Source organism: Clostridium sp. CTA-1, from assembly GCF_054768215.1.
The window spans coordinates 1-187204 of the sequence record NZ_BAAAAP010000009.1 but is presented as its reverse complement, the minus strand read 5'-3'; the positions used below and the strand labels follow the sequence as shown (position 1 = coordinate 187204).

Below are 187204 nucleotides of genomic sequence, written 5' to 3'. Positions count from 1 at the left end.
AATCTACAATGCTTATATGTTTATCTACAGTACTACATACAATAGCTTCAGGAAATATGACTCCATCTTACACAGTAAGAGATGGTGTTGTTAGACCTGTATATATCTATTCTATAGATATACAAGAATTCTCTGTTAATAAACTATCCGATAGAGGTACTCTAGAAGTTAAAACTCTAGTTACAAATGCTCAAGACTTTATTACAAATATAGCTAAAGCATTAGTTAAATAACTTAAAAAATTTTTTCTGTATACTAAATTTTAGTAAAAAAGAGAGTCTTTTTAAAGATTCTCTTTTTTATTGTACAGATATTGATTTAAAATATAATAATTATTTATTTTTAATTTTAAATTTAATATATTTAATTTTACTAGTTTACTTAAAAAAAATTTATAAGAACTATTGACTTTAATGCTTGATGAAACTATAATAGTTACAACGAAAGCGATAAAAATGAGAAGTAAATCAATTTTTTTTATAATAGATGTAACTTCATAAGTTACATCTGCTAAATAATTTTATAAATTGTTGCAAATTAATTAATTACCATAATGAATGCATTGAAAGAGTTTTTTAAGGTTTCTTTGAAGAGGAATTAGATATTGGAAGAGTTAAGATATTATCTGAATTAACTGAAGAAATAACAAAGAGATAACTGTTTGTGCAGTTGGAGATGAAATTACAAATAGAATTATGGGAGTGATAAAAATATTGAAAAAATTGTCCTTTAAAATGAAATTATTAATTACTATTTTACCAGTTGTAATAATTGGAATGTCAATTTTGAGTTTTACAACATTTTATGAATTTAGAAAAAATATTGAAAATGAACTTGTCAACAATAAATTGGAGGAAGGGAAAAAACTAACTGAGAGTATAAACAATTGGTTGGAAGGAAAACTTTTAGAAGTAAGAAGTGCTGCTAATACACCTACGGCAAAACTAATAGAAACAGATGTTGCTGCTGTAGATAACTTTAATGCAGAAAGAATTAAATTTTTAGAAAAAAATTATCCAGGAGAATATGACAATGCAGCAGCAACTTTATTTAATAATGATGGTAAATCTAGAGCACAATATTCAAATGGAAAGTTTGTAAATGGTGATGTATCAGAAAAAACATGGTACAAGGATTTAATGAGTGGGGTACCATATAATATATCTAATCCTGTAGTATCAAAGGGAACTGGTAAAACTTTGGTTGTAATAGGAGTTCCAATTAAAAACAAATCAGAAAAAACGATAGGAACAATGATATCTGCTGTGAATCTTTTACATATTAAAGAAAAAGTTAAGGAATTTAAATTTGGTGAAAAAGGATATAGTTTATTAATTGGAAAGGATGGAACTATTCTTGAACATCCAGATAAGTCATTAGTAATGCAGAAAAAGATATCAGAAATAAAAGATGAAAATATACAATCATTAGGAAAAGAAATGATGAAAAATGAATCAGGTGTATTTAGATTTGGAAGTGGAGATAATAAATCGATTGTATTTTATAATAAAGTTCCTCTATCAGGGTGGAATGTAGCAAGCGTTGTGTCTGAAAAGGAATTGTTTGCTCCTTTAAATAAATTAATGTTAACATTAATTTTAATAACAATAGTAATTGTATTTATTGTTGCAACAGTAATTGTATTTGTAGCAAAACAAATCACATTACCATTAACTAAGTTATCCGATTTTGCAGAAGAAATAGCAGAAGGAAATCTTACAAATAAATTAGAAGTTCATGGGCAAGACGAAATTTCTAAGGTGACAAAAGCACTAAATAATACAGTTTCAAAGCTTAAGAAAATGATAGGTGATATAAGTAGTTCGGCTAATGATGTTATGGTAATATCTAATGGTTTAGCATTATCAACAAGTGAATCATTAAAGGGAAATGAAGAAGTTTCACGAAGTATGCAAGAAATAGCCACAGGGGCTGTATCTCAGGCAGAAGGGGCAAGCAAAGCATCTATTGTAACAAGAGAATTAGTTGAAGATATAAATGAAATATCTAAAAAATGTAACTATATGATTGACATAGTAGAAAAATCAACTAATAGAAGCACAAAAGTTTCACAGGGAGTCCAACACACTGTAGATAGTATAAAGAACATAGCTACAACAAATAAACATAATGTTGAAGAAATTCAAAATTTATTAAATCAATCTAAAGAAATAGGACAAATTGTTGATGTAATAAGTGATATATCTGAACAAACTAATCTTTTATCACTTAATGCAGCCATTGAAGCTGCTAGGGCTGGTGCACAAGGTAGAGGATTTGCTGTAGTTGCAGATGAGGTGAGAAAATTAGCAGAACAATCAAGTAATTCTTCAAAAAGGATAGTAGAGCTTATTAATGGAATTCAAAAGCAAATTGAAATCATATCAAATAAAATGAATTCTGGAACAAGTGAAGTTATGCATGGAGTTAAAATGGCAACATTAATTGGTAATGATTTTGAAGAAATAGAGAAAGTATTTAATGAAGTTAATAATATTGTATTAGAGGTATCAGAGTCTACTAATACAATGGAAAAGAAAGTAAATGTTACAGCTGATATTATAAATAATGTTGCATCTGTAACAGAAGAAAATTCATCAGCTACAGAAGAAGTCACTGCATCAAATGAAGAGCAAATTGCTTTTATGCATCAAATTGTAGACTCAACTTATACATTAGAAGAATTAGTTAAAAAACTTAAGGATACAGTATATAAATTTAAATTATCCTAGATAGAATTAAAAGTAATTTATATAGGAAGCTTATAATCTTACAAAATAAAGATTATAAGCTTTTTTTATTAAATCTGTTAGAAATATCTACAAAAATAGATAAAAACTATAGTAATTTTGCAATAAATGTCTTATAATATAAGAGGTACGAGATATCATTTAAAAGGGTAGTGCAAACATCATTGAAAAAGAAGTTGTTACTATTCTTTGGGGGAATATTCATTTATCTATTTTATAAAAAAAATTACACTTAATGAAAAGGTTTACTGGTAAATTAAAAAAATACTATGGAGAAGGTAGGGGGAATAACAATGATAACAAAATTATTATTATCAGTATTACTAGTTTTGACAAGCTATTTTTTATTTTTCTTTTTAAAGGATTACTTTAAATCATTAAAAAAAGGTAATCTAGAAGACAATAATTTTTTTATTGTAGGAATTATAGGTTTAGTAGTAAATTTTTTTGATACATTAGGTATAGGGAGCTTTGCGCCGTTAACATCTATGCTTAAATTTTTTAAACAAACAGAGGATAAAGTAATACCAGGAACTTTAAATGTAGGATGCACTGTGCCTATGATTTTACAAGCTTTTATATTTATGACAGGCATAAAGGTGGAACCTGTAACATTAGTTTCTATGATAATAGCTGCTATGATAGGCTCTTTATTTGGCGCGGAAATAGTATCAAAATTAGATGAAAAAAAAGTGCAATTTTGCATGGGGGTATCTCTTCTAATTGTAGCTTTAATAATTTTAGCAGGACAATTAAATTTAATGCCAGCAGGTGGTAATGATATAGGTCTTCATGGTACTAAATTGATAATAGCTATAGTAGGTAATTTTATTTTAGGTATACTTATGACAGTGGGTATAGGATTGTATGCTCCGTGCATGGCTTTAGTGTGTGTGTTAGGTATGAATCCGAAGGTAGCTTTTCCAATAATGATGGGATCCTGTGCATTTTTATTACCTATGTCTTCAACAAAGTTTGTAAAAAATAATGCTTATGATAAAAAGGCATCTATATCCATAAGTATATTTGGAGTAGTAGGAGTTTTAATAGCAGCATTTATAGTGAAAGAACTTCCTGTTAGAGCTTTAACTTGGATGGTTGTTTGTGTAATAATGTATACTTCTATTACTATGTTTAAAGCTTATTACTCTAAAAAAGAAAGTTATGAAACTAGAGAAGAATTAGCTTAATAGTATATATAAATAAAATTTTTAAAAGAAAAATAAAAAAAAAGTATAGTGATTAAATTATATATATAATAATGTAGGTTTTTATTTTTTATCCGATGACTATCCGCTCTAATACTCCCATCTTCTTCAAAGTGGGAGTAAAGAGCGGATACGTCCCTGGATAACGATTTCTAAGCTTCAGAATGAGTAAAAACTCACTCTGAAGCCAAGAACTCTGTTTATAAAAAGATATATAAAATTGGGTTTTATAATTGGAACTTAGAGTTTGTACTAAAATTTTAGTATAAACTCTTATTTTTTTTATTTAAAGTATTTAATAGTTCTATGTTATAAATATAGAGCTACAAATAGGAGGACTCAATATAGATTTGAATTTTAGGTATTCTCCTTTTTATATATAACATATAGATTTTACCTAATTATCATTTTATATAAAAATTAGTAGCCTTATTTATTGAAAATGAATTAAAAAGAATAAAATAAAAAAAATAGTTTAAAATAAAATATGAATTTAAAAATTACTTATAATTAAATAAAAATCTTTGTAGAAACATTAGTAATGAGAATGTTTACAGGATGGTGTCAGAAAATACTACACTATAATTCAAACAATGTTATTAAAAATACAAATAGATAAGGCTTTAATTGATAAAAAAAAATAATAATGTCTAAAAGCTGACACATTATCCGTAAAAGTGTCAAAAAAAAGACAAAAATATATTGAAATTTATAAGAAGTTTATGCGAAAAAAGGGCTTTTTATAAAAAATAACATGTAAAAAGGTATAAAAAACTAATTATTTTGTGTTTTTTTTAACTTTTTTTATTTAAATTATAGATTTGGCATAAACATTGCTATATAATATAAGTGTGTGTAGATAGATCAAGGAGGGATACCATGGAAAAATTGTTTAGTTTTCCTCTAAGGATGCACGTAGGTGCACCAGATGCTCCCTGTGTAAAAGAGGGACAAAAGGTTAAAAGAGGAGAATGTATAGCAGAACCAAACGGACTTGGTGCTAAAATTCATACTAGTGTGTCCGGTATAGTAGAAAAAGTTACAGATAAAGAAATCATAATAAAAGCAGATGAAGCTAAAACAACAGAATTCGTTAAGATAAAGAAATGCGATAATTTAGTAGATACTGTATTTGAAGCAGGAATAGTTGGAGCCGGCGGAGCAGGTTTCCCAACTCACATAAAGCTAAAGTCAGATAACAAAGATGGCTACATTATAGCAAACTGTGTAGAATGTGAACCAGCACTTCATCATAACATAAAAGTTATAGAAGAAACGCCTGAACTAATAATAAATGGTGTTAGATATGCAATGAAAGCCACTAATTCTGCAAAAGGATACATAGCTATAAAAGCTAAACATCCTGAAGCTATAGCTTCATTAGAAAAAGCTTTAAAGGGAGCTACTGATGTAGAAGTTAAACCTCTTGCTGACTTATATCCAATGGGTGAAGAAAGAGCTATAATCAATGCAATATTTGATAAGTGGTTAGATGTAACTCAGCTTCCTATAGAAGCAAAATGTATTGTAATGAATGCTGAAACTTTAGCAAATATTACAAGAGCTGTTGAAGAAGGAAAGCCAGTTATAGATAAGGATATAACTGTAATAGGAAAACTAAAATCAGGTAATAAGCCAAATATATTCTTACAAGTACCAGTGGGAACACCAGTTAAAGATTTAATAGAAAAATCTGGTGGAATAGATGGTGAATATGGTGAACTAGTAATAGGTGGACCATACACTGGAAAAGCTGGAGATATAGAAAAGGATGCTGTTACTAAAATATCCGGTGGAGCAATAGTTACAATACCATTACCAGAATATAATGGACCATTAGGACTACTAGTATGTGCCTGTGGAGCTAACGAAGAAAGATTAAAAGATGTAGCAACTAAAATGAATGCAAAAATTGCAGGAGTAGTTGACTGCAAAAACATAGAATACCCAAAGGGTAAAGGAAATGGACCAGGAAAATGTAAAACACCTGGTGAATGACCAGGCCAAGCGGCTGCAGTTATGCAGCTTAAAAAAGATGGAGCAGAAAGAATATTAATATCAAACTGTAGTGATTGTTCAAATACAGTTATGCAAATAGCTCCAAAAGCTAAGGTTCCAGTATATCATCATACTGATCATATATTTAGAACTATTGATTACACATTAACAAGAAGACTTCCACAGGAATAACAAAAAAATAAAAAAAATTAGGAGGTTATGTCTTATGTCAATGACACCAGAGCATGCAGAGGCGTTAAAGAATGAATCTGCAGTAGTATGTTGTAGAGCAGAAGAGGGAACAGTATTAACTGCTGACAACTTAGAAGATCCAGAAATATTCCCAGATATGGTAGACTCAGGTCTATTAACTATACCAGCTGATTGTTTAAAAGTTGGAGAAGTAATAGGAGCTAAATTGTTAAAAACTGTAGATTCATTAACACCATTAACTCCAGATATAATTGAAGGAGCAAAAACAATAGGTGATTCAGAAGATAAGGCTGAAGAAATTTCAGAAGAATTAACTGAAGAAGATGAAAAGGCAGTTCTAAAATATAATTTAAAAGCAGGAGATACTATAAAAGCTAGTGATTTAGAAAATCCAATGCACTTCCCTAAACTTGTAGATTCTCTTTTACTAACATTAGATGAAAGAGTTCTTACAAGAAAAGAAGTAGTTGGAGCAACTTTATCAGTTGATATGCCAGCTTTAACTCCTGTAACACCTGATATATTAGAAGGATTTGAGGAGGAAGTAAACATGAGTGCTGATACACAAGCAACAATAAGTGGTGGAACTTTAAGAATCAGAATAGCTGAAGGAAAAGGGATTGACATCGAAGTTCCTTTAAATGGAAATGTAGGTGCAGGAAAATCAGTAGCTGTTCCAGCAGTAAAAGCTGAAAAAGGCACAGTAACTGCAGCTCCAGTAGCAGTAGAAGCTAAAAAAGAAGTTAAATTAGAAGAAAAAGTAGTAAGATCAGTTACAAGAAAATACTACAAAATAGACAAAGTAGAATTAGCTAAAGAAACTAAAATTGAAGGAACAACTCTTTATATAAGAGAAAACATCTGTGAAGATGCATTCAATGTAGATCAATTAGTTAAAGATATAAAATTAGAAATAATAACTCCAGATAAATACAACACTTATAGTGAAACTATAATGGACGTACAACCAATAGCTACTAAAGAAGGTTCAGATGCTAAGTTAGGTGAAGGCGTTACAAGAGTTATAGATGGAGCTATTATAATGGTAACAGGTATCGATGAAGATGGAGTTCAAGTTGGTGAATTTGGTTCTTCAGAAGGTATATTAGAAGAAAATATTATGTGGGGAAGACCAGGTGCTCCTAATAAAGGTGAAATATTCATCAAAACTCAAGTAACTATAAAAAGAGGAACAGGAATGGAAAGACCAGGTCCATTGGCTGCTCACAAAGCAACAGATTTCATAACTCAAGAAATCAGAGAAGCTTTAAAAGCTGTTGAAGATGATTCATTAGTAGTTAACACTGAAACTTTTGAACAAGTAAGAAGACCAGGAAAGAAAAAAGTTGTAGTTGTTAAAGAAATAATGGGTCAAGGTGCTATGCATGATAACTTAATATTACCATTAGAACCAGTTGGAGTAATAGGAGCTAAACCAAACGTTGATTTAGGAAACGTTCCAGTAATGCTTGCGCCGACAGAAGTATTAGATGGTGGTATCCACGCATTAACTTGTATTGGACCTGCTTCTAAAGAATGTTCAAGACACTACTGGAGAGAACCTCTTGTAATGGAATGCATGAGAGATGAAGAAGTTGATTTAGCAGGAGTTATATTTGTAGGAAGTCCACAAATCAACAGTGAAAAATTCTATGTATCTGAAAGATTAGGTATGATGGTAGAAGCTATGGATGTTGATGGCGCTTTTGTTACAACTGAAGGTTTTGGAAATAACCACATTGACTTTGCAAGCCACGTAGAACAAATAGGTATGAGAGGTGTTCCTTGTGTAGCATTCTCATTCTGTGCAGTTCAAGGTGCTCTAGTTGTTGGTAACAAACACATGAAATACATGGTAGATAACAACAAATCAGAAGGCGGAATAGAAAACGAAGTATTATCTTGTAATACATTATGTCCAGAAGATGCTATAAGAGGTCTTGCAATGATTAAAGCAGCTATGTCTGGAGAAGAAGTTAAAAAACCAGAAAGAGCTTGGAATGCAAATGTTAAAGAAAACAACATTGAAATGATAGAAAAAACAACTGGAAATAAAATTGATAGAGTTTTAAATGAAACTTCAATACCAATGAGCGAAAAGAGAAAAGAAAAATACGCTACAAAGTAGGGATATAAATGGATTTAAAATATGGTGATAAAATCCTAGAAATGCAAGGTGTTATTGTAGACGTATCTGATGGAGCAGTAGCCATAGATTTCAAAGGAAGACTTGGATACTTAAAGGTACCAAGAAGAATGATAATATCTGATTATGAACTTAAAGTAGGTCAAGAAATAGGCTTAAATATGAGTTTTGTAGAAGTATTATCTGATGAAATAAATGAAAAATATGTAAGTAATTTAGAAATCCAAAAGAGACGTGGTCTAAATCCTGATGAAAGACATAAATAAATTTATAAATTGAAGGGAAGGTTACTAGAATGAATATTGTAAAGGGATTACAATCAGAAATATTTGTTCCTATAACTCCTAACCCAGTATGGGCGCCAGTTACAATGGAACTAAAAGATATGACAGTAGCATTAGCTACAGCAGCAGGAGTTCACTTAAAATCAGACAAAAGATTTAATTTAGCAGGTGACTTCACATACAGATTAGTACCAGGAGATGCAAAAACATCAGATATGATGGTATCTCACGGTGGATATGATAACGGAGACGTTAACAAAGATATAAATGCCATGTTCCCAATAGATAGATTAAGAGAATTAGTAGATGCAGGTTTTATAAAAGCTGTTGCTAAAACTCATATAGGATTCATGGGCGGTGGCGGAAACCAACAAAAATTCAGAGAAGAAACAGGCCCAGAAGTTGCTAAAATCTTAAAAGAAGAAGGCGTAGACGCTGTATTGATGACTGCTGGATGAGGAACTTGTCATAGATCTGCAGTTATAGTGCAGAGAGCGATTGAAGAAATAGGAATTCCTACAATAATAATAGCTGCTCTTCCACCAGTTGTTAAACAATCTGGTACACCAAGAGCGGTTGCACCAAGAGTTCCAATGGGTGCTAATGCGGGAGAACCTAATAATGTAGAAATGCAAACAGCAATAGTAAAAGAAACATTAGAACAATTAATTAAGATTCCTTCAGCAGGAAAAGTTGTTCCATTACCATACGAATATATAGCAAAAGTTTAATAATTAAAAAAGAGCTCTACTTGGTAAAGTAGAGCTCTTTAAAAAAATGCCTAATTATACAAATTGTATTTGAAATATTTAAATGGAAATAAATTAAAGAAATTCCTGCATAAAATCAATATTGTTTTAAATTTATCAAAATGAAAAGGATTTCACAAAATAACAATAATAGTTTTAATTTTGTGAAAATTTAAAGCAATATAAATATAGAGTGTTATTTCAAATTTTTCTAAAATTTAGTCAGTTATATAATACTATTTAAGTAATGTTAAAAAAATATCAAAAAACATGAAAAAATCTATAGAAAAAAATATAAATTTGTATTAAAATTATAGTATAAAAAATAAATAAAAAGAGGTGTAGAAAATGGTAAAAATAGTTTTAGGTCTTTTAATTATTTTAACAGTCTTTTTTGCAGTTGCATTTTTCAAAGATTATATTAAAGCAACTAAAGAAGGAAATATTGAAAAAACCAATTTTTTTGCATTAGGAACAGTAGGATTTATAACTAATTTTTTTGATACTTTGGGAATAGGAAGCTTTGCTCCTACTACAGCATTACTTAAAAATTTTAAACTTACACAGGACAGAACTTTACCAGGTACATTAAATGTTGCATGTACTGTACCAGTTGCTGTAGAGGCTATTTTATTTATAAATGGTATAGAAGTAGAGCCTGTAACATTATTTTCTTTATTAATAGCAGCTACAGCAGGTGCGGTAGTAGGTGCAGGAGTTGTATCCAAACTAGATGAGAAAAAAGTTCAATTTGGTATGGGAGTGGCTCTTGTAATAGTGGCTTTAGTAATGCTTGCAGGACAATTAAACTTAATGCCAGCAGGTGGAGATGCTACTGGACTTCATGGTGTAAAGCTTATAGTAGCAATTATAGGTAATTTTATATTAGGCGCTTTAATGACTTTAGGAATAGGTTTATACGCTCCATGTATGGCTTTAGTATATGCTTTAGGAATGAGTCCAAAGGTTGCTTTCCCAATAATGATGGGATCTTGTGCATTCTTAATGCCGGCAGCATCACTTAAGTTTGTAAAAGAAGGAGCTTATGATAGAAAAGCATCTATGGCTATAACTATATTTGGTTTAGTAGGTGTATTTATAGCATATTATTTAGTAAAATCATTACCATTGGATATATTAAAATGGTTAATAATTGTTGTTATATTATATACTGCAGTTATGATGTTTAACTCATCTTCTAAAGCTAAAAAAGCGGTAAAGGCTTAAAAATAATGTTTTAGATTTAAATTATATTTGTAAAGCTTTAAAATAATTAAGTGTTAAAAACCAGGTGAAATTTAAATTTCACCTGATTTTTTTTCAAGTTTATAATTTTATTGTTGAAAATTTTAATAAAAAGTGTTTATACTATATATATGTGTATTCATATTTATCCATAATTAGCAGATAGAAATACTTTATTTGTATAATTATAAATAAATTAATAGATAAAGTGAAAAAATATTACAATAATTTGCATAAAACTTGTGAAATAATATATTTATTTCATAGTTAACTGTAAATTTTATTTAATTTTTATATTTGAAGGGAGTAGTTTTAATGGACTTAATGAAAAGCTTATGGGAAAAAGCTAAAAGTGACAAAAAGAAAATTGTACTTGCAGAGGGAGAAGAAGAAAGAAATATTGAAGGTTGTTCAAAAATATTAAAAAATGAATTAGCTCACATGATTTTAATAGGAAATGAAGAAAAAATAAACGAAACAGCAAAAAAATTAAATGTTTCTATAGATGGTGCAGAAATAATAGATCCACAGACTTCAGAAAAAGTTTCTACATATACAAAAGAATTTTATGAATTAAGAAAACATAAGGGCGTTACTATGGAAAAAGCAGAACAAATAGTTAAAGATCCTATATATTTTGCTACAATGATGGTTAAAATGAAGGATGCAGATGGATTAGTATCTGGTGCTATACACACTACAGGAGATTTATTAAGACCAGGACTACAAATAGTTAAAACGGCTAAAGGAGCCTCTGTTGTTTCAAGTACATTCATAATGGAAGTACCAAATTGTGAATATGGTAAAAATGGTATGCTTTTATTTGCAGATTGTGCTGTAAATCCTAATCCAACAGCAGATGAGTTAGCTTCAATTGCTATATCCACAGCAGAAACTGCTAAAGCTTTATGTGATATGGAACCTAAAGTAGCTATGTTATCTTTCTCATCAAAGGGAAGTGCAAAGCACGACTTAGTAGATAAAGTAGCAGAAGCTACAAAAATAGCAAAAGAAAAAAGACCAGATCTTGATATAGATGGGGAATTACAATTAGATGCGGCTATAGTACAAAAAGTTGCAGATTTAAAAGCTCCAAATAGCACCGTTGCAGGAAAAGCTAATGTTTTAGTATTCCCAGACCTACAAGCAGGAAATATAGGATATAAATTGGTTCAAAGATTCGCAAACGCAAGTGCTATAGGACCAATATGTCAAGGTTTTGCAAAACCAATTAATGACCTATCAAGAGGTTGTAGCAGTGATGATATAGTTAATGTAGTTGCTGTAACAGCAGTTCAAGCACAAAATATGTAATTAAATATTTTAATTTTTATATGATCAATTTATTTATTATTTTAGATGATAAATTAATTGATTAATATCACAAATAAAAAATAGATTTGTTTATAATAAAATTTTATATAAAACATATAGATGAAGGGTGGAAAATTAATGAAAATATTAGTAGTTAACTGCGGAAGTTCATCATTAAAATATCAATTAATAGATATGACTTCTGAAGAAGCTTTAGCAAAAGGATTAGTAGAAAGAATAGGAATAGAAGGATCTATATTAACTCAAAAGGTTAATGGAGAAAAATATATAATAGAAGAACCTATGAAAGATCATAAAAAAGCTATAGAGTTAGTTTTAAAAGCATTAGTAGACAAAGAGCATGGTGTAATATCTGATATGTCAGAAATAGCAGCAGTAGGACATAGAGTAGTTCATGGTGGAGAAAAATATGCTAGCTCAGTACTTATAGATGATGAGGTTATGAAGGCTTTAGAAGATTGTGTTAAATTAGCACCACTTCATAATCCACCAAACATAATAGGAATAAATGCTTGTAGAGAACTTATGCCTAAGACTCCAATGGTAGCGGTATTTGATACAGCATTCCATCAAACATTACCAGATTATGCATATATGTATCCATTACCATATGAATTATATGAACAAAATGGTATAAGAAAATATGGCTTCCATGGAACATCACATAGATATGTATCTAGTGTGGCATCAGAAATGATGGGAAAAGATCTAAAAGATATTAAAGTAATAACTTGTCACTTAGGAAATGGAGCAAGTTTATGTGCTGTAAAAGAAGGAAAATCAGTAGAAACTTCTATGGGATTCACTCCACTTGCAGGATTAGCTATGGGAACTAGATGCGGAGATATAGACCCAGCAATACTTCTTTTCATGGAAAGAGAATTAAAAATGTCACCAGATGAAGTAGATAATGTTATAAATAAAAAATCAGGTGTATTAGGAATATCAGGAGTAAGTAGTGACTTTAGAGACATAGAAGGTGCTGCAGAAGAAGGAAATAAAAGAGCTAAACTAGCTTTAGATGTATATCATTATACAGTAAGACAAACAATTGGTGCTTATACAGCAGTATTAAATGGTGTAGATGCTATAGTATTTACAGCAGGACTAGGAGAAAATTCAGCAGCAAGCAGAGAAGAAATTTTAAATGGATTAGAATACTTAGGTATTAAGATAGATGCCGAAAAGAATAAACAAAGAGGAAAACAAATAGAAATAAGCACTGAAGATTCAAAGGTAAAGGTATTCGTTATACCAACTGATGAAGAATTAATGATAGCAAGAGATACTAAAGAAATAACAGCTAAATAGTATATAATATAAGTTATAAATATAGGTGTAATAACTTTGATTTACTTATAAAATACTTGACTTTTTAATATGCCCTTTATATAATAAATTGTGGTTGCTATAATTGAGGTGAATTTTATGAATTTAGATGTATCGGATTTAATAAAAAAAATAAAACTAAGTAAAGATGTTCATCTGAAGTTAGAAGATCAAAGAAAATTTTTTGATGGAGATGAAGAAATTCTTTATTTAGAAGCACCAACATTAGACGGGGTAGTTAGTATATCTAAAGATATATTAACCTTAGATGGAAAGTTAAGTGCAGAAATTGAGCTTTCTTGTTCAAGATGTCTTCAAAAGTTTAAACACCATGTTGACACAGAGGTACATGAGAGTTTTACAAATAATCCCCAATGCGAAGATGATGAGATTATGTTACTAAAAAATGAAGCTATTGATGTTACAGAGGTTATAGAAAATAACATAATTATAGAATTACCAATAAAAAGACTCTGTAAGGAAAATTGTAAAGGCTTATGCCAACAATGCGGTGCTAATTTAAATTTTTCAAAGTGTAAATGCGAAAAAGATATAGATCCAAGGTTGGCAAAACTAAAAGACTTTTTTTCTGCTCAGTAAGGAGGTGTTTACAGTGGGAAATCCAGCGAGAAAAACTTCAAAGGCAAAAAGAGATTCTAGAAAAGCTCAAACTTTCAAATTAAGCTTACCAGGAATCGTTGAATGCCCTCAATGTCACGAAATGAAACTTGCTCATAGAGTATGTAAAAGTTGTGGATATTACAATGGCAAAGAAGTTGTATCAAACGATAAATAATTATAAAAAAGAAAGTCGTAAGGCTTTCTTTTTTTTCTTGTGAAAGAAAAAAAATTAGCTTATACTTTATAGTAGGAAGGAAGTGATACTATGATAATAGCTGTAGATGGTATGGGAGGAGATTTTGCTCCAGAATTAGTAGTAGAAGGATGTATACAAGCTGTCAAGGAATATGAAGGCATACATATAATAATAACAGGTAAAGAAGAATTAATAAAAAATGAATTAGATAAAAGAGAATATAAAGGAAACAAAATAGAGATACTAAATACAAAGGAAGTTATAGGTACTGATGAAGCACCAGTAAAGGCTATAAGAAGGAAAAAAGATTCAAGTATGGTGAAAGCTTTAGAATTAGTAAAAGAAGGTAAAGCTCAAGTCGTTATATCCGCAGGAAGTACAGGAGCATTAATGGCAGGAGCTACTTTTGTTTTAGGAAGAATAAAGGGTATAAATAGAGTTTGTTTAGCACCATTACTTCCAGGAGCTAAAGCTCCTTTTATGATAGCAGATGCAGGTGCTAATGTAGATTGCAGGCCAGAATATTTAGTTCAATTTGCTATGATGGGGAAAGTATATTTTGAAAGTGTATTAGGTGTTAAAAATCCAACGGTAGGGTTGGTAAATATAGGTGCTGAAGAAGAAAAAGGTAATGAACTTACAAAAGCCGCATATAAATTATTAAAGGATACAGATTTTAATTTTATAGGAAATATAGAACCAAGAGATATACCAAGAGGAGAAACTAATATTGCAGTATGTGATGGATTTATAGGAAATACTGTGTTAAAAACTTATGAGGGAGTAGCCTCAAATTTATTTTCTATGTTAAAAGATGAAATAATGTCATCCACCAGAGGAAAAATAGGAGGAGCACTTTTAAAACCTGTATTTAAAGATTTTAAAAAGAAATTTGATTATACGGAATATGGTGGATCACCTTTTCTAGGGGCTAAGGGTATATGTATAAAAGCTCATGGAAGTTCTGATGCTAAAGCATTTAAAAATGCTATAAGACAGGCAAAAATTTGTTATGATAAAAAGATAATTGAAGAAATAGAGAATAATTTAGAAAATTTAATAGAAAATAATATATAATGGAACTTAATGAATATATTGACGTAGAAATAGTTATGTAATATTATTTATGTATAAAGCATTAGGAGGTGACACAAATGATTTTTGAAAAAATAAAAGCTACAATAGCAGAACAATTAAGTATAGATGAAGAGGAAATAACTATGGAATCATCTTTTATTGATGATTTAGGTGCGGATTCACTTGATATAGTTGAATTAATAATGGCATTAGAAACTGAATTCGATTTAGAAATACCAGATGAAGACGCAGAAAAAATTTCTACAGTGGGAGATGTAGTTGACTACATAAAATCACATACTGAGGAATAATTGATTTTTATCCCCGCCTTTACTAGCGGGGATTTTATATTAAAAAATATAATTAAAAGATAAGTTTATTCTTGAGTTTATTTAATAAATATACTGAAGAATGAACTTCTAGGGAGTGAAAATTTTGAAAAATAGACAGGATATTTTGAAAGAACTTCAGTACAAACTTAAAGTATGTTTTAAAGATGAAAAATTATTAGATGTGGCATTAACCCATAGTTCCTATGCTAATGGTAAAAAAAATATAAAATATTATGAAAGATTGGAGTTCTTGGGAGATTCCGTATTACAACTTATAATATCAGAGCATTTATATCAAAAATATGAAGATAAAAAAGAAGGAGAACTCACTAGAAAGAGGGCTATAATAGTCTGTGAAAATTCCCTTTACGAAATGGCTAAAAGATGGGATTTAGGTTTTTATTTGCAAATGAGTAAAGGGGAAGAATTGACAGGAGGCAGAGAGAGAGTATCTATATTAGCAGATTGTGTGGAATCTATAATAGCTGCTATATATTTAGATAAAGGATTAGATGAAGCAAGAGAATTTGTTATGAAAAATTTCAAGGAAATAATAGAAAAAGCCATGAGAGATGAAATAATACTAGATTATAAAACTACATTACAAGAAATAGTGCAACAAAATAATGATCTTACTATAAACTATGAATTATTAAAACAGGAAGGTCCTCCTCACAGAAGAAAGTTTTTTACTAATGTAACCATAGATAATGAGGTAAGAGGAACGGGGATAGGATATAGTAAAAAAGAAGCAGAACAAAACGCAGCAAAGGAAGCATTAAAGAATTTAGGTGATAATTATGAGTAAAGGTCATTATATAATACCAATATTTGTAGCTCAGGAAGGATGTCCCCACAATTGTGTTTTTTGTAATCAGCATAAAATAACCGGAGAAAAGGACGAAATAATAGACGAAAATTACGTAAGAGAAACCATAGAAGCTTATATAAAAACTATAGATAGAGAAAATTCAACTTTAGAGGTTTCTTTTTTCGGAGGTACTTTTACGGGTATACCTATAGAAAGGCAAAAGAGTCTTTTAAAAGTAGCAAAGGAATATAAGGATAAGGGCCAAATAGATTGTATACATATGTCCACAAGACCAGATTATATAGACAGAGAAATTTTAGATAACCTTAAAAAGTACTCTGCGGATATAATTGAATTAGGAGTTCAATCTTTAGATGAAGAAGTCCTTTTAAAATCAGGAAGAGGGCATTCCGTAGAAGAGGTGTATAGAGCCTCAAAACTTATAAAAGAATACGGATTTACTTTAGGACATCAAATAATGTTAGGACTTCCAGGAGATACTTTTAAAAAGGACATAGAAACTGTAGAAAAATCTTTAAAGATGAAACCAGATATAGCAAGAATATATCCAGCCTTGGTAATAAAGGATACTCCTATGGAATATATGTTAAGAAAGGGAACTTATAAACCTTATACTTTAGATGAAGCTATAGATATAACTAAAATATTATATTCTATGTATGATAAAGAAGGCATAAAAGTAATAAGAATAGGACTTCAGCCTACAGAAGAAATAAATGAAAATAAAGATGTGATTTCAGGTCCTTTTCATCCAGCTTTTAGAGAATTAGTGGAAGGAAAAATAATTAATGAGGCTATTTTCTCCTATGTGGAAGATAGTTTAGAAGAAAGCTTAGAAATTTACATAAATAATAAAGATATATCTAAATTGTATTGTAATAGAAAAGAATTCTTTAATGAATTTATAAATAAGAAGAAAGTAAAAAGATTTAAAGTTATACAAGATGAAACATTAGGTAGAGGGAATATAATTATTAAAAAGGATGAAAATCAAGAACATATATTTATAAAAGAGTATATGAGAAAGCTTTCAGAAGAAGGAAAAAACTTATTTATATAGAATAATATAAGTATCAAGTTAATATAAGCTTTAGTGTCCCCACTGTTTCATATTCAGTGGGGATATATATTTTAAGTTTTAATAATTGATATTTTTTTTTATATATAATAAACTATTAAATGATGTTATTTTTAAAGGGAGGTAAAATTGAAATGAAAAGAGAAAAAAGAGAAAAGATGACTAAAGTTTTAGTTGTTGTTATGACTATTGTATTTATTGCTAGTATATTACCAATGTTTTTTGCCAGATAGGAGTTGTACTACATGTTTTTAAAATCAATTGAAATAAGAGGTTTTAAATCTTTTGCAGATAAAACTGAATTAATGTTTAAACAAGGAGTCACAGCAATAGTAGGTCCTAATGGGAGCGGGAAAAGTAATATATCTGACGCAGTAAAATGGGTGTTGGGAGAACAAAGTGTAAAATCCTTAAGGGGAAGTAAAATGGAGGATGTTATATTTGCTGGTACACAATATAGAAAACCAGTAGGACTTTGTCAAGTTTCACTGATATTAGATAACAGTGATAAAGACTTACCAATAGAATATACAGAAGTAACCATAACTAGACGCTTATATAGATCTGGTGAAAGTGAGTATTATATAAATAATACTCAATGTAGGCTTAAAGATATACAAGAGTTATTTATGGATACAGGTATAGGTAAAGAAGGCTATTCTATAATAGGACAAGGGAAAATAGAGGCAGTTTTAAGTGGAAAGCCAGAGGAGAGAAGAAGTCTTTTAGAGGAAGCAGCAGGTATAGTTAAATTTAAATGGAGAAAAGAAGAGGCAGATAAAAAACTTTCTAATACAGAACAAAATCTTATAAGAATAAAAGATATATTAAATACTTATGAAGAAAGAATAGAACCACTTAAAGAAGAAAGTGAAAAAGCTAAAAAGTTTTTAAATTTATCAGAGGAATTAAAGCATAAAGAAGTCAATATTATGATATATTCTATAGATAAGATAGAAAAAGACCTAGAAAATATAAATAACAATATGCTTTCTTTAAGTGAAAATATAGATAACTTAAAAAATGAAAAATCACAGTACAAAGAAATAATTTTAAAGTTTAATGAAAAATTAGAACTTCTAGACACAAGTAATGGTAAAAATAAAGAAGAATATTATTATAATAAAGATAAAAATAAGGATATAGAGAATGAAAATATTCTATTAAAAGAAAAAATAAAAAATCTAAAAGATAATATAAAAGTAAAAGAAAATACTTTAAAAACTAATGAAGAAAGATTACAAAATTATTTAAAAGAAAAGGAAGACTTAGAAAAAAAATTAAATAAATTAAAAGAAGAAGAAATTTATTTAAGAGAAGAGATAGATAAAAAAGAAGATAACATAAATAATTTTAATAAAGAACTAAAGGAAAAAGAAGATAAACTAAAGATGCTAAAATCTGAAGAGATAGAAATACTAAGTAATACGGCTAACCTTAGAAATGAAATATCTGTAATGGAAAATGAAATAGTAAATTTGAAAAATAAATTGGATAATATAAAAAATTCCTGTGATAGTTATATAAGCTCTATAAATATAAATATAAAAACTAAGGAAGATATAGAAAAAGAAATAAAAAATATAAAAGAAAATATACTTTCATTAGAAAATAATTTAAAAGAAAACAGTAAAAATATAGGCTCTTTAAAAATATCCCTTAATAATAAAGAAAAAAAATTAAAGGAGAAAAATGCAGCCTACAGTAGATTAGAAGCGAATTATCATATGCTTTCAAATTTAGAAAAGCACTATGAAGGATATAATAGAAGTGTAAAAACCTTGATGGAGCATGTAAGTCAGGGCAAAATAGATAACATTAATGGAGGCTGTGAAGTTTTAGGGGATATAATAAAAGTAAAGAAAGAGTTTGAAACAGCCATGGAGATAGCCTTAGGTGGAGCTATATCTAATGTTATAACAGAGGATGAAAACAAAGCTAAGATATTAATAAACTATTTAAAGAAAAGAAGTTTAGGAAGAGCTACCTTTTTACCTTTAACTACAATACAGGGGAGAAAAGCTAAAATAAATAATGTTACAAGAGAAGATGGATTTTTAGGTATAGCCAGTGAGCTTATAAATTATGATGCGAAATTTTCTAATATAATAGATTATGTTTTAGGTAGAACCCTAGTGGCAAAGGATATGGACAGCGCCCTTAAAATTGCTAAAAAATTAAATTACTCCTTTAAAATAGTAACATTGGAGGGTGAAGTTATAAATCCAGGAGGCTCACTAACCGGTGGTAGTATAAAACATAGGGCAGGAAGCAGTATAATAAGCCGAAAAAGGGAGATAGAGGAGACTAAGAAAGAATTAGAAGAAACAAAGAATACCATAGAGGAATTTATAAGTAATATATTAGAAAATAAAAATAAAATAAAAACTTTAGATGAAGAAAATTTAAATATAAAGGATGAAATTTACTACAATAATATAGAAATAACTAAATTTACGGGAAAATTAAATGCTATAAAGGAAGATACAGAAAGACTTAGAAGTTCTTTAAATATATCAAGAGAAGAAATTAAGTTAACAAAGGATAAAATACAAGACATTGAAGAGAATATAAATGCATCACAAAAACAATTAGAAGAACTTAAATTAAGAAAAGATTTAAATCATAATGATATAAAGGAATGCGAAGATTTTCTTGAAAATGAAGAAGAAAATGTAAAAAATATAAAAGATAAATTAATAGAGTATAAAATAGAAAAAGCTAAATTAGACGAAATGTTAGTTAGTATAAAAAAAGAATTCTATTCTATGGATACTAATATTACAAACTTAAATAATGAAAATAAAAATATAAATAAAGGTAACCATGAGGATAGAACAAATATAGAAAAATTTGAAAATAATATAAAAGAAAATGAAGATAATATAAAAGATATAAAGACTTATTTAGAAAGTTTAGAAGAAAAATTTAAAAAGTATGAAGTAGAAAGAATAAAACTAAAGGAAGAATTAGAAAAAAATAAAAATAAGGAAGAAAATTTATTATTAATTTTAAGTAAAAAAGAAGATGAAGTTCATAAACAAGATATACAAAAAACTAGGTACATAACAGAAAGAGAGAATTTATATAACAAATTAAATGAGGAATTTTCTTTAACTTATGCAGAAGCACTTAGTTATAAAAAAGAAGATATAAATGTTATAAAATATAAGGAGTATGTACAAAATTTAAAAATAGAAATATCCAATTTAGGTACAGTAAATGTAGGATCTATAGAGGAATATAAAGAATTAAATGAAAAAATAACATTTATGAGTAATCAAAAGGAAGATTTAGTAAAGTCAAAAGAAGAACTTTTGAATGTTATTGAAGAAATGACTAACAAAATGAGAACTGTATTTAGTGAAAATTTTAATAAATTAAGAAAAAACTTTAATGAAACATTTATAGAGTTATTTAAAGGTGGTAGTGCAGATTTAATACTATCTAATGGAGATGAACTTACAGCTAATATAGAAATAAATGTTCAGCCACCAGGTAAAAAACTTCAAAATATAAATCTTATGTCTGGTGGAGAAAAGGGATTATCCGCTATAGCATTGTTATTTGCTATTTTAAAAATGAAACCTACACCTTTTTGTATATTAGATGAAATTGAAGCCGCATTAGATGATGCTAATGTAACTAGATATGCAGACTTTTTAAAGGAATTTTCAGAAAACAGTCAGTTTATAGTTATAACTCATAGAAAGGGTACTATGGAAGCTTGTGATGCACTATATGGGGTTACTATGGAAGAAAAGGGTGTTTCAAAGATTATATCTGTAGATTTAACATCAAAAGATGAGGTAGCAGCGACTTTATAAAATAATAAGCATTTAGAAGGGGCGATAGTATGTTTGGAAAATTTTTTGACAAATTAAAAGAAGGATTAACAAAAACTAAGGATGGCTTTACAGATAAGATAAGTAGTGTATTAAATTTAGCCGTAACTATAGATGAAGATTTATATGAAGAGTTAGAAGAAATACTTGTTACTGCTGATATAGGTGTAGATACTTCCATAAAAATTATAGATAGGCTAAGAGAAAGAGTAAAGGAAGAAAAAATAAAAGATCCAGCGGAAATAAAGCCTTGTCTTAAAAGGGTAATATTGGAAATGCTAGGAGAAGAAAAAGGTTCTATAACCCCAGACACTATTCCAAAAGTTATGCTCGTAATTGGAGTTAATGGTGTAGGAAAAACCACCTCCATAGGAAAAGTTTCAGCAAAGCTAAAAGATCAGGGCTATAAGGTTATAATGGCTGCAGCGGATACTTTTAGAGCAGCGGCTATAGATCAATTAGAGGTATGGAGCAGTAGAGCTAAAGTAGATATAATAAAACATCAGGAAGGATCAGATCCAGGAGCGGTAGTTTTTGATGCAGTTCAGGCAGCCAAATCAAGAAAAGCAGATGTATTAATATGTGATACTGCAGGAAGATTACATAACAAAAAGAATTTGATGAATGAACTTTCAAAAATAAATAAAATTTTAGAAAGAGAATATGGGGATGCATCCAAAGAAACTTTATTAGTTTTAGATGCCACCACAGGGCAAAACGCTGTTATACAAGCAAAAGAATTCATGTCAGCTTGTCCTATAGATGGTATAATACTTACTAAGCTAGATGGAACAGCGAAAGGTGGGGTAGTAATATCTATAAAAGACCAACTAGATATACCAGTAAAGCTTATAGGAGTTGGAGAAGGAATAGATGATCTACAGGAATTTAATCCTGAGGAGTTTGTAGAAGCATTATTTTAACAATAAACAGAGTTCTTGGCTTCAGAGGGAGCTTAGAAATCGTTATCCAGGGACGTAGCCGCTCTCTACTCCCACTTTGAAGAAGATGGGAGCGTTAGAGTGGGGAGTTATCGGATAAAACATTTAGAAATTAGAATTTCATCACAATAATATGTGTTAACTATAAAGAAAATATTGCTTATCAATTAAAAAATATAATATGAAAATAAAAAATATTATGGCTGTTAAGTAAAAATACTTGACAGCTTTTTAATATTTTGATATTATATATTTCGTTGATGAAAAAATAATAGTTTTTAATAATTAGCAAGGGAGTTAGATTAAAATCTGTGATATTTTATGGAAGAAATAGTGGAAATGTCCTTACTACTAGATTTTTATGGTAGTTTACTTACAGAAAAGCAAAACAAAATTATGGACTTATACTATAACAATGATTATTCATTAAAAGAAATATCAGAACTAACTAACACAAGTAGGCAAGCGGTTCATGACATAGTAAAGAGATGCCATAAAACCCTTCTTCAGTATGAAGAAAAACTTCATATGATGGAAAGGTTTATAAATTTAGAAAATTCTAAAGAAAAACTATTAAATATGTTAAATAAAGTAACAAAAGAAAATATAAAAGAAATTGATCATATAAAAAAATATATAATTGATAATATTTAGGAGTGGATTATAATGGCATTTGATGGATTAGCTTCTAAACTTCAGGATGCTTTAAAAAAGCTTAGAGGTAAAGGTAAGCTTTCAGAAAAAGATATAAAAGAAGCCATGAGAGAAGTTAAACTTGCATTATTAGAAGCAGACGTTAACTATAAAGTTGTTAAAAACTTTATAAAAAGTGTTACTGAAAAATGCATGGGTAACGAAGTGCTTGGAAGTTTAACACCTGGTCAACAGGTTATAAAGATAGTAAATGAAGAGTTAACAGAGCTTATGGGAAGTACAGAAAGTACTTTAAATTCTTCCACTTCAGGACTAACAGTTATAATGCTTGTAGGTCTTCAAGGGGCAGGAAAAACTACTATGGCGGGAAAACTTGCTCTTCACCTTAGAAAGAGAAATAAAAGACCTTTACTTGTAGCTTGTGACGTATATAGACCAGCAGCTATAAAGCAACTTCAAGTAGTTGGTAAACAAATTGATATTCCGGTTTTTACTATGGGAGATAAATTAAGTCCTGTAGACATATCTAAAGCCGCTATAGAACATGCTAAAAATAACAAAAACAATGTGGTTATAATAGATACAGCAGGAAGACTTCACATAGACGAAGAACTTATGGATGAGCTTCATAATATAAAAGAAGAAGTGAATCCAACTGAAATACTATTAGTGGTAGATGCTATGACTGGGCAAGATGCTGTAAATGTAGCTAATAATTTTAATGATAAACTAGATATAAGTGGTGTAATACTTACAAAATTAGATGGGGATACAAGAGGTGGAGCTGCCCTTTCTATTAAATCTATGACAGGTAAACCTATAAAATTTGTAGGTTTAGGGGAAAAGATGAATGATTTAGAAGTATTTTACCCAGATAGAATGGCTTCAAGAATACTTGGCATGGGAGATGTACTTTCTTTAATTGAAAAAGCACAACAATCTATAGATGAGGATAAGGCTAAAGAAATTGGAGAAAGAATGTTAAATCAAGAATTTAACTTTGAGGATTTCCTAGAATCCATGCAACAAATGAAAAAATTAGGTCCTATTAACAAGCTATTAGAAATGATTCCAGGAATGAATTCCAAAGAATTAAAAAATATAGATTTAAGTTCTAGTGAAAAAGAAATGAAAAAAACAGAAGCTATAATTAGTTCAATGACTATAAAAGAGAGAAGAAATCCTTCATTAATATCTTCCTCACCTTCTAGAAAAAGAAGGATAGCAAAGGGGTCAGGGACAAATGTTCAGCATGTAAATAAGCTTCTTAAAGACTTTCAGGCTTCTAAAAAAATGATGAAGCAAATGAAAGGTATGGAAAAGGGATTTAAAAAAGGTTTATTTGGTAAATTACCATTTTAAATAAATAGATTTTTAAAGGAGGTGAAAAACATGGCAGTAAAAATCAGATTAAAAAGAATGGGTGCTAAAAAAGCTCCATTTTACAGAGTAGTTGTTGCTGATTCTAGATCACCAAGAGATGGTAGATTCGTAGAAGAAATAGGATACTATAACCCAATAACTGAACCTTCAACTATAAAATTAGATGAAGAAAAAGTTCAAAAATGGATGAAAAATGGTGCGCAACCAACTGATACAGTTAAAAAATTAATTGAAAAAGCAGGTATTTCTGTTAAATAGTTAACTGGGGGTGTATTCAAATGAAGGCTTTAGTTGAAACTATAGCGAAAGCATTAGTTGATAGCCCAGATCAAGTTCAAGTGAATGAAATTTTAGGAGAACAATCCGTAATTCTTGAACTAAAAGTTGCACCTGAAGATATGGGAAAAGTAATAGGAAAACAGGGAAGAATAGCAAAAGCTATTAGAACTGTTGTCAAGGCAGCAGCTATAAAAGAAAACAAAAGAGTTGTTGTTGAGATAATTTAGAAGAGTTAGGTGCACCTAACTCTTTTTTAATATATAATATATTTTCATACTGTTGAATTTATAAAAGGAAAATGGGAATAATTATAATATATAATGGTTAGAGGAGAGAAGATATATGAAAGAGTTTCTAGCGGTAGGAGAAATAATAAATACTCATGGTATAAAGGGAGAAGTAAAAGTATATCCTTTAACTGATGATATGAAAAGATTTAAAAAATTAAAAGAAGTATTTATAGATGGAGAGGAAAGAAAAATAGTATCCTGTAAACTTCAACCTAATAATGTGGTTTTAAAAATAGATGGCATAGATTCTATAGAAGAGGCTAATAAATATAGGAAAAAGCTTTTAGAAATTAAAAGAGAAAATTCTGTAAAGCTTCCAAAGGGAAGTTATTTTATAGCAGATTTAATGGAATGCAGGGTTATAGATGAAGAGGGTAGAGAAATAGGACAAATATCAGATGTAATAAAAACTGGTAGCAATGATGTGTATGAGGTAAAAGGAAAGATTGAGGTATTAGTACCGGCCATAAAAGATATAGTTACAAATATAGATATAGAAAACAAAACTGTAACTATAAAACCTTTGGAGATATGGCAATGCGAATAGATGTGCTAACACTATTTCCTGAAATGTTCTCTATATTTAATCACAGTATAATAGGAAGAGCTATGGAAAAGGAAATTTTAAAAATAAACACTGTAAATATAAGAGATTATACAATAAATAAACATAAAAAAGTAGATGATTACCCTTATGGAGGGGGAGCAGGCATGGTAATGTCAGTACAACCTATAGTAGATTCTATAAAAATGGTAAAAACAGAAAATAAAGGTAAGGTTATATTTTTAGGACCTAAAGGGAAAACTTTTAATCAAAATTTAGCTAAAGAACTGGCAAAAGAGGAAGAATTAATATTTTTATGTGGTCATTATGAGGGTATAGATGAAAGAGTCTATGAGTATATAGATATGGAAATATCTTTAGGTGATTTTGTTTTAACAGGAGGAGAAATGGCTTGTATTCCTATAGTAGATTCTATATGTAGATTAGTAGATGGAGTACTTAAAAGTAGTGAAAGTTATGAAGACGAATCTTTTTATAATGGTCTTTTAGAATATCCTCAATATACAAGACCGCCTATATATGAGGGAAAAGCTGTGCCAGATGTGCTTTTATCTGGTCACCATGAAAATATAAAAAAATGGCGAAAAGCTAAATCCCTTATGATTACTAAGAAAGTAAGACCAGATTTATTAAAAAAATATAGATTAACAGAGGAAGATAAAAAAATATTAAAAGATTTTAATAAAAAATTATAGGAAAAATATTTTTTAGTTGTAAAAAATATTGAATAAAAATTTTTACTATGGTAAAATGAATTTTGTGCTAGTACGGGCGGTCCTCTGCTTATATACATTGTATTACATAATTTAAGCAAGAACGTCAAAAAATTAAAGGAGGGAATGCACAATGTTAGAAGTTATAAAAGCTATAGAAGCAGAACAAGTAAGAAGTGATTTACCAGAATTCAATGTAGGAGACACTGTAAAAGTTCACCAAAAAATCAAAGAAGGAACTAGAGAAAGAGTTCAAGTATTTGAAGGAACAGTTTTAAAAAGACAAAATGGTGGAGCAAGAGAAACTTTCACAGTAAGAAGAGTTGCTTACAATGTAGCAGTTGAAAAAACTTTTCCAGTTAACTCACCATTAATTGAGAAGATCCAAGTTGTAAGAAGAGGTAAAGTAAGAAGAGCTAAACTATACTACTTAAGAGATAGAGTAGGTAAGGCAGCAAAAGTTAAAGAAAGAATATAATGAAACATAAGGGGCTTTAGCATAAGTCCCTTTTTTTCATATAAGAGGGGTGGATTTTATGTTAAAAGAATTAATGGAAATTGTAAAATCTATAATAGTAGCTGTAATAGCAGCTTTTTTAATTATAACTTTTGTATTTGAAACCGTAAGTGTAGAAGGACATTCTATGGATCCAACATTAAATAATAGAGATAGACTTATAGTAGAAAAGGTAAGTTATTATTTTAGAAAACCTAAAGATGGAGATATAGTTGTAATTAAATATCCATCAGATACTAGAGAAAAGTTTATAAAAAGAGTTATAGCTGTTCCAGGAGACACAGTGAGTATACATGATAATAAAGTGTATGTAAATGGTAAAGCTAAGGAAGAAAGTTATATACTGGAAAATTATATGGAAGACTTTAATGAAGTGAAAGTTCCAGAAAATTCAGTATTTGTTATGGGAGATAACAGAAATCATAGTAGGGATAGTAGATTCCCGGATGTTGGTTTTGTAAATTATAAATTAGTGGTAGGAAGAGCAGCTATAAGAATATATCCTTTTAACAAATTTGGTAGTTTGTACTCTACGAATAAATAAAATTTTTAACTTTAGGTGAATTTTTAATTCTATAGTTTAAGTTGAAAATTCATTATTTAAGGATGTAATATATCGTATCTTTCATTTTAGGAAAGCAGATATTAAAAAATATTAACATAGGATAACCCTTAATTAGAAAAAGTCAACAATTTATAAGTTAGAGTTAATTACTTATACAAAGTGAAAATTTGCACTAAGTAATTTGTATAGAATACTAATTTTGTTACAGCTATTTTCATAGTAAGAGAAAGTATTAGGGCTAATAAACGTTAGATAAAAAATAGAAGGAGGATATAAAGATGAATATAAATTGGTTTCCAGGTCATATGGCAAAGACTCGTAGACAAATAAAAGAAAGTTTAAAAATGGTAGATGCCATAATAGAGATAAGAGATGCTAGAATAGTAAGCTCTAGTAAAAATCCAGAGATAGAAGATATATGTGGTAATAAGCCGAGAATAATTCTTTTAAATAAAAAGGATTTAGCCGAGGATAAGGTAACTAAAAAATGGATAAATTCCTTATCACAGGATAATATAAAAGTTTTAGCAGTAAATTCTGTAACAGGAGAGGGATTAAATAAGATAAAACCTACATTAAATGAATTATTAAAAGAAAAACATGAAAGAATGAAAAATAAAGGTTTAGTTAAAATAGTAGATAGAGCTATGGTAGTAGGTATACCTAATGTAGGAAAGTCATCTTTTATAAATAAAATGGCTAAGAACTCTATAGCTAAAGTAGGAGATAGACCAGGAGTTACAAAGAGCAAACAATGGATAAAAACTAAGATGGATATAGAACTTATGGATACTCCAGGAGTTTTATGGCCAAAACTAGATAGCGAAATTGTACAATTAAATTTAGCCTTTACAGGAGCTATTAAAGATGAAATTATGGATATAGAAACCTTAGCTTTAAGATTGGTAGAAAGGCTTCAGGATAAATATCCAGAAAGATTGATGAAAAGATATAAATTAGAAGCATTAGAGGAAAATCCTTTAGACAACTTAGATAATATAGGTAGAAAAAGAGGGGCTTTAATTTCTAAGGGAGAAATAGACTATAATAGAATATCTGTAATTCTTTTAGATGAATTTAGAGCTGGGAAATTAGGCGCTATTTCTTTAGAAGATCCAGAGGATATTATAAATGATAATATAGAAATAGAGGAACAGGAAAGTTCTCTTAAGGAGTAATAATATCATATAATTGAAGGATACATTAGAGCAATGTATCCATTTTTATAAGTATATATATTAAATAAAAAATAAATACTAGAAGGTAAATTAGTATAGGGGTATAGTTATGAATATAAATAATTTAGAAAATATACGATATAATGAAATAAAGGAATTTGCAGATAAAATTAAAAAAGAATTTACATTTTCTCAAAAACAAGAAATTATGGACATAATAGAAAAATTAAATAAAGATTCTCGAAAAAATGTTATAAAGTTAGGTGAGTCTCTTGAAAAATTTTTAAATAAGTATGAAGAAGAATTAAAAAGAATAAATACTATGTATAATTTCGATAGAAGATATGGCAATAGTTATTTAATAGCAGGAGTGGACGAAGTTGGCAGGGGGCCTTTAGCAGGTCCTATTGTGGCCGCTGCGGTGGTTTTAGATTTAAATGTAGAGGAAATGCATAGGATACTTAATATAAAGGATTCTAAAAAGCTTTCAGAAAAAAAGAGAGAAGAATTAGATATAATAATAAGAGAAAAAGCTATAAGCTACAATATAGCCTTAGTAGATAATAGAACAATAGATGAAAGAGGTATAGCTTGGAGTAATAATGAAGTACTTAAAAGAGCAGTAGAAGGTCTGAATGTAAAACCTGATTTAGTTTTATCTGATGGATATGCAGTTAAAAATTTGAACATAAGAAATGAATTTATAATAAAAGGTGATAGTAAAAGTGTTAGTATAGCATCTGCATCCATTATAGCTAAGGTATATAGAGATAATATGATGAAAGAATATTCTAAAGAGTTAAGTATGTATGGTTTTAACCATAATGCAGGTTATGGCACAGAAGAACATATACAAGCAATAAAAAAATATGGAACTTCTAAAATACATAGAATGAGTTTTTTAACAAATATATTATAATTAAATAAAAAACTTATTTATAAAGTGATTTATATTATTTTTGTATTTAAATAAATATAACATAAATTGAATAAATAAAAGATGATATCTGAAAATAGATTTAACTTTAATGTGGTAAATATAAAAAATACATTTAACAAACATATGAATTGGTTTATTAAGTGTATTTTTTATATTTGTGCTGTTAAAATTAAATATATTTTATTTTGAGACACCATATTTTGTGTTTCCATTTAAATATAGAAGTACTTATTTGATTATATTTGAAAAGCATTTTTTATAAGTTTTATAGAGTAATTACTATTGAGGGTGTTTAAGATTACTTCTATTACATCAAATCTAAAATAAAATTTATTATGTATAGCTTTTTTTATTATGTATAATTGGGCTGTTTTGTAAATTTTATTTTGCTTTTTAAAAGTTATAGCTTCACTAGGACTACCATAAATAGAACCATATCTAGTTTTAACCTCTATAAAGACAATAAAACTTTTATCTTTAGCTATTATATCTATTTCACCTAATTTACACCTGAAATTTTTTTCTAATATAATATACCCACAATTTTTAATATAGTCAGCAGCTATAGTTTCACCAAAAGAACCAATATCTTTATTACAGTAGTGCATAAATATCACCTTTCGTTATACTATATCATTATTTATAAATTTTCTATATTGTAGAGCTTCTATTATATCTTCCTTTTGAATTTTGCCATTACTATTTAAGTCAGCTATGGTTCGAGCAACTTTAAGTATACGGCCATAGGATCTAACACTTAAATTAAACCTATCATATATTTTCTCTAATATATTGGAAGCTCCTATATTTAAATTACAGTATTTTTTTAAATGGATTCTTTTCATTTGGGAATTAGTATAAATCCCTTCATTAAGAAACCTCTTCTCTTGTATTTTTCGTGCTATATTTACTCTTTCTTTTATAGCATCAGAGGATTCTGAATTTTTATTATTCCTAATTTCAGTATAGGATAAAGAAGGAACAAAGGTAAAAATATCAATTCTATCTAAAAGTGGCCCAGAAAGTTTATTTAAGTACCTTTTAATTTCATAATCGCTGCAGCTGCAAGGTTTTTCAGAACCTAAGAAGCCACAAGGACAGGGATTTAAAGTTCCTAGTAATATAAAATTTGAGTTATAAGTAGCGGTACCATTAAATCTACTTATAGTTATTTTTTTATCTTCTAAAGGTTGCCTTAAAGCTTCTAATACTGCTTTTTTAAATTCTAATATTTCATCTAAAAACAAAATACCGTTGTGAGCTAAAGAAATTTCCCCAGGAATTAAATGTATTCCACCTCCAGTTAAGGCTGCCTGAGAGGAAGTACTATGGGGATTTCTAAAAGGTCTTTTGGTTATTAATGAACCATTTTTATCTAATTTACCAGCTATACTATATATTTTAGTTACTTCTAAAGATTCTTCATAATTTAATTCAGGAATTATAGAAGGGAATCTTTCAGCTAGCATAGTTTTACCGCAACCAGGAGGACCGGACATTATTACATTATGAGAGCCTGCTGCAGCTATTTCTAAAGCTCTTTTTGAGCTTTCTTGACCAGTTATTTCAGAGAAATCTTTTTCTTTTACTGTATTAGAAGCTATGTTGTTTGTATCAATTTTATGTGGAAGTAAATCTTTGTAACAAATAAAATGAATAACTTCTTTTAAATTGGAAAAGGGATAAACATTTATTTTATCTAGCATAGCACATTCATTAGCATTACTTATAGGAACTATAAAGTTAAAATAATTGTTTTCTAAAGCTTCTAAGGCTATAGGAAGAGCACCCCTTATTTTATTTATCTCTCCAAATAGTGAAAGTTCCCCTAAAATTATATAACTCTTTAAGGATTCATCATTGATTTGCTCCGTAGCAGCTAATATAGCAAGAGCTATAGGTAAATCAAAGGAAGAACCTTCTTTTCTTATATCAGCAGGGGACAGATTTACTGTTATTTTGCTTATAGGAAACTCATAACCTGAGTTTGTTATTGCGGATTTTACCCTTTCTTTGGATTCTTTAACGGAGGTATCTGCAAGACCTACTATATTAAAGGCAGGAAGACCATGACTTATATCTACTTCTACAGATATTAAATTACAGCAAGCTCCATTTAAGGTAGCTGTAATAACTTTACTAGTCAAAAAAATCACCTCATAATTTAATATATATTTTATTTCATATATAATTTATAAAAATATATCTTTATATTATATAAATTATTGACTATTTATTTAAATATATAAGTATTTTCTAATATTTATTTTTTTATATGGTAAAAATGAATAAAAAAATAATATTTGACCACAATTTAAAGATAAAATTATAAAAAGGTGATAAGAATGATAGAGTTAAATTTATGGTATGCTAGTGCCAAGGTTTCAAATAATATAAAAACAAAATTATTACAGGAATTTAAGTCTGTATCCAATATATTTGATTATGTACAAAATTTTAAATATGAAGAAAATATAAATAAAAACATAGTTAAAGTAATAAACAATTTTAAAATGGCCTGGAATAAAGAAAAAATAAAAAATATGAAAAATAAGATATTACAAGACAATATCAAAATAATAAACTATATGGAAAAAGAATATCCATCCAAATTAAGAAACTATGAAGATGCACCAGCTGTGTTGTTCTATAAAGGGAATATAGAAAGGTTAAATAATCTTAAAAGTGCCGCTATCGTAGGTTCTAGAAAGTGTTCTACCTATGGTATGAAGGTAAGCAAAATTATAAGTGAAACTTTGGCTGATAATAACATAATGGTAGTTAGTGGAATGGCTAAAGGTATAGACTATTATGCTCATTTATATTGTATAGAGAATAAAGGTTTTACTACAGCAATTTTAGGTAGTGGTATTGATGTTGTATACCCAAAGCAAAATAAAAAAATATATGATATTATAAGTGATGATGGATGTGTAATATCTGAATTCTTACCAGGAACACCACCTTTATCCTATAATTTCCCTAGGCGAAATAGAATAATTAGTGGAGTAAGTGATATAGTAATAGTTGTAGAAGCGGGAGAAAAGAGTGGATCATTAATAACTACAGAAATAGCTTTAGAACAAGGAAAGGATGTAGTAGCAGTTCCAGGTTCTATATTTTCCAGGGAAAGCATAGGTACAAATAAAATTATAAAAGAAGGCGCCTATGTATTTACAACTGTAGAAGATATTTTAAATTATATGGGTATAGAAAAAATAAAAATAAATAATAATAAGAATAACAAGGTGGCTTTAAAGGACAGCTTGCAGGGAAAAGTTTACAATGTATTAAGCCATGAACCTAAACATATAGATGACTTATTAAAATTAATGGATATTGACATAAAACATTTATATGAGGTATTATTTGAATTGCAGCTAAAAAAAGAAATAATTTGTTTGGCTGGCAACTATTATGTTAAATCCTAATGGGTAGAGTATAATATAAAAATATAGAGTTTATATATTACACATAAAAGTGTTTGTAGGTATATATAAATATTATAAAAACCTGTTTATCCAAGTGCTACCATTGATAATATTCCTATAGACTTTTTGAGAGGGCATCACCAAAACAGCAGTCTATGGAGACGACTCATTACAAATCAGCACTTTGAGTAAGCGATTCATTCTAAATCATAGATTTGGGTTCGCTACTTAAGATTTGAGGTATTTGTTTTTATGAAAGTGGGAGCTAAGCACTGCTAAGTACCTGGATAAGTTTTTTTTATGTTCAGATGGAGAAAAGTAATTATTTTAAAGAAACTCCACCTGAATCTAAGAATCACTTGATATAACATTAAGTTAATGTATAATTCTCACTAAGGTTTAATAAAAATAGTAGCACCATAAAAAGGGTGTAATTTTAAATTTAGTATATCAGGTAAGGGGGTGTGACTCTGGTTATTAGTTTTACCAGAGAAATAGAATGGGACAAAAAATGGGACAAAATTTAGTAATAGTAGAATCACCAGCAAAAGCTAAAACCATAAAGAAATATTTAGGAAAGAACTATGTAGTTGAGGCATCAATGGGACATGTAAGAGATTTACCTAAAAGTCAGTTAGGTGTTGATATAGAAAACAATTATGATCCTAAGTATATAACAATAAGAGGAAAAGGTGAACTTTTAGATAAGCTTAGAAAAGAAGCTAAAAAAAGCTCTAAAGTATATTTAGCAACGGACCCGGATAGAGAGGGAGAAGCTATTTCTTGGCATTTAGCTCATGTTTTAAAAATAGATGAGAACGAGGAATGTAGAATAGAATTTAATGAGATAACTAAAACTTCTATAAAGAAAGCAATAAAATCTCCGAGAAAAATAAATGAAAATGTAGTAGACGCTCAGCAAGCAAGAAGAGTTTTGGATAGATTAGTAGGATATAAAATAAGCCCTATACTATGGAGCAAGATTAAATGGGGATTAAGTGCAGGTAGAGTTCAATCTGTGGCTTTAAGAATGATATGCGATAGAGAAAGAGAAATTGAAGAATTTATACCAAAAGAGTATTGGACTATAGAATGTGAGGTACATAAGGAAAAAAATAAAAAGCCTTTCATAATAAAGTTAACTACTAAATCAGGAAAAAAAATAGAGATAACTAATGAAGAGGAAGCTATTGAAGTAATACAAGACTTAAAAAAAGGTGAATTTATTGTAAAAAAAATAAAGAAGACAAAGAAAAATAAAAATCCTTTACCACCTTTTACTACAAGTACTCTTCAACAGGATTCTTATAAGAAATTAAATTTTCCTACTAAAAAGACTATGTCTATAGCTCAACAACTATATGAAGGTATAGATATTAAGGGCTTCGGTGCAGTAGGTCTTATAACTTACATGAGAACGGATTCTATAAGAATATCAGAAGAAGCTCAAAAATCAACTTTAGAGCATATCAAAAGTAATTTTGGAGAGGAATATATACCAAAAACTCCAAGAGTTTTTAAAGGAAAGAAAAATATACAGGATGCCCATGAAGCTATAAGACCAACTAATATTGGAATAACTCCTACACTGGCTAAGGAAAGCTTAACACCTCAACAATATAAACTATACGAATTAATATGGAAAAGGTTTGTAGCAAGCCAAATGGCTTCTTGTATTCTAGATTCAACATCTATAAGTATAGAAAATGGCAAATATGGATTAAGAGCTAGTGGATCCTTAATAGCTTTTGATGGTTTCATGAAGGTATATGAATATTCTACAGAAGAAGAAAAGGATAGTATAAAGATACCTCAATTAGAAGAAAATGAAATACTAAAAGAAAAATCTATAAATAAAAGTCAGCATTTTACCCAACCACCAGCTAGGTATTCAGAAGCTTCTTTAGTAAAAACTTTAGAAGAAAATGGTATAGGAAGGCCAAGTACTTATGCTCCTATTATATCTACTATATTAGATAGAAAATATGTAGAAAGAGAGAAAAAAACATTAAAACCTACAGAACTAGGAGACATAGTAAATAACATAGTAAGTGAATATTTTAAACAAATAGTGGATCTAGAATTTACAGCGGATATGGAAAATAAGCTAGATTATATAGAGGAAGGAAAAAAATCATGGAGAGAGGTAGTAGATGATTTCTTTCAGCCATTAAAAAAATCCATAGAAATAGCAGAAAAAGAAATAGCAAAAGTAACCATTGAAGATAAAGTAACAGATGTAATATGTGAAAAATGTGGAAGAAATATGGTTATAAAACATGGAAGATATGGAGATTTCTTAGCATGTCCAGGATATCCGGATTGTAAAAATACTAAACCTATAGTAGAGGAAATAGATGTTAAGTGTCCTAAATGTGGAGATGGAAAAGTTTTAATAAAGAAAAGTAGAAAAGGTAGAAAGTTTTATGGATGCAGTAATTATCCAGACTGTGATTTTGTAAGTTGGTCAGAACCTGTAAAAGAAAAGTGTGAAGAATGTGGAAGCTACATGGTAAAAAAACAAAGTAAAGCTAAAGGTGAATACTATGAATGTGCTAATTCAGAATGTAAGCATAGAAAATATTTAAATAATAAAGAGTAATGTATTAATAATTAATTTATATAAATAATTGTTATTTATATATCTTAAATGTTGAAATAAAGAAACCCTTATGTTATTATAGATAAGGACAGGCAACAATTCTAAATATTTTTAATAGTCAAAATTTTTAGAGACATAATATAAAAAGGCAGCAGGAATCAATATATAAATTAAAGTAAAAGAGGTAATATAAGGAGGAAAACCCATGAGTTCATTACTAGATAAAACAAGAATGTTGAATAGAATATTGCAAAAATCAGGTACAGAACCAGTAGATTTCGAAGATATATGTGATTTATTAAGTGATGTTTTAGAGTGCAACGTATATATAATTAGTAGAAAAGGAAAGATATTGGGATCTAAATTTTATTCAGGATTTGAATGTGATGAAGTAAGGGAAGTTGTTTTAAAAGAAAATAGATTCCCAGACTTCTACAATAATAAATTGTTAAATGTAAATGAAACTTTATCAAATTCACCTAACCATGATAAATGTGTATTTGATAATTTAAAGGATTGTTCAATAAATAATAAATTATCAACAATAGTTCCTATAAATGGAAACAGAGAAAGATTAGGTACATTACTATTAGCTAGATTTGATAAAGAATTTACTGATGAAGACTTAGTGTTAGCAGAATATAGTGCTACAATAATTGGTCTTGAAATATTAAGATCAAAACAGGATCAAATAGAAGAAGAAGCAAGAAAAAAAGCTGTGGTTCAATTAGCTATAGGAACATTATCTTATTCAGAATTAGAAGCTGTAGAACATATATTTAATGAATTAGATGGTACAGAAGGATTATTAGTAGCATCTAAAATAGCAGATAAAGTTGGAATAACAAGATCTGTTATAGTAAATGCATTAAGAAAATTTGAAAGTGCAGGGGTAATCGAATCAAGATCCCTAGGTATGAAAGGTACTCATATTAGAATATTAAATGACAAGCTTTTAGAAGAATTAAAGAAGATAAAATAGTAAAGAAGTCTTAGGACTTCTTTATTTTTTAGTATAATTATGAAAGAATTCTTAGGTAGGTAATTGTTGGATAAAAATATACCAAAATTTTTTTGAAATTATTATTGAATAACATAGTAGGGTGTGATATACTACCTAAGGAGAAAATACACACATTATCTAATTTTATAAATGGTGCCTTAAGGGGTAGTTTATAAATATAAGGGTAATGGAGGAAAAACCAAGGAGGTAAATTTATGTCAGTTATATCAATGAAACAATTATTAGAAGCAGGTGTTCATTTTGGACATCAAACAAGAAGATGGAACCCTAAAATGGCTCCATACATATTTACAGAAAGAAATGGAATTTACATTATCGATTTACAAAAAACAGTTAAAAAAGTAGAAGAGGCTTATAATTTCTTAAGATCAGTTGCAGAAGAAGGAAAAGATGTATTATTTGTAGGAACTAAGAAACAAGCTCAAGAAGCTATAGAAGAGGAAGCTAAAAGATCAGAAATGCACTTTGTTAACAATAGATGGTTAGGTGGAATGTTAACAAACTTTACAACTATAACAGCTAGAATAAACAAATTAGAAGAATTAGATAAGATGGAAGAAGATGGAACATTTGAAGTTCTTCCTAAAAAAGAAGTTATAAAATTAAAAAATGAAAGAGAAAAACTAGAAAAGAACTTAGGTGGAATAAGAAAGTTAGATGCAGATAATGTAGGAGCTATGTTCGTTGTTGATCCAAGAAAAGAAAAGAATGCTATATTAGAAGCTAAAAGACTTGGAATTCCAGTTGTAGCTATAGTAGATACAAACTGTGATCCAGACGAAGTAGATTTCGTAATTCCAGGAAATGATGATGCTATAAGAGCTGTAAGATTAATAGCAGCAAAAATGGCTGATGCTGTTCTTGAAGGAAGACAAGGTGAACAATTAGCAGAATAATTTAGCTATTATAAATGAAAAATATAAGGTAGGTGAGACTAATCTCTCATTTACCTTTTAAATTAGTTAAAATAGGAGGAATATATAATGATCAGTGCTAAAATGGTAAAAGATCTAAGAGAAAAAACTGGCGCAGGAATGATGGATTGTAAAAAAGCTTTAACTGAATGTGATGGAGATTTAGAAAAGGCTGTAGAAGTATTAAGAGAAAAAGGGTTAGCAGCCGCTGCTAAAAAATCAGGAAGAGTAGCTGCAGAAGGTATTGTAAGCACATACATATCTGAAGACATGAAAAATGGATCAATAGTAGAATTCAACTGTGAAACAGATTTCGTTTCAGTAAACGAATTATTTGTAGAGTTAGCAAACAATTTATCAAAACAAGCAGCTTTTTCAAATGTTTCAACTGCAGAAGAATTATTAGAAGAAAAATATATAGCAGATGAAAGCAAATTAGTTAAAGATGTAATAACTGAATTAATAGCTAAATTAGGTGAAAACATGAACTTAAGAAGAATAGCTAAACTTTCAGTAGATAAAGGTGTTATAACAAGCTATATCCATGGTGGTGGAAGAATCGGTGTTCTTGTAAAATTAGCTTGTGAAAAAGAAGATGCAAAATTAGCTGAGATAGCTAAAGACGTAGCAATGCAAGTTGCAGCTACAAATCCATTATTCTTAAATAGAGATGGTGTTGATATGGACACTTTAGAAAAAGAAAAAGAAATATACAGAGTTCAAGCTTTAAACGAAGGAAAACCAGAAAAAGTTGTTGAAAAGATGGTTATGGGAAGAATCAACAAATACTATAAAGAAAACTGTTTAGTTGAACAACTTTGGGTTAAAAACGGAGATTACACTATAACTAAATACTTACAAGAACAATCAAAAGAAATCGGTGCAGATATAACTGTAGAAGCTTTCGTAAGATACGAAAAAGGCGAAGGTATAGAAAAGAAAGAAGAAGACTTTGCTGAAGAAGTTCAAAGACAAATGAACCAAGGTAAATAATTAAAAAAGAGAACACTGAGTGTTCTCTTTTTTTGAAAAATAAGTTAATGATAAATCCTATAAGAAACGTAGAAAATCAAAGCATTTTTAAAATTATAAAAAGCTTTATTATTGATAAATATTTACTTGTTATAATCTTATAGAAGAACTTATAAAGAGTAATAACTACTGGAAACATTGTAGAAGGTAGCGATGGTATAATTTTATATGATATAATATGATAAATAAAGTTAAATAGAATTTTATACAAATGCTATGCATAAGGAAATGATTTCTATAAAATTCCTGTTGTGCTTTATAGAAATATTAAATTTCTTTTAACCTAGAATTGAAGTTATAATACATAATATATTTAATTTAAAATAATTTGGAGGTATAATATAGATGAATGAACCAAAGTATAAGCGCGTTATGTTAAAGCTATCAGGAGAAGCTTTGTCAGGGGAAAAAGGTTTTGGATTTGATTTTGATTTTACTAAGGAAATATCAGAACAAATAAAAAAATTAGTTGACATGGGAATAGAAGTAGGCGCAGTAGTTGGTGGAGGAAATATTTGGAGAGGCAGAAGTGGTTCAGATATGGATAGAACCACAGCAGATTATATGGGAATGTTGGCTACTTGTATAAATGCTTTAGCCCTTCAAGATTCATTAGAACAACTTGGAGTTAATACTAGAGTTCAAACTGCTATAGAAATGAAAGAAATTGCAGAACCATTTATAAGAAGAAGAGCTATGAGACATTTGGAAAAAGAAAGAGTGGTAATATTTGCATCTGGAACAGGTAATCCATATTTTTCAACTGATACAGCAGCAGCATTAAGAGCGGCAGAAATAGAAGCAGATGTTATATTACTTGCTAAAAAAGTAGATGGGGTTTATGATAAAGATCCTCATAAGTATGATGATGCTAAAAAATATAATAAATTATCTTATATAGAAGTATTAGAACAAGGATTACAAGTGATGGATTCTACAGCTACTTCTTTATGTATGGATAATGATATTCCTATATTAGTTTTTGGATTAGATGAACCTTGTAATATAATAAAAGCTGTAACTGGAGAAGAAATAGGTACTCTAGTTTCAAATTCAAAATAAGGGGAGGTTATTTAAGTGATAAAAGAAATATTAAAAAAAGCAGATGAAAAGATGGGGAAAACTATTGTAGCTTTAAAAAGAGAATTAGCTTCAATGAAGGCTGGTAGAGCTAATCCAGCTATGCTTGATAGAATAGAAGCAGAATATTATGGTTCTATGACTCCACTAAATCAATTAGGAAATATATCTGTACCAGAAGCAAGGGTTCTTTTAATACAACCTTGGGATAAAAGTGCTTTATCAGCTATAGAGAAAGCTATATTAAAATCAGATTTAGGTTTAAATCCTTCTAATGATGGTACTGTAATAAGACTTGTTATACCAGAATTAACAGAAGAAACAAGAAAAAACATAGTTAAAACTGTGAAAAAAACTGGAGAAGAAGCAAAAGTAGCTATAAGATCTATAAGAAGAGATTGTAATGATGACGTTAAGAATCTAAAAAAAGATGATGTTTCAGAAGATGATATTAAAAAAGCAGAAGATGATATTCAAAAGAAAACAGATAAATATATAAAAGAAGTAGATTCTATAATAAGTGTAAAAGAAAAGGAAATACTATCTATATAAACATTATAACCTGCTTATCAGCAGGTTTTTTAATAATTTAGAAGTAAATATGTTGGGGGGAACTTTATGAAAAACTTTTTTTCAAGTAACAAAAAAGCTAGTACAGATATGAATTTAGATATGAACAATATACCAAAACATATTGCTATCATAATGGATGGAAACGGAAGATGGGCAAAGGAAAGAAGTTTGCCTAGAACTATGGGACACAAAGCCGGTGTCGAGACTATAAGAGAAATAGTTAAAGAATGCGATAAATTAGGTGTTAAGTACTTAACCTTATATGCTTTTTCTACAGAAAACTGGAAAAGACCAAAAGATGAGGTTAGCGCTCTTATGACTTTATTAGTTCAATATTTAAGAAAGGAAGTCAAGGAGCTTAATGAAAACAATGTAATAGTTAATGCAATAGGCGATATGGAAAAATTACCAGAGATGTGCATAAAGGAATTAGAGAAAGCCTATGAAGAAACTAAAAATAACACAGGGTTAGTGCTAAATTTAGCCTTAAATTATGGTGGTAGAGATGAGATAATAAGGGCAGTAAAATATATATATGAAGATATAACAGCAGGAAAGATAAAAGAAGAGGAAATAAATGAAGAACTTATTTCTAATTATCTTTATACAAAGGGAATGGCAGATCCAGATTTAATAATAAGACCTAGCGGCGAAAAAAGAATAAGTAATTTTTTATTATGGCAATGCGCTTATTCAGAATTTTGGTATTCAGATATAAAATGGCCTGATTTTAAAAAAGAGCATCTTCATAAGGCCATATATGATTATCAAAATAGAGATAGAAGATTTGGATCTGTAAAATAACCTTTTAGAATAGGAGAGAATAACATGAATAGTAGATATATAGGGGCGTTAGTGTTAGCACCCTTTGTAATATTCCTATTTATAGGAGGAGTATTTTTAAAGTGGGGTATATTAGCAATTTCTTTAGGTGGTATGTATGAGTTTTATAAAGTAATTAAAAACAAAGGTATACATCCCATAGAGATAGTAGGATACTTATTATGTTTAATATACTATATACCACTTTTAAATAGTATAAATTATAAAAATATTTTTTATATAACTACTTTAGCTGTTTTTATACTTCTAGCTATACCAGTTATAAATTTAAAGTACAATTTTATAGATGTGGCAATAACACTTTTAGGATTTTTATATGTGCCCGTATTTTTTAGTTTCATAGTTTTAGTTAATAATAAAACTCACGGAAATTATTTAGTGTGGCTTATATTTATTTCTGCTTGGCTTTGTGATACTACAGCTTATTATGTAGGAAAGTATTTAGGAAAGAATAAATTATGTCCTAAAGTAAGTCCCAAAAAAACCATAGAGGGCTCTATAGGTGGAATAATAGGAGCTTCAGTAGCCTGCACTATATTTGGAATGGCTATATTTAAATTTGGAGTTAATATAGAAATTATACATTATATATTAATAGGTCTTATATGTGGGATAGTTTGTCAATTTGGAGACTTGGTAGCTTCATCCATAAAAAGATATGCAGGAGTAAAAGATTATAGCAATTTAATACCAGGCCATGGAGGAATATTAGATAGATTTGATAGTATTTTATTTTCATCAGTGGCAGTGTATTATTATTTAACTTTTATATTACAACTTTAAAATAAAATATAAGCAAAAGAGCTCAATCTATATTTATTCTTAGATTGAGTTTTTTAGTATAATTAATAATTAAAACAGCAATATTACAAATAAAATATAGTTAATATGAATTTGAATAGCTTATTTAATTCTTGCATTGGTATGCATAAAAATAAAATTAATAATATAAATAAGGGAACAGAGGGAACAATAGAATTAGTAAAGACTAGTTTATATTTAAAATTGCATTAAAATTTAATTGTAGTTGTTTTAGTTTTTATAAAGGAGCTTAATATATGAGCTTTATTATGAATATATTTATGTAGAAAGCAATAATAGGAGAAAAGGATTTGAGGCATTATAAACATAAATATAAAGATATAATCTATGCTATAATAATATTCATAATATTTTTTTTATTAGCTCTATTACTTAAAAATTATTTTAAGCCCTTTTTTATAATATTAGTTTTACTTTTTTTATGTAACCCTATTTATAATTTTTTATGTAGTAAAAAATTATTTAATAATAATGTAAATTCTATTATAAGCATAATTTTAGTAAATCTTATATTGTTTTTATTAATTTTTTTAATAGGAAATTTTATTTATAATCATTTTATATTATTAAAAGGGTACTATTATAATTTTAAAACAGAGATAGATTGTTTCCTAGGTGGTATAAACAAAGTGTTAAATATAAACAAACATATATTTAACAAAAATTTAAATAATATAGATACAACTTTATTAAATGGAGACTTTTTTAGAAAAGGAGCTAGTTACACCACAGAATGGATTTTTGCATATTTTATAGCTAGTCTTTCTATATACTTTATTTTGGTGGATAAATATGCTATATTAGAAAATATTAAAAAATATATAGGTGTTAATGAATTTGAAAAAATTAAAGATAAAATATATAAATTAAAGGAAATAATAAAGATAGAATGTTTTTTAGTTATATTTACCACATTTCAAACCATAACAGGTTTAAAAATATTAAATATAAATAACTATTTAATATTAGGAGTGTTATGTGGTATATTAGACATGTTACCTTACATAGGAACAGTTGTAATTTTTTTACCCTTAATATTATACCAATTCTATACAAAAAATTATGTAATATTTTTAGGTCTTATATGTCTTTATTTATTATTAATAATAACGAGACAAATATTAGAAACTAAGTTTATGAGCTCTAAGCTTCAATTACCTGCTTTAGCTATAATAATATCTATATATATAGGATTTAAAATTTTAGGGTTTTTAGGTTTACTTCTAGGACCATTATATATAATAACCCTTAAAGAATTTGTAAAAACTTAAATGAAAGTTATTAGAGGAGAGATGACATTTTGAAGAACATAACTATATTAGGAGCTACAGGTTCTATTGGAACCCAAACTTTAGATGTAATAAGAAAAGAAGAAGAAGATTTAAAATTAGTAGCTATATCCGCAAACAAAAGTTATAAAAAAGTTATAGAAATTATAAAGGAATTTAAACCGAAGTATGCGGTTTTAATGGAAGAGAATGCCTTTAAAATAGTAGAAGATTTTTGTATAGATAATAAAATAGATACAAAAGTTTTAAAAGGTATGGAAGGGATGATATATATAAGCACCTTAGAGGAGGTAAATACAGTAGTTACCTCTGTGGTAGGAATGATAGGATTAGTTCCAACCATAAAAGCTATAGAAAGTGGAAAAGATATAGCTTTAGCTAACAAAGAAACCTTAGTAGTAGCTGGAGAACTAGTTATTAGTAAAGCTAAAGAACATAATGTAAATATATTGCCTGTAGATTCAGAACACGGAGCTATTTTTCAATGCTTAAGAGGAAATAAAAAGGAAGAAGTTAAAAATATAATAGTAACGGCTTCAGGAGGACCTTTTAGAGGTAGAAAAAAGGAAGAACTTATAGAGGTAAAACCAGAGCATGCTCTTAAACATCCTAAATGGAATATGGGAAGAAAAATATCTATAGATTCTGCCACATTAATGAATAAAGGATTAGAAGTTATAGAAGCTCATTTTTTATTTGGTGTGGATTATGAAGATATAAAAGTAGTGGTACATCCACAAAGTATAGTTCATTCTATGGTGGAATATAAAGATGGAAGTGTAATAGCACAAATGGCAACTCCAGATATGAAATTACCTATACAATATGCCTTGAATTATCCCAATAGGAAAGAAAGTCAAATAGAACCTTTAGATTTTTATAAAATATCTGATCTAACCTTTGAAAAGCCAGATATGGATACATTCTTACCATTAAAGTTAGCTTATGAAGCAGGGAAAAAAGGCGGAGTAATGCCAGCTATATTAAATGGAGCAAATGAGGTAGCTGTAGACTTATTTTTAAAGGGTAAAATAGAATTTTTACAAATAGGTGATCTATTACAAGAATGCATGAATAAATTTTATAGACCTATGGAAGCTACATTAGAGAATGTAATAAGTGTAGATAAGGAAGTTAGAGAGTATTTAGGTAAAAAATATGATATATAATAATAAAATTAATTTATAGGTACAATTTTGAGGGAGGTTAGTTAATGTATATAATAGCGGCTATTTTAGCCTTTGGCATATTAGTTTTAGTCCATGAATTTGGTCATTTTATTATGGCTAAAGCAAATGGTATAAAAGTTGAGGAATTTTCTATAGGTATGGGCCCAAAACTTATAGGAATAAAGGGTAAAGAAACAGAATATTTAATAAAACTTTTACCAATAGGTGGCTATGTAAAAATGCTAGGAGACGAAGAAAAAAGTACAGATGAAAGAGCTTTTAATAACAAATCTCCTTTAAGAAAATTAAGTGTAGTGGTGGCAGGTCCTTTTATGAATTTAGTATTAAGCGTAGTCTTATTTGCTATATTAGCGTCTCAAAGAGGATACTGGGCACCTATAGTAGAAAAAGTAGTACCAAATGGTCCAGCAGCGGTGGCAGGATTTATGCCAGGAGATAAAATAGTAAAGGTTAATGATAAAAAGATAACTACTTGGGATGATTTTGTTGCAGTTATTTATTCAGGAGATGGAACACCTTTAAATGTAAAATTCACACGAGATAATGTAGAGAACAATATTAAGTTAACTCCTATTAAAGATACTAAAGAAAATAGATATATGATAGGTATATATCCTACACTAATAGAAAATTTAAGTTTTAAAGAATCTGTAAAACAGGGATTTACACAAACAGGATCCTTAGTAAAACAAACTGTTGGATTTTTTAAAACCCTATTCCAAGGAAAGGTTTCTAAAAATGATGTAGGAGGACCATTAACTATAATTAAAGTTTCAGGAAAAGTAGCTAAAGAGGGTGTAATGAGTTTAATGGCTTTTACAGCTTATATAAGCTTACAATTGGCTATATTTAATATTATACCTTTCCCAGCTTTAGATGGAGGATATATATTCTTATTTTTATTTGAAGCTATTACAGGAAAAAGAGTAGATGAAAATAAAGTAGGGTTTGTAAATTATATAGGCTTTGCTATATTAATGGGTCTGATGGTGTTAGTAACTATAAAAGATATATTATATCCTATAAAATTTTGATAAATTTAAGGTTTAAAGGGATTAAAGTAATTTTTTAAGCAAATTTCACCTGAATCTAAAGATAGATTAATAAGAAACTTTATTTAAGCCCAAAGATTGCTTGATTTTATTCAGGTCAATTTAAAGCTAGGAGATGAAACAATGATGAGAAAGCCAACTAGAAAAGTTAAAGTAGGAAGTATATATGTAGGAGGAGATTCTCCTATATCTATACAATCTATGACCAATACAGATACTAGAGATATTAAAAGTACACTAAATCAAATAAATAAGTTAGATAAAATAGGTTGCGATATAATAAGATGCGCGGTTCCAGATATGGAAGCTAGCGAAGCTTTAAAAATAATAACTAAAGAATCAAAAATTCCAGTGGTGGCAGACATACATTTTGATTATAAATTAGCTTTAGAATCTATAAAAAATGGAGTAGATGCCTTAAGAATAAATCCAGGGAATATAGGTTCTATGGAAAGAGTTAAGATGGTAGCAGAAGCCGCAAAGGAAAAGTCTATTCCTATAAGGATAGGAGTAAACTCAGGTTCATTAAAAAAAGATATATTAGATAAATATGGTAGAGTATGCCCAGAAGCATTAGTAGAAAGTGCCCTTCAGCATGTGAGCATATTAGAAAAATGCAATTTTAATGATATAGTAATATCTATAAAGTCTTCTAATGTTATGCAAATGATAGAAAGTTATAGATTAATATCAGAAAAAGTAAATTATCCTTTGCATTTAGGAGTTACAGAAGCAGGAACTACATTTAGAGGAACTATAAAATCTAGTGTAGGTATAGGTACCCTACTGGCAGAAGGTATAGGAGATACTATAAGAGTATCTATTACAGGAGATCCGCTACAAGAAATTAAAATAGGAAAAGAAATATTAAGATCTCTAGGATACGTAAATGAAGGAATAGAATTTGTATCCTGCCCAACCTGTGGGAGAACGAATATAGACTTAATATCCATAGCCGAGGAAGTAGAAAAAAGACTTTTAAACTGTAATAAAAATATTAAAGTAGCGGTAATGGGCTGTGTAGTTAACGGACCTGGAGAAGCAAGAGAGGCAGATATAGGTATAGCAGGAGGCAAAGGAGAAGGGCTTATATTCAAAAAGGGAGAGATTATAAAAAAAGTTAAAGAAGAAGATATAATAGATGAACTTATAAAAGAAATAGAAAAGATGTAATTTGTGAATGTTTTAGTTTATTTAAATTAATTTGAATTTCAACATACATAGAAGATAGAGTATAAAGAAAGTTCTTAGTTTTAGATATTAGGGTTTTAACTCTAATTTAAAGTTAGGAAATGTTTATCTAGAGGCGTAGAATTCATTCCTTTATGGATGATAGTCATTAGATAAAAATTACTTTAAATTTTAAGTTGAAATTCATTTTTTTATTTTTATAAATGTGATAATATATTTATTATGTTTTAATGGATAACATTACTCTTAGGAGGAATAATATGGAGAATACTTCAGTTAGTGATTTGCAAAAGGAAATAAATAAAGAAGAGTTTGATATAGATAAAGAAATAAAAATAGTAAGAGTTCAGTATTTTAGAAAAAAAAATAAACTAAAAATAATACTAAAATCCATTAGTAATTTTACTAAAGAAAAGGAAGATCATATAAAAAATATATTAAAGAAGAGATTCTCTATGGTGGAGGATTTTCAAATAATTTGCTATAAGGATTTATCCCATGTTACCTTAGAGGAACTTTCAAAAAAATATTGGGTAGATATAGTTAATTTAGCTTCTTCTTCTGTACCTATTGCAAGGGATTGTCTTTTAAAATCTAAAAGAGAAGTGTTAGAAGATAGTATAAATATAACCTATAATAATGAATTTTTATGTAGGTTTCTTTCAAAAAATAAATTCGAAGGTAAATTGAAATCCTATATAAGGGATATATTTGGAATAGAATGCAATATAAAATTAGAATATGATAAATCCTTTAACGAAGAGGACTACTTTAAGACTATAGAAACTATGGAAAAGTCCATGATAAAAAATGTTTTAGGTGAAATTAAATCTAAAGAAAAGAAAGTAGTTAAAAAAGAAAATTCCCCAAAGCCTAGTGAAAATGAAGGTAAGGATAATTCTATCATACTAGGAAGAAGTATAAGAGAAGATAGTATATTCATGAAAGATCTAAATGAAAATTCTGGCATAGTTGTAGTATGTGGAGATATATTTAAAAAAGAAGTTATAGAAACAAAGACCGGGAGAAAAATAGTAACTTTCTTTATAACAGATTATACTAACTCTATGACAGTTAAACTGTTTCCAAGGCCTAAGGATGCAGATAGAATAATAGAAGAAATAAAAGAAGGGATTTATTGCAAAGTTAGAGGTGAAGTAGTAAATGACCCTTATGCAAGAGAATGTGTAATAATGGCAAAGGATATAGTAAAAACTACAAAAATAGAAAAAATGGATATAGCAGAGGAAAAAAGAGTAGAACTTCATATGCACAGTCAAATGAGTGCCATGGATGGGATGACTCCAGTATCAGAATTAGTGAAAAGAGCTGCTAAATGGGGCCATAAAGCAGTGGCTATTACAGATCATGGTGTAGTTCAGGCTTATCCAGATGCAATGTCTGCAGCTAAAAAAGGTAATATAAAAGTTATATACGGAATAGAAGCTTATCTTGTAGATGATGGAGTACCTATTGTATCTAAAGCAGGGGATAAAACCATAGAGGATACTTTTGTAGTTTTTGATTTAGAAACAACAGGTTTTTCCAGTAAAAATGATAAAATAATAGAAATAGGTGCAGTAAAGATAGAAAAGGGAAAAATAGTAGATAGGTTTAGTGAATTTGTAAATCCAGAAAGGAGCATACCAGAGAAAATAACAGAACTTACAAGCATAACAGATGATATGGTAGATGATAAAGAAGCTATAGATAAAATACTTCCAAGATTTATAGAGTTTATAGGAGACTCTGTGGTGGTTGCTCATAATGCAGCCTTTGATGTATCTTTTATAAATAAAAATTGTAAAGATTTAAAAATAGAATTTAAAAATAGTGTAATGGATACGGTAACATTAAGCAGATTTTTATTCCCTGAATTAAAGAGATATAAATTAAATGTCATAGCAAAGCATTTAGGCATATCTCTAGAGAATCATCATAGGGCTGTGGATGATGCTAAAGCCACAGCAGATATCTTATTAAAGTCTTTTGAAATGTTAAAAGAAAAAGAAATAATTACCTTACATAATTTAAATAAGGAATTTTTAGGGAATATAAATATAAAAAAAGAGCCCACCTATCATTTAATAATTTTGGCTAAAAATGCAGTAGGTCTTAAAAATTTATATAAATTAGTTTCTAAATCTAATCTGGAGTATTTCTTTAAAAGACCAAGAATGGCAAAAAGCCTTATAAATGAGTATAAAGAAGGACTTATAATAGGTTCTGCCTGTGAGGCGGGTCAAATATATAAAGAAATATTAAAGGGAAAAACAAAAGAAGAATTAAAAAATATGATAGATTTTTATGATTATTTAGAGATACAACCTTTAGGTAACAATGAATTTCTTGTAAAAAATGGTTCTGTAAAAGATGAGGAAGAACTTAAAGAAATAAATAAAAAAATATGTGAATTAGGGGAGTTTTATAATAAACCTGTGGTGGCCACCTGTGATGTGCATTTTTTAGATGAAGAACATGAAGTATTTAGAAGAATATTAATGTCAGGTCAAGGTTTTAGTGATGCAGACAATCAACCACCTCTTTATTTTAGAACCACAGAGGAAATGCTTAAAGAATTTGAGTATTTAGGAGAGGAAAAGGCAAAGGAAGTAGTAATTTATAATACAAACAAGATAGCGGACATGATAGATGAAATAAAACCAATTCCAGAGGAAACTTTTCCACCTAAGATAGAGGGTGCGGAAGAAGATATAAGAAATATGACTATAAAAAAAGCTCATGATATATATGGAGATCCACTTCCTGAAATAGTAGAAAAAAGATTAACAAAGGAATTAAATTCTATAATAAATAATGGTTATGCTGTACTTTATTTGATAGCCCATAAACTAGTAGCTAAATCCTATGAAGATGGATACTTGGTAGGTTCCAGAGGATCCGTTGGATCTTCCTTTGCAGCTACTATGTCAGATATTACAGAGGTTAATGGATTACCACCTCATTATATATGTCCTAAATGTAAATATAGTGAATTCTTTACAGATGGATCTGTAGGTTCAGGAGCGGATTTAGAGGATAAGGATTGCCCAAAGTGTGGAACTAAATTAATAAAAGATGGTCATGATATACCCTTTGAAACTTTTTTAGGTTTTGAAGGAGATAAAGAACCGGATATAGATTTAAACTTTTCAGGAGAATATCAAGGGGTAGTTCATAAATATACAGAAGTTTTATTTGGAAAGGGCCATGTTTTTAAAGCAGGAACTATTGGTACTATAGCTGAAAAAACTGCCTATGGGTTTGTAAAAAAATATTTAGATGAAAAGAATATAAAAGCCAACAATGCAGAAATAGAAAGATTATCTAAGGGATGTACAGGAGTTAAAAGAACATCAGGACAACATCCAGGAGGCATTATGGTTGTACCGGCAGATAATGAAATATTTAATTTTACACCTATACAGCATCCAGCAGATGATACAGAAAGCGACGTTATAACCACCCACTTTGATTATCATTCTATAAGTGGTAGACTTTTAAAATTAGACATATTAGGTCATGACGATCCTACAGTACTTAGAATGCTTCAGGATTTAACTCAGGTAGATCCTAAAGCTGTACCCCTAGGAGATCCAAAGGTTATAAGTTTATTCACATCTACAAAGGCTCTAGGAGTTACAGAGGAAGATATAGATTGTCCTGTAGGAACCTATGGACTCCCAGAGTTTGGAACTAAATTCGTAAGACAAATGTTATTAGATACCAAACCCAAAAGTTTTGCAGAATTGGTTAGAATATCAGGATTATCCCATGGCACAGATGTATGGCTTAATAATGCTCAGTATTTTATAAAAGAGGGGTATACTACTATAAAGGATTGTATATCTACAAGGGACGATATAATGGTATATTTACTTCAAAAGGGACTGCCACCAAAGAGTGCTTTTACAATAATGGAAAAAGTAAGAAAGGGTAAAGGTCTTACAGAGGAACAGGAGGCTCTAATGAAAGAACACGATGTGCCAGATTGGTATATAGAGTCCTGTAAGAAAATAAAGTATATGTTTCCTAAAGGTCATGCCGTAGCCTATGTAATGATGGCCATGAGAATAGCTTATTTTAAAGTTTATTATCCAAAGGCTTATTATACTACTTATTTTTCTGTTAGAGCAGATGACTTTGATGCAGATTTAATAGTAAAGGGAGAAGAAAAAATAAAAGAAAAAATGAATGAATTATATGCCATGGGCAATAATATAACTCAAAAGGATAAAGGACTTTTAACTATACTTGAAATATGTTATGAAATGTACAAAAGAGGTATAAAGTTTTTAAAGGTAGATCTATATAAATCTAATGCTACTAAATTTTTAATAGAAGGAGATAGTATAAGACCACCTTTAAGTGGCCTTCAAGGTGTAGGGAAAAATGCAGCTAAAAGCATAGAAGAAGCCAGATTAGAGGGAGAATTTATATCAAAAGAAGATTTAAGATTAAGAACTAAGGTTACAAAAACTGTTATAGAAACATTGGCAAATCATGGTTGCTTAAGGGGAATGCAGGAAACTAATCAAATATCTTTATTTAGTCTTTAGTTGAAAGTTAAATTTGAGCTACAGTTATAATGAAATGGATATTTTTATTAAAGAACTTTATGTTGTCAATAGTTATTTCTTTCGTTTCATAACTTTTCCTTGAAATTCATATTCTACTATGATAAAATAAAACTAGTAAAGAGCAAGACATATGTTAAAGCACAGAGTGGGTATAAACCCGCTCTTTCTATTTGTAAAAAAACGCAGCGCAAGTTGCGTTTTTAAATTAATATAAAATAATAGCTGATTATTTGGAAAAACTAAGTGTATAAAATATATTTTAAAATAGCAAGGAGGGGTTTTTATGAGTAAACATAGTTTGATTGAAAATCTTAAAAAGCAAATAGAGCCTATCGTTAAAGGTTTAAGCTATGATCTATATCATATAGAATTTGTTAAAGAAGGAAAAGAAAATTATTTAAGAATATATATAGATAGTGAAAGTGGTGTATCTTTAGAAGGCTGCGAAAAGGTAAGTAGAGCAGTTAGTGAATTATTAGATGACATAGATCCAATTCAAGAAAGCTACTATTTAGAAGTTTCTTCACCAGGAATTGACAGAGTTTTATATACAGATAAACATTTAGAAAAATATAAAGGCTATAATATAGTATTAAATTTATATTCACCTATAGATAAAAAGAAAAAATATGAAGGTGAATTAGTAGACTTCAATGAAAATGAGATAAATATAAAGGTTGAAGAAAACATAGTAATTATACCTAGGGAAAAGATATCAAAAACTACTTTAAAAGGGGAACTGTAAGGAGGTTAATAAAAAAATGAACCAGGAATTTGTTGAAGCATTAAAGGAAATAGTAAAAGAAAAGGGTATAAGTGCAGATCTTTTGTTTACAACTATAGAGGATGCTTTAGTAACAGCATATAAGAAAAACTATGCGAAACAAGGTGGATCAACTAATAATGTAAAGGTAATAATGAACAGAGAAAGTGGAGAAATAAAAGTATATGCTCAAAAGAAAGTAGTAGAGCTAGTAGAAGAGGAAATTGAGGAAATATCCTTAGAAGATGCTAAAGAAATCGATCCAAACTATGAATTAGAGGATATAATAAATATTGAAGTAACACCTAAAAAGTTTGGAAGAATAGCAGCTCAAGCAGCAAAACAAGTAGTTATACAAAGAATAAAAGAAGAAGAAAGAAGAATTGTATACAACGAATATATAGAAAAGGAAGAAGATATATTAACAGGGACAGTTTTAAGAAAGGATAAGGGAAATATCCTTATAAACGTAGGTAAGTCAGAGGCGGTTTTAGGACCAAATGAACAAATACCTGGAGAACAATTTAGATTTAATGAAAAAATAAAATTATATGTGGTAGAAGTGAAAAATACTACAAAAGGACCACAGGTTTTAATATCAAGAACTCATCCAGGATTAGTGAAAAGGTTATTTGAACTTGAAGTGCCAGAAATATATAATGGAGTAGTAGAAATAAAAAGCATAGCAAGAGAAGCAGGATCAAGAACTAAAATAGCAGTATATTCTAATGATGAAGCTGTAGATCCAATGGGTGCTTGTGTTGGACCTAAAGGTGTAAGGGTCCAAAATATAGTAAATGAGCTTAAAAATGAAAAAATAGACATAATAAAATGGAGTAAATTTCCAGATGAGCTTATATCCAATGCTTTAAGCCCAGCTAAAGTAATTGATGTAACTATAGTGGATGAAGAAAATAAAGCTGCAAGAGTTGTAGTAGATGATAGCCAATTATCTTTAGCTATAGGTAAAGAAGGTCAAAATGTTAGACTAGCAGCTAAGTTAACAGGTTGGAAAATAGACATAAAGAGCAAATCTCAAGCAGAAAAAGAAGAAATATTAAATTTATCTGAAACTAAAGATGAAGTAATCTTAGAGAATAAAGAAGATGACAAAGAGGAAAAAATAGATTTATATGAAGAAATGGATAGCATGGTTGAAGATACAAAAGAAAATATAAAAGAAGAGATAAGTGTATCTGAGAATAATCAAGAAGTAGATTCAGAGTTAGAAAAGGCTATGGAAGAAGTTTTTAATACTGAAGATAAATTAGAAAAAGATATAAATTTATTTGAAGATGATGATGAAAAACCAAGTATAGATACAGAAAAAGCTATAGAAGAAATCTTTAAAGATGAATTTTAATAGAATAAAAAAATCAAAAATAATTATATATAATAAAGCAGGTGATTAAAGGATGAAAGTTAAAAAAGTACCTTTAAGAATGTGCACAGGATGTAGCGAAATGAAACCTAAAAAAGAACTTATACGAGTTGTTAAAAACAAAGAAGGAGAGGTTTCAATAGATTTAACTGGCAAAAAAGCAGGAAGAGGAGCTTATATTTGTAAAGATATAGAATGCTTTAATAAAGCATATAAATCTAAAAGACTAGAAAGAAATCTAGAAATTAAACTAGATGAACAAGTTTATGAAAGATTAAAAGGTGAGATAGAAGATGATACCAAATAAGTTCCTACAGTTTTTAAGCTTAACTAAAAAAGCAGGACATTTAGTAGAAGGATACAACAAATGTGAAGAGGCTGTAACAAAAAAAATAGTTTATGCCGTTATAATATCTTGTGATGCTTCAGAAAATAGTAAGAATAAATTTAAAGTAAAATGTGAAAAAAATGATATACCTTTAATAGAAGGTTATAGTGAAAAAGAGCTAGGCAATGTATTAGGAAGAGACTTTATAAAAATATTAGCTGTAAAGGATGAATGTATGGCTAATAAGTTATTAAAATTATGGAATGATAGCCAAGAGCATTAGTTTCGGGGGTGAATAATTTGGCAAAAATAAGAGTATATGAATTAGCTAAAGAATTAAACATATCAAGTAAAGAACTTATAACATTATTAGAAGAAGAATTTAGTGTAGAAGTTAAAAACCATATGAGTGCTATAGAAGATGAGGATGCAGATCTTATAAAAGAATTATTATCAGGCAAAGAAAAATCAGAAAAAACAAAGGAAGAAGATGATGAAATAGAAACTACAGCGAAAAACCAAATAAAAGAATCAACGAATAATAAAAAATCTAATAAAAGAGAAGACAAAAATGAAAAAGTTAGCACTGAAAATGCAGAAGACATGGCTATAATAACAATGACTTCTGATACTATTACAGTAAAAGAAATATCAGATAAATTAGAAAAATCCTATGCAGAAGTTATAAAAGAACTAATGCTTATGGGTGTTATGGCCTCTGTAAATCAAGAAATAAACTTTGAAATGGCTGAGAAATTAGCAGCAAAATTTGATACAGAAATTTTAAAAGAAGATGAAGATGAGGATGAGGATTTAGAAGATATATTAAAAGATAACGAAGAAGGAGAACACTTACAAAAGAGATCACCTATTATAACTGTTATGGGTCACGTTGATCACGGAAAAACCTCTTTATTAGATGCTATAAGAAAATCAAAGGTAACTTCCACAGAGGCAGGAGGAATAACACAACATATAGGTGCTTATACTGTAGAATTAAATGGAGAAGCTATAACTTTCTTAGATACTCCAGGCCACGCAGCATTTACAGCTATGAGAGCAAGAGGTGCACAAGTTACAGATATAGTTATATTAGTAGTAGCAGCAGATGATGGAATTATGCCTCAAACTCAGGAAGCTATAAGTCACTGTAAGGCAGCTAATGTTCCATTAATAGTTGCTATAAACAAAATAGATAGACCTGGTGCTAATATAGATAAAGTAAAACAGGAATTAACAGAATATGGTTTAGTAGCAGAGGACTGGGGCGGAGATACTATATGTGTTCCAGTTTCAGCTCATACAAAAGAAGGTATAGATGACCTACTAGAAATGATACTTTTATCTTCAGAAATACTTGAATTAAAAGCAAATCCAAATAGAAAAGCAAAAGGAACAGTAGTAGAAGCTAAACTTGATAAAGGAAGAGGCCCAGTAGCTACATTACTTATTCAAAATGGTACTTTGAGAGTAGGAGATTCTATAGTAGTGGGATCTACATATGGAAGAATAAGAGCTATGTTTAATGATAAAGGCAAAAATATAAAATCAGCAGGCCCTTCTACACCAGTAGAAATACTAGGTTTATCAGAAGTTCCTGAAGCAGGAGATAAATTCTACCAAGTCAAAGATGAGAAAACTGCTAGAGGTATTGCAGATAAGAGAAAAGAAAAAATAAGAGATGAATATCTACAATCTACTCATAAGGTTTCTTTAGAAGATTTATACAATCAAATACAAGAAGGAACAGTAAAGGAATTAGGATTAATTGTAAAAGCTGATGTTCAGGGTTCTGTAGAGGCTTTAAAACAATCCTTAGAAAAGCTTTCAACAGAAGAAGTAAAGGTTAGAGTTATTCATGGTGGTGTTGGAGCTATAAACGAAACAGATGTTACATTAGCTACAGCTTCTAATGGTATTATATTAGGATTTAATGTAAGACCAGACAATAATGCTACTATAGCTTCTGAAAGAGACGGAGTAGATATTAAAACATACAGGGTTATATATGATGCTATAGAAGATATAAAATCAGCTATGTTAGGTATGCTAGAACCAGAATTCAAAGAAGTAGTTATAGGTACTGCAGAGGTTAGACAGGTTTATAAAATATCTAGTGTAGGAACTATAGCAGGAGCTTATGTTCAAACAGGTAAATTAGCTAGAAATGCAGGAGCAAGAGTAATAAGAGATGGTATAGTAATATTTGAATCAGAACTTGGATCTTTAAAGAGATTTAAAGATGATGCTAAAGAAGTTGCTCAGGGATATGAATGTGGACTTAGCATAGAAAAGTTTAATGATATAAAAGAGGGCGACATAATTGAATGCTTTATCATGGAAGAGATTAAAAAGAAAACACTATAAAGTTCTCTTCTAAAAAAAGGAGTGGTTTTCATGGCAAAATATAGAGCAGGAAGAATAAATGAAGAAGTAAAAAAAGAAGTGAGTAGTATTATTCATAATGATATAAAAGATCCAAGACTAAGTGCCATGGTGAGTGTAACAGATGTAAATGTTACAAAAGATTTGAAATATGCAAAGGTATATGTAAGTATTTTTGGAAATGAAAAAGCAAAAGAAGAATCCCTACAGGCTTTAAAAAGTTCTGTAGGTTTCATAAGAAAAGAAATTGGAAGAAGAGTTAAATTAAGAAACACACCAGAGGTTATAATAGAAGTAGATAATAGTATTGAAAGAGGTATGCATATAGATGAACTTCTTCATTCAATAAAGGAGAATGAGTCAAATGATAACTAACGATATACTAGATAAAATAAAGGAAAGTAATAGTATTGCTATTACTTTCCATACTTCTCCTGATGGAGATTCCTTGGGCAGTGCCTTAGGATTACTTCAGGGTATAAGAAGACTCAACAAGAAAGCTTATATACTTTCCAAAGAACCTATACCAGAAACTTTTAAATATCTACCTTGTAGTGAAGAAATTACAGGGGATATAAAAAAGCCTATAGAAGGTACAGAATGTGTTATAGTTTTAGATTGTGGAAATGTAGAAAGAATAAATGCAGAATTAGATTTAGAAAATAGAGAATACTCCTTAATAAATATAGATCATCACCTATCTAATGATATGTATGGTGATTTAAATTTTGTAGACACAAATGCGCCGGCAGTGGCTGAAGTTGTATATCAATTACTTAAAATATTAGGGATAAATTCAGATAAAGATATAGCAGCTTGTCTATACACATCTTTAGTTACAGATACAGGTTCTTTTAGATATCCAGGTACCACATCTGTAACCCATATGATAGCAGGAGATTTAATAAATACAGGTCTAGATTTCAGCTCAATACATAGAAAAATATTTGAAAATAAAAAATTTGAAAGATTAAAGCTTTATGGAAAAGTTCTAGAGGAAATGTATTTAGAAGATGAAAAGTTATGTGTTATGAAAGTAACGGAAAAGATGCTTGAGGAGTTAAACATAGAGGATGCAAAGGATACATCAGATATTATATCACAAGGTATGCAAATAGGATCTGTAGAAGTTGCTGTATTATTTAAAGAGGTAGAAGAAGGGGTAAAGATAAGTTTAAGATCAAAAGAATATGTGGATGTAAGAAAAATAGCTGAAAACTTTGGCGGTGGAGGACATACTCGTGCCTCAGGAGCATTTATAAAGGGAGAAGCTTTAAATATAGTAGAAAAAAAACTAATAGAAACTATAAAAGAAGAGTTGATATAAATGGATGGAGTAATAAATGTTTTAAAACCAAAGGGAATAACATCCTTTGATGTAGTTAGAGATATAAGAAAAATAGCAAAAATAAAAAAAGTTGGTCACACAGGTACATTAGATCCCTTAGCTTCTGGAGTTCTTCCAGTGTGTATAGGTAAAGCTACAAAAATAGTAGACTATATAATGGAGGGAACCAAAACCTATAGAGTAGAAATGAAACTTGGAACTACTACGGATACCTATGATAGAGAAGGTACTGTGTTAGAGGAAAAAGAAGTTAGTGTATCTCCTACAGAAGTAGAAAAGGCTATAGAAAAATATAAAGGTGATATAAAGCAAGTGCCACCTATGTATTCTGCCTTAAAAGTTAATGGACGAAAACTTTATGATTTAGCTAGAAAAGGTATAGAGGTAGAAAGAGAAGCGAGAAAAATACAAATACATGATATATGTATTTTAAGTATAGATATACCCTATATTATATTTGATGTTAAGTGTTCAAAGGGAACTTATATAAGGAGTTTATGTTTTGATATAGGAAATGATTTAGGCTCAGGAGCGGTAATGTGGAATCTAGAAAGATTGGAAGCAAGCCCCTTTAATATAAAAGAAGCAATAAAATTAGAAGATTTAAATGAGGAAAATATAAAGCAATTTATAACACCTATAGATGAAGCTTTAAAGGATTATGAAAAATTATATTTAGATAAAAAATTTGAAAAGCTTGTACTAAATGGTGTAATATTAAAAGATAGAAGAGTTTTAGATAATATAGAAGAAAATAAACTATATAGAACTTATATAGAAGATGATAACTTTATAGGATTAGGAATGAAAAACGCATATGGATTTAAAATTCATAAATTATTAACTTAGGAGTAATAGCTTATGATAATTATGGAGGATAACTTTTCTACTAAATCAAAAGATAAAACTTATATAGCTTTAGGAAGTTTTGATGGACTTCATAAAGGTCATATGAAATTAATAAAAGAAACAAAAAAAATGGCTAAGGATAATAATGGTAAAAGCATGGTTTTAACCTTTAAAGACCATCCTTTAAATACTATAAATAAAGATTTAGCTCCTAAAATTCTATTAGATAATCCTAGTAAGGCAAAAATATTAGAAGAATATGGAGTAGATCTAGTTAATTTTATTAATTTTGATAAAGAATATATGGAACTTTGTCCAGAGGATTTTATAAAAAAGATGCTATATTACTATAATGCAGGTGGATTTGTAGTAGGATTTAATTATAGATTTGGATATAAAAATTTAGGAGATATAGAACTTCTGAATAAAATGAGCAAAAAATTTAATTTTAATCTTAAAGTAGTTTCCCCAGTTAAATATTTAAATGAAATCATAAGCAGTTCTAAAATAAGACATATATTAATAGAGGATGGCAATGTAGATAAAGCAAAAAAAATGCTAGGTAGAAACTATTTTTTAAAGGGCGATATAGTAAAAGGAAAACAATTAGGGAGAAAACTTGGATACCCTACAGTAAACCTAAATTATAATACAAAATATGTTCTTCCAAGAGGGGGAGTGTACTATACCCTAATAGAATATGAAAATAAACTTTATAAGGGTATTACTAATGTAGGTTATAATCCTACAGTACAAGATAAAAAGTTAAATATAGAAACTCATATATTAGATTTCCATAAGGATATATATGGAGAAAATATAGTTATATATTTTTCAAAGAGAATTAGAGATGAGAAAAAATTCTCTTCTTTAGAAGAGTTAAAACATCAATTAAAAAAGGATAAAAGTTTTGCTAAAAGACAAAGTATGTAAATTAATTTATAAAAATTAATTTACAATTATATATTTATTTGTTATAATACATTTCGTGAACCTTATACTAAGAATACTGAATTGCCAACGGTATCCTTGGATAAAGGTGATAATTATTTGGAGGTGCTTACAATGGATAAAGCAAAAAAACAAGAACTAATGGCTAAACACGCAAGACATGAAGGAGATACAGGTTCTCCAGAAGTGCAAATAGCATTACTTACAGAAAGAATTAACCACTTAAACAGCCACTTAAAAGAACATAAAAAAGACCATCACTCAAGAAGAGGTCTTTTAATGATGGTTGGTAAAAGAAGAGGTCTTTTAAATTACCTAATGCGTGAAGATATTGAAAGATATCGTGCTATCATAAAAGAATTAGGTTTAAGAAAGTAATAAAAGTAATAAGAGCGGCTAAAGCCCGCTCTATTATTTTAATAAATTATACTGGAAAAATTATTAAGTATAATAACTGTAATATTAAAAATACTATAAATAATAGTAATAAATAGATCTAATATTTAAAGTGTTATAAATACATAAAATATTACAAAAATATAGTAATAGGTTATAAACAAATATAAAAATTAAATGTTTGCTATAAATGTAATAGTGATATAATGATACTATTAGTTCAATTATTGAAGGGAGGTTAATGTATGATTCATACATTAGAAACTACTGTAGCAGGAAGAAAAATGAAAGTAGATTTTGGTAAGACAGGAATGCTTTCAAATGCTGCTATATTCATGAGTTATGGAGATACAGTAGTTATGATAAATGCCAACGCTTCTAAAGAGCCAAGAGAGGGAATAGATTTTTTCCCATTAAGCGTTGATTATGAAGAAAGACTATATTCAGTAGGAAAAATTCCAGGAGGATTCATCAAAAGGGAAGGAAAACCTTCTGACAAATCTATATTACATGCCAGATCTATAGATAGACCATTAAGGCCTTTATTCCCAAAGGGATATAGAAATGATGTTCAAATAGTTAATACAGTTTTATCTGTAGAACAAGATAATTTACCAGAAATATTAGCTATAAATGGCTCCTCTTTAGCTTTGTGCCTATCTAGTATACCATTTACAACACCAGTAGCTGCAGTTTCTGTAGGTTTAGTAGATGGAGAATTTATAATAAATCCAACTGTAGCCCAAAGAGAAAATACTATACTAGACTTAACTGTATGTGCTACAAAAGAAAGAGTTATGATGGTAGAAGCAGGTGGACAGGAAATAGATGAGGAAACTATGTATAATGCTATCATGTTTGGTTTTGAAGAATGTAAAAATATAGTTGCATTCCAAGAAGAGGCCATGGCTAAGTTTGGAAAAACTAAAGATGAACCAGCACTGTATAAAGCTGACGAAGAAGTAGAGAAAGAAGTTAAAAGCTTTGCTTTTGATATGATAAAAGAAGCTATGTATATAATGGATAAAGATGAAAGAAATGCTGCCCTAGACAAAGTTAAAGAAAAAATATCAGAAGAATTTTCAGAAAAATATGAAGACAAAGGCGCAGATATAAAAGAAGTTATATATAAAACTCAAAAAGAAATAGTTAGAAATATGCTTTTAAATGAAGATAGAAGACCAGATGGAAGAGCTTTTGATGAAGTAAGATCTATAAGCTGTGAAGTAGGAATACTTCCTAGAACCCATGGTACAGGTTTATTTACAAGAGGATTAACTCAAGTAATGACTGTAGCTACTTTAGGAGCTTTAGGAGATGTTCAAATATTAGATGGTATAGCAGAGCAAGAGTCAAAACGCTATATGCATCATTACAATTTCCCATCCTATAGTGTAGGGGAAGTTAGACCTTTAAGAGGACCTGGAAGACGTGAAATAGGTCATGGAGCTTTAGCAGAAAGAGCTTTGGAACCATTAATTCCATCTGAATCTGAGTTTCCATATACTATAAGATTAGTATCAGAAGTACTAAGCTCAAATGGTTCAACATCACAGGCCAGTGTTTGTGGAAGTACATTAGCTCTATTAGATGCAGGTGTACCTATAAAAAGACCAGCCGCAGGTATAGCTATGGGACTTATAACTAGTGAGGATTTAGAAAAGGAAAAAGTAATAACAGATATTCAAGGTATAGAAGATTTCTTTGGAGATATGGACTTTAAGGTAGCAGGAACAGAAAAAGGAATTACATCTATACAATTTGATACAAAGATAGCTGGGTTATCAAATAGTTGTGTAAAAGATGCATTAGAAGGTGCTAAAAAGGCAAGACTACACATATTAGGAAAAATAAAAGAATGCATACCAGAACCAAGAAAAGAATTATCTAAATATGCACCAAGAACAGAAATAATATGTATAGACCCAGAAAAAATAAGAGATGTTATAGGTGCTGGTGGAAAGGTAATAAATAAGATAATAGCGGACACCAACGTAAAAATAGAAATAAAAGAAGATGGAAAAATATTTGTAACATCTAACAATGAACCTGAAGGGGTTAAGAAAGCTATAGGTATAATAGAAGGATTAACAAAGGAAGTAGTTCAAGGAGAAATTTATCTAGGTAAAGTAACTAAAACTACTAATTTTGGAGCCTTTGTAGAAATACTACCAGGAAAAGAAGGTTTGGTTCATATATCTAAGTTGGATTTTGCTAGAGTAGAAAAAGTAGAAGATGTAGTATCTGTAGGAGATGAAATACTAGTGAAGGTTACAGATATAGATAACCAAGGAAGAATAAATTTATCACGAAAAGATGCTATTGCAAAGAAAGAAGAAGAAAAAGATAAATAATAAAAAATAGAAGGGCATATTTGCCTTTTTATTTTTTAGCAATATAGGGTTTAGGAGGAATTAATTAGTGTATAATTTATTTACATTAGATAACGGACTAAGAGTGGTTTTAGAAAATATAGACTATGTTAAATCTGTAAGTGTAGGGCTTTGGATAGAAAATGGTTCAAGAAATGAGGATTTAAAAAACAATGGTATTTCTCATTTTATAGAACATATGATGTTTAAAGGTACAGAAAATAGAAGTGCATTACAAATAGCAGAGTGTATAGAAGATGTAGGCGGACAAATAAATGCATTTACAGGTAAAGAAGCCACTTGTTATTATATAAAAATACTAAATTCCCATATGGAATTAGCTTTAGAAGTTTTATCTGATATGTTATTTAATAGTAAATTTAAAGAAGAAGACATAGAAAAAGAAAAGGGCGTAGTAATTGAAGAGATAAGTATGACTGAAGATTCTCCAGAGGACGTATTATCTGATTTGCATTGTAAGGCTATATGGGGAGATGACTCTATTTCCTACCCTATTTTAGGAACCTTAGAAACTGTAAAATCCTTTAAAAGAAGCGATATAGTAGATTACATAAATAAATATTATATCCCAGAGAATTCTGTTATATCTATATGTGGTAATTTTGATATAAATAAATTAGAAAAATTAATAAATAAGTATTTTGGTAACTGGAGTAGCGGTGAAAATAAAAATATAACATGCTATTCCAAACCTAAAATAGAAAATAATCACTTATTTAAAAATAAAAATATAGAACAACTTCATATAAGTTTAGGTTTTGAAGGATTAGAATTAGGTAATGATGATATGTATCCTCTTGTATTACTTAGTAATGTATTAGGTGGAGGAGCCTCATCTGTACTATTTCAAAAGATAAGAGAAGAAAAAGGGCTATGTTATAGTATATATTCTTATATGTCCTCCTTTAACAAAACAGGAGCGGTAAGCATTTATACAGGGTTAAACCCAACTTATACAGAAGATACGATAACTTTAATAAAGCAGGTAGTAAATGATTTTTCAAAGAAAGGCATAAATAAAGAAAAATTAATAAAATCAAAAGAGCAATTAAAGGGAAGTTACATATTAGGATTAGAAAGTACTAGTACCAGAATGTTTAATAATGGTAAATCTGTACTATTTCTAAATAGAATAAATGACCCAGAAATAATAATGAAAAAGATAGATAAAATAACTGAGGATAAATTACAGGAAGTAATGGCTAGAACCTTTGGCGCTGGTGTAAAAAATTCAGCCTTTGTAGGAGGAAAATTAAATTTAGAAAATGTAAAAAATATTTTAGATACAAACAAAAAGGCTTTTAAAGAAACTAAATCAAAATTAATATAATATATTTTGTAATAAGTTCTCACTATTTTTCATAATATTGAATATGAATATTATGAGAAGTAATAGGAGGATTATTATGGAACAAGATATAAAACGCTATAGCGATATGGAAAGATATGAACTTATAAATGTAAATGATGGAGATAAATATGGGTTTTTAGGAAACAATGATGTGGTAGTAGATGGGGATGGATATTTAAAGTTTTTAATATTAAGTGAATCAGGTGGAAAACTTGGATTGTTTTCTAAACCAAGTTTATTAGAAGTATCTTGGGATTATGTAAGAAAGATAGGAGCAAGAACTATAATAATTGATGCTGAAAAGAGTGAGTTAAAAAAAATCCGCTAGGGAGATGGTAGACAAATGAAAATTTTAATTCAAAAGTTTGGAGGAACATCTGTATCTACAGCTGAAAGAAGGGCTTTAGTAGTAGATAAAATAGTTAAGGCAAAAAAAGCAGGTTATTATCCAGTGGTAGTAGTATCTGCTATGGGTAGAAAAGGACAGCCTTATGCTACAGATACATTAAGATCTTTAGTTGGAGAAAATTTTTTGGATAAAAATACCTTAGCTGCTGATCTTTTAATGGGCTGTGGTGAACTAATAAGCACAGTAGTTATGAGTTCGGAGCTTTTTAATAAGGGAGTAGAGGCAGTACCTTTAATGGGAGGACAGGCAGGTATTATAACAGATAATAATTTTAATAATGCTTCTGTACTTAGAGTAGAAAAGGATAGAATAATAGATTTACTGAAAAAAGATAAAATTCCTGTAGTAGCAGGTTTTCAAGGAAAAAGTGAAGAGGGTTATATAACTACCTTAGGAAGAGGTGGTAGTGATGTTACTGCCGCACTTTTAGGAGCTGCATTAAAGGCCGAAAGTGTAGAAATATATACAGATGTAGATGGTATAATGACTGCAGATCCTAGAATAGTAGAGAACGCATCTTTAATAAAAGAAATAAGTTATAATGAGGTGTTTCAGTTTGCAGATCAAGGAGCTAAGGTAATACACCCAAGAGCAGTAGAAATTGCCATGACGTCAAATACAAAACTTGTAATAAAAAACACTATGACAGATTGCAAAGGTACTACTATAAATAATATAGGAATTAAAAATTCAAATAATGTTATAACAGGTATTACCCATATGAGTAATAGAACACAAATTATAGTAGATGCAGAAGAAAACAAAGGAAATAAAAACTATACTAACTTATTAAATTCATTGGCAGAAAATTCTATTAGTATTGATCTTATAAATGTTTTTCCTAAAGAAAAAATATTTACTATAGATGAAAAAGATTTTAATGAGTTTAGTTCTATAATGAAAGATTTAAAAATAAAATTTTCCTACTTAAAAGATTGCAGTAAAATAGCTATAATAGGTAGTAGAATGAGAGGTATACCTGGGGTTATGGCTAAAATATTAAAGGCACTTGTAGAAAGAAATATAGAAGTGCTTCAGACTGCAGACTCTCATACAACTATATGGTGTCTTGTTTCTAAGGAAGATACAGAAAAAGCTATAAAATCATTACACTGTGAATTTAAGTTAGATTGCATATAAATATATAAATTAATATTTTTTCATGTATAGTACCTCTACCATATGCACAAGATATTTATATGCATATGGTAGGAGGTAATTATTTATGGCAGATGAAAAAGAAAAACATGAAAAAGAAAGAAATGAAAAGATAGATACTTTAAAAGAATTTGGAACTACAAATTTACCACCAAGACAGGCAGATAGAATTCAAGTTCTACCTATAATAGGTCAAATAGAAGGACATATGGTGTTGTCTCCTCAAACTAAGGCTACAAGATACGAACATTTAATCCCTCAACTAATAGCTTTAGAAACTTCAAAAGAGGTAGAAGGAGTTTTTATAATATTAAATACTGTGGGAGGAGATGTTGAAGCTGGGCTTGCTATTGCTGAAATGATAAGAAGTCTAAGTAAACCTACAGTATCTTTAGTAATAGGAGGAGGACATTCTATAGGTGTACCCTTAGCTACATCAGCAGATTATTCTTTTATATCTCCTACAGCCACAATGATAGTTCATCCTATAAGAATGAATGGGCTAATAATAGGGGTTCCTCAAACCTTTGAATATTTTAATAAAATGCAAGAGAGAATAATAGAATTTATAGTTAGAACCTCTAAAATAAGCAAGGAAAAATTAAAAGAATTTATGCTACAAAGTGATGAATTGTTAAATGATATGGGAACTATACTTATAGGAAAACAAGCGGTAGAATCTGGTATTATAAATGAAGTAGGTGGAGTAAAAGAAGCTTTAGATAAATTAAATAATTTAATAGATGAAAAACAAAAACCATAGGATGTATAAATCCTATGGTACTTTAATGCCTTATGCAATATAGCATTAAAATCATTTTATGGGATTATAAAAAGTACAAGCTATGTGTATTTTAATTATAGAGGGAGCTACATATTTATTTTAACAAACCAGGTATGCATTAATTAATATAAAAGGATATAAAAGTTCAATGTAGAATCTATAAATGTAGCTTAAATTAAACATTACTAGTTGGGAGGTGAATTAAAAGTATGGTAAAGAAAAGAACTAAATCTAGTAAAACAGAAAAAAAGAATAATGATATAACGGGTATAATTTTAATAAGTATAGGAATTTTTGTGCTTTTTAGTGTGTTTTCCCCTTCTGCCTCTGGAATAGTTGGGAGTTTCATAAAAAAAGTACTTATAGCTGTATTAGGTTTAGGATCTTTAGTATTTCCAATACTAATAATATTCACAGGATGTTGTTTTATAGGAAAGAAAAATAAAATAAATTTAAACTCTAAATTTTATGGGATAGTTCTTTTTTCTATAAATACACTTTTATTTTTACAAATGATATTGCTTAAAAATTATGGTACAGAAGATATAATGCTTGGCATATCAAAATTCTATAGAGAAGATACAATGATTCATGGTGGTATAATTTCTTATCTAATAGATGTTCCTTTATATAAACTGTTTGGAACTATAGGATGTTACATATTGTTTATATGTGTTTATATAATAAGCTTTATATTAATATTTCAAATATCCTTAGGTACTATACTAGAGACTTTACAGGTAAAAAGAAGTATAAAAAATAAAAAAGTTAAAGAAAAATCTATAGAAGATAAAGAGGACATAGGCGGTATAGAAAAAGAATTAGCTTCAGACTTAGAAAAAGATGAAGGATTAACTAGGAATATTAAAGATAAAATTAAAATATTAGATTTTATGAAAAACTCAGAAATAAAAGAGGAACCACTAAATATTGTGGATAATTCTTTCAATAAAAACACAGGAAAAGCTAAAGAAGACACCGGTGAAGAGGCTATAAAAGAAGAACTTAGTAAAAATATAAATGAAAGAGGAAACAATATAAAAATAGAATATAACTATCCAACTTTAGAACTTTTAAAACAAAATGTTCAATCAAAACTAAATAAAGAAGATAAAAAGGAACTTATAAATAACGCTAATAAGTTGGAGGAAACTTTAAGCAGTTTTGGTGTAGAAGCTAAAGTTATGCAAGTAAGTAGAGGCCCTTCAGTTACAAGGTTTGAACTTCAACCTAATGCGGGAGTTAAAGTAAGTAAAATAGTAAATTTAGCAGATGATATAGCCTTAAATTTAGCAGCTTCAGGCGTTAGAATAGAGGCACCTATACCAGGAAAATCTGCAGTAGGTATAGAAGTGCCAAACAAATCTTTAACACCGGTATATTTAAGAGAGGTTATAGAAGGCGATGACTTTCAGAAATTTGATGATGGACTAGCCTTTGCTTTAGGAAAGGATATAAGTGGTAGTTGTGTAGTATCAGATTTATCAAAAACGCCTCACCTATTAATAGCAGGAGCTACAGGCTCAGGAAAAAGTGTATGCATAAATACATTAATAATAAGTATTTTATATAAATATTCCCCAGAAAATGTAAAGCTGCTTATGGTGGATCCAAAGGTAGTAGAGCTTAGCATATATAATGGTATACCTCATTTATTGATTCCAGTAGTCACAGATCCTAAAAAAGCAGCAGGAGCTCTTCATTGGGCAGTAAATGAAATGACAAAGAGATATTCTTTATTTGCAGAAAATAGTGTAAGAAATATAGAAGGATATAATAATTTATATGAGCAGGGTAAAATAGAAAATAAATTACCTTATGTGGTAATAATAATAGATGAGCTTGCAGATTTAATGATGGTGTGCCCAAATGATATAGAAGACTACATAAGTAGATTAGCTCAGATGGCCAGAGCAGCAGGAATGCATTTAGTTATAGCAACACAAAGGCCTTCTGTAGATGTTATAACAGGAATAATAAAGGCCAATATACCTTCTAGAATATCCTTTGCAGTATCTAGTTCTATAGATTCTAGAACCATATTAGATATGTCTGGAGCAGAGAAACTTTTAGGGAAGGGAGATATGCTATTTTATCCAACAGGATCTCCAAAGCCTACTAGAATACAGGGAGCCTTTATATCTGAAAGTGAAGTGGAAAAGGTAGTTTCATGTATAAAAGATGAGCAAGGAGAAGCAGAATATAGAGAGGAAATAATAGATCAAATAGATACAGCAGTAAATGTAGAATCAGGAGATGAAGATGAACTTTTAGAAGAAGCTATAAGAATATGTATACAATTAGGAGAAGTGTCCACATCACTAATTCAAAGAAAACTTAGAATAGGATATAATAGGGCTGCAAGAATAATAGAACAGTTAGAAGCTAAGGGAATAATTTCCGGAAGAGATGGTAATAAACCAAGACAAGTGATAATTGACCAAAATAACGAAACCTACGGAAAATATTTCCACGGAAATATGTAAACACTTTTAAAATTCATGTTACGTAATACTTGTAAAATTTCTTAAGTAGATTTAAAATATTTTTTGTGATATAAAAAATGTAGGAGGGGAACAGGTGGAAAAAATTAAAGTAGCATTAGTTAGCTTAGGTTGTGATAAAAATAGAATTGATTCAGAACTTATGCTATACAAATTAAATGAAGAAGCAGAACTAGTAAAAGATCCTAAAGAAGCACAGGCAATTATAGTAAATACCTGTGGATTTATTGAAACCGCTAAGGAGGAATCTATAAATACCATTTTACAAATGGCTTCCTATAAAAAAACGCATAATTGCAAAGTATTAGTAGTTACAGGATGTTTAACTCAAAGATATAAAGGGGAACTTAAAGATCTTATCCCAGAAATGGATATTATGTTAGGGGTAAACGACTATGATAAGTTACTTGAGAGTATAAAAATTTTCTTAAAATCAGGAGAAAAAAGTTTTTATTATAAATATAGTGATATAAAAATAAATGAGGGAAATAGAATATTAACTACTCCAACATACACAGCTTATGTGAGAATAGCAGAAGGATGTAATAATTTTTGTACTTACTGTGCTATACCACGTATAAGAGGAAAGTATAGAAGTAGAAGCAAAGAAAATATATTAAAGGAAGTAGAGAATTTAGCTAAACAAGGAGTTAAAGAAATAATATTAATAGCTCAAGATACAACTATGTATGGAATAGATATATATGGCAAAAAAGTTTTACATGAGCTTTTAAGAGATATTTCTAAAGTTGAAGGTGTAAAGTGGATAAGGTTATTATATTGTTATCCAGAGGAAATAACTAAGGAGCTTATAAAAGAGATTAAAAATAATGATAAGGTATGTAAATATTTAGATCTACCTATACAGCAGATAAGCAATTCCGTTTTAAAAAGAATGGGAAGGAAAACTACAAAGGAAACTATCATAAACATAATAAAAGAATTAAGAAAAGAAATAGAAGGTATTACCTTGAGAACTTCACTAATAGTAGGATTCCCTGGGGAAACAGAAGAAGAGTTTAGTGAACTTAAAGAATTTGTTTCAGATATAAAATTAGATAAACTAGGTGTATTTAAATATTCAAAGGAAGAAGGAACGTCAGCGGCTCTTATGGAGGATCAAATAGAGGAAGAAGTAAAAGAAAAAAGAGAAGAAGAAATAATGATACTTCAGCAAAAGATATCTAAAGACATAAATAAAGAAAAAATAGGTAAAATATATGAAGTTATAGTAGAAGGCACCAAAGAAAATATGTATAGTGGAAGAAACTATGAGATGTCACCAGAAATAGATGGAGAAATTTACTTTGAAAAGGATGAAAACGTAAAAATTGGTGATATAATAAAGGTGAAAGTAACTCATAGTTTAGAATATGATTTAATAGGAGTTGTTTATAATGAACTTAGCAAATAAACTAACTATATTAAGAATTTTTTTAGTTCCAATATTTCTTATATTTATATCGGTAAAAAATATACCCTATGGTACGGTAATAGCTACCGCAGTTTTTGTAATAGCTTCAGCTACAGATAAATTGGATGGGTACATAGCTAGAAGTAGAAATCAAGTTACTAGATTTGGTAAAATAATGGATCCATTAGCAGATAAAATGTTAGTAACAGCAGCATTAATATCTTTAGTAGATTTTCAAATAGTTCCTGGATGGGCTTGTATAATAATTATAGCCAGAGAATTTGCTGTAACAGGACTTAGAAGTGTGGCTTCTGCAGAGGGTGTAGTAATTGCTGCTAGTAAATGGGGAAAGGCTAAAACTGTAATACAAATTGTAGCTATAATATTTGCCCTTATAAATCTAAATTATAAAGAGGGAATATATATATTAGGAGATTGGGCTGTAAATTATATAAACATTATAGCAAATATAACCAATATTACTATGGCTTTAGCTATAATAATAACTATAGTATCTGGTGTAGATTACTTTATTAAAAATAAAGATGTAATGAGCCATGATAAATAGGTTTATCCGATGACTACCCGCTCTAATACTCCCATTTTCTTCAAAGTGGGAGTAAAGAGCGGATACGTCCCTGGATAACGATTTCTAAGCTTTAGTGGGAGTAGAAACTCCTACTGAAGCCAAGAACTCTGTTTATAAAAAAAGATATTGTCAATAATTAAAATAAAAGTTCCTTTATGGGAGCTTTTATTTATATCATATTAAGTTGACCCTAGTAAAAAAATAGTATATAATTATATTAAGAACATAAGTTCGGTAAAGGAAAGGTTGGTGTCAGTTTTGGCAAACAAAGTTAATCCAGAAAAATTAAAAGCCATAGAAGCAGCTATGGGGCAAATAGAAAAACAATTTGGAAAAGGTTCCATAATGAAACTTGGAGAAGATAGTATATTAAACGTAGAATCCATATCCACAGGAAGCTTAGATTTAGATATAGCATTAGGTATAGGTGGAGTTCCTAGAGGAAGAATAATAGAAATATTTGGACCAGAGTCCTCAGGTAAAACCACTGTAGCACTTCATATATTAGCAGAAGCACAAAAGATAGGTGGTGCAGCAGCTTTTATAGATGCAGAACATGCTTTAGATCCATCCTATGCTAGAAATTTAGGTGTTGATATAGACAACCTAATAGTTTCTCAACCAGATACAGGAGAGCAAGCATTAGAAATTACAGAAGCTTTAGTGAGATCCGGGGCGGTAGACGTTATAGTTGTAGACTCCGTAGCAGCCTTAGTTCCTAGAGCGGAAATAGAAGGAGAAATGGGAGATACCCATGTAGGTCTTCAGGCAAGGCTTATGTCTCAAGCTCTAAGAAAATTAGCAGGTTCTATAAATAAATCTAAATGTGTGGCTATATTCATAAACCAATTAAGAGAAAAAGTAGGTATAATGTTTGGAAATCCAGAAACAACTCCCGGTGGAAGAGCATTAAAATTCTATTCTTCTGTTAGACTAGATGTAAGAAGAATAGATTCTATAAAACAAGGTGATCAAATCTTGGGAAATAGAACAAGAGTAAAAATAAATAAAAATAAAGTAGCACCTCCATTTAAAATGGCAGAATTTGATATCATGTATAATGAAGGAATTTCAAAGGTAGGAAATATATTAGATGTAGGTGTTAGAGAAGAGCTAGTTGAAAAAAGTGGTTCTTGGTTCTCTTATAAAGACACAAGATTAGGGCAAGGAAGAGAAAATGCAAAACAATTTTTAAAAGATAACATGAATATAGCTTTAGAGATAGAAAATACTATAAGAAAAAAACATGATTTACCAGTTGTTGATGCAAAAAACTTAAATATAGAGAATAAAAAAGAAGAGAATAAGGAAGGATAAAAGTAGGAGTTTATCCTACTTTTTTTACGAAAAATTATATAAATATAAAAATTATAAATAATATGAATAAGGGGGCAGATAATGTTATATAAACTTGACAATGGCAATTTTTTAATATAAAATGAAAACAAAATCTGGTTTAGCATACACGATCCAATTGAATAATATGACACCTTTTCTAAGCTTCATATTTACTTATATATGGCAAGCAGAAAAAGCAAAGGAGGTGTTTTATGGGTCCAACGAAATATGTAATAATCGCAGTGGTTATTATAATAATTTGTGTGATTTTAGGCTTATATGTAGTTGATAAAAAAGCTAAAGAAAAATTATCAGAGGCATCCAAAGAAGCTAGAAGATTAAAAGAAGAGGCTGAAAGAGATGCAGAGGCAAAAAAGAAAGAAGCTATATTAGAGGCTAAAGAAGAAGCTCATAAATTAAGAGCAGAGGTTGAAAGAGAAAATAGAGAAAGACGTAATGAAGTTCAGCGTCTTGAAAGAAGAATAATTCAAAAAGAAGAAGCTTTAGATAAAAAGAGTGAGGCCCTTGAGAACAAAGAAGAAGCTTTAAATAAAAAGCAACAAAAAATAGAAGATGTGGAAACACATATGGAAGAGCTTCACGAAAAGCAAAGAACAGAATTAGAGAGAATTTCAGGACTTACAACAGAACAGGCTAAAGAATTTTTATTAGAGCAAGTTAGAAAAGAAGTAAAACATGAAACTGCAGTAATGATAAAAGAAATAGAAACTAAAGCTAAGGAAGAAGCAGACAAAAGAGCAAGAGAAGTCATTACATATGCCATCCAAAGATGTGCTGCAGATCATGTAGCAGAAACTACAGTACATGTAGTTAATCTTCCTAACGATGAAATGAAGGGAAGAATAATTGGAAGAGAAGGAAGAAATATAAGAACATTAGAAACGCTTACAGGGGTTGATTTAATAATAGATGATACACCAGAAGCAGTTATATTATCTGGTTTTGATCCAATTAGAAGAGAAGTTGCAAGAATTGCATTAGAAAAATTAATAGTTGATGGAAGAATCCACCCAGCTAGAATTGAAGAAATGGTTGAAAAGGCTAAGAAAGAAGTTGAAGTTAGTATTAAAGAAGAAGGAGAACAGGCTACCTTTGAAACAGGTATTCATGGTCTTCATATTGAATTGACTAGATTATTAGGTAGATTAAAGTACAGAACAAGTTATGGTCAAAATGTATTAAAGCATTCTATAGAAGTTTCATATTTAGCAGGTCTTATGGCCTCCGAACTTGGAATAGACCCAACTTTAGCAAAAAGAGTAGGTTTATTACATGATATAGGTAAGGCAGTAGACCATGAAGTTGAAGGACCACATGCAATTATAGGATCTGAAATAGCTAAAAAATACCGTGAATCCGCATTAGTAGTAAATGCTATAGGAGCTCATCATGGTGATATGGAACCACAATCTCTAGAAGCAATACTTGTTCAAGCGGCAGATGCTATATCTGCAGCAAGACCAGGGGCTAGAAGAGAAACTTTAGAAGCTTATATAAAGAGATTAGAGAAGTTAGAAGAAATTGCAAATGAGTGTGAAGGTGTAGAAAAGTCATATGCAATTCAAGCGGGAAGAGAAATAAGAATTATGGTTAAACCAGAGGTGCTTGATGATACTGGCTGTATTGAAATGGCTAGGAATGTAGTTAAACAGATAGAAAGTGAACTTGAATATCCTGGTCAAATAAAAGTTAATGTCATCAGAGAAACTCGTGCCATTGAATATGCTAAATAATTAGATTATAAAATAAATTCCTTTTAAGTTTTATAAGTTGCTAAAATTTACAAAATTTAAAAGGAATTTTTAGTTTTTTGTAGAATAGATATATGTAAGTAAGACTATTAAATTAAAGTTAAAATAGGAGGTTTACTTATGGAAGTATTAAAAGTTTCAGCAAAATCAAGTCCAAATTCAGTAGCGGGTGCTCTAGCAGGGGTACTAAGAGAAAGAGGTGCTGCTGAAATACAAGCAATAGGAGCAGGAGCTATTAATCAAGCAATTAAGGCAGTAGCTATAGCAAGAGGTTTTGTGGCTCCAAGTGGAATCGATTTAATTTGTATACCAGCCTTTACTGATATAGAAATCGATGGCGAAGAAAGAACTGCTATTAAATTAATAGTTCAGCCAAGATAATTAAAATAATAAAACAAAAGGGCTTGAATTTATATTCAAGTCCTTTAATTTATCTTGAAAATGTGATAAATTAGATGTTAGTTATATTTTTATACTATAAATATTTTTATTTAAATGAGACCTAAAAATATATATGGTATTATTAGGAGGAAGAAATGGATATAAAAGGGATTATAGCATTGATGAGACCAAAACAATGGATAAAGAATTTTTTTGTTTTTGCAGCGATAATATTTTCAGGTAATCTAATAAATGAAGGTATATTAAAAAATAATATAATAACATTTGTATTATTTTGTTTAACCTCATCTACAATATATATACTTAATGATATAGTAGATCTGGAAAAGGATAAAAAACATCCTGAAAAGAAAAACAGACCTCTCCCAAGTGGAAGAGTATCTAAGACTACAGCTATAATTATGAATATAGTAATACTTTTTACAGTATTATTTTGTTCCTATAAATTTGTAGATTATAAGATTATGTATATATATTTATTATATATTGTAATGAATATATTTTACTGTTTTAAATTGAAAAATGTAGTTATATTAGATGTAATGGTAATAACCTTTGGATTTGTATTAAGAGTAGAAAGTGGTAGCTTAGCTACAAAGGTTTCTGTATCACCTTGGTTATTTTTATGTACCATACTTTTATCCCTATTTTTAGCTTTAAATAAAAGAAAAAGTGAAATAATAACTTTGAAAGATAGGAGTGGGAGCCATAGAAAGATATTAGAAGAATATTCTGTAGAACTTATAGACAATATGTTAACTATAGTAACCCCGTCTATATTAATATCCTATTGTATATATACTTTTAGTTCAGTACAAAGCAAAAGGATGATGTATACCATACCTTTTGTATTATATGGAATATTTAGATATCAATATTTAATGGCTAAGAGTAATCTGGGAGGAAAGCCAGAGGATGTTTTTAGTAAGGATAAACCTTTTTTAATAAATATGGTGTTGTGGGTAATATCAGTAGTGGTTATAATATATTTTAAACTTTAAGGATGGTGTATAAATGTAATGGAATTTAATTATTTAAGTGGTTATGAAAGTAAAAATAATAATTATAATAAAACAAATTATTATAAGATCATAATAGGTCTATCTATGGTTCTTTGTATCCTTTGGGTAATTTTTGTAGATACAAAGCCATTTTCAGATTTTGAATATTATTATAATTTAGCAGTGGATATAGCTAATGGAGGTGAATGGGGAGATACTTATACCTCCATAGGATACAGCATAGTTTTAGGAGGACTCTTTAAGCTTTTTGGAGCTAGCTTAGCCTTAGCTAAAATATTTAATTTAGTACTAACTTTTTTTGGACAAGTATTATTTTTAGGTATCTTAAGAAAAACAGAAATTACAGAAAGAAATAGAAAAATAGTATTTACTCTATTTGCTTTATTCCCAAATAATATATTTTTTAATAGTGTTGTAGGTACAGAAATATTATTTACTACATTACTTTTATTATTAACATATTTGTACTTTAGTGATATAAAATATAAATATATCATCTTAGGAGTATTGGTAGGAGCAACAACTATGGTAAAGCCATTTTTTCTACTATATGCTTTTGCTATATTCTTAGTAGAATTATTAAAAGAAAAATCTTTCATAAAACCTTTAAAATCAGCTATAATAATAGTTGTAGTAGCTTTAATTTCCATAAGCCCTTGGCTTTATAGAAATACAAAATATAATGGAGAGCGTACCTTTGTATCAAATAATGGAGGTATAGTACTTTATATAAATAATAATTCTCAAAATGATATGGGAAGATGGATGGATATACTAGATGTAGAAAATTCTCTAGCAAAAACAGAGGAATATAAAAAAGCCTCTGCTACAGGAAAAAATAAGATGTTAAATAAAGCAGCTAAAGAATGGATAAAATCTCATCCAAAGGAATTTGTAGTATTAGGATTTAAAAGACTTTTTAATACATACATGTGGGCAGATGACGTATTATACAGTACCTATGGTTCAACTATAAATAATAACATTAAATTTGCATTATTTCCTATAACAAACAGTATAAGAAATGCATTTTTTATTCCTGCTATTATATATATATTAATTTATAGTGTTTTTATAATAATACAAATAATAAAAGGAAGAACAGAAAAATTAAATAAATTTAATTTATATTCTACAATTATATTTTATATGTTCACCTCAGTATACTTTATTACTGAAGGACAAGGTAGATATGCTTTCCCATTAATATTTATAATGGTATACTTTTGGTTTTATTTTATTAAACATGGAATACTTTTATTTAAGGAGTTAAGAAGATGATATATTTGATATTAACATCAGTTTTTTTAGGAGCATTAGGACAAATATTAGTAAAGTATGGAGCAGTTAATTTAACATTAAATTTTTCACCAGCACACTTCTTACCTAGTATATTATCCATATTAAAAAATATTCCTGTAATGGCAGGTATAATATCCTATGGATTCAGTTTTTTATTGTGGATAAAAGTATTAAGTAAAGTAGAACTAAGCTATGCATATCCAATGGTAAGTTTAGGTTATGTATTAATAATGATATTCTCTTATTTTTTCTTCAAGGAAAATATAACACCTATAAGAATAGTAGGAGTTGCACTTATAATGATAGGAGTAGTACTAGTAGCAAGAAGTTAAATTTTTTAAATTAATAAAAATGGAGGCAAAAATATGAAGTTATCTAAAAAAGCAGTAGAAATACAACCATCCTTAACATTAGAAATAACTGCAAAGGCTAAAAAAATGAAAGCAGAAGGTATAGATGTTATAGGTTTTGGAGCGGGAGAGCCAGATTTTAACACACCAGAAAATATACAAAAAGCAGCTATGTTAGCCATAGAAAAAGGATATACTAAATATACAGCGGCTTCAGGTATATTAGAATTGAAGCAGGCCATAGTAGATAAATTTAAAAAAGACAATGGTTTAAATTATGAAACTAGTGAAATAATAGTAAGTAATGGAGCAAAGCAATGTCTTTCAAATTTATTTCAGGCTATATTAAATGAAGAAGATGAAGTTTTAATAGCTAAACCGTATTGGGTAAGTTATCCAGAACTTATAAAACTATATGGTGGAGTGCCTGTATTTGTAGACACAAAAGAGGAAAATCATTTTAAATATGAAATAGAAGAGTTAGAAAATAAAGTAACAGATAAAACAAAGGCCATCATAATAAACAGCCCTAATAATCCTACAGGAACAGTGTATAGCAAAGAAGACTTAGAAGCCTTAGCTCTTTTTGCAAAAAAACATGATTTATTAATAATAGCAGATGAAATATATGAGATGCTAATGTATGGAGAAGAGAAACATATAAGTATAGGAAGCTTGTCAGAGGACGCTTTTAAAAGAACTGTAGTAATAAATGGTATGTCTAAATCCTATTCCATGACGGGCTGGAGAATAGGATATGCAGCAGGTCCTTTGGACATAATAAAAGTGATGAGTAATATACAAAGCCATACCACATCTAATCCAAACTCCATAGCTCAATATGCATCTTTAGAAGCTCTTAGAGGAGATAAAACTCAAGTTGAAAATATGATAGTTGAGTTTAAAAAGAGAAGGGATTATATGGTCAATAGAGTAAATTCTATGGAAAATTTATCATCTATAAATCCTAAAGGTGCCTTTTATGTAATGGTTAATATATCAAAAGCTATAGGAAAAACAATAAAAGGAAATACCATAAAAGACTCAATAAGTTTTTCAAAGATTTTATTAGAAGAAGAAAAAGTAGCAGCAGTACCAGGTATAGCCTTTGGGGATGACAATTTTATAAGATTATCCTATGCTACATCTATGGAAAATATAGAAAAGGGATTAGATAGGATAGAAAAATTCATGAAAAAATTAGGTTAATAAGATCATGTAATGGTTTATAAAAACTGTTGAAAACTGTAGAAAAAAATGGTATAATGTTATGTATATGTTTTTTAAGAAACAGATAGATTATAAAAGAGGTGGATAAAATGTTAGAAAGAGAATTAACAGTAAACAGTTCAACTGGGTTACACGCAAGACCAGCGACTTTATTAGTAAAAAAGGCTTCATCCTTTAAATCAGATTTATCTATTGAATTTAACGGTAAAAAAGCCAACATAAAAAGTCTTATAGGAGTTCTTTCATTAGGAGTTACAAGTGGAGCAAAAATAAAATTAATAGCTTCTGGTGATGATGAAACTCTAGCTATAGAAGAAATCTCAAAACTAATAAATACATTAGAATAAAAATTAAGGGCTCTTTTGGGGAGCCTTTTATTTATGTTTTAAAGATCCTTTTGTTTTAAGAAGAAATAGTATCATATTAATTCCAGCCACTCCGATTAATATATAAATTAATCTTCCTACAAAATTTGCGGGCTCCCCAAATAATACACCAACCAGATTAAAATTACATAAACCTATAAGTCCCCAATTAATAGCTCCAACGATTACTAATATAAAAGAAATTTTATCTATAAGACTTACTTTATACATGAAATCCACTCCTTTAAATACATCTTAATAAATTATATTAACAGTATAAAAAAATAGAACAAAAATATTTTTATTAAATAATGTTTATTTAAAGAATAATTATAAAGTTAAAACCCCATTATAAGAAAGAATTAGCAAGAATTTAAAATAGCATATTAAGATAAAATACGAATATAAAATTGAAAAAATATTATAATATATGTTATAATATGAATAAATAAAAAAACTATATACATATTGTACGCATGGAGGAGATGGAGTAATGAGAGATATTTATAATAATCCCTTAAATAAAAGATATTCATCTAAAGAAATGAGCTATTTATTTTCAGAAGAGATGAAATTTAAAACTTGGAGAAAATTATGGGTAGCACTAGCAGAGAGTGAAAAAGAATTAGGTCTTAACATTACAGATCAGCAAATAAATGAATTAAAAAAGTATATAGATGATATAAACTATGAAGTAGCAGAAGAAAGAGAAAAAGAGGTTCGTCATGATGTTATGAGCCATGTATATGCTTATGGTGTTCAATGTCCTAAAGCAAAAGGGATAATACATCTAGGAGCTACTAGTTGTTATGTAGGTGATAATACAGATTTAATAATCATGAAAGAAGCCATGATTTTAATAAAGAAGAAAATTATAAATGTTATAAATAACTTGAAAAAATTTGCCTTAGAATATAAGCACGTACCAGCTTTAGGTTTTACTCATCTTCAACCGGCTCAACTTACGACAGTAGGTAAAAGGGCAACACTTTGGATGCAAGATTTAGTATTAGATTTAGAACAATTAGAATTTGTTATAGATACTTTAAGATTTAGAGGTGTTAAAGGAACTACAGGTACTCAAGCTAGCTTTATGGAATTATTTGATGGAGATGAAAGTAAAGTGAAGGCTTTAGATAAAAAGGTAGCAGAAAAAATGGGCTTTTCGAGGGAATATATGGTGACAGGTCAAACTTACCCAAGAAAGGTTGATTCAACTATATTAAATACACTATCAGAAATAGCCCAAAGTGCATACAAGTTTAGCAATGACTTAAGATTACTTCAAAGTATGAAGGAAATGGAAGAACCCTTCGAAAAAAATCAAATAGGTTCATCAGCCATGGCCTATAAAAGAAATCCAATGAGATCAGAAAGAATGGGAGCCTTAGCAAGATACGTTATAGTAGATGCCCTAAATCCAGCTATAACCTCTTCTACGCAGTGGTTTGAAAGAACACTAGATGACTCTGCTAATAAGAGAATATCTATAGCAGAAGCCTTCTTAGCTTTAGATGGAGTGCTTAAATTATATATGAATATATCAGAAAATATGGTAGTATACGAAAAAGTTATAGAAAGCCATGTAAAAACAGAACTTCCATTTATGGCTACAGAAAATATAATGATGGAAGCAGTTAAAAATGGTGGGGACAGACAGGAACTCCATGAAGTTATAAGAACTCACTCTATGGAAGCTGCAAGAAGAGTTAAACAGGAAGGATTATCTAATGATTTAATAGATAGAATAATAGAAGATAAATCCTTTGGATTAACTAAAGAAGAAATATTAGCTTTAATAGATCCTAAAAAATTTACAGGAAGAGCAGAAGGTCAAGTAATAGACTTTATAAAAGAAGCAGTGGACCCAATACTAGAACAAAACAAAGGAATGCTAGGAGAAAAAGCAGAAATAAATGTATAATATTTATATAAAAATTTTAAAAGGAGCCAGAATTATGGCTCCTAAATTTTATACTAATTTTTGAGCTAAAGCATCTTCTAGGTTTAATTTTGAAACTCTTTTTCTTATTTCTTCTCTATCTGTAGTATATAAGTTTTCTCCAACCATTCTCTTAAAGTATTCTGCACCAGCAAAGGTATATCTATTTTTTCTACCTTTCTTTGAATAAAGCTTATCATTTGCATAGGCTATTAAATCTCCTAAAGCTATATTTCTTGGAAGAATTAACATTGGCATGCCTAAGCAATATCTTACAGCATTGTGTCCAGCTAAACTTCCTGTGGTTATGGCTTCAGTGTGCCCAACAAATAAGCCGCTTTTTTCTCCTCCTACAAAGAGGTTATCTAGTCCTTTCACTTTCATATCATCTGTTCTTGGAGCCACAGACAAATATCTTATAGAATTTCCTTTTCCACCTGCATAAGGATCTATATATTTTACACTTTCTAGTCCTTTTATTTTTCTTAGTTTTTCTAGAGGATAGTAGGAAGTCATTAATTTTGCGTGTCCAGTATCTAGAATGACAATATTTTCTGCAAATTCTTTTAGAGCGTATTGCTGACAAACTTTCATTTTTAATTTATCTAAATTTATATCTTCTTTTGGAACCTTTAAAACCAATACTCCAGTTTCATCAAGTTCTTTTACTAATTCATCAGACATAGTTTCTTTAGCTAGTTTACAGGAACCACTAAAGGCTCCTAATAAATCATCTTCTCTTTCTCCTTGGAAATCATCTACTCCAGCTCTTGAAGTTAAGCTTACTCTAGGGCCAAAGGCAGGACATCGTAGAACACACATAGAACATCCATTACCATATCTTAAACAATTGCCCATAGGTCCTGTAGAACCAGTAGTTTCTATAAATACATCACCATCTACGTAAGTTCCGTCTGAAATATATATGCCTTTTATTTTATCTCCTTCTTTTTTTACATCTACTATTCTAGAGATAAGATGAATATCTATGCCCATATTTTTCATATGATTTTTTACAGCAGGTTCTATTTTATTTACATCATAAAGCCATGCATGTTTATGACCAGGGAAATCTATGTTTTTATGTCTACTGTTTTCATCTGTTATATTTATTAAATCACCAGCACCTAGAGCTATAAGCTCCTCTGCCGCGGTGAATCTTCCGTTATTTCTCATTATCCCACCAACATTACCTAATCCTAAAAGCAAATCTGTCTTTTCAAATATACTAACATCAGCACCAGCTTTTTTAGCGCTTATAGCTGCGGCACATCCAGCCCAACCTCCACCGATAACTACAACCTTCATTAAAAATCCACCCCCAAATTTATATAGGTCTTAATTAAACATGTTTTATAATTATTTATATAATTTTTTAACCGTTGTAACCCTCCTAATTTATCCTCATACTATTAAAATATTTTTTTAAAAGATTTTTGTTACATAAAGTTTTATAATAACTGTTTATGAGTATAAAAAGTAAACTAGTAAGATTTTATAAAAGTAGCGAGAAATAAGGTTGCACTCATTTTTAAAAAAGCTGAATTTGATATAATGTACAATGAAGGTGTTCCAAAAGAAGGCTTTTTTATCGGATTATCTATTATATGGAGAGTGTCCTGGCTATAACAGAATTAATGAGAGCATGAAAAGATCTATTAAGCAATGCTATACATTTAAAATTATGGATGAAAATACTTTCATAGGTGATGTAATTGTAAGATATAATGGCAATAATAACTATTATTTAGGGGCCCTTTGCATCATTCCGGAATATGAAAATATAGGCATAGGACAAAAAGTAATGAGTTTTATTTTTGACTATTTTGTTGATCCTAAACATTGGTCGCTTGAAACTCCTGTTGATAAAAAGCGTAATCACTATTTCTACAAAAAACTAGGTTTTAATATAACAAAAGAATATATGGATGGTAGCGTAAAAGTTGCGCTTTTTGAAAAGAATTTGTAGTGAGGTTATGAGCATAATGTATAGTAACGTTAATGAAAATGGTTAGATATTCATGGTATAATTGAAATTAGTAAGATATTGTAGAGTATTTGAAGATTTATAAGGCTAGTATCTATTAAATATAATAGGAATATTTTGGACACTTGTATTGAAGGTACGTACCTAAGAAGGAGTTAATGCAGGTTGGCAAAGTATATGTGAAAAATATAAAATTACGGATGCAGAAAAGGAGGAAAATATCATGCGCAAATTATCACAAGAGGAATTTAAAGAGATATTAAAGAATAGGAAACCAAAAGAAAGACTTGTTTTAAAAGAGATAGAACTTTTTGACATGGATTTTACAAGCTGGAATTTATCTAATATTGATTTCTCTTTGAGCGCATTCCATCGAGTTAAGTTTGATGAGGCAAATCTAGAGTACAGCAGTGCTTTTAATGCATTGTTTGATGAATGTACTGTACGCAAGGCGAACTTTAGACATGCAAATTTAGAATGTGCAGTGCTTCGATATGCAGATATGACTGGCTGTAACATTGAAGGTGCAAATTTATATGGTGCAGTGTTAGAATATGCTAAATTGGATGCTATTATTTCCGATAAGGATACAAAATGGTTTCATTTATGCTGCCCAGAGAAAGGAGCCTTCCTTGCATATAAGAAGTGTTTTAATGATCGTTTAGTACAACTTCTAATACCGGCAGATGCAAAGCGCACTTCGGCTACGTTACCTTCTTGTCGCTGCAATAAGGCAAAAGTTCTTACAATTAAAAGTTTCGACTATAAAGAAAGTTATGTGGAAGCTTGGTCTTTAGTAGATGAGAACTTTGTTTATCGTGTAGGTGAATGGGTAGAAGTAAAGGATTTTAATGAGGATCGATGGATGGACTCTACTACGGGTATTCATTTTTGGATGACAAGAGAAGAAGCAAAGAACTATTAAAAGCCAATATTTATTTAAAATACAGTATTATTCATAAGTGAATTTGCGGTATTTTTTATGTCGTATTTCAAATATATTATTACATAGTTACTGAAGAAGTACAGCATGAATATGATTTTTTCGAAACTCTTTTTCTTTGTTATAAGAGTTGTATTCATAATCCTTTCTCTTAAGCTAGAACTCTATAAACAAAATAAAGCGCATAAGTTTGTTAATTGTAACTTACACACTTTATTTTACTCTATTCTGTTGTATTTCCTTCTTTAAAAGATATATATTGTTTTTTAAGATGTCCTGAAATTTTTCACAATAAAATTTAAAATATTATTACACTCCTGATAGTAATTCGCAACAATTTTGGCTATAAATCTCTGTTTATAACAGAGGATAAAATTGAGCATCCAAGGTCATTTGCTCGAAAATTAATAAGTAATAAAGTATAATATGATATGTTTTTTTATTTATAATTTTCTTAAAGTAAGTCAGATTGGTAAAATTCTGCATTGCAACAATAAATATAAAAAGAGTGGAATGACTTGTGAAGATTTAAGAAATTATAAAAGTAAATTGGGGAATAGTTGTAAATGTGAAAATAATTAATGATATCATTGAAGACAAAATAAAAAAACTTAGTTGAGAGAGTTAAAGATAATTAAGATGATGATGAAGTTCTACAACTTTTATTTATCAATGAAGAATTAAGGTAAGGAGGATAAAAGATGGTGATTTTAAAAAGGGCGATGTTAGAAATGCTGTTCGTAATAGTTATAGGAAGATAGCTATTGGAAATGCAAAAAAGGATAGATGCTGTGGGGGAAGCTAATATGAGGTTAGGTTGCGGAAATCCCCAATTAATAGCTAATCTTAAAGAAAGCGAAACTGTTATAGACCTTGGAAGTCGAGGAGGATTTGACTGTTTTTTGGCTTCAAAGAAAGTTGGGATTAAGGGATATATTATTGGAGTTGACATGTCTCCAGAGATGATTAATAAATCAAGAGTTATGTCTAAGAAATATGGATATAGAAATGTAGACTTTAGATTAGGTGAAATTGAAAATCTTCCTGTAGCAGATAATACTGCGGATGTAATTATTTCAAATTGCGTTATAAATTTATCTCCCAATAAACAAAGGGTATATAATGAAGCTTATCGTGTATTAAAAAAAGGTGGTAGAATTGCTATTTCTGATATAGTTCTTATTAGAGAATTGACCAAGGAAATGAAGCAAGATGAGAAGCTTTATTGTGGATGAGTTACTGGGTCATCTTCAGCTGAAGAATTAAAATTATATTTAGAAAAGGCTGATTTTAGTGATATTAGAATTGAAACTCAAGAAGTCTCAAAGGAATATGCTGAAAAATGGGGACATAACTTAAAAGTTGGAGAATATATTGTGTCTGCATCAATAAAAGCAATAAAATCAAAATAGTAAAACGTTGCAGATATAATGTTTGGTATGTAGGGGTGGCATATATGATAAAGATAGAATATCTAATTGAAAATAAAAATACCATAGATGAGGTTGCTAAGCAACTAAATACTAACGACATAGAATATCTCATAAATCTATTAAATGAAAAAAATAATGAAGTAAGATACACTGCATTTCTTGTTCTACAAAGTAGTAGTCAAATGTTTTCAGATGTTTATAAGTATTGGAAAGATTTTTGCAAAAAACTCAGTAACAGTAATTCATATCAACGAAGTATTGGTATAATGCTTATTGCAGAAAATAATCGTTGGGATGATCAGAATAAATTTGAGGATATTATTGATATATATTTATCCCATTGTGAAGATGAAAAATTTATTACTGCAAGACAAACAATTCAAAGTATTAATAAATGGATTATGTATAAAAAAGGCTTATTATCATTAGTTGTACGTAAACTTATAAGTATAGATATATCAAAATACAAAGACAGCCAAAGAAAATTGATTCTGGTAGATATAATAAGAGTATTATCTGAAATTCAAAAAATTCAACCCACCAATGATATTATGGAGTACATAGATAATGCAATAAAATGTGAATATTTAAATAACAAAGATATTAAAGAAATTCAAAAATTATTTTAATAGTGATTAGAATAATAATTTAAAGGGAGTAGAAAAAAATTTTTCTACTCCCTTTATAAAATTTCAAAAGTTATAGGTTTTTAAGTTTTTAAAATATATATTATGTTGAATATATATTTTTCATATATCGTATATTTAAATAGAATGTACTTAATACAATAGAAAGTTTGGAACTAGTCCTATTATTTATAAAAATTGTACGGATAAAAGAGACAATATATCAAAAGCTATTAATGAACTTGAAAGTGCAGGATATATAGAAAGAGTTTTAAGAAGGAATTCTAAAGGAAAGCTCTTAGGTGAATATGATTATAACATTTTTGAAATTACACAATTTATAAAAGATAATAGTAAAGCTTTTACAAAACTTATCGAAAGTTGAAAAGCCCAAATAGAAGATGAATCTGATAAACATAGTTATAAGTATATTAAAAGTGTTTTGGAAAATTGGAAAATAAATGGGGGAGTAATGGAAAATAAGAAGGTAAAAGGTGGTGATTTTGGTGGCACTAAAAACGAGCATAAACAGAATAATGAAGGAGATAAAGAATCAAAGAGAAAATGGTCTGGGTATAAACCACCAAAACCTAAATTACAAAGAGATAGAAAATGTAAGGGACTCATATAAAGAAGTTTGTAATAAATGCGGTGGTAGTACATGGATAACTAATATAGATAAAGAGGGTAGAGTTTATTGCAGAAGGTGTAGCTGCTATGAAATGGAAAGAGATAAAGATATGTGGAACTTAGCAGGAATAAATACAGAGCAATCTAAACATACCTTTTCAAACTATAAACCCTATAATGAAACAACTGAATTAGCAAAGAATACAGCCATTAAATATTATAAAAATTTTGATAAAATTAAAAATACAAGACGAAATAGTATTGCTTTTATAGGGCAAGTAGGTAGCGGGAAAACTCATTTAAGTATAGCTTTAGCAGTGAATTTTTTAAGGAACAGACAAGTTCCAGTTGTATATATGCCTTATAGAAATACTATAACAAAAATAAAACAAAATATGATAGATGAAGAATATTATAGTAAAGTTTTATCAAAGTACCAAAAGGCAAAGATTCTTCTTATAGATGATTTATTTAAGGGTAAAATAAATGAATCCGATACAAATATAATGTTTGAAATAATTAATTATAGATATATGAATTATTTACCTATGATAGTTAGTTCTGAATTTACCGTAGAAAAGCTCCTAGATTTTGATGAAGCTATAGGAAGTAGAATAATTGAAATGGCAAAGGATTATACTGTTGAAATAGTTGGGAAGGAAAATAATTACAGATTAAAAATTTGATATTTAATAAGCATTGTAGGATTCCCAGTAGCGATTAGTGTATATCTTTTAGTTAGAGTTGAAAAAAAGATTGATGATTTAATTAAAGCTTTTAATGACTATACTAAAGAATCATAATCCGCTACGGAACACCAAAAGAGAAAGGTCTTAATTTTAGAACCTTTCTTTTTATTTTTGCATTTTGTATTCCATAGTCATATATATAGGTGAAGACAAGGATAGGAAGCGTTCATTCAAACCTCCAAAAGTATTGGAGCGAATTGGAATGGGATATATAAAGTTAGGTCAACCAATTCCAATTTTGAGTGGTGGTGAAGCTCAAAGAATTAAATTAGCCAAAGAAATTGGAAAGCAGAAAAGGGAAACATTCTTTATATACTAGATGAACCATCCACAGGATCAAGTCAATATGATACTGCCAAATTAATTACATTGCTTGATGAATTAATTATCGATGGAAACTCTGTTATAGTCATTGAACATGATTTGGATATCTTATCTTCATGTGATTGGATTATATACTTCCATTTGTTTAACAAATAAAGACAATGGTTACTAAATAAAAAACGCTATTTAGTAATCTGTAATAATATGATTATATGGATATTTTAATGGAATTAAGAAATCAATAAGGGATATGAAACAAAAACTGTATAATATTAAAGAGTCCCTTGAAAGGCAAAATAATTAGGAGAGTAAAAGCTTTCTATGATTTATTATTTTATCATGGAAAGCTTTTTTAGATGTTGAATTTATAGATTAGTAATATGCTAGTTATTATTATGAGGATCTTGTTTTTTTACAATTAGATTAAATCCATCTATTTTTGTTATGATAATAGGATCACCTTTTTTTATTGGCTCATCTTGAGAATATACTTTCTGTGGAGCATTGTTGAATATAGCCTTACCCTTATAATTAAAATCTTCATAAGCTAATCCTTGTTGCCAAAGAAATTTCTGTTCTTTTTTTATTCTTTTAGATTCAATAATAGAGCGTTCAATAGCTATTATTGGTGCAAAGATTAATAGGAGGATTATAGTTTGTAAAAGAGAATGAGACATCATTACAATTGCTAATGAACAAATAAATGCAGCGTTGGCATTTGAACCTCCACGTTGACTTTTACCATAAAAGAATGGAAGGTCTGAATATTTTTCAACTCCTATCCATATTAGCCCATATGCTGATAAAAATATACCTAGAATTCTTAAAATATCAATTGGCGCTATAGATGAAAAATCTGATCCATCTAATTCTGATAGCATTTTTAATATCTGTAAAGTTAGAGTTATCATAATTAGTGCAATAATTTGAATCCAATCAATAGTTGGAGGATGTACAGAATCTAACATTTTACCTGTAGCTTTTGGATCGCCCATGTCTTTAATAGCAGCTTTTTCAGCATCATCATTAGAATAGCCCATTTTAATATAAACTTCTTTTTGGTCCATAATGTGATTTTTTATTTCCATACAAATCTCCTTTCTGATTTTTCTATTAGAAATGTTTTTACTTAAAATACGTAAGTATTCATCTTCTCTCATATTAATCCACCTCTAGTTCTAGCACAGATGCCATAGTTTTAACATATTTTTGCCATATAGAAGTTTTATCTTGCAATAATTTTTTACCTTGTAATGTTAAGGAATAATATTTACGAATTTTTCCACTAACTTCTTTTTCATAACAATTTAAATAGTTTTGTTTTACTAAATTGTGTAGTAAAGGATACAATGTACCTGCTTTAAATTGAAATACATTGTTTGAATTAACTTGTAGAGTTTCAATCATTTCATAACCATACATATCTTTACTTTGAAGTAATTTTAAGATAAGCATAGTCATATCTCCTGAATATAAACTGTTGTCAGTTGGCATTTTATTCACCTCTTTCATATATTAGAAATTTATTTAACTTTTATAGGTATAAAGATATATAGATAATCTATATATGATTTGTTAATATTAGGATATATCGATTATCTATATATGTCAATAGGTTAATGAAAATTTTATTAATATTTCAATATTTTAACATAAAAAATTAAATAGATTTCAAAACTATAAGAAATATTTATTTATTAGATGAGATGGGGATAAATAAGAATATTTTTGAACTTATATAGATAGATTTATTTTACTCATGATATAGATAAGCTTTTAACTAATATTTAATGTTGTGTTTATTTTATTATTATGTTTTTTTAATTAGTTATTTATTAAGGTAGCAAATAATATTTAAAAGTAGTAGAGGGCTATCTAAGTTATATATATTTTTAATATTTAGCTATATTAATATGTTATATTATGTAATAATATGTTATAATTAGTTGCAATAATAAAAATTTAACATATGCATTTAAATGGGGGGTGAGTTTATGTTTAATAAAAAATATCTCAAAACAATAATTTTTGTAGCAATATTATCAATAGAAGTGATTGGATTAACTGGATGCAACTCCTCAAAAAAAGAAATAAAAATTCCTGTTACAGTTGGAGAATATCCTAATTCACAAAATACCGTAAGATTAGAAAAAGGAGATGCTGTTGAAGATATTGAAGACATTGGTGATGGTTGGATTAAATTTAAAAGCAATGGTAAGATTTTAACTTGCCCAAAAGATAAATTAGAAAGAAGTTACTAAATAAATTAAATGTGTTAATTAATACTTACTTCTAGTGATAAAATAATAGGTCCTTAGAATTATAATATGAAAGTATTTAATGTACAATTTTTAATAATCCTAGTTTTGTTGCATTATAAAGGTGAGTGCTATAACTTAATTTAGTACTATGTTATTTATATTAAAATTTTATTATATAGGTGGATGATTTATGGAAAGTAAATTAAGAGATAAAGGTTTTCAATTATCTGTAGTAGGTGCTTTGCTAATAATAATATGTGATTTTATATTAGAACTTCTTGTGGGTATTCCTTTTGAAATCCTATCAGAAATTATACATGTTAATTCTTATAATAAATCTTTAGAATTAATTGTAGGTATATTAAAAGAGGTAGTTCCTAATATTTTAGCTATAATAATTATTTTAAAGGTAATAAGAGAGGATTATAAACCTAATTTTAAAATAAAATATGCTGAAAAATTTAATCTTAAGTTATTATTATGTACAATTTTTTTAATGTTAGGATTCTTTTTTTGGTTTCATAGTTCAATTGGTATGATGATAAGAAAAATTCCAGTATCTGAATCTTGGGAAAAAGTTTTTGAGGATATTTTAAAAAATCCTTATCTTATGTTTATTTCATTTATAATAATAGCACCTATTTTTGAAGAAATACTGATGAGAGGTATTATTTTAGAAGGCTTTTTAAATAGGTATAAGCCAGCAACTGCTATAATTATTTCATCTATTATGTTTGGAGCAATGCACTTAAATATTTTTCAATTTGTTAATGCTACAATTGGAGGATTATTTTTGGGAGTTATATATTATAAAACAAGATCTTTAGTATTATGTATAGTTGCTCATATGATAAACAATTTAATACCTATCTTAGGTATTCAGCGTAATATTATAAGTTTTTTCATAGGTGCAATAATTTTTATAATAGCAGCAATATTTTTTCAAAAATATATTAGAGAATTAAAATATGTTGATGTGAATTTTCAGGAGAATAGTGTATCATCAAAGGTATAAATAATAAGCTAAAATATAAGAAGCATAGAAATACTTTAAATGTATAAATAAGAACTAAATAATCTAAGGAAAATATTAAGTGATTATATACATAATGGGAAAACACGTGCAAGCAATGGATAAAGAAAGCCTTATGCTCATATTTCAAACTTAAGATTACAAGAATTAGTTAAAATGAATAAAAGATTATATCTAAAAAATGGATGAATAAAATAAATGAAATTTTTATTAAAAGTATTGCTTAGCTAGCATTACTTTTTTTATTTAAATAGATTATGATGTGGATTTAGGTATAAATTTTTGGTATGATTTAGAAAATAAAGATAAAGCTCAGTTAAAAAATGATTAAATAATTAATTAAGAGGTAAAGAGTATTATGAATACACAGGATATAAAACAAGAATTAAATAGCAAAGAATATAGTTTTTTAAGAAACAACGAACATTTAGGAAATAATATAATCTTATTGACTACAGGAGGAAGTTATGCCTATGGTACTAATGTTGAAAGTAGTGATTTAGATATAAGAGGCATAGCTACAGAAAGAATAGAAGAATTAATAGGATTATCTTCATTTGAACAATTTGAAAATAAAGAAACAGATACTACAATATATGCATTAAATAAAGTTATAAAGTTAATGCTTAATTGTAATCCAAATATAATGGAATTGTTTGGAACAAAGGAAGAGCATCTATTTATTTGTAATGAATATGGTAAGTTATTAAGAGATAATGTAAATTTATTCTTATCTAAAAAAGTAATACATAGCTTTGGAGGATATGCTACGGCTCAATTAAGGAGACTTCAAAATGCTTTAGCTAGAGATTCTTATCCTCAATCTGAAAAGGAGCAACACATGTTAAATAGTATAAAGAATCAAATCGTGTCTTTTGAAGATAGATATAAAAAAATTACAAATGAAAATATTAATTTGTATATAGATAAATCTGAGAAAGGAGATTTAGATAGTGAAATATTTATGAATGTTAATCTAAAAAATTATCCTTTAAGAGATTTCAAGAATATATATTCAGAAATGAGTAATATACTTAAAGATTATGAAAAATTCAATCATAGAAATAGCAAAAAAGATGAGTTACATTTAAATAAACATGCATTACACTTGATTAGATTATTAAAAATGGGAACAGAATTACTAGAAGGTAAAGGAATAAATACATATAGAGAAAAAGATAGAAGTTTATTATTAGATATAAGAAATGGTAAGTATAGTTATGAAGAAATATTTGAAATGGTAGATGAATATGAAAAAGATTTTAAATATGCATCCGATAATACAGATTTACCTAACATACCTAATTATAAAAAAGTAGAAGAGCTAGTTATAGAAATTAATAAAGGTGTGATAAATAATGCTAAATAAAAATATAAAAATTGAAATACCTAAAGGTGTAGAGTATATTATAAATACTTTACAAGAAAATAATTATGAAGCATATATAGTAGGTGGTGCAGTTAGAGACAGCTTACTTGAAAGAAAGGTTAATGATTGGGATATAACTACTAGTGCCCATCCACAAGAAGTAGTGAACATATTTGAAAATTTAGGATATAAAATTATACCTACAGGATTGAAACACGGAACGGTAACAATATTAATTAATTCTATAGGCTATGAAGTAACTACATTTAGAATTGATGGAGAATATGAAGATAACAGACGTCCTAAAGAAGTTACGTTTACATCAAATTTAAAAGAAGATTTAAAGCGTAGAGATTTAACTATTAATGCAATGGCTTACAATGACAAAACAGGATTAGTAGATTATTTTAATGGATTAGAAGATTTAAATAATAAAATAGTTAGATGCGTAGGAAATTCAAAAGATAGGTTTAATGAAGATTCACTAAGAATGTTGAGATGTATAAGATTTGCTTCACAATTAAATTTCGATATGGAGGAATCTACAAAATTTAATATAAGAGAATTAAGTAAAAATATAAATAATGTATCTATGGAAAGAATCAGAGATGAATTATGCAAAATATTAGTAAGCAGCCAACCGGTTTATGGCATAAGAAATATAATTGAATTAAATTTAGTAGATTATATTATTCCTGAACTAAAAGATTGTGTAGGTTTTGAGCAACATAATATACATCACGATAAAGATGTTTATGGTCATATATTATCTGTAGTAGAAAATGTACCTAATAAATTAGAATTAAGATTAGCAGCATTATTACATGATATAGGAAAACCTAAATGTTTTAGTATAGGAGACAATGGACAAGGGCATTTTTATGGGCATCAAAAGATAAGTGCGGATATGACTAAAGATATATTAAAAAGATTAAAATTTGATAATAAAACAATAGATAAGGTAGATAAATTAGTTTATAATCATATGACTAGATACAATAAATTAAGAAATCCTAGCATAAAAAAGTTTATTAATAAAGTAGGAATTGATAATTTAGATGATTTATTTGAGCTGCAAATAGCTGATATAAAAGGAAGTGCTAAAGAATATCATAGTTTCGATAATGTATTAAATTTAAAAATAAAGTGTGAAAAAATACTTAGTGAAAAACAGCCTTTAACAATTAAGGATTTAGATATTGATGGATATGACTTAATGAAGTTAGGAATAAACCAAGGAAAAGAAATAGGTATTATATTAAATAAATTATTGGATATAATTCTAGAAAATCCTAATTTAAATAATAAAGAAGACTTAATTAAAATAATTGAAAGTATTTAAAAAAGATATTTATTTTAATATTTAGAAATTGAATTTTAAATGTATCCATTCAAAAATATAGTTCTTTAAGTATTATATAACCTTTTAAATGAAAATAGCATTTATTTGTTGTAAGCTATTTACTCTAACTCCATATTTCACAAAGTATATATTACTATAGCAGGGATAAAATATTAATGAATTGAAAATATGTATTTATAGGAGGTAATACTTATGATGGGCTTATTTGACAATATTTTTGGTAATGATAATGACAATGACAATAGGAAAAGTAAAGATGAGGGAAGACTTACACTTCATAAAGAAGAGCTTGATATAGATAAAAGCAACGTTCAAAAGGGTGAAGTTGAACTAAGCAAGGAAATTGTTGAAGAACAAAAAACAGTTGATGTTCCTGTTACACACGAAGAAGTTGTTATTGAAAGAAGAGCAATAGATAATGAAGCTAGTGATACACCTATTAGTGATATTAATGATGAAGAAAGCATACGTATCCCAGTTAGTGAAGAACAGGTTAATGTAGATAAACACACATTAGTAACTGGAGAGGTATCTGCTCATAAACGTGAAGTTCAGGACACAAGACGAGTGGATGAAAATCTAAAAAGAGAAAAAGCTCGCATAAACACACATGGTGATACAGATATAGTGGATAATGATAAAGATGAGGGCTTCCATTAAAAAACTTATAAAATAAATAAAAAAACACCTCTCAAATTATATATTAGATTTAAGGGGTGTTTTTTAGGAGGATAGAGTATGTTAAACAAAGATGTACCTAATACAGAAAGTAATCAATATTTAATAGCTGCTACTATTGGTGGAATAATTGGTTTTATAATTGCTATTTTGTATAAGTTCTCGATTTTAACTATACCTGGATTTGTAACTATATTTACAATTATATCAATTGACCCAATCATAACTGGAACTATACTAGGCATTGTTGTAGGCGTAATTATAGGTATGTTAATGACTCAGAGTAAGACATATGAGGACAATATTGAAACAAATTCAAAAAAGATTCCTTATAATTCAGATAGAGATATGAAAATGCAACTTCGGGAAGAACAGATGAAAATATCCAACAGCAAAATACGAACTGGTGAGGTTTCTATTCACAAAGAAGTTTTAACAGAAGAAAAGAATATTACTGTACCTGTAAAACGTGAGGAACTTGTTATTGAAAAAACTGTTTGTGATCCGCAATTTCATGATAAATCAGAAAGTCATACTGAGACTATTCGAATTCCTATAAAGGAAGAACGTATCGACATACACAAGCAACCAGTAGATTTAGAAGATGTTTCAGTTAGTAAGGATCAATATGAGGAGGTAAAGCATATAACTGAAACATTAAAAAAGGAAGTACCTCATATTAGTATTAATGGGGATGCAAAAATTGTGGATAAGGAAATCGATAAAAAATATCCAAGTTAGAGATATGGGATAATTAATAGCTCTAAACACTTTCTGATTGTAAAAAGGGAGGGTCAGGAACCTTTTTGTTTAACGTCATAACTGAAAAATGCACAATTTACTAAAACACTATATTATTCAAGTTAGAATTTTATGGTGTTTTTTCGTGGCATTTCAAATATTATGTCTAAGAATGAAATTATTATAGTTTAAATTAATTAAAAGAATGTCTTTCAAAATTAAATAAAGAGATGCTTCAAAACATTTTATTTTACATATTCAGTTATATATAAAATGGAGGTATGATATAATTTGCTTATGAAATAATTTATAATTGTAATCTCGTGTATAATAAAGATTTATTTTAGGTCGGGTGATGATATGAAATTACTACCAAACTGTATATCCTTTAGTAGAATAATTTTTTCTTTGACTTTAATTTATACCAAGCCATTAAGCTTAGCCTTTTACGTAATATATATGACCTGTGGATTTAGCGACATTATAGATGGATTTATCGCTAGGAAGACAGGAACAACGAGCAGTTTGGGCGCAAAGATTGATTCAGTCGCTGATATGATAATGGTAGGCGTATTATTATTTTTAATTTATCCAATTGGAAATCTTACAAATAAAATTGTAATTTGGATTATTTTAATTAGTATTATTAGATTAGCATCCATGTTTATAGCAATGAAAAAATATAAGACCTTTGGAAGTGTTCACACTTATGGAAATAAAATTACTGGCTTAGTTTTGTTCCTATTTCCTATATTTATTCCATATATTAATACAATTGTGCCAATGTATATAATTTGTTTTGTGGCAAGTATATCAGCAATTGAAGAATTGATTATTCAACTTACATCAAGTCAATTAGAATTAAATAAAAAAAGTATATTAGTAAAATTATAATAACTTACAATCTTATTATTTAATGTTTTTAAAGAGTTATTGTTATTATAATTTTAAATATATTATTTGTAATTTAGACCTATTATGTTTCTAATGGTATTTTGATATGGCAAAGTATATAAATACTGAATAAAGTTTAGGATAATAAATAGTGGACTATATCATAAGCAAATATGAAAAATAACCTTAGTCATTGATATTACGTGGCTAAGGTTATTTTTTTTAGATTTAAATATCTTATCATTTTTTAGTTATTTTAATTTTTAGATATTTAAAATCACTGCCTAAAATATATTAAAGAATAGAAATAAAAAATGTTGTTCATATAATTTTTAGTATAATTATATTAAATATTGAAGTGTTTTTTATTTCTCAATCGTTATATTAAATGTAAGGATAAAAAAGGGTGGTGACAGTTATTGAAAAAGAACAATTTGGAGATTGTATAAAACAATATGAACGGTTAATTATTACTATTTGTCTATCCTTTACAAAAAATTATTTTGATGCGGAAGATTTGGCACAGCAAACCTTTTTAGCAGCATATGAAAATTATGAAAGATTTGATGGTAACAACTTTAAAGCTTGGCTTACTACGATTGCTGCAAATAAGTGCAAGGATTATCTTAAGAGTAAAACAAGAACAAACGTTAGCTTATCAGAGAAAGAATATGAGAAGTTAAAATATCATGGAGATTCTCCCGAGGAAACAGTAGTGAAAAAGAATACTATTGAGAGAATATATAAATTATGTAATAAGTTAAAAGAGCCGTACAGAACTGTAGCCGTAAGCTATTTTTGTAAAGATATTAAACTTTCACATTTGGCAAAGGAAACTGGCAAAAGCATTAGAACCTTAGAAACACAACTTTATAGGTCAAAAAAATTACTAAAGGATTTATGGAAGGAGGAGTTTATGTGAAGCCTACATTATTTAATAAAGAAGGACATTTAACTGAAGATACAGTAAAGTTACTTAAACTTGGCACTCTTAAGGATGAAGAATTGATTTCCATATTGGAACATATTAGTGATTGCCAGGAATGTGCCAGTGTATTTGCAGACAGTTTTGATGGTGATGAACTTGCAGAAGCTCCTTTAGGGTTTGAAGAAAAAGTACAAATTAAAATAAAAGATAAGAAAAAAAGTAATATTCACTTTAGTTTTTACTGCGCTAGAGTTGCAGTTGCTGCTAGTATAGCATTGATGATGGTTTTTTCAAATGGATTAAGTTTTATAGTTAATACAAAAACAAATCATGTGAAGCCATTGGATTTAAGTTTTATAAATTCATTTAATTCGAATCTTAATACCTTTTCTGAAAAAATAATTAAAATGGAGGTTTTTAATAATGATAAATAAAAAAAGTAAGTTTTTAACTTTTGTTTTTTCAATGTTGCCTGGTGCAGGGCATATGTATATGGGATTTATGAATATGGGTGTATCTTTTATGTCTGCCTTTTTCTTTATAATATTTCTTTCTACCTGGCTTGATATAGGGCCATTATTATTTATTTTACCACTTATTTGGTTTTATTCCTTTTTTGATTGTATAAATAGATTAAGTTTAGATAATGAAGAATTTTTACTTTTAGAAGATAAGTATTTATTCTCTATTGATAAGCTATCAAAATTAGATAAAAGTATATTTGAAAAACGTAATCTTGCTGCCGGTTTAGTATTATTGATTTTAGGAGTTTATTTAATGGCAGATAATATAATGAATATTTTATCACAATATATTCCACACCAATTTCATTCTGCTATTAATAACTTTATGAGACAAACGCCTAAGATAATTATAGGAATAGCAATAATTGTTATTGGTATAAGACTTATTATAGGGAAAAAAAGGGAGTGTAAAATAGATGCTTAGGGGACGTAGAGTAGGTACATTAACTGCAGGAATTATTTTAGTTGTATTTGGTGTAATATTTTTACTAAGATTAGTTACTGCTAATATTAATATTTATTTAATAGCATCCCTTTGGCCCATTATATTAGTGCTTTTAGGAATAGAAATTATTGTAGCCTATATAATAAATAAAGAAGAAAAAATGAAATATGATTTTGGTGCAATAGTATTAGTTATTATTTTAGTATTCTTTGCTATGGGGATGGGGGTAGCAGAATTCGTAATTAACCATTTGGCGCAGTTTAAAGGAATAATTTAATATGCTAAAAAATGGTAGCATTCCAATTGATGGTTGAGCTACTATTTTTTTTGTTGTCAAAAACTAATTGGATAGAAGATGATAGATTAGTATCTATTTATGATAATAAAACTATAAAAGAACTATTGTATTATTGACTTTTCATTTTAAAAAATACTGTAGCATATATAAAGTATGCTGACAAGTGAACTTTGGGAATATCTCTATATGTGTAAAGTTATCAAATTGAACAATTGGATTTTAAATATTTATAAAATTAATGAATGAAAATATTAAAAGAGATACTCTTATTTATACATAAAACAATGAAAACATAATATATTAGATGTATAATATTGCTAAGTAGTTTTTAGGCTGATGGTATATTTATCTGTTGTAAAAGCCATTAAATAACAAAGGAGATTTGATATGAAAAAGGTGATAAATGCAAAATTCAAGGTAAATAAATTTAAAGTTGCTATACTTATGCCTCTTGTGATTTTTTCTCTTACTAGTTGTAGAAATGTAGCCACTCACAAACCTGTAAACATGAAGTCTGACGCACGATATAATTCTGCATTTTCACAACTTGAAAGTGATTATGATGTTAAACTTGGGATATATGCTTTTGATACAGAGATGAATAAAGAAGTTGCATATCATGCTGATGACAGGTTTGCCTATTGTTCTACTTTCAAAGCTTTAGCCGCTGGGGCTGTTTTAAAACAAGATTCATTAGATGAGCTTAAGCAAGTAGTTAAATATAAAAAAGAAGACGTTCTATCTTATGCTCCAATTGCAAAAGATAATGTTGATAAAGGAATGACTATTGAAGAAATTTGCAATGCAGCAGTACGTTTCAGTGATAATACAGCTGCAAACCTTTTATTTGATCATATAGGGGGACCTAGTGGCTTTAAATCAGCACTTAATCAATTAGGTGATAACGTTACGCAACCTACGCGTATAGAACCGGAACTAAACGAAGCCATACCTGGAGATATTAGGGACACTAGTACACCAAGACAATTAGCAACTGATTTGCAAGCATATACGACTGGAAATATATTAACAGATGATAAGAAAAAAATTCTTATTGATTGGATGACAGGAAATGCAACAGGCAATACATTAATTCGTGCAGGAGCACCAGATAACTGGGTAGTTGCTGACAAAAGCGGAACTGGTCCTTATGGAACGAGAAATGATATTGCTATAGTAATGCCTCCCAACAAGAAACCTATAATTATTGCAATATTATCAACTCACCATACAAAAGAGGCTAAATATGATGATAAACTAATTGCTCAAGCTTCTAAAATTGTATTCGATTCTTTTGCCACAATTGAGAATAACAATTAAAATAAGCTTGCGTATATGATAAATTAGTTTATAGATATTGCAAATATATATTATAGAAAGGCAAAAGAAAACATTGTTTAGAAGACTTTTACACCATATAAATATTAGAACAATACATAGAGAATTTATTATTTAATGAAATAACTGTTATGTTATTTGCTAGAAGTATGATTAAAAGTTAATCTATATTAATAAAAGTTATTTTTTAGATAAGAGTTAAGCATTTACAGGGAAGGTAAATAAATTATAAATACAATTGTGTAGCTAAAAGCCTATCTTAGATATTTATATGTAAGTATTTAAGAGGGGTTCTTTACTGTTTTCATATTACGTGATAAAAGTATTTTATGATATAATAATTACGTAATTATGGTAATAATGGAAAAAGTAAAAGTTAAGTTGAACCATTTAATATAAGAAGATAATAATTTGTATATGAAAAAATGATAAAAGAATATATACAATTTGCAAAAGAAGAAAAGATATTGCTAGAAATAGAAAGCGTAAAAGGTAAAAAGTTTGATATTTTTGTTCTTGATTACAATGAGGATAAAGTTTTTTATAAGTTTGCTAATAGTGGGCAAGATGGTCAAATTAAGTTTGAAAATATTATAAGATGCCGATGTAAAGATGATGAGTATGAAAAGATTTTTTGCTATAAGCAAATCGATAACGAATATAAACAAACAGATGTGAGAAATATTGTTGATAATTTATCAAAGTATTATTTTGAAATTCTTAATTTGTTGCAGTCAAAGGAACGGGAAGGAACTCCTCAATATAATTATTTTAACTCTAAAAAAAGTGTTTATAAGTTAATCTTTGATGAACTGCATAAAGATAAAGACAATCTTTTATTTTCTTATTTTACAGGAAAATTATTAGAAACAAATAAGAATGAATTTAATCAAAATAGTTCTAAAAAAGAGCATAGTTTAGAATCAATTTTACTTCTTCAGCAGTCTAATTTATCACAAAAAAAGGCTATAGAAGTAGCTTTAAATAATAAAATTTCAATTATTGAGGGGCCACCAGGAACAGGGAAAACAACTACTATATTAAGTATAATTGCAAATCAAGTAAATAAAAATAAAAAAGTGGTTGTAGTATCAAAAAATAATTCTGCTATTGATAATGTGGCAGAAGAATTGAGAGATATGCCATTTCCTGAATTATTTATTCGTTTTGGAAACCAAAAAATAATGAAAGACTTAGGAATAGGTATAAAAGATAAATTAAAAATATATGAAAAAGAAATAATAGGGATTCCAACAATTGCGTTAGAAGGAGAAAAGGAAAGATTAAATCAATTGTTTCAGGAATTAAATGAGATGGAAGAACATTTAAACCAACTAATTAGTGATAAAAATAAATTGAGTGGATTAGAAAATCAACATAGGCATTTGATGAAACGTAGAGAAGCATATCAGCTTTCTGATGAATTTATTAATAAATTTAAAAGGAAGAAATGGGATGTTAACAAAACAAAGAGAAAAATAGAATATTTATCTGATATATTGATGCAGATGTCTGATGGAAAAAGAATTAATTTCTTCAAGCGGATTATGTTATATCTGACTTTGAATGTATCGTTTGAAAATTTAGAAAGTCAGGGTATTGCTATACAAATTTCATTAGAAGAGAAATATCTAGATAATGTAATTCATATCATGAAGAAAAGGCTGGAAAATGATAATTTAGAACAGTTGCAAGAAAAAGTTCGAAATTCATATGTAGAGAAATATATAGAAATATCTAGGAAAATTTTATTGTCTACACTAAAGAAAAACTATAATGAAAAGCAGTTTGAAAATATTTTTCAAAGGATTGAGAATGAGAATGATGAAGATAGTATTATGGCAAGATACAGGAATGACATAATTGATATATATCCTGTTATTTTAACAACTGTTGATGCATTCTTATCAAATTATCATTCTTATTTTAAGACTGGTAAAAAAATAGATTGCATTATTATTGATGAAGCATCACAATGTAATATTTTATCAGCATTACCATTACTATATTTAGCCAAGCAGATTGTAGTAGTAGGTGATTGTAAACAGCTTAATGCAATTATTAATCTTTCTAAAGATACAATTAACACAAAAGTAGAAGAAAGTTATGATTATACAAAGGAAAGCTTTTTGAGCACAATTTCTAAAGCAATGAATCCTCCTTCGAATATGCTCTTAGAACACTATCGATGTGATTATATGATAATAAATTATTGTAATAAGTATTTTTATGACAATCAATTGATTATATATAAGAATGCAAAAAATGGTGCAATGAGATTGATAGATAATGATAAAGGAAAATATATAGATGTAGAAAATAAATCTTTTGTTAATAAAAGAGAAATTGTTACAATAGATTCAGCTATTCAATCTGATATACATGGGAAATTTGTAATTACACCCTTTAGTAAACAGGCACAAATTTTAAAGAAAAAATACAGTGATAGTCAATGTGGAACTATTCATACTTTTCAAGGTAAAGGTGAAAAGGAAGTATGGTTTTCTACTGTATTGAATCATACACCTGTATCAATTAATCATGTACAAGGGAAAAATAATCTTTTTAAAAAGGAATTAATTAATGTAGCTGTTTCTAGAGCAAAAGAAAGATTTATTATGGTTACAGATGTTACTTTTTTTAAACAATATAGTACAAATATGAAAAGCTTAATTGAATATATGGAAGTGTATGGAGAAATCATACCTGATAAGACAGTTTGTATTTTTGATTACTTGTATAGACAAATGAAGTCATATACTGTAATAGATAATTGCGATAATATATTCGAGAAAACAGTAAAAAATTACCTTGATGACTTCGTACAGTTGAATCCAGAATATCAACTTGTAGTAAAATTACCATTGGCTTCAGTTGTAACAGATAAAAATTTTTTAGAAAGTAATCCTGATATTAAAAGGTTTATTTTGAATAATGCTCATTTAGATTTTACAATTTATGATAGACGAATTAGAAAACCTATTGTTGCTATAGAATTAGATGGTAAATATCACAAAATGGAGGAACAAAAAGAAAGAGATAAAAAGAAGGATATTTCTTTACAACATATGAAAATAAATTTATGGAGATTAAATTCAAAAGATGCTATAACAGAAGAAGATTTTTTTTAAAGAATGGATAATTTAGTACATCAAGTTATTAGCTAATTGTATATTTACTAGGTGGTGATGTGGTGGAAATAAATAAGAAAATATTACATATAGGATTGTTTTTAATTGGAATATCATTAATTTTTACAATAGTATTTGCATCAGTTTATAAATTAGAAAACCCTGTAGTTATAAAAATGTTCATTGAAAAAAATATATATCCTAACGAAGTTAATGAAAATTCAGCTTTAGCAGATGGATTTGAATTAAAATACATAACTAACATATCAGATAATAGAAAAATTGTTAATATTAAATTTAAAGAAAAGCCAGATATTGAAGTTACGGTTTCGGATGATTCTTTGGGTTATGGGGACATGCCATTTTTTAATGACATTAATAAACAAAGTGAAAATAAATATGGAATATATGTTGTCAACACTATATATATTAGTATGAATTTAAAGAATATAGATAAGAAATTTAATGAAATTGAACTTAATAATGTTAAAGTAACTTTTAATGATGGAAGTACATTAAATGCTAATTTAGGCAGGATAATACTGCATAAGGATGAAAGTAATTTTAAGGATATAGATCATATTGGTTCAAGTGGATCATCTGATTGTGAATTCTCCTCAGAAAAAAGGCTTAAAAAAAATATAAAATTACTAAAAGTTGATACTCCATTATTAGATTGTATAAAAGATTGGTTTAATATTTCTATAGACAGCATTGATTACAAAAATATTTCAGGAACTGAACATGGAAAAGATAAGGTATTAAGTATTTATTCTAAGTTTAAAACTCCAAAATCTATATCTGAAAAATACAGCTATTATGATATAAATCCTAAATTGTATTACGAAGACAATAAAGGAAATAGGTCATATACTTCCATAGATCACATTAGTCATACCCCTGACAGTTTTGATTTTATAGGAATATTTAAGTATTTAAAATTAAGGGGTGTGATTTAGTATGGAAAATGGATACAAAAAAATATTGTGGGGGATTTTTATCATCACATTCAATATAAATTTAGGAATAATAAAGATATTGCCACCCTTTATAGGCTTTATAATTATTTTAAGTGGAATAAGTTCTTTATATAAAGAAACCCAAATAGAGTCTTTTAATAAGGCTAAAACTTTTGCAATTATTTTAAGCATTGTAACCTTTATAGGGGAGATCATGAGATTTTTTTCAATTGAATTAAGTAGTTTTTTTATATTTAATGGGGTATGTATAGTTTTTTCAAAGATTATAGAACTTCTTATGTTTTATAAGTTATTTGATGGCTCAATTGAATATTTAAATTATAATAATCAATGTGATTTGGCTTGTGAAAATATAAAAAAACTAAGATTTTACATTATAGCTTCAGTAATTAATATTATATTTTTAAATCTTACATTGATATCTAATATTAAAATTTTGAATATTATAGTACTTGTAATGTTAATTATTTTACGTACCTATTTGATGATGTCAATTTGTAGGCTTAAAAATGTAGTTGTTTAAGAGCTTAAAACTAAATAGATACTGAAAAATATATTTATAAGGATATAATAAAATTTTAGAGCACTTAATAACTTTATTAGTTCAACTGCAATTTATTTTAGAGGATAGATAATAGATTAGAGAAAAAAAGGTAAAGTTCGATGGAAAAATTACGTAAAATATACTAAGAAAAAAATTAAAAGTAATATTTTAGAAAATATTTAATAGTAAAATATTAGCTATTAATATGAAGGTGATGATTCAATGATTTTAAAGAAATCATGGTTTTATATAATTATATATGCTGTTATTTTTCTTACATTCATGTATTTAGATAATTCAATAGTTAAACAACCAAAGCTGACTTAGTATGTATTCTTAATCTCTATGACTTTTATGATAATAACATCAGTTATTGTAATTATACTGTCATTTACGGAAAAGAAAGCAAGTGAAGAATTATTGAAGGTATTTAGTTCGGCTTGTTTTATACTTTCAATTTGTTTAGCTGTTTTTTCTTCAGGATGGCTAGGATTAATTTTATTAATACAGTATGGAAATTAAAAAAAGTACAAAATAGGCATTGAATGATTATACTTTAGAAAGTATGTATTAGCAGTGATCTTTTATATAATAAGATCATAATCATTCTAAATAATATAATTAGGAGAATTACATAATGAAAGAAGCAATTTATTATATTATAGCTATGAGTATATCTGGTTTAATATTTATGAATATTTCAACTAAACTTAGATGGAGTGAAAAATTATGGAGTTTTTTTAATAAGAAAATTAAGCCTAATTATAATGTTGCTATATGGATTTTAATATCGACTCTTATACAAGGGTTTTTGGCAGATGTAATAGGAACAATATCTATAATTAGCAAAATTATTTTAGGTCTTACTATGGGATTTTTCTTTGCATTTATGCCAAATTTAGAAAAAAAATAAATTTTATCCTTTAAAATTGAATATGAATTTTTAGTGTTGAAACATCTATAAGAGATACTGTAATGTGAAAAGTTTGTAATTTTATTTATTACTATGTTATTTATATTGAAAATAATTTGGGGATGTAGGTGATTGTTTTATGGAAAGTAAATTAAGTAATAGAAGTTTTCAATTGTCTATATTAGGTGCTTTGGCAATAATAATATATGGTTTTATAATACAGTTTCTTGTTAGTATTCCTTTTCAAATCCTATCAGAAATTATGTATGTTAATTCTCATAAAGTTTTAGAATTAGTTGTAGAGATGCTAAATGATTTAATTCCAAAGGCTGTAATGTTAATTTTTATTTTAAGGAAAATAAGAGAATATTATAAAGACAATTTTAAAATAAAATACATTGAAAAATTTAATTTTAAACTATTATTATGTACAGTTTTTTTAATGTTAGGACTTTTTTTTGGTTACAAAGTTCTATGGAGATAATAGTAGGAAAAATACCTATGCCAGAATCTTTTGAAAAGATATTTGAAGAAATATCTGAAAATCCTTATGTAATGGTTATTTCACTTATAATAATAGCGCCTATTTTTGAAGAAATACTTATGAGAGGGATTATTTTAGAAGGATTTTTAAATAAATATAAACCAGCAACTGCTATAATTGCTTCAGCACTTATATTCGGAGCAATGCACTTAAATATTCCTCAGTTTATTAATGCTACAATTATAGGAATATTTTTGGAAATGTTATATTACAAAACAAGATCTTTAGCATTATGTATAGTGGCTCATATGTTAAATAATGCAATAGCTAGTTTAGTTATTCAGCTTAATGCTATAAGTTTTTTTATAGGTGCAATAATTTTTATAATATCAGGAATATTTTTTCAAAGATATATTAGAGAATTAAAATGTGTTGATATTAATTTTGAAGAGAATAGTATATCATCAAAGGGGTAATTTTTTTATTTATTAAATATGATTACAATATTTTGTTTATAAAGGATTCATATTAAATGTTATAAATAAAATATTGTATTATACCATATATAAAAATAATGGAAAATGAGAAGTAGTGAGATACAAAATCTCTACTATTTTATTAATAGTAAGGTTAATAATTCATTATAAAAATAATAATTTAAAGGAGTAGAAAAAAATTTTCTACTCCTTATTAAAAGTTTCAAAACTTATAAGTCTTGAAACTTTTAATAAGGCATATTATGTTGAATATATTTTTCATTATATTGAATATTTAAATAGAATGTACTTAATACAGTAGAGAGTCTGGAACTACTCCTATTATTTATAATAGTTTGTACAAAGCCTCCTTAGATTTGATTTTGATGAAGAAGTACAAAAGTATTTCATAAATTATAAATATCTCACAATTTTTAATAGTGAAGATTAATTATATTTTACTTAAGTTACAGTTAAAATTTGGTTGAATTTCAAGGGGATATTTGGAATAATTATAATATGCTTAAGGAACATATCTTTTTTATATTAAAATTTAATCAAAATGGAGATGATTATATGTTAATAGTAATTGAAAGAGAAAAATTATATGAAGAAGTTTGGAGTATAAAGATGAAGGAGCTAGCAAAGTTGTATGGAATTTCAGAAGCTACTCTAAGAAAATATTGTAGAAAATTAAATGTACCATTTCCGCAGAGTGGATATTGGATTAAAGTTAGAAATGGAAGTAATCCTAAAAAGGTAAATTTACCACAGTTTGATGGAGAGGATAAAATGGTTATACAAAAGCATGAATATAATAATCAGTATAGCTATACCAAGGAGAACAGACTAAAATATATGACAGAAGAAAAGAAAAATAAGATTTTAGAGTTTTGTAATAATATAAAAGTGCTGAAAAGTTTATATAAGCCTCATCAACTTATTAAGGAAATTAAATTTTACAATGACAAAAGAGATATGATAAGAGATGGGAGAGCTAATAATTTAAATATGAAAGTATCAAGTGAGTTGAAGAATAGAGCTATTAGGATAATTGACAGTATCTTTAAAAGTTCAGAAAAACTAGGATTTAAGATAAAAAGTAAGGATAAAGATACTAGAATATGTGTAGGCAATGAAGAAGTTAGAATAGGATTGAAAGAAAAACTTATTAGAGTTGAGCATATTAAGACTGATAAAGATTCATATTGGGATCCTAAATATGATTATAATTACTCTGGTGAATTATTATTATTTATTGATGAATATTATGCTCCAAGAAAAAATTGGAGAGATCTAGATAATATCAAATTAGAAAATATGGTGGGGGACTTTATTATTGCTGTTATTGACACAGCTGAGATTCTTAGAATCCAACAAGAGAAGGTAAAAATAGAAGCTGAAATAATAAAGAAAAAGAAAATAGAACAAGAGAAGTTGAAAAAGAAACAAGATTATGAAATGAAAAGGAGTAAGGAATTGAAGATTTGTGCTGAAAATTATATATTATCAACTAAAATAGATGAGTACATAAATACATTAGAAAAAGAACTAACCAATATTATAGACAAAGAGAAAAGAATTAAAATTTCTAAATATATAGAATGGGCAAAGGAAAAATCAGAATGGATAAATCCTATTATTCAAAAAGAAGATAAAGTACTTGGAAAGAAATATGACGATACATTATATGATATTGAGTACAAAGATGATGAGGATTATTTATGTATATATGATTAGGAATTCTCTATTATTTAATAATATATGTAACTATAATTATTAGGTAAAAAAATAATATCAAATGGTGTAAAAAGTTTTATGCTAACTAAGATTTTAGGAGGATATTAATATGAAAAGAGAAAAAATTAAAACTCCAAAAGAGGAAATTGTGAATTATTGGTTTTCTAGAGTAGATGAATGTAGATTAAGTGTAGATGCATCTGAGGCACATGAAAGATGCTGGAGATGCGGATGTAAAAAATCATTGGAAAGATGTCATATTATTCCACACTCTTCAGGAGGTGAGGATAAACCTTCAAATCTTGTGCTACTTTGTCACAGATGTCATTTAGAAAATCCTAATGTCACAGATCCAGAGATTATGTGGGATTGGCTTAGTGCATATGGGACGACATTTTATGACACATTTTGGGCAATACAAGGGATAAAAGAATATGAATTTATATATAATAAATCATTGAAAGAGGAGTTTGAAGTAAGAAATATAAAGGATATTAATAAGTTTAAAGAAATAGTTACAGAGCAAATCGAGAAAACAACATTTCATTATGGTCACCCTTATCTAAATTCAGCAACATTAGCAGGAGTTATTAGAAGTGTATTAAAAAAGTATAAATAATAGTTGTTGTATGTTGAAAATATTAGGAATATTATTAAAAAGCTAAAGAGCATTTGGATCCTGATAAAGATAAGAAATTTTTAGACATTCAATTGAATTTTTACTTAAGCCACATTTGGGGATAGTTGTTTTTGAGAAAAACTTAAAATATTTTTGATTTTTTTAGTTTTCCCTAGTGTGTTTTCTTCTAAAGTATCATATAATTCATGATATATATTCATTGGCAAATTTTTTCAAAAATTTGCGACTCGTTTTGGCAAGCATCATTATGCCCAACAAATAAGCCGCTTTTTTCTAGGCCTACAAAGAGATTATCTAGTCCCAATATTAGTTAAAATATACCCTGCAGATAGGCTTATTTTATCTATTACAGAAAATGGTCATTTGAAGTTAGAAAACATGATATAATTACTATTAGTTAAGGTAAATAAGGTATAATGCCTTGTTGCTATTAACATTTTGTATTTAATTCTTATTTATATCATTTGTGGAGGTGCAACAAATGAATTTAACGAAATGGGATCAATATTTAAGATATATTGAATTATGCAGAGAAAGAATACAGTCATTTTCTGAATATCCATATTGCTTATCAGCAATAAAAGATTTATCTAGAATAGAGTTTCATCCCAAAGTGACATATATTGTAGGTGAAAATGGTACTGGTAAATCAACAATACTTGAAGCTATTGCTATAGCATGTGGTTTTAATCCAGAAGGTGGAACTAGAAATTTTAATTTTTCAACAAATGATACTCATTCAGATCTATATAAAAACCTTAAATTGGTTAGAGGAGTTAAAAGACCATACGATGGTTTTTTTCTAAGAGCAGAAAGCTTCTATAATGTGGCTACAAATATAGATGAAATATATGAAATAGATGATTTAGATCCATATGGGGGAGTATCACTACATTCACAGTCTCATGGAGAATCTTTTTTATCAGTTATTAGAAATAGATTTAGCGGAAGCGGTTTATATATTTTGGATGAGCCAGAAGCAGCATTGTCCCCATCAAGGCAAATGTCTATGCTTGTTATAATGCATGAATTAATACAGAAAAATTCTCAATTTATAATAGCTACTCATTCTCCTATAATAATGTCTTATCCAGATTCAATCATTTATGAATTAAGCGATGGTATAAAAGAAGTAATGTATAAGGATACTGAACATTATAAAATCACAAGAAATTTCCTTGATAAACCTGAAAAAATGCTAAAAATACTTTTATCTGAAGAGTAAATCCCTTTATTGAATTGTATTACCATTACCAGAAATAATATTTTTGAAAGGGAAGTGTGGTTTTTTAAAGGAGTATATTACTTACATAATTTTTATTGAAAGGAAGTTAATAAAGCTAAAATGACAGATATTGCTTTTGAGTATATAAATCTCACCGAGGTATCTATAACTGAAGCCAAATTGAAGAGAGTAGAAGCAAAAAACTCCCACTTTATTAAAAACAACTTCTTCAAAACAATTGGGGAATCATTGTTGAGCAGTAATTAGATTAATTTTCATTGCGAAACTATACAGGTTATGAGCAAAACATTTAATCGATATAATTTATACTTGAACGCACTAAATAAAATATGCTTTATGTAGAAGCAGGATAGCTTTGCCTTGATTGGCTGAGCCATCCTGCTTTTTCACCATCTTTATGTGAATATATGTCATATAATTATGCTATTTAATTCGATGATACTGAGGATTATGCCAAGAAGAACTGAGGAACACTGTTCGCCGCTAGTATATTGTGGATAATAAAAACAGATGAAGTTTTATATAATGACGCAAATTGAAATTTAGGCGACGTAACTATTGAATATGAAAATATGAATAATGTCATTTGATAATTGAATAATGTGGTGTGAAAAGATGAAGTGATTTTACATTTATTTTCAAGAAAGTGTAAGGTTAAATCATGTAAATATGATATAATTACTACAATATAATATAAAAATAGTAATATACTGTAAAATACAGATTATTTATATAATAGGGGGAAAATTTAAAAATGAATAATAAAAAATCTAATGAGATTTACACTAAAAGATTACTTTTGAGAAAATTTCAGATTTGTGATTTTGAAGATTATTATGATATTTTAAAGCAAGAAGAAGTTAGTATGTGGCTTGGGACCGGAAAAAGAAAAAGTCTAGATGATGTTATACGTATAATGAAAAATTTTGAAAAACATTGGGTTGAAAATAATTATGGTGTTTGGGCTGTAACAAATAGAGAGACTAATAAACTCATAGGTCAGTGTGGATTTAATATTCTTGAAGATACAAAAGAAACAGAATTGTTATATGCTTTTGATTCTAAGTTCTGGGGAAAGGGTTATGCCACTGAAGCTTCAATGGCTGCAATTGAATTTTTATCTGAAAACTTTAAACTAAATCATGTAGTTGCATTAGTCTATCCCAATAATAATAGATCAAGTAATGTTATTAAGAAAATAGGATTTCAATATAAAGGAATAGAGGAACATTTTGGAGTAGAATTATTATATTATAAATTAAAATTAGATAAATCGTCGTTTTAATAAATTAATATAAACGTATAGAGTGTAATACATAACTTTCTTATCCTCCATAAATAGTGTATAGCAAATATGGTACAATAAGGTATAATGAAATTGAAAAATTAGACAAAATAAAATTTGTTGATATTTCATAAAGGAGAGCTATTTATGAAGTTAATTGCACTTATAGAAAACAAATCTAACTCTGAACTCATAGGAGAACATGGACTAGCTATTTATATTGAATATAATAATAAGCGCTATCTTTTAGATACAGGAGCATCAAATACTTTTATTGACAATGCTCTAAAGCTAGGTGTGGATTTGAGCATGATAGATGCCGCAATTCTTTCCCATAGTCACTATGACCACTCTGGTGGTTATAATGGTTTTTTTGATAGAAATAAGAAAGCTAATGTGTATGTTAGAAAGGAAGCCAAGGAATTATGTTATGGTAAAATAGGACCATTTAAGCGCTATATTGGTATCCCAAAAGGTATTTTAGATAAGTATGCAGATAGGTTTATTTATGTACATGAAGATTATAAAATTGATGAGGGCGTGCATCTTATATCACACAAAACTGATAATCTAGAAGTTAGAGGTAAAAAAGCTCATATGTATCGTATGACAAAGAATGGATTAAAGCCTGATGATTTTCATCATGAGCAAAGCTTAGTGTTTGACACTGATGATGGTTTGGTAATTATAAATAGTTGTTCTCACGGTGGTATAAATAATATTGTGGAAGAAGTAAAGGCCACTTTTCAAGGTAAGAAAGTCTTAGCAGTTATTGGAGGATTTCATTTAATGGGACTTACCGGTACAAGTTCTATGAGTATTAAAGCTGAAGAAGTTAAAGCCCTTGGGAATAGGTTGGTTGATTTGGGAGTAGAGCATATTTATACTTGTCATTGTACTGGAGAGCCAGCTTATAAGATACTGAAAAAAACATTGGGTGAGAGAGTAGAATATTTTAGCACTGGAACTGTTGTAGAACTGTAAATAAATTTATAGGAGAGGGAAATATGAATAAAAAATCAGGATTTTATTCGGCGATGGCAGTGACTATTACAACTTTTTTGTTTGCTGTAGGAATGATTATTGGTAATGATACAGCTTCTTATTTTGTTTGCATGTTATTGTCATGGGGGTATATTTTGCTAACCTGTAGTTTTGCAGTAGAAGTTACTCATGAAAGGAAAGCACTTGCATATGGGGAATGGCATTTGCTTGTCTTTATGGTGTATTTATTAATTTAGTATATTTTACACAACTAACTACAGTTGCAAATAAAACTGAATCTACTGAAGTTTTAAAGATTCTATCATATCAATCATTAGGTAGTTTAATGTTTAATTTGGATTTATTTGGATACGGAATGATGGCAATTTCAACTTTGTTAATTGGCATAGCAATTAACCCTAAAAACAAATCTGATAAATGGTTAAAGGCTCTTTTGATGATACATGGAATATTTGCTCCTGGCCGTGTAATAATGCCAATGCTAAATATTTTCAATTCTCATATGGGCGCTAGTGGAGATTTTATTGGCATAATTGTGTTGCTTATATGGTGCATATATTTTATTCCAATTGGAATTCTTTCCACTGTGCACTTTAAGAAAAATAATGTGAATTCATAAATAAAGTTTACATTATTTTAGTAGGATTAACTGAAGTTTTGTAATAATACCCACAGAATGGAAATAAATCATAAATAAGATTTGTTTAGGCTGGATATATTCTATATAATATAAAATATATAAGAAAGATATTTTAAAATTATATTTTAGAAGGTATATAATAAAGTATAGCAAAATTAAATGAAGAGGTGAAAAATTTGATTAAACATATTGTAATGTGGAAACTAAAAGAATTTGCTGAAGGAAAATCAAAATTAGAAAATGCTAATAAAATAAAAATGAGTTTAGAAGATTTACAAAATAAAATTGACACACTTAAGTTAATTGAAGTTGGCGTAAACATTAATAATTCTAAACAAGCATATGATGTTGTTTTATATTCAGAATTTGAAAATTTAGAAGATTTAAATTTATATCAAAATCATCCTGATCATTTAAAGGTTGGAGAATTTATTAATAAGATTAAAGAGGAAAGAATAGTTACAGACTATGAGGTATAAAATAATAATTTAAAAAGAGTAGAAAAAATTTAGCTACTCTTTTTTTGTTTTATTATGAGATTCAATTTGAAATTGATTGGTTTTTCCCATTATATAAGCTAATTTAATCATATCTCGTTCTTGCAAGGTGAGTTTTGTATTGAACATTTTTTCAAATTGTTTAAAGAGACTTCCATAAGAGGTTTTTCTTTAATGCAAATTTGCTTTTTATAACATAGAGAATAAAGTGAAAAATTATAAGATAGATACTTTTTATAATAAAGAAAATAAAAAGTTAATTAATAATTTTAAATAATAAAAAGAATCATTAATTTTGCATGGCCAGTATTTATAAGCTGTATTATTGTTTACAACTGACAAAATCTTAATTTTGTTACTACATTTTAGGGTTAAATAACAATTTTTTTAAAATTACCTGTCATGTCTGCAATCTCAGCCACCGCATCATCAATATAAACTATTCCTAATACCATTCCAGTTTTATCATTATACATCTTCTTTAATTTTGGCATTGCAGTAAATGCTGCATCTAACGCTTCCACCCTATCATCAACGACTACTTTTCCACTGATACGCATCCACTCTCCCTTAGGACTACAAGTACAAATTTCAACATTAGGATTTACCAAGATCTGCTGAAAAGACTTTTTATGTTTTCCAATTCCAAAATAAAGTTTCCCATCAAATTCCATAGAAAACCCAAAAGGTCTCACCTTTGGCTTATCGCCTTCAACAGTTGCAAAATAGAATACCGGATTTTCCTTCAAAAAATTCATTACTTCTTCCATGATATTACCTCCATATTGTCTTATTAATTTATATATAACAAGAGTTCTTTCAATAGCAAAGCTATATTTTGAACTTTTGTTATGTATTATCCTGTTCACAAAAATCAGGTATTAAATCCTTCGTTTATTTTGATATCAGCAAACACCTGTTTTAAGTTTTGTTTTAGTATTTACTCTTTTTTTATTATCTGATATGATTATACTGCTAATGGTAAAATATTTCAATTACGCAAAAAAATGTGAGTAAGTAAGCGAAATAAAACCAAGTAAGGAGGAGAAAACTATGTCAGAGAATACAAATAACTGTCCCTGTAAGGATAAATGTCCACTAGAAGCAACAATGGAATTAATCGGTGGAAAATGGAAAGTGCAAATTCTATGCTCATTATATAGTGATGGAGCAACACGTTATAATGTATTAAAAAGGAAACTTAAGGGGATTTCAAATACAATGTTAGCCAGTTCATTAAAAGAACTGCAGCAAGCTGGCCTGATTATTCGAGAACAATTTATGGAAATACCCCTTCGTGTTGAATATAAAACTACCGACGCATGCAAAGAATTAATACCAATTCTAGGTAAGCTTGCAATATGGGGAATGAAACTAAAACCAATGGACGAATAATTTATAAAAATATAATAGAGACTTGAGTTTTTATTTGCATTTATTATAAGTTTATATATTATAGTAATAAGAGAATAAATACTTTGATTGGAGTGTGAAAAAGAATTTAATGAAAGAAATTATAACTTATATATTATGCAATAAAGATAAAAACTCTAATAGATATTATCAAGATGTATCAATTTTTACAGATGAAGTGATAAGCAAAATATATAATGAAAGTAATAATTGGATAAATGATATTAAAAAATTTATATTAAAAAATAATATAGAAAAATTAAGAAGTAATGCAGAGTATTTACTTGAACTACTTATGTTAGGTGTATTATGGAGATGTTATGTAAATAAAGCAATTTTATTAAAAAACACACCTAAAAATATCCTTATAAAATTATCTAAATTAAGAGAAAAAGAGAATATGAAAAAGTCGTCAGATTTTTTTAGAGGTATTTTAGAAACATTATTTTTATATAAAAATAGTAGTCATAAGGTAGATTATACATTAGATAATGTAAAAAAGTTAATTCAGTGGTTATCAGCTACAGGTGAGTTTAAACAAGAAGTCAAAAGATTAGAAAGATGGGAAAAATTTTTATCTAATAAATCAGAAGATGAAATTAAGAATTTTTTATTGTTAATAACAAATTTAGGTGAATGGTTTGAAGTAAGAAGCCAGGAAGTATTAGGTATTTATACTAAAAATGTTAATGAGTTTCATAATTCTACTTATAAAAAACATAAATGGAAAGAAGATTATATATATTGTGGACGTAAAAGAGTAGAATATCATTTAAATATGGTAGGAGCCGATATATTAAATAGAGCTTATAGAGAGGAATTTTTAAAAACCAAAGAAAAAAGATTGCTTTTGCCAGCTTGTATGAGACTAAATTTTAATAATTGCAAAGCTTACAAAACTAAAAATGGATATGTATGCAAAAATTGTACAAAATCCTGTAAGGTTAATGAGTATACAAAATTAGGGGAAAAATATAATTTTGAAGTTTATATTATTCCTCATGAATCATCTGCATTTGTAAAAGAAAAAATTAAAAGAGATTATACAGGGATAATAGGTGTAGCTTGTGTTCTTAACCTTATTTCAGGTGGATGGAAAGCAAAAGAGTTAGGATTTATTCCACAATGTGTATTGTTAGATTATTGTGGATGTAAGAATCATTGGCATGAAAAAGGAATTGTTACTGATATAAATAGTGATAGATTATTATATATTATTGGTATAGAAAAATAAGTATAGGAATAAACAGATTTCTAAGCTTCAGAGGGAGTTTTACCCCCACTAAAGCCCAGGGACGTAACCGCTCTTTACTCCCACTTTGAAGAGGATGGAAGTAGTAGAGTTGGTAGTTATTGAATAGAGTTAGAAATTGTAATAATTAATAATATTTTATATGATTAGCTATTAGGGTGAAATTTGTAAATGGGAATTATTATATTAATTTATCGTTAGTACAATATATAAGTTATAAAATAATAATTTAAAAAGAGTAGAAAAATTTATCTGCTCTCTTATTTCTTTGTTTTATCAGGGGAATTAATTTGAAATTGATTGGTTTTTCCCATCATATAAGCTAATTTAATCATATCTTGTTCTTGCAAGGTGAGTTTTGTATTGAACATTTTTTCAAATTGTTTAAAGAGACTTACTGTGTCTATTTTTGTTTTTGTATTTTTATGTCTACAAGTAGTTGTATTATTCATTGGTCTATATATTTTAGTTTTTATCTTTTCTGAGTAGATTTTTTTAAAAACTTCAGCAGTATAAAAAGCATCATTAAAAGCATTATGAAAATCATTATTTTTAGTTATATGGAATAATTCAACAGCATTACTAAGTCCAACATTGATAGATTTAGGATAGTTTAAATATTTACATGCATAGGCTTGAACATTTATGTATTCTTTAGGGATAGATTTAGTATCTAATTTGTAATATACTATATTTCTAAATAACTCTTTCATATCAGTCATGCCCCAGATGCAGAAGATATTCTTATCTTTATCTAAAAACTTCAAAAAATCTTTGTAGACTTCCCTAAAAGGTTTTGCTTTATTTAAAGAATCCATCGTTAAGTTAGTAAGATTTTTTACAAAAGGATTTAAATCTAAATATATCTCAGGTTTTACTAATGCATTAAAAGTATCAATGGTAGTGAAATTTTCATTAAGCTTTATAGCTCCTATCTGAATTATTTCAAAAGGACATTTAATTTCAAAGTGGTTATTATATCCCTGATTAAATTCTAAATCAAATATTATATAGTTCATAATTCATCTCCTAAAATATCAGTTATATTTAGTATTTTATGTTGTATTTGTATAAATATTTATTACTATAATAACACAAAAGAAGAAGTTAATTACAACAGTCCTTACAACTATTTTTCTAATTGGTCATGGAACTATAAAAGACCCATGATATTATGTTTTTCTCAAAGTAGAAAATATTACCAACTTATTGTAGGTGTAACTGGAATGCCTTATGGTGATACTGATATTTATGATAACGGTCTAGCCGGTAATTTAGATATGCATTTCTACAATAGTGTAGGACATTCAAATCCTGCAATAGATTAAATATACCAATCTAATGTATTAAAAGCAAATGGACAATAGTTTTTAGTGTGTTTAATTCACATATAGAAAAATATTTTACTATTTTGTATAATTGTAATAGGCTTTTGTGATTTTTTATACATAGGTAACTTATATAAATAATCATAAAAATATTATGAAAGGAAAAAGTATAATAAATTTTAATATAGACTTATTATACAAAGTGATATTATGGAAAAACTAAATATATTAATTGTAGAAGATGATGTTAATATAAATAATATGATAAAGGAATCCTTAATAAAGGAAGGATATGATGCAGGACAAGCTTCTAATGGACTTGAAGCTGTGGAAAAATTCCAAGGTGAAGAGTATCATATGGTAATTATGGATGTTATGATGCCAGTTATGGATGGTATTGAGGCAATGAGAAGAATTAGAGAAAAAAGCAAAGTCCCAATTATAATACTTTCTGCAAAGGGAGAAGATAGTGATAAAATAATAGGGCTTGGTATGGGAGCAGATGATTATATCGTAAAACCATTTTCGGTACCAGAGCTTATAGCAAGAGTTAAATCCAATATAAGAAGAGCCATTTATTATAATGAAATTAGCGCTAACAATGAAGATAAAATATATCAGTATGGTGATGTAAAATTTAATATGAATAAATATATAGTTACCAAAGGAGGAAGTGAACTTACTCTTACTGCAAAGGAAATGAAAATTCTTAAGCTTTTCTTTGAAAATCCAAACAGAGTATTTACCAAAGTTCAGATATATGACAGTGTATGGGGAGAAGAATTTTTATCAGATTATAATACGGTAACAGTACATATGAGAAGACTTAGAAGTAAAATTGAGGATGACCCTAAGAACCCTAAACTTATAGAAACTGTTTGGGGGATAGGATACAAATTAACAGGTGATAGAAAATGAATTGGTTATTAATAATTATTATAATAATATTATCTATACTATTATTAAATGATAAAATAAAAACTAAAAGGATTACTGCAAAATTAAAAAAGATTCTTAAAGAAAATTCAAGGGAAAGAATAAAGTTTTATAATTTAAGTGGAAATAAGAAAGAACTTGTTAGAGAAATTAATATTTTTCTTGATAAATATGAGAGTATTTCTATTGATAATAAAAATTATAAGGATCATCACCAAAAAATGATTTCAAATATTTCTCATGATATAAGAACTCCACTTACTGCTCTTATGGGATATGTTGATCTTCTTTCAGATAATTCTATTACAAAAGAAAAGAGAGAAGAATATGTTAGCATTATTAAAGAAAGAGGTACTGCTTTAAAAGATCTTATGGAAGAGTTTTTTCAAGTGGCAAAGCTTGAATGTAATGATGTGGACATAACTATTGAAAAATTTAATATATCCGAAATAGTAAGAAAGAATATAATTACTTTTATGAATGAAATAAATGAGAGAAATATAACTCCTGAGATAAACATAGGTGATGAAGAGATTTTTGCTTTAGGAGATAAAAACTATATGAGCAGAATCATAACAAATCTAATTTCAAATAGTTTAAAATATGGATATGAAGGAAAAGTTATTGGTATCGATTTAAAGGAAGATAATAAATGGGTAATTCTTAGCATATGGGATAAAGGAAAAGGTATTGATAAAAATGAGCTTCCTTATATCTTTGATAGATTATATACCGGGGAGAAGTCTAGAAATAGAAACCTTCAAGGCAGCGGTCTTGGACTTAGTATAGTAAAAAATATGCTTCAGCATATGAATGGAAGTATAACTGCAAAAAGCATACCTTATGAGAAAACTATATTTATAGTAAAGATTCCAAAAGGTAACAGTTAAAATTGGCTGAAGATGCTAGAAACATTAGGTTAAATTCACTAAAGTATTGTATGATTTTTTATACAATATTTAATAAGTATCAAAAAAGCATTTAATTTAATAAATTTGTAATAATTACGTAGCTTGGATTTAAGGATTAGCCCTTATTATGAATATGGATGAGGGGTAATCCTTAACTATTTATTAAAAGGGAGGAAAAACGATGGAAAATATATTACAAACTTATAATCTTACAAGAAAATATGGTACTACAGCTGTAGTTGATAATATTAATATGAATATTAAAAAAGGAGAGATATATGGGTTTTTAGGAAGAAATGGGGCAGGAAAGACAACAACTTTGAGAATGATTATGGGACTTATTTCTCCAACAAAAGGAGAATATGAGCTTTTCGGAAAAAAGATGGGAGATAGAGAGGTCTTTGGAAGAATAGGAGCAATAATTGAAACACCAGGTTTTTATCCGAATTTAACTGCAAGAGAGAATCTTGATATTCACAGAAGATTGATGGGAATTCCTAATAAGGAATATGTGGATGAAGCTTTAGAAATTGTGGGACTTACTAATTATGATATTAAAAAGAAAAAGGTTAAGAAATATTCTTTAGGTATGAAACAAAGATTGGGAGTTGCAAGGGCGCTTTTACATAAACCAGAACTTCTTATATTAGATGAGCCAACTAATGGACTTGACCCAGTAGGGATTAAGGAAATGAGAGAAACGCTGCTAGATCTTAATAAAAAGAAAGAAATAACAATACTTGTATCAAGTCATATACTTGGAGAAATACAACAGCTCGCTACAAAGATTGGTATTATTCATAATGGAAAACTTTTAGAAGAGATTGATTACAAAAGTTTTGAAAAAAAGAATAGGCATTATATTAATTTAAGAGTTAATAATGATAAAAAAGCAGTAACTATTTTAGAAAAATCAATGAATATTAGAGATTATGAAGTAACAGAACCGAATAGAATTAGAATATACGAGATGCTTGATAAGTCAAATGATGTTGCTAAAAAAATGATTTCAGAGGGTGTAGATGTTTATGAGGTTAATGTTATGAATGATACTCTTGAGGATTATTTTGTAAGACTTACTGGAGGTGGACAAGGTGCTTGATGGATTATATAGTGAGTTCTTAAAGTTAAAAAGAACGGGATATTATATTACTATTTTATTAGTGGGCTTAATTTGTTTACAATTTAGTACAATGAATAAACATATGATGTCATCTCTAAATTGGTATGGATACTTTTCTAAATTTGAATTTATAGCTTTTAGTATATTTTTTACATTAGTGATCCCCAACATTATTGGGATTATATTTATTAGAGAATTCAGGTATAAAACAGCACCTATAGAATTTTCCTATCCTAATGGTAGATTTGGAGCTTTTATTAATAAATTTTTGATGAGCATAATAGTTATAGCTATTATTTATTTAATGAGTTACATTTTTATAGTTTTAAAAGGGATTATGTTTTTAAAAACTCCCTTAAGCATAGCACCTCTTATAAATCATTTTAAAATATTTATGATTTCATTTATCTTTCAAGTGGCGCTGGCACCAATGGCAATTTTAGTAGCTTTAATGGGTAAAAGTACGATAATTTCATCAGTTTATTCTTTAGCACTAATAATAGGAAATGCAAATTATCTTTTAGGAAATAAGTATAGTGATTATATATTTTCAATTTTACCAGCAGCACCTGTTGCAAAGCTTAGAACACCTATATTAGAGGTTCCTATACCAGTAAATATGGTAATAAGCAATACTGATATATATATTGGTATTTTTGTATTTGTTTTAGGCATTTTAGGATGTATTTTATTTTATAGAAAAGCTAACATTTATTAAGAAGATAGATATTATCTTTAATTAGGAGGTCTTTTATGTTAAATATTGTAATATGTGAACTAAAGAAGTTTAAAAGAATTTGGATTCCATTAATTATTGGAGTATTTCTTGTTATTCAATTTAGTTCAGTAACTTTAAATACAGCAGTTATGAAAAATGCAGATGACTTATTTACTTGGGTGAACTTAACGGTGTTTTCCTATGGTTTTCTTGCAGCTATAAATATGCTTATTGCTTATATGTTTATGTGGGAATTTAATAATAACACAATGCTACTTATGTTAACATATAAGCATAAAAGATGGAAGGTCTTTGTGGCCAAAATTATTTCTGCAATATTAATATCTTTACTATTATATATTATAGAATTTCTTATGCTTACATTAATGAATTATATATCTTTTAGAGATACACTTACAACAGCAGTTATGATAAAACATCTAATAATAACTTTAAAAGCATTTTTCTTTCAGATGCTTATGATTACGGTAACTGCATCTTTGGCAATTGTAAGTAAAAAGATAATTGTGCCAATAATATATATTGGTATTCAGCTTGTAGCTAGTTTTATATTTTTAAGTGAGCCAGCGGTAAGAGCATTTATACCATTTCCACTACCAGTTATATCTAATCTTATGCTAATAAGGAATCATCACAGAATTATTAAGGATATCTCAATTATGCCAAGTCAGGTTATAATAGCTGTTATAATGTTTATTGGAGGCATTGTATACGGATGTTGGTATATAAATAAAATGGAAGTAGAATAAGAGAAAATATTATTGTAAGAATACCCCTAATTGTAGCATAGATAATAAAGCTACTTTTAGGGGTATTGTTATGTACATAGAAAGAGAAGAGTTTGGATAAGCAACAATATGATAAAAGATATTACTAAAGGAGTTTTTAATATTTCAGATTTTACTTTATATAAATATCTATAAAAATTATGATAAAATTATGTTGTTATATAGGTGTATTTTTGAAACTTTTTATATTATAAAAAATAAGAACATGGCCTTTTGAATGATAATACTAACTGCTTCCTAAATTGAATACTGAAGCATTTTTTATTTATTAAAGGAAATTATTAGAATATGAAAAGGAGATGACTGAATTTGGATAAGTTGTTGGAAGGAAAGGTATCTTTTAGTAATAATATTACTGTGATAAAGAGAGGTGAAGATTGCACTGTATATAAAATGAAAGATATTACTGGTGAAGGTACCATGACTTGTTACAATGTGTTCCATGGCATTGATTTAATCTACAATGATTTCCACTTGAAAAATTGTTTTTCGGAATTTATTCCAAAGGTGAAAATGATGGCAATAGATCATTGCAGAAAAGGACGTATTGAATGGGAATTTCAGACCGGTTCATATGTATATTTGCAAGAGGGAGATCTACAAATTAATGGAAGAAATCATCAAACTATTGGATTTGGATTTCCTTTAAACCATTATAATGGAATTACGGTTGCCATATATATTGATGAAGCATTAAAAACATTATCAACTATTTTTGGCGGATTTTCTATTGATCTGCAAGGATTATATAATAAGTTCTGCTATGAAGAATCTCCTTTTATTATGCGTGCAAAAGACTCCATTCAACATATTTTTTCTGAGCTCTATAATGTACCTAATGAGATACGTACAAATTATTTTAAAGTTAAAATTTTAGAATTATTATTATTTCTAAGTGTATTAGATGTAAGAATAAATGGGGAAGAACGGCCATATTTTACTAAAAAGCAGGTTGAAACAGTAAAGAATATTATGAAATATATGACTGAGCATATAGATAAAAACTTTACATTAGAAGACTTATCTAGCAAATTTGAGATACCGCTAACTTCTATGAAAAATTATTTTAAAGGAGTTTATGGAACATCAATATATTCTTATATTCGATCTTACAGAATGCAAGTGGCTGCTTCAATGCTACGTGAAACAAATGAAAGTATTACCGTCATTGCAGGTAAAGTAGGTTACGAGAATTCTAGTAAATTTGCATCTGCATTTAAAAAAGTTATGAATAGCTCACCTTCTGAATATCGAAGAAAATTTGTTTGAATAGAATACTATTTGTAAATTGTTCTGAAAGCTGTTTCTTTATTAATATATTATATATGTGTTTATAAGCTTTCAAGGACATTTTTTAGGCGTTGAAGTTAGAATAGACTAACTTCAATGTCTAATCGGAGCAGGTTTAGGCTTTATGGAGTGGTGAAAATATTTTTCACAGATTAAAATAGGGATTAGTTAATTATAACTAATCCCTATAATTGTTTTTAAAGGCTTATATAATAAGTAGTCTTTTAAATTAAAAAATCCATGAGAGGTGAAAGAGTAAAATGAAAGAAAAAAATTGGTTAGGAACTGTTTTGTCCTTTGCTAAGGAATGCAGAGTAAAGATGATCATTTCCGTATTAGGTGCAATAATCAGCGTTATAGGTGGACTCTTGCCTTATGTAGGAGTTTATCAAATAATAATTTTATTTTTTAATGGAAGGCAGATAGTAGAGGACATATTGTTTTGGTCAGTAATATGTCTTATTGGATATATGGTGAAGCTTGTTTTTTATGCCATATCTACTACCTTAGCCCATTTTTCTGCATATACCATACTAGAGAAGATGCGGCTTAATATTGCTGATAGATTAATGAAAGCTCCACTTGGTACTGTATTAAACCAACCTATAGGAAAGATAAAAAATATAATTGTAGATCGTGTAGAAACTATCGAACTTCCTTTGGCTCATATGATACCAGAAGGAATTTCTAATCTACTTTTGCCTATAGGAGTATTTATCTATATTATTATGATAGATTGGCGTATGGCACTGGCATCAATAATTACAGTACCTATAGCTATTATAGCATATGGATTTATGATGAAGACCTTTAGTAAACAGTATGAGAATTATATGGAGTCTAGTAATTATGTAAATAGCGTTATTGTAGAATATGTAGAAGGAATTGAGGTTATTAAGGCCTTTAACCGATCATCATCTTCTTATGAAAAATTTGAAAAAGCAGTGGAATCTTTTAAAGTATATACATTAAACTGGTTTGAAAGCACTTGGAAACTTATGAATTTTGGTGGAGCAGTTTTACCATCAACTTTACTTGGTACTATGCCTATTGGAATGTATTTGTATATAAATGGGTCTTTAAGTCCTGCAGATCTTACAATGTGCCTTATATTGTCTTTAGGAATTGTAGCACCATTAACTAGCTTTACGGTATTTGTAAATGAAGCTAAAGCTATAGAATATGCTGTAAAGGATGCTTATGAATTTTTAAATTTAAAGGAACTTGAAAATCCATTAGAGCCAGTAAATATTTGTAGATATCATATTGAGCTTAAAAATGTATTCTTCTCCTATAATATTGATAAAGATGATAATTTAAGTAGAACAAATAATTATGTACTTAATAACATTAATTTAAAACTTCCTGAAGGAAAATTTGCAGCTTTGGTTGGTCCTTCAGGAGGTGGAAAATCTACGGTTGCAAGATTGATTACACGATTTTGGGATGTGAGTAAAGGCGAGATTAAAATTGGTGGTATTAATATCAAAAGATTTCCTTTGTCACAGCTTGCTGATACAGTGAGTTTTGTAACTCAGGACAATTTCTTGTTTAATTATTCAATCATGGAAAATATACGGCTTGGGAATCCTAGTGCATCTGATGAAGAAGTGATTAATGCCGGAAAAGCAGCTTGTTGCCATGAGTTCATCAAAAATCTTGATAATGGATATAAGACTAATGCTGGGGAAGCAGGAGGAAAATTATCAGGAGGAGAAAAGCAGAGGATTGCAATAGCAAGAGCTATCTTAAAAAATGCACCCATTGTTATTATGGATGAAGCAACAGCTTTTACAGATCCTGAAAATGAAGATAAACTTCAAAAATCAATTGCTGCTCTTACCAAAGGGAAAACTTTATTGGTGATTGCTCATAGATTGTCAACTATTAGAAATGCAGACCCAATCATTGTTATGGAAAAAGGTTGTATTGTAGATATAGGTACACATGAAGAGTTGCTTAAAGAATGCGAACTTTATAAGGATATGTGGCAGGCCCATATTGGTGCAAAGAAATGGGCAGCCAACAATGAGAATGAGAAAGGAGGAGTAAAGCAATATGTTTAAATCAATAAAACGAATTATTCAATGGGCTGGACACCGAAAAAAACGATTATATATAGGGTTTATATATTCCTTTTTTAATACTATGTTTACAGCCATGCCAATTATGGGAGCTGCATATGGATTAAATCTTATAGTAGAGGACATGAATGGGAATAAGAAGTTAACAATAGATTGGGTATTTTATATGTTATTATTTATGGTTTTTACTGTGTTAGGTAGATTTTTGTTTTCTTATCTTCGGGCATCCACCCAAGATAGTATTGGATATGAAGTAACAGCAGAACAAAGGATTAGAATTGGAGATATATTAAAAAGGGTATCTTTAGGATTTTTTAGCGAAAAAAATGCTGGAGAAATTGCCTCAGCTGTAACAACAGATTTATCTTTCATTGAAATGTATGGAATGAAGATGATTGATGTTGTTATAAATGGATATATAAGTGCATTTACAATGGTATTTTGTTTAGCTTTTTATAATTTGTGGATTGCTATAATTGCAGCAGTAGGCATTTTGTTATCAGTTATATTCTTGAAATTACTGGGAGATAAGAGCAATGAAAACGCTCCAGTACATCAGAGGGCACAAGACAGCATGATAACAGCTACTATTGAGTATATTAGGGGAATGTCAGTAGTTAAAGCCTTTAAGCAGAATGGAGTTTCTATAGAGGGTATTCGTAATGCCTATAAGATGAGCAAAGATATAAATATTAAAATTGAAAAAGATTATGTTCCTTATAATTGTCTACACTTATTTGTACTTAAATTTGCATCTGTAGCCATGGTTCTTGTATCAGCAATAATGGCTGTAAAGGGGGCTATGGATATAGCTACAATGCTCATGATGGCTATATTTTCTTTTGTTATATTTGGGCATATTGAAACTATAAATAATGCAGCTCATGTTCTAAAAATTATTGATGCAACATTAGATAAATTAAATGCCATAGAAAGTGCAGATTTTATTGACCAAAATAGCAAAGATATAAAATTATCAACATATGATATTAACTTTAAAAATGTTACTTTTGGTTATGAAAAGCGGGATGTATTAAAGAATGTATCATTCACTATACCAGAGAATACTACTACAGCAATAGTTGGTCCTTCTGGAAGCGGAAAATCTACAATATGCAGCTTGATTGCTAGATTCTATGATGTGGACAAAGGCAGTATATTCATAGGAGGGGTTAACATAAAAGATATAACCTGTGACAGTCTTTTAAAGAATATAAGTATGGTGTTTCAAAAGGTATATTTGTTCCATGATACGGTGCTTAATAATATTCGATTTGGAAAACCAGAGGTAAGCTTTGAAGAGGTGATAAAGGTGGCTAAAAAAGCCTGCTGTCATGATTTTATTATGAGTCTTCCTGATGGATATAAAACAGTGATTGGAGATGGTGGTTCCACTCTTTCAGGTGGTGAAAAGCAAAGAATATCTATAGCTAGAGCAATGCTAAAAAATGCTCCAATTGTTATTTTAGATGAAGCAACTGCTAGTGTAGATCCGGAAAATGAACATGCAATACAAAAGGCTATTAGTGCTTTAGTACATGGGAAAACCATTATAATTATTGCACACCGTCTTGCCACTATTCAAAATGCAGATCAGATACTTGTGGTGGATGAGGGTAGTGTTGTTCAGAGAGGAAGTCATGAAGAACTAATAAATCAGGAAGGAGTTTATAAGAGATTTCTAGACATACGAAAGACAGCAGAGGAATGGAGTATTTAGAAATATTTGTTTTGTGATTTTATCCATATAAACTGAAAAAAAGGTGCTGAAAAAGTACCTTTTTGTGTATAATTAAAAGCTTATATAAATCATATGCATTATATTTATTGGATAACTTAATCATGCTTTGCATTTATCATGAATATTTATTTAATAGATATTAATACTAAGTAAAGATAGAAAAAATAAGATAAGGAGGCATTTAATATGACACATACTTTACCAAATTTAAATTATGATTACAATGCATTAGAACCTTATTATGATGAGAAGACTTTGAAAATACATCATGATATTCATCATAAAGCTTATGTAGATGGATTAAATAAAGCAGAACAAAAGCTTCAAGAAGCTAGAGAATCAGGGAATTTTACATTAATAAAACATTGGGAAAAGGAAATAGCATTTCATGGATCAGGCCATATTTTACATACATTATTTTGGGAAAATATGACCCCTAATGGAAATCTAAATCCTGAGGGCTCTATAATTGAAAGAATAAAACAAGATTTCGGGGACTATGAAAAATTTAAAAAACAATTTACTGAAGCTGCTATAGCAGTAGAAGGTTCAGGTTGGACTATTTTAGCATGGAATCCTATGTTTCAAGAATTAGTAATATTGCAGGCAGAAAAACATCAAAATTTAACTCAATGGGGAGTAGTTCCATTGCTAATTTTAGATTTATGGGAACATGCGTATTATTTAAAATATCAAAATAGAAGGGCAGAGTTTATTAATGCTTGGTGGAATATCGTAAATTGGGATATAGTAAATACTAGATATGACAATGCTATAAAATAAATAGTATAGTATTTAATCAAAAACACAATAAAAAATTTACTGTTTATCAGATGCTTTATTCAGATTGTTCAAAAAGAGGGTGTCTCAAAATAAAAATGGCCTTAATTTTAATATATTTATGGTTTTAAAATTAAGGCTATTTTGAGACATCCTCATTTATAATTTTTTAAAAAAAATTAAATCAAGGAGGAAATATGCATAAGAATTATAGTAAAAAATCTAAAGAGGAATTAAAAAAGATACTAACACCAGAGGAGTATTATGTTACTCAAGAAAATGGAACGGAAGCACCATATAAAAATGAGTATTGGGATTTAAATGAAGAAGGGATTTATGTAGATATAACCAATGGAGAGCCTTTATTTACTTCAAAAGATAAGTTTAATTCTTCATGTGGATGGCCAGCATTTACCAAACCTATAGATAGAAAAATAATAAAAGAATCCATTGATAAAGGTTATGGAATGATTAGAACGGAAGTAAGAAGTAAAAATTCTGATTCTCACTTGGGTCATGTATTTTGTGATGGACCAGAAGAATTAGGGGGATTAAGATATTGTATTAATTCAGCTTCACTTAAATTTATTCCTAAAGACAAGCTTCAAGAAGAAGGATATGATGAATATTTAAAGTTGTTTAAATAATAGTAATAGATTTTATTAATAGTTTAAATCAAAACTTTTATTTATACAAAGTATAAAATTTAAAAAACTAGAGCTAACAAAAAAAGTAAAAAACAAGTCCAATAATATCCAAAAATTAATAAAAAGTTTACTTGTTGTCATATTAATTGTATAATTTATACGTATTCATATTATTATTTTAGGGGGAAACTATATAATGAAATCTATTTTTAAAAAATTAATGCCAGTTATATTTATAACACTTTTATCTATTTCTTTAACTGGATGTAGTCCAAAACCAGATGAAACTGTTAAGGGTTTTTTTGGAGCTCTTAAGCAACAAGATATTAAAAAGGCATCTACATTTATAAACGTTAATTCTTTTTATAAAGAATTAAAAGTTGATGAATTTGATAGCAAAGAGCAGGAGAAAATTGTAAAAGCTGTTTTATCTAAATTTGATTATTCTTTAGGAGATGTAGAAAAGAATGGTCATACTGCTACAGCAAAAGTTTCAGTAACATCAATAGATTTAGGAAAAATAACAACAAAAACAATTGATGAAATTTTACCAAATTTAATAGATGAAGCTTTTTCCCAAGGAAAGATTGATGAAAAGAAACAACAGGCTGTAATTATTCAACATATGCTGAATTCTATAAATGATCCTAATGCTCCAAAAATAAAAACAAATATTACTGTAAAATTAGTTAAAGGAGATAATGGATGGCTTATAGAACCTGATGAAGAATTAGCAAATGCACTAAGTGGCAATCTTTATTCAGTAGCAAAAAAGTTCCAATCTAAATAAAGTAATTAATAAGCACATACTAAGTAATAATAGTATGTGTTTCTATTGTTGAGGATAAGTATGATTGTGTATATAAAAAACCTCCCTTTAAGGAAATATTATCATATTTAAAAAGGGCTGTATACCATATAAATAAAGTATGATTTTAAAGTCTTAGAAATAAGGCTTTTTATTTTATACAAAAAAAGAATAATATCCTTATCTTAATATTATTTAAATAATTATCTAAATAAAATTTCATAATAACTCTTTGTGAAAAAATAGAGGGAAATTGAAGTTTATATGTTAGAGAGTCAAATTAAGCTAATGGCTAATATAATATTAATAAGTAAGTTTAAATAAATATAGAGATAAAGGAATTCAGAATATAAATGATTAGGGGGATTATATTATGAATAATCAGATGATGCAAATAATTACAGATGCCCTTACAAATATTCTAGGAGTAGTTATTATATATTTAAGTACAGTAGCAGTACAATATTTTAAGCAAAAGAGACAAGCTTTAATAAAGCAAATGAGAAATGAACAATATAATATGTATTACAACATTGCTAAAAGTGTATTTTATGCAATAGAGCAGGAATATAGATTTATGCCAAAAAGTGGTGAAGAAAAAGCAGAGAAGTTTAATAGTATGCTTATGGAAAAAATACCAACCTTAAAGCAAGAGGATTTAGATCATTTTAGAGAGGCCATTGTTGGAGAAATAAATACTCAAATAAAGCAATCAAAATTACTTGAACCGGCGGATCAAATAATTAATGAAGAAAAGCAGTTACCAAATTCTAAGGAAAATAAAATAGGAAACTAGAAAATAGGTAGTTCCATTCAAGGAGATATTTCAAGCTGTTGATAAACATATTTTATCAACAGCTTTTTATTTTTATCTATTCTGTTATAAATAAGAAAATAAATAATTTAATTTTATATAGTAATATTTTTAAAATAAATTCAATATATATAAACTTGTATAATTAATAATATTTTTATGTGTGCCCATCTAAGTTCTGCTTTTAAAATATAAACAGAAAACGTTTTTAAAGACAACTATTAATATTATTAAATAGTTTAAGAATTATAATGTGATCTATTTTTATATAAAGTTAGAGTATTAAAGGTGAGTAAAAAGTATTAAATATATAAAAAGTTTAAGGGGGAATTTTTGTGGAAGAAATCTTAAATAATCTTAAGTGGGAAGGCAACAGTAAGAGGATGTATGAAGTTATTCTAAAAGCGGTACCTAAACTTTTCCAAGGTAGTATAAAGAGGGTGGTAGCTAATTGGATTATTAATCATAAAGTAGAAGTTGTAACAGAAGATATTGTGTTTCAAGCAGTTGAAGATATGGTCCCCAGTGAAGCTAAAAATAAATTATTACACATATTAAACCAGATGAAAACTGTAAAGTAGGGGTAATGTGGAAGTAAATGAATTAAAATCTGACTGTGATGAAATTAATATTATGTTTCACTATGAAGCAGGAGAAGGAATAAAACTTTCAATAGAGAATAACAACACTAAAATAGTATATTTGCAAAGATGTTTAAACAATAGAAATTATAAGCTAATATGATTTAGTAGAGGTGAATTTAAGAAAACTATCTCAAAATAGATTTTATTTTGAGATAGTTATTTTTTTGTTCCAAATTATTACATAGTATCCTTTCAATTTTATATAGTTGAAATTGAAAGGAGGGATACTATGTCAAAAGAGCAGTTATTATTAGAGAAAATAGAAGAAGCTAGAACCTTAATGAACCAGCTAATAAGTGAAAGATCGCAGCTTATTGATGAGGATCTTGTACTATTAAGTCAACAATTAGACACATTACTTAATGAGTACAACAAATTCTTAAGCCAAAATCACTAACTATTAGCATACTAAAGAGGAAAAGTATTTAATTTTTAATGCTTAAGTTATTTAAAAGGCCCCAGGCAAAAATGTCTGGGGTTCTCTAAAGCTTAAATAAGTCTTCTTTCTCTAAATACATATTTAGGATCTGTTTGTACTTTGCATAATCTTTTAACTATATGTCCCTTGTATCTTACAGTACAAGTACCACAAACACCTTCACCACAACACATTTTTGCATTATTAGAACTAGATATTGGAACTTTCCCTTCTAAAAACTCTACAAGTTTATATATTATAATATCCTGAGCAGAGCAGTGAATTATATTAATGTCTTCTTTATCTAGGATATTTCTTAATGTATTCTTTAATTCCTCTGTAAGCTCACCAGCCTTTAAAGTATTTAATTCTATAACTTCTGCATTATATAATTCTAAATAGTCCTTTATCAATATATTTTCATAACCAGAATTATCTATTATAGCTATTATTTTATTTCCATTAGAGTGCAATTTTTTCATAACAGGGACTAAAGGGGCTTGACCGATACCCCTTGATATTAAAATGCTAGTTCCATTTTTTGTTCTATAAACATTTTTAAGACCTAAAACTCCATTCCAGAAAGGACCTCTAACCAAAATATCATCATTTTTATTTAAGCTAGCTATAGTTTTAGTTTTTACACCTCTAATTTCAATAGCAATTTTGATAAAGTTTTCTTCTGTATCCACATCCATAATAGAAATAGGAGCATCGTAAAAACCAAAATCATTTTTGTTTCTTAAAAATACAAAACTACCTGGATAAACTAACTGTTGGCATAATTTATGACTTAATGCTATAGTTAGCACTATAGTTTTATCTTCTATGTTATCTTTTCCTATAATTTTACCTAAGTAGGTTTCTCTTTCTTCTTTAGCTTTTTTACCGTTCCAAATAAATTCTTGATATATACAAACACCTTTCCAATTTATACAATCACAAAATTTTTTGCCGGATAACTGAGAACATAATATACAATCTCCTGTTTCAGCTAAATGACAAGGGCAGTATTCACTACCAGCATCTATACAATCTTTTATTTCGTACTCCATGCCTATCCCTCCACTTTATCTTCATACTATTAAAATATTTCTTAAATATAATTTTGTTACAAAAGATTTTAAACTTTAAGTATGAGTTAGGACCAGAATTTAAGAAGAATTGAAAGACATATAGAGTTATAACATATGTACCAGATTTTCTAATATATCATTTTGATACTACAGAAGAATTAATAGATGTTAAGGGGATGATTACACAATAAGGTGAAATGAGAAATAAGATATTTGATTATAATTATCCAGGATTAAAATTAGATGTATGGAGAAAATATGATGTAGGGAAGTAGGTTAGCTTTAGGAGGTAACAATGATGGATAAAGCCAATAAACATAAAATTATATGTGAGGAACTTAATAAAATTTATAAAATTAAGAATCATGACTATGGGGACAGTTTTGGAGAAACCTATAAAAAATTAGGAATAATAAGTGCAGTAACTAGAATTACAGATAAAGTTAATAGGTTACAAAGCTTATGTACTAAGGATGCTCTAGTGGATGAATCTATAAAAGATACATTAATGGATTTAGCTAACTACAGCATTATGACTTTAATTGAGTTAGGGGAGGAAGAATAATGCTATGAATATGGATATCTTATATGGTTTATTAATTGTTTTAGTACCCCATTAAATATTAAAAGCCTTGCGTATATATATATGGAGGGGATTTAATATGAGAGTTAATAAAATAATAGAAATTGATAAATGCTATGAACAAAGAATAAGAATTGAGCCCAAAATAAAAAAGGAAAATGATAATAATGAAGAGGTATCATTTGCAGAAATTTTAAAGAGAAATATATACAAAAATAGAGCTTAGCACTTGGTGAATTCCATGTGCTTTTTATATACATAGAATTGCCTAGGTGATTATACTGACTATATGATATAAAAAGGTTTGAGGGCAGAGAAAATAATGGATATATAAGAATCAGTAATACATAAGCTATTTTATTATAGAATCAACTGAGTTATACACACATTTTTGCATAAGTAAGAATATACTGAAATGTACGATTAAATATAGTGAGAGGAGCTTAATATTATGGCAGAAGAAATAAGAGAAAATTTAATACCAACACCAATACAAAGGAATAGCAATGATGTTGCTATGGAGCTATTAGACATATATTTAATAGATCAGTATGAATCAGATAAGCCAATAAAAGTTGACGATTTGATAAATCTATATTTGAAGTTTTATGCAACAGCAAAAATGGCTGAAAGAGTACATTATAAATATTTAAAAGAATATCTTCCAGAAGGATTAAAGGAAATGGCTGACAAGTTTTAAAGCTATGAAAAGACTATAATGCTATAGTTAATAGCATTATAGTCTTTTGTAATGTTATACTTATAAATATGATGGCTTATATAATTTATTTATCGAATTCAGTAAGAGCCATTAGTTTTAATAAGCCATTTCTTAATAAAATCAGGATTATACCAAATATGATTACAACACCAGCTATGAATCCAAAGATCTCTGTATATCCCATGGTATCTGTGAATCCTGCAAGCTTTCCTGAAATCAAGTTTGAAAAAAAGAAACTTAAGTACCATGCCCCCATTGCTAATGATCCATATTTAGCAGGAGCTAGTTTATTGAACATAGCCATTCCTATTGGAGAGAGGCAAAGTTCACCCAATGTTAATAAAAAGTAAGCAACAATGATAAAAAGTATATTCATCTGTTTACTTCCATCTGTTACACCGCCTAGCGTGGAAATACCTAAGATCAAGGTAATAAAGGAAGCTCCTGCCAAGATTAGTCCAAGCCCCATTTTAGTAGGAACTGATAAATCACCTTTCTTGCTATTTCCAAGTTTTACCCAGATATTTGCTAGTATTGGAGAAAACACTACGCAGAAGATTGCATTAACGGAAGTAAGCCAAGGCACAGGCATTGTAAATCCACCAAATTTTCTGTTTACTAGTTTATCCGCAAGCAAAGAGAAAGATGTAGCGGTTTGGTACCATGCAGACCAGAATATAATCACAAATAGAAACATGACAATCATAGCTTTAATACGGTTCTTTTCTGTATGCGTTAAAGGTTTGTTTGTAACTTTTTCTTCGGATTTTGAGGAAGCTTTTTTAGCTTCAGTTTTTGATACTGGGTATTTTCCCACATCTCCTAACCATTTAGGAGATAAAATCAAAATCAAGGCACATACGATTATCATCACAATAGCGCACATAAGGAAAATATATTTATAACCATAGGCTGCAATTTCTCCGTCTGCGGCTACTTTAGCGAACCATTTATCAGAGATTAACCCTGCAATTATAGGACCAAAGAAGGAACCAATATTTATGAACATATAGAATATGCTGTAGGCAGCGTCTTTTTTTGATAATTCATTTTTCCCATAAAGTGATCCTACAAGAGTACTAATTTGTCCTTTGAAAAATGCACCTGCTATAATCAAGACAATGAGTCCTAACCATATGCTTCCAATATTTGGCTTTGCAAAGAATAGTACCATATATCCACATGCGGTTAGGAAGGAACCTAATGCTAGTGATTTCTGAATTCCTAACCATTTATCAGTAATATAACCCCCAACAAGTGACCCCATATAGTTAACGCCTTGATATAGGCCAATGATAGAAGCGGCTTTTGGCACGCTTAATCCTAAGCCATTTCGACTGATATCAGCTGTAAAAAATAATATTAATACAGATGATACTGCATACCCCGCATAGCTTTGAAGGGCTATAGAGATATTTACTAGTGAAAGGCCTATAGGATGTTTTTGTTCTTTTTGTGACATTGTTACATACCTTCTTTCAATTGGACTTAATTATGAAATTTTTTTAGTGTATTCTTTTAACCAATCTTTTTCCTCTTGAGTTAGGTATGGTGAAATTGTATTGTATACGATTTCGTGGTATTCATTTAACCATGTTTTTTCTTCTGTAGTCATAAGGTCAGGATTTATTGCATCTAAATCTATAGGTACATAACTAATTGGCTCAAAGTACATGAATTGGCCGTATTCATTCTTTTCTCCTTTGCATACAAGAAGCTCATTTTCAATACGGACACCGTGTGAGCCTGCGATATATATACCAGGTTCATCAGTGATAACCATTCCTTCTTCAAAAGGATGAGTTTCGTTTGCACGGTATTGCCATCTAAATCCAGTTGGTGCTTCATGGATGTTCATTAAATATCCAACACCGTGGCCTGTACCATGGTTAAAGTTTAAGGCTCTATTCCAGAATGGAGCACGTGCAAGTATATCCAAATTCATACCATTACAACCATAAAGGAATCTTGCATGGGCAAGATGAAGATTACTATTAACAGTTAGAGTAAAGTGATCTTTCATTATTTGTGGTACTTCTCCTAATGCATAAGTTCTTGTAATATCTGTAGAACCTTCATAGAAACCAGCACCTGTATCTGTTAAGAATAAAGAACCTTCTTTTAGTTCTATATCTGTTTCAGGAGTTGGAGCATAGTGTACTATGGCAGCGTGCTCACCAAATGAAGAAATAGGTTCAAAACTTGGGCGAATAAATCCTCCTTGTTCTGCGCGGAATTCATCTAGTTTATTAGAAGCGCTTATTTCTGTGATGACTTCTTTGCCTATATTATGTTTAAGCCAGTACATAAATTTAGTGTGAGCTACTCCATCTTTTATTTGAGCCTTTTTAATATTTTCAATTTCAATTGGGTTTTTCATAGCTTTAAATAGAACAGATGGATTTCGTTTTTCTACTTTTTTAACGTCTTCAGGAATATTGTTATATAATGCATAATTCATTCTAGCTGGGTCAACTAAAACTGCATCAGAATTAGTGAATTTTTTAACTGTTTCATATACTTCATTATATGGATGTATGAATGATACACCGTTTTCCTTAAGATTTGATTTAATTTCATCGCTTAATTTAGTTTCATTGATGAATAGATGAACTTCATCCATTGTAATGATAAGATAGCTTAAAATTAGTGGGAAAAATTCGATATCGTTTCCACGGATATTAAGAGTCCATGCAATATCATCTAGAGACGTAATAACATGTGTGTTTGCACCTTCAGCTGTCATTGCTTCTCTTATACGTTTTAATTTTGAAGCAGTAGATTCTCCAGTGTATTTTATATCAAGCTCAAATGATGGTTCTTCAGAAAGCGGTGGACGGTCTTCCCATATATCATTAATTAAATCACAGTCATATTTTATGGTTGCATTTTTACTTGACAATATTTTTTCATAAGTTTGGCCATCACCCATAGAAACAACACGTCCATCAAATCCAAGAGTGCCTTTATCAGGAAGTGTGTTCATGATATATTCTTCTATAGTTGGAACTCCAGGTTCTCCCATTTTAAATAATTCTACAGTGGTTCCTTTTAATTGGTTTCCAGCCTGTAGAAAATATCTTCCGTCTGTCCATAATCCTGCATGATCTTTTGTTATAACAGCAGTTCCTGCAGAACCAGAGAACCCAGTTATATATTTTCTGGCTTTGAAATGTTCACCTACATATTCGCTTTGATGGAAATCAGCGGTAGGTACGATATACATATCAATATTTTTTTCAGTCATCAAGGTCCTTAATTTTGTAAGTCTTTCAGATACTTTCATTGTATTAATCCCCCTTCAATTAATATTGCTTTTCATAAGAATTATAGCACAAAAGAAGAAGGAAAACTATCCCAATCAATGAAGTGTGCATGAAAGAATTCTTAATAAGTAGTGTCATATAAAAGATAAGTTTCATATAATAATAGCTGAACCATTTAGAGGAAAGAGGTCGATTAAATGTTAGAAAAAAAAGAGGAACCATTTTATAAAAAAATTTGGTTCTGGATTATTGCTATAGTAATTATATGTGGAGTAGCTAGTTATTGTGGTAATAAAAAAACAAATATTACAGATACCAAAACTTCTGCTAAAACAGAAGTTAAAAAGGATGACACTAGAAAAGTGACCTATGAAAAGTTTTGTAAAATAGAAATAGGTTCAACTTATGAGGAAGTAAAGAGCATTTTAGGCGAATATAAAGAATCAAAAGAATCTGAAATAGATGGTATAAAAGTAGTTATATATACTTGGTACAATGATGATAATAGTAACATGGATGTTATTGTTAAAAATAATAAAGTCATAGGAAAATCCCAAGCTGGTCTTTCAATGGGAAAGGAAGATGTAAATTTAATAAAATATACAAAAATTACAACAGGAATGGATTATAGTAAAGTTAAAGAAATATTAGGTGATGGCAAATTAATGTCTATATCTGAAATTAACGGAAGTACTAAATCAATATATTTATGGGCTAATCCTAATGGGACTAATATGAATGTAACATTTCAAAATGGAAAAGTAACTTCGAAAAATCGACTTGGATTGAATTAAATAGAGCTAAAGAGATGCTTAAAAATTTAAGTATCTCTTGTAAATTATATGAATATTATGGATATTTGGGAAATAAAAACATAAATGTATAACTAAACAATCACTTAAATGGTCATTTTTTCTTGAAGTATCTTAATTTGTAGGGCATAGGTAAAAGATATATTAAAGAATAACTTGAAAAATAATCTATTTTTACTATAATATAACTTGGAGAGGGGGATATAGATGAAAAATAAATTAATAAGTATACTAATGGTTATTTTAGTTGTATTAAGTTTCATAGGGTGTGGAAATCAAAATAATAATGCTAAAGATGATGTTGAACAAAAAAAAGAATCAGCAGAACAAAAAACAACAATCCATAAAATTGGAGAACAGGCTAAGCTGCCTATAGCAAAAGTATCAGTTACTAATATTAGAAAATTAAATACTGAGGATACAGTGTATGCAATTGAAGTTGAAATAGAAAATACTTCAAAACAAGATTTGAAAAGCAGCTTTTTAGATAATTATACTCTTAAAACTGTTGAAAATAGAAAAGGTCAAGCTATAAATAACCAAGAATTAAATGGAGAGCTATTACTGGACACAATTAAACCAGGAGAAAAACTAAAAGGTGAAATAGCATATGAGCTTCAAAAAAATGATACTCCTAAAACATTTGAAATTTCTTATGATGATGAAAACCATACTGTCTTTAATGTAAAAAAATAAAGAGCAATTTAAAGCATCTATATTATATAGGTGCTTTTTTTATAATAAAAAAGAAGTGATATATTGGATGTATATTCAAAGAATAAAAAATTATACATTATAAACCATAATAATGGTGTATAATGTAAATTGTATGCCATTTAAATATATGGAATATTTATGAATTGTAATTAGGTTATTTGTATAAGAATTAGCTGTATTATTGAAATTAATTTGAAATCGGGGTGGATTAATGTTAAGTAAAAAAACTAAAAGAATTATAACAGCAGCAACATTAAGTTTAACAATATTTCTATCATTTTTAGGTAGTAGTATAAAAGAGGTAAAAGCTTTTGAGAAAACAAGCTATAAGGAAAGGATAGATTCTATTGGAAAATATGATGAATTAAGAGAACAAATATATTTACTTACTGATAAATTAAAAAAGAGTGATCCAATAGATAGTAATGAATTTAAGGAATTAAAAGAAATGTTAAATAATGCACCAGAAGAATTTGTAAAAGAATTTAAAGCACCATATAATAAAATACAAAAAAGATATGAGATAGAAAATCTTATTAAAGGAGCAGAAGGAAATTTAACAGAAGAAAAGCAAGCTGAATATGAGTCTAAATTACAAGTTGCTACAAAATCAGTTGAAAAAGCTGAAAATAGCAAAAATCAAACAGATGTTGATAATGCTAGAGCGTTAGTTAATAGTTTAAATGATACTGACAAAGCTAATTTAAATGATAAATTAGCTGTAGTACAAAGATTTATTGATAAAAATAAAGTGGAGCAAGAAAGCAATGAAGCATATAAGGTAACATTAACTAATGCAAATGAGGCAGTACTTAAAGCGGAAAATTCTCAATTAGAGATAGATGTTAATAATGCTAGAACATTAGTTAATAACATAAAAGATCTTCATAAATCAGGTTTAAATACTAGATTAGATACAGTACAGGAAGCTATCAATAATAAGAAAGCAGCAGAAGAAAATGAATATGAATTAAAAGTTAAAAATGCTATAAAAGCAGTTGAAAAAGCTGAAAAAACTAATATGTATGAAGATTATATAAATGCTACAAAGCTAGCATTAGAATTAAAGATTTTAGGAATTAGAACAGACCTGTGGGATAGATTAGGTGAAGTTAAAATTAATATAGGTAGGAATGAAGAAGCTACAAGGCTAGTAAAATTAGCTGAAGAGGATAGTACAGAAACAAATTACAATAGAGCGTTAGAGTCTATAAATAGATTAAGAGATAATGAACTTAAAAAAGACCTATTAAATAGACTTAATAAAGTTAAAACTACTATAGATAATAATAAAACTCAGGAAGAAGAAAAAGCTAAAAATCAAAGGGCTTTAGAAGAGGCTATTAAAGTAGTTGAACAGGCAGAAAGGGAAAATGAAGAAAAAAGCTACAGCGAAGCTTTAGTTATTGTAAATGTATTAGAAGAAAGTCCAAGCAAAAAAGAATTATTAGATAGACTTTATGAAGTTAAAATTAATATAGAGAATATAAAAACAAATAAAGCAATAGAGTTAGTTAAATATGCTGAAAGATATCCTTCTATAACTAGTTATAATAATGCAAAAGATGCTGTAAATGTTATAAGAGATGGAAATATAAAGAGCGAATTATTAAATAATTTAAAAAATGTAGAAGATAGAATCAAGAAATTAGATAAAGAAACAGAAAAAAAACAATTCTTAGAATATGTAGATAGTTTAGTTAAAAAAGCTGAAGATATTGGTACAGATGATGCTTATAAAAAAGCATTAAAACAGGTAGAAAACATAGAAGATATTGAAAGCAGAAAAGTTTATATTAATAGATTAAAAGAAATAAAAGACAATATAGATAGAAATACAGAAAATCAAGTTAATATTTTAAAAAGTAAATTAAAAGAAGTCAGTTTTCAGTTTGATTTAGATATATCCGAAATAAATCAGCTAAAAATCAAAGCTAATAACATAGATGATAAAAATGAAAAAAATAAAATGATGAAAAAAATAAATAAGCTAGAAAGAAAATATAATAAAATAAAAAATGATAAAGAGGTAAAAGAAAAGGTTAATAAAATAAAGAAATATGATAAATGGGGTAAAGTTTTTGCTGATATAAAACCTGATAAAACATTTACAGTGGGGTTTAACAGAGAAATTAATGATAAATTTATTAATAAAGATAACATATATATTTTAGATGCAGATGAACTACAAAAAATAGATGCTAAAGTAGAAATTAACAATAAAAAATTAAAAATTTCATCTAAGAATCTTGAAAAAGGTACAAACTATATAGTAATAATTTCAGATAGAATTAAGTCTAAAGGAAACCAAAAATTAAAAAATCCAATTAAAGTTTATGTCTATACTAGTTATGAAGATTAGTATTGATTTTACAGAAAATTATTTATAAATATAAAATTGAATTTTGTAATAAGCCATTAAAATAGAAAACAAAATTTATTGATCTTAAATTTGTTTTACGAATAATTACTAGATATAAACAAGGGTACTATGTGTAAAAGTTCACAAGTATCCTTGTTTTTTTATTAAATTATACAATAAAAGTTGATATATAGGGGGGTGTTTTATAGAGTAGTATATTCTTTTAATACTAAATTATATCTTGACAAACGATTATATCGTATTATAAGACATAAAATGAGGTGATTATGATGGAACTTGAAAATAAGATTAAAATAATTAATGAGGAATGGACAGGTATTTACTACATTATATAGATAAAGAAAACTTAACTCATCAAGCAATTCGATTGCTACAATATATTGATAAAAACAAAGAAACAACCATTGGAGATTTAGCAAGGCATATAAATACATCTTCAAATACAGCTTCGGAGCACATTAAAAGATTAATAAAAAAAGGTTTTGTTACTAAGCAAAGAAGTGAAGTAGATGAAAGAAAGGTTATAGTGAAAATAACTGAAGAAGGTAAATATACCTTACATCGCCATACAAATTTGGATGAAGCCAAACTAAAGAAAGTTCTTGGATCTCTTAGTGATTCAGAATTAGAAATAATACAGAAGGGTTTTTTAATATTAAGTGAGGGGGCAAAAAAATACTTATCTTAGTAAAAGGAATAAAAAGTATTGTCAACTTAAATATTATTTAGGTTGACAATACTTTTTTATATGATTATAATCTATAAGTAAAATATAATAATTTTAAAGGAGAACTACATAATGAGACAATCTAAAACATTGACAATGTCAAGATGTGCTTTGTTTACAGCTTTAGTAGCAATTAGTGCATACATTCAAATACCAGTACCCTTTATGGATTATTTCACATTACAATTTTTCTTTGTACTTTTAGCAGGTATGATTTTAGGAGAAAAACAGGGAGCAATTTCAGTTGGACTTTATGTTCTGATGGGACTTTTAGGAGTGCCTGTTTTTGCAGCAGGTGGTGGAATAGGATATATATTTAAGCCAAGCTTTGGATATTTGCTAGGTTTTATAATGACTGCTTATGCTGTTGGATATACGGTTAAAAAAATAAATGCAAGAACATTTAGAGCATATTTATTATCAGCTTTTATGGGATTTATAATAACTTATGCTATTGGATTAACATATAAATTTTTAATACTGAATTTATACTTAAAAACTCCAACAAGTTTTATGATTATATTTTTATCTTGTTTTCCATTGGACATGCCTGGCGATATATTTTTATGCGTAATCAGTGCATTATTTGCCAATAAAATTAACCCAGTTTTAAGGAGAGAAAGAAATGAGTAATATAATTAAATATAAGGAAAAAATTTTAAACGGAGATTTACTAATAAAAGAAGAAGTAGAAGAGCTTTTAGAGGAAGATACTACAGATCTTGCAGTAACAGCTAATGAAATTAGAAAATTTCTATGTGGAAATAAATTTGACCTATGTACGATTATAAATGGGAAGAGTGGAAGGTGCCAAGAAAACTGTAAATATTGTGCCCAATCTGTTCATTTTAATACAGATATAATAGAGTACAACATCTTACATAGTAATAAAATTATAAATAGTGCAATATCAAATTATAATAAGGGAGTACATCGTTTTTCAGTAGTAACATCAGGCCGTACACTAAATAATAATGAAGTAGATACCTTGTGTAAAACCTATTCAAAATTAAAGGAAACATGTTCTATTGGACTATGTGCATCTCATGGATTATTAAAATATGAAGATTTAAAGTGGTTAAAAGATTCTGGAGTAATGCGTTATCACAATAATTTAGAAACTTCAAGAAAATTTTTTGCAAAGATATGCAGCACACACACATATGATGATAAAATTGAAACTATAAAAAATGCAAAGAAAGCTGGCCTTGAGATATGTAGCGGTGGAATTATTGGTCTTGGAGAAACCATGGAAGATAGAATTGATATGGCATTTACCCTAAGGGAACTTTCAGTTGATAGTGTTCCAGTTAATGTTCTTAATCCTATTAAAGGAACACCACTTGAAAATCAAGAGATTCTATCTTATGAGGAAGTAATAAAAACTCTAGCAATTTTTCGTTTTATTTTACCAACAGTACAAATAAGGTTAGCTGGAGGGCGTGCTTTTTTAGGAGATAAAGGGAAAAAGGCTTTAATGAGTGGAGTAAATGGAGCAATTTCTGGAGATATGCTAACTACTTTGGGAATTGAAACCTCTGAGGACATTAAAATGATAAAGAATTTAGGATTTGAGGTATAAGTATGGCAAAAGGAATATTTATAACTGCAACAGGAACTGATATTGGAAAAACTTATATAACAGCTTTAATTGTTAAGAAATTAAGAGAATTTAATATAAACTGTGGATATTATAAGGCAGCACTGAGCGGAGCAGAGAGAATAGATGGCAAACTTATTGCAGGAGACGCTAATTATGTATACAATATTGCCGATATAAAGGGAGATCCTAATGATGCAGTGAGTTATATTTTTGAACAAGCAGTTTCACCTCATTTAGCCGCAAAATTAAATAATGTAGAAATATCTATGGAGAAGATAAAAAAAGATTTTTCATATATTAAAAATAAACATGATTATATAACTGTAGAAGGTAGTGGAGGAATAATTTGTCCTATTTCTATGGGTAAAGAAAAAATAATGCTTGAAAATATTATAAAGAGCTTTAAATTACCAGCTATTGTTGTAGCAGATGCAGGTCTTGGCACCATTAACAGCACAATTTTAACTTTACAATATATTAAAGAGAAAAATATATCTGTAAAAATGATTTTATTAAACAATTATAACCATGAAGATATAATTCATATAGAAAATAAGAGATACCTATCAGATAATTTACCGATTCCAGTCTATACATGTAATAAGAATTCTAATAATTTAGAAATTCCAGCAGAAAAATTAATTGAATATTATGAGGAGATATAATTTAACCTTTAACTCTCTTGACAAATAATATTAATATAGTTAGTGTAATATTAATATTGTAATAAATTTAGAATGATATAGGTTTAATGGAGAAATGGAGGGGAAAATCAGTGGATTATACTATAGAATATACCGCCTATTTTGGCTCTGTGCAAAGATTACACAGAATAAAAACAACAAAGATTTGTTCAGAGCCTAGTTTATTAGATTACTCTGACTAAAATTGTTTTGTGTGGTCTTTGCTTCGATATTTACGAATAATAAAGTAGATAGGAGCAAAAGTATGAAATACAAAAACGCACAAAATGTACTGCCAGAACATATTATTGAATTGATTCAAGAATATATGGAAGGTGGATATTTATATATACCAATAAAATATGAGAATAAAAAAGTTTGGGGAGAAAATACTAGTACAAAAAATACTTTAAAAAGAAGAAATATAGAAATTTTTAATAGATATGAAGAAGGAATATCCATTAAAAAACTTGCACAGCAGTATTATCTTACTGAACATAGTATAAGAAGAATAATTAGACAACAAAAAGATATATAAATAAAAAATCGGTGTTAATTATCTTAATTGATAATTAACACCGATTTTTTATTATTGGTATTTAATTGAAATATGTGAACAAGTTTGATATAGAAGTATTTATGAACTTGAGAAAGGATATGAAATAAGTTTACTATAGTTATGGGAAGATTATAATTATACGAATAAATTAGAAGGAGTAAGAAATGAACAAATTGACAGTTTTAGAAGTAAGATTTGATTTTAATGGTGATAGAAATGTCATTTTCCCTGTAATATTAAGTGATGAAAAGGAAAATATTTTAATTGATTGCGGGTATCCTAATTTTTTACCTTTAATAAAAATTACTGCAAAAGCTAATGGAATTGATATTAGTAAATTAACAAAAATAATTATAACTCATCATGATTTTGATCATATGGGAACTTTAGCCGAGTTTAAAAGAGAGTATCCGGATATTAAGATTCTTGCGTCAATTGATGATGAAAAGTATATTAGTGGAAAAGAAAAATCTTTAAGATTACAACAAGCGGAGTCTATATATGATAAACTTCCTGAGGAAGAGAAAAAGAGCGCAAAGGAGTTTCAGGATTTTATTGGAACAATAGAAAATGTTCCTGTTGATGTATGTTTAAGAGATAAAGATTCTTTTTCCTTTTGTGGAGGTGTAGAAATAATTGCTACTCCAGGGCATATGCCAGGACATATTTCAATTTATATAAAAGATAGCAAAACATTAATTGCTGGAGATGCATTAGTAGTAGAAGATGATAAATTAACTATAGCAAATCCACAGTATACCTTAGATATTATTAGTGCTAAAAATTCTATAAAAAAGTTATTAAATTACGAAATAGATAAAATCGTATGTTACCATGGTGGTGTATATACTAAAGATATTAAAAAATCATTACAAAATATTATTTCAGACTAATTTTATTATTTATATTGAAAAATTAAGCTTAAACATTTATATCAGTGTGTGAGAAGTAATAAAGGAATTTCACATATAAATGTATTTTTATAATTAATTTGTGTAAACAAGAAAGGAGAAAAAATATGATTAAACAACTAGAAAAATTTGAAATTGAAGAAGTTATGGACATTTGGTTAAAAACTAATATTACTGCTCATAGTTTTATAGCAAAGAAATATTGGATTAAAAATTATAATATTGTTAAAGAAGAATACTTTCCTATTTCCCAAACTTTTATTTACAAAGAAGACAATATAATTAAAGGCTTTATAAGCATTATAGACAATTCATTTATTGGTGCATTATTTGTTTTAGAGGAGTATCAGGGTCAAGGAATAGGGAAAAAACTACTAAACCATTGTAAATCTTTATATTCAACTTTAGAACTAGCAGTTTATGTTGATAATATACCTTCAGTTAATTTTTATAAACACTGTGGTTTTATTATAAAAGAGGAAAAAGAACATGAAGATTCCGGTTTCATGGAATATATAATGACATGGCAAAAAAACGATTTTTAAGTCATATTGTATTTAAGAAAATTGTATGATATAATTTTTGAAAAGGGGAGCTTGCAATGCAGGCTGAGAGGAAATGTATATTTCGACCCATAACTTGATTCGGATAATGCCGACGTAAGGAAATATTAATTTATACTATATTTTTTGTAAGTATAATGGGATATGCCTTATTTGGTGTATCCCATTTTTATGTTGTTTCAAGGAAGTATATCTTCAATGAGCTGTAGGGGAGCACCTAGAGCTTTTATGGAAAAATGCAACTAAATAGCGAGGGAACTTGTGTTTCAAGGTGAGAGGAAGCTTTTGAGCTTCGACCGACTAATATGACTTATGTCATATAGGAAAATGCTATTTGGTTACACTAAAATCATACCTTAATAATAGTGTTTATTTCCTATATGACATATTGGGAAATTTAATATTGTTAAGGAGGTATTTTATTATGGAAAAAACTCAAAACTATTAAAAAAACTTATGTTAGCAATGATGGTGGCAATGGGAGTTGTAATTTCACCAATTCTTCGTATTGAGGGAATGTGTCCTATGGCCCATTTTATTAACATTCTATGTTCTGTTATTCTTGGACCCTGGTATTCACTGCTTTGTGCTACATTGATTGGTGTAATAAGAATGTTTTTTATGGGGATTCCACCTTTAGCTTTAACTGGAGCGGTTTTCGGGGCATTTTTGTCTGGAGTCTTATATAGAGTATCTAAGGGAAAGCTAATTTGTGCCATTATAGGTGAAATTATAGGAACTGGTGTTATAGGAGCCATACTGTCATATCCTATTATGACATTTATTTGGGGCAGAACAGGTCTTACATGGATGTTTTATGTTCCTTCATTTATTATGGCTACGTTTATTGGAGGAACAATTGCATTTATTTTTTTAGGAGCATTAAGTAGGACAGGTAATCTTGCAAAAATTCAAAGAAGTTTGGGGGCAAAAATTTATGACAAACCAAGAGTTAATAATAAACAAACTATTGCAAATAAGACAGAGTGTTAAATTAAAAAAACCTCTCATTCACTATATTACAAACCCAATTTCAATAAATGATTGCGCAAATATGATTCTTGCTGTTGGTGCAAAGCCCATTATGGCCGAGCAGCCTCTGGAAGTTTCCGAAATCACTGCTGTTTCAAAATCTCTTGGAGTTAACCTTGGGAATATAACAGATAATAAAATGAAGTCCATGTTGATTTCAGGTAAAACAGCCTATGAAAAGAAGATTCCACAAATAATCGATCTTGTAGGCGTAGGTTGCAGCAAACTTCGTCTAGATTATGCAAAGAAATTTATTTCAGAGTGTCATCCAAATGTTATTAAAGGTAATATGTCCGAAATAAAAGCAATCTATGGCATAAAAAGTAGTGCAAAAGGAATTGATGTTGGAGTATGTGATATTATAACAGAGCAAAATTTTGATGAAAATATAAAAATGATAAAGAGTTTATCCATGGAAACCGGTTCTGTTGTTGCAGCCACAGGAGTGGTGGATATAATAAGTAATGGTACTTATACATATATAATATCAAATGGTTGTGAAATGCTCTCAATGATAACTGGTACAGGCTGTATGCTTACTGGGCTTATAGCAAGCTATATTTCTTTTGAGAATATACTAGATGGTACTGCTCTTGCTGCAGCTCTTATGGGAATATGTGGTGAACTTTCTCAGAATGTTAAGGGTACTGGGAGGTTCAGAAATGAGCTTATAGATAATATGTTTAGTATTTCCGATGATATTATAATAAAAAAAATAAGAATAAATAGTTATTAATTATGGATACAGGATTTTTTTTGAAATATCAAGTCACTTGGGTATAAAAAAATAAATACTTAGATATTCTTTAATTAAAATAGCATCTAGAGTTAGATAAAGTTCTCTAGCTTTAGATGCTGTTAAAGTTAATATGTAAATTAAAGTTTATAAATGGGATTGTCAGTATGAATTATGACATTCCTATAATCATTCCAATAATATAAGGAATTAACCAAATAACCCAAACTGTTATGCTAAATTTATGAAAGATAACTTTCTTATTTTCATCATTTTTATACAATACCCATGTTGCCCATAGAGCATGTAATAGCATTAACACTATGGCTAATCCTCCTGTAAATCCATGTAGAGAAAGTTGATCAGAAGAAATTGATGTACTACCTACCTTGGCAATTTTCTCCATAGTCAATGTACCAGTAGTATCAAAGACTAGACCTATCCAAAAGGTGATTACATGCCATTTTTTTAATGTATTAGATTTTCTTTCAGACCATACCCCTGCAGTATAGAATGCTAGAGCTAAAGTTATTGTAACAATTGCAAAAACTAATTTCCCATCCATTATTAATTATCTCCTTTAATTTTATTTCTTACTTTTATTAGATTATTTCTTAATTCCATTATTTCTTCATCTGTGAAGTTACTAAATATTTTATCAAAGCTTTTATTAATTTCTTTTCTAAATTCCTTTGCAAATTTTAATCCTTTATCTGAAAATGTAACATAGGTATTCCTTTTATCATTTTCATTTTTAATTTTTTTTACGTAGCCAGCACTTTCTAATCTTGTAACTATGCCAGAAACAGTACCTTTAGCTAAGGACATTTCATCGCATAATTGGGATATATTAACTTGTCCATTATGTGCAATTAATTTTATAACCATAATTTGCTGATGGGTAAATCCACTATCTTTTAAACTATTGCTAACTATTCCCATTGTACTTGCATAAACTTCTTTTATAAGCATTGCTATTTCAAAACAATCATATTTCATATTAAATTTCCTCCGATTTTAATTTCTATATTTTAATATAGTATTTTCAAATTTCAATGAGCTTATTAAGAAAGAGAGTCCTGCCATAAATAGAGCTGAGCCTAACCCAATATAAAAAGTGCCTAAATATACAGGAGGAAATATTCCAAGACTTCTTATGGTTATTCCAAAGAATATCATAAAGGCCATTATAAAATAGCTTTTAATATCGAAAAATGAAAATATACAATGTTTTTCTAAGGTGTTATTTATGATCCTTTTAGTATGCTTTTTAAACATTTTACTAAATATAAATTTGAAAAATATATAGAATACTAAAGTAGCAAATAAGAGGATAAAGATCCAATTTGGATTATTAATTTTTATACCTTCAGCCCCTAAAGTCAATACCTTAAATCCTGCAAATCCCCAAACTAAACCTGCTACTAATAGTAAGGTTCTTTTGTCCACTTTAAGTGTAAGCTTTTTAAAAAAATTATTCATAATCTCATCTCCTATGTTATATAAAAAAATAGTTTGCATGCGAATTAATTAGTTTCTATGCAAACTATTTTATTCTAAACAATAAATATTGTCAATAAGCAATATTGGGAATTTATATTTAATGTTCATATTATATAAATTACAAATGAATCATTTTCTTTAAAAATTTAATAATGGTTATATTTATAGAATGTGGTACAATTAATTATAATTTTAAATTTGAAATAAATTGGGGATAGATTTAAAATCATTACTAATATAATAAAAATAGATTACGGACTAGAAGGAAAAGTAGAATTCAATTAACAATTATAAAAGATAAATTCTACAATTGGGTTAAAAAGAAAGAGAGGATTTATGATTAAGTATTATTTTATAGTATTAAATTTATTGGGTTTTTTATGCATGTATATAGATAAAGAAAAGGCTAAAGCAAATAAGTGGAGAATAAAGGAGAATACTTTATTGTTAATAGCCTTACTAGGTGGAAGTATAGGATCCTATGTGGGAATGAAAATATTTAGGCATAAGACTAAACATTCTAAATTTAAATATGGAATTCCTTTTATAATATTAATTCAACTATGTATATTTTTATATTTGGGTAAATTATAATGCTTAAGTATAATTGATGTAAGAACTTAATTTTTATAGTGAAAAATTGTATAGACATTAAAATAAAAAGGATCATTTATGTGGTTCTTTTTTCTGTTAATTTGTGTATTTTAGTATGGAAACATTGATATTAAGAAGGAACCATAAAGCTTATATAGAATTATGTAATATTGTGGAAGCTGTTATTGATGACATTATAATTATGATACTAAGTAATAAAAATATATTAAGGGGGTTAGATTTTGTCTATATCATATATAAATAAAATAAAGATAATAAAGGGTGATATTACAAAAGAAAATGTAGATGCTATTGTTAATGCAGCAAATAGTAGTTTGCTTGGAGGTGGCGGTGTAGATGGAGCTATTCATAGAGCAGGTGGGAATAAGATACTTGAGGAATGTAGGAGTATTGTAAGTAAAATAGGCTCATTAAAGACAGGAGAAGCAGTAATAACCTCTGGAGGAAATCTTAAGGCTAAATATGTTATTCATACTGTAGGACCTATATGGCATGGAGGAAAGAGTAATGAAGAAACTCTTTTAGCTAATGCCTATAAAAACAGTTTAAAATTATCCTCTGAAAAAAATATTAAAACCATTGCTTTCCCTAATATAAGCACAGGGGTATATAGATATCCTAAAAATCAGGCAGCAAAGGTTTCCTATAATTCAGTAAAAGAGAGTTTAATAAAGTATGAAAATATAGAAGAAGTAAGATTTGTATGTTTTGATGAGTACAATTATAAATTATATCAGGACTTATTATTTGCTGATACTAGATAAGAGTTTTTTTATAGAGTTTTACTACTAATTATTTATTAGTAAAACAATGTTAAAAAGTATCATGGATTTAAATCTGAGTTTATAAATAGTAGAAAAAGCGCCTAAAATCAGGCGCTTTTTCTATTTTGTATTAGCTTATTAAATATCTAAATTTAAATAGATTCAATAATACAGCCAGAATGTAATAGATAGAAAAAATACTCATATTTAATCTTTATTTTAATTTTTTTGAAGGATTTTACATATGATTGTAGAATTGTTTTATTATGGATGATGCAAGTAAAATTTTATAAAAAGAAGTTATAGAATGTAATCTTGCGGAATAAGAATTAATAGGTAGTTGCAATAATAAGGAAGCCTGAGGAGAGTAAATAGATTATGAACGCAATAACTTATTATTTTAACGAGAATATTTAAAGGATGAGAGGAGTATATCATGTCAAAAAATAAAGATAAGCGAATTGCTTGGTATATGCTTGCTTTTATGGCATTTTCCACTGTATGGGGTTTTGGTAATGTTATTAATGGTTTCTCAGAATACGAAGGGCTTAAAGCAATTGTTTCTTGGATTATAATTTTTGCTATTTATTTTGTACCATATGCTTTAATGGTGGGTGAATTAGGATCAGCATTTAAAGATTATGGGGGAGGAGTAAGTTCATGGATACATGAAACTATAGGGCCTAAACTTGCATATTATGCTGGATGGACGTATTGGGTGGTTCATATGCCTTATATTTCACAAAAACCATCAGGGCTTATGATTGCCACAAGTTGGGCTATTTTTCAAGACAAAAGAATTAGTTCAATGAACACAAAACTTATGCAATTAATTTGCTTGGTGATTTTTTTAATTGCCATTTATATTGCATCAAAGGGATTAAATCCACTAAAGAAATTAGCAACACTTGCAGGAACATCAATGTTTGTAATGTCTATTTTATTTATTATTTTAATGATGGCAGCACCTGCAATTACAAATGCACATTTAAATCAAATTGATTGGTCTTTTAAAACCTTTATGCCAACTTTTGATACAAAATTTTTTACTAATTTAGCTATTTTGGTATTTGCTGTGGGAGGATGTGAAAAAATATCACCCTATGTTAATAAAATGGAAAATCCAGAAACAGGATTTTCAAAAGGTATGATTGCCTTAGCAATTATGGTAGCTGTATGTGCAATTTTAGGTACAGTTTCCCTTGGCATGATGTTTGATTCAAATAATGTTCCTAAAGATTTAATGACTAATGGTGCATATTATGCATTTCAAAAATTAGGGGAATATTATAAATTAGGTAATACATTCGTAATTATATATGCAATTACAAATATCATTGCTCAATTTGCTGTATTAATTATATCTATTGATGCACCTTTACGTATGTTACTTGATAGTGCAGACGAAAGATTTATTCCTAAAAAAATGTTTGAAAAAAATAAGTATGGTTCATATAAAAATGGAAATAAACTTATTTTAGTAATTGTATCAATATTAATTGTAGTACCAGCCCTAGGAATTGGTAGCGTGGATGAATTAGTTAAATGGCTAGTAAAATTAAATGCTGTATGTATGCCTCTTAGATATTTATGGGTATTTGCTGCATATGTTGCATTGAAAAAAGCAGGACAGAAATTTAATAGAGAATATTATTTTGTAAGGAATGATAAATTAGGTATTATTTTAGGTGCATGGTGCTTTGTCTTTACAGCTTTTGCATGTATTGGTGGTATGTATTCTACTGATATGTTTAAATTAGTGCTTAATATTGTAACACCATTTGTGCTAATAGGTTTAGGTGTAATCATGCCTTATCTTGCAAAAAAGAATAATGCTTAATAATTTATAGATAAATTTTAAGATAACCAAAAACCGTCTGCTATTTAAAGCAGACGGCATTTATTATATAAGGTTATTTCTTTTTTACAGGGTAACATACTTCTGTCACCCATTTTTCAGGATTCTGTGTCTCATAAGGGCTAACATGATAAATACAGAAAGACAATCCATTAAATTCATAACCATTATCACGAACCCAATTAGCAACAGCTTCGTTCACTTCATTGACTTTTTCATAACTACCTTGATAAGTTGCTGATGCCATTTGAATAGGGGCAACTGTTTTGAATACTACATTTTCAGTATTCTTATAATTTCCTTTAACAGATTTTTGTACTTCCACATCAACGTCCTGTTCTTTATGTTCTCCATCATGAAAGATTGCAAGGGTATAACATGGACTATCGTCTTGCATTTGAAGATCTGCAGTTTCATTCACTAGAATATGCCAAAGCATTCCTTCTTGATCATAAGAAGGGATAACTTTACGTACACTTGCAACAGTTCTTTCTGGTAACTCTTTTAAGGTAACATTATAATTCATAACATTATCATCCTTTCCCAATCTATTTAATGTGCTTTCTAGAAGTAAAAGTCGCTGGTTTAAGATGTCAGCTTCCTCTTTTATCTCCCTTTGTTTTAACTGAAGATAGGTTTTAAGCTTATGGGGCTCGCCATATTGAGATAGAATTTGGCCTATTACAGCAAGGCTAAATCCCATATCTTTTAATGCTGTAATACGATTTGCAACAGGGAGTTGTGCTTCGCTGTAATAACGATATCCTGTGAAATCATCAATACTTTCAGGTATAAGCAAACCTATTTCATTGTAATGCCTAAGCATTCTTATGCTGATTCTTGATAGTTTTGAAAAATCACCTATTTTTAACATTTATATATACCTCACATATATGTGTTTTTTGAGCTCATTTACAGTATAGAGTATACCATAATGTGAGAGTCAACAGATGAATTTGGATTTATCTTACAATAGTTTTTTCTTATGTTTTATAGCCGGTTATTAAGCGATGTTTTTTGTTGTTATATATATGATGGTAGCATATGATACACATATAGCTTTAAAATTTTTTGTAATATTCTTTCAAATTTAAAATATTATAATTGTACTTTTGTTTTCTTATTTTAAGATGTAAAATAGTATTAAGATAATAATAAAAGATATTAAAGGATACTAATTGTTCGGGAACTTGAAATTAAATTTAAAATAATAAAAATAAGAGGGTGAAATTATGTATGATGTTAGTATTATAGGTGCTGGAGTTGTTGGATCAGCCATTGCTAGAGAGTTATCAAAGTATAATTTAAAAGTATGTCTTATAGAAAAAGAGGAGGATGTTGGAACAGGAGCTTCCAAAGCAAATAGTGGTATTGTTCATGGTGGATATGTAGCTAAATATGGAACCCTAAAGGGAGAATTATGTATAAAAGGAAACAGTATGTACAATCAGCTGGAAAAAGAGCTTAACTTTGGATATAGAAATCCAGGTGCATTAGTAATAGGCTTTGATGAAGATGATGAAAATAGAATAAAAAAATTATATGAAAATGGTGTGAAAATAGGGTGTGATGATCTAGAAATAATATACGGGGATAAAATAAAAGAATTGGAACCTCATATAAATAAAGAGGTTAAAGTTGCATTATATGCTAAAAGTGTTGGTGTAGCTTCTCCTTATGAAATGACTATAGCCCTTGCTGAAAATGCAATGGAAAATGGAGTAGATTTAAAATTAGAAACAAAAGTATTAACTATAGATAAAGAACATGAAGCTTTTATAATAAATACTAATAAAGGAGAAATAAAAAGTAAGTATATTGTAAATGCTGCAGGATTATATAGTGATAAGATAGCCAATATGCTAGGGATGGATGATTTTAAAATATTGCCAAGAAGAGGGCAGTATGTACTTTCTACCAAAGATCAAGGTTATCTTGTAAATAAGGTTATATTCCAAGTGCCAACAGAAAAAGGAAAAGGAATATTAGTTACTACTACTTATCATGGAAACTTTATGATAGGTCCTGATGCACAGGAGGTAGTAGACAAAGAAGATATAGGAACAGATATAGAAAGTATAGAATATATAATAAAAACAGCTAGAAAATCTATACCAGATTTTGACGTAAGAAAATCTTTAACTACCTTTGCAGGAATAAGAGCAATTAGTAGTACAGGAGATTTTGTAATAGGAGAAACTAAAGTTAAAGGCTTTATAAATGCAGCAGGTATAGATTCACCAGGACTTACATCTTCACCAGCTATAGCAGAAAAAATAGTAGGAATTCTTAAGGAAGCTGGATTGCAATTAATAAAAAATGAAAAATTCAATCCCTACAGAAAGCCCATAATTATTAAAAAAGATAAATCCTTTGATGGAAAGATAGATGATGAAGATCCAACTAAAAACATAATATGTAGGTGTGAAAAAGTAACGGAATCAGAAATAATAGATGCAATGAAAAGAGGAATTCCTGTAAAATCTACAGATGCAATAAAAAGACGTACAAGGGCAGGTATGGGGTTTTGCCAAGGTAATTTTTGTAGACCAAGAGTAAAAGCTATAATAGCAAGAGAAATGGGCATACCGGTAGAAAAAGTTACTGTAAGAGGCAAAGATTCAGGAGAACCTCCTAAAAGAGTAAATATTAATGTAATAAGAAAAATTCAAGGTGTTTGATTTCTTTTAAATATTAATAAAATATAAGGAAATGCCTAAGATGTAAATAAGGGCCGCTAATAAAAAAGTAGCTCTTATTCATATTTTAGGTATAACTTTATAAAGGCTCATTAAAATATTGAACAATATATAATATGTGTGAATAAAAATATTATTAGTATATAAAAAAGCTGAACTATATTGAAATAAATGTTACTAATTGTTTTTGCTATTATAAAAATAATTTATAACGTAGATACTTTATAATAACAAATATTTATTGGACTAGCTATTATTTAAAGTGATAATCTTAAATAAGTGATGTTAAAATTATCTAAAAAATAATTTATATAGGGAGGCTATTATATGCATAAAGATGATCAAATGACACCTAATGAACGATTAGCTGCATTTATGACAGGAAAACCTATGGATAGAATCCTTGCTATGCCAGTTGTTTGCTCCATGTCTGGGCTAGCATTAGGAATGACTCATAAAGAAAAAAGAAGCAGTGCTTTGAATGAAGCTAAAGCACAGATTGCATGTTATGAAAGGTTTGGTAATGACTTAACTGTCATTGAATATGGATTACATGGTGTGGGTATGGCTTTAGGTACTCAGATGAGTGATCCAGAAGATTCGGTTCCAGCAATTATGAAATATACATTAGATGATTTGAATAATGTTCATGAATTAGATATGTCAAAATTGGAACTTAAAAAGGATAAGGCATTTCAATTACATATAGAAGCTTGTGATATTTTGATTGATAAAGTAGGCAAAGAGGTTCCAACTGGTGTTTTGATATCTGGACCTTTTACTGCCGCTGCAAGCATTTATAAAACAGAAGATTTATTAAGAGCAACTAGAAAAAATCCTGAAAAGTTACATCAATTGGTTAAATTTTGTACCGAGGGATTAAAAATGATTTGCAGAGAGTTTATAAAGACAGGTTCCCTTATTTTGTTATGTGATCCTATTGCATCAGGAACAATTCTTAATCCTAAAAAATATCTAGAATTTGTTTTGCCATATACAATAGACTTAATGGAAGATATTCATGATGCAAAAGGAACGGTTTGTTATCATATTTGTGGAGATACAACCGCAATTGTAGGAGATATGGTGAAATCAGGTTGTGATATGATTAGTGTAGATAATCGAGTAGATTTAGAATATACAAAACAAGTAGTAGGAGATAAAGTTCCTATTCTTGGCAATGTAGATCCAGTAGGTACGTTAATTTTAGGCAGTACTAATGATGTGGATTTAGCAGTAAAAACTTGTATTCAAAAGACATATGATAGCCCTTGTGGATATATTTTAGCATCAGGATGTGATCTTTCAGGGGGAGTTCCTCTAGAAAATATTGATCAATTTATGGCTTCCGCTAGAAAATATGGAAAGTGGCCATTGAATCCAAATAATTTTCTTTAAAATATAAATCTATTAAAAAATGAAAAATGTAAGAATACAATACTGAACTTCAAAAATTATTAAATTCTTTCATTATATCATGTAGAAGAACAAGAAATTATTTAATAAAAGTTTTTTAAAATCCAATATTTAACATGTTAAAAGTAAGAGCCGCTATATAAGCGGCTCTTATTCGCATTTTAGACATAATTATACAAAAAAATTGACTAATAAGACAAGATTTGATAATATATAACATATGCTAATGAAAATTATTATCAAGAGGTGAAGGCTTTGAACTATATTTGGATGAATCCTGTAGTTGAAAAAATGTACAAAAAAGATTTAGATGGTCTTAAAAATAATATTAGAAAAAAAGGATTTAAAGTAGTTTCAGCAGGTGGACAACTTGAACAGGTTAAAAATAAATTTAGAAATGAAATAATGAATTCTAAAAAGACTGTATTAGATACAAGATGTCCTGTAGCTGTTGATTATGCTAATAAGAATATTGATAAAGATAAATATAATATACCTAAAATTGAGCCCATTTTAATTCATACAGCAAGATATTTATATAAGTTTTATATAAAAGATATAAAAAAAGATAAACTTATTATTACAACACCTTGCAAAGCTTTAAAAAAATTAGGGGAAGATATTTTTAAAAATAAACCAGGTATAGAATTTTATACTTGGTTAGAGGTGTGTGACAAGCTTAATATAGACGTAGCCTCAAAATGCAATTTATCTCCAATTCCCTTAGGATTCTTTAGAGATATTTCAGAAAATGTTTTAGAAATAAGTGGTGAAAATAAATTTAATGAATCCTTTTTAAAAGAGGAGTATGATGTTATTGAGATGTTATATTGCTTAGGAGGATGTAATAATGGAGATGGTGTCTAAGTTAAAAAAACATTTAGTTATAACAATAATCCTTATTATCTGGAGTATTGGTAGTATACTGAAGTGGTGGAACCCGTATAGTCTACCAACTCCGAAAGAAGTTATAGTATCATTAGGAGAATTAATAAAATCAGGAGCTTTAATTAAGCATATAGCTATAAGTACTTTAAGAGTTTTTGAGGGATTTTTTATAACCATATGTTTAGCAATTCCTTTAGGCATACTATTTGGTGTTAATAAGAGTATCTATGATTATTTTAAAAATCTACTTGGATTTTTAAGACATACACCACCACTAGCTTTAGTGCCACTTTTAATACTTTGGTTTGGCATAGGAGAAAAATCTAAAATAATAATTATAGTATTAGCTTCATTTTTTCCTGTTTTATTAAATACCATTAGTGGCGTTGAAAGCTGTAGTAAAAAATTAATAGAAGTTGGACAGACTTTTAATCTTAGTAAGATAAATATATTTAAAAAAATTATAATACCTTGGGCTTTACCTAATATTTTAGTTGGTATGAGATTAGGCATAGGGTATAGTTGGAGAGCCATAATTGGTGCTGAAATGGTGGCAGCTTCTTCAGGGCTAGGATATTTAATTTTAGATGGCCAGCAGTTATCCCGTTCCGCAGTAGTTATAGTAGGAATATTATCAATAGGTATTCTAGGAACAGTATGTGATTGGGTATTTGGCCTTTTAACCAATAAATTTAACTATGCACAAGAGGTGAATAATAATGAAGGGGTATAAATTAACTAATGTAATCAAAGAATTTTGTATTAATGGCAAGCCAGTTAAAATTTTAGATAATTTAACTCTTTTATTAGAGGATAACAAGATTACTGTTATATTAGGAAGAAGTGGCTGTGGAAAGACTACATTACTTAGACTTTTAGGATATCTGGATGATGCCACTAGCGGTAAGGTAGAATTTTATCATAATAATATTTTAGTAAAACCTAAAATAGGTATGGTTTTTCAGGAAAGCAGACTTTTCCCTTGGCTCAATGTTAGAGAAAATTTAACATTCTTTTTAAATAAGAGAGAGATTAATATTGAAAATAAATATTTAAACCTTATGAAGTTAGAGAAATTTGGAGAAGCATATCCTTCACAATTATCAGGAGGAATGGCCCATAGAGTGGCTATAGGCAGGGCTTTAGCCTATGAGCCTAATATGCTTTTGATGGATGAACCCTTTGCTGCTTTAGACTTTTTTACTAGATCTTATATGCAAGAGGAAATTTTAAGGCTTTACAAGGAAACTAACAAGGGCATAGTTTTTGTAACCCATAATGTGGATGAAGCATTATTGATAGGTCATAAAATAGTTATTTTAGATAAAGGAAAGGTTTTAGAAGAATATAATGTAGACCTAGAATTTCCACGGGATATATCTTCAGAAAAACTATTAAATATAAAAAAAGATATACTTTCAAAATTATAAAGTTAATTAAAAACATACATATATAAAGAAGTTCATTTTTATAAGGAAGGGTACTATATATAGAATATTTAATTGTAACTACTAAATATGTATATTTTACATTATTTAAGAAGTGGACTTTACACAATAGAATATTAAAAGGAGAGTGTAATATGAAAAAGAAAAAGATTTTATCATTATGTATGACTTTACTAATAACAACTTCTATGTTTATAGGTTGTAGTAGTGCTAATAAAAAGGAGGAAGGGAAAAAAGAGAATCCTAAAGAAATTAATCTTACATATGTTAAAGCTCCTTTAAATGTACCATCTATATTAGAAAAGGAGCAAAAATCCTTTGACAAGAGTTTTGAAAAAGAAAATATAAAAATAAACTGGCATGAGATAACAGCTGGACCTGAGCAGACTCAAGCATTAGCTTCAGGGGACTTACAAATTCTTCATGCTCTTGGTGGCACATCAGCTATATTAGCAGGAGCAAATGGAGTAGATTTAAAAATAATAGGTGTATATAGTAGAGCACCAAAGGCCTTCATGATAATTAGCAATAATCCAAATATAAAAACAGCAAAGGACTTAAAGGGTAAAAAAGTTGCAGGACCTAAAGGAACAGTGCTGCATCAATTATTAGTAGGAGCCTTAGAAAAAGAGGGCTTAACAAGCAAGGATGTCGAATTTATAAATATGGGTCTACCAGAAGGTTTTGCTGCATTAAATAATAAAAATGTAGATGCTGCATTATTAGCAGGTCCAGTTGCTTTAAAGGCTATAAAAAATGGTGGTAAAGTAGTAGTAAATGGAGAAGGAATAGTTGATGGGACAATAGTAACTGCAGTTAGTGGAGATTTTTTAAACAAGCATAAAGATTTAGTAGATAAATTTGAAGCTACTCATAAGGAAACTTTAAAATATATGAAAGAACATGAGGAAGAAGCATTAAAAGTAGTATCAAAGGAAGTTGGACTAACTATTGAAGAAACAAAAGAAATGTATAAATGGTATGATTTCGATATGACAATAAAAGATAAAGACATTAAAGAGCTTGAAAAAACTCAAGACTTTATGATAAAAAATGGACTTCAAGATAAGAAGATAGACATACAAAAACTTATAAATAAATAGAATGATTAAAGTCATCAATTTTTCTTAATGTATAAACTCTATAATAAGAATTTATAAAATAATCAGGAATTGTGGTTTTAAAAAACTATTAATAAAAAATGGCATAGTTATATAAATAGAGTTCTTGGTTTAAGATAGAGTGTAAATTCAACTAAAACCAAGAACTTTGTTTATATAAAAAATTGTAAATGCGTTTATAAAAATATATTAATGATGATATAATAACAGATAGAATTATTTAAAGATTTAAATTTATGTTTGAGTAAATATAAATTTTAACCTGTATTAAAAATTAAATAAAAATTGTTTTAAATGAGGTTTTTAAGTATGGATTATAAACGTAATCGTAATAGGTTAGTATATGGATTTACTACATTAATTGTAATGTTTTTGGGATTATGTTCAAGAAAGCTAAAATATTTTATACCGGATTTTTTAAATGTATATTTAGGTGATGCCCTTTGGGCACTAATGATTTTTATGTTATTTGCATTTATTTTTAAAGGTACAAAAACAAAAATAGTTGCATTAATAGCTCTAATATCTTGTTATCTCATTGAAATAAGCCAATTATACCATTCTAACTGGATAGATAATATAAGAAAAACAACTTTAGGTGGATTAGTATTAGGATACGTATTTTCATGGAAGGATTTATTAGCTTATGCTATAGGTATTGGAATAGGCATCATAGTGGAAGGAGTATTTTATTATTATGATACTTATAGAGTTAAACAATTAAAATAGGTAATAATGAATATATAGAAGTTATAGATGCATTTAGCCTTGAAATTATAAAATTAAATATAAAATAGAGAAAAGAGTCTGTATCAAAATTAAATATATTTTTATACAGACTCCTTTACTTTTGTGGTAATTCATTGTTCCAAAATTAGAAAACTCATTTCTAGGAGCAAGCTACTGGCACGTAAATTATTATTTGTTTTTATGCTTAGTATTTTTCTGAGTGTTACTACTAGCAGAATTTAAAGCATCTATGCTATTGCTATTGCCTGAATTTTCTATAGCCTTATTAACCTTAACATTTTTATTTTTTTTGTTTCTATTCATAAATTTAAGCCCCTTTCAATAATAAGACTTGCTAATTATTATTAAGTATATTTATAGGATTTACATATTACTTATCAATATGTATGGGGTTTTTTGTTAGATAAGAATATATATTATTAACTTATAATAAAAAATAATATTAGAGAACTAATAAATAAAAGAGGAATAGAACATGTTACTATTGAAATTGATTTTGAAGATGAGAAGGGTGAAGATAAATTTGTAGAATTTTAATCTTTTATGTATAAAGTGGTAAGAATGTGAAAAATTAAAATATTTTAAGGTGTTGTGTAATATTTAACAACATGCTTTTAGAGTTTAAAAATATACTGTGATATAATTAAATTAGGACATAAATATAAAAGAGCATTAACGTAAAGGAAGTGATTATAGACATTAGTATTATACATAACAATAAATAACTAAAATTAAAACTTATTATATTAATAAGATTAATTTACGAAAGAAGGCAATTAGAATTGACAAACAGGATTGAGACATTATATGGTATATTTTCATATTTAAGAGATGATAGTTTTAATAAAGGAAGAGCTAGTGAAAAAATCAAAGAATTTTTATGTAATAGTGGATATGATGTACATATTTCAAATGAATGTAATCACAACATAGAAACATTATGTAATGAGCCAGAATTTATAATCATCACACGTTATAATAGCTTATTTAGATATGATGCTGATAGCAACACTTCAGGACTAATATCAACTATAATACTATCAGAAAAACTAAGTGATTATAGAAAAAAGACAAAGTTTATTTTCTTTGATAATGAGAAGAGTGTATTAGAAACATTAAAAAATTATAAAAATGTAAAAGTAATTAATATTGAGTGTGTTGGTAGGGGAAGCAATATACTAATATCAAGTAGTAATGAAAAGCATAACACATTTAAAAATGATTTTATAGATTATTTAAAGGAAAAAAATATAAAATATTTAGTAGGGCAATTCTTAGATAGTGTTTATGATAGTTTTTATGAGGAACAGTTTAATATGTTTACAATAAGAAGAGCTAATTGTATAAAGAAAGAAAATAAAAATGAATTAGTTTTACCCTGGATAAATTCTAATAAAGATACTGTAGATAGAATAGATTATAAAAAAATAAAGGAAGTCATAGTATTAATAGAACACTATATAAATAATAAAATGTGGTAGAGTCTAATTATGAAAATACTCTTTAGATTAATATAAAATATAATTAATTTAAAGAGTATTTTTATGTATATAAATTAGAACTAATAGAAATAAAAGACATATGGATAAACACCAAAATTATTTTTTGAAGAATTTAAAACTAGCAAATTTATTTTAAGAAGTAAAGTTTTAAAATATTTTCTACAGTTTTTTCTCCTAGTCATATATATAGATGAAAACAAAATTCCAGAAGTAACATTTGTTTTAAAAAAATTATATATTATATATGGGGGGGAATATTATGAAAATAGGAATAGATTGTGGTCATACTTTATCTGGAGCTGATTATGGGGCTGTGGGAATAAAAGCAGAATCAAATCTAACCAGAGAAGTAGGCACTAGAGTAATAAGTAAATTACAAGCTTTAGGCCATACAGTTATTAAGTGTTATAAAGATACTTGTAGTAGTTTACAAGATACTTGTAGTAGTTTACAAGATAGTTTAAGTTATAGAACGAATACAGCTAACAATAACAATGTAGATTTATATGTATCTATTCATTTTAATGCTTTTAATGGTAGTGCTTATGGAACAGAGGTTTTAACCTATGGAGGAAATAAGTTTAGTGAAGCTACTTCTGTGTTAAATAATATAGTTTCCCTAGGTTATACAAATAGAGGTATAAAAGATGGAAGTAACCTTTATGTAATTAGAAATACAAAAGCTAAGTCTATGCTTATAGAATGTTGTTTCTGTGATAATTCTGGGGACATGAGTAGGTTTAATGCAGATAAGATGGCAGATGCTATAGTAAAAGGTTTAGTAGGAAAAACAACTGATGTTCCATCAGGTGGAAATTCTGGTTCTGGGGGAACTAGTTCTGGCTCAAGTAATTCTGGTTCAACTATATATGGTAATCATTATTTAATAAAAGAACTTCAACAAGAAATAAATAGCCAGGGCTTTGGAAATATAAAAGTAGATGGAATAGCGGGAGAGGCAACATCAAATGCAGCACCAATAGTTAAGAAAGGAGCCAAAGGTGGAATAACTAAAGCAATACAAAAAATGCTTATCAATATAGGCTATCCAGTAGGTTCCTCAGGAGCAGATGGTGTATTTGGAGATGGTACTGAAACCGCAGTAAAAGCAGTACAGAAAGATTGTAACCTTTCTGTAGACGGAATTGTAGGAAAAGAGACATGGAAAGCTTTGTTTAGAAATTTAAGATAAATTAGAAAAAAGATAGCTTTTTTATTTAAGCTATGTTCTAGAATAATGTTGATAATATATGAATTTTAAAGGAAAGTCAAAAATGACTTTCCTTTATTCGTATTTTAAGTTTATATAGTATCTATCTCTATATATGAATCTAATCTTTTCTCTAATGTTTCTGTATGAAGCTCAAATAAATTATTATCATAGTCATAAAAATATATAGAATAGCCTTCCCCAGATACTCTTTTTCTTGGAGGCTTTAACTCTAAATTTAAAGTTTTAATTTTATTTAAATAACTATCTACATCAGAATCTGATATTTTAAATGCTACATGATGATAAGTTCTGTTAAGTATATTTTCATCTTCCATAACAGCGATCCACTGATTACCAATAATAAAAAAACGCTCCTTAAATAAAGAATGTTTTTTTTCACCGCTATAATAGACTTCTTTAGCATTAAACAGTTCTTTAAATAATTGAGTAGTTTTGTCTAAATTTTTCACAACAAAAGTAATATGGCTTATGCTTTCAATCATATATGTATCGTCCTCCGTCTCATCCAACCAATGTGTATTTAGTTATAATTTGCTCATATTTTAATTATAACATTAGTCTTTATAGCGTTATATAAAAATTGATTTTCTTTAAAAAGCAGTTATCTTTGTGTAAGCATGTGCTAAATTATATGGAACTATAAAGTTTTTGATTTTTGCAACTTGCTTGTCATTTTTAAACAACCATGGTCATTTGAACCAGTAGATATAAATATAATACAAAAAATGCATTTTTAGCTACAAATATGTTATAATTATAACTAAATTTTTATTTATTACATATTAATTTTTACAAAGTAACAAAATAGTATTGTAATAAGAGGACAAGCAATCTTATAAAGAACTATATTTTATTATTAAGGAGGCTTAAAGGAAGCTATGATTGAAGCTAAAAATTTAACTAAACGATTTAAAAAAGGTGTAACAGCAGTAGATAGCATAAATTTTAAAGCAAATGATGGAGAAATACTTGGCTTGCTTGGAGAAAATGGAGCAGGTAAAACAACGACTCTTAGAATGCTTGCTACTATGCTTAAAATCACAGAGGGTGAAGCGCTAATAAACGGTCATGACGTAAGTAAAGAAGCGGATAAGGTAAGAGGAGAAATAGGTATTTTGTTTGGTGGTGAAGTTGGTCTTTATGACAGACTTACAGCAAGGGAAAATATAAAATATTTTGCAGAGCTTAATGGTATGTCTAAAGAAGAAACTAATAAAAGTATAGAGGAACTTGCAAAAAATTTAGACATGACAGAATATCTTGATAGAAGAGTTGGAAAATTTTCAAGAGGTATGAAGCAAAAAGTAGCTATTGCAAGATCTATAGTACATAATCCATCTGTGGTTTTATTTGATGAGCCAACTATAGGATTAGATGTTACCTCTGCAAAAATTGTACAAGACTTTATATTAAAATGTAAAAGTGATGGGAGAACTATTATATTCTCAAGTCACACAATACCAGAAGTAGAAAAGCTATGTGATAGGATTGTTATAATTCATAAAGGTAAAATAGTAGAAGAAGGAAAGCTTAAAGAACTTGAAGAAAAATATAACAATAGCATAGAAGAAATATTTATAAATTTAATAGCAAAGTAAAGAAGGTGATTGTATGAAAAATGTAATAGGAGTAGTATTGAAAAAAGAACTTTTAGATTTATTTAGAGATAAGAAAACACTAATATTAAGTATATTAATTCCAATAATTCTTTTACCCATAATGTCTTTTGCTATTGGCAAAATGGCGAAGTCTGATAGTGATAAGGTTCAAAACAATCTTAAAATAGCTATAGAAGATCAAGGAAATAGCAGTTTTTCTAAATTTATAAAATCTCATAAAAATGTTAAGGTAATAAACTCTAAAAATATTGATGAAGATATAAAAGAAGGAGATGTATATATACAGATTAAAATCCCAAAAGGATTTGATGATAACATATCAAAGGATTCTAATGAAAAAATAGAATTAAAATATGATAATTCAAGTAATGATGCAATGACAGCTGTATCAATGATTAAAAATTACATAGATGAATACTCAAAACAAATAGTTTCAAAACGACTTGAAAAGAAAAATATAGATCAATCAATATTAACACCAATTAATATTGTAGATAATGTGGTTGGAGATAAAGATGATGGTTTTGGGAAAATAATGGCTTCAATGATGATTCCTTTACTTTTAATGCTTTACAGTGCAACAAGTACAATTGGAGCAGCAGTAGATCTAGGAGCAGGAGAGAAAGAAAGAGGAACACTTGAACCACTTCTTACAACAAAAGCAGGAAGAACATCTTTACTTGTAGGAAAATTTCTTGCAATAACAGTAATGGGAATATTAATGTCCTGTGCTTATTTAATTGGAATAATACTAACAATGAATCAACCCAATGGAATGTTTGGCGATGCAGGACTAAATTTAGGACCAGCTACTTTAGTTCTTATTATGATTTTACCTATTTTATATACAATGGTATTTGGAGCACTTCAACTTGCCATTAGTATCTATGCAAAATCATTTAAAGAAGCTCAAACGTACCTAAGCCCTATAACTATTATAGCTATGGTATTAATTTATATGGTTATGATGAAAGACCCTAAAAATATAGGAATGCTTTATTTTAATATACCACTTACAAATGGAGTTTGTCTTATGAAAGAGTTTTTAGCTGGAATTTATAACTATACTCACATAGCAATAACCTTTGGCTGGATAATTGTATATATAGTTGCATCTATTTCATTTGCAAGATATATGTTCTCAAAAGAAGAAGTTATATTTAGAACATAATATAAGTTGTATAAATGAAAATAATTTAAAAAAGTATTTATATAAATTTTCATTTTAAAGAGAATGTCTCAAAATAGCCTTAATTTTAAAACCGTAAATATAAGTAATGCATTCATAAAGCAATTCATTTTGCTAAGCAGTTCTAAATTTGACTCCATTAAGAATTTTTTACCCAGTAGAGGCGCCTTCCTTGGCTTCACTACTGGCTCCTCACGTCCTGTGAGGAATTACAAAAATTTTTAATTCCGTCAAATTAAGAACTACTAAAGCTCATTTATATGTTTATTACATGTATTATTTATATTTACTATATTAAAATTAAGGCTGTTTTTATTTTGAGACAACCTCTTTTTTGAAAAATGTTTTTTGAAAAAATTTATAAATTTTTCAGTTATTATTGAATTTAATAAATGGTATTTTACTAGATTTACAATAGCTTTAAGGAAAATATAGAATAATATTACAATGATATGATATAATTTCCTATGTAAGGGGGAGTTTTCATGAAGATTACTATAATTTGCTTTTACTTAGGTATTATATTTCTTATATTATTAATGAAAGCCAGAAGTACAGGAAGCATATTAGGAATAAGAGCAGCAACTATACTATATGTTATAGGTGCGGGATATTATTTGGGAGTATTTAGTTATAGTATTAGTATAGATATAAAAGAACTATTTGCTTCTTCGAATTTAAATAAAACAGAAGAACAGTCATTACCAATCAACAGAGCTCAAAATGTTGGGACTATATTTGGAACCCTTAGTCCAGAAGTAAAATTAAAATTTGTACAGCCTAAAGTATTAAATCCTATTTCTGCAAATGTATTAGCTCCACCAACTGTTAAATCATCTCCAATAGAGTCAGAGGATGAACACAGTGATAACAATGCTAAAATTATAGGGGATAAAAATAGTAAGATATATCATGTTCCAGTCAGTATATACTACAATAAGGAAATTGAGAATTTAAATAATGATGAATATTTTAACAACACAAGAGGCTGAAGCGGCAGGATATCGAGCCTCTGAAAGGTAGAATATGTTTTGATGAGATTATTATATATATTTACAAATGAAAATAAAAGAGGATAAATTATGTTTAAACTTGATGATTATGAATGGGATCATGAACTTTTAAAACTTAAGATCAATAAACTAGGTGTTATACGTAAAATAAAAATAAAACCAGAAAATATTGAAAAAATGCAGGATATTCTTGAAAAGAATCAGGCTCTAGCTTTTATATAAATAATAAAGAAACAATGAAAAGTATTAACTTTTTAATCAGGTGTACATCTTATTTACCTAATATTCTTTGTCCTTGGGTAAAAGCACTTTGAACTAAAGGAGCTTTGTATCTGAATTTAGGAGATTCATCTTCTATAGCATTTATATATTGACTTACTATAGAATCAAAAGACTTATGTTCCATTAGTTCAAAGTAACTATATTGCTTCTTTTTTAGCTTTACTAGCTTATCTCTAAAATATGATTGTTCTTTCATCCATACAAACTGTTTATCAATATTTATTTGGTTAAAGCCAGTTTTATAAGCTCCAGGTTCAATCAAAATTATATTAATGTTGCAGTCAGAAAGTTCTTTTATTTCTTCTTTTAGAGAAGATACTATTGCTTCTAAAGCAAATTTGCTAGATGTATAAGGTGATAAAAAAGGTATTGTAATTCTACCAGATAAGGAAGATAAAAAGATAATTCTTCCTTCATTTTTTTTAATCATGTTATTAAATACAATTTGAGTAAGCTCTAAAGCAGAAAATACATTGGTTTCAAATACATTTCTATATTTGTCAATTGAAACTTCTGATGCAGAACCAGAATCTCCTATAGCAGCGTTATTAATTAATGCATCTATATCTAAATTCTTTACAATATCCCTATCCTCCTTTAAAGTTATATCTAACTTAAAGCTTTCAATATTCTTACTTATATTTTCTTTTAAGGCTATCTCCTTTAGATTTTCTGCTTGAGACTTTTTATGAGTAGTTGCATAAACTTTATGTCCTTTTTTAGCTAAAGCAATAGAAGAAGCCTTCCCAAGACCAGAACCTGCACCTGTAATTAATATTTTACTCATAATATCACTTCCATAACATTTTTATATTATTTATGTTTTACAATTGAGTAATAGATTATCCTAATATAAAAAATTTAACATATTTCAATGGATTATTTAAATTTATTATATTAGGATAATCTATGGGAGATAATTTATACTGGTATCATTGTTGATTTTAAATTTTCTCCTAATATGTACAAATAAAAGGTATAATAAATATTAAAATATAAATTAAAGAGGGATTAAAATGAACAACCTTACAAAAATGAAATTTATTTTAGCTCCAGACTCTTTTAAAGAAAGTATGACAGCAAAGGAAGTAGCATATGCTATGGAAAAGGGAATAAAAAAAGTTTTAAAAAATGCTGAATGTGTGAAAGTTCCTATGGCAGATGGTGGAGAGGGAACAGTTCAATCTCTAGTGGACGCAACAAATGGACAAATAGTTCATGCTGAGGTAACAGGCCCAGATGGGAAAAATAAGGTACATGCTGTATTTGGAATACTTGGAGATTATAAAACTGCAGTTATAGAAATGTCTAGTGCAAGTGGAATTCATCTTATAGAATCTGAAAAGAGAAATCCCTTATATACTACAACATATGGAACAGGAGAACTTATAAAGGAAGCATTAGATAAAGGGGTTTCTACAATACTTATAGGTATCGGTGGTAGCGCAACAAATGATGGTGGTGCAGGTATGGTGACAGCTCTTGGAGCAAAACTTTTAGATAAAGATAAAAAGGAAATCCCTTTTGGGGGAGGATATTTAGACAAACTAGAGGAAATTGATTTAAAAAAATTAGATGAAAGATTAAAACATGTAGATATAAAGGTTGCCTGTGATGTGGATAATCCACTTTTAGGAGAAAAAGGAGCTTCTTATGTTTTTAGTCCTCAAAAAGGAGCTACCCCTGAAATAGTAAAAATATTAGATAAGAATTTAGCTTCTTTTGCAAATATTATAGAAAGTAAGTTAGGTAAAAATATAAAAGAAGTACCAGGAGCAGGAGCAGCAGGAGGCTTAGGATTTGGACTTATGACATTTTTAAATGCTAAACTTGAAAAAGGAATTGATCTTGTAATTGAGTATACAAAATTAAGGGAAAAAGTAAAAAATGCAGATTTTGTGTTTACAGGAGAGGGTAGTATAGATTTTCAAACAATCTTTGGAAAAACTCCTTTTGGAGTAGCCAAAGTCGCAAAAGAATTTAATATACCAGTTATAGCTTTCGTAGCACATATTGGAGATGATATAGATATTTTATATGAAAATGGAATTGACTCTATTGTAGGAATTTTAAGGGGAGTTACGGACTTAAAAAGTGCCCTTAAAAAAGGAAAAATAAACGTGGAAAAGGCTAGTGAAAATATAACCAGAATTTTAGCTGTTGCAAGAAAATATGAATAATGAATAGCCTTTGCACAATCTTAAAATAATATGTTATTGTTTAATAAAGTATTTAAATCTAAAACTTCTTTTGATAAGTTTCGTATTTCATTAGAATTTTTTTCTTTAACATTCTTCTTTTTTAATTTTTTTAATAAATCTACTACTTGTTTCATATTAAATCACTCCTCAAAATTTATTTAACTTATGATTTAATTATAAATAGTAAATAGGATTTGAACCATTTATTTAGATTACAATTTTGCCTCTTAAAGTTACAGTTTTGTAATATAAGAATTATTATTAATATTATTATAGAAATGGTTGTGTCAAAATGGATTTTATTTGTTATGTTAAATATCTTGAGACGATCTTTTTTTATATTTATTAAAAATTATAAGGGGTTATAGTAATTTTTAGTTGAAAAATGACAAAATTATACTGAAGTAATAGTTTAGCTATAAGAAAAATTAATAGGATACTATAAATAAGATTATTAATTCTTATAGAATATTATGAAAATGTTATAGGTTTAATGAAAAAAGTAATTAATTAAATAATAAATGAAATAAAAGTTATCAGGTAAGTTATTTAAATGTTATAAAACTTGAATGTTGATAAAAAAATAACATTGAAATAAGCGCTAATTTGTAATATATTTTAATTGGTAAGGTGATTTGGGATTGATTACCAATCTATAAAATGTGATTTGGGGTCATATTTGTAGTCTGATGTATTTAAACTTTTCATCTATCCATTCATATAGTTCTATATAAATTTATAAAAGAGTAGTTATGTAAACTGTTTTATAAACATCAACATTAAATCATAGAGGGGGGCTTGTAAATGTATAGTTTTAAATGTGATTACAGCGAAGGATGCCATCCTAGAATTCTAAAGGCATTGGCAGAGTCAAATAATACTCAAGAAGAAGGTTATGGAAAAGATTCTCATACTAAAAATGCTATTTCTATAATAAAGAGATTAGTACAAAATGAAAATGTAGATATTCATCTTATATCTGGAGGAACTCAAACAAATTTAATTTCAATTAGTTCCTTTTTAAGGCCTCATGAAGCTTGTGTATGTGTACATTCAGGTCATATTGCAGGTCCTGAGACAGGTGCTATTGAATATACTGGACACAAAGTAATTACTGTAGATTCAAAAGATGGAAAAATTACCACAGATAAAATTCAAGAGGTATTAGATTCTTATAGAAATGAGCATTTTGTTAAACCAAAGCTTGTTTATATTTCTAACTCAACAGAAGTTGGAACCGTATATAACAAAGAAGAAATGAGAAATTTAAGTGAATTTTGCAAGGATAAAAATCTTATTTTGTATGTAGATGGTGCAAGGCTTGGTTCTGGCCTTGCTGTTAAAGAATCAAATTTAACTTTAAAGGATATGTGTGATTTTTCAGATGCATTTTGTATTGGTGGAACTAAAAATGGAGCTCTCATTGGAGAAGCTTTAGTTATAAAAAATCAAAATTTAAAAGAAGATTTTAGGTATAACATAAAACAAAAGGGTGGACTTCTTGCTAAGGGAAGAGTTTTAGGAATACAGTTTGAGGAACTATTTAAGGATAATCTTTATTTTGATCTTGCAAATCATGCAAATGAAATGGCGAGCATTTTAACTGAAGGTCTAAAAGAAGCTAATTGTAAGTTTTTTGTGGAATCTAAAAGTAATCAAGTTTTTCCTATTTTAAGTAATGAAAGCATTAAAAAACTAGAAGAAAAATTTTCTTTTAATATTTGGGAAAAGGTAGACAATAAAAACTCTGCTATTAGATTAGTTACCTCCTGGGCAACAAAAAAAGAAGCGGTACTTGATTTTGTTCAGGAATTAAAAAAATTAGAAGAATAGATTTTCAAGACAAGATTTAGAGAGATGTAACAATTATAAGAAGAATATAGAAAGGCTTGTCTCAAAATAGGTTTAATTTTAATATTTCTAGTATTAAAGTTAAATCTATTTTATTTTAAGATGCCTTTCTTTTTTCATGTTTATTAAAAATCATAAAGAGGTGTAGGTTACTTTTATTCTCAAAAACAATTAAATTATAGTGAAGCAAGGCGGCAACTATAAGAAAAATTAAGAATTAATTAAATATTGTCGAAAATAACAAATTAAGGGCATTAAATAATTATGAAAATACTATTACTTTAATGAAAAAAGTAATTAATTGAATAATTAGTTTAAGTAAACGTTATCAAATATGTTGTTTAAATACTGCAAAACTTGTGTATTAATAAAAAAATAACATTGAAATAATGGTTAAATTGTAATATATTTGATATCAGTAGCTGAAATTGAAATTTATATTTAAAATGTAAATTTGTGGTTCCAATCATGTTTGTAATTTTTTATCCGATGACTACCTGCTCTAATACTCCCATTGCACTCTGTGAAAGCGATTCGCACCAAATCGAAGATTTGGACTCTCTGCTTTTCTTCAAAGTGGGAGTAAAGAGCGGCTACGTCCCTGGATAACGATTTCTAAGCTTCAGTGGGAGTAAAAACTCCCTCTGAAGTCCAAGAACTCTGTTTATTTGTTGTACTAAAAATATATTAATGAATTTTAGGAGGGTTATATGATGGAAGTATTAAGTAATTTAGAGCCTAAATCAGTATTTCATTTTTTTGAGGAATTAACTAAAATACCCCATGGATCAAGAAATGAAAAAGAAATCAGTGATTTTTTAGTTAGCTTTGCAAAGGAAAGAAATTTAGAGGTATGTCAAGATAAGGCCTTAAATGTAATAATTAAAAAGCCTGGTACAAAAGGATATGAAAATGCACCGACTGTAATAATACAAGGTCATATGGATATGGTTTGTGAAAAATTAAAAGATGTAGATCATGATTTTGAAAAAGATCCATTAAAATTAAGAATAGAAGATGACTATATTTATGCTACAGGAACAACATTAGGTGGAGATGATGGCATTGCTATAGCTTATGGACTTGCAGTATTAGATTCAAAAGATATAGATCATCCACCAATAGAATTTGTTGCTACAAGTAATGAAGAAGATGGTATGGATGGGGCTTTTGCATTAGACACTAAAAATTTAAAAGGTAAAATGCTTATAAATATAGATGGAGAAGAAGATGGCGTATTTATAGTAAGCTGTGCAGGAGGTATTACAGCTACTACAAAAATAAAAGTAGAGTCAGAAAAATGCGAAAAAGAAGCTATTAAAATAAAAGTAGTAGGTTTAAATGGTGGACATTCTGGAATGGAAATTGTTAAGCAAAGAGGAAATGCAAATAAATTAATGGGTAGACTGTTATATACTTTAAGTAAGTACATTGATTTTAATATTGCACATATAGACGGTGGAACAAAAGAAAATGCTATACCTAGAGAGTGTAGTACCGTAATAACTTTAGATAAAAATAAAATAGAAGAAGTTAAAGAAATTTTAAGTAAAGTTCAGGAGGATTTAAAAGCTGAATATAGTGTACAAGATTCTTCAGTGGAAATAAAAGTTGAAAGTTCAGATAAAGTAGACAAGCATTTAAGCAAAAATAACACACAGTCAATTGTTAGATTTTTAACATCAGTTCCAGATGGAGTACAATCTATGAGTCAAGATATAAAAGGTCTTGTAGAAAGTAGCTTAAATACTGCAATAATAAATACAAAAGAAGATGAAGTTGAAATTATATCTTCTATAAGAAGTTCAGTTTATAGCAGAAAATTTGAAATAGCGGATAAAATTGAAGCTTTAGCAGAGGCTATTGGTGCTACTGTTAAAAGAGAGTCAGAATATCCAGGCTGGGAATACGATAAAGATTCTAAAATAAGAGATGTATCTGTTTTAGCTTATAAAAACCTATTTGATGTAGAACCAACTATAACAGCAATTCATGCAGGACTTGAATGTGGATTGTTTAAAGAAACCATGAAAGATACAGATATGATTAGCTTTGGCCCAGATATAATAGATGTTCATACAGCTAATGAACATTTAAAAATATCTTCAGTTGAAAAATATTGGAGGCTTCTAAAAGAAATATTAAAAAACATTAAATAAATATATTTATTTGATGTATTACAAAAATGTAAGATTAGAATGCTAAATTGTAAGTAAATTAAATAGTACCAGATGTATACAATCCTTATAATAAAATTATAGTTAACATTTATAGTTTTATTATAAGGATGTGAGAGTTATGGATAGATATTTAGAACCAATAAAAATTGCTATTGTAACATTTCCATTTATAGCTGCAATTTTTACAGTACCCTTTTTAATTTTTCAATATAAAAAATATGGATATGTAAATAAGATAAGACTAGTAATAGTATACTCATTACTATTATTTTTAATAAATGCATATTATTTAGTTATTTTGCCACTTCCCAATATAGAGAGTATACATCCATTAAAAAAACCTATTACTGAATATATGCAATTAATACCTTTTACATTTATATTTGATTTTTTTAAGGAAACTAAAGTTCAGTTAAATGAGCCAAGTACCTATTTAATGATCTTAAAAGAAAGAGCTTTTCTGCAAGTAATTTTAAATGTTATGCTACTTATGCCTTTGGGCGTTTATTGTAGATATTATTTTAGAAAAAGTTTAGGAAAAACAGTATTAATAACATTTTTAATATCATTATTCTTTGAGATAACTCAAATAACAGGATTGTATGGGATTTATGAGGCACCTTACAGATTATTTGATGTAGATGATTTAATGTTAAATACTTTTGGGGGAATGATAGGCTATTTATTAGCACCTAAAATAACGTATTTTCTACCTGGTTCTGATAAATTTGATGTGGGAATTGATTTGAAAAGTATGCAAGTTGGATTTATAAGAAGATTCGTAGGAGCGGGCATTGATATTATTATAAATTTTACAATAATTACAGTATTTAATAATTTAGTTGTTTCAGTAGTTGATTTATTATTGTATTATATAATTTTGCCATATATAACTAACGGAGTAACCCTTGGAAAATTGATAGTAAGAATAAAGATAAAAGGAAGAAGAGAAAGAATAACCTTTAAGGAAATATTAAAGAGAAATGGGATCTTATTTTTCACCATAAGTATTCAATTAGTATTATCATTTATATCACCTGTTTTTGTAGTGGTATACAATTTAACAATATCAGGTTATATATTATATAAAACCATTAAAAATGATAAAATATTATTTTATGAAAGAATTAGTGGAACTAAAAATGTAATTGTATGTAATGAAAAAGACACATTAGAAGAAGAAAATATAGACTTGCAAAAATTAAATAGTTTAAATAAAGTAGCTTTACACAGATAATATATAGAATGAAAATATTTTTTTAGTTAGTTTTCAATTTAAAGACTACCTTAAGTTTCTATTTAATAAGAAGTTAAGGTAGCTTTTTATATTAACTAAAAATTATTTCAAACCTCTAAAAAATTTTTTGATTAATAGAAGAATTTTTTTTACTTTTATAGAAATTTATATATATAGCTGTTTTGTAAGTTAGGCATTTTTGGAGACTTCCTTACTTTTAAAAGAGCCCTAAATAGGGCTCTTTTTGTATGAAATTTTTTATGTAAAATTCTAAAGAGTTTTTAATATTTTTGGTATATTTATATAATAATTTTATTTTGTGATAATTATGTACAAAATTTGAACTTTATGTAAATGTAATGTATAATTATCATGGAATATATTATATAATGTAGAAAATTTAAGGAGGATTATGTATGAAAAATAAAAAAGTTAAGAAGCCATTCTATAAAAAATGGTGGTTTTGGATATTGATTTTTATAGTTGGAATAGGAATAGGAGCTGGTGCAGGATCAATTATAGATGAACCTCAAAAAGTAGGACAAACGAGTGCCAAAGTCCAGGATAAAAGTACAGAAACCAGTACAGAAACAAATAAATCTAAAGTTTTTAAAATTGGAGATGTTGTAAAATTAAAAGACTTTAAAGTTACAGTTAATAAACTTTATAAAGTTAAGGGGGATGAGCTTTCTCAACCTCAGCCAGGTAATGAATTTATTGCAGTAGATTGTTCGGTAGAAAACATATCAAATGAACAACAGGCAGTATCTTCAGTAATGATGTTTAAAGTTGTAGATAAAGATGGTAGAGAATGTGAAGAGTCAATAGGAGGTTTGACAGCTGCTAAGGCAGGACAAATGGATGGAGAAATTGGCCCAGGTAGAAAAATAACAGGAGTTTATGTTGTAGAGGTTCCAAAAGGAACTACTGGATTAGAACTAGAATTTAATGGTTCTTTGCTTCTAGGTGGACAAGTAATAGTAAAATTAAACTAAATATAAAATATTAAGTGATTTTTACGCTTAGAAAATTTTATTATAGTAAACATATTTTCTATTCGTAAGATTAAAATAATTTATTCAGTATGTTGAAATTTGCATAGATACAAGTCTATTAGTATTGAAATAGACTTGTATCTATGGTGGCAAAACAATTAGTTTGTAAAATAAAGCCCTATAGGTGCAAACCTATAGGGGTTTTTATATTAAAAGAAACAGATAACATATAAAAATTAGTAATTTCATATGTTAAATTTTGTATGTTAAATAAAATTTACATATATAAATATTAATAAGGTTCAATCGAATATAAGGATATAAATTTTTTGAAATTATAAAGAGATGCTCTACAAAATTCAATACTGGATTATGTAGGTTTTGGCAAAAAAGTAGGTGATATACAAAGAGATGTTGTATTTTTATTTCAAGAACTAAGCGTAATAAAAGGAGTGTAGTATTAATCAAGTTAAAATTTAAAAGTAAAAAATTATAAAGAAACATATAGGTAACCAGGAGGCGTAAATATAAAATGGATATTTTTCTAGTTTTAGGTGTAATAATAGGACTTTCAGCAGTTATTGTAGGTATGATGGTAAAAGGTGCAAATATTGTAGTGTTATTAAATCCTGCTGCGGCAATTATAATACTTATAGGAACTATGGCTGCAGTAATGAATTCTTTTCCTAAAAATGAATTCATTAAAATCCCCAAAATTTTAGGCATACTTTTTAAAGAAAAAGGAAAAGAAGATCAAGTTGCTATAATAATGGAGATTATTGAATTATCAAAAACATCTAGAAAAGATGGATTATTATCACTTGAGAAGGTTGTAGAAAATATGCCAAATAAATTCATGAAAAAAGGCTTGAGTATGGTAGTTGATGGTACAGAAGCAGGATATATAAGAGAAGTCTTAGAAATGGAAATTGAAAGTATGGAAGAAAGGCATCGTCTTGGCGCTTCAATTTTTACAACTGCAGGTGGAGCTGCACCAACCCTTGGGGTTTTAGGAGCGGTTGTTGGCTTGATTGGTGCTCTTGGAAACTTAAATGATGTTGAAAAACTTGGACATATGATAGCTGGAGCATTTGTTGCTACTCTTTATGGTATTTTTTTTGGATATGTAGTGTGCCATCCTTTTGCATCTAGACTTAAAAGAAAATCACATGAAGAAGTAAGTTCTATGTATATTATAGTTGAAGGTGTTTTAGCTATTCAAGAGGGGGTAAATCCTCAGAAAATACAAGAAAAACTTATAGGTATGTTAGAACCAAGTAAAAGAATAAAGATAGAGGGACAAAATACTAGAGGATAATTTAAAGGAGTAATGAAAATGAAGAAGAAAGAACATCGTGAAGAACATGTTGATGAAACATGGCTTATTCCTTATTCAGATATGTTAACTCTTCTTTTAGCACTTTTTATTGTTATGTTTGCTATGAGCAAGGTAGATACAGAAAAACTAGCAAAGGCTAGCCAAGAGTTTAATATTATTTTTAAAGCAGGAAGTAATGTAGTACAAACAGGAGGTAGTGGAGGTGCTTCAGTAGGTAAAGCAGGTGTTTCAATTGTTCCCAGTGACAGTGTAACTGAGGATATCAAGATAAAAGAAATTAAATCAAAATTGGAAAAAGAGATTAAAAAAAGTGGATATTCTGACAAGGTTAAAGTTGGAGTTGACGCTGATGGTTTAGAGATTGATATACAAGATGTTGTGCTTTTTAATTCTGGCGATGCAGAGGTATTAAAACAGTCATCAGCACTATTAACACAAATTTCTAAAATGCTTAAAGGGTTAGATAATAGTATTAAGGTTACAGGGCACACGGATAATCAACCCATAAGTAATTCAAAGTTTCGTTCTAACTGGGATTTAAGTGCAATACGCGCTATAAATGTAATGAATTTTCTCAGTGATGTGGGGAGAATCCCTGCAAATAAGTTATCAATTCAGGCTTATGGTGAGTATATGCCTAAATTTGACAATTCTACAAAGGACGGTAGAGCAAAAAATAGAAGAGTAGAAATTGCTATAGTTCGTAAGTACCCATCACCACCAGTTACAAAAGAAATTGATAAGGATAAGGGTAAAAAGTAATAATGTTGTAATCTAGTTTTTAAGTACTAAGGACACTTATGATACTTTTTAAATTATATAATAATATATTTTGAGCTATTAATCACCTTTTATGGTAATTTGGATGTGCAAATCAATTTATACTATGAAGGTGGCTTTTATATTTTCAAATTCAAACTAATTTTTTATAAAAAGATATATTACAAGACAGATTATTAGAGAATTATATATTGTTTTTACATATTAGATGGTTATGGGTACAATATAATTAATATATAAATAATGTGAAAAAATACAAATATAGATTTCTAAGAAAGGTATATTAATTTTATGAATAAATACTCCAATAGAAGAAGATCTCATATTCATATTATAAAACAATATAATTCTGAAACTAATGAGTATACAGGTACAAGAATAGTAGTATTTATGAAGGGTAAAAAGAAATATATTCAGGATATAGATAATTTTAAAATCCATAAATATGAGAATTCTAAAAACAAAAGACCTAATACATCTACCTGGGAAATGGAAACCTCTAATATAGAAAAACTTATAAAAAAAGAGATGATAAATTTTAGTCAAGATGGAAAGCTAAAAATGTATCATATTTTATATGAATCTATAGAATTAAATTTAAGTGAGTATTATTTAAAAGTACTTAAAGAGGAAAATATAGATCCATTGAAAGTTGAAATAAAACTATAAATTAATGAGGATGTCTGAAAATAGCCTTAATTTTAAAACCGTAAATATAAATAATACATTCATAAAGTAATTCATTTTGCTAAGCAGTTCTAAATTTGACTCCATTAAAAATTTTTTACCCAGTAGAGGCGCCAGACCTGGCTTCACTATTGCTTCCTCACGTCCTGTGAGAACAAAAATTTTTAATCCCATCAAATTAAGAACTACTAAAGCTCATTCATATGTTTATTATACGTATTATTTATATTTACTATATTAAAATTAAGGCTATTTTTATTTTGAGACAACCTCATTAAATATAACAAAATAGATTTAAATTTATAGATAAAAACCCTATAGGGCTTTATATTTTTTATAATACATAATTTCTTATAGGGATTATTTTAGTACTTAGCATAAAAAATAGAGATTTTATTCAATTCAAAAATGCTTATTGGCATTTGACAACAATGGAAAATAGGAGTAATATAAAAGTGGCAAATGACAATATCCTTAATATGGATATGGAGATTTAAGTAAAAGGCTTGAATTGATTATCAATACTATAATAAAAGATTTGGGGGAATAAAAATGAAAATAGCAATTTCATCCACAGGAGAAACTATGGAAAATTTACTTGATATGAGGTTTGGAAGATGTGAATATTTTCAAATCCATGATACTGAAAGTAAAGAAGTTAAAATATTAGAAAATAAAGGTCAAAATGCAAGTGGTGGAGCAGGTATTGTTGCATCTAACCAATTAGTAGATGAAAAAATAGATGTTATTATTACAGGAAATTTTGGACCTAATGCTTTTGAAATTATTGAAAAGGCAGGTGTTAAAGCCTATAAGTGTGAATCTATATCTATAACTTCAGTTATTGAGAAATATAATAAGGGTGAGCTTGAACAAATAAGTATGTCTGGCCCTGCACATCATGGAATGTAATAACAGAATGGAGATGAATACATAGTGAATATAGCAGTACTTAGTGGAAAGGGAGGAACAGGTAAAACTACAGTATCTACAAATCTTGCCCTTGCATTAAAGTCTAACTATATAGACTGTGATGTAGAAGAACCAAATGGTTTTTTATTTTTAAAACCTAAAGTAGAGATAGAAAAGAAGGTTATGGTAGAGTATCCAATTATAGATGATAATAAATGTGTTAATTGTGGAGCTTGTGCTAATGCTTGTCAATTTAATGCATTGGCAAAGATTAAGGATGATATTATGCTTTTTCAAAAATTATGTCATGGTTGTGGAGCCTGTAAAATTGCCTGTAAATATAATGCTATAACTTATGATAAAAGGGACATAGGCAAAATTGAAAGTGGATCTAGTCATGATATAAATTGTAGTAGAGGAATTTTAAATATAAGTGAACCTATGGCAGTACCTGTTATTAAAGAATTACTTAAAAATCTATCATGTCAGAGCAATTTAATTGATTGTCCTCCAGGCACCTCCTGTAACGTAGTAAATGCTTTAAAGTATGCAGATGGAGCAATACTTGTTACAGAACCTTCAGAATTTGGATTTCATGATTTGAAAATGGCTGTGGAACTTGTAAAAATGTATAAGATACCTTTTGGTATAGTGATAAATAAAGATGACGGAGAAGATAACATAATAAAAAAATATTGCAAAGAAGAAGAAATAAATTTGATAGGTACTATACCTTATGCTAAGAAAACAGCAATTCTTTATTCTAAGGGTGAAGTACTTTATGATGAGTCATATCACAAAGCAGTATTTGATAATCTTTCTAAGAAAGCTAAGGAGGTGCTAAATTGGATTTAGTAGTTTTAAGTGGAAAAGGTGGAACAGGTAAAACTACAATAGCAACAGCACTATCAGAGCTTTACAATGATGTAGTAAGAGTAGATTGTGATGTAGATGCTTCTAATTTTTATATGTTTTATAAGGGAAAAGATATTGAAAAAAGTGATTTTGTAGGTGGGAAAAAAGCTAGTATAGATGAGGATATTTGTATTAAATGTATGGAATGTGAATTAGTCTGCAAATTTGATGCTATAAAAAATTTTAAAATAGATCCTTTTATTTGTGATGGTTGTGGTGCTTGTACATTAATATGCCCACAAAATGCTATAAAATTAGAAGACGAAAAAGCTGCAGAAACTTTTATTACAGAATTAGATCAAGGATTAATTTCTAGAGCAGAAATGGAAGTAGGCAGTGATGGTTCAGGAAAATTAGTAACTGATCTAAGAAAAAAGGCTAAAAAATTAAATAAAGATGATAAATTAACAATAATAGATGGTTCTCCTGGCATTGGATGTGCTGTTATAGCTTCTATAACAGGAGCTGATGCAGTACTTATTGTTACAGAACCTACTGCATCAGGACTTGAAGATTTAAAACGAGTAGTAGATTTATGTAAGCACTTTGGTGCTTTTACTATGGTTTGTGTAAACAAATATGATATAAACAAAGAAATGACAGTAGCTATAGAAACTTTTATTAATGAAAAAGGTATAAAATTAGTAGGTAAAATCCCATATGATAATACTGTTATGAAATCTATAAATGAGTTAAACCCTATAACTTATTATAAAGAAAGTATAGCTAAAGAAGCTATTGAACATATGTGGAAAAGCATTAAAGAAACAATGTAAATTGAAAAAGATAAACAAAGATTAAGTGAATAGGTATCTTACAGTTATATATATAAATTATTATTAAATTAAAATATAGGAGGAATTTTAAATGAAAATAGCAATTGCAAGTGATGGAAAATATGTGAGTGGACATTTTGGACATTGTGAAGGGTTTACAATTTACGAAGTGGAAGAAGGAAAGTCTTTAAATAAGAATTTTACTCCAAATCCTGGACATAGACCTGGATATCTTCCAGTATTTTTAAAAGAATTAAATGTAAATATTATTATTGCAGGTGGAATGGGAGAAACAGCACAAAATTTATTCAATGAAAATAATATTGAAGTAGTAGTGGGTGCTCAAGGATTTAGTGATGATATAGCTCAAAAATACATACAAGGTGAATTAAAGTCAACAGGGAGTGTATGTAGAGAGCATGAACATGAAGGACACTGTAACGAATAAGTACATGGGTGGCTAGTTTTAACTAACCACCTATTAAATTGCAAATTTTATTTATTCCATCACCTCTGGTAGCTGATACTTCAAATATTTTTACTTTAGGATTTAGACACTTAGCATCCTTGTAAAATTGATCTAAATCAAAATTAGTATAAGGCAATATATCAATTTTATTTAGTACAATTACATCAGTGGTCTGAAACATAAGGGGGTATTTCAAAGGTTTATCATTACCCTCTGTAATACTCATAACAGCTATTCTTGTATCTTCTCCTAAGTCAAATTCTGCGGTACAAACTAAATTACCTATATTATCAACAATTATAAGTTTTTCCTTATTAATATCCAGATTATTTACTGCTTCTACTATAGCACCAGCTTCAAGATGACAGGCCCCATTAGTATTAAGTTGAACAGTTTTAACACCTAATTTTTCAATTCGTTTGGCGTCTTTATCTGTGTATAAATCACCTTCAATTACCGCTAATTTTTCTCTATTATTAATATTTTTTATTATAGATTCTAGTAAAGTGGTTTTTCCTGATCCCGGTGAACCTAATAAATTAATCATTTTTATGTTTTTTTTATGAAGTTTATCTTTTAAGTCGTAGGCAATAGATTTATTTTTCTTATAAACACTTTCATTGATTTCTATGGTTTTTATTTTTAATCACCTTCTATACTGTATACATAGGTATCATACCCAGATACAATTTTTTCACTAACTTTATGACAAATTGGACATTCTTTATGAGTAAAGGATACGGGAAAGTTTTCATTACAATGGCTACAGTAGGCCAGAGGTTGTACCCATTCAATAACTAAATCTGAACCTTCAAGTAGAGTATCCCTACAAATTATGTCATAACTAAATTTCAGTTGATCCTCTTGGACACAAGAAAACTCTCCTATACGCAGTATAACCTTTGTAATTTTTTCTAGAGCGTTATCTTTTGCTGTCTTTAAAACAATATCTACAACTTCACAAATTACAGCTGTTTCATGCATATTATGTTGCCACCTTAAATTTCATATTTTTTCATCTATTATATCCTATGCATTTACTTTCATTTTTTATGCTTCCTTTATAATGAGCTTTTAAAAACATAGTTGATAAACCTATTTGTTTTGGAAAATTATCAATCTCAATACAAGCTTTTTATGGTAGATTAAAATATTTTTGTATATTTGAAAAGTAGTAATTGTAGTGTAAATAATAATGTTTAAAAGGCAAATTATTGTATAAAAAATCTTTTAAGGTACAAAATAAAATTGATACTGTTTTATTCACATATTAATAAAAAATGTAGTTAAATTATAAAAATATAAATGGAATAACTACTCTATATTTTAAAATAAAAATTAGTTATTTTATTTTTAGGAAGGAAGTGACAAAAATACCATTGGCTTATGGTATAGCATTATAGAGATATGCTATTATGTACATTACTAGTAGTATAATACTAAATTAAACTAGTAATTGTATGAATAAAATCTATAATAACTTTATGGATTTTATAAGGCTAAGCGTTATGGGTGAAAGTATATTAGAAAAAGCTGAAGGGCGTGTAAGTTATCATGATTCAGTAGAGGAAATGTTAAAACGTATAAGAGAAGATGGAATGTCTAATGTATTTGACAGATGGATAGAACAAGAAAAAATTCGTTGTAAATTTTGTCTTCAAGGCTTAAGCTGTCAACTTTGTTCTCAAGGACCTTGTAGAATAAACGAAAAGGGACCACAAAAAAAAGGTGTATGCGGCATTGGACCAGATGCTATGGCAATGAGAAATTTCTTGCTCAAAAATATAATGGGTGCAGGTACATATAGCCATCATGCCTATGAAGCCTTTCGTACATTAAAAGCTACAGCAGAAGGAAAAACTCCTTTTACTATTAAAGATGTAAATAAATTAAAATGGATGTGTGAAAAATTAGGTATTGACACAAATAAAGATACAAATCAAATGGCTATAGAATTGGCAGATTTATTAGAACAACAACAGAAAATTGATGTAGAGGATAAAAACCTTATGGTAGAAGCCTTTGCACCAAAAAAGAGAAAAGAGCTTTGGAGAAAATTAAATATTTATCCTGCTGGAACTGTTCATGAAGAGCAAAACTGTGTAGCTAGTTGTTTAACTAATGTAGATGGTAATTATAAGTCTTTAGCAGCAAAGGCTTTACGTCTAGGTATAGCTACTATATATAATTCTCAGATTGGGCTTGAAATGGTTCAGGATATTTTATTTGGAACACCTATGCCTCATGAAGTAGATGTGGATCTAGGTATTATGGATCCAGAGTATGTAAATATAGTATTTAATGGACATCAACCCTGGGGAGGAGTTGCCACAATACAAAAGGCAAAAATGGAAGAAGTTCAACAAAAGGCTAAGGCGGCAGGTGCAAAGGGGCTTAGAGTCGTAGGCTCTATTGAAACAGGCCAGGAATTACTTCAAAGGTTTGAAGTAGATGATGTTTTTGTAGGTTTAATGGGTAACTGGTTAGCTATAGAACCTCTTTTAGCTACAGGTACAGTGGACGTTATGGCTATGGAGGAAAACTGTTCACCACCAGCTATAGACCATTATGCAGAAAAATATGGAGCAACTTTGGTAAGTATAAGTACTATTATAGATATACCAGGACTACAACATAAGATTCCTTATGATCCTGAAAAAGTAGATGCCATGGCAGATAGTTTAATAGGTTTGGCTATAGAAAACTTTAAAAATCGCAAAGATAAAGTTAAACCTATGGTGCCTAAAATTACTCAAAAGGCTATTGCTGGTTTTTCTACAGAGGCAGTTTTAGGAGCTCTTGGAAATAAACTTGATCCTTTAGTAGATGTAATTGCTGCAGGAAAAATTAAAGGAGTAGTCGCCCTTGCAAACTGTTCAACTCTAAGAAATGGACCACAGGATTGGAATACAGTAAATCTTACAAAAGAATTAATTAAAAAAGATATATTAGTGGTGTCTGGAGGTTGTGGGAATCATGCTTTAGAGGTAGCAGGTCTTTGTACGCTACAAGCTGCTAATACTATAGCTGGAGAAGGATTAAAAGAGGTTTGCAATCTTTTAAAGATTCCTCCAGTGTTAAGCTTTGGAACTTGCACAGATACAGGAAGGATATCAATGCTTGTAACTGCTCTTGCAGACCATATGAATTTAGATGTATCTGATCTTCCAATAGCTGTTACTGCTCCAGAGTGGATGGAGCAAAAGGCAACTATTGATGGAATATTCGCAGTGGCTTATGGCGCATATACTCATTTATCACCAGTACCATTTATGACTGGAGCACCTGAGCTTGTAAAATTATTAACAGAAGAAGTAGAAAATATAACTGGAGGAAAAGTTGCTTTAGGAGATGATCCAGTAGAGGTGGCAAATAATATAGAAGCACATATTGTAGGTAAGAGAAATAAATTAGGCCTAAGCTAAATAATCTCAAACTAATTAAAGAAATAACTACAAAATAAAATTTGTAGTTATTTCTTTATCTGTATTAAAAAATTATATTTGTATAAAAAACTATTCTTTGTGTATAAAATGAATTTATTCATGAATATATTCATGAATATATATTATATCCTCATTTTATTTAATATTTATATTGTAAAGTAAATTTTATAAACTTAGATTTTTTAATAGCAAATATTAAATATACATAACTTTAACATAGTTACAGCTGAAAAGACGCTTAATGTTAAAAAAAAGTGTGCCAAAATAAGAATTTTAATATTTATGTGCCAATATGATACGGCAAAATTTGTATCATATTGGCACAATTGATAAATAAAACTACAAATTTAGGGGAATTAAAGTCTTGGCATTATAATTGCTTTAAATAATGTTAATTAATTAACAACTATGTTAAAAATAAAACTCTAGGAGGGCTATTATGAAAGCAGCATTATGGTATGAAAAAAAAGATGTAAGAGTGGAAGAAATTGAAGAACCAAAGGTAGTAAAAGGATCCGTAAAAATTAAAGTGAAATGGTGTGGAATATGTGGTTCAGATTTACATGAATACTTAGGGGGTCCTATATTTATTCCAGTAGGACAACCTCATGCATTGAGTGGAAGAACAGCACCAGTAGTTTTAGGACACGAATTTTCAGGAGAAATAGTAGAATTAGGAGAAGGTGTAACAAAATTTAATATTGGAGATAGAGTAATTGTTGAACCTATAGTAGCTTGTGGAAAATGTCCAGCATGTATGGAAGGAAAATATAATCTTTGTTCGTCTTTAGGTTTCCATGGACTTTGTGGAAGTGGTGGTGGACTTGCAGAATATACTGTATTCTCGGAGGATTTTGTTCATAAAATCCCGGATGAAATGTCCTATGAGGATGCAGCCCTAGTAGAACCAATGGCAGTAGGCCTCCACTCTGTAAGAATGGCTAATTTTAATACAGGAGACACAGCTTTAGTGTTAGGTGCAGGACCAATAGGCCTCGCTACAATAGAATGTTTAAAGGCAGCTGGAGCAAGACTCATAGTAGTTTTACAAAGGAAATCTATAAGACAAAAATATGCAAAAAGAGCAGGGGCAGATGTGGTTTTAGATCCTAATGAAGTTAATATACCAGAAGAAATTAAAAAACTTACAGGTGGAGTAGGTGTAGATGCTGCTTTTGAAACTACAGGAGCTAAGATAGGATTTGATACTGGTCTTGAAAGTTTAAAATATGAGGGTACAATGGTTATAACTAGTATATGGGAAAAGGATACAAACTTTAATCCAAATGTGTTAGTATTTACTGAAAAGAAAATTGTAGGAACTTTAGCATATAGACATGAATTTCCAGCAACTATGGCATTAATGAAGGATGGAAGAATAAAAACAGAGGGATATATTACAAAGAAAATAGCTTTAGATGATATAGTAGAAGAAGGATTTGGTGCTTTAACTGGACCAGAAAAGAAAAAACATGTAAAAATTCTTGTAACTCCAGATAAATCGCTTTTATAATAAATTATTTCAATAGAGCATTTTAAAATGAAATAGATTTAATTTTAATAAGGATAAGATAAAAAATACTTTGTTTTATATATTAAAATTAAATCTATTTTCAGATACAATATTCAATATACTAAAATTATGTTAAATTGCGGAGGGTACATATGTATAAAATAGTAAGGAAAGAATGTTTAGCACATCAAATATATTTAATGGATATAGAAGCACCAAGAGTGGCTAAATCAGCTAAACCAGGACAATTTGTTATAGTTAAAATTGATGAAAAGGGTGAGAGAATACCCCTTACAATTTGTGATTATGATAAAGAAAAAGGTACAGTGACTATAGTGTTTCAAACTTTAGGAAAATCTACAAAACAAATGCTTAATTATGAAGTAGGGGATTCTTTTAGTGACTTTGTAGGTCCTTTAGGACAACCTTCAGAATTAGTAAATGAAAGTATTGAGGAGTTAAAAAATAAAAAGATTATGTTTATAGCAGGTGGAGTAGGAACAGCTCCAGTATATCCACAGATTAAATGGCTTTACAAAAATGGAGTGAAAGCAGATGTTATAGTTGGATCAAAATCAAAGGATTATGTGATATTAGAAGAAAAAATGAAAAAAGTAGCGGAAAATTTATACATATCTACAGATGATGGTTCTTATGGATATAAAGGGTTAGTAACAAATCTTTTAAAAGATTTGGTTCATAAGGAAGGGAAAAATTATGATCTTGTTATTGCCATAGGACCTATGATAATGATGAAATTTGTAGCTAAACTTACTAAAGAGCTAGGTATAAAAACAGTTGTAAGCTTAAATCCAATAATGGTAGATGGAACAGGAATGTGTGGAGCTTGCAGGGTTACTGTAGGAGGAGAAACTAAATTTGCCTGTGTAGATGGACCAGAGTTTGATGGTCATCTTATAGATTTTGAAGAGGCTATGAGAAGACAAGCTATGTATAAAACAGAAGAAGCAAAAGAAGCATTTAGAAAAAGCCATTCTCATGAAGGTGGCTGTGGTTGTGGATGTAGCAATAATTAATTTAAAAAGTTTCGGATAGTAGGAGGAAAATTTAATGGATAGAATGAAAAAAACACCAGTTAGAGAACAGGATCCAAAGATAAGAGCTACTAATTTTGAAGAAGTATGCTTAGGATACAATGAAGAAGAAGCTGTTAAAGAAGCTAGTAGATGTTTAAATTGTAAAAAACCAATGTGTGTAACAAAATGTCCAGTTTCAATAGGAATACCGGAATTTATACAACATGTAAAAAATAAAGAATTTGAAGAGGCTGCAAAAACCATAGCCAAATATAGTGCATTACCAGCAGTCTGTGGAAGAGTCTGTCCTCAAGAAAGCCAATGTGAAGGAAAATGTGTTCTTGGTATAAAAGGGGAACCGGTAGCTATAGGAAAGCTTGAAAGATTTGTTGCAGACTGGTCAAGAGAACATAATGTAGATTTATCTGAGAGGGAAGAGAGCAAAAATAAAAAGGTAGCAGTAATAGGAAGTGGTCCAGCAGGACTTACCTGTGCAGGAGATTTAGCTAAAAAAGGATATGATGTAACTATATTTGAAGCTCTTCATGAACCAGGTGGAGTTTTAGTATATGGTATACCAGAATTTAGATTACCAAAGGATAGTGTAGTAAAACATGAAATAGAGAATGTAAAAAAATTAGGTGTTAAAATAGAAACTAATGTAATCATAGGGAGAACTGTAACTATAGATGAGCTTATAGAAGAAGAAAAATTTGATGCAGTATTTATAGGATCTGGAGCAGGACTTCCAAGATTTATGGGAATACCAGGAGAAAATGCTAATGGAGTATTCTCAGCAAATGAATTTTTAACAAGAAATAACTTAATGAAAGCCTTTAAAGATGAATATGATACACCTATAAAAGTAGGACAAAAGGTAGCCGTAGTAGGTGGTGGAAATGTTGCTATGGATGCTGCTAGAACAGCTTTAAGACTTGGAGCAGAGGTTCATATAGTATATAGAAGATCAGAAGAGGAACTTCCTGCAAGGGTAGAAGAAGTACACCATGCAAAGGAAGAAGGAATAATATTTAACCTTTTAACAAATCCAGTAGAAATATTAGAGGATGAAAAGGGCTGGGTAAAAGGAATGAAATGTATAAAGATGGAACTAGGAGAA

The 187204-nt window shown here is 28.4% G+C and carries 186 protein-coding genes, 5 pseudogenes and 1 riboswitch; of the genes and pseudogenes, 168 read left to right on the top strand and 23 right to left on the bottom strand.

Going from position 1 to position 187204, the window contains the following annotated elements:
- The 29 genes from ACYUEW_RS09935 to ACYUEW_RS09795 form a co-directional block, all read left to right on the top strand.
- A partial coding sequence (locus ACYUEW_RS09935) for an ornithine cyclodeaminase family domain (protein ID WP_458249815.1) occupies positions 1-233 on the top strand: 233 nt, incomplete at its 5' end.
- A 480-nt stretch (positions 234-713) separates the two neighbouring features.
- Entirely contained in the window at positions 714-2732 is a 2019-nt protein-coding gene (locus ACYUEW_RS09930) for a methyl-accepting chemotaxis protein (protein WP_265203912.1), read from the top strand.
- A gap of 311 nt (positions 2733-3043) precedes the next feature.
- A complete protein-coding gene (locus tag ACYUEW_RS09925) occupies positions 3044-3940 on the top strand; it encodes a sulfite exporter TauE/SafE family protein (protein WP_042384686.1) in 897 nt (298 codons plus the stop codon).
- Positions 3941-4837: 897 nt separating this feature from the next.
- Positions 4838-6148 (top strand): proline reductase-associated electron transfer protein PrdC, encoded by a 1311-nt coding sequence (prdC, locus tag ACYUEW_RS09920; protein ID WP_460276672.1) that lies wholly within the window; start codon positions 4838-4840, stop codon positions 6146-6148.
- Between the two features lie 34 nt (positions 6149-6182).
- Positions 6183-8297: a D-proline reductase (dithiol) proprotein PrdA gene (gene prdA / locus ACYUEW_RS09915; RefSeq protein WP_042384691.1), complete on the top strand. Its 2115-nt coding sequence runs from the start codon at positions 6183-6185 to the stop codon at positions 8295-8297.
- A gap of 8 nt (positions 8298-8305) precedes the next feature.
- Entirely contained in the window at positions 8306-8581 is a 276-nt protein-coding gene (locus ACYUEW_RS09910) for a CBO2463/CBO2479 domain-containing protein (RefSeq protein ID WP_003393224.1), read from the top strand.
- A 29-nt stretch (positions 8582-8610) separates the two neighbouring features.
- Positions 8611-9330, top strand: a complete 720-nt coding sequence (prdB, locus tag ACYUEW_RS09905; protein WP_080333546.1) for a D-proline reductase (dithiol) protein PrdB — start codon at positions 8611-8613, stop codon at positions 9328-9330.
- 366 nt (positions 9331-9696) lie between these two features.
- On the top strand, positions 9697-10575 hold the full coding sequence (locus ACYUEW_RS09900; protein ID WP_003484803.1) for a sulfite exporter TauE/SafE family protein: 879 nt from the start codon (positions 9697-9699) through the stop codon (positions 10573-10575).
- 333 nt (positions 10576-10908) lie between these two features.
- Positions 10909-11907, top strand: coding sequence for a phosphate acetyltransferase (pta, locus tag ACYUEW_RS09895; protein WP_003484805.1), 999 nt, complete (start codon positions 10909-10911; stop codon positions 11905-11907).
- 138 nt (positions 11908-12045) lie between these two features.
- The gene (locus tag ACYUEW_RS09890) at positions 12046-13239 is read left to right on the top strand and encodes an acetate kinase (protein WP_042384694.1); all 1194 of its coding nucleotides are present in this window, start codon (positions 12046-12048) and stop codon (positions 13237-13239) included.
- Positions 13240-13356: 117 nt separating this feature from the next.
- Complete coding sequence (locus ACYUEW_RS09885) at positions 13357-13857, top strand: YceD family protein (RefSeq protein WP_042384698.1); 501 nt, start codon at positions 13357-13359, stop codon at positions 13855-13857.
- 13 nt (positions 13858-13870) lie between these two features.
- Positions 13871-14053 carry a 50S ribosomal protein L32 gene (gene rpmF, locus ACYUEW_RS09880; protein ID WP_003362601.1) on the top strand — a complete coding sequence of 61 codons (183 nt, stop codon included), beginning with the start codon at positions 13871-13873 and terminating at the stop codon, positions 14051-14053.
- 90 nt (positions 14054-14143) lie between these two features.
- Positions 14144-15151 (top strand): phosphate acyltransferase PlsX, encoded by a 1008-nt coding sequence (plsX, locus tag ACYUEW_RS09875; protein ID WP_460276671.1) that lies wholly within the window; start codon positions 14144-14146, stop codon positions 15149-15151.
- Between the two features lie 77 nt (positions 15152-15228).
- On the top strand, positions 15229-15462 hold the full coding sequence (acpP, locus tag ACYUEW_RS09870; protein ID WP_003362599.1) for an acyl carrier protein: 234 nt from the start codon (positions 15229-15231) through the stop codon (positions 15460-15462).
- Positions 15463-15586: 124 nt separating this feature from the next.
- A complete protein-coding gene (gene rnc / locus ACYUEW_RS09865) occupies positions 15587-16291 on the top strand; it encodes a ribonuclease III (RefSeq protein WP_042384700.1) in 705 nt (234 codons plus the stop codon).
- Complete coding sequence (locus ACYUEW_RS09860) at positions 16284-17375, top strand: elongator complex protein 3 (RefSeq protein WP_460276670.1); 1092 nt, start codon at positions 16284-16286, stop codon at positions 17373-17375. Before rnc ends, ACYUEW_RS09860 begins: the two co-directional genes overlap by 8 nt.
- Positions 17376-17527: 152 nt before the next feature.
- Positions 17528-17626, top strand: coding sequence for a hypothetical protein (locus tag ACYUEW_RS09855; protein WP_003393783.1), 99 nt, complete (start codon positions 17528-17530; stop codon positions 17624-17626).
- A gap of 12 nt (positions 17627-17638) precedes the next feature.
- Positions 17639-21220, top strand: coding sequence for a chromosome segregation protein SMC (gene smc / locus ACYUEW_RS09850; RefSeq protein WP_460276669.1), 3582 nt, complete (start codon positions 17639-17641; stop codon positions 21218-21220).
- Positions 21221-21249: 29 nt separating this feature from the next.
- Complete coding sequence (ftsY, locus tag ACYUEW_RS09845) at positions 21250-22161, top strand: signal recognition particle-docking protein FtsY (protein ID WP_460276668.1); 912 nt, start codon at positions 21250-21252, stop codon at positions 22159-22161.
- A gap of 339 nt (positions 22162-22500) precedes the next feature.
- Positions 22501-22833: a putative DNA-binding protein gene (locus ACYUEW_RS09840; RefSeq protein WP_003484818.1), complete on the top strand. Its 333-nt coding sequence runs from the start codon at positions 22501-22503 to the stop codon at positions 22831-22833.
- A 12-nt stretch (positions 22834-22845) separates the two neighbouring features.
- On the top strand, positions 22846-24195 hold the full coding sequence (gene ffh, locus ACYUEW_RS09835; RefSeq protein WP_003484821.1) for a signal recognition particle protein: 1350 nt from the start codon (positions 22846-22848) through the stop codon (positions 24193-24195).
- Positions 24196-24225: 30 nt separating this feature from the next.
- A complete protein-coding gene (gene rpsP, locus ACYUEW_RS09830; protein ID WP_003484824.1) occupies positions 24226-24474 on the top strand; it encodes a 30S ribosomal protein S16 in 249 nt (82 codons plus the stop codon).
- Positions 24475-24494: 20 nt separating this feature from the next.
- Positions 24495-24722 carry a KH domain-containing protein gene (locus ACYUEW_RS09825; protein WP_003362589.1) on the top strand — a complete coding sequence of 76 codons (228 nt, stop codon included), beginning with the start codon at positions 24495-24497 and terminating at the stop codon, positions 24720-24722.
- 115 nt (positions 24723-24837) lie between these two features.
- Positions 24838-25332 (top strand): ribosome maturation factor RimM, encoded by a 495-nt coding sequence (gene rimM, locus ACYUEW_RS09820; protein ID WP_003484826.1) that lies wholly within the window; start codon positions 24838-24840, stop codon positions 25330-25332.
- Positions 25323-26045, top strand: coding sequence for a tRNA (guanosine(37)-N1)-methyltransferase TrmD (gene trmD, locus ACYUEW_RS09815; protein WP_080333545.1), 723 nt, complete (start codon positions 25323-25325; stop codon positions 26043-26045). Before rimM ends, trmD begins: the two co-directional genes overlap by 10 nt.
- Before the next feature lie 151 nt (positions 26046-26196).
- Positions 26197-26541 (top strand): 50S ribosomal protein L19, encoded by a 345-nt coding sequence (gene rplS, locus ACYUEW_RS09810; RefSeq protein ID WP_003484829.1) that lies wholly within the window; start codon positions 26197-26199, stop codon positions 26539-26541.
- Between the two features lie 58 nt (positions 26542-26599).
- The gene (gene lepB, locus ACYUEW_RS09805) at positions 26600-27124 is read left to right on the top strand and encodes a signal peptidase I (protein ID WP_003484830.1); all 525 of its coding nucleotides are present in this window, start codon (positions 26600-26602) and stop codon (positions 27122-27124) included.
- Positions 27125-27423: 299 nt separating this feature from the next.
- Positions 27424-28323 (top strand): ribosome biogenesis GTPase YlqF, encoded by a 900-nt coding sequence (gene ylqF / locus ACYUEW_RS09800; RefSeq protein WP_003484832.1) that lies wholly within the window; start codon positions 27424-27426, stop codon positions 28321-28323.
- Positions 28324-28432: 109 nt separating this feature from the next.
- On the top strand, positions 28433-29242 hold the full coding sequence (locus tag ACYUEW_RS09795; protein WP_003484834.1) for a ribonuclease HII: 810 nt from the start codon (positions 28433-28435) through the stop codon (positions 29240-29242).
- Positions 29243-29499: 257 nt separating this feature from the next.
- On the opposite strand, the gene ACYUEW_RS09790 is transcribed toward ACYUEW_RS09795, so the two are convergent.
- Both ACYUEW_RS09790 and ACYUEW_RS09785 read right to left on the bottom strand, forming a co-directional pair.
- Positions 29500-29871, bottom strand: a complete 372-nt coding sequence (locus ACYUEW_RS09790; RefSeq protein ID WP_003484835.1) for a YraN family protein — start codon at positions 29869-29871, stop codon at positions 29500-29502.
- Between the two features lie 15 nt (positions 29872-29886).
- A complete protein-coding gene (locus ACYUEW_RS09785; protein WP_042384705.1) occupies positions 29887-31410 on the bottom strand; it encodes a YifB family Mg chelatase-like AAA ATPase in 1524 nt (507 codons plus the stop codon).
- A gap of 198 nt (positions 31411-31608) precedes the next feature.
- Here ACYUEW_RS09785 and dprA point away from each other — a divergent pair, with 198 nt between their 5' ends.
- The 40 genes from dprA to ACYUEW_RS09585 all read left to right on the top strand — a co-directional run bounded on the left by dprA (position 31609) and on the right by ACYUEW_RS09585 (position 77652).
- Complete coding sequence (gene dprA / locus ACYUEW_RS09780; protein ID WP_460276667.1) at positions 31609-32694, top strand: DNA-processing protein DprA; 1086 nt, start codon at positions 31609-31611, stop codon at positions 32692-32694.
- 511 nt (positions 32695-33205) lie between these two features.
- Positions 33206-35296 (top strand): type I DNA topoisomerase, encoded by a 2091-nt coding sequence (topA, locus tag ACYUEW_RS09775; RefSeq protein ID WP_042385490.1) that lies wholly within the window; start codon positions 33206-33208, stop codon positions 35294-35296.
- A 205-nt stretch (positions 35297-35501) separates the two neighbouring features.
- Positions 35502-36278 (top strand): GTP-sensing pleiotropic transcriptional regulator CodY, encoded by a 777-nt coding sequence (gene codY / locus ACYUEW_RS09770; RefSeq protein ID WP_003484839.1) that lies wholly within the window; start codon positions 35502-35504, stop codon positions 36276-36278.
- Positions 36279-36514: 236 nt separating this feature from the next.
- Entirely contained in the window at positions 36515-37216 is a 702-nt protein-coding gene (gene rpsB / locus ACYUEW_RS09765; RefSeq protein WP_003484846.1) for a 30S ribosomal protein S2, read from the top strand.
- Between the two features lie 87 nt (positions 37217-37303).
- A complete protein-coding gene (gene tsf, locus ACYUEW_RS09760) occupies positions 37304-38227 on the top strand; it encodes a translation elongation factor Ts (RefSeq protein ID WP_003484862.1) in 924 nt (307 codons plus the stop codon).
- Positions 38228-38611: 384 nt separating this feature from the next.
- Entirely contained in the window at positions 38612-39328 is a 717-nt protein-coding gene (gene pyrH / locus ACYUEW_RS09755) for a UMP kinase (protein WP_003484863.1), read from the top strand.
- 15 nt (positions 39329-39343) lie between these two features.
- Positions 39344-39898: a ribosome recycling factor gene (frr, locus tag ACYUEW_RS09750; RefSeq protein WP_003484864.1), complete on the top strand. Its 555-nt coding sequence runs from the start codon at positions 39344-39346 to the stop codon at positions 39896-39898.
- A 66-nt stretch (positions 39899-39964) separates the two neighbouring features.
- The gene (locus tag ACYUEW_RS09745) at positions 39965-40723 is read left to right on the top strand and encodes an isoprenyl transferase (protein ID WP_003484867.1); all 759 of its coding nucleotides are present in this window, start codon (positions 39965-39967) and stop codon (positions 40721-40723) included.
- Between the two features lie 24 nt (positions 40724-40747).
- Entirely contained in the window at positions 40748-41545 is a 798-nt protein-coding gene (locus tag ACYUEW_RS09740) for a phosphatidate cytidylyltransferase (protein WP_460276666.1), read from the top strand.
- A 329-nt stretch (positions 41546-41874) separates the two neighbouring features.
- Entirely contained in the window at positions 41875-42855 is a 981-nt protein-coding gene (locus ACYUEW_RS09735; protein WP_043032130.1) for an AI-2E family transporter, read from the top strand.
- Positions 42856-42884: 29 nt separating this feature from the next.
- Positions 42885-44042 (top strand): 1-deoxy-D-xylulose-5-phosphate reductoisomerase, encoded by a 1158-nt coding sequence (gene dxr, locus ACYUEW_RS09730; protein WP_460276665.1) that lies wholly within the window; start codon positions 42885-42887, stop codon positions 44040-44042.
- A gap of 44 nt (positions 44043-44086) precedes the next feature.
- Positions 44087-45097, top strand: coding sequence for an RIP metalloprotease RseP (rseP, locus tag ACYUEW_RS09725; protein WP_003484878.1), 1011 nt, complete (start codon positions 44087-44089; stop codon positions 45095-45097).
- Positions 45098-45238: 141 nt separating this feature from the next.
- Positions 45239-46288, top strand: a complete 1050-nt coding sequence (gene ispG, locus ACYUEW_RS09720) for a flavodoxin-dependent (E)-4-hydroxy-3-methylbut-2-enyl-diphosphate synthase (protein ID WP_042384710.1) — start codon at positions 45239-45241, stop codon at positions 46286-46288.
- Between the two features lie 278 nt (positions 46289-46566).
- Entirely contained in the window at positions 46567-50865 is a 4299-nt protein-coding gene (locus ACYUEW_RS09715; protein WP_460276664.1) for a PolC-type DNA polymerase III, read from the top strand.
- A gap of 304 nt (positions 50866-51169) precedes the next feature.
- Positions 51170-51631 carry a ribosome maturation factor RimP gene (gene rimP, locus ACYUEW_RS09710; RefSeq protein WP_003484881.1) on the top strand — a complete coding sequence of 154 codons (462 nt, stop codon included), beginning with the start codon at positions 51170-51172 and terminating at the stop codon, positions 51629-51631.
- Positions 51632-51647: 16 nt separating this feature from the next.
- The gene (gene nusA, locus ACYUEW_RS09705) at positions 51648-53012 is read left to right on the top strand and encodes a transcription termination factor NusA (RefSeq protein WP_003484882.1); all 1365 of its coding nucleotides are present in this window, start codon (positions 51648-51650) and stop codon (positions 53010-53012) included.
- Between the two features lie 52 nt (positions 53013-53064).
- Positions 53065-53337: an RNase P modulator RnpM gene (rnpM, locus tag ACYUEW_RS09700; RefSeq protein ID WP_003484883.1), complete on the top strand. Its 273-nt coding sequence runs from the start codon at positions 53065-53067 to the stop codon at positions 53335-53337.
- Positions 53324-53641, top strand: coding sequence for a ribosomal L7Ae/L30e/S12e/Gadd45 family protein (locus ACYUEW_RS09695; protein WP_460276663.1), 318 nt, complete (start codon positions 53324-53326; stop codon positions 53639-53641). The genes rnpM and ACYUEW_RS09695 overlap by 14 nt, the downstream gene beginning before the upstream one ends.
- Before the next feature lie 17 nt (positions 53642-53658).
- A complete protein-coding gene (gene infB / locus ACYUEW_RS09690; protein ID WP_265203976.1) occupies positions 53659-55725 on the top strand; it encodes a translation initiation factor IF-2 in 2067 nt (688 codons plus the stop codon).
- Between the two features lie 30 nt (positions 55726-55755).
- Positions 55756-56118, top strand: a complete 363-nt coding sequence (rbfA, locus tag ACYUEW_RS09685; RefSeq protein ID WP_003484887.1) for a 30S ribosome-binding factor RbfA — start codon at positions 55756-55758, stop codon at positions 56116-56118.
- Positions 56108-57070, top strand: coding sequence for a DHH family phosphoesterase (locus ACYUEW_RS09680; RefSeq protein ID WP_042384716.1), 963 nt, complete (start codon positions 56108-56110; stop codon positions 57068-57070). Before rbfA ends, ACYUEW_RS09680 begins: the two co-directional genes overlap by 11 nt.
- Positions 57071-57940, top strand: a complete 870-nt coding sequence (gene truB, locus ACYUEW_RS09675) for a tRNA pseudouridine(55) synthase TruB (protein WP_265203975.1) — start codon at positions 57071-57073, stop codon at positions 57938-57940. It begins immediately after the preceding gene.
- A gap of 12 nt (positions 57941-57952) precedes the next feature.
- A complete protein-coding gene (locus ACYUEW_RS09670; protein ID WP_030035641.1) occupies positions 57953-58873 on the top strand; it encodes a bifunctional riboflavin kinase/FAD synthetase in 921 nt (306 codons plus the stop codon).
- A 132-nt stretch (positions 58874-59005) separates the two neighbouring features.
- Positions 59006-59269 carry a 30S ribosomal protein S15 gene (gene rpsO / locus ACYUEW_RS09665; protein WP_003388351.1) on the top strand — a complete coding sequence of 88 codons (264 nt, stop codon included), beginning with the start codon at positions 59006-59008 and terminating at the stop codon, positions 59267-59269.
- Positions 59270-59532: 263 nt separating this feature from the next.
- Positions 59533-61641, top strand: a complete 2109-nt coding sequence (locus tag ACYUEW_RS09660) for a polyribonucleotide nucleotidyltransferase (RefSeq protein WP_003484892.1) — start codon at positions 59533-59535, stop codon at positions 61639-61641.
- 67 nt (positions 61642-61708) lie between these two features.
- Positions 61709-63010 carry a M16 family metallopeptidase gene (locus tag ACYUEW_RS09655; RefSeq protein ID WP_460276662.1) on the top strand — a complete coding sequence of 434 codons (1302 nt, stop codon included), beginning with the start codon at positions 61709-61711 and terminating at the stop codon, positions 63008-63010.
- Positions 63011-63086: 76 nt separating this feature from the next.
- Complete coding sequence (locus ACYUEW_RS09650; RefSeq protein ID WP_042384720.1) at positions 63087-63359, top strand: YlmC/YmxH family sporulation protein; 273 nt, start codon at positions 63087-63089, stop codon at positions 63357-63359.
- A gap of 15 nt (positions 63360-63374) precedes the next feature.
- Positions 63375-64580 carry an aspartate kinase gene (dapG, locus tag ACYUEW_RS09645; RefSeq protein ID WP_003484895.1) on the top strand — a complete coding sequence of 402 codons (1206 nt, stop codon included), beginning with the start codon at positions 63375-63377 and terminating at the stop codon, positions 64578-64580.
- An 85-nt stretch (positions 64581-64665) separates the two neighbouring features.
- Positions 64666-65361: a ClpP family protease gene (locus ACYUEW_RS09640; RefSeq protein ID WP_003484896.1), complete on the top strand. Its 696-nt coding sequence runs from the start codon at positions 64666-64668 to the stop codon at positions 65359-65361.
- Between the two features lie 230 nt (positions 65362-65591).
- A complete protein-coding gene (locus ACYUEW_RS09635; RefSeq protein WP_045516902.1) occupies positions 65592-67868 on the top strand; it encodes an FtsK/SpoIIIE family DNA translocase in 2277 nt (758 codons plus the stop codon).
- Positions 67869-67962: 94 nt separating this feature from the next.
- A complete protein-coding gene (gene rimO / locus ACYUEW_RS09630) occupies positions 67963-69300 on the top strand; it encodes a 30S ribosomal protein S12 methylthiotransferase RimO (protein WP_003484898.1) in 1338 nt (445 codons plus the stop codon).
- A complete protein-coding gene (pgsA, locus tag ACYUEW_RS09625; protein ID WP_003484899.1) occupies positions 69284-69868 on the top strand; it encodes a CDP-diacylglycerol--glycerol-3-phosphate 3-phosphatidyltransferase in 585 nt (194 codons plus the stop codon). The genes rimO and pgsA overlap by 17 nt, the downstream gene beginning before the upstream one ends.
- 279 nt (positions 69869-70147) lie before the next feature.
- Complete coding sequence (recA, locus tag ACYUEW_RS09620) at positions 70148-71206, top strand: recombinase RecA (RefSeq protein ID WP_042385496.1); 1059 nt, start codon at positions 70148-70150, stop codon at positions 71204-71206.
- A 233-nt stretch (positions 71207-71439) separates the two neighbouring features.
- On the top strand, positions 71440-72981 hold the full coding sequence (rny, locus tag ACYUEW_RS09615; RefSeq protein ID WP_003484902.1) for a ribonuclease Y: 1542 nt from the start codon (positions 71440-71442) through the stop codon (positions 72979-72981).
- A 138-nt stretch (positions 72982-73119) separates the two neighbouring features.
- A complete protein-coding gene (locus ACYUEW_RS09610; protein WP_003362540.1) occupies positions 73120-73380 on the top strand; it encodes a stage V sporulation protein S in 261 nt (86 codons plus the stop codon).
- 155 nt (positions 73381-73535) lie between these two features.
- Positions 73536-74402 carry a decaprenyl-phosphate phosphoribosyltransferase gene (locus ACYUEW_RS09605; protein ID WP_003484904.1) on the top strand — a complete coding sequence of 289 codons (867 nt, stop codon included), beginning with the start codon at positions 73536-73538 and terminating at the stop codon, positions 74400-74402.
- An 18-nt stretch (positions 74403-74420) separates the two neighbouring features.
- Positions 74421-75704 (top strand): glycosyltransferase family 39 protein, encoded by a 1284-nt coding sequence (locus ACYUEW_RS09600; RefSeq protein ID WP_003484906.1) that lies wholly within the window; start codon positions 74421-74423, stop codon positions 75702-75704.
- Positions 75701-76057, top strand: coding sequence for an SMR family transporter (locus ACYUEW_RS09595; protein WP_030035629.1), 357 nt, complete (start codon positions 75701-75703; stop codon positions 76055-76057). Before ACYUEW_RS09600 ends, ACYUEW_RS09595 begins: the two co-directional genes overlap by 4 nt.
- A gap of 33 nt (positions 76058-76090) precedes the next feature.
- The gene (locus tag ACYUEW_RS09590; RefSeq protein WP_460276661.1) at positions 76091-77284 is read left to right on the top strand and encodes a pyridoxal phosphate-dependent aminotransferase; all 1194 of its coding nucleotides are present in this window, start codon (positions 76091-76093) and stop codon (positions 77282-77284) included.
- A gap of 110 nt (positions 77285-77394) precedes the next feature.
- Positions 77395-77652, top strand: coding sequence for an HPr family phosphocarrier protein (locus ACYUEW_RS09585; RefSeq protein ID WP_003362134.1), 258 nt, complete (start codon positions 77395-77397; stop codon positions 77650-77652).
- A 27-nt stretch (positions 77653-77679) separates the two neighbouring features.
- Here ACYUEW_RS09585 and ACYUEW_RS09580 read toward each other — a convergent pair whose 3' ends face one another.
- Positions 77680-77901 (bottom strand): DUF378 domain-containing protein, encoded by a 222-nt coding sequence (locus tag ACYUEW_RS09580; protein ID WP_045516890.1) that lies wholly within the window; start codon positions 77899-77901, stop codon positions 77680-77682.
- A gap of 262 nt (positions 77902-78163) precedes the next feature.
- On the opposite strand from ACYUEW_RS09580, the gene purB reads away from it, so the two are divergent.
- Positions 78164-79594: an adenylosuccinate lyase gene (gene purB / locus ACYUEW_RS09575; protein ID WP_045516888.1), complete on the top strand. Its 1431-nt coding sequence runs from the start codon at positions 78164-78166 to the stop codon at positions 79592-79594.
- A 48-nt stretch (positions 79595-79642) separates the two neighbouring features.
- Here purB and ACYUEW_RS09570 read toward each other — a convergent pair whose 3' ends face one another.
- Positions 79643-80920, bottom strand: a complete 1278-nt coding sequence (locus tag ACYUEW_RS09570) for an FAD-dependent oxidoreductase (protein ID WP_045516886.1) — start codon at positions 80918-80920, stop codon at positions 79643-79645.
- A gap of 253 nt (positions 80921-81173) precedes the next feature.
- Here ACYUEW_RS09570 and ACYUEW_RS09565 point away from each other — a divergent pair, with 253 nt between their 5' ends.
- The 6 genes and pseudogenes from ACYUEW_RS09565 (at position 81174) to ACYUEW_RS09540 (ending at position 86034) form a co-directional block, all read left to right on the top strand.
- Positions 81174-81581, top strand: a complete 408-nt coding sequence (locus ACYUEW_RS09565) for a GNAT family N-acetyltransferase (protein WP_460276660.1) — start codon at positions 81174-81176, stop codon at positions 81579-81581.
- Between the two features lie 241 nt (positions 81582-81822).
- Positions 81823-82524 carry a DUF5758 domain-containing protein gene (locus ACYUEW_RS09560; RefSeq protein ID WP_460276659.1) on the top strand — a complete coding sequence of 234 codons (702 nt, stop codon included), beginning with the start codon at positions 81823-81825 and terminating at the stop codon, positions 82522-82524.
- A gap of 712 nt (positions 82525-83236) precedes the next feature.
- Positions 83237-83954: pseudogene (gene arsM, locus ACYUEW_RS09555) on the top strand (arsenite methyltransferase).
- 44 nt (positions 83955-83998) lie between these two features.
- Positions 83999-84604 (top strand): hypothetical protein, encoded by a 606-nt coding sequence (locus ACYUEW_RS09550; protein ID WP_045517290.1) that lies wholly within the window; start codon positions 83999-84001, stop codon positions 84602-84604.
- Positions 84605-85107: 503 nt separating this feature from the next.
- Positions 85108-85917 carry an ATP-binding protein gene (locus tag ACYUEW_RS09545; protein ID WP_459566322.1) on the top strand — a complete coding sequence of 270 codons (810 nt, stop codon included), beginning with the start codon at positions 85108-85110 and terminating at the stop codon, positions 85915-85917.
- A 6-nt stretch (positions 85918-85923) separates the two neighbouring features.
- Positions 85924-86034 (top strand): YvrJ family protein, encoded by a 111-nt coding sequence (locus ACYUEW_RS09540; RefSeq protein ID WP_045517294.1) that lies wholly within the window; start codon positions 85924-85926, stop codon positions 86032-86034.
- 653 nt (positions 86035-86687) lie between these two features.
- Here ACYUEW_RS09540 and ACYUEW_RS09535 read toward each other — a convergent pair.
- Together ACYUEW_RS09535 and ACYUEW_RS09530 are read right to left on the bottom strand one after the other, a co-directional pair.
- Complete coding sequence (locus ACYUEW_RS09535) at positions 86688-87392, bottom strand: permease prefix domain 1-containing protein (RefSeq protein WP_460276677.1); 705 nt, start codon at positions 87390-87392, stop codon at positions 86688-86690.
- Between the two features lie 73 nt (positions 87393-87465).
- A complete protein-coding gene (locus tag ACYUEW_RS09530; RefSeq protein WP_045897250.1) occupies positions 87466-87798 on the bottom strand; it encodes a PadR family transcriptional regulator in 333 nt (110 codons plus the stop codon).
- Positions 87799-88298: 500 nt separating this feature from the next.
- On the opposite strand from ACYUEW_RS09530, the gene ACYUEW_RS09525 reads away from it, so the two are divergent.
- The 27 genes and pseudogenes from ACYUEW_RS09525 to ACYUEW_RS09395 all read left to right on the top strand — a co-directional run bounded on the left by ACYUEW_RS09525 (position 88299) and on the right by ACYUEW_RS09395 (position 111739).
- The gene (locus tag ACYUEW_RS09525) at positions 88299-88565 is read left to right on the top strand and encodes a hypothetical protein (protein WP_460276658.1); all 267 of its coding nucleotides are present in this window, start codon (positions 88299-88301) and stop codon (positions 88563-88565) included.
- 190 nt (positions 88566-88755) lie between these two features.
- Complete coding sequence (locus ACYUEW_RS09520; RefSeq protein WP_459566320.1) at positions 88756-89580, top strand: CPBP family intramembrane glutamic endopeptidase; 825 nt, start codon at positions 88756-88758, stop codon at positions 89578-89580.
- Between the two features lie 376 nt (positions 89581-89956).
- Positions 89957-90967: a DNA polymerase beta superfamily protein gene (locus tag ACYUEW_RS09515; RefSeq protein ID WP_460276657.1), complete on the top strand. Its 1011-nt coding sequence runs from the start codon at positions 89957-89959 to the stop codon at positions 90965-90967.
- On the top strand, positions 90957-92309 hold the full coding sequence (locus tag ACYUEW_RS09510; protein WP_459566318.1) for a CCA tRNA nucleotidyltransferase: 1353 nt from the start codon (positions 90957-90959) through the stop codon (positions 92307-92309). The genes ACYUEW_RS09515 and ACYUEW_RS09510 overlap by 11 nt, the downstream gene beginning before the upstream one ends.
- A gap of 213 nt (positions 92310-92522) precedes the next feature.
- Positions 92523-92990, top strand: a complete 468-nt coding sequence (locus tag ACYUEW_RS09505) for a YsnF/AvaK domain-containing protein (RefSeq protein WP_460276656.1) — start codon at positions 92523-92525, stop codon at positions 92988-92990.
- A gap of 78 nt (positions 92991-93068) precedes the next feature.
- Complete coding sequence (locus ACYUEW_RS09500) at positions 93069-93749, top strand: YsnF/AvaK domain-containing protein (protein WP_460276655.1); 681 nt, start codon at positions 93069-93071, stop codon at positions 93747-93749.
- Positions 93750-94109: 360 nt separating this feature from the next.
- Positions 94110-94643, top strand: a complete 534-nt coding sequence (locus ACYUEW_RS09495) for a CDP-alcohol phosphatidyltransferase family protein (RefSeq protein WP_460276654.1) — start codon at positions 94110-94112, stop codon at positions 94641-94643.
- 409 nt (positions 94644-95052) lie between these two features.
- Positions 95053-95565, top strand: coding sequence for an RNA polymerase sigma factor (locus tag ACYUEW_RS09490; protein ID WP_459566335.1), 513 nt, complete (start codon positions 95053-95055; stop codon positions 95563-95565).
- Positions 95562-96005 carry a hypothetical protein gene (locus tag ACYUEW_RS09485; RefSeq protein ID WP_216473090.1) on the top strand — a complete coding sequence of 148 codons (444 nt, stop codon included), beginning with the start codon at positions 95562-95564 and terminating at the stop codon, positions 96003-96005. The genes ACYUEW_RS09490 and ACYUEW_RS09485 overlap by 4 nt, the downstream gene beginning before the upstream one ends.
- A complete protein-coding gene (locus tag ACYUEW_RS09480) occupies positions 95995-96519 on the top strand; it encodes a hypothetical protein (protein WP_459566313.1) in 525 nt (174 codons plus the stop codon). The genes ACYUEW_RS09485 and ACYUEW_RS09480 overlap by 11 nt, the downstream gene beginning before the upstream one ends.
- Entirely contained in the window at positions 96512-96817 is a 306-nt protein-coding gene (locus tag ACYUEW_RS09475) for a LiaF transmembrane domain-containing protein (RefSeq protein WP_459566312.1), read from the top strand. Before ACYUEW_RS09480 ends, ACYUEW_RS09475 begins: the two co-directional genes overlap by 8 nt.
- A 408-nt stretch (positions 96818-97225) precedes the next feature.
- Positions 97226-98158 (top strand): class A beta-lactamase, encoded by a 933-nt coding sequence (gene bla / locus ACYUEW_RS09470; protein ID WP_460276653.1) that lies wholly within the window; start codon positions 97226-97228, stop codon positions 98156-98158.
- 443 nt (positions 98159-98601) lie between these two features.
- A complete protein-coding gene (locus ACYUEW_RS09465; protein ID WP_460276652.1) occupies positions 98602-101307 on the top strand; it encodes an AAA domain-containing protein in 2706 nt (901 codons plus the stop codon).
- Between the two features lie 62 nt (positions 101308-101369).
- Positions 101370-102266, top strand: coding sequence for a hypothetical protein (locus tag ACYUEW_RS09460; protein ID WP_460276651.1), 897 nt, complete (start codon positions 101370-101372; stop codon positions 102264-102266).
- A gap of 1 nt (position 102267) precedes the next feature.
- Positions 102268-102810 carry a hypothetical protein gene (locus ACYUEW_RS09455; protein ID WP_460276650.1) on the top strand — a complete coding sequence of 181 codons (543 nt, stop codon included), beginning with the start codon at positions 102268-102270 and terminating at the stop codon, positions 102808-102810.
- 658 nt (positions 102811-103468) lie between these two features.
- A complete protein-coding gene (locus ACYUEW_RS09450; RefSeq protein ID WP_460276649.1) occupies positions 103469-103744 on the top strand; it encodes a hypothetical protein in 276 nt (91 codons plus the stop codon).
- A 139-nt stretch (positions 103745-103883) separates the two neighbouring features.
- Complete coding sequence (locus ACYUEW_RS09445; protein ID WP_460276648.1) at positions 103884-104228, top strand: CAAX protease; 345 nt, start codon at positions 103884-103886, stop codon at positions 104226-104228.
- Between the two features lie 17 nt (positions 104229-104245).
- Complete coding sequence (locus ACYUEW_RS09440) at positions 104246-104704, top strand: lysostaphin resistance A-like protein (RefSeq protein WP_460276647.1); 459 nt, start codon at positions 104246-104248, stop codon at positions 104702-104704.
- A 576-nt stretch (positions 104705-105280) separates the two neighbouring features.
- Positions 105281-106444, top strand: a complete 1164-nt coding sequence (locus ACYUEW_RS09435) for a helix-turn-helix domain-containing protein (RefSeq protein WP_460276646.1) — start codon at positions 105281-105283, stop codon at positions 106442-106444.
- A gap of 109 nt (positions 106445-106553) precedes the next feature.
- Entirely contained in the window at positions 106554-107063 is a 510-nt protein-coding gene (locus tag ACYUEW_RS09430) for an HNH endonuclease (protein ID WP_460276645.1), read from the top strand.
- 502 nt (positions 107064-107565) lie between these two features.
- Entirely contained in the window at positions 107566-108309 is a 744-nt protein-coding gene (locus tag ACYUEW_RS09425) for an AAA family ATPase (RefSeq protein WP_460276644.1), read from the top strand.
- 108 nt (positions 108310-108417) lie between these two features.
- A pseudogene (locus tag ACYUEW_RS09420) lies at positions 108418-108549 on the top strand (pentapeptide repeat-containing protein); the annotation flags it as partial.
- Positions 108550-109084: 535 nt separating this feature from the next.
- Positions 109085-109615, top strand: a complete 531-nt coding sequence (locus ACYUEW_RS09415) for a GNAT family N-acetyltransferase (protein WP_460276643.1) — start codon at positions 109085-109087, stop codon at positions 109613-109615.
- A 147-nt stretch (positions 109616-109762) separates the two neighbouring features.
- Entirely contained in the window at positions 109763-110599 is an 837-nt protein-coding gene (locus ACYUEW_RS09410; RefSeq protein ID WP_460276642.1) for an MBL fold metallo-hydrolase, read from the top strand.
- 23 nt (positions 110600-110622) lie between these two features.
- Entirely contained in the window at positions 110623-110856 is a 234-nt protein-coding gene (locus ACYUEW_RS09405; RefSeq protein ID WP_265204361.1) for a hypothetical protein, read from the top strand.
- The gene (locus tag ACYUEW_RS09400; protein WP_460276641.1) at positions 110817-111239 is read left to right on the top strand and encodes a hypothetical protein; all 423 of its coding nucleotides are present in this window, start codon (positions 110817-110819) and stop codon (positions 111237-111239) included. Before ACYUEW_RS09405 ends, ACYUEW_RS09400 begins: the two co-directional genes overlap by 40 nt.
- A gap of 197 nt (positions 111240-111436) precedes the next feature.
- Positions 111437-111739, top strand: a complete 303-nt coding sequence (locus ACYUEW_RS09395) for a Dabb family protein (protein ID WP_460276640.1) — start codon at positions 111437-111439, stop codon at positions 111737-111739.
- Between the two features lie 33 nt (positions 111740-111772).
- Here ACYUEW_RS09395 and ACYUEW_RS09390 read toward each other — a convergent pair.
- Both ACYUEW_RS09390 and ACYUEW_RS09385 read right to left on the bottom strand, forming a co-directional pair.
- A pseudogene (locus ACYUEW_RS09390) lies at positions 111773-111910 on the bottom strand (exonuclease); the annotation flags it as partial.
- A gap of 218 nt (positions 111911-112128) precedes the next feature.
- Complete coding sequence (locus ACYUEW_RS09385; RefSeq protein WP_265204144.1) at positions 112129-112527, bottom strand: pyridoxamine 5'-phosphate oxidase family protein; 399 nt, start codon at positions 112525-112527, stop codon at positions 112129-112131.
- A gap of 283 nt (positions 112528-112810) precedes the next feature.
- Between ACYUEW_RS09385 and ACYUEW_RS09380 the strand changes: the two genes are divergently transcribed.
- Positions 112811-113152 carry a winged helix-turn-helix transcriptional regulator gene (locus ACYUEW_RS09380; RefSeq protein ID WP_460276639.1) on the top strand — a complete coding sequence of 114 codons (342 nt, stop codon included), beginning with the start codon at positions 112811-112813 and terminating at the stop codon, positions 113150-113152.
- Positions 113153-113246: 94 nt separating this feature from the next.
- On the top strand, positions 113247-114404 hold the full coding sequence (locus ACYUEW_RS09375; protein WP_460276638.1) for a DUF116 domain-containing protein: 1158 nt from the start codon (positions 113247-113249) through the stop codon (positions 114402-114404).
- Between the two features lie 278 nt (positions 114405-114682).
- Here ACYUEW_RS09375 and ACYUEW_RS09370 read toward each other — a convergent pair whose 3' ends face one another.
- Complete coding sequence (locus ACYUEW_RS09370; RefSeq protein WP_460276637.1) at positions 114683-115441, bottom strand: 3'-5' exonuclease; 759 nt, start codon at positions 115439-115441, stop codon at positions 114683-114685.
- Positions 115442-115960: 519 nt separating this feature from the next.
- Here ACYUEW_RS09370 and ACYUEW_RS09365 point away from each other — a divergent pair.
- The 15 genes from ACYUEW_RS09365 to ACYUEW_RS09295 all read left to right on the top strand — a co-directional run bounded on the left by ACYUEW_RS09365 (position 115961) and on the right by ACYUEW_RS09295 (position 129452).
- Positions 115961-116668 carry a response regulator transcription factor gene (locus ACYUEW_RS09365; protein ID WP_460276636.1) on the top strand — a complete coding sequence of 236 codons (708 nt, stop codon included), beginning with the start codon at positions 115961-115963 and terminating at the stop codon, positions 116666-116668.
- A complete protein-coding gene (locus ACYUEW_RS09360; RefSeq protein WP_459566307.1) occupies positions 116665-117576 on the top strand; it encodes a sensor histidine kinase in 912 nt (303 codons plus the stop codon). Before ACYUEW_RS09365 ends, ACYUEW_RS09360 begins: the two co-directional genes overlap by 4 nt.
- Positions 117577-117778: 202 nt before the next feature.
- Positions 117779-118699 (top strand): ABC transporter ATP-binding protein, encoded by a 921-nt coding sequence (locus ACYUEW_RS09355; RefSeq protein ID WP_045516791.1) that lies wholly within the window; start codon positions 117779-117781, stop codon positions 118697-118699.
- Positions 118692-119438, top strand: a complete 747-nt coding sequence (locus ACYUEW_RS09350; protein WP_045516793.1) for an ABC transporter permease — start codon at positions 118692-118694, stop codon at positions 119436-119438. The genes ACYUEW_RS09355 and ACYUEW_RS09350 overlap by 8 nt, the downstream gene beginning before the upstream one ends.
- A gap of 35 nt (positions 119439-119473) precedes the next feature.
- On the top strand, positions 119474-120208 hold the full coding sequence (locus tag ACYUEW_RS09345) for an ABC transporter permease (protein ID WP_265204152.1): 735 nt from the start codon (positions 119474-119476) through the stop codon (positions 120206-120208).
- Positions 120209-120556: 348 nt separating this feature from the next.
- Positions 120557-121516: a helix-turn-helix domain-containing protein gene (locus ACYUEW_RS09340; protein WP_459566305.1), complete on the top strand. Its 960-nt coding sequence runs from the start codon at positions 120557-120559 to the stop codon at positions 121514-121516.
- Between the two features lie 281 nt (positions 121517-121797).
- Positions 121798-123603 carry an ABC transporter ATP-binding protein gene (locus ACYUEW_RS09335; protein ID WP_459566304.1) on the top strand — a complete coding sequence of 602 codons (1806 nt, stop codon included), beginning with the start codon at positions 121798-121800 and terminating at the stop codon, positions 123601-123603.
- Positions 123596-125341 (top strand): ABC transporter ATP-binding protein, encoded by a 1746-nt coding sequence (locus tag ACYUEW_RS09330; protein WP_003485032.1) that lies wholly within the window; start codon positions 123596-123598, stop codon positions 125339-125341. The genes ACYUEW_RS09335 and ACYUEW_RS09330 overlap by 8 nt, the downstream gene beginning before the upstream one ends.
- A 207-nt stretch (positions 125342-125548) precedes the next feature.
- Positions 125549-126145, top strand: a complete 597-nt coding sequence (locus ACYUEW_RS09325; protein WP_045516803.1) for a superoxide dismutase — start codon at positions 125549-125551, stop codon at positions 126143-126145.
- Positions 126146-126339: 194 nt separating this feature from the next.
- On the top strand, positions 126340-126789 hold the full coding sequence (msrB, locus tag ACYUEW_RS09320; protein ID WP_045516805.1) for a peptide-methionine (R)-S-oxide reductase MsrB: 450 nt from the start codon (positions 126340-126342) through the stop codon (positions 126787-126789).
- Between the two features lie 196 nt (positions 126790-126985).
- Positions 126986-127579 (top strand): DUF4878 domain-containing protein, encoded by a 594-nt coding sequence (locus ACYUEW_RS09315; protein ID WP_460276635.1) that lies wholly within the window; start codon positions 126986-126988, stop codon positions 127577-127579.
- A 406-nt stretch (positions 127580-127985) separates the two neighbouring features.
- Complete coding sequence (locus tag ACYUEW_RS09310) at positions 127986-128393, top strand: hypothetical protein (protein ID WP_042385502.1); 408 nt, start codon at positions 127986-127988, stop codon at positions 128391-128393.
- Positions 128394-128746: 353 nt separating this feature from the next.
- Complete coding sequence (locus tag ACYUEW_RS09305; RefSeq protein WP_003485041.1) at positions 128747-128992, top strand: hypothetical protein; 246 nt, start codon at positions 128747-128749, stop codon at positions 128990-128992.
- A gap of 7 nt (positions 128993-128999) precedes the next feature.
- The gene (locus ACYUEW_RS09300; protein WP_460276634.1) at positions 129000-129155 is read left to right on the top strand and encodes a hypothetical protein; all 156 of its coding nucleotides are present in this window, start codon (positions 129000-129002) and stop codon (positions 129153-129155) included.
- Between the two features lie 129 nt (positions 129156-129284).
- Positions 129285-129452, top strand: a complete 168-nt coding sequence (locus ACYUEW_RS09295) for an aspartyl-phosphate phosphatase Spo0E family protein (RefSeq protein WP_003485045.1) — start codon at positions 129285-129287, stop codon at positions 129450-129452.
- A 92-nt stretch (positions 129453-129544) separates the two neighbouring features.
- Here ACYUEW_RS09295 and ACYUEW_RS09290 read toward each other — a convergent pair whose 3' ends face one another.
- A complete protein-coding gene (locus ACYUEW_RS09290) occupies positions 129545-130528 on the bottom strand; it encodes a sulfide/dihydroorotate dehydrogenase-like FAD/NAD-binding protein (RefSeq protein ID WP_460276633.1) in 984 nt (327 codons plus the stop codon).
- Between the two features lie 125 nt (positions 130529-130653).
- Between ACYUEW_RS09290 and ACYUEW_RS09285 the strand changes: the two are divergent.
- From ACYUEW_RS09285 to ACYUEW_RS09270, 4 genes and pseudogenes are all read left to right on the top strand, one after another.
- Positions 130654-130740 (top strand): annotated as a pseudogene (locus tag ACYUEW_RS09285) (DUF1064 domain-containing protein); the annotation flags it as partial.
- A gap of 104 nt (positions 130741-130844) precedes the next feature.
- A complete protein-coding gene (locus ACYUEW_RS09280; RefSeq protein WP_434302826.1) occupies positions 130845-131114 on the top strand; it encodes a DUF1599 domain-containing protein in 270 nt (89 codons plus the stop codon).
- A gap of 97 nt (positions 131115-131211) precedes the next feature.
- Positions 131212-131358: a hypothetical protein gene (locus ACYUEW_RS09275; RefSeq protein WP_003485051.1), complete on the top strand. Its 147-nt coding sequence runs from the start codon at positions 131212-131214 to the stop codon at positions 131356-131358.
- Between the two features lie 225 nt (positions 131359-131583).
- Complete coding sequence (locus ACYUEW_RS09270; RefSeq protein WP_003485052.1) at positions 131584-131832, top strand: hypothetical protein; 249 nt, start codon at positions 131584-131586, stop codon at positions 131830-131832.
- 85 nt (positions 131833-131917) lie between these two features.
- On the opposite strand, the gene ACYUEW_RS09265 is transcribed toward ACYUEW_RS09270, so the two are convergent.
- Both ACYUEW_RS09265 and ACYUEW_RS09260 read right to left on the bottom strand, forming a co-directional pair.
- Positions 131918-133315: a peptide MFS transporter gene (locus ACYUEW_RS09265; RefSeq protein WP_163256514.1), complete on the bottom strand. Its 1398-nt coding sequence runs from the start codon at positions 133313-133315 to the stop codon at positions 131918-131920.
- Positions 133316-133345: 30 nt separating this feature from the next.
- Positions 133346-135139 carry an aminopeptidase P family N-terminal domain-containing protein gene (locus tag ACYUEW_RS09260; RefSeq protein WP_460276632.1) on the bottom strand — a complete coding sequence of 598 codons (1794 nt, stop codon included), beginning with the start codon at positions 135137-135139 and terminating at the stop codon, positions 133346-133348.
- Between the two features lie 177 nt (positions 135140-135316).
- Here ACYUEW_RS09260 and ACYUEW_RS09255 point away from each other — a divergent pair, with 177 nt between their 5' ends.
- The 12 genes from ACYUEW_RS09255 (at position 135317) to thiM (ending at position 145845) form a co-directional block, all read left to right on the top strand.
- Positions 135317-135913: a DUF3862 domain-containing protein gene (locus ACYUEW_RS09255; protein ID WP_460276631.1), complete on the top strand. Its 597-nt coding sequence runs from the start codon at positions 135317-135319 to the stop codon at positions 135911-135913.
- Between the two features lie 225 nt (positions 135914-136138).
- Positions 136139-136627: a DUF4352 domain-containing protein gene (locus ACYUEW_RS09250; RefSeq protein WP_460276630.1), complete on the top strand. Its 489-nt coding sequence runs from the start codon at positions 136139-136141 to the stop codon at positions 136625-136627.
- 232 nt (positions 136628-136859) lie between these two features.
- Positions 136860-139010: an Ig-like domain-containing protein gene (locus ACYUEW_RS09245; protein ID WP_460276629.1), complete on the top strand. Its 2151-nt coding sequence runs from the start codon at positions 136860-136862 to the stop codon at positions 139008-139010.
- A gap of 328 nt (positions 139011-139338) precedes the next feature.
- Complete coding sequence (locus ACYUEW_RS09240) at positions 139339-139719, top strand: MarR family winged helix-turn-helix transcriptional regulator (RefSeq protein ID WP_460276628.1); 381 nt, start codon at positions 139339-139341, stop codon at positions 139717-139719.
- A 111-nt stretch (positions 139720-139830) separates the two neighbouring features.
- Positions 139831-140391, top strand: a complete 561-nt coding sequence (locus ACYUEW_RS09235; protein ID WP_460276627.1) for a biotin transporter BioY — start codon at positions 139831-139833, stop codon at positions 140389-140391.
- Positions 140384-141340, top strand: a complete 957-nt coding sequence (gene bioB / locus ACYUEW_RS09230; RefSeq protein ID WP_460276626.1) for a biotin synthase BioB — start codon at positions 140384-140386, stop codon at positions 141338-141340. The genes ACYUEW_RS09235 and bioB overlap by 8 nt, the downstream gene beginning before the upstream one ends.
- A 2-nt stretch (positions 141341-141342) precedes the next feature.
- A complete protein-coding gene (gene bioD, locus ACYUEW_RS09225) occupies positions 141343-142026 on the top strand; it encodes a dethiobiotin synthase (protein WP_460276625.1) in 684 nt (227 codons plus the stop codon).
- 283 nt (positions 142027-142309) lie between these two features.
- Positions 142310-142582 (top strand): CD3324 family protein, encoded by a 273-nt coding sequence (locus ACYUEW_RS09220; RefSeq protein ID WP_030035571.1) that lies wholly within the window; start codon positions 142310-142312, stop codon positions 142580-142582.
- Positions 142583-142767: 185 nt separating this feature from the next.
- Positions 142768-143496, top strand: a complete 729-nt coding sequence (locus tag ACYUEW_RS09215) for an MBL fold metallo-hydrolase (RefSeq protein WP_460276624.1) — start codon at positions 142768-142770, stop codon at positions 143494-143496.
- A gap of 125 nt (positions 143497-143621) precedes the next feature.
- Positions 143622-144059, top strand: coding sequence for an N-acetyltransferase (locus ACYUEW_RS09210; protein WP_003485076.1), 438 nt, complete (start codon positions 143622-143624; stop codon positions 144057-144059).
- Between the two features lie 33 nt (positions 144060-144092).
- Positions 144093-144199, top strand: a riboswitch (TPP riboswitch).
- Between the two features lie 346 nt (positions 144200-144545).
- Positions 144546-145070 carry an energy coupling factor transporter S component ThiW gene (gene thiW / locus ACYUEW_RS09205; protein ID WP_460276676.1) on the top strand — a complete coding sequence of 175 codons (525 nt, stop codon included), beginning with the start codon at positions 144546-144548 and terminating at the stop codon, positions 145068-145070.
- Positions 145048-145845 carry a hydroxyethylthiazole kinase gene (thiM, locus tag ACYUEW_RS09200; RefSeq protein ID WP_460276675.1) on the top strand — a complete coding sequence of 266 codons (798 nt, stop codon included), beginning with the start codon at positions 145048-145050 and terminating at the stop codon, positions 145843-145845. The genes thiW and thiM overlap by 23 nt, the downstream gene beginning before the upstream one ends.
- Before the next feature lie 172 nt (positions 145846-146017).
- On the opposite strand, the gene ACYUEW_RS09195 is transcribed toward thiM, so the two are convergent.
- From ACYUEW_RS09195 to ACYUEW_RS09185, 3 genes are read right to left on the bottom strand one after another with little or no spacing between them, the layout of a single operon-like run.
- Positions 146018-146410 carry an HsmA family protein gene (locus tag ACYUEW_RS09195; RefSeq protein ID WP_003485079.1) on the bottom strand — a complete coding sequence of 131 codons (393 nt, stop codon included), beginning with the start codon at positions 146408-146410 and terminating at the stop codon, positions 146018-146020.
- A gap of 2 nt (positions 146411-146412) precedes the next feature.
- Positions 146413-146844, bottom strand: a complete 432-nt coding sequence (locus ACYUEW_RS09190) for a MarR family winged helix-turn-helix transcriptional regulator (RefSeq protein ID WP_043032120.1) — start codon at positions 146842-146844, stop codon at positions 146413-146415.
- Between the two features lie 18 nt (positions 146845-146862).
- Positions 146863-147327 carry a hypothetical protein gene (locus ACYUEW_RS09185; RefSeq protein ID WP_042384747.1) on the bottom strand — a complete coding sequence of 155 codons (465 nt, stop codon included), beginning with the start codon at positions 147325-147327 and terminating at the stop codon, positions 146863-146865.
- Positions 147328-147684: 357 nt separating this feature from the next.
- Between ACYUEW_RS09185 and ACYUEW_RS09180 the strand changes: the two genes are divergently transcribed.
- The 3 genes from ACYUEW_RS09180 to ACYUEW_RS09170 all read left to right on the top strand — a co-directional run bounded on the left by ACYUEW_RS09180 (position 147685) and on the right by ACYUEW_RS09170 (position 150567).
- Complete coding sequence (locus ACYUEW_RS09180; protein WP_042384749.1) at positions 147685-147942, top strand: DUF1294 domain-containing protein; 258 nt, start codon at positions 147685-147687, stop codon at positions 147940-147942.
- 242 nt (positions 147943-148184) lie between these two features.
- Entirely contained in the window at positions 148185-148727 is a 543-nt protein-coding gene (locus tag ACYUEW_RS09175) for an ADP-ribose-binding protein (RefSeq protein WP_043032119.1), read from the top strand.
- A 436-nt stretch (positions 148728-149163) separates the two neighbouring features.
- Entirely contained in the window at positions 149164-150567 is a 1404-nt protein-coding gene (locus ACYUEW_RS09170; protein ID WP_043032118.1) for an amino acid permease, read from the top strand.
- A gap of 73 nt (positions 150568-150640) precedes the next feature.
- Here the strand turns inward: ACYUEW_RS09170 and ACYUEW_RS09165 are convergent, their stop codons facing one another.
- Positions 150641-151459 (bottom strand): MerR family transcriptional regulator, encoded by an 819-nt coding sequence (locus tag ACYUEW_RS09165; protein WP_003485086.1) that lies wholly within the window; start codon positions 151457-151459, stop codon positions 150641-150643.
- 358 nt (positions 151460-151817) lie between these two features.
- On the opposite strand from ACYUEW_RS09165, the gene ACYUEW_RS09160 reads away from it, so the two are divergent.
- The 7 genes from ACYUEW_RS09160 to ACYUEW_RS09130 all read left to right on the top strand — a co-directional run bounded on the left by ACYUEW_RS09160 (position 151818) and on the right by ACYUEW_RS09130 (position 158886).
- Positions 151818-153266 carry an FAD-dependent oxidoreductase gene (locus ACYUEW_RS09160; protein WP_460276623.1) on the top strand — a complete coding sequence of 483 codons (1449 nt, stop codon included), beginning with the start codon at positions 151818-151820 and terminating at the stop codon, positions 153264-153266.
- Between the two features lie 345 nt (positions 153267-153611).
- Positions 153612-154682, top strand: coding sequence for a uroporphyrinogen decarboxylase family protein (locus tag ACYUEW_RS09155; RefSeq protein ID WP_265203707.1), 1071 nt, complete (start codon positions 153612-153614; stop codon positions 154680-154682).
- A 273-nt stretch (positions 154683-154955) separates the two neighbouring features.
- Positions 154956-155567, top strand: a complete 612-nt coding sequence (locus tag ACYUEW_RS09150; protein ID WP_265203706.1) for a hypothetical protein — start codon at positions 154956-154958, stop codon at positions 155565-155567.
- The gene (locus ACYUEW_RS09145; protein ID WP_460276674.1) at positions 155557-156321 is read left to right on the top strand and encodes an ABC transporter permease; all 765 of its coding nucleotides are present in this window, start codon (positions 155557-155559) and stop codon (positions 156319-156321) included. The genes ACYUEW_RS09150 and ACYUEW_RS09145 overlap by 11 nt, the downstream gene beginning before the upstream one ends.
- Complete coding sequence (locus ACYUEW_RS09140) at positions 156308-157018, top strand: ABC transporter ATP-binding protein (protein WP_460276622.1); 711 nt, start codon at positions 156308-156310, stop codon at positions 157016-157018. The genes ACYUEW_RS09145 and ACYUEW_RS09140 overlap by 14 nt, the downstream gene beginning before the upstream one ends.
- 152 nt (positions 157019-157170) lie before the next feature.
- Positions 157171-158139 carry an ABC transporter substrate-binding protein gene (locus tag ACYUEW_RS09135; RefSeq protein ID WP_460276621.1) on the top strand — a complete coding sequence of 323 codons (969 nt, stop codon included), beginning with the start codon at positions 157171-157173 and terminating at the stop codon, positions 158137-158139.
- A gap of 327 nt (positions 158140-158466) precedes the next feature.
- Positions 158467-158886 (top strand): ribosomal maturation YjgA family protein, encoded by a 420-nt coding sequence (locus ACYUEW_RS09130; protein ID WP_003485099.1) that lies wholly within the window; start codon positions 158467-158469, stop codon positions 158884-158886.
- A gap of 189 nt (positions 158887-159075) precedes the next feature.
- Here the strand turns inward: ACYUEW_RS09130 and ACYUEW_RS09125 are convergent, their stop codons facing one another.
- Positions 159076-159210 (bottom strand): hypothetical protein, encoded by a 135-nt coding sequence (locus tag ACYUEW_RS09125; protein ID WP_003485100.1) that lies wholly within the window; start codon positions 159208-159210, stop codon positions 159076-159078.
- A gap of 479 nt (positions 159211-159689) precedes the next feature.
- On the opposite strand from ACYUEW_RS09125, the gene ACYUEW_RS09120 reads away from it, so the two are divergent.
- On the top strand, positions 159690-160388 hold the full coding sequence (locus tag ACYUEW_RS09120; protein ID WP_003485101.1) for a hypothetical protein: 699 nt from the start codon (positions 159690-159692) through the stop codon (positions 160386-160388).
- Positions 160389-160668: 280 nt separating this feature from the next.
- Positions 160669-161601 carry an N-acetylmuramoyl-L-alanine amidase gene (locus tag ACYUEW_RS09115; RefSeq protein WP_460276620.1) on the top strand — a complete coding sequence of 311 codons (933 nt, stop codon included), beginning with the start codon at positions 160669-160671 and terminating at the stop codon, positions 161599-161601.
- Between the two features lie 110 nt (positions 161602-161711).
- Here ACYUEW_RS09115 and fosX read toward each other — a convergent pair whose 3' ends face one another.
- Positions 161712-162125: a FosX/FosE/FosI family fosfomycin resistance hydrolase gene (gene fosX, locus ACYUEW_RS09110; RefSeq protein ID WP_460276619.1), complete on the bottom strand. Its 414-nt coding sequence runs from the start codon at positions 162123-162125 to the stop codon at positions 161712-161714.
- A 108-nt stretch (positions 162126-162233) separates the two neighbouring features.
- Positions 162234-162353: pseudogene (locus ACYUEW_RS09105) on the bottom strand (IS1595 family transposase); the annotation flags it as partial.
- A 168-nt stretch (positions 162354-162521) separates the two neighbouring features.
- On the opposite strand from ACYUEW_RS09105, the gene ACYUEW_RS09100 reads away from it, so the two are divergent.
- From ACYUEW_RS09100 to ACYUEW_RS09085, 4 genes are all read left to right on the top strand, one after another.
- Positions 162522-163241: an ABC transporter ATP-binding protein gene (locus tag ACYUEW_RS09100; protein ID WP_003485104.1), complete on the top strand. Its 720-nt coding sequence runs from the start codon at positions 162522-162524 to the stop codon at positions 163239-163241.
- Positions 163242-163254: 13 nt separating this feature from the next.
- Entirely contained in the window at positions 163255-164433 is a 1179-nt protein-coding gene (locus ACYUEW_RS09095; protein ID WP_163224137.1) for an ABC transporter permease, read from the top strand.
- Positions 164434-164936: 503 nt separating this feature from the next.
- A complete protein-coding gene (locus tag ACYUEW_RS09090; protein WP_460276618.1) occupies positions 164937-165443 on the top strand; it encodes a hypothetical protein in 507 nt (168 codons plus the stop codon).
- Between the two features lie 90 nt (positions 165444-165533).
- Complete coding sequence (locus tag ACYUEW_RS09085; protein ID WP_460276617.1) at positions 165534-165686, top strand: hypothetical protein; 153 nt, start codon at positions 165534-165536, stop codon at positions 165684-165686.
- 49 nt (positions 165687-165735) lie between these two features.
- Here ACYUEW_RS09085 and ACYUEW_RS09080 read toward each other — a convergent pair whose 3' ends face one another.
- Complete coding sequence (locus ACYUEW_RS09080) at positions 165736-166533, bottom strand: SDR family NAD(P)-dependent oxidoreductase (RefSeq protein ID WP_460276616.1); 798 nt, start codon at positions 166531-166533, stop codon at positions 165736-165738.
- Positions 166534-166780: 247 nt separating this feature from the next.
- Between ACYUEW_RS09080 and ACYUEW_RS09075 the strand changes: the two genes are divergently transcribed.
- A complete protein-coding gene (locus tag ACYUEW_RS09075) occupies positions 166781-167926 on the top strand; it encodes a glycerate kinase family protein (RefSeq protein WP_460276673.1) in 1146 nt (381 codons plus the stop codon).
- 20 nt (positions 167927-167946) lie between these two features.
- On the opposite strand, the gene ACYUEW_RS09070 is transcribed toward ACYUEW_RS09075, so the two are convergent.
- Positions 167947-168081, bottom strand: a complete 135-nt coding sequence (locus ACYUEW_RS09070; protein WP_043013507.1) for a hypothetical protein — start codon at positions 168079-168081, stop codon at positions 167947-167949.
- Positions 168082-168751: 670 nt separating this feature from the next.
- Between ACYUEW_RS09070 and ACYUEW_RS09065 the strand changes: the two genes are divergently transcribed.
- The 11 genes from ACYUEW_RS09065 (at position 168752) to ACYUEW_RS09015 (ending at position 180067) form a co-directional block, all read left to right on the top strand.
- On the top strand, positions 168752-169780 hold the full coding sequence (locus ACYUEW_RS09065) for a threonine aldolase family protein (protein ID WP_460276615.1): 1029 nt from the start codon (positions 168752-168754) through the stop codon (positions 169778-169780).
- 731 nt (positions 169781-170511) lie between these two features.
- On the top strand, positions 170512-171957 hold the full coding sequence (locus tag ACYUEW_RS09060; protein WP_460276614.1) for an aminoacyl-histidine dipeptidase: 1446 nt from the start codon (positions 170512-170514) through the stop codon (positions 171955-171957).
- 139 nt (positions 171958-172096) lie between these two features.
- Positions 172097-173215: a VanZ family protein gene (locus ACYUEW_RS09055; RefSeq protein WP_460276613.1), complete on the top strand. Its 1119-nt coding sequence runs from the start codon at positions 172097-172099 to the stop codon at positions 173213-173215.
- 416 nt (positions 173216-173631) lie between these two features.
- Positions 173632-174210 carry a DUF4352 domain-containing protein gene (locus ACYUEW_RS09050; protein WP_030035537.1) on the top strand — a complete coding sequence of 193 codons (579 nt, stop codon included), beginning with the start codon at positions 173632-173634 and terminating at the stop codon, positions 174208-174210.
- 532 nt (positions 174211-174742) lie between these two features.
- On the top strand, positions 174743-175528 hold the full coding sequence (gene motA / locus ACYUEW_RS09045; protein ID WP_045516591.1) for a flagellar motor stator protein MotA: 786 nt from the start codon (positions 174743-174745) through the stop codon (positions 175526-175528).
- Between the two features lie 18 nt (positions 175529-175546).
- A complete protein-coding gene (locus ACYUEW_RS09040; protein ID WP_163224138.1) occupies positions 175547-176311 on the top strand; it encodes an OmpA/MotB family protein in 765 nt (254 codons plus the stop codon).
- A gap of 309 nt (positions 176312-176620) precedes the next feature.
- The gene (locus ACYUEW_RS09035; protein WP_163224139.1) at positions 176621-176998 is read left to right on the top strand and encodes a hypothetical protein; all 378 of its coding nucleotides are present in this window, start codon (positions 176621-176623) and stop codon (positions 176996-176998) included.
- 570 nt (positions 176999-177568) lie between these two features.
- Positions 177569-177928: a NifB/NifX family molybdenum-iron cluster-binding protein gene (locus ACYUEW_RS09030; RefSeq protein ID WP_460276612.1), complete on the top strand. Its 360-nt coding sequence runs from the start codon at positions 177569-177571 to the stop codon at positions 177926-177928.
- Between the two features lie 24 nt (positions 177929-177952).
- On the top strand, positions 177953-178783 hold the full coding sequence (locus ACYUEW_RS09025; protein ID WP_045516597.1) for an ATP-binding protein: 831 nt from the start codon (positions 177953-177955) through the stop codon (positions 178781-178783).
- Positions 178774-179619, top strand: a complete 846-nt coding sequence (locus ACYUEW_RS09020) for an ATP-binding protein (RefSeq protein ID WP_460276611.1) — start codon at positions 178774-178776, stop codon at positions 179617-179619. Before ACYUEW_RS09025 ends, ACYUEW_RS09020 begins: the two co-directional genes overlap by 10 nt.
- Positions 179620-179710: 91 nt before the next feature.
- A complete protein-coding gene (locus ACYUEW_RS09015; protein WP_460276610.1) occupies positions 179711-180067 on the top strand; it encodes a NifB/NifX family molybdenum-iron cluster-binding protein in 357 nt (118 codons plus the stop codon).
- Positions 180068-180089: 22 nt separating this feature from the next.
- On the opposite strand, the gene hypB is transcribed toward ACYUEW_RS09015, so the two are convergent.
- Together hypB and hypA are read right to left on the bottom strand one after the other, a co-directional pair.
- The gene (gene hypB, locus ACYUEW_RS09010) at positions 180090-180728 is read right to left on the bottom strand and encodes a hydrogenase nickel incorporation protein HypB (protein WP_030035530.1); all 639 of its coding nucleotides are present in this window, start codon (positions 180726-180728) and stop codon (positions 180090-180092) included.
- Positions 180729-180730: 2 nt separating this feature from the next.
- Positions 180731-181072, bottom strand: a complete 342-nt coding sequence (hypA, locus tag ACYUEW_RS09005; RefSeq protein ID WP_030035528.1) for a hydrogenase maturation nickel metallochaperone HypA — start codon at positions 181070-181072, stop codon at positions 180731-180733.
- A 476-nt stretch (positions 181073-181548) separates the two neighbouring features.
- Between hypA and cooS the strand changes: the two genes are divergently transcribed.
- The 4 genes from cooS to gltA all read left to right on the top strand — a co-directional run.
- Positions 181549-183513, top strand: a complete 1965-nt coding sequence (gene cooS, locus ACYUEW_RS09000) for an anaerobic carbon-monoxide dehydrogenase catalytic subunit (protein ID WP_460276609.1) — start codon at positions 181549-181551, stop codon at positions 183511-183513.
- A gap of 460 nt (positions 183514-183973) precedes the next feature.
- Positions 183974-185047, top strand: coding sequence for a 2,3-butanediol dehydrogenase (locus ACYUEW_RS08995; protein ID WP_460276608.1), 1074 nt, complete (start codon positions 183974-183976; stop codon positions 185045-185047).
- A 152-nt stretch (positions 185048-185199) separates the two neighbouring features.
- Complete coding sequence (locus tag ACYUEW_RS08990) at positions 185200-186084, top strand: sulfide/dihydroorotate dehydrogenase-like FAD/NAD-binding protein (RefSeq protein WP_163224142.1); 885 nt, start codon at positions 185200-185202, stop codon at positions 186082-186084.
- A gap of 34 nt (positions 186085-186118) precedes the next feature.
- Positions 186119-187204, top strand: a 1086-nt coding sequence (gene gltA / locus ACYUEW_RS08985) for an NADPH-dependent glutamate synthase (protein ID WP_460276607.1), incomplete at its 3' end; no start/stop codon positions are given.

Excerpts from the sequence above, each read along its gene's own strand:
- ACYUEW_RS09925 (WP_042384686.1), top strand. The coding sequence starts at position 3,044 with ATGATAACAAAATTATTATTATCAGTATTACTAGTTTTGACAAGCTAT.
- prdA (WP_042384691.1), top strand. The coding sequence starts at position 6,183 with ATGTCAATGACACCAGAGCATGCAGAGGCGTTAAAGAATGAATCTGCA.
- ACYUEW_RS09910 (WP_003393224.1), top strand. The coding sequence starts at position 8,306 with ATGGATTTAAAATATGGTGATAAAATCCTAGAAATGCAAGGTGTTATT.
- ACYUEW_RS09900 (WP_003484803.1), top strand. The coding sequence starts at position 9,697 with ATGGTAAAAATAGTTTTAGGTCTTTTAATTATTTTAACAGTCTTTTTT.
- pta (WP_003484805.1), top strand. The coding sequence starts at position 10,909 with ATGGACTTAATGAAAAGCTTATGGGAAAAAGCTAAAAGTGACAAAAAG.
- ACYUEW_RS09890 (WP_042384694.1), top strand. The coding sequence starts at position 12,046 with ATGAAAATATTAGTAGTTAACTGCGGAAGTTCATCATTAAAATATCAA.
- ACYUEW_RS09885 (WP_042384698.1), top strand. The coding sequence starts at position 13,357 with ATGAATTTAGATGTATCGGATTTAATAAAAAAAATAAAACTAAGTAAA.
- plsX (WP_460276671.1), top strand. The coding sequence starts at position 14,144 with ATGATAATAGCTGTAGATGGTATGGGAGGAGATTTTGCTCCAGAATTA.
- acpP (WP_003362599.1), top strand. The coding sequence starts at position 15,229 with ATGATTTTTGAAAAAATAAAAGCTACAATAGCAGAACAATTAAGTATA.
- ACYUEW_RS09860 (WP_460276670.1), top strand. The coding sequence starts at position 16,284 with ATGAGTAAAGGTCATTATATAATACCAATATTTGTAGCTCAGGAAGGA.
- ACYUEW_RS09855 (WP_003393783.1), top strand. The coding sequence starts at position 17,528 with ATGAAAAGAGAAAAAAGAGAAAAGATGACTAAAGTTTTAGTTGTTGTT.
- smc (WP_460276669.1), top strand. The coding sequence starts at position 17,639 with ATGTTTTTAAAATCAATTGAAATAAGAGGTTTTAAATCTTTTGCAGAT.
- ftsY (WP_460276668.1), top strand. The coding sequence starts at position 21,250 with ATGTTTGGAAAATTTTTTGACAAATTAAAAGAAGGATTAACAAAAACT.
- ACYUEW_RS09840 (WP_003484818.1), top strand. The coding sequence starts at position 22,501 with ATGGAAGAAATAGTGGAAATGTCCTTACTACTAGATTTTTATGGTAGT.
- ffh (WP_003484821.1), top strand. The coding sequence starts at position 22,846 with ATGGCATTTGATGGATTAGCTTCTAAACTTCAGGATGCTTTAAAAAAG.
- rpsP (WP_003484824.1), top strand. The coding sequence starts at position 24,226 with ATGGCAGTAAAAATCAGATTAAAAAGAATGGGTGCTAAAAAAGCTCCA.
- ACYUEW_RS09825 (WP_003362589.1), top strand. The coding sequence starts at position 24,495 with ATGAAGGCTTTAGTTGAAACTATAGCGAAAGCATTAGTTGATAGCCCA.
- rimM (WP_003484826.1), top strand. The coding sequence starts at position 24,838 with ATGAAAGAGTTTCTAGCGGTAGGAGAAATAATAAATACTCATGGTATA.
- trmD (WP_080333545.1), top strand. The coding sequence starts at position 25,323 with ATGCGAATAGATGTGCTAACACTATTTCCTGAAATGTTCTCTATATTT.
- rplS (WP_003484829.1), top strand. The coding sequence starts at position 26,197 with ATGTTAGAAGTTATAAAAGCTATAGAAGCAGAACAAGTAAGAAGTGAT.
- lepB (WP_003484830.1), top strand. The coding sequence starts at position 26,600 with ATGTTAAAAGAATTAATGGAAATTGTAAAATCTATAATAGTAGCTGTA.
- ylqF (WP_003484832.1), top strand. The coding sequence starts at position 27,424 with ATGAATATAAATTGGTTTCCAGGTCATATGGCAAAGACTCGTAGACAA.
- ACYUEW_RS09795 (WP_003484834.1), top strand. The coding sequence starts at position 28,433 with ATGAATATAAATAATTTAGAAAATATACGATATAATGAAATAAAGGAA.
- ACYUEW_RS09790 (WP_003484835.1), bottom strand. The coding sequence starts at position 29,871 with ATGCACTACTGTAATAAAGATATTGGTTCTTTTGGTGAAACTATAGCT.
- dprA (WP_460276667.1), top strand. The coding sequence starts at position 31,609 with ATGATAGAGTTAAATTTATGGTATGCTAGTGCCAAGGTTTCAAATAAT.
- topA (WP_042385490.1), top strand. The coding sequence starts at position 33,206 with ATGGGACAAAATTTAGTAATAGTAGAATCACCAGCAAAAGCTAAAACC.
- codY (WP_003484839.1), top strand. The coding sequence starts at position 35,502 with ATGAGTTCATTACTAGATAAAACAAGAATGTTGAATAGAATATTGCAA.
- rpsB (WP_003484846.1), top strand. The coding sequence starts at position 36,515 with ATGTCAGTTATATCAATGAAACAATTATTAGAAGCAGGTGTTCATTTT.
- tsf (WP_003484862.1), top strand. The coding sequence starts at position 37,304 with ATGATCAGTGCTAAAATGGTAAAAGATCTAAGAGAAAAAACTGGCGCA.
- pyrH (WP_003484863.1), top strand. The coding sequence starts at position 38,612 with ATGAATGAACCAAAGTATAAGCGCGTTATGTTAAAGCTATCAGGAGAA.
- ACYUEW_RS09745 (WP_003484867.1), top strand. The coding sequence starts at position 39,965 with ATGAAAAACTTTTTTTCAAGTAACAAAAAAGCTAGTACAGATATGAAT.
- ACYUEW_RS09740 (WP_460276666.1), top strand. The coding sequence starts at position 40,748 with ATGAATAGTAGATATATAGGGGCGTTAGTGTTAGCACCCTTTGTAATA.
- rseP (WP_003484878.1), top strand. The coding sequence starts at position 44,087 with ATGTATATAATAGCGGCTATTTTAGCCTTTGGCATATTAGTTTTAGTC.
- ispG (WP_042384710.1), top strand. The coding sequence starts at position 45,239 with ATGATGAGAAAGCCAACTAGAAAAGTTAAAGTAGGAAGTATATATGTA.
- ACYUEW_RS09715 (WP_460276664.1), top strand. The coding sequence starts at position 46,567 with ATGGAGAATACTTCAGTTAGTGATTTGCAAAAGGAAATAAATAAAGAA.
- rimP (WP_003484881.1), top strand. The coding sequence starts at position 51,170 with ATGAGTAAACATAGTTTGATTGAAAATCTTAAAAAGCAAATAGAGCCT.
- nusA (WP_003484882.1), top strand. The coding sequence starts at position 51,648 with ATGAACCAGGAATTTGTTGAAGCATTAAAGGAAATAGTAAAAGAAAAG.
- rnpM (WP_003484883.1), top strand. The coding sequence starts at position 53,065 with ATGAAAGTTAAAAAAGTACCTTTAAGAATGTGCACAGGATGTAGCGAA.
- ACYUEW_RS09695 (WP_460276663.1), top strand. The coding sequence starts at position 53,324 with ATGATACCAAATAAGTTCCTACAGTTTTTAAGCTTAACTAAAAAAGCA.
- rbfA (WP_003484887.1), top strand. The coding sequence starts at position 55,756 with ATGGCAAAATATAGAGCAGGAAGAATAAATGAAGAAGTAAAAAAAGAA.
- ACYUEW_RS09680 (WP_042384716.1), top strand. The coding sequence starts at position 56,108 with ATGATAACTAACGATATACTAGATAAAATAAAGGAAAGTAATAGTATT.
- truB (WP_265203975.1), top strand. The coding sequence starts at position 57,071 with ATGGATGGAGTAATAAATGTTTTAAAACCAAAGGGAATAACATCCTTT.
- ACYUEW_RS09670 (WP_030035641.1), top strand. The coding sequence starts at position 57,953 with ATGATAATTATGGAGGATAACTTTTCTACTAAATCAAAAGATAAAACT.
- rpsO (WP_003388351.1), top strand. The coding sequence starts at position 59,006 with ATGGATAAAGCAAAAAAACAAGAACTAATGGCTAAACACGCAAGACAT.
- ACYUEW_RS09660 (WP_003484892.1), top strand. The coding sequence starts at position 59,533 with ATGATTCATACATTAGAAACTACTGTAGCAGGAAGAAAAATGAAAGTA.
- ACYUEW_RS09650 (WP_042384720.1), top strand. The coding sequence starts at position 63,087 with ATGGAACAAGATATAAAACGCTATAGCGATATGGAAAGATATGAACTT.
- dapG (WP_003484895.1), top strand. The coding sequence starts at position 63,375 with ATGAAAATTTTAATTCAAAAGTTTGGAGGAACATCTGTATCTACAGCT.
- ACYUEW_RS09640 (WP_003484896.1), top strand. The coding sequence starts at position 64,666 with ATGGCAGATGAAAAAGAAAAACATGAAAAAGAAAGAAATGAAAAGATA.
- ACYUEW_RS09635 (WP_045516902.1), top strand. The coding sequence starts at position 65,592 with ATGGTAAAGAAAAGAACTAAATCTAGTAAAACAGAAAAAAAGAATAAT.
- pgsA (WP_003484899.1), top strand. The coding sequence starts at position 69,284 with ATGAACTTAGCAAATAAACTAACTATATTAAGAATTTTTTTAGTTCCA.
- rny (WP_003484902.1), top strand. The coding sequence starts at position 71,440 with ATGGGTCCAACGAAATATGTAATAATCGCAGTGGTTATTATAATAATT.
- ACYUEW_RS09610 (WP_003362540.1), top strand. The coding sequence starts at position 73,120 with ATGGAAGTATTAAAAGTTTCAGCAAAATCAAGTCCAAATTCAGTAGCG.
- ACYUEW_RS09605 (WP_003484904.1), top strand. The coding sequence starts at position 73,536 with ATGGATATAAAAGGGATTATAGCATTGATGAGACCAAAACAATGGATA.
- ACYUEW_RS09600 (WP_003484906.1), top strand. The coding sequence starts at position 74,421 with ATGGAATTTAATTATTTAAGTGGTTATGAAAGTAAAAATAATAATTAT.
- ACYUEW_RS09595 (WP_030035629.1), top strand. The coding sequence starts at position 75,701 with ATGATATATTTGATATTAACATCAGTTTTTTTAGGAGCATTAGGACAA.
- ACYUEW_RS09590 (WP_460276661.1), top strand. The coding sequence starts at position 76,091 with ATGAAGTTATCTAAAAAAGCAGTAGAAATACAACCATCCTTAACATTA.
- ACYUEW_RS09585 (WP_003362134.1), top strand. The coding sequence starts at position 77,395 with ATGTTAGAAAGAGAATTAACAGTAAACAGTTCAACTGGGTTACACGCA.
- ACYUEW_RS09580 (WP_045516890.1), bottom strand. The coding sequence starts at position 77,901 with ATGTATAAAGTAAGTCTTATAGATAAAATTTCTTTTATATTAGTAATC.
- purB (WP_045516888.1), top strand. The coding sequence starts at position 78,164 with ATGAGAGATATTTATAATAATCCCTTAAATAAAAGATATTCATCTAAA.
- ACYUEW_RS09570 (WP_045516886.1), bottom strand. The coding sequence starts at position 80,920 with ATGAAGGTTGTAGTTATCGGTGGAGGTTGGGCTGGATGTGCCGCAGCT.
- ACYUEW_RS09565 (WP_460276660.1), top strand. The coding sequence starts at position 81,174 with ATGAAGGTGTTCCAAAAGAAGGCTTTTTTATCGGATTATCTATTATAT.
- ACYUEW_RS09560 (WP_460276659.1), top strand. The coding sequence starts at position 81,823 with ATGCGCAAATTATCACAAGAGGAATTTAAAGAGATATTAAAGAATAGG.
- ACYUEW_RS09550 (WP_045517290.1), top strand. The coding sequence starts at position 83,999 with ATGATAAAGATAGAATATCTAATTGAAAATAAAAATACCATAGATGAG.
- ACYUEW_RS09535 (WP_460276677.1), bottom strand. The coding sequence starts at position 87,392 with ATGGAAATAAAAAATCACATTATGGACCAAAAAGAAGTTTATATTAAA.
- ACYUEW_RS09530 (WP_045897250.1), bottom strand. The coding sequence starts at position 87,798 with ATGCCAACTGACAACAGTTTATATTCAGGAGATATGACTATGCTTATC.
- ACYUEW_RS09525 (WP_460276658.1), top strand. The coding sequence starts at position 88,299 with ATGTTTAATAAAAAATATCTCAAAACAATAATTTTTGTAGCAATATTA.
- ACYUEW_RS09520 (WP_459566320.1), top strand. The coding sequence starts at position 88,756 with ATGGAAAGTAAATTAAGAGATAAAGGTTTTCAATTATCTGTAGTAGGT.
- ACYUEW_RS09515 (WP_460276657.1), top strand. The coding sequence starts at position 89,957 with ATGAATACACAGGATATAAAACAAGAATTAAATAGCAAAGAATATAGT.
- ACYUEW_RS09510 (WP_459566318.1), top strand. The coding sequence starts at position 90,957 with ATGCTAAATAAAAATATAAAAATTGAAATACCTAAAGGTGTAGAGTAT.
- ACYUEW_RS09505 (WP_460276656.1), top strand. The coding sequence starts at position 92,523 with ATGATGGGCTTATTTGACAATATTTTTGGTAATGATAATGACAATGAC.
- ACYUEW_RS09500 (WP_460276655.1), top strand. The coding sequence starts at position 93,069 with ATGTTAAACAAAGATGTACCTAATACAGAAAGTAATCAATATTTAATA.
- ACYUEW_RS09495 (WP_460276654.1), top strand. The coding sequence starts at position 94,110 with ATGAAATTACTACCAAACTGTATATCCTTTAGTAGAATAATTTTTTCT.
- ACYUEW_RS09480 (WP_459566313.1), top strand. The coding sequence starts at position 95,995 with ATGATAAATAAAAAAAGTAAGTTTTTAACTTTTGTTTTTTCAATGTTG.
- ACYUEW_RS09475 (WP_459566312.1), top strand. The coding sequence starts at position 96,512 with ATGCTTAGGGGACGTAGAGTAGGTACATTAACTGCAGGAATTATTTTA.
- bla (WP_460276653.1), top strand. The coding sequence starts at position 97,226 with ATGAAAAAGGTGATAAATGCAAAATTCAAGGTAAATAAATTTAAAGTT.
- ACYUEW_RS09465 (WP_460276652.1), top strand. The coding sequence starts at position 98,602 with ATGATAAAAGAATATATACAATTTGCAAAAGAAGAAAAGATATTGCTA.
- ACYUEW_RS09455 (WP_460276650.1), top strand. The coding sequence starts at position 102,268 with ATGGAAAATGGATACAAAAAAATATTGTGGGGGATTTTTATCATCACA.
- ACYUEW_RS09450 (WP_460276649.1), top strand. The coding sequence starts at position 103,469 with ATGAAAGAAGCAATTTATTATATTATAGCTATGAGTATATCTGGTTTA.
- ACYUEW_RS09445 (WP_460276648.1), top strand. The coding sequence starts at position 103,884 with ATGGAAAGTAAATTAAGTAATAGAAGTTTTCAATTGTCTATATTAGGT.
- ACYUEW_RS09440 (WP_460276647.1), top strand. The coding sequence starts at position 104,246 with ATGCCAGAATCTTTTGAAAAGATATTTGAAGAAATATCTGAAAATCCT.
- ACYUEW_RS09435 (WP_460276646.1), top strand. The coding sequence starts at position 105,281 with ATGTTAATAGTAATTGAAAGAGAAAAATTATATGAAGAAGTTTGGAGT.
- ACYUEW_RS09430 (WP_460276645.1), top strand. The coding sequence starts at position 106,554 with ATGAAAAGAGAAAAAATTAAAACTCCAAAAGAGGAAATTGTGAATTAT.
- ACYUEW_RS09425 (WP_460276644.1), top strand. The coding sequence starts at position 107,566 with ATGAATTTAACGAAATGGGATCAATATTTAAGATATATTGAATTATGC.
- ACYUEW_RS09415 (WP_460276643.1), top strand. The coding sequence starts at position 109,085 with ATGAATAATAAAAAATCTAATGAGATTTACACTAAAAGATTACTTTTG.
- ACYUEW_RS09410 (WP_460276642.1), top strand. The coding sequence starts at position 109,763 with ATGAAGTTAATTGCACTTATAGAAAACAAATCTAACTCTGAACTCATA.
- ACYUEW_RS09405 (WP_265204361.1), top strand. The coding sequence starts at position 110,623 with ATGAATAAAAAATCAGGATTTTATTCGGCGATGGCAGTGACTATTACA.
- ACYUEW_RS09400 (WP_460276641.1), top strand. The coding sequence starts at position 110,817 with ATGGCATTTGCTTGTCTTTATGGTGTATTTATTAATTTAGTATATTTT.
- ACYUEW_RS09385 (WP_265204144.1), bottom strand. The coding sequence starts at position 112,527 with ATGGAAGAAGTAATGAATTTTTTGAAGGAAAATCCGGTATTCTATTTT.
- ACYUEW_RS09380 (WP_460276639.1), top strand. The coding sequence starts at position 112,811 with ATGTCAGAGAATACAAATAACTGTCCCTGTAAGGATAAATGTCCACTA.
- ACYUEW_RS09370 (WP_460276637.1), bottom strand. The coding sequence starts at position 115,441 with ATGAACTATATAATATTTGATTTAGAATTTAATCAGGGATATAATAAC.
- ACYUEW_RS09365 (WP_460276636.1), top strand. The coding sequence starts at position 115,961 with ATGGAAAAACTAAATATATTAATTGTAGAAGATGATGTTAATATAAAT.
- ACYUEW_RS09360 (WP_459566307.1), top strand. The coding sequence starts at position 116,665 with ATGAATTGGTTATTAATAATTATTATAATAATATTATCTATACTATTA.
- ACYUEW_RS09355 (WP_045516791.1), top strand. The coding sequence starts at position 117,779 with ATGGAAAATATATTACAAACTTATAATCTTACAAGAAAATATGGTACT.
- ACYUEW_RS09345 (WP_265204152.1), top strand. The coding sequence starts at position 119,474 with ATGTTAAATATTGTAATATGTGAACTAAAGAAGTTTAAAAGAATTTGG.
- ACYUEW_RS09335 (WP_459566304.1), top strand. The coding sequence starts at position 121,798 with ATGAAAGAAAAAAATTGGTTAGGAACTGTTTTGTCCTTTGCTAAGGAA.
- ACYUEW_RS09330 (WP_003485032.1), top strand. The coding sequence starts at position 123,596 with ATGTTTAAATCAATAAAACGAATTATTCAATGGGCTGGACACCGAAAA.
- ACYUEW_RS09325 (WP_045516803.1), top strand. The coding sequence starts at position 125,549 with ATGACACATACTTTACCAAATTTAAATTATGATTACAATGCATTAGAA.
- msrB (WP_045516805.1), top strand. The coding sequence starts at position 126,340 with ATGCATAAGAATTATAGTAAAAAATCTAAAGAGGAATTAAAAAAGATA.
- ACYUEW_RS09315 (WP_460276635.1), top strand. The coding sequence starts at position 126,986 with ATGAAATCTATTTTTAAAAAATTAATGCCAGTTATATTTATAACACTT.
- ACYUEW_RS09310 (WP_042385502.1), top strand. The coding sequence starts at position 127,986 with ATGCAAATAATTACAGATGCCCTTACAAATATTCTAGGAGTAGTTATT.
- ACYUEW_RS09295 (WP_003485045.1), top strand. The coding sequence starts at position 129,285 with ATGTCAAAAGAGCAGTTATTATTAGAGAAAATAGAAGAAGCTAGAACC.
- ACYUEW_RS09290 (WP_460276633.1), bottom strand. The coding sequence starts at position 130,528 with ATGGAGTACGAAATAAAAGATTGTATAGATGCTGGTAGTGAATACTGC.
- ACYUEW_RS09280 (WP_434302826.1), top strand. The coding sequence starts at position 130,845 with ATGATGGATAAAGCCAATAAACATAAAATTATATGTGAGGAACTTAAT.
- ACYUEW_RS09275 (WP_003485051.1), top strand. The coding sequence starts at position 131,212 with ATGAGAGTTAATAAAATAATAGAAATTGATAAATGCTATGAACAAAGA.
- ACYUEW_RS09270 (WP_003485052.1), top strand. The coding sequence starts at position 131,584 with ATGGCAGAAGAAATAAGAGAAAATTTAATACCAACACCAATACAAAGG.
- ACYUEW_RS09265 (WP_163256514.1), bottom strand. The coding sequence starts at position 133,315 with ATGTCACAAAAAGAACAAAAACATCCTATAGGCCTTTCACTAGTAAAT.
- ACYUEW_RS09260 (WP_460276632.1), bottom strand. The coding sequence starts at position 135,139 with ATGAAAGTATCTGAAAGACTTACAAAATTAAGGACCTTGATGACTGAA.
- ACYUEW_RS09255 (WP_460276631.1), top strand. The coding sequence starts at position 135,317 with ATGTTAGAAAAAAAAGAGGAACCATTTTATAAAAAAATTTGGTTCTGG.
- ACYUEW_RS09250 (WP_460276630.1), top strand. The coding sequence starts at position 136,139 with ATGAAAAATAAATTAATAAGTATACTAATGGTTATTTTAGTTGTATTA.
- ACYUEW_RS09245 (WP_460276629.1), top strand. The coding sequence starts at position 136,860 with ATGTTAAGTAAAAAAACTAAAAGAATTATAACAGCAGCAACATTAAGT.
- ACYUEW_RS09240 (WP_460276628.1), top strand. The coding sequence starts at position 139,339 with ATGGACAGGTATTTACTACATTATATAGATAAAGAAAACTTAACTCAT.
- ACYUEW_RS09235 (WP_460276627.1), top strand. The coding sequence starts at position 139,831 with ATGAGACAATCTAAAACATTGACAATGTCAAGATGTGCTTTGTTTACA.
- bioB (WP_460276626.1), top strand. The coding sequence starts at position 140,384 with ATGAGTAATATAATTAAATATAAGGAAAAAATTTTAAACGGAGATTTA.
- bioD (WP_460276625.1), top strand. The coding sequence starts at position 141,343 with ATGGCAAAAGGAATATTTATAACTGCAACAGGAACTGATATTGGAAAA.
- ACYUEW_RS09220 (WP_030035571.1), top strand. The coding sequence starts at position 142,310 with ATGAAATACAAAAACGCACAAAATGTACTGCCAGAACATATTATTGAA.
- ACYUEW_RS09215 (WP_460276624.1), top strand. The coding sequence starts at position 142,768 with ATGAACAAATTGACAGTTTTAGAAGTAAGATTTGATTTTAATGGTGAT.
- ACYUEW_RS09210 (WP_003485076.1), top strand. The coding sequence starts at position 143,622 with ATGATTAAACAACTAGAAAAATTTGAAATTGAAGAAGTTATGGACATT.
- thiW (WP_460276676.1), top strand. The coding sequence starts at position 144,546 with ATGGTGGCAATGGGAGTTGTAATTTCACCAATTCTTCGTATTGAGGGA.
- ACYUEW_RS09195 (WP_003485079.1), bottom strand. The coding sequence starts at position 146,410 with ATGGATGGGAAATTAGTTTTTGCAATTGTTACAATAACTTTAGCTCTA.
- ACYUEW_RS09190 (WP_043032120.1), bottom strand. The coding sequence starts at position 146,844 with ATGAAATATGATTGTTTTGAAATAGCAATGCTTATAAAAGAAGTTTAT.
- ACYUEW_RS09185 (WP_042384747.1), bottom strand. The coding sequence starts at position 147,327 with ATGAATAATTTTTTTAAAAAGCTTACACTTAAAGTGGACAAAAGAACC.
- ACYUEW_RS09180 (WP_042384749.1), top strand. The coding sequence starts at position 147,685 with ATGATTAAGTATTATTTTATAGTATTAAATTTATTGGGTTTTTTATGC.
- ACYUEW_RS09170 (WP_043032118.1), top strand. The coding sequence starts at position 149,164 with ATGTCAAAAAATAAAGATAAGCGAATTGCTTGGTATATGCTTGCTTTT.
- ACYUEW_RS09165 (WP_003485086.1), bottom strand. The coding sequence starts at position 151,459 with ATGTTAAAAATAGGTGATTTTTCAAAACTATCAAGAATCAGCATAAGA.
- ACYUEW_RS09160 (WP_460276623.1), top strand. The coding sequence starts at position 151,818 with ATGTATGATGTTAGTATTATAGGTGCTGGAGTTGTTGGATCAGCCATT.
- ACYUEW_RS09155 (WP_265203707.1), top strand. The coding sequence starts at position 153,612 with ATGCATAAAGATGATCAAATGACACCTAATGAACGATTAGCTGCATTT.
- ACYUEW_RS09145 (WP_460276674.1), top strand. The coding sequence starts at position 155,557 with ATGGTGTCTAAGTTAAAAAAACATTTAGTTATAACAATAATCCTTATT.
- ACYUEW_RS09140 (WP_460276622.1), top strand. The coding sequence starts at position 156,308 with ATGAAGGGGTATAAATTAACTAATGTAATCAAAGAATTTTGTATTAAT.
- ACYUEW_RS09135 (WP_460276621.1), top strand. The coding sequence starts at position 157,171 with ATGAAAAAGAAAAAGATTTTATCATTATGTATGACTTTACTAATAACA.
- ACYUEW_RS09130 (WP_003485099.1), top strand. The coding sequence starts at position 158,467 with ATGGATTATAAACGTAATCGTAATAGGTTAGTATATGGATTTACTACA.
- ACYUEW_RS09125 (WP_003485100.1), bottom strand. The coding sequence starts at position 159,210 with ATGAATAGAAACAAAAAAAATAAAAATGTTAAGGTTAATAAGGCTATA.
- ACYUEW_RS09115 (WP_460276620.1), top strand. The coding sequence starts at position 160,669 with ATGAAAATAGGAATAGATTGTGGTCATACTTTATCTGGAGCTGATTAT.
- fosX (WP_460276619.1), bottom strand. The coding sequence starts at position 162,125 with ATGATTGAAAGCATAAGCCATATTACTTTTGTTGTGAAAAATTTAGAC.
- ACYUEW_RS09100 (WP_003485104.1), top strand. The coding sequence starts at position 162,522 with ATGATTGAAGCTAAAAATTTAACTAAACGATTTAAAAAAGGTGTAACA.
- ACYUEW_RS09095 (WP_163224137.1), top strand. The coding sequence starts at position 163,255 with ATGAAAAATGTAATAGGAGTAGTATTGAAAAAAGAACTTTTAGATTTA.
- ACYUEW_RS09090 (WP_460276618.1), top strand. The coding sequence starts at position 164,937 with ATGAAGATTACTATAATTTGCTTTTACTTAGGTATTATATTTCTTATA.
- ACYUEW_RS09085 (WP_460276617.1), top strand. The coding sequence starts at position 165,534 with ATGTTTAAACTTGATGATTATGAATGGGATCATGAACTTTTAAAACTT.
- ACYUEW_RS09080 (WP_460276616.1), bottom strand. The coding sequence starts at position 166,533 with ATGAGTAAAATATTAATTACAGGTGCAGGTTCTGGTCTTGGGAAGGCT.
- ACYUEW_RS09075 (WP_460276673.1), top strand. The coding sequence starts at position 166,781 with ATGAAATTTATTTTAGCTCCAGACTCTTTTAAAGAAAGTATGACAGCA.
- ACYUEW_RS09070 (WP_043013507.1), bottom strand. The coding sequence starts at position 168,081 with ATGAAACAAGTAGTAGATTTATTAAAAAAATTAAAAAAGAAGAATGTT.
- ACYUEW_RS09065 (WP_460276615.1), top strand. The coding sequence starts at position 168,752 with ATGTATAGTTTTAAATGTGATTACAGCGAAGGATGCCATCCTAGAATT.
- ACYUEW_RS09060 (WP_460276614.1), top strand. The coding sequence starts at position 170,512 with ATGGAAGTATTAAGTAATTTAGAGCCTAAATCAGTATTTCATTTTTTT.
- ACYUEW_RS09055 (WP_460276613.1), top strand. The coding sequence starts at position 172,097 with ATGGATAGATATTTAGAACCAATAAAAATTGCTATTGTAACATTTCCA.
- ACYUEW_RS09050 (WP_030035537.1), top strand. The coding sequence starts at position 173,632 with ATGAAAAATAAAAAAGTTAAGAAGCCATTCTATAAAAAATGGTGGTTT.
- motA (WP_045516591.1), top strand. The coding sequence starts at position 174,743 with ATGGATATTTTTCTAGTTTTAGGTGTAATAATAGGACTTTCAGCAGTT.
- ACYUEW_RS09040 (WP_163224138.1), top strand. The coding sequence starts at position 175,547 with ATGAAGAAGAAAGAACATCGTGAAGAACATGTTGATGAAACATGGCTT.
- ACYUEW_RS09035 (WP_163224139.1), top strand. The coding sequence starts at position 176,621 with ATGAATAAATACTCCAATAGAAGAAGATCTCATATTCATATTATAAAA.
- ACYUEW_RS09030 (WP_460276612.1), top strand. The coding sequence starts at position 177,569 with ATGAAAATAGCAATTTCATCCACAGGAGAAACTATGGAAAATTTACTT.
- ACYUEW_RS09015 (WP_460276610.1), top strand. The coding sequence starts at position 179,711 with ATGAAAATAGCAATTGCAAGTGATGGAAAATATGTGAGTGGACATTTT.
- hypA (WP_030035528.1), bottom strand. The coding sequence starts at position 181,072 with ATGCATGAAACAGCTGTAATTTGTGAAGTTGTAGATATTGTTTTAAAG.
- cooS (WP_460276609.1), top strand. The coding sequence starts at position 181,549 with ATGAATAAAATCTATAATAACTTTATGGATTTTATAAGGCTAAGCGTT.
- ACYUEW_RS08995 (WP_460276608.1), top strand. The coding sequence starts at position 183,974 with ATGAAAGCAGCATTATGGTATGAAAAAAAAGATGTAAGAGTGGAAGAA.
- ACYUEW_RS08990 (WP_163224142.1), top strand. The coding sequence starts at position 185,200 with ATGTATAAAATAGTAAGGAAAGAATGTTTAGCACATCAAATATATTTA.